Below are 230,686 nucleotides of genomic sequence, written 5' to 3'. Positions count from 1 at the left end.
AGTTCGTGCCGGCCGGCGCCTCCGGCGTGACCCCCGACCCGCTGCGCAAGGGCAGGCGCGGTCGGCTCGGGCGGCTGCGCGACATGCTGCAGGGCACCTTCCAGGGCGAACCGGTGATCGCCGAGACGAGCGGGGCGGCGGGCTCGCCCACCTCGGGCAGCCGGCAGAACCTCGGCCAGCTGGCCGCCCTGCTGATGCTGGTCATCGGCGTGATGGCGCTGCTCAACGTGCTGAACATCCAGTCCTCCAGCCCCTACACCTGGCCGCTGCTGGCGATCGGGGTCGGTGTCGCGCTGGTCTGGCGGCAGGCCGACGACTCGCGCTGGCAGCGCTGGTTCGGCCTGGAGGGCGGCGGCAAGCGGCGGGTGGCCTTCACCCGGGTCGGCGTCGGCGTGCTGCTGGTGACCGTGGGCATCATCGGCTTCCTGGTGCTGCAGGGCGCCGGCTCCACGCTCGCCTCGGTGATCGAGGCGTCGCTCGCGGTGCTCGCCGGCGTCCTGGTGCTGACCGGACCGTACGCGCTGCGGATGTGGCAGGACCTCGCCACCGAGCGCACCGCCCGGATCCGGGCCCAGGAGCGGGCCGAGATCGCCGCGCACATCCACGACTCGGTGCTGCACACCCTCACCCTGATCCAGCGCCGCTCGGAGGACCCCAAGGAGGTCCAGCGCCTGGCCCGGGCCCAGGAGCGCGAGCTGCGGCTGTGGCTCTACCGGCCCGAGGCCGCTGCCGAGGCGGCCCCCGACACGCTGGCCGAGCGGCTGCGCTCGGTGGTGGCCGAGGTGGAGGACCGCCACGGGGTGCCGGTCGAGCTGGTCTGCGTCGGCGACTGCCCGATGGACGAGCGGCTGACCGCACAGATGCAGGCCGCGCGTGAGGCGATGGTGAACGCCGCCAAGTACGGTGGCGGAGGACCGGTGCAGGTCTACGCCGAGGTGGAGGGGAGGACGGTGTCGGTGTTCGTGCGCGACCACGGCCCCGGCTTCGACCCGGACACCGTGCCGGAGGACCGGATGGGCGTCCGCGAGTCGATCATCGGCCGGATGAAGCGCAACGGCGGCACCGCACGGGTGCGTCCCGCGCCGGACGGCGGCACCGAGGTCGAGTTGGAGATGGAGAGAGCTGCTGATGACTGACGCTGTTGCGCCCGACGCCGGGGCGGGGGGCCCCGACCGGCAGGCGCGGGTGGTCCTGGTCGACGACCACCGGATGTTCCGCACCGGTGTGCGCGCCGAGATCGGCCGTACCGAGGCCACCGGCATCGACGTGGTGGGCGAGGCCGACGACGTGGAGTCGGCGGTCAAGGTGGTCGCCGAGACCCGCCCCGACGTGGTGCTGCTCGACGTCCACCTGCCCGGCGGCGGCGGTGTCGAGGTGCTGCGCCGTTCGGCCGCGGTGATGGGTGAGCCGGGTGGCGTGAAGTTCCTGGCGCTGTCGGTCTCCGACGCCGCCGAGGACGTGATCGGCGTGATCCGCGGCGGCGCCCGCGGCTACGTCACCAAGACCATCACCGGTGGCGACCTGGTCAACGCGATCTTCCGGATCGCCGACGGTGACGCGGTCTTCTCGCCGCGGCTGGCCGGCTTCGTGCTGGACGCGTTCGCCGCCACCGACACCCCGCCGGTGGACGAGGACCTGGACCGCCTGACCCAGCGCGAGCGCGAGGTGCTGCGGCTGATCGCCCGCGGATACGCGTACAAGGAGATCGCCAAGCAGCTCTTCATCTCGGTGAAGACGGTGGAGAGCCACGTCTCGGCGGTGCTGCGCAAGCTGCAGTTGAGCAACCGGCACGAGCTGACCCGCTGGGCGACGGCGCGTCGACTGGTCTGAGCCCGCGGGCGGGAGCGCGTGGTGCCCCTAAGGACATACCCAGTATGCAGTTCCTCTAGCATACTGGGTATGCAGTCGTCCGCTCGTGACGATGGCTGTGCCGGGGGAGCTGTGCGCGAGCACGCCCTCGGGTGCGTGAGTTGTCCGGATCCCGCCGCTGCCGTGGGGTCATCGCATGGACCCCGGGCCGAAGAAGCGGGCCGGGGGCATCGTCCGGCCCCGAGAATTCCGGGCCACTAGTTGCCGTATTGTGGAGCACCGTGACCGACACCGCCGCAGCTTCGAGCCTTCCTGCATCCGAAGCGTCCGTCGACGACGAGAATCAGCCGATCACGATCAGGGGGGGCGCCCGGGGGACGGGCGCGCGTCGTGGCGGTCTGCGCGAGTGGCTGTTCCGCGTGACCCCGTACCGGGTCACCGGCCTGATCTTCCTGCTGATCCTGGTGCCGATGTGCGCTGCCCTGCCCTGGTCGGGTGACCAGGGGCAGCACGCGTCGACCATCTGGCGACTGCGGGAGAACTTCTCGCACCCGACCAGCCCGCTGATCGACATCTCGGGGACCAACAGTCCCTACTTCGCGCCGTACCAGGTCTTCGGTGCGTTGGTGTCGATGGCCACCGGCCTGGTGCCGCTGAAGACGATGCACCTGCTCGCGGTCATGAACGTGCTGCTCGTGATCACCGGGATCGGCGCCTTCGTCCGGTCCCTGACCAGCCGCGCGTGGGCTCCCGTCATAGCCCTGTTCACGTACTTCTTCCTCTGGGGCGTCAACGTCGAGGTGTGGAGCGGCTACGAGTCGTGGCTCTCCTTCTGCCTGGGGCTGTCGTACCCGAGCGCCTTCGCGGCGGGCCTGATGTTCTGGCTGTGGGCCGGCACGCTGCGGCTGCTGGGCCGGGTGCCCGACCGCAACCCGCTCTCCGACAAGCTCGCCGTCCGGATCCCGGCGCACGTGGCGGTCGGCCTGGTGCTGTTCGTCGTCCTGCTGTCGCACCCGTTCACCGGCATCGTGATCTGCCTGGGACTGGCCGGCATCATGATCGGCTCGCTGCGCGGCCTGAGCGTGCGCAACTGGCTGCTGTGGGTCCTGTCCGCGGCCGTCACCCTCGTCGCGGTGCTGGCCTGGCCGTACTTCAGCCTGCTGGACCAGCAGCAGTCCGCCGCCCTGGACGCGATGCACCAGGGTCTCTACAGCGCGCCGCTGGCCTGGTTCGGCTTCGCCCTGGTGCTCGGCCTGCCCGCGCTGTTCATGCGGTTCCGGCGCAACCGCCTCGACCCGCTGGTGCTCACCTTCCTGCTGATCGGCGCGGTCGTGGCGTACGGCTGGTTCAGCGGTCACTACAGCTTCGGCCGCGCCTACCCGGGGCTGGTCATGACGATGCAGCTGGCCGTGGCCGTCGAGGCCGCGGAGATCCCGTGGAAGGACTGGTTCAAGCGCGAGCTGTCGCTGATCCTCACGGTGGCACTGGTCCTGGGCATGTGGGTGCAGGCCGGCACGATCTTCTACCTGATCCCGAAGAAGGACTTCCCCAAGGGGGTGGTCGACAACGTCCAGACCTGGAACCCGTGGCCCGGCTACGAGTGGACCGCCAAGTACGGTCTGAAGTACGGCGACGTGGTGATGACGTCGGGCGAGCGGCCGCTGGACCAGCTGCCCGCGTACGGCTACTACACCGTCAGCACCAACTACCCGGACCCGGCCGTGGCCCAGTCGGTGTTCGACCAGCGCAACCACGACGTCTGGGAGTTCTTCTACTCCAAGGAAGCCAGCGACCAGGACCGCAGCGAGCTGCTGGCCAAGTACCACGCGAGCTGGGTGCTGATCATGCCCGGGCAGGGCGTGGTCCTGCCGAGCGGTCCGCACTACCAGCAGGTGGCGACCAGCCCGCAGGGTGAGTACCTGTACAAGGTGGTCAATCCCTGACATCCTCTCAGCGCGAGCCCCGTGGGCCCGCGCGTGGCACGGCCGGTGGGCATACAGAGCCCACCGGCCGTGCTCGTGGGGGGCAGTTTGAGGGACGAAGAAGATCTCGTGTAGCGTTTAATCGGTTATGGGTGGGATTTGCGTGCAGCCTGCGGGCTGTACGCAGGGGGCAGCGCCCGGGAGGGGAGCGGTGCTGGCAGGGCGCCGAGGGCTATGACGGTCCTGCCCGGATGCTGTGGCCGAACTCCCTTGTGACATACCGGATACCACTTGCCGTTACGCCTATCAGGGGATGAATTCCGTGGCTCAGCCGACGCTAGGCGCCGAAGTCGCCGACAGACCGACGACCGTGGTCCGTAGTGCCATACGCGGAGCTCGTCGGTCTGGCCGCTCGGACATCCTGCTCTGGCTGATGCCCGGGCTGGTGACCTTGGCCGTGGGACTGTTGGGCAGTGGGCGGCCCCAGATGTGGGGCGACGAGCTGGCCAGTTGGACGGCGGCCAACCGCACGGTCCCGCAGCTGTTCGGAATGCTGCACCACGTTGACGCAGTGTACGGGGTCTACTACGTCTTCCTGCATTTCTGGATGCAGGTCTTCGGCGACTCGGCGGTGACCCTGCGGGTGCCTTCCGCCATCGCGATGGCCGTAGCCGCCGCGTTCATAGCCCTGACGGGGCGGCGGCTCTTCTCCCGCCGGGCGGGCCTGCTGGCCGGACTGATCTTCGCGGTGGTTCCATCAGTCTCCCGGTACGCCCAGGAGGTCCGGCCCTATGCCATCGTGATGGCTGCTGTGGCAATCGCGACCTGGTGCCTGCTGCGTGCGCTGGAGCGCCCGACACTGCTGCGCTGGGTCTGCTACGGGGTGTCGATCGCGGCGGTCGGCCTCTTCCAACTCGTGGCGCTGAGCTTGTTGTTGCCACATGCATGCATGGTGATCCTGCAGTCCTGGCCGAGTCGTCCCTGGCGGCGGTGGGCGCAGTTCGCGGTCACGGTCCTGGTCGCCGTGCTCCCAGCGGCGCCGCTCGCGCTGCTGGGACAGGCCCAGGTGGGCAAGCAGATCTCCTGGATCGACCGCCCGACGCCGGAATCCCTCCCCGCTCTGTGGGAAGCCATGTACGGGCCGGCGCTGTTCTCGCTGCTGGTGCTGGCCGCGGCCGCGATGACGCTGGGCTGGGCCAAGAACCGTCGCCCGGTGCTGCAGGTGTTCCTCACCGCGGTACTGCCTGTTGCCCTGGTCTACTTCGTCTCGCAGGGGAGCATCTCCTACTTCATAGCGCGGTACCTGCTCTTCACCCTGTCTGCCTGGGTGGTGCTCGCCGGTGCGGGCCTGGCAGCGATCCGCCCTCGGGTGCTCGCCATTGTCGGCGTGATCGTGCTCGCCGTGGCTTCGTACGGCACCCAGGTCAGCATTCGTTCCCTGACCGACCGGGTCAACTTCGACGAGCGCGGCGCAGCCCGGGTCGTTGCGCAGGGGTACCAGCAGGGTGACGGGCTGGTCGTCCCGCACGACAGCACGATCTTCGACAGCGGGGTCAAGTTCTATCTGCCCAAGAACGTGAAGCCGCGGGACATCTTCGAGTCGGTGTCGCCGGCCGCCGGCAACAGCCTGGTGACCGAGAACTGCGCCCAGCCGGTCAGCTGCCTCGGTGCCGAGCCGCGGATCTGGGTGGTGTCCGTGGGGCCGGACCAGCCGATCGATCAGCGCAGCCCGTACGCCAACATCGACCAGGCTCAAGGCGCCGCACTGGCCTCGAAGTACCACGCGGTGCACACCACTCACCTCTACAACACCTGGGTCACGCTGCTCGAGCGCAATTCGTAGGTTCAGCAGCGCCGACGGGACACGAACGCCGATGGCCGCCACACCGTTCAGGTGTGGCGGCCATCGGCGTTCGTGCTGGTGCTGCGGGAGACGCTGCGCCGGCCCTACTTCTCAGGTGCCTCGAGCATCGCCTTGAAGGAGGAGTCCATGCCCTTCTTCAAGGCCCTGGAGAGTGGCTGCTCGACCAGTTTGTGGACCAGCCAGGCGATCACCAACAGGCCGGCTATCACGGTCAGCAGCAGCGGCAGCGGGGACAGCCACTTGTGCAGCGAGTAGAGGGCGATCCACCCGATCTCCTGGTGCAGCAAGTAGAGCGGGTAGGTGAGGGCGCCGGCGGTGGCGAGCCACTTCCAGCTGATCCAGTTCAGCTTGCCCAGCGCGGCCAGCAGGACGGCCAGGTAGCAGGCAGTCATCACGACGACGCAGATCGTCCAGGAGAGCTTCTGGTTGGCCTCGGACTCGTAGTCCTTCATGATCGTCGGCATCTGGTTCTGGGCCAGCAGCCAGCTGAACGCGAGCATCGCCCAGAGCAGGAAGTTCGGCTTGAACCGGTACATCAGGTACATCACCATGCCGCCGATGAAGAACGGTGCGTAGACCGGCTGGGCAGCCTCGGTCAGCAGACCGAAATTCACCATCGGAGCGAAGATCGCGGCAAAGGCCCAGATCATGCAGAACAGCACAACGCGGCGGTAGGTCAGACCGAACGCCACGACGATCGCGAAGAAGACGTAGAACCGCATCTCGACCCAGAGCGTCCAGTAGACCGGGTCGACCGCAGCGGACCCGATCGGCCACTGCATCATGGTGAGGTTGCTCAGGATCACCTGGGGCGTGATGTCGTTGTAGCTTCCCCAGGGCCGTGCTGCGATCAGCACCACTGCGGCGGTGGCGAGGACTCCGAACCAGTAGGCGGGGTAGAGGCGCACTACCCGTGAGGTGAGGAAGTCCTTCGGCCTCTTGCCCCAGCAGGACATGCAGATGACGAACCCGCTGATGAGGAAGAAGAGTTCGACGCCAAGCCAGCTGTAGACGCCGAAGTCGTGGATCCTCGGCAGCACCTTGCGCGGGCTGCCCGTGCCGTAAATGCTCGGCACCAAGTCCTTGCCGGTGTAGTGGAAGAACAGGACGCCCAGTGCCGCTATCAGCCGCATCCCGTCCAGGGCGTAGAGCCGAGGGCGCTTGCCCGGCTTGGCGGACGCGGCAGGCTGCGGGCCGTCGACCCGGGCGGATGCATCGGGTGCGGCCACGGGGTCGGCCTGGGACCCTGAGCGCCGGTTCAGCAGGGGCAGAGGTATGGGCATGGCTGAAACACTTTCGTGAGCGGGCACAGAGCCCGAGCTGAGGCGGTAGGACGGACCGAGCGCGCTCGCGAGGACAGCGCATGGGAACCACTCAGCGCGGCCACGACCATGCCGTGGCCGACCCGTCGGTGGTGGAGCTCTACGGTGTTCAGTTGAGGTGAATCAGGTGCTCACCATGCGAACCGGTGGTGACCGGCCCGGCTGCCGGTCCGCTGCCCACGGTGATGCCGGCGGCGGGTGCTGACGCGGCGCCTCGGTGATGGGAATCGGCGGTCATGGTTCACAAAGATAGGGCATGAGTTGACCGGATTCCCCAGGGGCACCTGCCTCGTCCGCCCGCTGCCCGCCGGACTCGTGTCGGCGGCAGCGGGCGTGACCGCGTCGAGCTCGTGACCGTTCGCCCGTGGACAGCCCGACCACGGGCGGCACCCAAGCGGAATGCAGTTGTGACCGACGGCCAGCCAGGACCCCCCTTGGGAGCCGCACAGCTGCCAGTAGGCTTGGCTGGTTCTGTTACGCACATATATCTGAATCCCGGAGGAGCGCGTGCCCAGCACCGAGGCATCGGTCAGGCGTACCAACCTGGGGGACGGGACCGCCGCTGCGGGCCAGTCCACCGAGGGCAAGGCCGTAACCGCCTTCTCCTGGCGACGGGCGAGCAGCTGGCCCAGTGATCTGCTCAACCCCGCGGGGGCGTGGGTGCTCAGCCGCATGCTGATCCTGGCGCTCGTCTACAGCAAGGCCATGGGCGTCGACGGAGAGGTGAACGGGCTGTACCCGGGCTGGGCCCACACCCTCGCCAGTGGCAGCTACCCGCAGGGCGACGTCACTTGGCAGTACCCGCCCGGTGCCGCGCTGGTCTTCCTCGCGCCCAAGGCACTGAACTTCATCAGCTACGGTGCCGCCTTCGGCGTGGTCATCCTGCTGGCCGACGCCGCGATTACCACGGGGCTCATCCTCGCCGCGAGGAGCGGGGAGCGTCAGGTCACCGGCGCCTGGGTGTGGATTCTGGGTCTGCCGCTGATGCTGCACGTTCCCTACGTGCGCTACGACGTCATCGTCACCGCGTTCGCCGTTCTCTCTCTGCTCAGCGTGCGCCGCTCGCCGCGTCTTGGTGGTGCACTGGCCGCGGTAGGTGCGCTGGTCAAGGGCTGGCCGGTGCTGGCAGTACTGGGTACTCCGCGCGGCAAGAGCACTCGGGACGCCTGGATATCGGTCATCGTTTCCGCGGCCGCCATCGTCGGGGTGCTCGCGCTCGTCTTCCGGAACACCTTCGGCTTCCTCGGCAACCAGGAGGGGCGCGGCATCGAGATGGGCTCGGTCGGCGGCAGCGTGCTGCAGTTGTGGCGCCTGCACGGCTACACCGGGCGGCTGAACTACCAGTTCGGGGCCATGGAATTCGTGGGTCCGTACGTCTCCTCCATTGCCAAGGCTTCACTGGTGCTCACGGTCGTGGGTCTCGCGTGGTTGCTCCTGTGGCGCTTCAAGGCCAACCGCTGGTCGGCGGCGACTCCGGCCGACGCGGCGATGACGGCGCTGCTGCTCTTCATCACCACGAGCCGGGTGATCAGCCCTCAGTACTTCATCTGGATCGTCGGCATGGCGGCGGTGTGCCTCTCGTTCCGTGAGACGACCCAGCGCCCGGTGGTGGCGCTGCTGATGCTGGCCACCGTGCTCACGACGATCGACTATCCGCTCTTCCTCGGTCAGCTGGGCGCGGGCATGCCGTTCGGCATCTACGTTCTGGTGCTGCGCAATGCGGTGCTGGTACTCGCCAGCGTGTTGTCCTGCTACTACCTCTGGAAGGCGACGGCGTCCAAGCGCGAGGCTGGGTGACGCAAGCCGTGGGCCGCGGCGCCGGCTCCAGCGCCGCGGCCCAGGCTGGACCGGTCTGAGATCTTCAGTTCATCCGCCTAATAAAAATTAAAAAGTACGACTATGGCGCGAGTGGTTACCATCTGGAGCTGATCAAGCGCATTGCGTATATAGTCAATTCGCTCGTGGTGGCATTCTGGCGAGCCGGAGGCACTGAGACCTCTGTTCGGCGTGCGCCGGCGACCGATCCGGTGCTCTGGCTTAGGAAAGTCATCGTGCCACTCTCCGTGCTATCGAGCCGGTGGCGGTTCCCGTCCCTGATCTCCGCGCCGCCCGCGGCCGGGGCCTCGCCCGGCACGGGGCCTGGCCACACGCGGCTGTACGTGCTCGACGGGTTGCGCCTGGGGGCGGCGCTCAGCGTGCTGCTCTTCCATTACGTGGGAAAGCCCGTGGGCTGGGAGCAGGCCTGGCGGGGGGCACCTGACAAACTGCTCCCGGGCGTCCATGCGGTGGCACTCTACGGCTGGCTCGGTGTCGAGCTGTTCTTTCTGATCAGCGGTTTCGTCATCTGCATGTCCTGCTGGGGAAAACGGCCCCGGGATTTCCTCGTCTCGAGACTGATCCGGCTCTATCCCGCCTACTGGGTCGCGGTCCTGATCACCTCGGTGGTCGTCGTGGCTGCCGGCTACCCGTTCAGCACGGTGAAGGACATCACCGCGCGCACTGTCCTGATCAACCTGACGATGCTCCAGCAGCCTTATGGGGCAACGGCGATCGATCCCAGTTACTGGACGCTCTGGGTCGAGATGCTGTTCTACCTGCTGTTCGCTGTCGTGGTGGCGATGGGCCTGACCTACCGGCGGGTGGTGGCCTTCTGCGGGATCTGGACCTTCGCCGCGGCCATCGCGCCGAGCGTCGGGCTCCCGTTGCTGGACACCCTCACCCAACCCGCCTACGCGCCGCTCTTCGTGGCGGGCGTGACGATATACCTGATGCACCGGTTCGGTGCGAACCTCCTGCTCTGGGGGCTGCTCGGGTTCTCCTGGCTGGCGGCGCAGTACCGGTTGGAGGGCAGCGTCCAGATGTACCAGCAGTGGCTTCCCGAGCACATCTCGTGGAGTCGCTCGGTGGCTGTCATGACGTGCTGCTTCCTCCTGGTGCTCGGTGCCGCTCTCGGTGCCTTCGACTGGATCCAATGGCGTTGGCTGACGTTGGCCGGTGCGCTTACCTACCCTGTCTACCTCCTGCACCAGGAGGTCGGGCTGACCATGATCGGCTGGTTGCGCCAGCGGCTCGCACCAGCACCCACGCTCGCCATGGTGACGGTCGGTGTCCTGGTACTTGCCTGGCTGGTGCACCGGCTGGTGGAGCGGCCCCTGTCCCGCGTCCTGAAGAGGGGGCTGACCGTCTCCTTCGAGTCCTTCGCCACGGATGACGGCGACTTGCTCGCCCGAGCCGGCAGAGTGCGATCCACCCCGTGAGCAGCCGACTGGCTGCAGCGCTCGGCGACAGGCTCCCGTACGCGCGGGCGAGGGTTGCGGCACGTGGTGGACAGCACGTGTGGGGCCGCGTGGCTGCCGGCTCGAGGTACGCCGCACCGGCTCTCCTCGGCTACGCGGGGGTGCGCGCCGCCGGCGTGCTGCTCATGCTGCTGCTTCCCCACGAGTACGCGGTGCTGCCCCGCCTGAGCACCCTGTGGGACGCGCACTGGTACACGGACATCGTGCTGCACGGCTACAACGACCACGTCGGCAGCGGCATCAACGACGTCCCCTATTCGACGCGCGCGTTCTTCCCGCTCTTCCCGATGCTCATCAAGGCGGTCCACACCGTCCTGCCGGTCTCGGTGGGCGCCGCCGCGCTGACGGTGGCCTGGGGCTCGTCACTGGTCGCTGCGGGGGGCATCTTTGCGGCGGTCGCGCACCGGTACGACCGCCGGGTGGGTGTGCTCACGGCGGTGCTCTGGGGGGTGCTGCCGCACGCCGCCGTACAGAGCATGGCCTACTCCGAGTCGCTGTTCACCGCGACGGCAGCGTGGGCGCTCTACGCGCTGGAGCGCCGCAGCTGGATCTGGGCCGGTGCACTGAGCCTGCTGGCAGGCCTGGTCAGGCCTACCGCCGCGGCCGTCGCGGCAGCGGTGGGCCTGACGGCCGTCGTCGAGCTCGCCCGGCGGGTGCGCGGGCGCCATGGACTGCAGTCGGCCGCCCCGGCCTGGTGGCGGGTGGTCCTGGGTGCGGCGCTGTCGCCGCTGGGGGTCCTCGGCTACATCGGCTACGTCGACTACGTGCGCCGGTCCTGGAGCGGCTACTCCTACATCCAGTCCGCCTGGGGGACGCAGTTCGACGGCGGAGCGGGCACCATCCGCTGGCTCGACGCGATGTTCCTGACTCCGGGTGCGCCGCCACAGCTGCTGAACCAGGTGGTGATCGCCCTGGCCGTGGTGGCCTACGTGGTCCTCTTCCTGCTCGCGCTGGTGCAGCGGCAGCCGCTGCCGTGGCTGGTCTACGGCGCGACGATCCTGGCCGTAGCGATCGGCAGCAGTGCGACCGACGCCGCCCGGGCGCGGTTCCTGGTGCCGGCCTTCGTGCTGCTGGTGCCGTTGGCCGCGGGCCTGTCGCGGGTGCGCTCCCGGGCCTCGCTCGGGGTGCTGCTCGGCTCGGCGGCGGTCTGCTCCGGTTTCTACGGCGTCTACCTGGTCTTCGCGAACTCCTACTCGCCGTGATCCGCGCTCCGGGCGGGATCCGGGCGCGGGCGGACGGGTTGTCGGCGGCGGGCCATAGACTCGGAGAGCCATGAGTAGCCTCTTTGACGACCTCCCGCTGCCCGGCTTCGAGCCCTTCGAGGCGAAGCCCGCCGCCGACGCGATGCCCGTGCACCTGGCCGAGGAGCCTCCGCCGGAGGACTACGACGGCCCCGGCGGGTACGAGGAAGAGATCCCCAGTGACCTCTTCCACACCGACCACGCCGCGCAGTCCGAGCGCGACGCCTACTACCGCAACGGCGCCCACCGCACCGTGGTCGACCCGGCCCAACTGCTGGAGGGGATGAACGACCCGCAGCGCGAGGCGGTGCTGCACGCCGGGGCGCCGCTGCTGATCGTGGCCGGTGCCGGTTCGGGCAAGACCCGGGTGCTGACCCACCGGATCGCCTACCTGCTGGGTGCCCGCGGGGTGCAGCCGGGCGAGATCCTGGCGATCACCTTCACCAACAAGGCGGCCGGCGAGATGCGCGAGCGCGTCGAGCAGTTGGTGGGGCCGCGGGCGCGGGCGATGTGGGTGTCCACCTTCCACAGCGCGTGCGTGCGGATCCTGCGCCGGGAGAGCAAGCGGCTCGGCTTCACCTCCAGCTTCTCGATCTACGACTCGGCCGACTCGCAGCGGCTGATGTCGCTGGTCTGCCGGGACCTGGACCTGGACCCCAAGCAGTTCCCGCCGAAGTCGTTCACCGCCAAGGTCTCCAACCTCAAGAACGAGCTGATCGACGAGGAGACCTACGCCGGGCAGGCCGCCAACCCGATGGAGCGCAAGCTCGCGGAGGCGTACACGCTCTACCAGGCGCGGCTGCGCGAGGCCAACGCGCTGGACTTCGACGACATCATCATGACCACGGTCAACCTGCTGCAGGCCTTCCCGGACGCGGCCGAGCACTACCGGCGCCGGTTCCGGCACATCCTGGTGGACGAGTACCAGGACACCAACCACGCGCAGTACATGCTGGTGCGCGAGCTGACCGGCGGCGCGGCGGGCTCGGCGCCCAGGCGCACGGTGGACGGCGACTTCGTGAACCCCGCCGCCGCGGGGCTCGCCGAGCTGCCGCCGGCCGAGCTGTGCGTGGTGGGTGACGCCGACCAGTCGATCTACGCCTTCCGCGGTGCGACGATCCGCAACATCCTCCAGTTCGAGGAGGACTACCCCGACGCCACCACGATCCTGCTGGAGCAGAACTACCGCTCCACCCAGACGATCCTGAGCGCCGCCAACGCGGTGATCGAGCGCAACGCCAACCGCCGCGAGAAGAAGCTCTGGACGGCCGGGGAGCACGGCGAGAAGGTGGTCGGCTACGTCGCCGACGACGAGCACGGCGAGGCGCAGTTCATCGCCGAGGAGATCGACCGGCTGACGGATGCCGGCGACGCCAAGCCCGGTGACGTGGCGATCTTCTACCGGACGAACGCCCAGTCCCGGGTCTTCGAGGAGGTGTTCATCCGGGTCGGGCTGCCGTACAAGGTGGTCGGCGGGGTGCGCTTCTACGAGCGCCGGGAGGTCCGCGACGTGCTGGCCTACCTGCGGGTGCTCTCCAACCCCGAGGACACCGTGCCGCTGCGCCGAATCCTCAACGTGCCCAAGCGCGGCATCGGCGACCGCGCGGAGGCGATGATCGAGGCGCTGGCCTCGCGCGAGCGGATCTCCTTCGCCCAGGCGCTGCTGCGCGTCGACGAGGCGTACGGGATGGCCGCGCGCTCGGCCAACGCGGTGCGCAAGTTCAACGAGCTGCTGGCCGGGCTGCGCCAGGTGGTCGAGTCGGGGGCCGGGCCGGCCGCTGTGCTGGAGGCGGTCCTGGAGGAGACCGGGTACCTGGCCGAGCTGCAGTCCTCCACCGACCCGCAGGACGAGACCCGGGTGGAGAACCTCCAGGAGCTCGCCTCGGTGGCCCTGGAGTACGAGCAGGACCCGGGCGAGCGCCCCGACGCGGGCGAGGACGGCGCGCCGCCGGTCGGCTCGCTGGCCGACTTCCTGGAGCGGGTCGCGCTGGTCGCCGACTCCGACCAGATCCCGGACGAGGAGGACGGCGCGGGCGTCATCACGATGATGACCCTGCACACCGCCAAGGGCCTGGAGTTCCCGGTGGTCTTCCTGACCGGCATGGAGGACGGCATCTTCCCGCACATGCGGGCGCTGAGCCAGGTCAAGGAGCTGGAGGAGGAGCGCCGGCTCGCCTACGTCGGCCTGACCCGGGCCCGGCAGCGGCTCTACCTGACCCGCAGCGTGCTGCGCAGCGCCTGGGGGCAGCCGGCCTACAACCCGGCCTCGCGGTTCCTGGAGGAGATCCCGACCGAGCTGGTGCAGTGGAAGCGCACCGGCGCGGCCGCGGTGCCGGCTGCCCGCGGGCTGTCGACCAGCGGCTCGCGCGGCTCGGGGGGCGGCTCCTCCTCGGGCGGCGCGGCCTCGCCGAAGGCGGGCTGGGGCAAGTCGGCGCGCAAGGTGACGGAGCGGGAGGTGGTCGCGCTGGCGGTCGGCGACCGGGTCAGCCACGACAGCTTCGGGCTGGGCACCGTGGTGAGCACCGAAGGGGTGGCGGACCGGGCGAAGGCCACCATCGACTTCGGCGCCTCGGGCCGCAAGGTGCTGCTGCTGCGGTACGCGCCGGTCGAGAAGCTCTGACGGGCGCGCCCTCGCACGGTCCGGACGTCACCCGGCGCTAACCTCCCCTCAGGTCGGTTGTCGCCGGGTGACGTTGGAGGCGCAGATGGTGGGGTCGGGCCCGATCCGGGTGGTGGTCGCCAAGCCAGGTCTCGACGGCCACGACCGCGGTGTCAAGGTGATCGCCCGGGCCCTGCGGGACGCCGGGGTGGAGGTGATCTACACCGGCCTGCACCAGACGCCCGAGCAGGTGGTGGACACCGCGATCCAGGAGGACGCCGCCGGGATCGGCCTGTCGATCCTGTCCGGCGCGCACATGACGCTCTGCGCCCGGGTGCTCGACCTGCTCCGGGAGCGGGGCGCGGCAGACATCACGGTGTTCTGCGGCGGCATCATCCCGGCCGCCGACATCCCCGAGCTGAAGGCGCTGGGCGTCGCGGAGATCTTCACCCCGGGCACCCCGACCGGCGAGGTGGTGGCCTGGGTGCAGGCCAATCTCGGTGCCGCTGAGTCTGGTTGACGAACCATCAGATCTCTTCCCCGGTGAGTTCGGCGAGCATCTCCGCGCGGAACCGCAGCGTGCCGGCCAGCCGGGCGAAGGTCTCCGCCCAGGCGGTGTCCGGCGCGGCGTCGGCGGCCAGCGCGGCGACCGCTGGTGCGGTGGCCGGTGCGAGCGAACGTTCCGTCAGGCCCAGCACGCCGCTGTGGTTCCACGGGTAGGAACCGGCCGTGGCCGCCCGTTCCAGGGCCGCCACCACGGCGGTACTGAGCGGCGGGGTCCACGGGGTGGCGCAGGCGCCGAGCAGCTGGAAGGCGTCGCCGGGGCCGTGGGTGCGCAGGAAGGCCGCGGTCCACAGGGCCCGCTCGGGCGGCGGCAGCACGGCGAGCAGCCGGGCGGGCGCACCGGCGACGGCCGGCGAGCCGGCCCGGCGCGGGGGCGGGCCGAGCAGCGCCCGGGCCCAGGAGGCGTCGCCCTGGCGCACCGCGGCCCGGGCCCAGGCCTCGTGCAGCTCGTCGCGCCAGGGGCCGCCGTCGGCGGCCGGTCCGGCGTGGGCGCCGACCTGCGTGCGGGCGTCCGCGACGGGCAGGGCGAGCAGCCGGCCTGGCGGCAGGCCGAAGGAGTGCGTCCAGCAGGAGAGCGGCGTGGCGGCCAGCACCTCGCCCAGCCACCAGGCCTGCTCGCCGCGCCCGGTCGGCGACTTGGGCGGGATCCCGTCGTGCTGCATCGCGGCGTCGCAGGCGGTGGGCGGGGTGACCAGCAGCACGCCGTCGACCAGCCGCACCGCGGCCTGGGCCCGCTCGGCCATCCGCCGGCCGAGCGCGGAGCCGGGCAGGGTGGAGAGCAGTTCGGCGGCCGTGGCGCGGACGTTCCTGCTGCGGTCGGTCAGGGCGGCCTCCAGGAACGGCTCATCGGCCGGCGAGAGGCCCTCCTGCAGGGCGTCCAGGAAGAGCAGCCGGTCCTCGGCCCGTTCGCTCGGCCAGGTGCCGGCGAGCAGCGCGAGCGCGGCGGCCGGATCCCGGCGGCGCACCCTGGTCAGGTGGGTGACCCGCTCGGCGAAGAGGCCCTGCTGCCAGACGAGGTCCGTCCCGGTGGGCCCCTCGGCGCCCGCGGTGCGCAGCACGTAGCGCCACTGCGGGTTCCGCTCGGCCAGCCAGCGGCCGAGCGGACCGGCCAGCGCCACCGCGTCACCGCGCAGTTCGCCGCGGGCCCGGGCGGCCTCCAGCAGCGCCGGGACCTGGGCGGCGGGCGGGCGGTAGCCGCGCTCGCGGGCCAGGGAGAGCCACTGCGGCAGCAGTTCGGCGAGATTGGGCTGGGTGGTGGTGCCGGCGGCCCGGCCGGCCAGCAGCACGGCGAGCCGGCGGCCCGCCGCGGCGGGCAGTTCGGGGCGCTCGTCGTCCCCGGCCGGGGGTTCCGGCGCCGGGGCGGGCAGCGGGAGCAGCCCCGCCCGGCGCCGGACGGCGGTCAGCGCGGCCAGCTCCAGCAGGGCGGTGGCCGGGTCGGTCCGGTCCACGCCCGCGGCGGCGGCCTGCAGGGCGGGCGAGCCGTCCGGCTCGGGCAGCGGGCGGCGGTCGGTGCCCAGCAGGGCGGCGCTCTGCAGCTGGTCCCAGTAGTCGGTGCTCATGCGGCTCCTCCCGTGGTCAGGCCGGTGGTGCGGCCCTGCTCGTCCCAGACCGTCACCGGGGTGAACCCGCGGTGGTCGCACTCGCCGAAGACCGTCACCGGACGGCCGCCGGAGACCGCGGCCAGCCGCCAGAGCGCCTGCTCGGGGGTGGCGTGCAGGGGCAGGGCATGCTGATGGTCCGTCAACTGCCAGCCGTCGGCGGTGGCGATGGGCCGTACGTCGCGCAGCACCACGGGCCAGGACTCCGTCCAGGGGTCCGCGGCGACGGCCTCCCCGTAGTGGGCGAGGGCAGCGGACACCGGCTCGGCCGGCGGCGCGCCGGGCGTGGGGCCGGGGGCGCCGTGCCGGGGGCCGAGGACGGCGCGCAGCGGCCGGGCGCCCGGGTGGAAGGCCAGCTCCGCTTCCAGCAACCAGCCGGTGGGCAAGGTCGGTTCGGGGGCCTGGCCGGGGCGGCCGTAGGAGAGCAGCAGGGCCGATCGGCCGGTCTTGGCGCCGCGCAGCCACAGGCGGCGGGTGGTCAGCGGGCCGTCGGTGCTGTCGCGGCTGCCGAGGACCAGCCAGTGGTCGCGCACGGTGGGGCCGGCCAGCAGCTCGGCGCTGTCGACGGTGAAGCCGACCCGGGCGCGCACGGTGTGGGCCAGCGGCTCGGGCAGCTCGCCGATCCGCTCGCAGGCGGTGGCGAGCAGGTACAGCAGGGCGTGGCCGGCGAGCTGCCCGTCGGCCGGGAGGCGGTCCAACTCCGCTGCGCAGGAGGCGAGTCCGGGAGCCTGGGCGTCCACCATCCGGGCCGCGACCTCCGCCCAGCCGCCCGCGGCGGCGCCCGGGTCGGCCAGTCCGCGCCGCACCCGGTCGGCCAGTCGTAGCCGCAACTCGGCCGCGCCGGCGGCGACTCGGGCCGCCCGCCGGTCGGCGCGCCGCCGCGCGGCGACGGGGTCGGCGGGAGCCGCGGTGGGCTCGGCCCGCCGCCGGCGCCCGGCCAGCCACCGGGCGGCCCAGTCGGCCGGCTCGGCCCCGGCCGGCACCGCCGCCCGGTCACCGCTCCACAGCAGGAGCAGGCCCAGCGCGTGCTTGCACGGGAGGGTCCGGCTGGGGCAACTGCACTGGTACGCAGGCGTGGAGAACTCGACCACCGTCCGGTACGGCGCGCTCCCGCTGCCCTGGCACAGCCCCCAGAGCGCCCCCTGCCCGCACCCGGTCCGCGACCAGGCGGCGGGGGAGGAGAGCCTGCCGCCCGCCGCGCGCGCGGCCGCGTCGGATGCGAGGGACAGGACGTGTTCGGTGCTCCAGCGTTCCTCCATGACGCGAACGCTAGGACGGGGGACTGACAGGGGTTCAGGCGCGCCGATCGTGCCCGCCGGATTGTCAGTGGCGTACGGCAGAGTGGTTCTCGCAGGTCGGACGGGAGGTCGATCCCGGGCCTGCGAGCCGAGCCGACGCTCCCCATCACCCCACCGTCCCGGGCATCGCCGTGCCCTGGGACGGGCGATCCGAAGGAGCCCCGATGACCACCCCTACCGAGAGCACCGCCGAGGTCCTGCGGGCGCACGCCGAGGAGGCATTCGCCGGTGAGCTGGCGGCGCTGGCCGCGCAGGACGAGCGGCCCCGGCCGGCCGGCTGGCGGCTGTCGCCGTGGGCGGTGGCCACCTATCTGCTGGGCGGCGAGCTGCCGGACGGCACCGTGATCACGCCCAAGTACGTCGGTCCGCGGCGGATCGTGGAGGTCGCGGTCAGCACGCTGGCCACCGACCGGGCGCTGCTGCTGCTCGGGGTGCCCGGCACCGCCAAGACCTGGGTCTCCGAGCACCTGGCGGCGGCGGTCAGCGGCGACTCGACGCTGCTGGTGCAGGGCACCGCGGGCACGGGCGAGGAGGCCGTGCGGTACGGCTGGAACTACGCGCAGCTGCTCGCGAACGGTCCCAGCCGGGCGGCGCTGGTGCCCTCGCCGGTGCTGCGGGCGATGGCCGGGGGCAAGATCGCCCGGGTCGAGGAACTCACCCGGATCCCGGCCGACGTGCAGGACAGCCTGATCACCGTGCTCTCCGAAAAGACGTTGCCGATACCGGAGTTGAACGGGGAGACTCAGGCTGTCCGCGGGTTCAACCTGATCGCCACCGCCAACGATCGCGACCGCGGGGTCAACGAACTCTCCAGTGCGCTGCGCCGCCGTTTCAACACGGTGGTCCTTCCGCTGCCGGCGACGCTCGACGAGGAGGTCGGGATCGTCGAGCGGCGGGTCGGGCAGCTCGGCCGCGCGCTGGAGCTGCCCGAGCTGCCGGGCGGTGCGCAGGAGATCCGTCGGGTGGTGACGGTCTTTCGCGAACTGCGCGACGGCGTCACCGTCGACGGCCGGACCAAGGTCAAGAGTCCGACCGGCACCCTCTCCACCGCCGAGGCCATCTCGGTGGTCACCGCAGGCCTCGCGCTCGCCGCTCACTTCGGCGACGGCGTGCTGCGGGCGGGCGAGGTGGCGGCCGGGGTGCTCGGGGCGGTGGTGCGCGACCCGGTCGGCGACCAGGTGGTGTGGGGGGAGTACGTGGAGGGCGTGCTGCGCGAGCGGGACGGCTGGCAGGACTTCTACCGGGCCGCCCGCGAACTGGCCGGATGAATGAACATCCCTGAGAAGAAAAGGAGTTGGACGAACTGACCGAGCCGTACGGCCGGACCGGAGCAGAACGGATCGACCGACCTGAACGACGTGAACGACCGCAAGTCCCGCACGGACACCAGGAACGGAACAAGGGGGAGCGACATGACTGGTGAGCTGACTCTGCTGGGTGTGCGCCACCACGGACCGGGTTCGGCCCGCGCGGTGGGTGCGGCCCTGCGTGCGCTGGAGCCGGATGCGGTGCTGATCGAGGGACCGCCGGAGGCGGACCCGATCATCGCCCTGGCGGCCGACCCGGAGATGGTCCCGCCGGTCGCGCTGCTCGCGCACGCGGTCGAGGACCCGGCCCGCGCGGCCTTCTGGCCCTTCGCCGGCTTCTCGCCCGAGTGGGTCGCGATCCGGCACGCGCTGGCGGCCGGGGTTCCGGTCCGGTTCATCGACCTGCCGGCCGGCAGCTCCTTCGCCCTGCGGGCCACCGGCCGGACGCCCGAGGACGGCGAGGAGCCCGCGGTCGACCCCGTCGCCGTGCTCGCCGCGGCCGCCGGGAACGGGGACCCGGAGGCCTGGTGGGAGGACGTGGTGGAGCACCGCCACCCGGGCGCCGACCCGCTGGCGCCGTTCGCGGCGGTGGCGGCGGCGATGGCCGAGCTGCGCGACCCCGAGGTCGGCACCCCGGGCTCGCCCGGGGTGCGCCCCGAAGGGCAGCCGGCCGGCCGGGCCGCCCGCTTCGGCGGGCGGCCCGGCGCCTGCGCCGCCGGGCGGCGCGACGAGCTGCGCGAGGCGTACATGCGCCAGCAGATCCGGGCCGCCCGGCGGGCCGGTCACCGCCGGATCGCCGTGGTCTGCGGCGCCTGGCACGTACCGGCGCTCGCCGCGCAGCCCGCGGCGAGCGCCGACCGGGCGTTGCTGGCGGGCCTGCCGAAGAAGCTGAAGACCGAGATCACCTGGGTGCCGTGGACGCACCGCCGGCTCGCCCAGCGCACCGGCTACGGCGCCGGCATCGAGTCGCCCGGCTGGTACCAGCACCTGTTCGACAACCCCGGGCCCGCGGCGGGCGGCACCGGCATGGCCCGCTGGCTGACCCGGGCCGCCGAGCTGCTGCGGGCCCAGGACCACCCGGTCTCCCCGGCGCACGTCATCGAGGCGGTCCGGCTCGCCGAGACGCTGGCCGCCGTGCGCGGTCGCCCGGCACCCGGGCTCGCCGAGTCGCTGGACGCGGTGCGCGCGGTGCTGTGCGACGGCTCGGAGGTCGCGCTCGCGCTGGTGCGCGAGCAGCTGGTGGTCGGCGAGGCGCTCGGCCGGGTGCCGGCCGCCGCGCCCACCGTGCCGCTGCAACGCGATCTGACCCGGCTGCAGCGCACCCTGCGGCTCAAGCCGGCCGACGCCGCCCGCGAGCTCACCCTGGACCTGCGCAAGGAGCTGGACGCCGGCCGCTCGCGGCTGCTGCACCGGCTGCGGCTGCTCGGCATCGACTGGGGGACCGGGGCCCGCTCCGCCGCCAACTCCACCGGAACCTTCCGGGAGAGCTGGCGGCTTTGCTACGAACCGGAGTTCGCGGTCCGGGTGGTCGAGGCCGCGCAGTGGGGCAGCACCGTCGAGGAGGCCGCCACCGCCAAGGTGGCGGCCGCGGCGGGCCGGGCGGCGGACCTGCCCGCGCTCACCCGGCTGGCCGAGCAGTGCCTGGTGGCCCAGCTGCCCGCCGCGCTGCCCGCGGTGATGCGCGCGCTGGCCGACCGGGCCGCGCTGGACAGCGACACGGCCCGGCTCACCGAGGCACTGCCCGCGCTGGTCCGGGCGCTGCGCTACGGCGATGTGCGCGGCACCGACGGCGGCGCGCTGGAGGGCGTCGCGCACGGCCTGGCCGACCGGATCTGCGTCGGCCTGCCGCCCGCCTGCGCCGGGCTGGACGCCGAGGGCGCCGCCGCGATGCGTGCCCGGCTGGACGCGGTGCACGGCGCGATCAAGCTGCTGGAGCGGCGCACCGGCGCAGCCGCGTCGGCCCCGGCAGCCGTGTCGGCCCCGGCCCCCGCGGCGGCCGGCCCGGCACACGCGTTGGCCGCGGCGCCCCCGAGTACCGCCTCCGCCGCCCTGGCCGAGCGCTGGACCAGGGCCCTCGACGCGCTCGCCCGGCGCGAACCGCGGGCCCGCGCAGCCGGCGCCGCGGGGCGCGGCGGCGCCGTCCCGGGCCTGCTGCGCGGGCGGGCCGTGCGGCTGCTGCTGGACGACGGCCGGCTCGACGCCGCCGAGGCCGCCCGCCGGCTGCGGCTGGCGCTCTCCACCGCGAGCGCGCCTGCCGACGCGGCCGGCTGGATCGAGGGCTTCCTGTCCGGCGGCGGCGCCCTGCTGCTGCACGACCCGCAGCTGCTCGCGCTGCTGGACGGCTGGCTGGCCGAGGTCCCCGCCGACGCCTTCGTCGACCTGTTGCCGCTGCTGCGCCGCACCTTCGCGGCGGTGGAGGCGGGGGTGCTGCGCACCGTCGCCTCCCGGGTCGCCACCGGCCGCCCGGCCGGCGGCGCCGGCGGCCCGTCCGGCTCGCCGGAGCAGCCGCTGGACCAGGCCCGCGCCGACGCGGCGCTGCCCACCGTGCTGCGCCTGCTCGGCCGCCACCCCTCGCCCGAGCCGCCGCCGGCCGGCGCCCGCCCGTGGATCCCCCGTCAGTCCGACCGCAGGAGCGCCGCGTGACGACCAGTGAGCAGGCCCGGGAGCAGGATCCGGAACCCGATCCGGAGCACGACCCGGAACAGGAACGCCTGCGCCGCTGGCGCCTGGTGCTCGGCGGCGAGCCCTGGGGCGCGGCGCGCGGGGGGCGCCTGACCGGCCGCGACGCTTCGATCGACCGGGTGCTCACCGCCCTCTACCGCGGTGCGCCGGACCAGGCGGACGGCGCCCGGACGCCGGGCCGCTCGGCGGGGCTGGGCGGCAGCGCCCCGCAGGTGGCCCGCTGGCTGGGCGACATCCGCCGCTACTTCCCGACCTCCGTGGTCCAGCTGATGCAGCAGGACGCGATCTCCCGCCTGGGCCTGACCCGGCTGCTGCTCGAACCGGAGATGCTGGCCGCCGTCGAGCCGGACGTGCACCTGGTGGGCACGCTGCTCTCGCTCAGGCACGCGCTGCCCGAGACCACCCGGGAGACCGCCCGCCTCGTGGTCGCCCGGGTGGTCGCCGAACTGGAGCGCCGGCTGGCCGACCGGACCCGGGCCACGCTGGGCGGCGCGCTGGACCGCGGCGCGCGGGTCGACCGCCCGCGCCACCGTGACATCGACTGGGACCGCACCATCCGGGTGAACCTGCGGCACTACCTCCCCGAGCAGCGCACGGTGATCCCCGAGCGCCTGGTCGGCCACGCCCGTGCACAGCGTGCGACGAAGAAGGAGGTGATCCTCTGCGTCGACCAGTCGGGTTCGATGGCCGCCTCCGTGGTGCACAGCGCGGTCTTCGGCGCGGTGCTCGCCTCGATGCGCACCCTGGACACCCGGCTGGTGGTGTTCGACACCTCGGTGGTCGATCTGACCGAACAACTGAGCGATCCGGTGGACGTCCTGTTCGCCACTCAGCTCGGCGGCGGCACCGACATCAACCGCGCGCTGGCCTACTGCGAGTCGAAGATCACTCGTCCGGCTGACACCGTGGTCGTCCTGATCAGTGATCTCCACGAGGGCGGCATCCGCGAGCGGATGCTGCGCCGGGTGGCCGCGATGAAGGCCGCCGGCGTCCAGTTCCTCGCGCTGCTCGCGCTCAGCGACGAGGGCACTCCCGCCCACGACCACGCGCACGCCGCCGCGCTGGCCGCGCTCGGCGTCCCGGCCTTCGCCTGCACCCCGGACGCCTTTCCGGACGTCATGGCCGCGGCCCTGGAACGGCGGCCGTTGCCGGACGCGCACCCGTTGTGACGGTTCTCACCTCGGCACAGTCGCTCCCGGGCGAATGCCGCCGTCCCGGCGGGGATACCCTGCCAGACGGACGTGACGCGCGTGTTGATTGACGTGTGCGCCCGAGACCGCGTGGGCCGCAAGGCCGCAACTCTGCGTACCCGCACGGCCCCGACGACCCGCAGCGAAGATCCTGCCGTGGCACGCTCGTAGAGACACAATCCGCGACCACGAACAAGGACGAACACACGTGGACCTGTTCGAGTACCAGGCGAGGGACCTCTTCGCCAAGCACGGCGTACCCGTGCTTGACGGTGATGTCATCGAGACCCCCGAAGCAGCTCGCGCCATCGCCGAGCGCTTCGGCGGACGCGCCGTCGTCAAGGCTCAGGTGAAGGTCGGTGGCCGTGGCAAGGCCGGTGGCGTCAAGCTCGCCGCCGACCCGGCCGACGCCGTCGCCAAGGCCGAGGCGATCCTCGGTATGGACATCAAGGGCCACACCGTTCACAAGGTGATGCTGGCCCAGACCGCGGACATCAAGGACGAGTACTACGTCTCGTTCCTGCTGGACCGCACCAACCGCACCTTCCTGGCCATGGCCAGCGTCGAGGGCGGCGTGGAGATCGAGGTCGTCGCCGAGGAGAACCCCGACGCGCTCGCCAAGATCCCGGTCGACGCCAACGAGGGCTGCACCCCGGAGAAGGCCGCCGAGATCGTCGCTGCCGCGAAGTTCCCGGCCGAGGTCGCCGACCAGGTGGCCGAGGTCCTGCAGAAGCTGTGGACCGTCTTCATCAAGGAAGACGCCCTGCTGGTCGAGGTCAACCCGCTGATCAAGTCCGGTGACGGCAAGATCATCGCGCTCGACGGCAAGGTCTCGCTGGACGAGAACGCCGAGTTCCGTCAGGCCGACCACGCCGCGCTCGAGGACAAGGCCGCGGCCAACCCGCTGGAGGCGGCGGCCAAGGCCAAGGGCCTCAACTACGTCAAGCTCGAGGGCGAGGTCGGCATCATCGGCAACGGCGCGGGGCTCGTCATGAGCACCCTGGACGTCGTCGCCTACGCCGGTGAGAACCACGGCGGCGTCAAGCCCGCCAACTTCCTCGACATCGGTGGCGGCGCCTCCGCCGAGGTGATGGCGAACGGCCTGGAGATCATCCTGGGCGACCCCGACGTCAAGTCGGTCTTCGTCAACGTCTTCGGCGGCATCACCGCGTGCGACGCGGTCGCCAACGGCATCGTGCAGGCGCTGGCCCTGCTGGAGAGCAAGGGCGAGGCGGTCACCAAGCCGCTGGTCGTGCGTCTCGACGGCAACAACGCCGAGCTGGGTCGCAAGATCCTCACCGACGCCAACCACCCGCTCGTCGAGCAGGTGGACACCATGGACGGCGCCGCTGACCGCGCCGCCGAGCTGGCCAACGCGAAGTAAGGAAGGGGACTCTCACCATGGCTATCTTCCTTACCGAGGACAGCAAGGTCATCGTTCAGGGCATGACCGGCTCCGAGGGCATGAAGCACACCCGCCGCATGCTGGCCTCGGGCACCAAGATCGTCGGCGGCGTGAACCCGCGCAAGGCCGGCACCACGGTTGACGTCGACGGCACCGAGGTGCCCGTCTTCGGCACCGTCGCCGAGGCCATGAAGGCCACCGGCGCCGATGTCAGCGTCATCTTCGTCCCGCCGGCGTTCACCAAGAGCGCCGTCGTCGAGGCGATCGACGCCGAGATCCCGCTCGCGGTCGTCATCACCGAGGGCGTCCCGGTGCACGACAGCGCCTGGTTCTGGGCCTACGCCGGCCAGAAGGGCGGCAAGACCCAGATCATCGGCCCGAACTGCCCCGGCCTGATCTCCCCCGGGAAGTCCAACGCGGGCATCATCCCGGCCGACATCACCAAGGCCGGCAAGATCGGCCTGGTCTCCAAGTCGGGCACGCTGACCTACCAGCTCATGTACGAGCTGCGGGACATCGGCTTCTCCTCGGCCGTCGGCATCGGTGGCGACCCGGTCATCGGCACCACCCACATCGACGCGCTGCGCGCGTTCGAGGCCGACCCGGAGACCGAGATCATCGTGATGATCGGTGAGATCGGTGGCGACGCCGAGGAGCGCGCCGCCGCCTTCATCAAGGAGAACGTGACCAAGCCGGTCGTCGGCTACGTCGCGGGCTTCACCGCCCCCGAGGGCAAGACCATGGGCCACGCCGGCGCCATCGTCTCGGGCTCCTCGGGCACCGCCCAGGCGAAGAAGGAGGCCCTGGAGGCCGCCGGTGTCAAGGTCGGCAAGACGCCGTCCGAGACCGCTCGCCTGGCGCGTGAGCTGATCGGCTGACAGCCGACACCGCCTCACCGCCGCACCCCGGACCGGATCACCGGTCCGGGGTGCGGCCTTTTGCGTGCGGCCCGTCCTCGGCGCACCACAGGCTGCGCAGGCCGGCGACGTGCGCCGGGCCGGCCGGGCCCGCGCTGCCGTTCAGCGTGCCGGTGCAGAGCGGCGCGGGCGTGGGCGGCCGGTCGAACCAGGCCGAGGGGCCGTGGCCGTCCAGGGTGCCCGCGATGGCCGTCGCGGTGACCAGCACCAGCAGGCCGGAGGCGGCGGGCAGCGCCGCCGCGCGCAGCCGGGCCCGGGCGGGCAGCGTCCGGGGCACGTGCTGCCCCGTGGCCGCGGGCGGGCAGTGCCGCACCGCCGTCCGGTAGAGCAGCCCGCCGAGGCGCTCGCCGAAGCCGGGCGCCAGCGGGTCGGCGCCCACCAGGTCGGGCAGCGCGCGGGCCAGTTCCAGGTGGGCGGCGCGCAGCCGGTGGTCGACCGCGGTGGCGCTCGCCTCGACCTCCAGGGCGATCTCGGCGGGCCCCAGGCCCAGCGCGTCGTGCAGCACCAGCACGTGGCGGCGCGCCCGGCTCAGCCGGTGCAGCGCGCCGAGCAGCGCCCGGTCGGCCGCCGCTGCCTGGTCGGCCGTCTCCGGGGCCGCCGTCGCCGGGTCCGCCGCCTCGGCCTGCCGCCACGGCGGTCGCAGTCGGCGGGCGTGCGGCGGGCCGCCCGGGTGCCAGGGGGCGAGCGCGGTGGCGAAGGCGCGGGTGCGCAGCCAGCGCGCCGGGTCGGGGTCGGTGGCGGCCTCGGCCCAGCGGGTCCAGGCGGCCTCGAAGGCCTGCTGGACGGCATGCCTGGCGAGCCGGTGCCGGCCGGCGGTGACCAGGTACGTCTGCTGGAGAAGTTCGTCGTACGACCGTTCGTACAATGCTTGGTACTGGGAGCGATCGGGCGCCGGGCCCGGATCGTCGGGGCGGGCGGCGGCTACGGATTCATCTGGTTCAAGGATCTGACGCACAATCAGATAATCCGGGACACGGCGAGCGGGCGCCGCTTGCACGCGGCAGGACGAGTGACGGCGGCACCATGAGGCTCATGACGCAGCACCTGATGGGTCGTCGGATTCCGCGCGGTGTCGGCTCGCCGGGATCGGGCCCGCTCCTGGCGGGGGCCACCGCTGCGCTCCTCGGACTCGCCGTCACCGGCGTGCCCGTGCTGGTCCTGTGGGTCCTCACCGCCACCGGCCACGACAGCGCCGCCGACGCCGCCCGGCTGGTCGGGGTCCTGTGGCTGCTCGGCCACGGCGGACCGCTGACCCGGGGCGCCGGGGCACCGCTCTCGCTCACCCCGCTGCTGCTCACCCTGCTGAACGCGCAGCTGCTGCGCTGCGCCGCCGCCCGCGCGGCCGTGGCGGCGCAGCCGCGCACCGGCCCGGTCCCGGCGCTGCTCTGCACCGGGTACCTGCTGGTCGCACTGCCGGTGGCCCTCGCCTGTGCGGCGGGCGGTGGCGGCCTGCGCGCCGAGCCGCTGCCCGACCTGCTCGCGGTGGCGCTGCTGGGCTACGCCGCCGCGCAGTGGGGCGTGCACGGCGGGGCCGGGTTCGTCGGGCCTGCACCGGTGGGGCCGGGCCGGCTGGCGGCGGTCCGGCGGCGGCTGCCGGCCGGCAGCCCGGGTGCGGTCCGGGCGGCGGTGACGGCCGGGCTGCTGATCCTGCTCGCGGGCGGCGCGCTGCTCTTCGGCATGGCGGCGCTGCTGCGCACCGACACCACCGACCCCGCGGTGCGCGCGCTGGCCGGCGGCAGCGTGCCCGCCGCGCTGGGCGTGCTGCTGAGCTGCCTGCTGCTGGTGCCGAACGCCGTGCTCTGGGCCGGTGCCTATGCGCTGGGGCCGGGCTTCCTGCTGGGGACCGACACCGTGGTGGCGCCCGGGCGGGTGCAGCACGGCGCGTTGCCCGACTTCCCGCTGCTGGCGCTGGCGCCCACGACGGCCTCGGGCTGGCAGCTGCTGGTGCTGCTGGTTCCGGCGCTGGCGGGGGCGGTGGCGGCCGGGCTGCTGGGCCGGGCGGCAGCCTGGGGCGGTGGGCGGCGTGCCGCCGTCGAGCCGGCCTACCTGGTGGAGGCGGCGGAGGACGACACGGACCGGGCGGAACCGGGGCAGCCGTGGCGTGCGCCGGGCACCGCGCTGGCCGGGCTGGCGACCGCGGCTGCGGCGGGCGCGCTGGTGGCCCTGGCCGGCTGGCTGGCCGGGGGAGCGGCGGGCGGCGGCCGGATGGCGCGGCTGGGGCCCTCGTTCGCCTGCGGGACGGTGGCGGCCGGCTGGTTCGCGGTGCTGGTGCTCCCCGGTGCGCTCGTCGTCCGCTGGTGGCTGCTGCGCCGGGCGGCGCCGGCCGCGGCGGCATGGGACGAGTCGGCGTGGGCCGGGTCGGCGTGGGCCGGGCCGGGACCGGGGCTCGGCGGGCCGGGGCTGCACGGGTCCGAGCGGGGTGGCCCGGCTTCGGGCGCGCTGGTCCTGGCCGGTCCGGCGCTGGACGAGCTGGAGCTGGACGGCCCGGAGCTCGGCGGCCCGGATCCCCGCGGCGACGGCCCGCACGGCCGGCGCCGGCTGGTGCCGCGCTCCCGGGCCGCGCTCGCCGCGCGGTGGACGGCGCTGCGCCTGCGGCCGGGCCGGGGCCGCGGCGAGCGGCCGGAGTGAGAGGCCGCAGCGAGGCGGTGTCAGTGTCAGTTCTGCGGGTCGTCCATCGTGACCAGCCAGTGCGGGGCGAGGTTCGAGCAGCTCTGGGTGCCCACCGAGGTCAGCGCGTCGTTCAAGCAGGTGTAGTAGGGGCGGTAGACCACCTGCAGCGCGAAGCTGCCGAGCACCAGGGCGACGGCCACCCCGCCGGTGATCAGCCCGCCGAGCGCGGCCGGCACCTGCGGGCGGCTGCGCTGCGCGTACGGCCAGCCGAGCGGCGGCGCGGTGCGCGGGTCGGCGGCGGTCGGCTCCGGCGCGCGGTCGGCGCCGGTCGCGGGCGTGCTCGGCTGGCCGCCGCCGCGCAGTGCGCTGATGCCCCAGTAGAGCGCGAGCGCGCCGAACAGCAGGGCGAAGGCCATGAAGCTGTCCAGGCCGCAGAAGAGCGAGGCCATGCCGCTCATCAGCGCGTAGCGCGAGCGGCGGTGGCGCGGGTCGTTGGGGTCGAATCTGGGTTGCTGCGGGGCCTGTGGCCGGTCCGGCCAGCCGGGGCCGCCGCCGCCCTGCCAGTTCGGGCTCCACGGGTGCGGCGGCGGCACCGGCGGGCGGCCGGGGCGGCCTTCAGCGGCGGGCCGTTCGCCGTCCTCGGGGGCGCCCTCGGAGGTCCCGCCCGAGCGACCCTGCGGAAGGCGCGGACGCCACGGCTGGTCCGGAGCGTCCTGAGGCGGCGGCGCGAAGGGGTTGCGCTCGTCGCTGTTCTTGCCGCTGCTCATGTCGGTCGGGGTCCTCATCGTCGTCGGGCGTCGCGACCCATGATCCCGCAGGCTGCTGAGGAGCACGGGGCGGCCTGCCGTTCGATGCGAAACCGCAGTGTCGGGCGGCCTGCGGACGGCGCGCGAGGGGGCCGGGGAGATCCCGCTCTCATCTACGCGCGTCAAGCAGAATCCCAGGTACAGCACCCGTTCAGCCAGCCGTTATCGTGGTGACGGTCAGCAGCCCTCCCAGGTTCCCGGGCCCCGCAACGCAGCGGCGTCCCCGGCACACCCATCGCCAGCCGACCTGCCGCCAGTCCGTAGTGGCCCCACCCTCCGGTGGACGTACCAGCGGGCCGGCACCCCGACGTACGGAGACCCGCGCAGTGGCCGCCGCTCACCCGCTCGCCTTCCCAGCCCCGCTCGACCGTCCCGCCCGTCTGGTGGTCCTGGTGTCCGGTTCCGGCACCAACCTCCAGGCGCTGATCGACGCGGTCGCCGACCCCGCCTACGGCGCGCAGATCGTCGCCGTCGGCGCCGACCGGTCGGGCATCGCCGGGCTGGAGCGCGCCGAGCAGGCGGGCCTGGCGACCTTCGTGCACCGGGTGAAGGACTTCGCCGACCGGGCCGACTGGGACGCGGCGCTGACCGACTCCGTCGCCGGCCACCAGCCCGACCTGGTGGTCACGGCCGGCTTCATGAAGATCCTCGGCGACCGCTTCATCAGCGCCTTCGCCGGCCGGATCGTCAACACCCACCCCGCTCTGCTGCCCGCCTTCCCCGGCGCGCACGGTGTCACCGACGCGCTCGCCTACGGCGTGAAGGTCACCGGCTGCACCGTCCACCTGGTCGACGCCGGAGTGGACACCGGGCCGATCATCGCGCAGGGCGTCGTGCCGATCACCGACGCCGACCATGCCGATGGCGGCGAAGCGCTGCACGAGCGCATCAAGACTGTCGAGCGCCAGCTGCTCGTCGAGGTCGTGGGCCGTCTCGCCCGCGAAGGCCACCGCATCGAAGACCGAAAGGTTTGGATCCCGGCATGAGTTCCGCCCCCCACGCCGCGCCGCCCGTCTCCGAGAACATCCGTCCGATCCGCCGCGCGCTGGTCAGCGTGTACGACAAGACCGGCCTGGAGGAGCTGGCCCAGGGCCTGCACGCCGCCGGGGTCGAGCTGGTCTCCACCGGCTCGACGGCCGCCCGGATCGCCGCCGCCGGCGTGCCGGTCACCGAGGTCTCGGAGCTCACCGGCTTCCCGGAGTGCCTGGACGGGCGCGTGAAGACGCTGCACCCCCGGGTGCACGCCGGTGTGCTCGCCGACCTGCGCCTGGAGTCGCACCGTGCGCAGCTGACCGAGCTGGGCATCGAGCCCTTCGACCTGGTGGTGGTCAACCTCTACCCGTTCGCCGCCACCGTCGCCTCCGGCGCCACCCCGGACGAGTGCGTCGAGCAGATCGACATCGGCGGGCCGAGCATGGTGCGCGCCGCGGCCAAGAACCACCCGTCGGTCGCCGTCGTGGTCGACCCGGCGCGCTACGGCGACGTGCTGGCCGCCGTCCGGTCGGGCGGCTTCGACCTGCTGACCCGCAAGCGGCTGGCCGGCACGGCCTTCGCGCACACCGCCGCGTACGACGTCGCGGTCGCGCAGTGGTTCGAGGCCTCGGGCTACACGGAGTCGACGGAGGCCTTCCCGGCCTTCCTCGGCGCCACCTGGGAGCGCTCGAACGTGCTGCGCTACGGCGAGAACCCGCACCAGAGCGCGGCCCTGTACCTCGACGGCACCGGCGGCCTGGCGGGCGCCGAGCAGCTGCACGGCAAGGAGATGTCGTACAACAACTACGTCGACACCGACGCCGCGCGCCGTGCCGCCTACGACCACGAGGGCCCGGCCGTCGCGATCATCAAGCACGCCAACCCGTGCGGCATCGCGGTGGGCGCCGACGTCGCCGAGGCGCACCGCAAGGCGCACGCGTGCGACCCGCTCTCCGCGTACGGCGGCGTGATCGCGGTCAACCGCCCGGTCACCGTCGAGCTGGCCGAGCAGATCGCGCCGATCTTCACCGAGGTCGTCGTCGCCCCGGGCTACGAGGAGGGCGCCGTCGAGGTGCTCGCCCGCAAGAAGAACCTCCGGGTGCTGAGCGCCCCGCAGGCCCCGTGCGAGCGCCGCGAGGCGCGGCGGATCAGCGGCGGGCTGCTGTTCCAGGACGTCGACCGGATCGACGCTGCGGGCGATGACCCGTCCACCTGGACGCTGGCGGCCGGAACGGCGCTCTCGGAGGCCGAGCTGGCCGACCTCGCCTTCGCCTGGAAGGCCTGCCGCGCGGTGAAGTCCAACGCGATCCTGCTGGCCAAGGACGGTGCCTCGGTCGGCGTCGGCATGGGCCAGGTCAACCGGGTCGACTCGGCCAAGCTGGCCGTCGAACGCGCGGGCGAGCGGGCGAGCGGCTCGTTCGCCGCCTCGGACGCGTTCTTCCCGTTCGCGGACGGCCTGCAGATCCTGCTCGACGCGGGTGTGAAGGCCGTCGTCCAGCCGGGCGGCTCGGTGCGCGACGAGGAGGTCGTCCAGGCGGCCCAGGCGGCCGGCGCCACGATGTACTTCACCGGGACGCGGCACTTCTTCCACTGACCGCGGCACCGCGCGAACGGCCCGGCACTCCGTCAGGAGCGCCGGGCCGTCCGGGTGTTCGCGGGCGCCGGTCAGGCGCGGATCACCAGGCTGTTGGTCACCTTGTCGGCGAAGCACTGGCTCTTGTCGTCCCACAGCGGCCACAGGTAGCCCAGGCCGCACAGGAAGCCGTCCAGGAAGTGGGCGAGCTTGCGCACGAAGGCCATGCCGAAGCCCAGCGGCTGGCCGTCGATCTCGCGGACCAGCCGGATGCCCACGGCCTTCTTGCCGATGGTCTGGCCCTGGCCCTCGCGGACCAGCTGCCAGATGCCCAGGATCAGGCTGAGCACGATGCCGACCACGATGATCGCCAGGCCGCCGCCGCTGAGGCTGGTGGAGGGCGCGGGGCAGTTCGGGAACCCGTTCTCGTCCAGCGGGCAGTTGGTCTGGCTCTTCACCACGGTGCTCACCAGCATGGCGCCGCCGATGAAGTAACAGATGATCACGGGCAGGCCGACGACCAGGAAGTCGATGAAGTACGCGCCGACCCGGGCGCCCCAGCTCGCCAGCACCGGCGGCGCCACGGGGACGTAGCCGTAGGGGGCCGGCTGCTGCGGGAAGCCGTAGCCCTGCGGAGCGCCCTGCTGCGGGTAGCCGTAGGCGGGCGGCTGGCCGTACGGGTTCGGCTGCTGCGGGGGAACGCCGTAGGGGGCCTGCTGCGGCTGGCCGTAGGGGTTGTTGGGATCGGGCGGGTAGGACACGGAAGGCCTCCGGACGGGGACGTGCTCGATGAACGGTGGGGACGGGTGGAACAGCGGGTGAGACTAGTGGAGGGCTATGACGGTGTGACACCCAGACGCTGCAGCTGCCAGATCCAGGCGACGGCCAGCGCGGTGGCGACCACCCCGGTGCGCCGACGCGGTGTCAGGGACCACCACCAGGCGCCGCCGCCGAGCGGCGCGGTGAGCAGCGCGAGCACCGCCAGCACGGTCACCGGATTGGCCGTCAGCGCGGCGAGCCAGTGGCCGTGGCCGGCCTCGATGAAGACGGTGGTGCTCCCGCAGGCGGGGCACGGGATCCCGGTCAGCCGGCGCAGCGGGCAGAGCACGCCCGGGTCGTGGGCGTCGTGCAGCACCGCCACCAGCACGGCCGCGCCGGCCGCGAGGGAGCAGCGCAGCGCGGTGCGGGCCAGTCGGCCGGTCAGCGGGCCGGGGGCGGGCCGGGCGGCCCGGACCGGCGTGATCACCGGGTGGCGGGCCGCGGCGGGTGCTCCGGTGTGCGGGCGCGGCGTTCTCGCCGCCGGTGCTGAGGCGTGGTCACGACGTTCTTCCCCCGATCGCCCGGGGCCCGCGCGCGGCGGATCCAGGGCCTTCTGACTGGTGCTCGAAGCCTATGCTCGACGGCGCCGGGCGGGCTGTCCAGTGCGTTCCCGCGGTCCGGCCCCAACTGTGGCGCAACCGCAATCGGATCCACACGTTCCGTTAAGGGGGCGCCTTCTCGGCCGCACCGGTCCTGCCGGGTGCGGAAGCAGTGCCGCCGATCCGGGAGGATAGGGGTATGACTGCCCAGATTCTCGATGGCAAGGCCACCGCGGCCGCGATCAAGTCCGAACTCGCCGTCCGTGTGGCGGCCCTCAAGGAGCGGGGCATCACCCCCGGTCTCGGCACCGTCCTGGTCGGCGACGACCCGGGCAGCCACAGCTACGTGCGCGGCAAGCACCGCGACTGCGCCCAGGTCGGCATCGCCTCGATCCAGGTCGAGCTCCCCGCGGACGCGACCCAGGCCGAGGTGGAGGCCAAGGTCCGCGAGCTCAACGAGGACCCGGCCTGCACCGGCTACATCGTCCAGCTCCCGCTGCCCAAGGGCCTCGACGCCAACCCGGTGCTCGAGCTGATGGACCCGGACAAGGACGCCGACGGCCTGCACCCCACCTCGCTGGGCCGCCTCGCGCTCGGCATCCAGGGTCCGCTGCCCTGCACCCCGTACGGCATCGTGGAGCTGCTGCGCCGTCACGACGTGGAGATCAACGGCGCGGACGTGGTCGTGGTCGGCCGCGGTGTCACGGTGGGCCGCTCGATCGGCCTGCTGCTCACCCGCAAGAGCGAGAACGCGACCGTGACGCTCTGCCACACCGGCACCCGCGACCTCTCCGCACACCTGCGCCGGGCCGACATCATCGTCGCCGCCGCGGGCGTCCCCTACCTGGTCAAGGCGGAGGACGTGCGCCCGGGCGCGGCCGTGCTGGACGTCGGCGTCAGCCGCACCGAGGCCGGCCTGGTCGGCGACGTGCACCCGGCGGTCGCCGAGGTGGCCGGCTGGCTCTCGCCGAACCCGGGTGGAGTCGGCCCGATGACCCGCGCCATGCTGCTCAACAACATCGTCGAGGCGGCCGAGCGTCAGGCCGCCCTCTAGTCGCCACCCCTGGGGATACCGGAAATGAGCGCGCTACGAACGGGCCGGTCCACGCGTCGGCGGCCGGCCAGGACCACGGGGACGCTGCCGCCGGAGGGCTCCGGGGCGGCACTGGGCCGCGACCACTCGCTGCCGGTGCGGCAGTGGCCGATAGTCCTGGTGCTGTCCGTGGTCGGGATCGGGCTGGCGATCACCTGGCGGGCCGACTTCCGCTACGGCCTGCTGGTCATCGGCGGCGCCATGCTGCTCGGGGCGCTGCTGCGGCTGCTGCTGCCCGAGGTCGGCATGCTGGCGGTGCGCAGCCGCTTCACCGACGTGCTGGTGCTGCTCTTCTTCGCCGCGGTGATCGTGGGGCTCGCCCTGGTCGCCCAGCCGGATCCGTGGCTGCGGCTGCCGCAGGTGGAGGACATCGGCACCTACATCGGCCAGCGGCACTGAGGCGGCCCCGCGCCGTACCGAGGGTCCGCGCCGTACCCGAACCCGCCCCCGCACCCTGCGGGGGCGGGTTCCGCCGTCCTGTGACGCACCAGCCACGCCCGTGCGCACGCCGCCGGGCCGCCCTTGCGATAACCTGACGCCGGTTCTCTCGATGTCGAGAGAAAACATCCTCGGCTCCAGTGCGCCGACGTGCCTGGGGCATGCTGGCGATCGCTGGAGAAGGAAACATGACTCGCACCCCCGTCAACGTCACCGTCACCGGAGCTGCCGGCCAGATCGGCTACGCGCTGCTCTTCCGCATCGCCTCGGGCCACCTGCTCGGCGCCGACGTTCCGGTGAACCTGCGCCTGCTCGAGATCCCGCAGGGCCTCAAGGCCGCCGAGGGCGTCGCGATGGAGCTCGACGACTGCGCCTTCCCGCTGCTGCGCGACATCACCATCACCGACCAGGCCGACGTGGCCTTCGACGGTGCCAACGTGGCCCTGCTGGTCGGCGCCCGCCCGCGCACCGCCGGCATGGAGCGCGGCGACCTGCTGCAGGCCAACGGCGGCATCTTCGGCCCGCAGGGCAAGGCCATCAACGCCCACGCCGCGGACGACATCAAGGTCCTGGTGGTCGGCAACCCGGCGAACACCAACGCCCTGATCGCCCAGCGCAACGCCCCCGACGTGCCGGCCGAGCGGTTCACCGCGATGACCCGCCTGGACCACAACCGCGCCGCCGCCCAGCTCGCCAAGAAGGCCGGCGTGACGGTCGAGGACGTCAAGAAGGTCACCATCTGGGGCAACCACTCCGCCACCCAGTACCCGGACCTGTTCCACGCCGAGATCTCCGGCAAGGCCGCCTTCGACGCGGTCGGCGGCGACCAGAAGTGGGTCGAGGAGTTCTTCATCCCGAAGGTCGCCAAGCGCGGCGCCGAGATCATCGAGGTCCGTGGCGCCTCCTCGGCCGCCTCGGCCGCCAACGCCGCCATCGACCACGTGTACACCTGGGTCAACGGCACCCCGGCGGGCGACTGGACCTCGATGGGCATCGTCTCGGACGGCTCCTACGGCGTGCCGGCCGGCCTGATCTCCTCCTTCCCGGTCACCACCAAGGACGGCAAGTTCGAGATCGTCCAGGGCCTGGAGCTCTCCGCCTTCGACCGCGCCCGGATCGACGCCTCGGTCAACGAGCTCGCCGAGGAGCGCGACGCCGTCACCGAGCTCGGCCTGATCTGAGCAACCCGGTAGGCATCGCCCGGGCCGACCGTTTCTGCTTCAGAAACGGTCGGCCCCGGGCCGCTAGGCCGTCCGCCATGTGGGGGCGGCCTTACACTGACCGACCGTGAACGAAACCCTCCAGGACGCCGCACTCGTCCTGCTCTTCATCGTCCTCGGTGGGCTGTTCAACATCGCCGAGATCTCGCTGATCTCACTGCGCGAGGGCCAGATCCGGGCGCTGGCCGAGCGCGGCACCAAGCGGGCCGACCGGGCCGCGCACCTGGCCGCCGACCCCAACCGGTTCCTGGCGGCCGTGCAGGTCGGGGTGACCTGCATGGGCTTCCTGTCGGCTGCCTTCGGCGCCGACACGCTGGCCGGAAAGCTCTCGCCGGTCTTCGTGCGCCTGGGCCTGTCCAGCGCAGTGGCGGACGCGGTCGCGCTGGTCGGCCTGACCCTGCTGATCTCCTACATCTCGCTGGTGCTGGGCGAGTTGACGCCCAAGCGGATCGGGCTGCAGCGGGCCGAGTCGCTCGCGCTGCTGGCCGCGCCGGTGGTCGACGTGATGTCGGTGGCGCTGCGCCCGGTGATCTGGCTGCTGGGCCGGTCCACCAACCTGATGGTGCGCCTGCTGGGCGGCGACCCGAAGGCCGGGCGCGGCAGCATGAGCTCCGAGGAGCTGCGCGGCCTGGTCGCCGCCAACACCGAACTGGGCAGCGACGAGCGGGCGTTGATCGCCGACGTGTTCGCGGCCGGGGAGCGCCAGCTGCGCGAGGTGATGGTGCCGCGCACCGAGGTCACCTTCCTGGACGCCGACCAGCCGCTCGTCGAGGTGCGGGAGGAGACCAGCACCTCGCCGCACTCGCGCTACCCGGTGGTGGAGGGCTCCTACGACGCCGTGGTCGGCTTCGTGCACGTGCGCGACCTCTACGGCGCGCACGGCGAGCGGGCGCTGCAGGTGCGCGAGATCGCCCGTCCGGTCAAGCTGCTGCCGGCCACCAAGAAGGTGCTGGAGGCGATGAGCGAGATGCGCCGGGAGGGCCACCACCTGGCGATGGTGGTGGACGAGTACGGCGGCACGGCGGGCATCGTCACCCTGGAGGACCTGGTCGAGGAGGTGATCGGCGAGATCCGCGACGAGTACGACGCCCAGGAGACCACCGCGACCCGCCGGCTGGTGGGCGGCGGGGTCGAGGTCAACGGCCTGCTCAACCTGCCGGACTTCGCCGAGGAGACCGGCGTGCTGCTGCCGGAGGGCCCCTACGAGACGGTGGCCGGCTACGTGGTGGCCGAGCTGGGCGAGCTGCCCGAGGTCGGGGACCAGGTGCTGGTGGCCAAGGAGGGCACCGAGCAGGGGGTGCGGCTGACCGTGGCGGCGCTGGACGGCCGGCGGATCGACCGGATCAGGGTCAGCGCCGTGGCGGCCCCGCCGGGCGGCGAGCGCCCGGGGGAGTCACCGGGCGAAGCCGGGTCCTGACCGCTTTGCGGAACTGGAAGAATGGCGGCATGGTCAACGCAGCGGTCAACGATTCGGCGATGGAACGTCCCCGGGTGCTCTCCGGCATCCAGCCCACCTCCGGCTCCTTCCACCTGGGCAACTACCTCGGCGCGGTGCGCCAGTGGGTGGACCTCCAGGAGGCCAATGACGCCTTCTACATGGTGGTCGACCTGCACGCGATCACGGTGCCCCAGGATCCGGCCGCGCTGCGCGAGAACACCCGGATCTCGGTCGCCCAGCTGCTGGGCGCCGGCCTGGACCCGGAGCGCTGCACGCTCTTCGTCCAGTCCCACGTGCCCGAGCACGCGCAGCTCGCCTGGGTGATGAACTGCCTGACCGGCTTCGGCGAGGCCGCCCGGATGACCCAGTTCAAGGACAAGTCCGCCAAGCAGGGCACCGACAGCACGACGGTGGGCCTGTTCACCTACCCGGTGCTGATGGTCGCCGACGTCCTGCTCTACCAGGCCGACGCGGTGCCGGTCGGTGAGGACCAGCGCCAGCACCTGGAGCTGACCCGGGACCTCGCCGAGCGCTTCAACACGCGCTACCAGCCCACGTTCACGATCCCCAAGCCGTACATCCCCAAGGCGACGGCGAAGATCATGGACCTGCAGGACCCGACCGCCAAGATGAGCAAGTCGGCCGCCTCGCCCAAGGGCCTGATCAGCCTGCTGGACGACCCGAAGCTGAGCGCCAAGAAGTTCAAGAGCGCGGTGACCGACACCGACACGGTGGTCTCCTACGACGAGGAGAACAAGGCCGGCGTCTCCAATCTGCTGCGGATCCACTCCGCGCTGAGCGGGCAGAGCATCGAGCAGCTGGTCGCCCACTTCGAGGGCAAGATGTACGGCGCGCTGAAGACCGAGCTGGCCGAGCTGTTCACCGAGTGGGTGGCCCCGTTCCAGCAGCGCACCCAGCTCTTCCTGGACGACCCGGCCGAGCTGGACCGGGTGCTGGCCCGCGGCGCCGAGAAGGCCCGCGAGGTCGCCTCCGTCACGCTGGAGACGGTCTACGACCGCATGGGCTTCGTGCCGGCCGTCAAGCGCTGATGCCCGACTCCGTGCCCGCCGGTGGCGGCGCCCTCCCCGGGGCCGCCACCACCGGCGCGTCGCTGACCATCGGCGTGGCCGTCACGGTGCCGGAGCCGTTCGGCTCGGCGATCCAGGACGCCCGGGCCGCGCTGGGCGATCCGCTGGCCCGCGCGATACCCACGCACGTCACGCTGCTGCCGCCGACCGAGATCCGGGCCGAGCGGCTGCCCGGGGTGCGGGCCCACCTGGCGGCGGTGGCCGCCGCGCACCGCCCGTTCCGGATGCTGCTGCACGGCAGCGGCACCTTCCGCCCCGTCTCCCCGGTGGTCTACGTCCGGGTCGAGGAAGGCGCCCAGGAGTGCCGCGAGCTGGAGGCCGCGATCCGCTCCGGACCACTCGCCCGGGAGCTGGCCTTCCCCTACCATCCGCATGTGACGGTGGCGCACGGGCTGGCCGAGGAGGCGCTGGACGCGGCCCTCGCCGAGGCGCGGGAGTTCCACGCGGTCTTCGCGGTGCCCTCGTTCACGCTGTCCTGGTGCGGGGCGGACGCGGTCTGGCGTCCGTGGTGCGGGTACCGCCTCGGCGCCGGTTAATTCGATTCTCAGGAATCTCTCAGAAAACCAAAACTATAGGTTCTTATTACTTTCTCATTCACCTCACCATCTGCTGAGCGCTATACTCGCCCGGTAATGGCCTCGGGGGGCCTGGAACGGTCAGAAGGCTCAGCGTCTGGAGAGATGATGCGCTGTCCCCGCACGGTTCGGCGAGTGGTGCGCGCCGTGACCCGCAGGGCCCGCCGGGTCGGCGTACGGTCCGGGCTGCTGCCCGGACAGCGCGTGACCGACCAGTTGCCGACGCCGCCCGCCCCGGAGCCCGAACCCGAGCCGGAGCCCGCCCCGCCGACCGCCGAGGAGCTGCGGTGGCAGCGCGAGGAGTGGCTGCTGGAGCAGCAGCCGGCGCTGGTGCGGCACGAGGGCCTGGTGACCGAGGTCCGTGACGACCTGCTCTCCGGGGACGCTTTCCTGCGCAGCTTCACCGAGGTGACCGACCTGCTGGTCGGCGCCGACCTGACGTTCGCCCCGATGCGCGGCAACGAGGCCCGCCACTGGGTGGTGATCGCGCCGGGACAGCGCGCCGAGGTCCTCGCCACCCTGGCCACCGCCTTCGCCGGGCAGCCCGTCTACGCGGATCTGCTGGGCCACGACGTCACGCTCGCGACGGTGCTGGCGGAGAACCTGCCGGCGGCCGTGGCAGCCCTGGAGGGCCATCCGGAGCCGGCCGCCGACGAGACCCCCGCGGACGAGAACCCCGCCGGTGACGAGCCGGAGGGGGCCGAGCAGGTCAGGGTCAAGGGCGTGCGGATCTACCGGCCGGTGGTCACCAGCGGCCGGAGCCTGGTCTACGGCCCCGAGCACGGGTGCGACCTGGACTTCTGGGACTCGGCCGCGCCCTCCAGCGGTGCCATCGCGGCCATCCACGAACCCCCGTTCGGCTGGTGGGTGCCCTCCCTGGAGGCGGACGCGACGGTGCGGATCGGCGGCCGGGACTACCCCGCGCCGAAGGCCTTCGCCCGCCCGCTGATGGACGACGTCACCTTTCCGGTGGACGCGGTGGTGACCTGGGTGGACGACAGCGACCCGGTCTGGCGCGGCCGGCGCGAGGCGACGCTGGCCCGGATGGGCGAGCCGCCGGCCACCGGGAGCGGCGCCGAGCGCTTTCACAACCGGGACGAACTGCGCTACTGCCTGCGCTCGATCGCCATGTACGCCCCCTGGATCCGGCACGTCTTCCTGGTCACCGACGGGCAGCAGCCCGACTGGCTGGAGACCGCCCACCCGGGGATCACCGTGGTCTCGCACCGCGAGCTGTACGCCGACCCCTCGGTGCTCCCGGTATTCAACTCGCATTCGATCGAAACGCAGTTGCACCGAATTCCGGATCTTGCCGAACATTTCCTCTATTTCAATGACGACATGTTTCTCGGCCGTCCGGTCCGGCCCGAACAGTTCTTCCAGGGGAACGGCCTGCCGTTGGTCAACCTGGATTCCCGGGTCATCCCGCCGGGCCGGGTGACGGGAGACGACGACGAGTACGTCGCGGCACAGAAGAACACCCGCGAACTGGTCCGGCGCGCCTACGACCGGGACACCACCAACACCCTGAGCCACGCGCCCTATCCGCTGACCCGCACGCTGCTCGCCGAGAGCGCCGGACTCTTCGCCGCGGAGCTGTCCGCCACCGCCCGCTCGACCTTCCGCTCGGCCACCGACGTCGCACCGGTCACGCTCGCGGTCAACCACGGCTACCTGAGCAGCAAGGTCGCCTGGGGGCGGATCGGTCACCGCTACGTCGACGTCGACCGGCGGGCGGCGCTGGAGCAGCTGCCGGGTCTGCTGCGGGCCCGCGAGATCGACACCTTCTGCCTCAACGACGGCGCCCTGGACCAGGTGCCGCGGGCGGAGCAGGACCGGATCGTCACGGCGTTCCTGCAGGCCTACTTCCCGGTGGCCGGACCGTTCGAGAGCAAGCCACCGGAGCCGGCCGCCGGCGAGCCGCAGCCGGCCGAGGAGGACGTGGCGCAGGCCGATCCGGCCGGGGCCGTCCCGGTGCAGGCGTCCCACTGAGGTCGTATCGGCCATGAAGCCCGAAGGGGCCCTCGCACTCGTGCGAGGGCCCCTTCGGGCGCTTCCGGCCGGGGCCGCACCGGGAGGTCCCGGCGCGGTCCCGGCGCGGTGTCAGCCCAGCATGCCGTCGACCACCCGGGCGGCGGCGTGGCCGTCGTCCAGGTCGCAGTAGTTCGCGCGGAACGTGGCGTAGGCCTCGCGGTGGTCGGCCGTCACCTTGGCCAGGTCGCCGAGCGCCGTGACCAGCTCCTCGGAGGTCGCCAGCAGCGGACCGGGAGCCTCCTTCTCGAAGTCGAAGGTGAACCCGCACAGGTTGTCGCGGTAGTGGTCCAGGTCGTAGGTGAAGAAGAGCACCGGGCGACCGGTGTTGACGAAGTCGAAGACCGACGCCGAGTAGTCGGTGACCAGCGCGTCCGCGACCAGCAGCAGGTCGGTCATGTCCGGGTAGCGCGAGACGTCGTAGACGTAGCCGTTGCCGTTGCCCGGGATCGTGCCGTGGCAGTTCGAGTGCGGGCGGACCAGCAGGACCTGGTCCTCGCCCAGCGCGGCGCGGGCCGCCTCCAGGTCGATCCGCAGGTCGATCTGGTAGCCGCCGTGCGGGCGCTTGCGGTCCTCGCGGAAGGTCGGCGCGTACAGCACCACCTTCTTGTCCTCCGGCAGGCCCAGCTTGCGGCGCACCTCGGCGGCCCGCTTCTCCCGCTCGGGGGCGAACAGGATGTCGTTGTGCGGGTAGCCGGTCTCCAGCATCTCGCCCTGGAACTTGAACGCCCGGCGCAGCACCGTGGTGGCGAAGGAGCTGCCGGAGATCAGCTTGCCCCAGGTGGGCACCTCGCGGTCCAGGTGCTTGAGGTAGTTGCTGTCGATGAACCAGATCTTCTCGAAGTCGTGGCCGATCCGCTTGAGCGGAGTGCCGACCCAGGTCTGCAGGATGACCTGGCCCGGGCGCGGGGTCACGAAGTCGGGCAGGTGGGCACTGGTCACGATGTACTTCGCGGTGGCCAGCGCGTCGAACCACTCCGGGCTCCACTGGCGCAGCCCGCGGGTGCTCTCGGGCAGCTCGGCCTGCTGGTCGTCCACCGTCCACAGGTGCTCCAGCGGCAGGCCGCGGCGGACCAGCTCCTCGTGGATGGCGCGCGGCGAGCCGGCGTACTGGCCGCCGTTGGCCACGTTGTAGACCACCGCGTCGCGCAGCGGCTTGCTCTTGGCGGCCGGGTAGATCTCCTTGCGCAGCTGGCGCTGGCGGTAGCCGCTGCGCTCGTGCGGGCCGAGGTCGGAGTGCGCCTCCAGCGAGAGCGTGTCGTAGTAGCGGCGCTCCAGCACCACCTGCTTGCCGCGCGCGCGGATCTCGGCGGGCAGCGAGGCGTGCGCCTCCAGGGCGACCTGGACCTTGGGCCAGGCCAGCTCGGGGTCGCCGCCCTGCGGGCGGAACAGCAGCTCCCAGGTGCCCTTGTGCAGCGGCACGTGACCGGCGAAGGAGTCGATCGGCACGGCCGGCAGCTTGACCTCGAACCGGCCGTCCCGGATCACCAGCGGGTGCTGGTAGTCCTCCTCGCGCCAGGTGTGCTGGAGCACCAGGTCGTAGCGGTGCTCGCCGGGCAGCGGGAAGCGGCCGGCGAGGGTGAAGCCGCCCTCGTCCACCGCGGTGATGCTGTCCACCACGGGCTGCACCAGCTGGTCGGAGAACTGCAGGTGGCCGGTGTCGGTCGGCTTGGAGACCACGACGCGCGCGCTCCCCAGCGGGGCCTCGGGGTTCAGCGGCAGGTCCAGGTGCTGCACCGCGACCCGGTCGTCGACGATTATCTGCAGCACGGTCTTGTCGGCCAGCAGCAGCTTGGCGTACCAGTGGTCCGAGGTGCGGGTGTCGGCGGTCGGGTCGAGCGCGGCCCAGGCGTCCCGGACCTCGGTCAGCGCCTCGACCGGGATCCGCGCGGTGAACGGCACCGGGCGGCCGGTGGGCGAGCCGAACTCGATCGGGAAGTCGATCTTGTTGCCGGACTCGGAGTGGTGCATCTGCAGCCGCACCCCGGACAGGTTGGCGGTGCTGCGCACCGTGCCGCGCAGCTCGATCACGCCGTCGACGGCCTGCAGCCCGGTGAGCGCGGCACGCAGCGTCTCCACCGTCAGGTGCAGGAAGCTGTCGCGCAGTATCGGCACGATGCGGGTGTTGGCGTCGACCCAGTGGATCGGGTAGCTCTGCGCGGTGTCGGCCCAGCCACCGGTGATCCGGCCCTTGTAGACGCCGGACTTGCCGACGCCGCCGATCAGCACCCGCCAGCTGCCGTCCTGCCACTGGCCGCGCTTCTTCAGCTTCTCCGGGTCGATGAAGCTGGTGAAGCCCGCCCAGTCGCAGCTGTAGATGTCGTGCGGCGAACTCGCGGTGGCCTCCGGCGCGTACTGCGTCCGGGTCTTGAACGTGACGATCCGCTTGCCCTTGGCCTCGCGCAGCACCAGCATCCGGACCAGGTCGTGCTTGTTCTCCACGCCGAGGTGCTCGGGGAACGCGTGGCCGGTCAGCCGCAGCTTGCCGTCCTCCCAGGCCGACTCGTAGACGCGGCTGCGCATCACCAGCGCGTTGTCCAGCCGCAGCACGTCGGCGGGCACGCTCTTGCGCCCGCCGCGCAGGAACGGGTAGTCGGCGTACGGGCGGAGCACGCCGCGCGCCGGGGCGGCGCCGTTGCTCTCGGCCTCGAAGCGCATCTGCTCGACGAACTCGTCGATCCGGCCCTGCAGGGTCAGGTGGTACTTCAGCCGCAGCGGCGCGCGCAGCTTGCGGACCTGCTCGGGCCCGATCGCGCGCAGCAGCCGGCCCACGCACTCCTGGTAGGCGTCCCGGTAGTCCTGCTCGCCGTCGACCACCGACCAGAAGAACATCGGGATCTCCTCGACGAGGTTGTTCTCGTCGTAGGAGCGCAGGTACTCCTTGTACTTCGGCGCGGTCTGCTTGAGCAGCCAGGAGCGCACCAGCTCCATCGAGGTGACGCGGTCGACCAGGCCCTTGGGGTTGGTCCGCATCTGGGTGATCGACATCTCGCCGAGCTCGCGCTCGCGCCAGTGGTAGATCGGCTCGGAGAGCACGTCGACGCTCTTGGCCAGGTAGTGGTGCGGCACGCTGACCGGGGCGTCCTCGTACAGGATGCCCTCGGGGTAGAGCAGCCCGGCCGCGTCCCAGAACGAGCGCCGGTACACCTTGTTCCACGCGGTGCGGTCGGTGACCAGCGCGGGGATCTCGGTGATGTGGGTCTTCAGCCGGGTCTGCCGGAACGGCTTGCTGTGCCCGCCCGACGGGTAGTGGCCCACCGCGCGGAAGCGCAGCACGTTGCCCGTGGCGAAGTCGGAGCCGGTCTCGTCCAGCGTGGAGATCATCAGCTGGTACGCACTCGGCGGCAGCGTGTCGTCGCTGTCCACGAACGCCAAGAACTCGGTGCCCTCGGTCAGGTGCAGCAGCCCGGTGTTGCGGGCGGCGCCGAGACCGGCGTTCTTCTTGCGGACAAGGCGGAACCTGGAGTCCTTGGCGGCGAAAGCCTCGGCGATCGCCGCGCTTGCGTCCTTCGAGCCGTCGTCCACCATGATGCACTCAAGGTCGCTCATGGTCTGGGCGGCGATGGATTCCAGGCACTCCTCCAGGTACCGCTCGACGTTGTAGATCGGAACAACGACGGAGAGACGGGGGGCCATCAGCTGGGCGGGCCTTTCATCAGGGGCGGAACGACGGCCTGGGGCGGGCCCCGCGTTTCAGGGGGCACAGGACAGGCGGTACGCCGCGATCCTACCGTCCGCCCCCACCCGGACCCGGGGCATGGCAGGTGGCGGAGCTGCGCCTTCCAGGGCAAGTCGGACCATGCAGGACTTTTACCCTCGGTGATCGGGTAGGCGTGGCCCATGGGATTCCTCACCAGGCTGCCGGTCATCGGCCCGCTCGCCGCCGCCGTGCTGCGCAGCCGCCCGTACCGCGTCTACGAGCACTTCACCGCGGCCAAGGGCAACCGGCTGGCCGGTGCCGTCACCTTCTTCGGCTTCCTGGCGCTCTTCCCGCTACTCACCGTAGCGCTGGCGATCGCGGTCTCCTTCCTGACCCCGACCCGGGTGGACACCCTCAAGAACAAGATCGCCGACCAGGTCCCGGGCCTGGCGAACTCGCTCGGGCTGGACTCGCTGGTCGCCAACGCCGCCACGGTCGGGGTGCTCAGCGGGGTGCTGCTGCTGATCTCCGGGCTCGGCTGGGTGGAGACCATGCGCGGCTCGATCCGGGACATCTGGCAGCTGCCGGAGGAGGACGGGAACGTCTTCCAGCGCAAGGCCTGGGACTGCGTGGTGCTGGCCGGCCTCGGCGTGGTGTCGCTGGCCTCGCTCGGCGCCTCCGCGGTGACCACCCAGCTGGCCGGGCGGCTGGCCTCCGGGCTCGGACTGTCCGACAAGGGCCCGGCGCACTACCTGCTGGCGCTGGCCGGGTTCGTCATCGCGGTCGGCGCCGACCTGCTGCTCTTCCTGTACCTGCTGGCCCCCTTCCCGCGGATCGGCGGCCAGCACCGCCGCGACCTGCTGACCGCCGCGCTGATCGCGGCGGTCGGCTTCGAGCTGCTCAAGCTGCTGCTCTCGTCCTACCTGGGGTCGGTGGCGGGCAAGAGCCTGTACGGCGCCTTCGGCGTCCCGGTCGCGCTGCTGCTCTGGATCAACTTCGTCTGCCGACTGCTGATGTACTGCGTCTCCTGGACCGCGCTGGCCGATCCGGAGGGCGCGCGGGCCCGGGCCCGCGCCAGCGCGGACGCCGCCTACCGCGCGGCCGGTGAGCTGGGCGGCGGCGCGCCCGCCCGGGGGAGCGAACGTTAGCGGTGGCGCACGGCGGTGGCGCCGCCGCTCTCCTCGGGCGCCGCAGGCGTTCTGCCGGAGGGCGCCGTCCGGGAGGCCGTGGCGCGCAGCGCGCGCCGGCGCCCGCGCAGCAGCCACAGGGCCGCCGCCGCACAGAGGCTGAGGGCGCCGGTCACCGTCCAGGTCTCCGGGCCGAACAGGCCCGAGTGGCGCCCCCGCAGCGCGGCCGGTGTGCCCGGCCCGCCGCCGCCCGCGACGCCGGCCCGGGCCGGGCCCGCCGGGGCGGCGGCGAGCGGGCTCCGTGCCGCCGGGCCCTGGGCGGGGCTCGCATCGGCGGGCGGCTTGGGGGTGACCAGCTTGCCGACCGGCGTCACGTGGTCGGCCGCCTCGAAGCCCCAGTCCAGCAGGGCGGCGGTCTCGTCGTACACCTTCATGTAGGTGTCGGGGTGCATGACCGCCACCAGCAGCGTGCGCCCGCCGTGCTCGGCCGCGCCGACGAAGGTGCTGCCCGCGTTGGTGGTGTAGCCGTTCTTGACGCCGATCAGCCCCGGGTACTTGCCGAGCAGCCGGTCGGTGTTCTGGATGCCGAAGGTGTTGCGCTGCCCGGTGCGGCTGTCCACCGCCCCGGGGAACTGGGCGTCCTTGGTGGCGCAGTAGGCGCGGAAGTCCGGGTTGCGCAGCCCCTCGCGGGCGAAGAGCGTCAGGTCGTAGGCCGAGGTGAGCTGCCCGTCCTCGTCGTAGCCGTCCGGGGAGACCACGTGGGTGTCGGCGGCGCCCAGCTCGACGGCCCGCTGCTGCATCTGGCGGACCGTTTCCTCGACCCCGCCGTTCATGTGGGCCAGCACGTGCACCGCGTCGTTGCCCGAGCTGAGGAAGACCCCGCGCCACAGGTCCTCGACCCGGTAGTCGAGGTCCTCCTTGATGCCGACCAGGCTGCTGCCGGTGCCCAGACCCAGCAGCTCGTCCGGAGTGACGGTGTGCACGACCCGTCGGTCGAACTTGGGCAGCACGGTGTCGGCGAAGAGCATCTTCAGCGTGCTGGCGGGCGGCAGCCGCAGGTGCGGGTTGTAGGCGGCCAGCACGTCACCCGTGTCGGCGTCGGCCACCAGCCAGGACATCCCGGTCAGCCCCGACGGCAGCTTCGGGGCCCCGGTCCGCAGCGAGACCTGGACCCCCGACTGGGCGAGCCGTTCGCCGCCGACCGCCGAGGGCGGCGGTGGTTCCGCGACGGCCAGGGCACCGGCGCCGGGCGCGGCGGCCAGGACCAGCGCGGCGGCCAGCGCGGCCGTCCGGGCGGCGGCCCGGCGCCCCGGCCACCGGCGGGAGCGGTTGCGCAGACTGGTACGACACATCAGGTAAGCATCCAATTGCACTCGGTGTCCGTACCCAGTCCAACGTCCGCCGCGCCCGGGCGGTCGCCCACGTCCCCTGGAAGGGGGACCGCCGCCTGAGCCGATCGGCCGCCTGCCCATACTGGGGAAACGCCAGCTCCACCCGCACCGCGAAGGACCGCCCGCCATGAAGCTCAGCCGCCGCACCTCCTGGTTCCTTGCCGCCTTCGGGGTCTGGTCCGTGATCATCTGGACCACCTTCGTGAAGAACCTCTGGGCGGACTCCGCCCACCAGGCCTTCACCAACGGAGACCACAGCCACCCCACGGCCTTCTTCTGGATCCACCTGACGCTGGCCATCACGTCCTTCGTGCTGGGGGTTCTGGTGGGTCTGGTGGGGATCAGGGGGCTGCGCAGCCCGGCCACGGCGAGCCCTGCCGAAAGCCGTTGACCTGACGGGTCGGCGGCTGCCAGAGTCTCCCTGCTTCGCACGCCGTGCGAACGAATATTCGAGGGGGACTTCTTTTCGTGCTGTCCACGACCCGACTCCTGGCCGCCGGCGGTGTGCTCACCCTGGCCGTCGGCCTGGCCACCGCCCCGAGCGCCTCGGCGGCCACCGGCCTGACGTACAGCAACCCGCGGGCGACGCCGACGCCGTCGAACTACCTCGGCGTCCAGACCGACGCCTGTGACAGCACCACCACGCCGCAGTGGATCAGGAACACCGGCGAGACCCCGACGCTCAGCGTGAACGTCAACGTCCCGGCCGGCGTCACCACCGTGCCGACCATCTCGGTGACCGACGAGACCACCGCGCCGTTCACCAGCGCGTTCCAGGCCGCCGCGCCCGTGGTCAACGGCATCGCGAGTGTCCAGGTGCCGAACCTGAAGGACGGTCACTCGTACTCCTGGCGCGCCTGGTCGGTGACCGGCGGGATGCCCTCGGCCTCGGCGAAGTGCCACTTCCGGGTGGACACCACGCTGCCGACGGTCAGCGTCAGCTCCACCGACTTCCCGGCCTCGGGCTCGGGGCTGACCCCGACGAAGTACGCGGGCCAGACGGGGACGTTCGTCATCAACGGCAGCGACGCGGCTTCGGGGATCGCGTGCTACTACGTCAGCCTGCAGGCCACGCCAGGCTTCGGCGGAGGGTGCTCCGGGCCGAACGCGGTGAAGCCGGGACCCGACGGGAGCGCGACGATCCAGCTGAAGCCGACGGACTGGGGGAGCAACATCCTCCAGGTCGAGGCGGACGATGTCGCGGGCAATGCGACGCGGTACCAGTACTCGTTCTACGCGCCGTCGAATCCGCACCCGCCGCAGGCCTTGGGCGACATCGACAACGACGGTGTTCCGGACATCCTGCTGCCCGACGCGGCCGGCAACCTCCAGGTGATCAGCGGTGGCTCGGGCACCACCACGCCGACCACGGTCATCCCGGCGGGCAATGCCCCCGGCGGGGCGGGCTGGACCAACATCGAGCTCAGCCACCGTGGTTGGTCCAACACCGCGCCGGCCGACACCGTGTTCGCCCGCAACCTCGCCTCTGTCGCCACCCGTGGCGGCGTGTACGTGTACCGGAACCAGGGCACGCCCGGGATCGAGTCCGGGCGGCAGGCGACATCGGCGGGCAAGCCGAGCAGCTGCCAGGACCTCACCGGTGCGACGATCACCTGCCCGGCCGACGTGGCCTGGTCGGGCGCCGACCAGATGGTCGCCCTGGGCCCGGTGGACCCGCAGGCGCCGACCGCGCCCTCGCTGCTCGCCGTCGAGCACGGTGACCTCTGGCTCTTCGCCCACGGGGACCTCCTCTGGGGCGAGGAGAACGCCACCAAGCTCACCACCGCGGCCAACTGGGCCGGCTACGACCTGATCGCCCCCGGCCCGGACGCGCAGGGCAACCTCGCGCTGTGGGCCCGGGACCGGGCGACCGGGGAGCTGCACGCGTACCCGCTGCCCAAGAAGGCGGACGGGACGATCGACTTCTCCGCGCTCGCCGACCCGACCGCGCACGTGGTGGCGAGCGGCTTCACCACTGCTGCGTACCCCACCCTGGGCAGCTCGGGTGACCTGAACGGCGACGGCACCCCGGACCTGTACGGGGTCACCGCGGACCGGCACCTGGTGACGTTCAGCGGCTGGAGCAACCCGAAGGACCTCGGCGCGCTGCAGTAGCCGAGCCGGGAACGCCGAGGGCCCGTCCGGAGAAATCCGGACGGGCCCTCGGCGTGCAGGCGCGGGGGTGGATCAGAAGCGGCGCGTCACCAGGGCGCGCTTGACTTCCTGGATCGCCTTGGTGACCTCGATGCCACGCGGGCAGGCCTCCGAGCAGTTGAAGGTGGTGCGGCAGCGCCACACGCCCTCACGGTCGTTGAGGATCTCCAGGCGCTGCTCGGCACCCTCGTCGCGCGAGTCGAAGATGAAGCGGTGCGCGTTGACGATGGCGGCCGGGCCGAAGTACTGGCCGTCGTTCCAGAAGACCGGGCAGGACGACGTGCACGCGGCGCACAGGATGCACTTGGTGGTGTCGTCGAAGCGCTCGCGGTCCTCGGCGGACTGCAGGCGCTCGCGGGTCGGGTCGTTCCCGTTGGTGATCAGGAACGGCATGACGTCCTTGTACGCCTGGAAGAACGGGTCCATGTCGACCACCAGGTCCTTGAGGACCGCGAGGCCCTTGATGGCCTCGATGGTGATCGGCTTCATGCCGCCCTTGCCGTCCGGCTCGGTGACGTCCTTCAGCAGGGTCTTGCAGGCCAGCCGGTTGCGGCCGTTGATCCGCATGGCGTCCGAGCCGCAGATGCCGTGCGCGCAGGAGCGGCGGTAGGTGAGGGTGCCGTCCTGCTCCCACTTGACCTTGTTGAGGGCGTCCAGGACGCGCTCCTTCGGGTCCATGGTGAGCTGGTAGTCCACCCACACCGGGTCCGGGTGCTCCTCCGGGTTGAACCGGCGGATCCGCAGGGTGAAGGTGATCATCTGCACGCCGCCGGCCTCGGCCGCGTCCAGCGCCGCCGAGTGCGGTGCGTCGATCGTGGGGGCGCTCATCAGTACTTACGCTCCATCGGCTGGTAGCGGGTCGTGACAACCGGCTTGTAGTCAAGGCGGATCGAGGTGGTGCCGTCCTCGGCCACCTCCTGGTACGCCATGGTGTGCTGCATGAACTTCACGTCGTCACGGGTCGGGAAGTCCTCGCGGAAGTGGCCGCCGCGCGACTCCTCGCGAGCGAGCGCGGAGACGACCAGGACCTCGGCCAGGTCGAGCAGGTTGCCCAGCTCGACGGCCTCCAGCAGGTCCGTGTTGTAGCGGTAGCCCTTGTCCTGGATCGCCACGTGCTTGTAACGCTCGCGCAGCGCCGCGATGTCCTCGCGGGCCTGCTTCAGGGTGGCGCCGGTGCGGTAGACCATGGCGTTGACGTCCATGGTCTCCTGCAGCTCCTTGCGGATCTGCGCCACCGACTCGGTGCCGGTCGACTCGCGCAGGCCGTCGACCAGCGCCTGCACCTTCTCGGCCGGGTTCTCGGGCAGCTCGACGAAGTCGTGCTTGCTCGCGTAGTCGGCGGCCGCGACACCGGCCCGCTTGCCGAACACGTTGATGTCCAGCAGCGAGTTGGTGCCCAGGCGGTTGGCGCCGTGCACCGACACGCAGGCGACCTCGCCGGCCGCGTACAGGCCCGGGACGATGTCGGTGTTGTTGCGCAGCACCTCACCCTCGACGTTGGTCGGGATGCCGCCCATGGCGTAGTGCGCGGTGGGCTGGATCGGGATCGGGTCCGTGTAGGGCTCGATGCCGAGGTAGGTGCGGGCGAACTCGGTGATGTCCGGGAGCTTGGCGTCCAGCTGCTCCGGCGGAAGGTGCGTCAGGTCCAGGTAGACGTGGTCGCCCTCGGGACCGCAGCCGCGGCCCTCGCGGATCTCGGTGTAGATCGCGCGCGAGCAGACGTCACGGGACGCGAGGTCCTTCATGACCGGGGCGTAGCGCTCCATGAAGCGCTCGCCGTCCTTGTTGCGCAGGATGCCGCCCTCGCCGCGGGCGCCCTCGGTGAGCAGGATGCCCATCCGCCAGATGCCCGTGGGGTGGAACTGGAAGAACTCCATGTCCTCCAGCGGCAGGCCGCGGCGGTAGACCAGCGCCTGGCCGTCACCGGTGAGGGTGTGGGCGTTGGAGGTCACCTTGAAGAACTTGCCGGTGCCGCCGGAGGCGAAGACCACCGACTTGGCCTGGAAGACGTGGATCTCGCCGGTGGCCAGCTCGTAGGCGACGACGCCGGAGGTCTTGCCCTCGTTGATCAGCAGGTCGAGGACGTAGAACTCGTTGAAGAACTCGACGCCGTGCTTGACGCAGTTCTGGAACAGCGTCTGGAGGATCATGTGACCGGTGCGGTCGGCCGCGTAGCAGGAGCGGCGCACGGCCGCCTCGCCGTGGTTGCGGGTGTGACCGCCGAAGCGGCGCTGGTCGATCCGGCCGGCCTCGGTGCGGGAGAAGGGCAGACCCATCTTCTCCAGGTCGAGGACGGCGTCGATGGCCTCCTTGCACATGATCTCGGCGGCGTCCTGGTCGACCAGGTAGTCACCACCCTTGACCGTGTCGAAGGTGTGCCACTCCCAGTTGTCCTCCTCGACGTTGGCGAGGGCGGCGCACATGCCGCCCTGGGCCGCGCCGGTGTGGGACCGGGTCGGGTAGAGCTTGGTCAGCACCGCGGTGCGGCTGCGCTGGGTCGACTCGATGGCCGCGCGCATGCCGGCGCCACCGGCGCCGACGATGACGGTGTCGTACTGGTGAATCTGCATGGGGGTTAGCTCGCCTCTGGCTCTGCTGGCTCTGCGATGGCCGATTAGATGTTCGGGTCGAAGGTGAAGATGACCAGGGTGCCGAGCAGCACGGTGAACACCGTGGCAGCGCCCATCAGGCCCTTCAGCCAGAGCCGAGTGGAGTCCTTCTCGGCGTAGTCGTTGATCACCGTGCGCATGCCGTTGGCGCCGTGCAGCATGGCGAGCCAGAGCATCAGCAGGTCCCAGCCCTGCCAGAACGGCGAGGCCCAGCGGCCGGCCACGAAGGCGAAGTTGATCTTCGACACGCCGTGGTCCAGGAACAGCATGATCAGCAGGTGACCCAGGATCAGCACGACCAGCACGACGCCCGACAGGCGCATGAAGAGCCAGGCGAGCATCTCGAAGTTGGTCCGGGTGCGCCGCGGGGTCTTCTTGGTGCGGGTGCGCGGCGGCTCGACCACGAAGGCGTCGGCCGGATTGCCGGTGCCGAGACCCTTGCCGGTGTGAGCCTGCGCGGAGGGGACCACGAGGTCGGTGGCGTCAGTCGACATGGCGCATCACTTCCCGAACCAGTTGGACAGCGTGTGCTGGAGAATCGGGTAGAAGGAGCCGGCCATCAGCACGACCCAGAGGCCGACGACGCTCCAGAGCATCTGCTTCTGGTACTTCGGGCCCTTCGACCAGAAGTCCACCGCGATGACCCGCAGGCCGTTCAGGGCGTGGAACAGGATGGCGGCGGTGAGGCCGTACTCCATCAGGTTCACCAGCGGAGTCTTGTACGTCTGGATGACCGAGTCGTACGCCTGTGGCGAGACTCGCACCAGTGCGGTGTCAAGGACGTGGACGAGAAGGAAGAAGAAGATGAGGACGCCAGTGACTCGATGAGCCACCCAGGACCACATGCCTTCGCGGCCGCGGTACAGCGTTCCAGCCGGCACGGGAAACCCTCCGGAAGCGGTTGAAGGGCTCGGCCGGCTTCGGTGTCGGTCAGCCCGGCCGGATACGGTCCACCGGCCGCGGTCATCCTATCGACGCCGCGTCGGCAACCGCCTCCGGGGGGTTTGAGTGTGATCAATCAGGCACGAGCGGCCTAATGGGACCGGGAACTGTGACCATGAGTGATCATTTTGGCCCGAAAAGGTGACTCTTCGTCGAGGTCGCGTCACCTCCGGGGGTCCGTCAGCCGGCGCTGGGGCTCGCGACCAGGTGCTCCAGGCGATGCAGCGCGATCCGGCGCAGCTCCTCGGAGGCCACCAGTCGTTCCTCGTCCGGTTCATTGGTGAGCCGGGTGCGGATCGAACTGAGCACGGTGTCCAGCATCTCCTCCGGCTCGACGCCGTCCAGGCAGACCACGAAGACGTGGCCGAACCGGGACTCGTAGGCGGCGTGCGCGGCCCGCAGCGCGGTGTGCGCCGCCTGGCTGCCCGGCGCCCGCATGCCCAGCAGCGGCTGGGGCATCCAGCTCTCGTCGGCCAGTGCCTCGGCCAGGTCGCTGGGCCGCAGGTCGTAGGAGGCCTCGCTGGCCGCCGCCAGCAGCGAGTCCAGATCGGGGTAGGGGCGGTGGGCGGTCAGCCGCAGCGCCCAGCGGTGGCTGCCGCAGCAGGCCAGCAGTGCCTCCTCCGCGGCGCCCGGATCGGCCTCGTTGAAGCGGTGCAGTCCGACCGCCGGCACGGGCGGGGTGGTTGGCCGTGGTGCGGGGATGTCGGCCGGGATGTCGCTGGCCAGCGGGTCCTCCTCGGGAGGCGGGAAGGGCGACGGGCGGGCCCCGCGGGAAAGCAGCGGACAGCGCGCCGCGTCGAACGGCTCATGGGATCGGACGTAACCAGCATGGATCACGGCGCGGCGCGGGTGGGGTCACCCGGGCGGTGCCGGGGTCCTCCCGGGCAGCGGCACCACGGTAGTTGAGCGCTCATCAGTTGGGGAGGGTGCGCGCGGAATTCACCCTGACGAGCTATCAAGTTGTGACCCCTGGGCTCCCGACTCCCTTCCCGGCGGCCCGCCGGGGCCGGTCAGTCGCGGTGCACCTTGTAGTTCGAGGCCTGGGCGCGCGGGCGCACCACCAGCAGGTCGATGTTGACGTGGGAGGGCCGGGTGACCGCCCAGGCCACCGTGTCGGCGATGTCCTCGGAGGTGAGCGGGTGGGAGACGCCCTGGTAGACGGAGGCCGCCTTGGCCTCGTCGCCGCGGAAGCGGGTCACCGCGAAGCCCTCCGACTTGACCATGCCCGGGGCGATCTCGATCACCCGGATCGGCTCGCCGACCAGCTCCAGGCGCAGCGTGGCGGCGATGGTGTGCGCGGCGTGCTTGGCGGCCACGTAGCCGCCGCCGCCCTCGTAGGCGGCCAGTGCCGCGGTGGAGGAGAGGATCAGCACCGTGCCGTCGCCGCTGGCGCGCAGGCCGGGCAGCAGGGCCTGGGTCATGTGCAGCACGCCGAGCACGTTCACCTGGTACATCGCGAGCCAGTCGGCCGGGTCGCCCTGCTCGACGGACTCGGCGCCGAACGCCCCGCCGGCGTTGTTCACCAGGACGTCGATCTGCCCCAGTGCCGCCGCGAAGGCGTCCACCGCGGCCCGGTCGGTGACGTCCAGGGTGATCGCGCGGGCGGCGCCGCCCTGGCCCTCGATCTCCTTGGCGAGCTCCTCGATCCGCTCGGTGCGACGCGCGGTCAGCACCACCTCGAACCCCTCGGCCGCCAGCCTGCGCGCGGTCGCCGCGCCGATCCCGCTGCTGGCTCCCGTGACCACCGCGACCTTGCGCTGACCGGTACCCATCCGACTCGCTCCTCTGTTCGCGCCCTAGCCTGCCGGGTCATCATCGCACCGCCGCCCGGGCGGGCCCATGACGTGGGGCCCGCAGTCGGTGACTGCGGGCCCCACGGTTGTTGCTCTGCTCTCAGCTCTCAGCTGTCGGCGCGGTCAGCCCTGGGCGTTGTCGTCGCCCTGGTCGTCGGCGTCGGCGGAGCCACCGGCGTTGCCGTGCTTGATGGTGAAGGACTTGAAGAAGCCCTTGGCCGGCGAGCCGAGGCCGGTCGCGGTGTCGTAGCCCTTGGTGGCCGACAGGCCGTAGTCCGCGCCGATCTTGTACAGGCGGACCTTCAGCGCGCCGCCCACCATGCCCAGGTCCACCACGTTGCCGCGTTTGGTGTGCACCGCGCTGTCGTTGACGTCGTGGAAGGCCCGGGTGTTGTAGCGGTCGTACAGGTCGGGGTTGGCGAAGCCGATCGGACGGCCGCCGCGGGCCTGGATGGCGTCGGCCATGATGCCCGCGAACTCCGGCGAGGAGACCGAGGTGCCGCCGTAGCCGCCCTCGCTGTAGGCGCCGCCGGCCGGGGTGAAGCCGACCAGGGTGGCGGCCACTAGGTCACCGCTCATCGCGACGTCCGGGGTGGCGCGCTGCGGGGTGGCCGACTTGGTGCCGTCCGCCGCCACGGTGGAGATGGAGTCCGGCACCACGCCCTTCTGGTACCACGGCTGCGCCTCGCCCTTGACGACGCCGCCGCCACCACCGAAGTAGAAGGGGGCCTGGCCGGGGGCCGGGGTCCAGGACTTGCCGTCGGCCGAGAGGACCGAGCGCTGGTCGCCCATGTTGACCTCGTGGCCGTAGGCGCCCGACTTGTCCTTCAGCTCCAGGGCGGTGCCGCCGACCGCGGTGATCCACGGCGAGGAGGACGGCCACTGGGTCTGGGCCTGGTTGGTGTCGGCCTGGCAGTTGACGCCGGTGGCCGCCGCACCCGGGGAGTTGTCGCCGCAGTCGCCGGCCGAGGCCATGAAGGTGATGCCCTCGGTGGCGCCGAGCTGGAAGACCTGGTTGTCGGCCGCGATCACGGCCGGGTCGAGGTCGCCGCTCTTGCCGTGCATGATCTCGCCGTAGGAGTTCGAGACGATGTCGGCGAGGTGGTTGTCGACGATGTTGCTCAGCGCGGCGTTGAGGTCCGGGTCCTCGCAGGAGTTGGCGCCCACGTAGACCACGTTGGCGTCCGGCGCCATGCCGTGCACCATCTCGACGTCCAGCGCCTCCTCGCCCGACCAGTCGCCGCAGTCGGCCTGGTGCGTCCACTGGTCCGGGGTGAGCACCTCCTTGTACTGGCCGGGGGCGAAGGGCTGGTCGCCGTGCGCGGCGGAGAACTTGTCGGCGTCCGCCTGCATCGTGCCGAGCCCGTAGGCGTCGACGATGGCGACGGTGGCGCCCTTGCCGGTCACCTTGGCGTCGGTGACGCCGTAGGCCTTGCGCAGCTGGCTGGGAACGTAGCTGCAGGGGGCGAAGGGCTCGTTCTTCTCGTAGCCGGCCGGGGCACCGGTCGCGGTCTTGGAGCCGTACTTGCCGTCCGTGCAGGTCGGCGTGGTCGGCAGGGTCTTCGGCGTCTTGGCCGGGTCGGCGTCGGGCTGGTTGGTGCCCGCGGCCTGTGCCTGCGCCTCGGCGTCGGCGGTGGCCTGCGAGACGGCGTTCGAGGACGCCTTCTGCACCGTGTCGGCCAGGCCCTCGACGCCGTCCACGTCGGCGGCGACCGCGGCCGGGACCACCGCGTCGGTGGCCGGCGCCTTGTGGGTGCCGTCGGCGGTGCGGTAGTTGCGGAACTGCGCGCCCAGCGCCCGGGTCAGCTCGTCGGTGGTGCCGCTGACCTGCAGGTAGTGCGCGTTGGTCGCACTGATCGTCAGACCGGCGCTGGTCAGCCACTGGGTGACCGCCTTGACCTGCGCGGCGCTGGTGCCGAAGCGGGCCTTGGCCTCGTCGGTGGAGAGGAACTTGCCGTAGTCGGGCGAGTTCTGGTCCGAGACGGCCTGCGCGTACGCGGCCAGGCCCTGCGGGTCCTGGCTGGCCAGGTAGACCCGGGCGGTCGCCGGGGTGCCTGCGGGCACCGCACCGGCGTCGGCCTGCGGGGTGGCCCAGTCGGGGTGGGAGCCGGCGAGCTCCTTGGCGGCGCTGGGGTCGCCGGCGGTGGTGTCGGCGAGGGCCGGGCTGGCGAACGCGAGCGTCCCCAGGACCAGGGCGGCGGCGGCCGGAGCCGCCACCGCTATCCGCGAGATCCGGCTGCGTGCTGCTGGCACGTGGGTTCCCCACTCTCATGGAAGGGCCCCGTCCCGCGGGGGCGGGAACGGTGACTGCGTGCTCGACCGCGCTTCGTGGGCGCCGACCGGACGCGGGCGTGACGGATCCCCCCGCCGGGCCCGTCTCCTGAGGGAGGGTCGGGGGCGTGGGAGAGGTTTCTGACTGTGCGGTCGTTGTCTATTCGCTCATGTGGCCGAAGCTCAAGACTTCGTCTGAATTCTTTACCAGTACATGACCTGAATGACCGGATCCTGATACGCGCGGGCCATCCGGGGGACAGCCGGATGACGGATCGTTACCCGCGGGGAGTGTCGGTCGTTGACTGGGACACACCGCCCATTTCGCCCCGGGTGGTGTCACCGGGGAAGGCGGCTGAAACGAGATGTCATACCCAACCGCTGGCCGTGTATGCGCCAATCCGGGGAGTTATTCGGCCGAAGTCAAGCCAAACCTCAGCTGCCCCCATATTCTTGTTGGGGTGAACCGTCCTCAGACCGACCCGCAGGCAAGCCAGCAGCCCATCGCGTCCGCCTCCCGCCCGGCCCCGTCGGCCGCGGACCGGGCGTCCGCCGTGACCGAGGCGGCGCTGCGCGCCCGGGTCCGGGCCTACGAGGCCGAGCTCATCGCCTTCCGCCGTGACCTGCACCGTCACCCCGAGCTGGGTCGTCAGGAGCTGCGCACCACCAGGCTGCTGCGCGAGCGGATGGAGGCCGCGGGGCTGACGCCCCGGGTGCTGCCCGGCGGCACCGGTCTGCTCGTCGACCTCGTCCCCGCGGGCACCAGGAGCGGCACGCCGCTGCTCGCGTTCCGGGCCGACATCGACGCGCTGCCCATCGACGACGCCAAGACCGACGTGCCGTACCGCTCCACGGTGCCCGGCTGCTGCCACGCCTGCGGCCACGACGTGCACACCACGGTGGTGCTCGGCACCGCGCTGGTGCTGGCCGACGCGCTGCGCGAGGGGCGGCTGCGGCAGCCGGTGCGGCTGGTCTTCCAGCCCGCCGAGGAGATGATGCCCGGCGGTGCGCTGGAGGTGATCGAGGCCGGCGGCATGGAGGGAGTCGGGCGGATCTTCGCGGTGCACTGCGACCCCAGGGTGACGGTGGGTCGGATCGGCCTGCGGGTCGGTGCGATCACCTCGGCCTGCGACGCCCTGGTGCTCAACCTGGACGGCCCCGGCGGGCACACCGCACGCCCGCACCTGACGACCGACCTGGTCACCGCGGCCGGCCGGTTCGCCGCCGACCTGCCCGCCGCGCTCGCCCGCCGGATGGACCCGCGCTGGGGCGTCAGCCTGGTCTGGGGCCGGATCGAGGCCGGCTCGGCGCCGAACGTGATCCCGCAGCACGCCGAACTCGAAGGCACCGTCCGCTGCTTGGAGTTGGCCGGCTGGCGGGAGGCGCCGGACGCGCTGCACGAGCTGGTCGACTCGATGGCCGACACCTACCGGGCCAAGTGGAGCCTGGACTACAAGCGCGGCGTCCCGCCAGTGGTGAACGAGGCGGAGTCCATCGCCCAGTTGGAGATGGCGATGACGCGTCAGTTCGGTGCCGCCGGTGAAGAGGTGGTGGAGGGCACCGAGCAGTCCCTGGGGGGCGAGGACTTCTCCTGGTACCTGGAGCACGCGCCGGGGGCGCTGGCCCGGCTCGGCGTGCGGGCGCCGCACGAGACCGGGGTGCGCGACCTGCACCAGGGCCGGTTCGACGTGGACGAGCGGGCGATCGCGATCGGCGTCGAACTCTTCGGCTCGCTCGCGCTGGAACACGGCCGGGTCTGAGGCGGACGGCAGGGCTACCGGACAGTAGCAGGGGGTAGTGACAGGGAGTCGAACTGGGGCGCGGATCGTGAGTAGGGCCATGCGAGACTGGGCCTGCTCACCGGGGTGCAACGTTCACCTCATGGGCATCCGTGCCACGGTTTGATAACAACCCGAGGGGCCGGGCAACCCGTAACCCAACCGTGTTCTACGCGCGTTACGGTGACGTCCGACCACGCCAAACGGGTGTGTGAGAAGGAGAAACTCCCTTGCGCCGTTCAGTAAAGCTCGCCGCGGTTGTGCTCTCGGGTTCCCTGGGCATCGCCTCGCTCGCCGCTTGCGGCGCAAAGAGCAACAGCTCCACCACCGCCTCCGCCGGCGGCTCCGGCATCAAGGTCGGTATGGCCTACGACGTCGGCGGCCGTGGCGACCAGGGCTTCAACGACCTCGCCGCCGCGGGCCTGGACAAGGCCAAGGCCGAGTTCGGTCTGCAGACCAACGAGGCCGAGGCCAAGCCCGGTGAGGCCGACTCCGACAAGGAGACCCGCCTCGAGACGCTGGTCCACGCCGGCTACAACCCGATCATCGCGGTCGGCTTCGTGTACCAGGCGACCGTCGAGAAGGTCGCCAAGGAGAACCCGAACGTCAAGTTCGCGATCATCGACTCCGACTCCTCCACCCAGCCGAGCAACGTGACCTCGCTGGAGTTCACCGAGCAGCAGAGCTCGTACCTGGCCGGCATAGCCGCGGCCAGCAAGACCAAGACCAAGCAGGTCGGCTTCATCGGCGGCGTGCAGTCCGAGCTGATCAAGAAGTTCGAGGCCGGCTACCGGGCGGGTGTCGCCTCGGTCGACCCCAGCATCAAGGTCGACGTCACCTACCTGACCACGCCGCCGGACTTCACCGGCTTCACCGACCCGGCCAAGGGCAAGTCGGCCGCGCAGGGCCAGATCGACCAGGGCGCGGACGTCATCTACGCCGCCGCCGGTGGCTCCGGCACCGGTTCGATCCAGGCCGTCTCCGCGGCCAACAAGCCGGGCAAGCAGGTCTGGTCGATCGGTGTCGACACCGACCAGGCCAAGCAGACCGCGCTCGCCCCGTACAAGGACTCGATCCTGACCTCGGCGCTGAAGAACGTCGACACCGCGGTCTACAACTACATCAAGAGCGTCAAGGACGGCGCGCCGCTGACCGGCGTGCAGCGCTTCGACCTCAAGGCGGGCGGTGTCGGCCTGGCCACCACCGGCGGCCACATCGACGACCTGAAGGCCAAGCTGGACGCCGCCACCCAGCAGATCACCTCGGGCTCGATCACCGTTCCGACCGCGCCGTCCGGCAGCTGACCGACGCCGTAGGTCCGTAGTACCCGGTACCGCAGCGGTACCGAAGCAGCACGAGGGAGGGGCCCGGTGGGTCGCGCGCGAGCGCACTCCGCCGGGCCCCTCTTGCACCCCCGCCCAGCCGCCAAGCAGTTCGGCCTCCCTCCCCAGCGCGACGAAGCGCCTGCTCATCACCAGGAGATCGCCATCACCGCTTCCACTCCCTCCCTCAGCAAGGGAGGCAAGCCCACCAAGGGATCGGCGACCGTGGCCGTCGAACTGCGCGGTATCACCAAGCGCTTCCCCGGCGTGGTGGCCAACCACGACATCAACCTCACCGTGCGCTCCGGCACCGTGCACGCCCTGATGGGTGAGAACGGCGCCGGCAAGTCGACGCTGATGAAGATCCTCTACGGCATGCAGCGGCCGGACGAGGGCACCATCGCGATCAACGGGGAGACCTGCGAGTTCGCCACCCCGGGTGACGCCATCGCCCGTGGCATCGGCATGGTGCACCAGCACTTCATGCTGGCCGACAACCTCACCGTGCTGGAGAACGTCGTCCTCGGCGGCGAGAAGCTGTACGGGATCGGCGGCAAGGCCAAGGCGCGGATCAAGGAGATCTCCGACCAGTACGGCCTCAACGTGCGCCCCGACGCGCTGGTCGAGGACCTGGGCGTGGCGGACCGCCAGCGCGTGGAGATCCTCAAGGTGCTCTACCGCGGCGCCCGGATCCTGATCCTGGACGAGCCCACCGCCGTGCTGGTGCCGCAGGAGGTCGACGCGCTCTTCGACAACCTGCGCGAGCTCAAGGCCGAGGGCGTCACCGTCATCTTCATCTCGCACAAGCTGCACGAGGTGCTCTCGGTGGCCGACGCGATCAGCGTGATCCGCCGCGGCACCACGGTCGGCGACGCCGACCCCAAGCAGGTCACCGCCCGCCAGCTCGCCGAGCTGATGGTCGGCAGCGAGCTGCCCTCCCCGGAGAGCCGCGAGTCCACCGTCACCGACGTGGAGATGCTCAAGGTCGAGAACCTGCGGATCGCCAAGGCCGACGCCGAGGGCATCGAGCGCGTCGTGCTGGACGACATCTCGCTCACCATCCACAAGGGCGAGATCCTCGGCATCGCCGGTGTCGAGGGCAACGGCCAGGCCGAGCTGGTCGAGGCCATCATGGGCATGCTGTCGCTGGACGCCGGCACCGTCATGTTGGACGGCGCCGACCTCACCACGCAGCAGACCCGCGTGCGCCGCGAGGCCGGGATCGGCTACGTCCCCGAGGACCGGCACCGCCACGGCCTGCTGCTGGAGGCGCCGCTCTGGGAGAACCGGATCCTCGGCCACGTCACCGAGACGCCGAATTCCAAGGGCTTCCGGCTCGACCCGGCCGCCGCCCGCCAGGACACGCTGCGCATCGTCGAGCAGTACGACGTCCGCACCCCCGGCATCGACGTCACCGCGGCCTCGCTCTCCGGCGGCAACCAGCAGAAGCTGATCGTCGGTCGCGAGATGAGCCACCAGCCGAAGCTGCTGATCGCCGCGCACCCGACCCGCGGTGTGGACGTCGGCGCGCAGGCGCAGATCTGGGACCACATCCGCGGCGCCCAGCGGGAGGGCCTGGCCGTCCTGCTGATCTCCGCGGACCTGGACGAGCTGATCGGGCTCTCCGACTCCATCCGGGTCATCTACCGTGGCCGCCTGGTCGCCGACGCGGACCCGGCCACCGTCACCGCCGAGGACCTGGGCACCGCGATGACCGGCGCCGGCAAGGGCCACCTGGAGTCCGACGCCGCCCCGGCCGCCCCCGCCGCCTCGACGGACGACGCCGCGCCGGCTGCCCCGGCCGACGACACCGACGAGGCCGACGAGGCCGCGCCGGCCGTGGCCGAGGTCCCCGCGCAGGCCGCCCCGGCCGACGACACCGCCACCACCGAGACCGCTGCCGCCGACGCGCAGGCGGGGGAGTGACCCACATGAGCACGACCACTCAACCCGCCCAGCGGGGTTTCCTGCAGCGGATCGACCGCGAGCGGCTGGCACTGGCCATCGCGGCCCCGCTGCTGGCCATCGTCATCGCCGTGCTGCTCTGCTCGGCGCTGCTGGCCGTTGCGGGCTACGACCCGACCCAGGCCTTCAACATCATGGGCAAGTTCGCCGTCGCCTCCGACGGGCAGGTGGCGATCCTGAACAAGGCGACCACCTACTACCTCGCCGGTTGCGCGGTGGCCTTCGGCTTCCGGATGAACCTGTTCAACATCGGTGCGGACGGCCAGTACCAGCTGTCGGCGCTCTTCGTCGCCTACGTCGGCGGCACGGTGAACCTGCCTTCGTTCATCGAGATCCCGCTGCTGCTGATCGTCGCGATGCTGGTCGGCGGTGCCTGGGCGGGCGTCGCGGGTGTCCTCAAGGTCACCCGCGGGGTCAACGAGGTCATCGCGACCATCATGCTGAACGCGATCACCACCGCGATCATCGGCATGCTGCTGGTCCCCGGCATCTTCGTGCCGGGCAACGGCGGCGGCACCAGCAACACGGTGCAGACCAAGCAGATGGTGGCCTCCAGCAACTTCTTCACCATCAACACCCAGGGCGGCTCGCTCTACGGCTTCATCATCGTCGCGGCCCTGGTCGGCGTGGTGTTCCAGCTGGTGCTCACCCGGACCCGGTTCGGCTTCGACCTGCGGGCCACCGGCCGCTCCGAGTCGGCCGCGGCCGCCAGCGGTGTCAACGTCAAGCGCATGGTGCTGACCAGCATGTGCGTCTCGGGTGCGCTGGCCGGTCTGATCGGCATGCCCGACCTGCTGACCAACTCGCACTACTTCGGCCAGAACTTCCAGGCGGGCATCGGCTTCACCGGTATCGCGATCGCGCTGCTGGGCCGCAACAGCCCGCTCGGGATCGGCTTCGCGGCGCTGCTCTGGGCCTTCCTGGACGCGAGCGCGCCCACCCTGTCGGTGTCGAACTTCCCGCCGGAGATCATCAACGTCATGGAAGGCACCATCGTCATCTGCGTGGTGGTCGCCTACGAGCTGGTCCGCCGGTTCGGTCTCAAGCGTCAGCAGCAGCGGGTCGGCGCCCAGCTCGCCGCCGCCGCCGTGTCCGTCAAGAAGGAGGTGGCGGCATGAGCACCGCGACCGCATCCCGTCCCAAGCCCGCCGTCAAGGCGCCGGGCACGAGCGGTGGCAAGAAGCTCTCGCTGCCGGTCATCCTGCTGCTGATAGCCGGCGCGCTGCTGCTGCTGGCCGCCGTCGGCGCCGCCACCGGCAACCACTCGCTGACCTCCTCCGGTCAGGTCACCGGCGCGCTCGGTGCGGCGGTGCCGATCGGCATGGCCGGTCTGGGCGGTCTGTGGGCCGAGCGGGCCGGCGTGGTCAACATCGGCCTCGAAGGCATGCTGGTGGCCGGCACCTTCGCCGGCGCCTGGGTCGGCTACCTGGTCAACCCGTGGGTCGGCCTGCTGGCCGCGATCGCGGCCGGTGCCCTCGGCGGTCTGCTGCACGCGGTGATCACGGTCGGCTTCGGGGTGGACCACATCGTCTCCGGTGTCGGTATCAACCTGCTGATCCCGGGCATCTGCCTGTACGTCAACCGGATCTACTACGAGGACTACCGCGCCGCGGGTGCCGGTGCCAGCATGTCGCCGCCCACCCCCGCGCTGCCGACCATCACGGTCCCCGGGCTCTCGCCCTGGCTGAGCACGATCGAGGGCCACCACTGGTTCTTCGTCTCCGACGTCGCCGGCGTGCTGGGCGGTCTGGTCACCAACCTCTCGGTGGTCACCCTGGTGGCGGCGGCCCTGCTGGTGGGCAGCTACTTCGTGCTCTGGCGGACCACCTTCGGCCTGCGCCTGCGCTCCTGCGGCGAGAACCCGACTGCGGCCGAGTCGCTGGGCGTGAACGTCTACAAGTACAAGTACATCGCGGTGATCGCCTCCGGCGGCTTCGCGGGCCTGGGCGGCGCCTACCTGTCGATGGTCGCGGCGAGCATCTACCGGGACGGCCAGACCGGCGGCCGCGGCTACATCGGTCTCGCCGCGATGATCTTCGGCAACTGGCTGCCGGGCGGCCTGGCCACCGGTGCGGGCCTGTTCGGCTTCACCGACAGCCTCCAGCTGCGCGACCCCGACTCGGTGCACGTGCTGATCCTGGTGATCGCCCTGGTGCTGGCGCTGCTGGCGCTCTGGCAGGGCTACCGGCGCAGGTTCGTCCCCGCGGTGGGCTCGCTGGTGGCGGCTGTCGCCATGGGCGTGTGGTTCGGCACCACCGACGCGGTGCCGCGTCCGCTGATCGTGGCCACGCCGTACGTGATTACCCTGGTGGTGCTGGCGCTGTCCGCTCAGCGTCTGCGTCCGCCGAAGGCCGACGGTCAGATCTACCGCAAGGGGCAGGGCAAGTGACGAGTGCGCAGGCGTCTTCCGCTTCCGGCCCGGCCGACGGTTCGGCCGACGGCCCGGTGATCGACTGGCAGGCGCTGCGCGCGGCGGCCCGGGACGCGATGTCCCGAGCGTACGCCCCGTACAGCAAGTACCCGGTCGGTGCGGCCGCGCTCGTCGACGACGGGCGGGTGGTGACCGGCTGCAACGTGGAGAACGCCTCGTACGGCCTGGGCCTGTGCGCCGAGTGCGGCCTGGTCTCGGCGCTGGTCGCCGGCGGCGGTGGCCGACTGGTCGCGTTCTCCTGCGTGGACGGCGCCGGGCAGGCGCTGATGCCGTGCGGGCGCTGCCGCCAGCTGCTCTGGGAGCACGGCGGTGCCGAGCTCCTGGTGGACCTGCCCTCGGGGATCAAGCCGATGACCGAGGTGCTGCCGGACGCGTTCGGGCCCGAGCGGCTGTAACCCCTTCGCCGGGCGGGAATTGGTAGTAGCCGCGCATGGTGTGACGCGCGTAGAGTGGCAGGTGGGGGCGGCAGAGCAGCAGCCGCCCCCATCTTCTTTTTCTGTCTTCCGCTGCCTTCCTCTCGCAGGTTTCCCCCCCTCCTGGAGCACGCTCATGGACGTCATCTCCGTCATCACCGCCAAGCGCGACCGCCGCGAGCTGACCGATGATCAGATCGACTGGGTGATCGACGCCTACACCCGTGGTGTGGTGGCCGACGAGCAGATGTCCGCGCTGGCGATGGCCATCCTGCTGAACGGGATGAACCTGCGGGAGATCGGCCGCTGGACCGACGCGATGATCCGCTCCGGCGTCCGGATGGACTTCGCCGGCCTCGGCATGCCCACCGCCGACAAGCACTCCACCGGTGGTGTCGGCGACAAGATCACCCTCCCGCTGGCCCCGCTGGTCGCCGCCTGCGGCGCCGCCGTGCCGCAGCTGTCGGGCCGGGGCCTGGGCCACACCGGCGGCACCCTGGACAAGCTGGAGTCCATCCCCGGCTGGCGGGCGCTGCTCTCCAACGACGAGATGATGGACGTGCTGCGCCACTCGGGCGCGGTCATCTGCGCGGCCGGCGACGGCCTGGCCCCCGCCGACAAGAAGCTCTACGCGCTGCGCGACGTGACCGGCACCGTCGAGGCGATCCCGCTGATCGCCTCCTCGATCATGTCCAAGAAGATCGCCGAGGGCACCGGCGCCCTGGTGCTCGACGTCAAGGTCGGCTCCGGCGCCTTCATGAAGAACCTGGCCGACGCCCAGGAGCTGGCCCGCACCATGGTGGGCCTGGGCCGCGGCGCGGGCGTCAACACCGTCGCGCTGCTCACCGACATGTCCACCCCGCTCGGCCTGACCGCGGGCAACGCTCTGGAGGTGCGCGAGTCGGTCGAGGTGCTGGCCGGCGGCGGCCCGGCCGACGTCGTGGAGCTGACCATCGCCCTGGCCCGCGAGATGCTCGCCGCGGCCGGTGTGCAGGGCAAGGACCCGGCCGACGCGCTCAAGGACGGCTCGGCCATGGACCACTGGCGCCGCCTGATCAGCGCCCAGGGCGGCGACGTGGACGCCCCGCTCCCGGTCGCCCGCGAGCAGCACGTGATCCCGGCGCCGGCCAGCGGCGTGCTGACCGCGCTGGACGCCTACGCGGTGGGCGTCTGCGCCTGGCGCCTGGGCGCCGGCCGCGCGCGCAAGGAGGACCCGGTGCAGGCCGGCGCGGGCGTCGAGATGCACGCCAAGCCGGGCGACACGGTCACCGCCGGCCAGCCGCTGCTGACCCTGCACACGGACACCCCCGAGCGCTTCGACTACGCGATCGAGGCCCTGACCGGCGGCATCGACGTCGCCCCGCACGGCACCGAGTACACCCGCACGCCGCTGGTGCTGGACCGCATCGGCTGAGCCGGCGGACGGCGCCCGTGACGGGCGCACAGGTCGACGGGCGGTGCGCGGGGGGCGCACCGCCCGTCGTCGTTCGGCCATGCTGTCCCAGATGTACATCTGCTACATTGAAGACATGAGTGAGCCCGTGGTCGAGTCGATGGCCGAGGTGCGCAGTCATCTCGCGGACGTCATCGACCGCGCCAGTCGCGAGGACACCCCGACGATCATCACCCGGCGCGGCAAGCAGGAAGCCGTGGTGCTCGACATAAGGGAGTACCAGCGGCTGCGCGAGCTCGCCGAGCGGGCGGAGGACGCCTGGCTCGGGCGGTTGGCCGACGAAGCCGAAGTCGAGGGCAGGGAGGGGTCCGTCTCGCTCGAGGAGATGGCTGCTCTGCTCCGCGCCCACCACGCCTGATCCGCATGGGGTACGTCACGAAGTTCACCCCGCACGCCCAGCGGGACATGCTCAGGATCCCGCGCTCCGACGCTGTGCGGATCCTGCATCGCCTCACGGACCTTCAGAAGGCGCTGGACCGCGGAGAGACCGATGCGTTCGACATCAAGGCACTTCAGGGTCACAGCGCCCGGTGGCGGCTCAGGGTCGGTGACTACCGCATCGTCTACACCGTTGAGGCGGGCGAGCTGATCATCTGGGTGCTGGCCGCGGGCAACCGCCGCGAGGTGTACCGCGGCCGGTAGCAGGCTGCCCCCTGGTCCGGACGTCAGCGTTCCACCTGGAGGCTCTGGCACGTCCAGCTCAGGCGGCGGGGGCCCCAGAAGGACGGGGCCGGGTGGTAGGTGCCGTCGGAGACGGAGAGGTTGACGATCAGGTAGGCGGACCAGTCGGTGCCGACGCCCGCGCCGTCCGCGAAGCAGAGGGTGTCGCCGACGTACCAGTCGACCGAGTCGGCGCCGAACCGGGTCGAGACCTGCACGGTGGCGCCGGGGGCGACGCCGTCCGAACTGCCGTGCCAGTACGAATTGGTGCCCGCCAGGTGGTTGCTGAACTCCAGCAGGTCGGGGTGGTCGGGGTGGTACTCGAAGACGTCGACCTCGTTGTCGCCGTCGCGCCAGGTCCAGATGGCGGGCCAGGCGCCGGTGCCGGTGGGCAGCACGACCCGGGCGGTCAGCAGATCGCCGCTCCGGAGCTGGAAGCCGCCCGGACTGCCCTCGGTGGTCAGCAGGTTGCAGTTCCACAGGCGGCTGAAGAAGCCGCGGGTCGCGGTGAAGACTCCGCCCGGGCAGTAGGCGGGGACCAGCCGGTCGAGCTTGTGGTCGCCCTGGTTGGTCGGCCCCATGTTCGGATAGGCGCTGGTGCGACCCGCCACCCACTGCTCGGGCGAGGTGAAATCGGCGTCGAAGACCACGGCCATGACTGCCTCCCTGTGTGCACACGGTGATATGCCCGCGACCGGGGGCGATAACCGCTGCTGGGAGGGGGCGTGCGGTGATCGACGCCGGAAGTCGGCCGGCTCAGGACGAAGACCCCTGCGCCCTGCGGTCGATGAGCACCTGGACGCCGTCGAGGATGCGGGTCAGGCCGAAGTCGAGCGGGTCGAGGGCGGTCGGCTCGAACGCGCCCTGGGTGATGGCCGCGGTCAGGGCGGGGAACCGGTCGGCGTGACGGTCGAGCAGTTCGCCGGTCAGCCGGCCCCACTCCCGGTCGTGCTCCTCGTCGAAGTCGGCCAGCTGCTGGGCGAGGTTGCGCACCAGTCCGACGATGAGCAGGGAGACCTGGTGGCGCTCGGCGGCGGTCAGCCCGGTGGTCTCCAGGGCGCCCAGCGCGGCGTCCAGCCAGCCGAGTTGACCCGGACCCATGGCCTGGCGGCGCATCGCGGTGGCCGCGAGCAGCCAGGGGTGGGCCTGGTACACGGCCAGTGAGCGGCGGGCCCACTCGGCGAGTCCGGCCCGCCAGGCCTGCTCCACGGTGGTGAGGTCGGGGCGTTCGGCGAGGACGACGTCGACCATCAGCTCGACGAGTTCGGCCTTGCCGGGCACGTACCGGTACAGGGCCATGGCGGAGACGCCGAGTTCGGTGCCGACCCTGGTCATCGACACGGCGTCCAGGCCCTCGGCGTCGGCCAGGGCCACGGCGGCCCCGGCGATGCGGCGCGGACTGAGGGTGGGCTTGGGGCCGCGGGTGGGCTGATCCTGCTCGCCCCACAGCAGTGCGACACCGGCGTGCAGGTCGCGCGCCTTCTCCTTGCTGTCCTTGGCGGCGCCCCGGGCTGCGGCGGTCGTCTTCCAGGGCGAGCACGACGTGCTGACCCCGCCCGCGCCGGCCAGGCGGTTCTTCGACGACGTCAGCGCGCCGGTCAAGGAGTTCGCGCTGATCGAGGGCGCGAGCCACTTCGCGTCCTTCCGGCGGCCCGAGCGGTTCCTCGACCTGATGCTCACCAAGGTGCGCCCGGCGGTCACCGGCGAGCTGATCGGCCGGTAGCCGTGCCGGTGCCGGTGCCGGTGCCGGTGCCGGGCCCAGGGCCTGCCCGGTCAGGCCTGCCGTGCCAGGCCGAGCCGCACCGCCCGCTCGACCGGGGAGCAGTCGCCGTCCGGGCGCTCGAGGTCGAGCAGGCCGGTGGGCAGCAGCGGGGGCTGGGCGAGGAAGCGCGGAGTGGTGCCGTGGTGGTCCTGTGCCGCGTGGATCAGGAACGGGTGGCAGAGGTAGACGTCGCCGGCCCGACCGGTGGCCAGGGCGAGCGGCCGGTCGGGGGCGTCGAGCCGGCCCGCCTCCTGCATCGTGGTGCACAGGGAGAACAGGTCGGTGCCGCGTTCGCCGAGCGGCTCCAGGAAGGGCGGCACGTCCAGGTGGGAGCCGACCTTGATCCGGGTGGGCGCGTCGTCGGCGCCGGTGTCGGAGAAGAGGAAGAGCATCAGCAGGGCCCGGCCCCGCGAGCGCAGGTTGAGCCAGTGGCCCTGCTCGCCCTCGGGGGTGAAGCTGCCGTCCAGGTGCCACCCCGTGTCCCCGGCCTCGCCCGGGTGCGGGAAGCGGATCGGGAAGGTGCCCAGTCCCGTGCGCGGCACCCAGCGGCCCGCACCCACGAGCTGGTCGAACGCGCCGTGCAGGCGCGGCGTGGTGGCGGCCCGGGTGAACAACTCGCCGCCGTAGCCGCCGAGTCGAACGACCGGCTCGGTCCAGCCGGCCGGGTCCGCCGGGTCCAGTCCGGTCTCGCGCCACAGGAAAGCCCGGCACTCGTCGGCGAGTTCGCGCGGGAAGGCCTCGGGGAGGTGGACGTAGCCGTCGGTCACGAACCGCTCGACCTGCTCGTCACTCAAGATCGCCGTCACGGAGGCGATTCTCCGGGGCCCACCGGCGGGCGGCAACCGGGTTTCCGCCGCCGCCCCGGGCACTCGCTACGCCGTCAGCAGCCGGGCGCGCAGCTCCGCGACCAGTGCGTCGTCGGCTCCGAGGTGCGTGGTGGCGTACCCGCCCACCGAGCCGTACGTGGCCCGCAGGTCGGCCAGGAACAGGCGCATCACCTCGGCCGGCGCCCGCCCGTAGCCCGGCCAGCGCAGCGTCCGGCCCGGGTGGGCGGCCTGCCAGTCGGCGCGCAGCCGGTCGGTGGCCAGTTCGGTGAGGGCGAAGTCCGCGAGGATCTCCTCGTCCGCCACGCCGAGCAGGGCCAGCACCAGCGCCGCGAGCAGACCGGTGCGGTCCTTGCCCGACGCACAGTGGAAGACCAGCGGAGCGCTGTCCGAGGCGATGATCTCCAGGGCTTGCCGAAGCTCCTCGGCGCCGTCCAGCGCCACCTCCGCGTAGCGGTCGGCGAGGAAGCGCCACGGATCGAGGGCCGGGTCGATCTGCGCCTGGTCGTAGGGCCGGTGCTCCACGCTGAGGTTGACGTAGCCGAGGCCCATCGCCTGCGGCACCCGCCCGCGCTGCTCGATCTCCCAGGGGTAGCGCAGGTCGATCACGGTGCGCACGTCGAGGGCGAGGAAGCGGTCCCAGTCGGCGCCCCGCAGCTTGGCGAGCGAGTCCGACCGGTACAGCCGCCCCCACCGCACCGACCGCCCGTCGGCCGCCCGGTAGCCGCCCAGGTCACGGAAGTTGTGCAGTCGTTCGAACTCGATGTGCCTCATGCGCGCCACCCTAGGGCCTCCCTGGGGGCGGATCGGACGGGGTGTCAGATGCTGTCCTGACCTCCCCGCCCTCCCGGTCGGCGATCGCCTGAGTGGAGTGGTTGCGGATCTGACGGCAGCGGTCCTCGGCCGGCCGGCAGCGTACCGACCGACGCCGCACGTCGTCCGGCGTAGCTCGCGTACGCCGTCACCGCGCCGGCCAGGGCCATCGCCACGAGCCCGACGGTGGCCGCGCCCGACCAGCCGACCGCGTGGTAGGCGTCGGCGCCCACGGTGCCGCCGAGGCTGTTGCCGACGTAGTAGGCCATCAGGTAGAGCGCCGAGGCCTGGGCCCGGCCGTGCTGGGCGGTGCGGCCGACCGCCGAGGAGGCGGTGGCGTGGCCGGCGAAGAAGCCGCCGGTGATCAGCACCAGGCCGAGCAGCGCGCAGGGCAGCGAGTCGACCAGCGAGACCAGCAGGCCGGCGGTGGTCAGGCCGATCGCGACGTACAGCGCGCCGCGGCGGCCGAGCAGCGCGGTCAGGCGGCCCGCGGCGGCGGAGGTGCCGGTGCCCACCAGGTAGACGACGAAGATCGAGGCGGCCACCGACTGCGGCAGGTGGAAGGGGGCGCCGATCAGCCGGAAGCCGGCGCAGTTGTAGACGGCGCCGAAGACCGCCATGAAGAGCAGGCCGAGCGCGTACAGCCGCAGCAGCAGCGGGTTGCGCAGGTGGGCGCCGATGGTGCGGGACAGCGCGCGCGGGTCCACCGGGGTGCGGCGGAAGTGGCGGGCGGCGGGGATCAGCAGCCGGAAGGCGAGGACGGCGAGCAGCGCGAGGACGGCGGCCGAGGCCAGGCCCCAGCGCCAGCCGCCGACCGCGCCGGTCCAGCCCGCGACCAGCCGCCCGCCCATGCCGCCGATGCTGTTGCCGGCCACGTACAGACCCATCGCCGAGGGCAGCGCGCTCGGGTGCACCTCCTCGGCGAGGTAGGCCATCGCGGTCGCGGGCAGGCCGGCCAGCGCCGCACCCTGCAGGGCCCGCAGCACCACCAGCGCGCCGAGCGAGGGGGCGAAGGGCAGGGCGACGGCGATCAGCGAGGCGGCCAGCATCGAGCCGGTCATCACGGCCGTGCGCCCGTAGCGGTCGGACAGGGCGCTGGCCGGCAGCAGTGCCAGGGCCAGGCCGAGGGTGGCCGCCGAGGTGGTCCAACTCGCCTGCCCCGGCGTGATGCGCAGGTCGGTGGCGAGCAGCGGGAGCAGGCCCTGGGTCGCGTAGAGCAGCACGAAGGTGGCGACGCCGGCGGCGAAGAGCGCGAGGTTGGAGCGGCGGAACTCGCGCTGCCCGGGGCGCAGTCGCAGGTCGGCTGCGGCTGCGGCTGCGGCGGCCGAGGCGGTGGTGGCCGAGGCGGTGGCGGCTGGGGTGGGGTCTGCGGCAGGGGGAACGGCACCCGGGGCGGTGGCGGCGGATGCCTCGGTGCGGACGGGAGGCATGGGAACGACGGTAGACCCGCCGCTTTCCATGCGTCCAATGCATGAATCAGCCATAATCGATGCTGTGCCGCATGACGACGTCCCAGCCGCCCAGCTCGCCGAACTCGACCCGCAGGCCCCGGTGGTGCGGCTCGCGCCCCGGCTGGCCCAGTTCGCGGCGGTGGCCCGGCTGGAGCACGTGACCAGGGCAGCCGAGCTGCTCGGCATGCCGCAGCCCACCCTGTCGCGCGCGATCGCCCGGCTGGAGGCCGAGCTCGGGGTGGCGCTGCTGGCCCGGGAGGGACGCACGGTGCGGCTCACCCGGGCCGGACACCTGCTGCTCGGCTCGGTGGAGCGGGCGCTGGGCGAGCTGGAGCGCGGGGCGCGGGCGGTGGCGGCCGAGGCGGATCCGGCGGCGGGGCGGGTGGCGTTCGGCTTTCTCCACACCATGGGGACGGACGCGGTGCCGGGGCTGCTGCGCGGCTTCCGCGAGGACCACCCGCGGGTGCGGTTCCAGCTGGTGCAGGACTACGTCGCGGCGATGCTGGAGCGGCTGCGCGCGGGCGAGCTGGACCTGTGCCTGGTCTCGCCGCTGCCGGACGACCCGCAGCTGACCGCACGTCCGCTGGACGAGCAGGTGCTCCACCTGGTGGTTCCCGCCGACCACCGGCTCGCCGGGCGGCGCCGGATCAGGCTGGCGGAGGTGGCCCAGGAGCCGTTCGTGGCGCTGGAGCACGGCTACGGGCTGCGCCAGATCACCGACGACTTCTGCGCCGAGGCCGGGTTCACGCCGCGGATCGCCTTCGAGGGGGAGGAGGCGGAGACGCTGCGCGGGCTGGTGGCGGCCGGGCTCGGGGTGGCGCTGCTGCCGCCGGGCACCGCGCCCCGGCCGGGGGTGGTGGACCTGACGGTCACCGCGCCGCGCACCAGGCGGGCGATCGGGCTGGCCTGGGTGACGGGGCGGCCGCTGACGGCGCCGGCCGAGGCGTTCCGGCAGTTCGTGCTCTCGCGGCGGGGGCAACTGCTCGCTCAGGGGTGAGCGACGGCAGCACGGAGTGAACGAGCCCTGTGACGTGGCGAGTAGGAATCTACGCGCGTAGGGGCTACACTCCCGCAATGCAGAACCAGATCCCCGTTCCCGCGGGCACCACGGCCCCGCGTACGCCCACCGCCGACCAGATCCGCCGCGCGCCCAAGGTGCTGCTGCACGACCACCTGGACGGCGGCCTGCGCCCCGAGACCATCGTCGAACTGGCCGCCGCCTGCGGTTACGAGGGGCTTCCCACCACCGACCCGGCCGCGCTCGGCGTCTGGTTCCGCGAGGCCGCCGACTCCGGTTCGCTGGTCCGCTACCTGGAGACCTTCGCCCACACCTGCGCGGTCATGCAGACCCGCGAGGCGCTGATCAAGGTCGCCGCCGACTGCGCCGAGGACCTGGCCGCCGACGGCGTGGTCTACGCCGAGGTGCGCTACGCCCCCGAGCAGCACCTGGAGGCGGGCCTGAGCCTGGACGAGGTCGTCGCGGCCGTCAACGAGGGCTTCCGCGAGGGCGAGGCGAAGGCCCGCGCCAACGGCCACCGGATCAAGGTCGGCACCCTGCTCACCGCGATGCGGCACGCCGCCCGCTCGCAGGAGATCGCCGAGCTGGCCAACCGCTACCGCGACGCCGGCGTGGTCGGCTTCGACATCGCGGGCGCCGAGGCGGGCCACCCGCCGACCCGCCACCAGGGCGCCTTCGACTACCTCAAGGGCGAGAACAACCACTTCACCATCCACGCCGGCGAGGCCTTCGGCCTGCCCTCGATCTGGGAGGCCCTGCAGTGCTGCGGCGCCGACCGGCTCGGCCACGGCGTGCGGATCATCGACGACATCACGGTGAACGAGGACGGGACGGTCGCGCTCGGCCGCCTGGCCGCGTACGTGCGTGACAAGCGCGTCCCGCTGGAGATGTGCCCCACCTCCAACCTGCAGACGGCGGCTGCGAGTTCGTACGCCGAGCACCCGATCGGGCTGCTCAGCCGGCTGAAGTTCCGGGTCACCGTGAACACCGACAACCGGCTGATGAGCGGCACCAGCATGAGCCAGGAGTTCGAGCACCTGGTGGAGGCGTTCGGCTACTCGCTGGACGACATGCAGTGGTTCACCGTCAACGCGATGAAGTCGGCCTTCGTGCCGTTCGACGAGCGCCTCGCGATGATCAACGAGGTGATCAAGCCGGGCTACGCCGAGCTCAAGGCCGAGTGGCTGTTCGGTTCGTCGGTCTGATTCGCGACCGAGTCCGAGGAATCTGACGTTCCGTCAACTCTGGTGCACCTCAGGTCAAGTAGGACTGTATGACGGTTCACTCGGGCGAGTGGCGGGCCTTTGGCCCCCGCCCGGGGGACTGTCTACGGTGGGCAGTCACTGCTGACACGGTGCAGCGGCGCATCCACGGGCTCCGGCCCGGGTGTCCGCCTGGGCGTCAGCCCACGCGCCGGCCCGACGAGGACACGAGGACGGACTCATGAAGCAGGCCATCAAGGTTGCCGGTACCGCGGCGCTCGGCGTCGCCATCGCGACGGTCGCGGCCGGCGCCGCCTCCGCGGCCGCCCCGGGCGGCCTTCCCGCGCTGCCGGACACCAGTGGCGTGACCGGGGCCCTCGGCAAGGCCCCCGCGGTCGACGGTCCGGTGAAGCAGACCACCGGCCTGCTCGACCAGAAGTCCGGAACCCAGGCCCCCGCCGCGCAGGCGCCGGCTGCCGCCGCGCCCGAGGCCGCTCCGGTCTCCGCGAGCGGCGCCACCCGCGGCCTGCCGGTCGGCGCGGTGCAGGGTGCGGCCAAGCAGGTCCCGCTCAGCGGAGCGCTGGGCAGTGTGGTGCCGCTGGGCGCGACCGCGCCGGGCCTCGGCGGCTGAGCACGGCGGCTCCGGAGCCGCCCCACGCGTCAGGCCGTCCACCCCGCTGAGGGGTGGACGGCCTGACGCGTCTGCTGCCCGCCGCCCGGGCGTGGCGCTCACGGCTCCTGCGGCAGCAGGAACCAGAGCGCCATGTAGAGCAGGACCTGCGGGCCGGGCAGCAGGCAGGAGGCCAGGAAGATCAGCCGGACCGTCCACGGGGTGAGGCCGAAGCGCTCGGCGACCCCGGCGCAGACGCCGGCGACGAGACGGTTGTGGCGAGGGCGGGCAAGCGTGCGCATGGGGATCTCCGAGCGGTGGCGGTGTGGTGCTCCGGTGGTCCCGGGGCTCGGTATCCATGCTGCGCCGCGATGACCTGCCCGGACGTCCGCCTGACTGTCGATCCCGGACCCCGGTCTCTCACCGGGGAGCGGTGGCCGGCTCTCGGGGTCGGCCTCAGGGTCGTCCCCGAGGCCCGGCGCGAGGGGCACGGCGCCAAGGGCACGGCGGGGGAGCGCTGCTCAGAGGTGGTGCGCGCGGTGCACCGAGGCGGGCAGCGTGCCCGGCCGGGGGGACAGCAGCCGCAGGGCGCGCCCGCCGTCGCTCGGGGCCTCGTTGCGCGGAGTCTGGGCGTGCGGCGGCTGGGTGCGGGGCGTCGCGAAGGCCGGGCGGACCTGCGCCGCCGGGGCGTCGTCACCGCCGGGCCGACCGGTCCCCGGGGGAACCGCCGAGCCCGCCGCGGCCGCCGCACCCGCTTCGCCCGCCGCCGCCTCGTCCGGCCACGGGTGACGGGCCAGCCAGGCCCGCAGCCGGACCCGACCGACGGGGACCACCAGCAGGTGGGCGGCCGCCGCGCCGATGGTGCCCAGCAGTATGTCGTCGACGTTCAGCAGGTGGCTGGTCAGGCCGGTGCGCACCACCTCCATCGCCGTCGCGAGCAGCGCGTTGATACCGAGGGTGTGCAGGAAGGACGGCAACCAGGCCTGCCGCAGCCGTCCCTGGGCCAGCGGCAGCAGGACGCCGAGCGGGGCCAGCACGACCAGTGAACTCAGCACCTGCCGCAGGCCGGCCGCGCCACCGGTGGCCAGCGCGCGGTGCACGGAGGCGAACGGCGTCAGGTTGGAGTCGTAGGACCAGCCCGCTGGCGGCTGGCGCAGTGCCAGCCAGCCGAGCAGCAGGAAGTACAGCACCAGCATGGTCAGGCCTGCCGAGCGCAGCAGCGGCGGCAGCAGCTCGGGCCCGGCCCCGGCCGCCTGGCCGCCGGGTGCGTCGGCGCCCGGCTCTGGGTCTTGGGCGTCGTCGAGCGGCCGGGCCGTCACGGCCGGCCGTCGGTCTTCGATCCGCACACTGTCGCGTGCTCGCCGCACGCCGGTGCCATCTCGCTGCACGCCAGAGTGGACGCGGCGCCGGGCGCGCGCGGTTCCCGGCACACCCCGCCGGCTCGCGCATGGCGCCGGTCACAGGCTCCCGGCGTCCGCCGCTCGGCGGCGCCAGGCCTCAGGGGCACCGCACGGGCCCGGTCGGGCTGGGGGTCGCCGAGGGCAGTGCGCTGAACAGGCTGCCGGTCGCCGGCGAGACCACCGGCGAGGGCTGGACCGAGGGGTGCACGGGGTTCTTCGGGGTGGCGCTGGGCTGGCTGGTCGGCAGGGACGGCGGGTGCACCGGGCTCGGACACGCGGTCCGCACGGCGGGCCGCCCCGCGTCGACCGGGACGGCCGTGGGCCGGATCCCGCAGCCGGAGGCCAGGGCGACCGTGACCGCTCCGACCCCCAGGACGAGCACCCACCGTCCGGCTCCACTGCTGTTGGTGGCCTCGTTCACTGGGGCGTCCTCCGCTCGGTACCGTCTCCCGAGTCTCCCGCATCCCCCGAGCCGCTCGTACCGCCGCCGGGGCGCTGGTCGCCGGTGCCCCCGCCGCGCTGCCCGCGTGCGCCGAGCCCGCTGCTGACCGGGCCGCCGGCCGCGGGACGTTCCGGCGGGACCAGCGGCAGCCGCAGGGTGAAGACCGCGCCGCCCTGCGCCCCGTTGGCGACGGTGATGGTGCCGCCGTGGATCTGGGCGTTGGCCATCGCGATGGACAGGCCGAGCCCGCTGCCCTCCGAGCGGGCCCGCCCCTTGTCTGCCTTGTAGAACCGGTCGAAGACATGCGGCAGCACGTCCTGCGGAATGCCGGGGCCGCTGTCCGAGACCTCCACCACCACCTCGCCGGCGCCGGTCGGTCCCACCCCCTGGCTGACCTTGACCCGCACCGGGGAGCCGCCGTGCTTGAGCGCGTTGCCGATCAGGTTGGCGAAGACCACGTCGAGCCGGCGCGGGTCGACCACCGCCAGCACCCCGCGCGGCGCGTCCACCTCCACCGCGTCGTACCAGGCCCGGCCGTCGATGCAGGACATGATCAGGTCGGCGATGTCCATCTCGTCGGCGACCAGCTTGGCGGTGCCCGCGTCGAACCGGGTCACCTCCATCAGGTTCTCCACCAGGTCGGAGAGCCGGCGGGTCTCGCTGACCACCAGCCGCACGGCCGGCTCGATCATCGGGTCCAGCGACTCGGCCTCGTCCTCCAGGATGTCGGTGACCGCGGTCATCGCGGTCAGCGGGGTGCGCAGCTCGTGCGACATGTCGGCGACGAACCGCCGGCTCTGCGCCTCGCGCGCGCTCAACTCGTCGACCTGGTGCGAGAGCTGCTCGACCGCCTGGTTGAACGTCCGGCTCAGGTCGGCGAGTTCGTCGGCGCCGGTGACCTCCAGCCGGACGTCAAGCTCGCCCTCGCCCAACCGCCGTGCGGCATCCCCCAGTTGACGCACCGGGCGGAGCACCGCGCTGGACGCCGCCTGGGCCAGCAGGGTGGCGGCGACCAGGGCGAGCATGGTCGCCACCGCCAGCGACCAGGCCAGCGTCTTGAGGTCGTCCCGCTCGTTGTCGAGCGACTTGAACATGTAGGCGGTCAGGCCGGTCGGCACCACCTTGGTGCCGCCCACCAGGTAGGGATCACCCTTCAGGTTCACCCGCTGCCAGTAGAGGTGGTTGGTGAACGGGATCGCGGTGGTCGCGCTGCGCGGGGTGGCGACGGTGGTGACCAGCGCGTGCGGCACCTGGGCCAGGGTGAACTGCGGGTCGGAGAAGGCCGCGCAGCCCGGCTGGCTGTCGTCCACCACCACGACGTCGTAGTTCAGGCCGGAGCTGGCCACGTCGTTGGCGAGCTGGGCCAGCTCCGCGCAGGTGGCGCCCTGCGGCAGGGCCGAGACGTTGCGGCCGAGCGAGCTGCGGAAGTCGTCCAGTGCGGTGTTCTGGGCGCGCTTGAGCACCGCGTCGCGGTTGAGCCAGTAGGCGATGCCGGAGGCGGAGACGGCGGCGGTCAGCGCCACCACGGCGAAGACCGCGGCCAGCCGCACCCGCAGCGAACTGAGTCGGAGCCGGCGCAGTGTCCGGGACAGCCGGTGGCCGTTCTGATGGTCAGTCACGTGTCAGGTCAGCCATTCGGTGTCAGGGCAGCTGGCAGCGGTGCGCGGTTCGGTGGACGGTTTCGCGGGCAACGGGGCGACGGGGTAGGTGGGGGAGGGCGGCGTCGGTCAGGCGGGCGGGTCCAGACGATAGCCCACCCCGCGCACCGTGCGGATCAGGGTCGGCGCCGAGGGGACGTCCTCCACCTTGGCCCGCAGCCGCTGCACGCAGGCGTCCACCAGTCGGGAGTCACCGAGGTAGTCGTGTTCCCAGACCAGTCGCAGCAGTTGCTGGCGGGAGAGCGCCTGACCGGGGCGGCGGCTCAGTTCGAGCAGCAGCCGCAGTTCGGTGGGGGTGAGCTGGAGGTCCTCGCCGTCCTTGGTGACGGTCATCGCGGAGCGGTCGATCACCACCGAGCCGAAGGCGGAGGAGTCCGAGTTCTCCCGCTCGCCGCGGCGCAGCACGGCCCGGATCCGGGCGTCCAGCACCCGTGGCTGCACCGGCTTGACCACGTAGTCGTCGGCTCCGGACTCCAGGCCGACGACCACGTCGATGTCGTCCGAGCGCGCGGTGAGCAGGATGATCGGCAGCTGGTCGGTGCGCCGGATCCGGCGGCACACCTCGAAGCCGTCGATTCCGGGCAGCATCACGTCGAGAACGATCAGATCCGGACGCTGTTCCTTGAACAGCCGAAGGCCGTCCTCGCCGGACGCTGCGGCGGCCACGCGGTGGCCCTGGCGGGTGAGAGCGAGTTCGAGGCCGGTCCGGATGGCGTCGTCGTCCTCGATCAGTAGGAGGAAAGGCACGCGTTCATTCTGGCTCACCGGATGTGCCGCCGGGAACCGCCTGGGGCAGAGCATGCGTCGTCGGTGTCGGACGGCGGCTCGGGACGAAGGTCCCGCCCCTTGTGACACCGCTGTGACAGTCGCCGGACACCGTCATGACGGGCGACGGGCAAGCTTTTCCATGTCAACGCGACGAACCGGCACGACCGGGACGGGGCGAGGGCACCGGAAAGAACCCGCTCGTACCGACCATGGGGGCGCCACATGACCGCAACGCTTGAGACCCGGGGCATCCTGGATGCACACAACCCGGCCGTCCGCGGCTTGCGTGCCACGGCACACCGCGTGGTCGAGCACCGTGTGATCGAGCAGGGCCGGACCGAACAGTGCACGGGGGCCCGCCGGGTGAGCGGCGGGATCCGGACGGGCGAGCACCGCGCGTTCGTCCGCCCGGGCAGTGTTCCCGTGGGGGCGGGAACCGGCCGGACCGTGGGTGACTCGGGGGAGTCGACCGACGGCCGGACGACGGGCGCCACCCTCTACCGGCTCGCGCCGGTGGAGCAGAGCGTCCCGCAGGGCGAGCAGGGAGGCGCGCAGGGGGAGCACTCGGCCGCCGAGGTGGACCACCTGACGGAGTTCACCGCGTATGTGCGCGAGCGTCGCGCCTCCCTCTACGCCACTGCCTACCACCTGACCGGTGACCGCTACGAGGCCGAGGACCTGCTGCAGAGCGCGCTCTTCAGCACCTACCGCGCCTGGGGCCGGATCAGCGACAAGGCCGCGGTCGGCGGCTACCTGCGCCGCACCATGACCAACCTGCACATCTCCGCCTGGCGGCGCCGCAAGCTCAACGAGTACCCGACCGAGGAGCTGCCGGAGACGGTCGGCGACACCGACGCCATGGGCGGCACCGAGCTGCGCGCCGTGCTCTGGCAGGCGCTCGCCAAGCTCCCGGAGAACCAGCGCACCATGCTGGTCCTGCGCTACTACGAGGGCCGCACCGACCCGGAGATCGCCGACATCCTGAACATCAGCGTCGGCACCGTCAAGAGCAGCATCTGGCGCGCCCTGCGCCGACTGCGCGACGACGAGCAGCTCAACCGCAACGGTGACACCGCGCACGCCTTCGGCGAGCTGGTGGCGTAACGCTTCACCACAGGAACTCCCGTCGGGGGACGGGTGAGGGCGCGGAGGCAGGCGGCTCGGGGGAGCCCGCCGGCTGGGAAGCCGCGAACTCGCAAAGAAGCTGGGCCCGGTGTCTTGGGAGAGGCCACCGGGCCCAGCTGCGTGCCGTCGGAGTGTCAGCCCGAGTCGCCGCCGCTGTCGCCGCTGTTCCGGTTCAGGCTCCGGCGCCGGTGCCTGTGGGTGATGCGCACCAGCTCGCCCGTGGCAAGCGTCACGGTCGCCACGCCGCGGACCCAGCGGGGCCCGCCGCGCTCCGCCCACACCACGCAGGCGCAGCCGCCGATGGTGAGCACCAGGATGCCGAGCAGTACCAGACCGAGCATGTTCTCCACCTCTGTGTTTCCGTGTGTTCCTACGGGCGGCCCTGCTGGCGGGTTCAGGCGGGGAGGGGCCCCGGCGTACTGCGTCTTCCCGCGCAGCGGACGGCCAATCGGACACGACCGGGTGGCAGGGAGCCGCCGGGCAGGTCCTAACCGTCGGCCGCCAGTGCCGGACCGCTGCACTGCCCGTCGTGCTGTCCGTCCTGCTGCCCGTCGGACCGGCCGGCGCGCCGTTGGTCGCGGTAGCGGCCGGGGGAGAGGCCGTACTCGCGCTTGAAGGCTTTGGCGAAGGCGAACTCGCTGAGGTAGCCGACCTGTTGGGCGATGCGGTGGAGCGGGGCGTCGGATTCGCGCAGCAGGCGGCCCGCGGTGGTCATCCGCCACCAGGTGAGGTAGCCGAGCGGGGGCTGGCCGACCAGAGTGGTGAAGCGGCGGGCGAAGGCGGCGCGGGACAGGCCGGCCCGGGCGCCGAGTTCCTCGACGGTCCACGGGTGGGCCGGGTCGGCGTGGATCTCGCTCAGCGCGGTGGTGACCACCGGGTCGCCGAGCGCGGCGGCCCAGCCGCCGGTGGCCGCACAGGCGGTCTCCTCGAAGAAGGCGCGCAGGATGTAGAGCAGCAGCGTGTCGAGCAGCGCGGGCGTCGCCGCGTCCGAGCCGAGCCGGCGCTCGGTCAGCTCGGCACCGAGCAGGTCGATCAGGGAGCGCAGGGCCGGGTGGTGGCCGACCCGCGCCGGCAGGTGGACCACCTCGGGCAGCGCGGCCAGCAGCGGGTGCGGGCGGGCCTGGTTGAGCTGGTAGGCGCCGCAGAGCATCGTGGTGACCTCGCCGCCGGGCGATCCGGTGAGGAGGGTGGCGTCGCGCTGGGCCGGCAGCAGGCCGCCGTCGGTGATGACCACGTCGATCAGGCCGGTCTCCAGCGAGTCCGCCAAAGCGAACCCGCGGCCGCTCGGCAGCAGCACCACGTCGCCGACGCCGAGCCGGACCGGCGGCGCGTCCCCGGGTGGGAGCAGCCAGCAGGAGCCGCGCAGCACGATGTGGAAGCCGGCGCCCGGGGCGGGCGGGAAGCGCATGCCCCAGGGGGCGAGCTTGTCGGTGAGCCCCGAGTGCGGGCGGCCGGTGCGCATCACGGTGATCGCGTCGCTGAGCACGTCCATGGCGGGAGCGTAGCGCTCACCAGCGCTCCATGGGGCGAGACGATCGGACAGGAGAACGAGACTTTCCGGCATGGGACGTCTCGTCCGGCACACCTACGGTGGAGGTACGTCAGCGAACTGACGCGTGATCATCTGATTGTTGTGATGGGGGATTCCGCCATGGCCAAGGCAGTGGTGTTCGACGAGATCGGTGGACCCGAGGTCCTGAAGATCGTGGAGGTGGAGCTCGGCGAGCCGGGGCCGGACGAGGTGCTGGTACGGGTCGAGGCGCTCGGGCTGAACCGGGCGGAGGCGATGTTCCGCGGCGGTACCTACTTCTACCAGCCCGAGCTGCCGGGCTCCCGGCTCGGTTACGAGGCCACCGGTGTGGTGGAGGCGGTCGGCGCGGCGGTCACCGGATTCGCCGTCGGCGACCTGGTGAGCACCGCGGCGCTGGGGAACTTGAGCACCCACGGCGTCTACGGGGACCGGGTGCTGGTGCCGGAGACCAACCTGATCCACCGCCCGGGCGAGGTCGACGCGGTGACCGGCGCGGCCGTCTGGCTCTCCTACACCACCGCGTACGGCGCGCTGGTGGACAAGGGCGGGATGCGGCCCGGGGACACGGTGCTGATCACCGCGGCCTCCAGCAGCGTGGGGGTGGCCGCGATCCAGATCGCCCGGCACCTGGGGGCGATCCCGGTGGCGGCGACCCGGACGGCGGCGAAGCGCGAGCAGCTGCTGAAGCTCGGTGCCGCGCACGTGATCGTGACGGACGAGGAGGACCTGCTGGGCCGGGTCGGCGAGATCACCGGCGGTCGGGGCGCCGAGCTGGTCTTCGACCCGGTGGCCGGGCCCGGGTTGGCCACGATAGCGCAGGCGGTGGCGCCGGGCGGGCTGCTGATCGTCTACGGCTGGCTGGACTCGCGCCCGACCCCGCTGCCGCTCAACTGGGGGCTGCGGGTGCTCGGTTACAGCAACCTGGACATCACCGGCGATCCGGCCGCGCGGCGGCGGGCGTGGCACTTCGTCGACGCCGGGCTGCGGGCGGGGACGCTGGCGCCGGTGGTGGACCGCGTCTTCGACCTGAGCGAGATCGTCGAGGCGCACCGGCACCTGGAGGCGAACGGGCAGGTGGGGAAGGTTGTGGTGACGGTGTCGCACTGACGGTGTCGCGCTGACAGTGGGGCGATGACGGCGAACGGATGACAGATTTTGAAATCTGTCATCCGTTCGCCGTTCGCCGTTCTCTGTTTTCGCGTCTCGGGGGTTCGTCATCGACTTCCTGCGCGAGTTGGAGGTGAATTCTCACGATCTGCGAATACGGCGTGACAGTGCGCAGTTAGCATCCCGAGGGGGTTTCATTCGGCTCGTACAGACGAGGAGGGGCCGTGCCGGCGCCAAAGGAACTCGATCCGACAAGCTCCCTGGCGGCCTACCTCGGCGCACAGATCCGCCGACGGCGGGAGGCGCTGGGGCTGACGCAGAAGCAGCTCGGGCAGATGGTGTTCGTCTCGCACAACCGGATCGCGCAGATCGAGCTGGCGACCGACCCGCCAGGGCGGGAGATGATCAAGCTGCTGGACGCGGCGCTCCGGGCGAACGGCGAGCTGATCGATCTGTGGGGACACCTGAGTGACCCGAAGTACGACCACTTCGCGAAGACGTTCCTGCATCGGCAGGCTGAGGCCAGCATGATCCAGGAGTACTCCCTGATCATCCCAGGCCTATTGCAGACCAAGGCCTACATGCGGGCGATCTTCGCTGACGCTGATGGTGTGCTGGGTGACGGCACGACGGAGGAGAAGTTCAACGATCGGCTCGCGCGCCAGCGGATCCTGCATGCCGAGAACCCGCCGTGGTACCGAATGACGCTTCACGAGTCGGCCCTCTATCTTCCTGTCGGCGGGCATCAGGTGATGCGCGGACAGCTGGCCCACTTGCTGGAGGTGGGCCAGCGGCGGAATGTTGACGTGCAGGTGGTCCCGCTTCATGCGCTTCCGCTGACTGCTCTGGGTGGATCGCTGTGCCTGCTCACGATGCCCGACGGCTCGCGGTCGGCCTACACCGAGGGGCTTGATACTGGACAGTTCTCCGAGCAACCGGCGGACGTCACCCGATTGACGGTCATCTACGATCGGGTGCAGGCAGCCGCGCTCGGCCCGGAGATGTCGGCTGCCTTCATCCGGAACGTGATGGAGGAACGGTACACGTGGGAACCGCCACCCCTGACCTGAGCAACGCGACCTGGCGCAAGGCTAGTTACAGCGGTGGTGGCGGAAGCAACTGCGTGGAGGTCGCGGCTGGCTTCACCGGTGTCACCCCCGTGCGGGACTCCAAGGACCCGGCCGGGCCGGCGCTCGTGTTCCCCGCCGACTCGTTCGCCGCGTTCGTCGGGGAGCTCAAGGCCGGCCGCCTGCAGTAGCGTCACTGGACGTCGACGCCTGCCCGAGTCGGTGCTCCGGCTGCCGTCGACCACGCGGCCCGAGCGGGGCCGCGTGGTCGCAGGATCCGGGAGGCTGCGTCCTGGACCTGGTGAGTGGGGCGGTGGCGATCGGGCCGATGGGTTGTCCAATCGGGGATCGCGTGCCACCTGTTCGAGCGAACGGGCTTTCCGTCGGTTGACGTGGGCATCCCGCGTCGGCCCGAGCGCTCGGGGAATCGGGATGGCTCGCGGCTGTACCGGCAAATGAATCTCCTCTCGCTTCTGGCATATTCAGTTCTGCTCACCGAGATGCCCTGCGGACTGTGTGGCGCGGGGTGCGGCGGGCGGTATGAGCGGTGGTGAGTTGACGCACGAGCTGGTGCAGGGAGACGGCTGCGGTGATGGGTGGCAGGCCTGCGACGACGATGTCGAGGACGCCGAAGAATGTCCGGCACGCATCGGAGATGCAGAGCCCGGTCGCGACGCTGGAGGAGATGACCACCACGGCCCACGAGTGGGCCGGCCGCCGCCCTTCGAGGGCGGCGCGCAGCACCGAGAGGCAGCCCACGAGCCACGGGCCGTAGACGATGACCGGCCACAGGTGCGACAGCCCGTGCGGCACCCGGGACTGCGCCAGGTCCCGCAGCGGGTCGTAGGAGAGCATCCCGCCCAGCACGCACACGGCTGCGACCAGCACGGCGGTCAGCACCCCGAACGCCTCCCCGATGGCCAGTGGCCATGACACGACCGGGCGTTGGGCCCTGCGCCGGCGGTGGGAGGCGGTCGGGGCGCCCAATTCGGCGGAGTCCGCACCCGTGGCGTGCAGACCGGCGTCGTCGAGAGGGGCGCGCGGACGGGGCAGCGGGATCTCCTCGGGCGCCCAGGTCCCCTGCCCTCCAGTGGTCGGGTAGCCGAGCCGTGGGCCGCGGGGTGCGGTGTCCCCGTCGTAGCGGCCTCCGGCTTCGTAGAGCGCCGTCACGGCGAGGTCGTCCAGCACGCCGTAGGGAGCGCCCGCATATCGGAGGGAGAACTCGCCTGCTGGGTCATACATGGTCAACTCCGCGGTTTATTAATGCTGTTGTCCGACCTGCCGGCGTCGTCGCCGGGCGCGTCGCGGGGATCATCCTTCGACCGCTGCCGGCTCGACGACGATGCGAGCGGCGAAGCTCTCCTCGAGCTGGCGGATCGTTCGCAGGAACTCGGCCAGCAGGCGGGAGCAGTGCCGCAGGACGACGCGTTCGCCGTTGCACGACAGGTAGCCGGCCCGCACGTCGCCCGCCGCGTTCCGGCGATCGGGGACGAAGAGCCACTTTCCGACGTTGCAGACAGGGTCACGATCCGGCGGAGGCACGGTATTCGCGTAGCACATTGAACTCATGACTCTGTTAACGACCGAGTGCCGGTGTCGCGCCTACGGAATTCGGGCGTCTTTTCATATCCAATTCCTGAGGTGCTCCCCGAAATTACCCCGACGATGCGCCGGACAGCATCCGGCATTATATGCTCAGGATGCTCGTCGAAATTCCCCAGCGCCGACCGGGGCGGCCATCATACATTCATTACCGCTGGCCGGTGCTCGGTGAACTTCCCCAAGTGGTCCAGGGGGGTGGCGTGTTCACAACCAGCGGTGCTCTCCCAAATTCCCCACCCCGTACGGTTGGAAAACAAATCCCAGCTACTCAGCTTCTGCTGCATCGTGTAACGTTTTCGCCTCGTCAGGGCGTCCGCCATCAACTTGCACTCGGCACGATTCTCGGGTCCGGCTTGAAGGGGGTCTGGAATGCTCACCAGGAAGGAATACGCGGAAGCGCGGGAACTGCGCCGCGTCGGGTGGTCGATCTCCGCGATCGCCCGGCACCTGGGGCGTGACCGCAAAACGCTGAGGGCGTACCTGGGCGGCAGACGGGTCGCAGGGGTCCGCAGCCCCGCTCACGACGTGACCCAGCGCTTCCTGCCCTACTGCCGCCAGCGCCTGGCCGATGAGCCGCACCTTGCGGCGACGGCGCTGCTGGCGGAGCTCGTCGAGCTGGGCTATTCGGGTGGCTATTCCACCCTCACCCGCGCCATCCGCAAGCACCGGGTGCGCCCGCCCTGCCGGTGGTGCGGCCCGGGTATGTCCCCCGCCGGGACACCCGCACCGGAGCGGTCGGACGACGAGATCCGGTTCGCCTGGCTGGAGCTGGCCGATCCCCCCACGGAGTGGGGGTGCGGCGGCCGTCTCCACCTGCTGACGGGCTCGCTGGCGAGCTCGGGCCGCTGGCGCGCGGTGCTGGCCGAGAGCCGGGACCTCGCCCAACTCGTCGCGGCCGTCGACCAGGTGATGCGGGGGCTGGGCGGCACCGCGCCCCGCTGGCGGCTCGACCGGTCGACGGCCGCCTGCTGCGCGGTGAACGGGCGGGTGACGCCCGCCTTCGCAGAGGTGGCGAGGTACTACGGCGCGGTGGTCGACCTCGCCCCCGCCACAGAGGCCGCCACAGAGGCCGCCATGGCGGCCGACGCGGACCGCGATGCGGTGCTCCGGTCCTGGTGGAGCTCCGCCGCGCACGGCGCGGGCCTGCAGGCCGCCCAGGAGGAGCTCGACCGGCTCGCGGCGCGGACGGACCGTCGCCACCGGGGCGCGAACGGTACGCGTGCGACGTCCGGTGCCCCCGCCGCTCCGGCGCGAACGCTGATGGATCTGCCGACCCTGCCGTTTCCCGCCAGCGTGTGCGTCAGCCGCATCGTCAGCCCCCAGGGGCTGGTGTCCTTCCGCGGCAGTTTCTACGCGGTCCATGTCGACCTGGCCGGCGCCCTGGTGGAGGTCCGCCAGCGCTTGGACAAGCCGCACCTGTCGATCGCGACGCTGAACGGAGCGGTCATCGCCCGCCACACCCTGGCCCCGCCGGGAGCAGGTCTGACGGTGGTCGACCGCGACCACGCGATCGCCCGGGACGCCCTGGAACGTCCCGCACGCCTGCCGCGGGCCGAGGTACCGGCCTGCCAGGGCGGCAGGGACCGCCGTCCGCTCTCCCCGGCGGCGCTGGCCGAGGCCGAGGCGCTGCGCGCCGGTCCGGCGGACTGAGGAGGCGGCGGCCTCAGACGCCCGCCGTGACCCGCTCGCCCTGCTGCACCACGGCGCGGACCCGGGCCGCGGCCTCGTCGCCCGCGCAGGCGTGGGCGCCCAGCTCGATCTGGCGGGCGATGATGCCGGCTTCGGCGCGCATCAGGCGCCAGCCGCGGCGGAGCAGGTAGGGGACGGACTTGCGGCCCTCGCGCACGTCGCGGCGGAACCGGCGCCAGGCGGTGGTCAGCGGGCGGTTGCGCAGGCACAGGGCGGCGCCGAGCAGGTCCTCCGCGTCACAGGCGCCGACCAGCTCGGCGGCGAAGATGCCCTCGGCGATGAAGGCGGGGGCGCCGGCCAGGTCCAGCGTGTGCGAGCCGGCGCGGCCGTTGGCGGGGATCGAGTAGACCGGGACCTCTGCCCGGCCGGTCTCCACCAACTGCCGGATCGCGGCCAGCGCCTGGTCCCGGTGCCAGGAGAGGGGCGAGTCCCAGTCGGTGCCGGAGCCGTCGGCCAGCAGCGGCAGGCTCGGGTCGTCGCCGTCCTTGTAGAAGTCGTCGAGCTGGAGCACCGGCAGGGCCAGGCGCTCGGCCAGTGAGGACTTCCCCGAACCCGAGGGCCCGCAGAGCAGCACCACACGGGCGCGGGTGGTCGGGGCGGGGTTCAGCTGCGTGTCACTCACGAGACACCAGTCTGACGTATCGGGTGCCGTGCTCGGAACCCGTCGGGCGGGGGGAAAAGGGCGACGGGCCCGCGCCAGGGGGGGGAGAGGCGCGGACCCGTCAGTGGCGCGTCCGGGCCCCGGGGGGGGGAGGGGCACTGGGGACGGCCAGTTCAGGAGGGTGGTACCGGACTACTGACCCATGGGGTGCCAGACCGTCTTGGTCTCCAGGAAGGAGAGCAGTCGCTCGACACCGGGGGCGGTGGTCCAGTCCTGCGCCGACGGATCGACCGCCGGGCGCAGCACCCGCTTCAATGTATCCGCAGCGGCGGCCTCCAGAACAGCCGCCGCGCCAGCACCGTCGGCAGCGATCGCGCCGGTGAGGTCGAGTGCGTTGACGTCCTGGTGCGAGGCGAGCGTCGGGGCGAGGTCCGCGGTGCGGCCCGAGATGATGTTCACCACGCCGCCGGGCACGTCCGAGGTGGCCAGCACCTCGCCCAGCGACAGGGCCGGGAGCGGGGCGTCCTCGGCCGCGGCGACCACCACGGTGTTGCCGGTGGCGATCGCCGGGGCGATCACCGAGACCAGGCCGAGGAACGAGTGCCCGTAGCCGGTCTGCGGGGCGACGATGCCGACCACGCCGGTCGGCTCCGGCACCGAGAGGTTGAAGTACGGCCCGGCCACCGGGTTGGCGGCACCCGCGATCTGCGCCACCTTGTCGGTCCAGCCCGCGTACCAGACCCAGCGGTCGATGGCCTGCTCCACCAGCGCGGCGGACTTCTTGGCGCCCAGACCCTCGGCCGCGGCCACCTCGGCGGCGAACTGCTCGCGCCGCCCCTGCAGCATCTCGGCCACCCGGTAGAGCACCTGGCCGCGGTTGTAGGCGGTGGTGCCGGACCAGCCCTTGACCGCCGCGCGGGCGGCGAGCACGGCGTCGCGGGTGTCCTTGCGGGTCCCGAGCGGGGCGTTGGCCAGCCACTGGCCCTTGCCCGCCGCGCCGGCGGCTGATGTTGCAGTGGTCACCTCGTACACCCGTCCGCTCTCGGAGCGCGGGAACTTCCCGCCGACGAACAGCTTGTAGGTCTTGAAGACGTCAAGACGCGTGGCGATATCAGACATCGAGGTAGGCCTCCAGACCGTGCCGGCCACCCTCGCGGCCGTAGCCCGACTCCTTGTAGCCGCCGAACGGCGAGGTCGGGTCGAACTTGTTGAAGGTGTTGGCCCAGACCACGCCGGCCTTGAGCTTGTCGGCCATCCAGAGGATGCGCGAGCCCTTCTCCGTCCAGACGCCGGCGGAGAGGCCGAAGGGGGTGTTGTTGGCCTTGGCGACCGCCTCGTCCGGGGTGCGGAAGGTCAGCACCGAGAGCACCGGGCCGAAGATCTCCTCCTGGGCGATCCGGTGCGCCTGGCTCACGCCGGTGAAGATGGTCGGGCGGAACCAGTAGCCGGCGGAGGGCAGGTCGCAGGCCGGGGCCCAGCGCTCGGCGCCCTCGGCCTCGCCGGCCGCGGTCAGCTCGGTGATCCGGGCCAGCTGGGCGGCCGAGTTGATGGCGCCGATGTCGGTGTTCTTGTCCAGCGGGTCGCCCACCCGCAGGGTGGCCATCCGGCGCTTGAGCGCCTCCAGCAGCTCGTCCTGGATCGACTCCTGGACCAGCAGCCGGGAGCCGGCGCAGCAGACGTGGCCCTGGTTGAAGAAGATGCCGTTGACGATGCCCTCGACCGCCTGGTCGATCGGCGCGTCGTCGAAGACGATGTTGGCGGCCTTGCCGCCCAGCTCCAGCGACAGCTTCTTGCGGCTGCCGGCCAGCTGCCGGGCGATCGACCGGCCGACGTTGGTCGAGCCGGTGAAGGCGACCTTGTTGACGTCCGGGTGCGCGGTGAGCGCGGCACCGGTGCGGCCGTCACCGGTGATGATGTTGACGACACCCTCGGGCAGGCCCGCCTGGCGGCAGATCTCGGCGAACCGCAGCGCGGTCAGCGGGGTGGTCTCGGCCGGCTTGAGGACGACCGTGTTGCCGGTGGCGAGCGCCGGGGCGATCTTCCAGGCCAGCATCATCAGCGGGAAGTTCCACGGGATGACCTGCGCCGCCACGCCCACCGGGCGCGGATTGGGGCCGAAGCCCGCGTAGTCGAGCTTGTCGGCCCAGCCGGCGTAGTAGAAGAACCATGCGGCGACCATCGGCAGGTCGAAGTCGCGGGTCTCCTTGATCGGCTTGCCGTTGTCGATCGACTCCAGCACGGCCAGCTCGCGCGAGCGCTCCTGGATGATCCGGGCGATCCGGTAGAGGTACTTGGCGCGCTCGCTGCCGGGCAGCGCCGACCAGTCGCCGAAGGCCTTGCGGGCGGCCTTGACCGCGCGCTCGACGTCCTCCTCGGTGCCCTGGGCGAACTCGGCCAGCACCTGCTCGGTGGCCGGGTTGACCGTCTTGAGCGCCTCGCTGCCGCTCGAGTCGACGAACTCGCCGCCGATGAAGTGGCCGTAGGAGGTGGCGATCCCGCCCGCCGCGGCCGGCGACTCGGGGGCCGGGGCGTAGTCGAACAGCGGCCCGCTCTTGGGCAGTTCGGCCTCGGTCTTCTTGTTCTTGGCCATCGTGATCAGTCCACCGTCACGTAGTCGGGACCGGAGTACCGGCCGGTGCGCAGCTTCTGACGCTGCATCAGCAGATCGTTGAGCAGGCTGGAGGCGCCGAAGCGGAACCAGTGCGGGCTCAGCCACTCGTCGCCGAGCGTCTCGTTGACCATCACCAGGTACTTCATCGCGTCCTTGGTGGTCTTGATGCCGCCGGCCGGCTTCACGCCGATCTGCACACCGGTGGCCGCCTTGAAGTCGCGCACGGCCTCCAGCATCAGCAGGGTGACCGGGGGAGTGGCGTTGACGGCGACCTTGCCGGTGGAGGTCTTGATGAAGTCGGCACCGGCCAGCATGGCCAGCCAGGAGGCGCGGCGCACGTTGTCGTAGGTCTGCAGTTCGCCGGTCTCGAAGATCACCTTGAGGTGGGCCGCCGTGCCGTCGGGGCGCAGGCAGGCCTGCTTGACGGCGGTGATCTCGTTGTAGACGTCCAGGTAGCGCCCGGAGAGGAAGGCGCCGCGGTCGATCACCATGTCGATCTCGTCGGCGCCGGCCGCCACCGCGTCGGCGGTGTCGGCGAGCTTGACCGGAAGCGCGGCGCGCCCGGCGGGGAAGGCGGTGGCCACCGAGGCCACCTGGATCCCGGTGCCGGCCAGCGCGGCCTTCGCGGTGGCGACCATGTCCGGATAGACGCAGATCGCGGCGACCTGCGGGGCGGACTGGTCGCTCGGGTCGGGGTGCTTCCCCTTGGTGCACAGGGCGCGCACCTTGCCGACCGTGTCCGCGCCTTCCAGCGTGGTCAGGTCGATCATCGAGATGGCGAGGTCGATCGCGAAGGCCTTGGCCGTCGTCTTGATCGAACGCGTTCCGAGGGAGGCGGCGCGGGCTTCGAGGCCGACGGCGTCGACGCCGGGCAGGCCGTGCAGGAAGCGGCGGAGCGAGGCCTCCGAGGCGGCGACGTCGCTCAGGCCGCCGCCCGCGGCGCCGGGGGCGTTGGCTGCAACAGTGGACATAGTCACCAGATGAGCATATCTACGCGCGTAGCCAATGACTAGGAGGGGTCCCGCTTCGATGCCGGACCGAGATCTGGGGCGGGGAGCGGCGAAACCTTCACAGAACCTGCGCCCGCCCCGGTAGAGCGCCGGGTTACGCGGGTAGCGTCCCTGACGGGGGAGGCGAGAGCTAGGGGGTGACGCGGTGTTCGAGTCGGCGCGCTGGCCACTGGTGTGGACCGGATTCCTGTTGATGGCGATGAGCGTGCGTCTGGCGGTGACGGTGCGCTCCCACCGGCACCGGCGGCTGCGGCGGGCGGCTCGGCCCAGCCGTCTGGAGTGGCTGCCCGGCCTGGCCGGGCTGGGGCTGGTGGTGGCCGCGGGCCCGCGGATCCTCTGCGCGGGCCCGGCGGTGCTGGCGGCGGCCGACGACCTGGCCGTGCTCGCCTGCACCGGAGTGCTCGGGCTGCTGCTGTACGGCGGGGTGGTGCTGGCCCGGCGGCTGCGCGGCTGATCGCGCGGCACGCCGGGCCGGCACCGAATGCTAGTTCTGCCAGGTGTCGTTCAGAGTGCCGCCCGAGGAGCCGGAGTTGGCGCTGTGGTTGGCACCGCCCTCCCAGGTGATGTTCCCGGAGCCGTCCTTGACGAGGTACTTGTACTGGAAGGCGGTGTTCGCGGGCAGGCTCAGCGTGCCGCCCCAGGCCGGGTAAGCGGCCGAGGAGAGCGGGACCGCCGCGTTCGGGTCCCAGCTGCCGAGCGCCGGGATCGAGCCGACCAGATAGACGTTCTGGCCCCAGCTGGTGGTCTTGTTCTCGGTGAAGTTCTCGGCGACCGTCCCGTTCGAGCCGGTGGCGTAGATCGCCACCGAGTCGCCGGGGTTGACCGTCACGGTGGCCTGCCCGGTGGCGTTGACGCTCACCGTCGGGCCGCTGCAGCCGCCACCCGCGGCGGGGTCGCCGTGGATGACGTCGCAGTAGCTGCCGGGTGCGAGGCCGGTGCTGAAGGTCTGGGTGACCGCGCTGCTGCCGTTGTTGATCGCGACCCAGGCGGTGTTCCCGCGGCTGAACGCGATGGCGCTGGTGCCGTTGTCCCACCAGTTGGCGACCGGCTTGCCCTGGGCGGCGTTGTGCCAGCGGACCATGTTGGCGATGCCCTGGTTGCGGTCGGTGCAGATCCACGCGCCGGACGAGCAGTCGGTGGCGGTCACGAAGCCGTTCGCGTCGGCCGGCGGGGACTGGTCGCTGGTGCTGAAGTCGAAGCCGGAGTACACCTGCGGAGTGCCGTAGCCCCAGGCGAGTTCGAAGACGGTGGCCAGCGTGTACTTGCTGCCGTCCTTGTAGCTGAGGGTCTGGCCGCTGCGCTCGGTGTCGTGGTTGGCCACCATCACCGAGGACAGGTTGCTCGGCTCGATGCCCCAACTCTGCCCGAAGGTCTTGAGGTTGGCTATGTTGCCGTTGAACTGGCTCTTCAGGTCGTAGGCGTAGGTGAACTCGATGACGCTGCCGTTGCCCTCGAAGGCCGAGGGGGCCAACTGGCCGCTGCTGCCCGGGATCACCTCCTGGTAGACGTAGGGCCGCGAGCCGGTCCAGGTGGTGTTGTTCACCCGGCTCAGGATGTTGGCCATGTCGGCCTGCGCGATGTGCTTGGCGGCGTCCATCCGGAAGCCGTCCACGCCGTAGCCGACCAGCTTGTTGAGGTAGCCGGCCAGCTTGGCGCGGACGTCGTCCTGCTCGGTGGCGAGGTCGGAGAGCGAGGAGAGGTCGCAGTCCTGCACCTGGGTGACGTTGTTCCAGTCGGTGATGCTCATGTCCGCGTTGGGGCAGGGCGGCGAGAAGTGGAAGTCCGCGCTGGTGTACGGCACGTTGTTGTACGTGAAGGTGGCCGGGTTGAAGCTCGCGCCGCCGTAGGAGTCGGTGCTGCTCTGGTTGGCACCGGCGGTGTGGTTGAGCACGGCGTCGGCGTAGACCTTGACGCCCGCGTTGTGGCAGGCGGTCACCATCTGGGCGAACTGCGCCTCGGTGCCCATCCGGCTGTTCAGGTCGTAGGCCACCGGCTGGTAGACGTCCCACCAGGCGTGGGTGCTGCCGGCCAGGCGGATCGAGTCCTCGGGCGGGGCCACCTGGACCGCGCCGTAGCCCTTGGGGCCGAGCACGGTGGTGCACTCGTTGGCCACCGAGGGCCAGTTCCACTCGAAGAGGTTGGCGATCGCGTCGCCGCCGTCGGGGGCGGGTGAGGCGGCGGGCGCGGCGGCCGGGGCGGTCGGCGCGGCGTGCGCGGCGCTCTGCAGGCCGAGCGGCAGCAGGGCGCCGGCCAGCAGGGCGGTGGCGGTCAGCGCGGCTGGTCTACTGGTCCGGTGTCGTCGGAGCAGCGTCATGGGAGGACTCCCGTGGGGGTGGGGCCGTCCTGCCGAGGACCGGGGCGCAGGTTCGCGTGCTGCGCGCCGGGGGTGGGGCTCGGCGGGGGCGGGATACCGATGGTCGGTGGGTACGCCGGCTCGACCCGCGAGGCTCCGGTGCACCGCGGCTAGACCTTCCCGCTCGGAAAGCGGCGGCGTCAAGAGCCCGGCAAGGAATTTCCGAAAGTTGCGGCAAGCCTTTGCTGCAAGGTGGCCACGGGGTCCGCCGCAGGTCGCGGCCGAATAGTGACGTTTGCGACCACTGGTGCGCAGGGGTCCATGCGGCAGAATCGTCCCCATGACCGAATCCGCCGGTACGCCCGACCCGGGCTCTGCCGCCCCCGCCGACGGGCCGAAGTACGCCGATCAAGTCTTCCGCTCGACTCCCGGCATCATCTCCGGCGTGCTGCTGCTCGCAGTGGCCGCCTGGCTCATCGTGGACGCCATGGTGAGCGGCAGCGGGAAGACCCCCTGGGTCGCGCTGGCCTGCGCCCCGCTTTTCGGGGCGCCGGTGATCGCCTACACCATCCGCCCCGTGGTGACCGCCGGGCTCGACCGGCTGGTGGTCCGCAACCCGCTGCGCACCCTCGTGGTGCCCTGGGCCTCGGTGCAGGGCCTGCGGGCCGCCTACTCGGCCGAGCTGACGGCCGAGGACAAGACGTACCAGCTGTGGGCGGTGCCGGTGTCGCTGCGCCAGCGCAAGAAGGCCAGCCGGCGGATCGAGGGCGGCGACCTGCGGCCCCGGACGTTCCAGATCGGCGGCGCCGGACAGTTCGGCTTCCGCGGGGCCAACGCCGTCCCCGGCGCACCCGACCAGAACCGGGCCTGGTCCGACCAGGTGGTCGACCTGCTGCGCGAGCTCGCGCAGACCAACGCCGTGCGGCCGACCGCCAAGGGCGAGGTCGAGGTGACCTGGTGCTGGTGGGTCATCGCGCCGACACTGGTGGGCCTGGTCGCGCTGGTGGCGCTGATCCTGGCCTGAGCCGGGCGCCCGAGAACGCCGCAGGGGCCTGCGACCGAAACCGGTCGCAGGCCCCTGCGGTACGTGCGCGGACGTGTGCCGGACGTCGCGGCTCAGATGCCGGCGGCCACGGCCATGGCCTGCTTCAGCGCGCCGAGCAGCTCGGCCGCCCGCTCGCGGGCGGCGGCCAGCTCGTCGGCCGAGCCGACCGGCAGCACGACCTCCAGGTAGCACTTCAGCTTCGGCTCGGTCCCGGAGGGGCGCACCACGATCCGCGCGCCGCGCACCGACTCGCCGGCCAGGTAGTACCGCAGGCCGTCGGTCGGCGGCAGCTCGGCCGAGCCGGCCGACAGGTCGTCGGCCCGGGTGACGGCCAGGCCCGCCAGCTCGGCCGGCGGCTGCTCGCGCAGCCGGCGCATCGCGGCGGCGATCAGCGACAGGTCCTCGACCCGGGCCGAGAGCTGGTCGGTGGCGTGCAGGCCGTGGGTCAGCGCCAGCTCGTCCAGCAGGTCGGACAGGGTGCGGCCGGTGGTCTTGAGCGAGGCGGCCAGCTCGGCGATCAGCAGGGCGGCGGTGACGCCGTCCTTGTCCCGCACGCCCTCGGGGTCGACGCAGTAGCCCAGCGCCTCCTCGTAGCCGTAGCGCAGGCCCTCGGCGCGGGCGATCCACTTGAAGCCGGTCAGCGTCTCCTGGTAGTCCAGCCCGGCCGCCGCGGCGATCTCGCCGAGCAGGGTGGCGGAGACGATCGTGGTGGCGAAGGTACCCCGGACGCCCTTGGCGACCAGCGCGGCACCCAGCAGCGCGCCGACCTCGTCGCCGCGCAGCATCCGCCAGCCGGCGGCGTCGGTGGCGTCCGGGACCGCCACCGCGCAGCGGTCGGCGTCCGGGTCGTTGGCGATCACCAGGTCGGGAGCGGTGGCGGCGGCGGCCTTGAAGGCCAGGTCCATCGCGCCGGGCTCCTCCGGGTTGGGGAAGGCCACGGTCGGGAAGTCCGGGTCCGGGTCGCCCTGCTCGGCCACCACGGTCGGGGCGGGGAAGCCGGCCCGCTCGAAGGCGGCCAGCAGGGTGTCCCGGCCGACACCGTGCATCGGGGTGTAGACGACGGACAGGTCGCGCGGGCCCTGCGGGTCCACCACGGTGACGGCACGCGCCAGGTAGGCGTCCAGCACGTCCTCGCCGAGCACCTGCCAGCCGGCGTCCGCGTCGGTGGCGAGCGGGACGTCGGCGAGCGAGGCCACCGCGTCGATCTCGGCGGCGATCGAGGCGTCGGCGGGCGGCACGATCTGCGAGCCGTCGCCCAGGTAGACCTTGTAGCCGTTGTCGCGCGGCGGGTTGTGGCTGGCCGTGACCATCACACCGGCCGCGGCGCCCAGGTGGCGGATCGCGAAGGCGAGCACCGGGGTGGGCAGCGGGCGCGGCAGCACCGCGGCGCGCAGGCCCGCGCCGACCATCACCGCGGCGGTGTCCCGGGCGAAGTCGTAGGACTTGTGGCGGGCGTCGTAGCCGATCACCACGAGGTCGCCCGCGTTCGTAGCGCGCAGGTAGCCGGCCAGCCCGGCGGCGGCGCGCATCACCACGGCGCGGTTCATCCGCATCGGGCCGGCGCCCAGCTCGCCCCGCAGCCCGGCGGTGCCGAACTGGAGCCGGTCGGCGAACCGCTCGGCCAGCTCGGCCAGGGCGGGCTCCTCGCCCTGGTCCGCGGCGGCCAGCAGCGCGGCCAGCTCCTCGCGGGTCTCGGCGTCGGGGTCCTCGGCCAGCCACTGGCGGGCACGGGCGAGGAGGTCGGTGGTGCTTTCCTGGGCCATGGGTCGCCTGCTCCGGTATCGGGTAGGGGTCGCTGTGACGTGCAAGAGGGTCACGAGGGGCCGCTGTGGGGGCCCTCAGGACAAGGATCGGCCCGGGTGCTCAGAAGCGGGAAGGGAGCGCCCGGGCCGGGGTACTGCGGGTGGGGCCGGGTCCGTGGCGGGACCGGCTCATCGTCGAGCCGGTCCGGGTGGCCGCGGACCCGGTGGGTCCGATCCGCGCGGGATCAGATCCGCTCGAGGACCTTCGCCAGCAGGCTGCCCATGCGCTCGGCGGAGGCCTTGCCGGCCTCCAGCACCTCGGCGTGGTTCAGCGGCTCGCCGGTCATGCCCGCGGCCAGGTTGGTGACCAGCGAGATGCCGAGCACCTCGGCGCCGGCCTCGCGGGCGGCGATCGCCTCCAGCGTGGTCGACATGCCGACCAGCTCGCCGCCGATCACCCGGGCCATGTTGACCTCGGCCGGGGTCTCGTAGTGCGGGCCGCGGAACTGGACGTAGACGGCCTCGTCCAGGCTCGGGTCCACCTCGCGGCACAGCTCGCGCAGGCGCTTGGAGTAGAGGTCGGTGAGGTCGACGAAGTTGGCGCCGACGATCGGGGAGTCCGCGGTCAGGTTGATGTGGTCGCTGATCAGCACGGGCTGGCCGGGGACCCAGCCCTGGCGCAGGCCGCCACAGCCGTTGGTCAGCACGATGGTCCGGCAGCCGGCCGCGGCGGCGGTGCGCACGCCGTGCACCACGGTGGCCACGCCGTGACCCTCGTAGTAGTGGTTGCGGCCGAGGAAGATCAGGGCGCGCTTGTCGCCGATCTTCACCGAGCGGATCGTGCCGGCGTGACCGGCGACGGCGGGGGCGGGGAAGCCCGGGAGGTCGGTGACCGGGAACTCGGCCACCGGCTCGCCCAGGGCGTCGGCCGCCGGCACCCAGCCGGAGCCCATCACCAGGGCGACGTCGTGGCGCTCGGCACCGGTGAGCTCGCGCAGGCGGGCAGCGGCGGCCTGGGCGGCGGCGTAGGGGTCGGCGGACACGGCGGTCTGAGGAGAAGCATTCACATGCCCGAGGATAGACAAGAAATGCCTACGCGCGTAGAACCAGCCGCCATGCCTTGCCGGATCGTTACCGGGATCACCGGAAAACACCAGTTGGGGCGGGTTCGGCGGGCCGGGTTTCGGAGGAACCGCCAGTGGTCGAACGACCCTCTCGCCGGGCCGGTGGGAAAAGCGCCGGTCAGCAGGGGCGGTGGCGCAGCGACAGCACGTAGTCGTCCGGCGCCCCGGCGCTCTCCGCGGCGTCCGCGATCAGCCCCAGGTACCGGGCGGCCGGCAGCCCGCCCTCGTAGTCGTTGAGCACGTACGTCCAGACCGGCACCTCGCCGTCCAGGGTGTGGGCGCGCAGCCGGATCTTGCGGTAGATGCCCAGCTGGAGGCCCTCCCAGCGGTCCAGGCCGTCCTCGTCCATCGGGGCCACGTCGTAGAGCGAGACGAAGACCTGGTCCTTCTCGTCCTCCACCACCGTGGCCAGCGAGCCCTCCCAGCCCAGCTGCTCGCCGCCGAAGGTCAGCCGCCACCCGTCCAGCCAGCCGGTTCCGCGCAGCGGGGAGTGCGGGGCGCGCCGGCTCATCTGCCGGGCGTCGAGGTTCGTGGCGTACGCGGCGTAGAGCGACATGGGCGTCAGCCTACGGGAGTTGACGGGTGGATCAAGGCCCGGTCGGCGGCCCGCGGAACCGCCGTACCCGCACCGCCCGCTGTGCCGCTCGTCACACCGTCTGCGTGATGCGCACAAATCAACGGCCCCCTGCTCGCGCCGGACGCGGCGTGCGGGACAATGGTGCACGTGACTCGGATCGTGATCATCGGTGGCGGACCCGGCGGATACGAGGCGGCCCTGGTGGCGGCCCAGCTCGGGGCGGAGGTGACCGTCGTCGATCGCGACGGTCTGGGCGGATCGGCGGTCCTCACCGACTGCGTCCCGTCCAAGACCCTGATCGCGACGGCCGAGGTGATGACCGGCTTCGACGCCTCCTACCAGGAGCTCGGCATCAACCTCGCCTGCGACGACCGCGACGGCGACGGCGAGCGGCGCGCGATCAGCGTCGACCTCGGCAAGGTCAACCGACGGGTCAAGCGCCTGGCGATCGCCCAGTCGCACGACATCACCCAGGCCGTCACCCGGGCCGGCGTCACCGTGCTGCGCGGCAAGGGCCGGCTCGGCTCCGGCGGCCAGGCGGCCGACGGCTCCCGCGAGGTCGTGGTGGAGGCCGCCGACGGCAGCACCCAGACCGTGCGGGCCGACGCCGTGCTGATCTCCACCGGCGTGCACCCGCGCCAGGCGCCCGACGCCAAGCCGGACGGCGAGCGGATCCTCAACTGGACCCAGGTCTACGACCTGGAGGAGCTGCCCCGCGAGCTGATCGTGGTCGGCTCCGGCGTGACCGGCGCCGAGTTCGCCGGTGCCTACCAGGCGCTCGGCTCCCGGGTCACCCTGGTCTCCAGCCGCGACCGGGTGCTGCCCGGCGAGGACCCGGACGCCGCCGAGGTGCTGGAGGACGTCTTCCGCCGCCGCGGCATGAACGTGATGAGCCGCCAGCGCGCCGAGGGCGCCAAGCGGGTCGGCGACCGGGTCGAGGTCACCCTCTCCAGCGGCGAGGTGATCAGCGGCACGCACTGCCTGATGGCGATCGGCTCGATCCCCAACACCGCGGACATGGGCCTGGAGGAGGCCGGGGTCAAGCTCAACGAGTGGGGCCAGGTCGTGGTGGACCGCGTCTCGCGCACCACCGCCCCCGGCGTCTACGCGGCCGGCGACTGCACCGGCGTCTTCATGCTGGCCTCGGTCGCGGCCATGCAGGGCCGGATCGCGATGTACCACGCGCTGGGCGACGCGGTGCAGCCGCTGAACCTCAAGACGGTCGCCTCCAACGTCTTCACCGACCCGGAGATCGCCACCGTCGGCTACACCGCCGCGGACGTCAAGTGCGGGAAGATGGACGCCGTCGAGGTCAAGCTGCCGCTGCGGGGCAACCCGCGGGCCAAGATGCAGGGCATCAGGGACGGCTTCGTGAAGCTCTTCTGCCGCCCCGGCACCGGCATCGTGGTGGGCGGTGTGGTGGTGGCCCCGCGCGCCAGCGAACTGATTCACTCGATCTCGTTGGCCGTGGACAACAACTTGACGGTCGAGCAGGTGGCGGGTGCTTTCACCGTCTACCCCTCGCTGTCCGGATCCACCGCCGAGGCCGCCCGCCAGCTGCACATTCGCAAGCGGGCAGAGAGCGAATCCTGACCCCGTCACCCGTACGCGCGAGCTCTTCGCCCTGCCGGCGGAGAGTACGCGGGGGTGCGGCGGCGCGAATTGTACGGTCGTGCGCCGCCCGAAGGTGAGCAGTTCCTGTTACTAGTGGCAAACGCCTGAAAGCAGACGGTCAGGAGAGTTACCGTCGGTTCTGTGTTTGCAGCAGAACGTCGCCAGTTGATCCTCGAAATGGTGCGGGCCAACGGAGCCGTGTCGCTCCGCGAGTTGGCCCGCGTCGTCCAGACCTCCGAAGTGACCGTCCGTCGAGACGTCCGGGCGCTGGAGGCCGAAGGGCTGCTCGACCGCCGACACGGCGGCGCGGTGCTCCCCGGAGGCTTCAGCCGAGAACCGGGCTACCCCCAGAAGACCCACCTCGCCGCCGCCGAGAAGAGCGCGATCGCGGACCTCGCGGCCACGCTCGTCGAGGAGGGGGACGCGGTGGTGATCGGCGCCGGGACCACCACCCAGGAGCTGGCCCGCCGACTCGCCCGGGTTCCGGGCCTGACGGTGGTCACCAACTCCTTGCTGGTCGCCCAGGCGCTCGCGCACGCCAACCGGGTGGAGGTGGTAATGACCGGGGGGACACTGCGGGGCTCCAACTACGCGCTGGTCGGCAGCGGTGCCGAGCAGTCGCTGCACGGGTTGCGGGTCTCCAAGGCCTTCATCTCCGGCAGCGGCCTGACCGCCGAGCGCGGCCTGTCCACCACCAACATGCTCTCCGCGAGCGTGGACCGGGCCTTGGTGCAGTCGGCCGCGGAGGTGATCGTGCTGGCCGACCACACCAAGCTCGGCACCGACACGATGTTCCAGACGGTGCCGACCGACGCGATCACCCGCCTGGTGACCGACGAGCACGCCGCCGGCCACGACCCCACCGCCCGGGAGCTGGACGCGCTCGCCGACTGCGGGGTGCAGATCGCCATCGCCCCGCTGGGCCTGGCCGCCGAGCCACCGGGCCACCCGGGCCCCGAGCGCCATCCGCAGCAGCAGCCCCCGGGCGCCGCGCGGCGGGCGGCGGGGGCCCCGAGCGCCGCCGCCCCGCTGCCCGGTCAGCGTCGCCCCGGCACCCACGGCGGTCCGCCGCCCGGCCATCTGCCACCGCGCCTCGCGGGAGCCAGATAGCCGTGTGGCCCGCCGGTTGACGGACAACCAGCGGGCCACCGTGGGAGCGGGGACTCAGCCCCTGATCCCGGTCAGTCCTTGATCTCGCAGAGCGCCGCGCCACTGCTCACGCTCGCGCCCACCTCGGCCTTGAGGCCCACGATGGTGCCCGCCTTGTGCGCGTTGAGCGGCTGCTCCATCTTCATCGCCTCCAGCACGACGATCAGCTCGCCCTCGGCGACCTGCTGACCCTCGGTGACGGCGACCTTGACGATGGTGCCCTGCATCGGCGAGGCGAGGGTGTCACCGCTGACCGCGGCACCCGCCTTCTTGACGCCCACCCGGCGCTTGGCCTTGCCCGCGGCAGCCGCACCGGCGGCCGGCGCGGAGCCGACCCCGAGCGAGGCGGGCAGCGAGACCTCGATCCGCTTGCCGCCGACCTCGACCACCACGGTCTCCCGGCCGTCCGGCTCCTCGCCGTCGGCCGCGCCGCCCGCGAACGGCGGGATGGTGTTGTTGAACTCGGTCTCGATCCAGCGGGTGTAGATCGTGAACGGGCCCTCGGACCCGTGCGTCTCCGGCGCGAACGCCGGGTCCGCCACCACAGCCTGGTGGAACGGGATGGCGGTGGCCATGCCCTCGACCTTGAACTCGGCCAGCGCGCGCCGGGCCCGCTCCAGGGCCTGCTTGCGGTCCCGGCCGGTGACGATCAGCTTGGCCAGCAGCGAGTCCCAGGCCGGGCCGATCACCGAGCCGGACTCGACACCCGCGTCGAGGCGCACCCCCGGGCCGGACGGCGGCGCGAAGAGCGTCACCGTGCCGGGCGCGGGCAGGAAGTTGCGGCCCGGGTCCTCGCCGTTGATCCGGAACTCGAAGGAGTGCGCGCGGATCTCGGGGTCGTCGTAGCCGAGCTCCTCGCCGTCCGCGATCCGGAACATCTCGCGGACCAGGTCGATGCCGGTGACCTCCTCGGTCACCGGGTGCTCGACCTGCAGGCGGGTGTTGACCTCCAGGAAGGAGATCAGCCCGTCCTGCGAGACCAGGAACTCGCAGGTCCCGGCACCGACGTAGCCGGCCTCGCGCAGGATCGCCTTGGACGCCCGGTACAGCTCGGCGTTCTGCTCCTCGGTGAGGAACGGCGCGGGCGCCTCCTCGACCAGCTTCTGGTGGCGGCGCTGCAGCGAGCAGTCACGGGTGGAGACGACCACCACGTTGCCGTGCTGGTCGGCCAGGCACTGGGTCTCGACGTGCCGCGGGTTGTCCAGGTAGCGCTCCACGAAGCACTCGCCGCGCCCGAAGGCGGCGACCGCCTCGCGCACCGCGGACTCGAACAGCTCCGGGATCTCCTCCAGCGTGCGGGCGACCTTCAGGCCGCGCCCGCCACCGCCGAAGGCCGCCTTGATGGCGACCGGCAGGCCGTGCTCGGTCGCGAAGGCGACCACCTCGTCGGGCCCGGCGACCGGGTCCGGGGTGCCGGCGACCAGCGGCGCACCGGCCCGCTGGGCCACGTGCCGGGCGGTGACCTTGTCACCGAGGTCGCGGATGGCCTGCGGCGGCGGGCCGATCCAGATCAGTCCTGCGTCGAGCACGGCCTGGGCGAAGTCGGCGTTCTCCGACAGGAAGCCGTAGCCGGGGTGGACGGCGTCCGCACCCGAGTCGGCAGCTGCCTTGAGGACCTTGGCGATGTCCAGGTAACTGGTCGCGGGGGTGTCGCCGCCGAGAGCGTAGGCCTCGTCGGCCGCGCGGACGTGCAGCGCGTCCCGGTCGGGCTCGGCGTAGACGGCGACGCTGGCGATACCGGCGTCCGAGCAGGCCCTGGCGACGCGGACGGCGATTTCCCCGCGGTTGGCGATGAGCACCTTGCGCACTGTGGCTCCCTTCTTGAACCTCGATGGAGTTTAGGGATGATGAGGCGGTACCGGCGAGTAGCCCCTGGTGGTGAGCTTGCCCACACGGAGCGTGACGCACATCGTGATCATGTGCGCACGCAGCGGGAGAGCCGCAGGTGGCAACGGTACGCCGAGTGGCTGTGAACGGGCTCGACCGGTCCCGGATCGGGGGCCGGCGGCCGTGGCCTTCGCCACAGTGCCGGCCTCACGCGGTACTTCCGGGGCTCGGTACGGGTGTGGGGGCGGGCGCACGCGGTGCGGGTGCGGTCGGCGGCGCGGTCGCGGCGGCGGTGACGTCGGCGACCAGTTCGACCACGTCCGGGCCGTACTTGACCGGGTTGACGACCCGCAGCATCAGGGCGAACGAGCCGTGCGCACCGTGACGGCCCATCAGCAGGCGCTGGTTGGCCACCAGATAGCGCACCGCCGCGTGATTGGCTATCGCCACCTGGCCGGCGATCAGGAAGACCGGCCGTCCGCCGCCGCCCGTGTCGAGCCTGGCCAGCAGGACGTAACTGTGGCCCGGGGTCTCCTCGGTGCTGCGCTCCAGCACGAACTCCTGCTCGCCCACCAGGATCGCGCCCAGGATGCCCGGCTCGTAGCTGAACCGCACCCCCGGCAGCCGCCAGTTCAGGTGGGCGACCGTGCGCTCGTTGCTGCTCGGCCCGCCGAGGCAGAACTCGGCCTTGTGGCCCAGCCCCTGGCGGACCTCGTCGTGCGCCACCACCTCGGGCCGCGCGCTGCAGGCGTTGACCAGCACGGCCAGCTCCATCAGCGCGCTCACGTCGTCCCGGTGCACGCTGGTCGCCTTCGGGCTGCCGGAGTGGCGGTTGACCACCAGCAGGCACTCGGTGCCGGCGGGCATCCCGAAGAACGCGCGGCTGCGCTCCAGCCGGCGCCGGCGGCGCAGCGACTGGGCGAGCCAGCCCGCGCCCGCGCCGATGGCGCTGGTGAGCAGGCCGAGCACGATGTTGAGCAGCATGTCCCGCATCGCGCCCCCTCCCCGTCGGCCGTTCCCCGCCCAAGCGCGGCGCCAGCCTAGCGGGACGAGGAGCCCGTGGCCCAGAGATCGGTGATCCGCACCTGAAGATCGGCGAGCAGGGTGCGCAGCAGCGGCAGCGACAGCCCGATCACATTGCCCGGGTCACCCTCGATGCCCGCCACGAACGGCGCCGAGCGGCCGTCCAGGGTGAACGCCCCGGCCACGTGCAGCGGCTCGCCGCTGGCCACGTAGGCCTCGATCTCGGCGTCGTCGGGCTCGGCGAAGTGCACGGTGGTGGACGCGGTGGCGGAGACCCGGCGCCCGTTCGCGGTGTCGATCACGCAGTGCCCGGTCTGCAGCACCCCGCTGCGCCCGCGCATCGCGTGCCAGCGGGCGAGCGCCTCGGTGGCGTCGGCGGGCTTGCCGAGCGCCTGCCCGTCCAGTTCGAGCACCGAGTCGCAGCCGATCACCAGCTCGCCGCCGGTCAGCTCGCCGGCCACCGCCGCCGCCTTGGCCTCGGCGAGCACCAGGGCGAGCTCGGCGGGCGTGGGGGCGTGCAGCGCGTCCTCGTCCACGCCGCTGACGATCACGCGCGGGTCCAGCCCGGCTTGGCGCAGCAGCCCGAGCCGGGCGGGGGAGGCGGAGGCGAGCACGAGGATGCGGCGATCGGTCATGCGGGCCAGCCTAGGGCCTGCCCTCGCGGGCAGGCCCCAGGCAGTGTCCGGCTTCGGCGGCTCAGCCGCCGGCCCAGCCCGAGGTGCGCCAGGCGTGGCTGCCGGGGCGCGGGGTGGTGCGGATGCGGCGGGCGGGGTCGGTCCACGGGGAGGCCGGGCCGCTCGCGCGGCGGGTCGCCTCGGCGGCGGCCTGCGCGGCGGCCCGGGCTTGGACCACCGCCAGGACGGTGGCCAGCTCCTCGGGGGTCGGCTGCCCGTGCAGCACCTGGATGGGGGGCATCATCGGGTCCTTTCCGAGCACAATCGTCGTAGGCCGCAGGGGCCCTACAGAGGGATGTTGCCGTGCTTCTTGGGCGGCAGCACCTCGCGCTTGCCGCGCAGGGCCCGCAGTCCGCGCACGATGTGCTTGCGGGTGTCGGAGGGGGCGATCACCGCGTCCACGTAGCCGCGCTCGGCGGCCAGGTACGGGTTGAGCAGCGTCTCCTCGTACTCGGCGACGAGTTCCGCGCGGCGGGCATCGACGTCCGCGCCCGCCGCGGCGGCCTCGGACAGCTCGCGCCGGTAGACGATGTTGGCCGCGCCCTGTGCGCCCATCACGGCGATCTGGGCGGTGGGCCAGGCGAGGTTGAGGTCGGCGCCCAGGTGCTTGGAGCCCATCACGTCGTAGGCGCCGCCGAAGGCCTTGCGGGTGATCACGGTGATCAGCGGGACGGTGGCCTCGGCGTAGGCGTAGATCAGCTTGGCGCCGCGCCGGATGATGCCGTCCCACTCCTGGCCGGTGCCGGGCAGGAAGCCGGGCACGTCGACGAAGGTGAGCACCGGGATGTTGAAGCTGTCGCAGGTCCGCACGAAGCGCGCGGCCTTCTCGCTGGCGGCGATGTCCAGGCAGCCGGCCAGGTCCAGCGGCTGGTTGCCGACCACGCCCACCGGCTGGCCCTCGACCCGGCCGAAGCCGGTGATGATGTTGCGCGCGTACAGCGGCTGGGTCTCCAGGAACTCGCCGTCGTCCAGCACGTGTTCGATCACGGTGTGCATGTCGTACGGCTGGTTCGCCGAGTCCGGCACGATCACGTCGAGTTCGAGGTCCTGCTCGGAGACGGTGAGATCCGCCTCCTCGGGGAACCCGGGCGGGTCGGAGAGGTTGTTGGAGGGCAGGTACGACAGCAGGCTCTTGACGTACTCGATCGCCTCCTTCTCGTCCGCGGCCAGGTAGTGCGCGTTGCCGGACTTGGTGTTGTGCGAGCGGGCGCCGCCCAGCTCCTCCATGCCGACGTCCTCGCCGGTGACGGTCTTGATCACGTCCGGTCCGGTGATGAACATGTGCGAGGTCTGGTCGGCCATGACCACGAAGTCGGTGATCGCGGGGGAGTAGACCGCGCCGCCCGCGCACGGGCCCAGGATCAGCGAGATCTGCGGGATCACACCGGAGGCGTGCACGTTGCGGCGGAAGATCTCGCCGTACAGGCCGAGCGAGACCACGCCCTCCTGGATCCGCGCGCCGCCGGAGTCGTTGATGCCGATCACCGGGCAGCCGGTCTTCAGCGCGAAGTCCATCACCTTGACGATCTTCTCGCCGAACACCTCGCCGAGCGAGCCGCCGAAGACGGTGAAGTCCTGGGCGAAGACGGCGACCTGACGGCCGTCCACGGTGCCGTAGCCGGTCACCACGCCGTCGCCGTACGGCCGGCTCTTCTGCTGGCCGAAATTGGTCGAGCGGTGCCGGGCGAACTCGTCGAACTCCACGAAGGAGTCCTCGTCGAGCAGTTCGAGGACGCGCTCACGAGCCGTCAGCTTGCCCTTGGCGTGCTGCTTCTCGACCGCGGCGGCGGAGCCGGAGTGCACCGCCTCGTCGATCCTGCGGCGCAGGTCGGCGAGCTTGCCGGCGGTGCTGTGGGGGTCCAGCGAGGGGTCGGTGGGCACGTCGGTCATCCCGTGGAGTTCCTCACGTGAAAGGCGCGTTGGAGGTTGGCGGGGCAGTGCGGGCGACAGGGTGCCGTACTACCGTCGGGTAGCGTAGCCAGCCTCCCGCTCCTCGCGTTATGGCCAGCGACACAGTGTGTTAATCAGCGTTTCTGGTGGACGATGGGTCGGCCTACGGCTCGGCGCGGGCTCGCCCCTACGCTAGGCCCATGACCGAGCCAGATCGTCCCCGTCGCAGCGGACTGCGTGGTTTCGGCCACGCCGGACCCTCCCCCTGGACCGACCTAGAGCGCCCGCCGCTGGACGCCGCCGTCCTGCGGCACGACCTGCTGGTGCCCGGCGGCCTGTGGACGGCGCTCGACGTGGTCGAGGAGACCGGCTCCACCAACAACGACCTCACCGCCCGCGCCAAGGACGGCGCCGCCGAGGGCGCGGTGCTGATCGCCGAGCGGCAGAGCGCCGGGCGCGGCCGGCTGGACCGGCAGTGGAGCGCGCCGGCCCGCTCCGGGCTCTTCCTGTCCATGCTGCTGCGCCCCACCGTGCCCCGGGAGCGGCTGGGCTGGCTGCCGATCCTGGTCGGCGTCTCGGCGGCGGCCACGGTCGGCCGGGTGGCCGGGGTCCAGGTCGGCCTGAAATGGCCCAACGACCTGCAGGCCGAGGTGGCGGGCGAGGAGCGCAAGATCGGCGGCATCCTCACCGAGCTGACCGGCGAGGCGGTGGTCGCGGGCCTGGGCCTGAACGTCACGCTGCGCCAGGAGGAGCTGCCGGTGCCCACCGCCGCCTCGCTCGCGCTGGCCGGCGCCGAGGTCACCGACCGCGCCACGCTGCTGCGCACGCTGCTGCGCGAGTTCGCCGAGCTGTACGGCGAGTGGCAGGCGGCCTCCGGCGACCCGCAGGCCAGCGGACTGCTGCCGGCCTACACCGCGCGCTGCACCACGCTGGGCCGCCAGGTGCTGGTGCAGCTGCCCGGCGAGCGCGAACTGCGCGGCGAGGCGGTGGCGCTGGACGCCGACGGACGTCTGGTGGTGCGCACCCCGGACGGGGCTCGCCAGGCGGTCGGCGCGGGGGACGTGGTGCACGTGCGCCCGGAGCCGCGCACCTCCTGACACCCCGCCGACCACCGGTGCGCCACCCGTGCGCCGCCCGTCAGGGGCCGGTTGGTCGGCTGCGGATGCCCCGGATCCAGCGATTCCGTGCGACCATTCCACCTGGCATCAGTGTGAGGCGCGCCACGTCCGAGGGATCGCGGGGCGCCGCGGGCTGGGTAGGACATTCGACGGCAAGTGCGGCGACCGCACGGGGACGGACCGGTGGCAGACGACGACGGCGGGCTCGCGCCGAAGGACAGCGCGCGCGACGGCGGTGGGCCCGAGGAGCCCGACCACACCGTCGCGCTCGATCTGGAGGAGCTGATCCTGGGGGCGCCGCGCCGCTACACGCCCTATCAGGCGGCCCGCACCGCCGAGGTGCCGATGGAGCTGGCCACCCGGTTCTGGCGGGCCATGGGGTTCCCCGACATCGGCCAGCAGCGGGCGCTCAACGACGGTGACGTGATCGCGCTGCGCCGGCTGGCGGGCCTGGTGGAGTCCGGCCTGATCAACGAGGCGATGGCGATCCAGGTGGCCCGCTCCACCGGCCAGACCACCGCCCGGCTGGCGGGCTGGCAGATGGACACCTTCCTGGAGAACCTCACCCAGGCCGCCGAGCCCGGACTGACCCGGGCCGAGGTGGCGTACCCGCTGGTCGAGCTGCTGCTGCCGGAGCTGGAGCAGTTCCTGATCTACGTCTGGCGGCGGCAACTGGCCGCCGTCACCGGCCGGGTGGTGCAGGCCGCCGAGGACACCGAGATGACCAGCGGCCGGCTCGCGGTGGGCTTCGCCGACCTGGTCGGCTTCACCCGGCTCTCCCGGCGCCTGGAGGAGGAGGAGCTGGGCTCGCTGGTGGAGACCTTCGAGTCCACCTGCGCCGACCTGATCGCCGGCCAGGGCGGGCGGCTGATCAAGACCCTGGGCGACGAGATCCTCTTCGTCTCCGAGGATCCGGTGACCGCGGCCGAGATCGCGCTGAGCCTGGTGGAGACGCTCACCGGCGAGGAGAACATGCCCGCGCTGCGGGTCGGGATGGCCTTCGGCACGGTCACCTCCCGGATGGGCGACGTCTTCGGCACCACGGTCAACCTGGCGAGCCGGCTGACCTCGATCGCGCAGCGCGACGCGGTGCTGCTCGACGGCGAGTTCGCCACCGCGCTGGAGCAGGCGGGGGCGGCGCTGCGCGGCGCCGCGGACGGCACGGGCAGCGCGCAGGCGCAGCTGGCGGACGCGCTCGCCGCGCACTCCGGGGCGCCGCTGGGCTCGCTGGGGCGGGCGTCGGGGCAGGGGGGCGGTCCGCGGTTCCAGCTGCAGGCGATGTGGCGGCGGCCGGTGCGCGGGCTCGGGCTGGTCGAGCCCTGGCTGCTCACCCGGCGGACCAGGCCGGTCCGCTAGGCCGCCGGTCGGCCCGCGCCTATACCCGTTTTCGGGTCGCTGCGTGCGCCTGATGCGGAGATTTCCGCCTTTTCTGGCAAACCGGGCATAACCTCGGCAAACGCCCCTAGTCTGGTCCCGAACGCGGAGTTCCGGACCGAAGCGGCAGGGGTGAACGTGGGCGGTGCGCAGGTGATGGCGGAGCTCGGAGACACCGGCGGGCTCGGTGCCGGGCCCGAGCCGGCGGCAGCCCCCGGCCTCCCGGACCCCGCCCTCCAGACCCCCGGCCTGGACCGGCGGCTGCAGGCCGTGGTCGAGCTGGCCCAGGACATGGCCGGTGCGCAGAGCGCGCTGGAGGCGGTGCGGGCCGCCGCCGAACGGGCCACCAGCGCGCTCGGTGCCACCATGGCCGCCGTCTCGGTCTGGGACCGCGAGTCGGGCCGGCTGCGGGTGCTGGTCAACCACGGTGAACTGGCCGCCGGCGAGGAGGAGATCCCGGAGGACGAGTCCTACCCGGTGGCCGACTACCCGGAGATCGTCAGCTTCCTGGAGGAGCGCGGCGGCGCCGGGCGGCTGCCCAGGGCCTGGGTGCAGACGGCGGAGGAGCAGACCCCCACCGGGCCCGCCGGCTACGGCGCCCACGCCCACCCGGAGGCCGGGGCGTTCTGCCAGCAGCGCGCCGCCGGACTGCGCCGGCGCGGGCGGTCCTGCTGCCTGGTCGCCCCGATCGTGCTGCACGGCCAGGTCTGGGGCGAGCTCTACCTGGCCCGCGGCCTGGGCCTGCCGGTCTTCACCGAGGCGGACGCGCAGTACGCCACGCTGCTGGCCGCGCAGATCTCCGCCGGCCTGGCGCAGACCGAGCGGCTGGCCGACCTGCGCCGGCTGGCCTTCACCGACCCGCTGACCGGGCTGGCCAACCGGCGCGCGGTGGACGCCCGGCTGGAGAGCGCGCTGGCCAACCACAACCGCGACAACACCGTGGTCACCCTGATGGTCTGCGACGTCAACGGCCTCAAGCGGATCAACGACCGGCTCGGCCACGAGGTCGGTGACCGGCTGCTGGAACGTTTCGCCGGACAGCTCTCGCTGGCCGGTGCCAAGCTGCCCGGCTCGCTCGCCGCCCGGCTCGGCGGGGACGAGTTCTGCCTGCTGGTGGAGGGCCAGAAGGCGGACGAGGTGGTCGCGGTGGCCGAGGAGCTCTGCACCAGGGCGCTGCAGCTGGCCGACGGCGAGGGAGTGGCCTGCGGGATCGCCTCCACCGGCGACTCGATCGGCCCGGTCTCCACCTCGGACCGGCTCTTCCGGCTCGCGGACGCCGCTCAGTACCGGGCCAAGGCGGCGCGGGCCGCGCGCCCGGTGGTGGCCGGGCGCAGCCACGGACCCGGCCTGGCCCCCGACCCCACCGTGCTGCTGGCCGACGCCGCCGACCCGCACCGCCGCAGCTCCGACGCCCGCGGCCGGGTGGGCGGCGGACGCGGCCCGCACGGCGACCGCCGCCGCTTCCGCGGCGCCGCGCACAGTGCCGACCCCGGGCAGCTGATCAGCGTGGTGCTGGCCGCCCTCGACCAGGAGGGCGGGCCGCGCGCGCACCACCCGGCCGACACCCTGGGGCGGCTGGCCACCGTCGCCGAGGCGGCGGCCCGGCTGCTGAACGCGGTGGCCTGGTGGATCTCCTACGTGCCGCCCGGCTCCCGGCTGATGCACACCACCCGGCACGCCGTCTACCGGCTGACCAGCGGCCCGGGCGAGCGCGCGGTCGGCACGCTGACCCCCGGCGCGGCCCGCCGGGCGGCGGACCTGCGGGCCCGGGTGGAGGCCCCGGACGCGGTCTTCGACCTGACGCACTACCCGCTCACCGCCCGCGCGGTGCGCGGCGGCAGCTTCGCGCTGCGCACCGGCGCGGCGGGCAACGACCCGGCCGAGGAGGCGGTGCTGGTGGTGGGCGGCTACCGGGGCATGGTGGCGGCCGGGGGCGCCAACCCGGCCGGCGGCTGGCTGGTCGAGCTCTTCGCCGACGACGCCACGCTGCCGCTGGGTCAGATCGCCCCGGCGCTGCGCGCGCTGGTCGCGGTGGCGCTGGCGGGTCCGGCCTCGCCGCCGCCGGGCTGACCGGTCCTTCGTTCCGACCCTCTCCTGATCCTGTGCCCGGCGCTGTGCCCTGCGCCGGGTCAGTCGGTGAGCACCCGGTCCGCGCGGGTGTAGACGTTCGCGCCCTCGCCGCGCAGGAAGCCGACCAGGGTGAGCCCCAGCTCCTCGGCCAGGTCGGCCGCCAGCGAGGACGGCGCCGAGACGGCCGCGAGCAGCGGCAGCCCGGCCAGCGCCGCCTTCTGGGTGAGCTCGAACGAGGCCCGGCCGCTGACCAGCAGCAGGTGCCCGGTGAGCGGCAGCCGGTCCTCGCGCAGTGCCCAGCCGATCACCTTGTCGACCGCGTTGTGCCGCCCCACGTCCTCGCGCGCGCAGAGCAGTTCGCCGGCCGCCGTGAAGAGTCCGGCCGCGTGCAGGCCGCCGGTGGAGTCGAAGGCGCGCTGGGCGGCGCGCAGCGCGTCGGGCAGCCGGTAGAGCAGTTCGGGGCGCACGGTCAGCGGGTCGTCGCCGGGCTTGAAGCGCACCTGGGTGCGCACCGCCTCCACCGTGTCGCGCCCGCACAGGCCGCAGGCGCTGGTGGTCAGCAGGTTGCGCTGCGCGGAGAGCGGGGGCGCGTCCGGCTCGCGCACGGTCGCGTCCACGACGTTGTACGTGTTGGCGCCGGCCTCGTCCGTCCCCGCGCAGTAGCGCAGCGCGGTGAGCTGCTCGCGGCGGTGCAGCAGCCCCTCGCCGACCAGGAAGCCGGCCACCAGGTCGAAGTCGTGCCCCGGGGTGCGCATGGTGACGGTCAGCGGCTGGCCACCGACCCGTATCTCCAGCGGCTCCTCCGCCGCCAGCGCGTCGGGGCGGGGGGTGCGCTCGGTCCCGCGCAGTCGCACCACGCGCCGTCGTGCCGTCGCCCGCGTCATCTGGCCCCGCCTCTCCTGACCATCCCTGCCGGAGCGGCCCCTGTCGGCATACCCCCGGGGCCCACCCTCCGGTGTTCACCCTCCAGCATGAGGCATGCGGGCTTTCGGCCGCGCAACGGTTGTCATATCTTCATTCAGCTGATCTGATAGTGCATATGGATATGCACAGTGCTCCGGCCGCCGACGCGCCGCTTGTTCAGGTCGGCAAGGCCGACGTCACCGCCGAGGACGTGCTGGCTGTGGCACGCGGCAATGCCCGGGTCGAGATCGGACCCGACGCGCTGGCCGAGATGGCCGCCTCCCGTGCCCGGATCGACGCGCTGGCCGCCGAGCCGCGCCCGGTCTACGGCGTCTCCACCGGCTTCGGCGCCCTCGCGGTGCGCCACATCAGCCCCGAACTCCGCGCCCAGCTGCAGCGTTCGCTGGTCCGCTCGCACGCGGCCGGCATGGGCCCGGTCGTCGAGCGCGAGGTCACCCGCGCGCTGATGTTCCTGCGGATGAAGACCCTGGCCTCCGGCCGCACCGGCGTGCGCCCGCTGGTCGCCGAGACGATGGCCGCGATCCTCAACGCCGGCATCACCCCCGTGGTGCGCGAGTTCGGCTCGCTCGGCTGTTCCGGCGACCTCGCCCCGCTCTCGCACTGCGCGCTGGTGCTGATGGGCGAGGGCCTGGCGTACGGCCCGGACGGCGCCGAGCACGATGCCGGCGAGCTGCTCGCCGCCGCCGGGATCACCCCGGTCGAGCTGCTGGAGAAGGAGGGCCTGGCCCTCATCAACGGCACCGACGGCATGCTCGGCATGCTGGTGATGGCGATCGCCGACCTGTCCCGGCTCTTCACCACCGCCGACATCACCGCCGCGATGAGCCTGGAGGCGCTGCTCGGCACCGAGAAGGTGCTGGCCCCCGAGCTGCACGGCCCGATCCGTCCGCACCCGGGCCAGGCGCTGAGCGCCGCCAACATGCTGGCCGTGCTCCAGGGCTCGGGCCTCACCGGTCACCACCACGAGGACGCGCCGCGGGTCCAGGACGCCTACTCGATCCGCTGCGCCCCGCAGGTGGCCGGCGCCGGCCGCGACACCCTGGCGCACGCCCGTACGGTCGCCGAGCGCGAGCTGGCCGCCTCGGTCGACAACCCGGTGGTGCTGCCGGACGGCCGGGTGGAGTCCAACGGCAACTTCCACGGCGCCCCGGTCGCCTATGTGCTGGACTTCCTGGCCATCGCCGCTGCCGACCTGGGCTCGATCTCCGAGCGCCGCACCGACCGGCTGCTCGACAAGAGCCGCTCGCACGGCCTGCCGGCCTTCCTGGCCGACGACCCGGGCGTGGACTCCGGTCTGATGATCGCCCAGTACACCCAGGCGGCCCTGGTCAGCGAGAACAAGCGGCTCGCCGTCCCCGCCTCGGTGGACTCGATCCCCTCCTCGGCCATGCAGGAGGACCACGTCTCGATGGGCTGGTCGGCCGCCCGCAAGCTGCGTCAGGCCGTGGACAACCTCGGCCGGATCCTGGCCGTCGAGCTGACCGCCTCGGCCCGCGCGCTGGAGATCCGCATCGCCGACGGCGACGTGCAGTCGGCGCCGGCCACCGCCGCCGCGCTCGCCGCCGCCCGCGAGGCCGGTGTCGGCGGCGCGGGCCGGGACCGGTTCCTGGCGCCCGACCTGGCCGCGGCCGAGGCGCTGGTCGCCTCCGGCGCGCTGGTCGAGGCCGTCGAGCAGGTCACCGGTCCGCTGGCCTGAGGCACCGCCGGGCAGTGAGTGGGCCTCAGGCCCACTCGCTGCGGGTGCTGCTCAGGCGGCGCTGCTCCTCGCGGGCCTGCTCGTGGCGGCCGGCGAGGGCCGCGGCGAAGTTGACGCCCACGATGCCCGCCCAGGTGGCGAGCATGCCCGGCAGGCCCGCGGCGGAGCCGATCCCGGTCAGCGGGATCGCGAAGACCAGCGACATGACCGACAGTCTGGTGCTGTTGCCGGCGGCCCAGCCGCGCCGGGCGCCCGGGCGGTCGAAGCGCTGCTCGGCGCGGGAGGCCGGGCCCAGGTCCGCCAGCCGCTCGGCCACCCGCTGCTCGACCCGGGCGTCCAGCCGCGCGTCGACCCGGGAGAGGAAGGAGTCGATGAGCGCCGACTCGTACTCGGGGCCCAGTTCCTTGCGGGTCTGCAGAGCGGCGTCCAGATCGGCCCGGAACTCCGAGGGGCGACTGTCGTGGCGAGGATCCATGAGGACCAGCCTGCGCGCCGCGGCCACGCGAGGTCCAGCCGGCGGGAGGGCTCTCAGGGGGAAATCAGGGTGACCCTGAGAGCGGGCATCCCGGACAACGAGACACCATTGCCCTGGCGTCGTACCTGCTGCACAGTACGTCGACCGCCGCACCTGCCGTAAGTACGCCGAAAGGGACGCACCATGAGGACCAACGCCGAGTCGTCCCCCGCGCCGTCCGCCCGGCTGCTGGAGCTCTTCGACGGCCACCGGCTCACCCCCACGCAGCGCCGGATCGCGCACGCGCTGGTGCGGCACGCCGCGGAGGCGCCGTTCCTGTCCAGCGTCGAGGTGGCCGAGCTGGCCGGGGTCAGCCAGCCCTCGGTCACCCGGTTCGCGGTCGCGCTCGGCTACGACGGCTACCCGGCGCTGCGCAAGCGGCTGCGCGACCTCGGCGTGGGCGAGCCGGCCGCGCCCGAGACCCCGGCCGAGGTGGTGCGCAACGAGCACCAGCAGGCGGTGCTCGCCGAGATCGCCCACCTGCGCCACCTCGCGGAGCTGCTGGCCGACCCGGAGCCGATCGTGCGCGCCGCCCGGCTGCTGGCCGCCTCCCGCCCGCTGCCGGTGCTCGGCCTGCGGGCCGCCTCCGCCCAGGCGCGCGGCTTCGCCTACTTCGCCGCCAAGGTGCACCCGGACATCCGCCTGCTGGACGAGGGCGGCAGCATGCTCGCCGACCGGATCGAGCAGGCCGCGGCGGCCGGCGCCTCGGCGTTCCTCTGCTTCGCACTGCCGCGCTACCCGCGCGAGCTGATGGACGCGCTCACCGTGGCGCGGGGCTGCGGGCTGACCGTGCTGACCGTCGCCGACAGCGCCTTCGCGCCGGTGGCGGAGCTCTCCGACCTGCTGCTGCCCGCCGAGGTCGGCACCGGCCTGGTCTTCGACACCGCGTGCGCGCCGATGGTGCTGGGGCGGGTGCTGCTGCAGAGCATGTGCGACGAACTGCCCGGTGCCGAAGCCCGATTGGAGTCGATCGAGCAGTCGGCGGCAGCCCGCGGACTGTTCCTGGAGTAGCACCGGAGCAGGAGTAGCGCGCCCTGGACCGGGCATCCCCATAGAGGGTCCGCCGGTAGGGGGCCGGCGTCGCGACGCCCGGACTCTCGCCTGGACGGTTCTCCTCAGTCGCCGATGCTCCGCATGGACTCCTTCGTCGGCACCGCCCAGACTCGGCCCACTGCGGACATCAGCCGCTGACGCGGCGGGCGCTCCTTCACCCGGCCCCCTACCGGCGGACCACCTGTCAGGACGAACGGGGGTGTCCGCCATGCGCGTGATCCACGAGATGAGACCGGTCGGCAGACTCGCTTCGGGGGCCGAGGAGTGGGCCTGCCCCAGCTGTGGCCGCCGGGTGGCGCTCGGCCCGCCCGGACCGGGCCTGCGGGTGCTGGAGCCGGGCGACGAGTCCGCCGTCCACATCGGCCTGACCGACCCCGCCCCGCCCGGCGGTTCCACCGCCGAGCGCTACGGTCTGGGCCCGGTCCAGGAGATCCCCCGCCCGCCGTCCCTGCCCATGCTCCCGGTCGACGCCCCGGCCGAATCCCCCGAGACGGCCGCACGCGACCGTGCCTGGCTCGCCGAGATCGGCATCGACTGGGACGGCGACGCGGCGGCGTGAGGGGGCGTCAGTTGCCGTAGCGGGGGAAGGCAGTGGTGCTCAGCTCGCCGGTAAGCGGCGCGGGCAGCGGGACGGGCTCGCCGTAAGTGCCGTGCAGCACGCCCTGGTAGGCGCCGTCACGGGGGTGACTGTAGAGCGTCCACGTGCCGTTGCGCGGGTCGACGGCGAGCAGGAGGGCGACGGCGGCGATGGCGTACCAGCGGGTCTTGTCCGCGATGCCGCGGGCCCGTTCCGAGCCCGAAATGACCTCGACCGCGAGAGTCACGTCGCGCGGATCCGCCAGCCAGGAGTCGTCACGGTCCCAGTCCGTCGGCAGCACGATCAGATCCGGTGTCGCATAGTCCTCGTGGTCATCGGGCATCGCGATCGAGGAGACCTCGTACATGTCGGTGCCAGAGGGCAGCAGCGGGTCGAGCTGGCGGCGCAGAAGCCGGATCACGCCCGCGTGCTTGCCCTGTGGAGGGGGAGACATGACCAGGACCCCTCCGATGATCTGTACCCGGAGGCCGGTGCTCTTCTCGATCTGCTCGGCCGCCTCGCGAAGCCGGCCGGGCCGCACGGTGATCGCTGCCGTCACGGTGTCCTCCACTGCTGAGTGGATGGGCCGAGTGGCTGGTGTTCGCCAGGTCCAGAGTAGCGCCCGGCGGCTGGGAAGTTCGGGGCTGATCAGATGTGTGCGGGGTCTGGCCGCAGCTTGAATGATTGGATATATTCAGTGTGCTAGATCCTGAATGAATCCATCCGCAAGGAGGCCGGCAGCATGGCGGAGCAGCAGACGAGTGGCCCGCGCGAGGTGCGTGCGGCGCGTGGGACGAAGCTCAGCACCCAGGGGTGGCAGCAGGAGGCCGCCCTGCGGATGCTGATGAACAACCTCGACCCCGAGGTGGCCGAGCACCCCTCCAAGCTGGTCGTCTACGGCGGCACCGGCAAGGCCGCGCGTGACTGGCGCTCGTACGACGCGATGGTCCGCACGCTGCAGACGCTCAAGCAGGACGAGACCATGCTGGTCCAGTCCGGCCGTCCGGTCGGCGTGATGCAGACCCACGAGTGGGCGCCGCGGGTGCTGATCGCCAACTCCAACCTGGTCGGCGACTGGGCCAACTGGGAGGAGTTCCGCCGGCTGGAGAGCCTGGGGCTCACCATGTACGGGCAGATGACCGCCGGTTCGTGGATCTACATCGGTACCCAGGGCATCCTGCAGGGCACCTACGAGACCTTCGCCGCCGTCGCCGCCAAGAAGTTCGACGACACCCTGGCGGGCACCATCACGCTGACCGCGGGTCTGGGCGGCATGGGTGGCGCCCAGCCGCTGGCCGTCACCATGAACGGCGGCGTGGCGATCTGCATCGACTGCGACCCGTCCCGGATCGCGCGCCGGATCGAGCACCGCTACCTGGACGTCGAGGCCAAGAACCTCAGCCACGCGCTGGAGCTGGCCACCGCCGCCCGCGACAAGAAGCAGCCGCTCTCGATCGGCCTGCTGGGCAACGCCGCCGAGCTGTTCCCGCAGCTGCTCGCGATGGACGCGCCGATCGACATCGTCACCGACCAGACCAGCGCGCACGACCCGCTGAGCTACCTGCCGATCGGCGTCGCCTTCGACGACATGGCCGACTACGCGGCGCGCGAGCCCGCCGAGTTCACCACCCGCTCGCGCGAGTCGATGGCCAAGCACGTGGAGGCCATGGTCGGCTTCCAGGACAAGGGCGCCGAGGTCTTCGACTACGGCAACTCGATCCGCGGCGAGGCCCAGCTGGCCGGCTACAAGCGGGCGTTCGAGTTCCCCGGCTTCGTGCCGGCCTACATCCGCCCGCTCTTCTGCGAGGGCAAGGGCCCCTTCCGCTGGGCCGCCCTCTCCGGCGACCCGCAGGACATCGCCAAGACCGACAAGGCCGTGCTCGACCTGTTCCCGGAGAACGAGTCGCTGCACCGCTGGATCAAGATGGCCCAGGAGAAGGTGCACTTCCAGGGCCTGCCGGCGCGGATCTGCTGGCTCGGCTACGGCGAGCGCGACAAGGCCGGCGAGCGCTTCAACGACATGGTCGCCAGCGGCGAGCTGTCCGCCCCGATCGTGATCGGCCGCGACCACCTGGACTGCGGCTCGGTGGCCTCGCCCTACCGCGAGACCGAGGCGATGCTGGACGGCTCCGACGCGATCGCCGACTGGCCGCTGCTCAACGCCATGGTCAACGTGGCCTCCGGCGCCTCGTGGGTCTCCATCCACCACGGCGGCGGCGTCGGCATCGGCCGCTCGATCCACGCCGGTCAGGTCACGGTCGCCGACGGCACCAAGCTGGCCGGCGAGAAGATCCGCCGGGTGCTCACCAACGACCCGGGCATGGGCGTGATCCGGCACGTGGACGCCGGCTACGACCGTGCGGACGAGGTCGCCGCCGAGCGCGGTGTCCGCATCCCGATGGGTGAGCTGTGACCCTCGGGTTCCAGGAGATGTGGGCGGAGCTGCTCCCGGTGGGCCGCTCCGCCTCCTCCGGCGGCTACCGCCGGCACGCCTGGAACGCCGCCGACGCCGAGTGCCGGGCCTGGTTCGAGGAGCAGGCCCGCTCCCGCGGCCTGGCCTACGAGCTGGACCGCAACGGCAACCAGTGGGCCTGGCTGGGCGATCCGCAGGGCGAGGGGGCGATCGTCACCGGCTCGCACCTGGACTCGGTGCCGGACGGCGGTGCCTTCGACGGCCCGCTCGGCGTCGTCTCCTCCTTCGCCGCGCTGGACGGACTGCGCGACCGCGGGGCCGAGTTCAGCAAGCCGCTGGCGATCGTCAACTTCGGTGACGAGGAGGGCGCGCGGTTCGGCGTGGCCTGCGTGGGGTCCCGGCTCAGTGCCGGGCTGCTGACCCCGGAGCAGGCCCGGGAGCTGCGCGACGCGAACGGCGTGCGGCTGCCCGACGCGATGGAGCGGGCCGGGCAGGACCCGGACGCGATCGGTGCCGACGCCGAGCGGCTGGCCCGGATCGGCGCCTTCGTGGAGCTGCACGTCGAGCAGGGCCGGTACCTGGCCGAGGACCAGCCGGTCGGGGTGGCCGGGGCGATCTGGCCGCACGGCCGCTGGCGCTTCGACTTCCACGGCGAGGCCAACCACGCGGGCACCACCCGCCTGGACGACCGGCACGACCCGATGCTCACCTACGCCACCACGGTGCTGGCCGCCCGTAAGAAGGCCCGGCAGGCCGGTGCGCTGGCCACCTTCGGCAAGATCGCCGTGGAGCCGAACGGCACCAATGCGATCGCCTCCCTGGTCCGCGGCTGGCTGGACTCCCGGGCGGCGGACGAGGCCACCCTGGACGAGCTGGTGGCGGCGATCGCGCAGGCCGCCGCCGAGCGCGGCGAGCGCGACGGCGTGAAGGTCGAGCTGGTGCGCGAGTCGTACACCCCGGTGGTGGACTTCGACGTCCCGCTGCGCGACCGGCTGGTCGGCGCGCTCGGCGGGGTCCCGGTGCTGCCCACCGGCGCGGGACACGACGCGGGGATCCTGGCATCGGCGGTGCCGACCGCCATGCTGTTCGTACGGAACCCGAGCGGCGTCTCGCACTCCCCGGCCGAGCACGCCGAGGTGGCCGACTGCCTCACGGGAGTGGCGGCACTCACGGACGTCCTGGAGGACCTGGCATGTCAGTGACGCAGACCCCGGCGGCACCGCCGGCGGTGGCACAGCGGTACTGGGCCGAGCAGGCCTGGCTGCCGCACGTGAACGGCCCGGTGGTGGAGCGGTCCGTGCTGATCGAGGTGGCCGCCGACGGGCGGATCACCAAGGTCACCCCGGACAGCGGCCCCTGCCCGCCGCAGGCCGTCCGGCTGGCCGGGCTGACGGTGCCGGGCCAGGCCAACGCCCACTCGCACGCCTTCCACCGCGCGCTGCGCGGCCGGGTGCAGGTCGGCTCCGGCACCTTCTGGACCTGGCGCGACACCATGTACCGGTTCGCCGCCGCGCTCGACCCGGACAGCTACCTGGAGCTCGCCACCGCCGTCTACGCCGAGATGGCGCTGGCCGGGATCACGGCCGTCGGCGAGTTCCACTACCTGCACCACGCACCGGGCGGCGCCCGCTACGCCGACCCGAACGCGATGGGGGAGGCGCTGATCGAGGCCGCCGCACGGGCCGGCATCCGGATCACCCTGCTCGACACCTGCTACCTCTCCTCCGGCTTCGGTGCCGAGCTGACCAAGCCCCAGCTGCGCTTCGGCGACGGCGACGCGCTGGCCTGGGCCGAGCGCGCGGATGCGCTCAAGCCCCGCGAGCACGCCCGGATCGGCGCCGCGATCCACTCGGTGCGCGCGGTGCCGGCCGAGCAGCTGAGCACGGTCGCGCACTGGTCGTCGATGCGCAAGGCGCCGCTGCACGTGCACCTCTCCGAGCAGACCGCGGAGAACGACGCCTGCCTGACCGCGCACGGCGTCACCCCCACCCGGCTGCTCGCCGACCACGGCGTGCTCGGGCCGCGGACCAGCGCGGTGCACGCCACCCACCTGACCGAGGAGGACATCAAGCTGCTCACCGACTCCTCCACGGTGATCTGCATGTGCCCGACCACCGAGCGGGACCTGGCCGACGGCATCGGCCCGGCCCGTCAACTGGCCAGCGGCGGCTGCCCGGTGACCCTGGGCAGCGACAGCCACGCGGTGATCGACCCGTTCGAGGAGGCGCGCGCACTGGAGCTCAACGAGCGGCTGCGCACCCGCACCCGCGGCCACTGGACGGCGGGCGCGCTGCTGCGGGCCGGCACCGAGGACGGGCACGCCTCGCTCGGCTGGCCGGAGGCGGGCCGGATCGAGGTGGGGGCGCTGGCCGACTTCACCGTGCTGGCGCTGGACTCGGTGCGCACCGCGGGCCCCGATCCGCACCTGGGCGCCGAGACCGCCGTCTTCGCCGCCTCGGCGGCCGACGTGCGGCACGTGGTGGTCGGCGGCCGGCGGGTCGTCGCCGACGGCGTGCACCAGAGCATCGCCGACGTCCCCGGCGCGCTGCACCGCGCGATCACCGCGCTGCTTCCCTGAGAGCGCCCGCCCGTGGCGGACCCTCTTGAACTCCGGAAAGGCTCATGACCAGCACCCTGATCAGCAACATCGGCACCCTGGTCACCAACGACCCGTCACACCCCGGCCTGCTCGGCCTGATCGAGCAGGCCGCCGTGGTGATCGACGGCTCGGTGATCACCTGGACCGGACCCAGCGCCGACGCCCCCGCGGCCGACCAGCACGTGGACGCGGCCGGGCGGGCCCTGCTGCCCGGCTTCGTCGACTCGCACGCCCACCTGGTCTTCGCGGGCGACCGGACCGCCGAGTTCAACGCCCGGATGTCCGGCCAGGCCTACACCGCGGGCGGCATCCGCACCACGGTGGCCGCCACCCGGGCCGCCTCGGACGCCGAACTCGACGCCAACCTGGCCCGCTTCGTGCGCGAGGCGCTGCGCCAGGGCACGACCACCATCGAGTGCAAGTCCGGCTACGGCCTGACCGTCGAGGACGAGGCCCGGGCGCTGCGGATCGCCGCCGACCACACCCCGGAGACCACCTACCTGGGGGCCCACGTGGTCGCCCCGGAGTACGCCGACGACCCCGCGGGCTACGTCGACCTGGTCACCGGCCCGATGCTGGACGCCTGCGCCCCGCACGCCCGCTGGGTGGACGTCTTCTGCGAGAACGGTGCCTTCGACGGCGACCAGGCGCGGGCGATCCTGACCGCGGGCGTCGAGCGGGGCCTGACCCCGCGGGTGCACGCCAACCAGCTCTCCTACGGGCCCGGCGTGCAGCTGGCGGTCGAGCTGGGCGCCGCCTCGGCCGACCACTGCACCCACCTGACGGACGCGGACGTGGCGGCACTGGCCGGCTCCGGCACGGTCGCCACCCTGCTGCCCGGCGCGGAGTTCTCCACCCGCGCCCCCTATCCCGACGCGCGCCGACTGCTGGACGCGGGCGCCACCGTGGCGCTGTCCACCGACTGCAACCCGGGCTCCAGCTTCACCAGCTCGATGGCCTTCTGCATCGCGGTGGCCGTGCGCGAGATGGGCATGACCCCGGACGAGGCGGTGCACGCCGCCACCGCCGGCGGCGCGCGCGCCCTGCGCCGCACCGACGTCGGCCGGATCGCCCCGGGCGTCCGCGCGGACCTGCTCCTGTTGGACGCCCCCTCCCCGGTCCACCTCGCCTACCGCCCGGGCGTCCCGCTCACCGCCGCGGTCTGGCGCGCCGGCGTCCGGGAGCTGTGACGCGCGCCTGACGCCGCAAGGGCCGGTACCCGTGAGACGGGTACCGGCCCTTGCGGTCGGTGCGGGTGGATCAGGTCAGTGGACGTCGCCCATGAGCCTGATCACGTTCTTGCGGTACATCACCAGCGCGATACCGGCGATGATCGCCGCCACGCCCTGGGAGGCGAAGTACCAGGTGCTGCCGGTGGCGTTGCCCAGGCCCAGCTGGATCACGGCCGCCACGCAGTCACCGGCGGTGACGGCGAGGAACCAGATGCCCATCATCTGGCTGGCGTACTTGGCCGGTGCCAGCTTGGTGGTGACGGACAGGCCGACCGGGGACAGGGCCAGCTCGCCGACGGTCTGGACCAGGTAGACCAGCGCCAGCCAGAGCGGGGTGACCTTGTGGCCGCCGGCCGCCGCGGCCATCGCCAGCATCATCACCAGGAACGAGGCGCCGATCAGCAGCAGGCCGATGGCGAACTTCATCGTGGTGCTCGGGTTCTTGGCCCGGCGGGCCAGCCAGACCCAGAGCCAGGCGAAGACCGGGGCCAGCGCCATGATGTAGAGCGGGTTCAGCGACTGGAACCAGCTGGAGGGGAAGCTCGCCCCGAAGATCGACAGCTTGGTGTTCTGGTCGGCGAAGACGCTCAGCGTGGAGCCGGACTGGTCGTAGATCATCCAGAACACGGCGGCGACCACGAAGAACCAGATGTAGCCGCGGATCTTGGAGTGGTCGGTGGGGCTGAGGTCCTTGTCCCGCTTGATCCGGGCGAAGACGACCACCGGGATCGCGATGCCCGCGATCGACAGCGGCCAGACCGCCCAGTTGATGCTGAAGTTGCCAGTCAGCACCACGACGCCGTAGAAGACCACGGCCGCGGCCAGCCACAGGCCGGCCTTGCGCAGCAGCGCACCGCGCTCGGTGTCGGACATCGGCGAGGCCACCACGCTGCTCTGCGCGCTGAGGTGGCGCGAGCCCAGCAGGTACTGGCCCAGGCCCAGCGCCATGCCGATGCCGGCCAGCGCGAAGCCGAGGTGCCAGTCGACGCTCTGGCCGACGGTGCCGATCACCAGCGGAGCCGCGAAGGCGCCGAGGTTGATGCCCATGTAGAAGATGGTGAAGCCACCATCGCGACGCGGGTCGTTCGGGCCCTCGTACAGGTGGCCGACCATCGTGGAGATGTTGGCCTTCAGCAGGCCGGAGCCCACCGCGATGAAGACCAGGCCCAGGAAGAAGGAGCCCTCGAAGGGCACGGCCAGCAGGAAGTGGCCGATCATGATGATCCCGCCGCCGAGCGCGACGGTCTTGCGGGCGCCGAGGAAGCGGTCCGCGATCCAGCCGCCGGGCAGGGCGAGCAGGTAGACCATGGCGTTGTAAACGCTGTAGATCGCGGTGGCCAGGGCCACCTTCATGCCGAGTCCGCCATGGGCCGTGGAGGCCGTCATGTAGAGGACCAGCAGGGCCCGCATCCCGTAGAAGCTGAAACGCTCCCAGGTCTCGGTCATGAAGAGGGTGGCGAGTCCGCGGGGGTGCCCGAAGAAGGTCTTGCCGCCGGAAGGAGAGACCGGCTTGAGGCCGGCGTCCAGGGTGGTGGGTGACGCCATGAGTCGTTGTTCCTTGCCTGACTGTCTGGGACACCGCCGCGCCGTGGGGGTGAGGCGCAGCGGGTCCGAGTGCCGCGGCGCCCCTGCTCGCTGCTCGAACAGGGGCGGACCGCAGTGCACGACATGGGGACCGGACCACTGTACGTCGCGAAATTCCACGACATGGGTGGACAAAAGCATTCAATTCAATAACGGGCCTTCGAAGGCCCGTTCGCCCTGGATGTGAGAATCGATGGTAAGGCAGGATTCGTTCCTTCGAAGCCATGGTCGAAGTGGAGATTCTGCGGCGGCTCCGGGCGTGGGAGCGTAGGTACGGCAGCCACCCGGGCCCGGCGCGCCGACTACCTACTGTGAAGTAGTTCACAACCCCGCGAGCGGTCGCGCGCCACCACCGCGCCCGACGGGACTGATCGCGGGGCCCCGGGCGGACTACGATTCGCAGCATGACCTGTGTGCTGCTCGCCGAGGACGACCCGGCTATCTCGGAACCGCTGGCCCGTGCCCTGCGCCGTGAGGGCTACGAGGTGCTCGTCCGCGAGGACGGCCCGTCGGCGCTCGAGGCGGGGCTGGAGGAGGAGGTCGACCTGGTCGTCCTCGACCTGGGCCTGCCGCAGATGGACGGCCTGGAGGTCTGCCGCCGGCTGCGCGCCGACGGCAAGAGCTGCCCGGTGCTGGTGCTCACCGCCCGCGCCGACGAGGTGGACACCGTGGTCGGCCTGGACGCCGGCGCCGACGACTACGTCACCAAGCCGTTCCGGCTGGCCGAGCTGCTCGCCCGGGTCCGGGCGCTGCTGCGGCGCGGCAACGTGGACTCGCTGTCCACCGGCGCGCACGGCGTGCGGATCGACATCGAGTCGCACCGCGCCTGGGTCGGCGAGGAGGAACTGACCCTCTCCGCGAAGGAGTTCGAGCTGCTGCGGGTGCTGGTGCGGGACGCCGGGCGGGTGGTGACCCGTGAGGACATCATGCGCCAGGTCTGGGACACCACGTGGTGGACCTCGACCAAGACGCTCGACATGCACATCTCCTGGCTGCGCAAGAAGCTCGGCGACGACGCGACCAACCCGCGCTACATCGCCACCGTGCGCGGCGTGGGCTTCCGCTTCGAGAAGAACTAGGTCCGGGGCACCACCGCGTGAAACGCAGGATGATCAACTCGCTGCTGGGTGTGGTCCTGGTGGTGGTCGTGGTGTTCTGCGTACCGCTCGCACTGGTGGAGAAGCAGAGCATCATCGACACCGCCAACGAGCGGGCCGATGCCGCCGCCGTGCGGCTGCTCGGCCTGGTGGAGACCAGGCTGGCGGCCCACGAGCCGGTGACCGGGGAGCGGATCGGCAGCCAGGTCGTCGACGGCTACTACGCCGAGATCCAGGTCCCGGACCAGCCGCTGATCACCATCGGGAGCAGGCCCGCGGGCGACGACCCGGTGCGGGCCACCGAATCCGGCGCCAGCGGCGAGACGGTGACCGTGGAGCAGTCCCGCTCGGAGGTCGACCGGGAGATCGGCCACATGCTGCTGCTGCTCGGCCTGGTCGCGCTGCTGGCCGTGCAGGCCGCGGTCGCGCTCGCGGTCTGGCAGGCCCGCCGGCTGGCCCGGCCGCTCACCGACCTGGTGGAGACCGCCGAGCGGCTCGGCTCCGGCGATCCGCGCCCGCGCGACCGGCGCTACGGGGTGGCCGAGCTGGACCGGGTGGCCGAGGTGCTGGACGCCAGCGCCGAGCGGATCGGCCGGATGCTCACCGCCGAACGCCGGCTGGCCGCCGACGCCTCGCACCAGCTGCGCACCCCGCTCACCGCGCTCTCCATGCGGCTGGAGGAGATCACCGCGCTGGCCCACCAGCCCGAGACGGTGCGGGAGGAGGCCAGCATCGCGCTCCAGCAGGTCGAGCGGCTCACCGACGTGGTCCAGCGGCTGCTCACCAACCAGCGCGACACGCACGGGCCGTCCGCCGGCGGGTTCGAACTGGACGAGGTGATCCGCCAGCAGCGCGAGGAGTGGGCGGCCACCATGCGCGGTGCCGGGCGGCGGCTGGTGACCGAGGGGCTGGCCGGGGTGGTCGCGCTCGGCACCCCGGGCACCGTCTCCCAGGTGCTGGCCACGCTGATCGAGAACTCGCTGATGCACGGCGCCGGCACGGTCACGCTGCGGGTGCGGCCGTCCAGCAGCTCGGTGGTGGTCGAGGTCCAGGACGAGGGCCCCGGGGTGCCGGCCGAGCTGGGCAACCGGGTCTTCGAACGGACGGTCAGCGGGCGCAACTCCACCGGCATCGGCCTGGCGGTGGCCCGCGACCTCGCGGAGGCGGACGGCGGGCGGCTGGAGCTGCTGTCGCTGCGGCCGCCGGTGTTCGCCCTGTTCCTCAACCGCCCGACGGTCGGCTGAAACCGCCCGACGGTCGGCTGACCATCGGGCGGGGGGTTCGCCGGGGGGTGCTCGCCCGGGCTTCGTGCGGGGGCTTCGCGCTACTTGATGTAGGCCGCGTCCTCGGCGGCCAGGATCCGCTCGGCCTGCGCCACCACCGGCTGGTCCGCGAGCTGCTCGTGCTCGGCCAGCTCCGGCATCGCCTTGAAGACCCAGGTGCGGTAGGAGAAGAAGCGGAACAGCGTGGCCACGGCGGTGCCGGCCACCTTGGAGGCGTTGTAGGCCACCGTGCCGGTCATGGCCAGGGTGTAGGTGGTGAACCAGACCGCGCCGTTCTCGATCAGCAGGCCGATCCCGCTGAAGAGCAGGAAGAGCGTGATCTCGCGGCGGCGCGAGGCCGCGTCGCTGTCCCGGTAGACCCAGTAGCGGTAGCCGAGGTAGTTGGCGAGGATCGCCACCACGGTGCCGATCACCGAGCAGCGCACCGGCGCCCAGTGGGTGGCGTGGATCACGGCGTTGGAGACGCCGAAGTTGACCACGATGCCGACCAGGCCGACGACCGCGAACTTCAGCACCTCACCGGAGGCGCCCCGCAGTCGCTGGATCAGGGAGGGGCGCGGAGCGCTGTGCTTCGTCATCCGTCAGGTCTCCTGTGTGCCTGTTCTGAGTGGCTGTCCCCGGGGCCGTTGCCAACGGGCAGACGGCCGCGGGCACATGATCACAACAGTGCCCCGTCTGGGTCAGGCCATCCAGGCTACCGGCTCCCGACGGCGGCACTCGCGCGCGAGCTCGTCCCGGGGCTTCCCGCCGACCGGGGACGCCCCGCCCGCAGTGGCCGCGCACCCGGTTTGAGCGGCCCGGATATCCTGGCAGCGTGACTCTCCCGGGCAGTGCAAAATTTCCAACGGTAGGCATGGTCGGCGGCGGGCAGTTGGCCCGCATGGCACACCAGTCGGGCATCCCCTTGGGGATCCGGTTCAAGCTCCTCGCCGACACCCCGCAGGACTCCGCCTCCCAGGTGGTGGCCGACACCGTGTTCGGCGACTACCGGGACCTGGAGACGCTGCGCCGCTTCGCCGCCGACTGCGACGTGGTCACCTTCGACCACGAGCACGTCCCCACCGAACACCTGCGGGCCCTGCAGGCCGACGGCATCGCCGTGCGGCCGGGCCCCGAGGCACTGGTCAACGCCCAGGACAAGGGCGTGATGCGGGCCAAGCTGGACTCCATCGGGGTGCCCTGCCCGCGCCACCGCCTGGTCGCGGACCCGGCCGACGTCACCGCCTTCGCGGGCGAGGGCGAGGGGTACCCGGTGGTCCTCAAGACGGTGCGCGGCGGCTACGACGGCAAGGGCGTCTGGGTGGTCGCCGACGAGGAGCAGGCGCGCGCGCCGTTCCTGGCCGGCGTCCCGGTGCTCGCCGAGGAGAAGGTCGACTTCGTCCGCGAGCTGGCCGCGAATGTGGTGCGCTCGCCCAGCGGGCAGGCGGTCGCCTACCCGGTGGTGGAGAGCCTGCAGGAGAACGGGGTCTGCGCCGAGGTCACCGCGCCCGCCCCGGACCTGGACCCCGCGCTCGCGAACGAGGCCCAGGAGCTGGCCCTGCGGATCGCCGGCGAGCTGGACATCACCGGCCACCTGGCGGTCGAGCTGTTCCAGACCCGCGACGGCCGGATCCTGGTCAACGAGCTCGCCATGCGCCCGCACAACTCCGGCCACTGGTCGATCGACGGCGCGGTCACCTCGCAGTTCGAGAACCACCTGCGCGCGGTGCTCGACCTGCCGCTCGGCGACCCGCGCCCGCGGGCCCGGTGGACCGTGATGGTCAACGTGCTCGGCGGCGACTACCCCGACATGTACCACGCTTTCCTGCACTGCATGGCCCGTGACCCGGGCCTGCGGATCCACATGTACGGCAAGGACGTGAAGCCCGGCCGCAAGGTCGGTCACGTCACCGTCTTCGGGGACGACCTCGACGACGTGCGCGAGCGGGCGCGTCACGCGGCCGCGTACCTGAGAGGGACCATCACCGAATGAGCAGCTCCTCCCCTGTCGTCGGCATCGCCATGGGCTCCGACTCCGACTGGTCGGTGATGGAGGCCGCCGCCCAGGCGCTCGACGAGTTCGAGGTGCCCTACGAGGTCAACGTGCTGTCCGCGCACCGGATGCCGCGCGAGATGATCGGCTACGGCGAGCAGGCCCACCGGCGCGGCCTGAAGGCGATCATCGCCGGGGCCGGCGGCGCCGCCCACCTGCCGGGCATGCTCGCCTCGGTGACCCCGCTGCCGGTGATCGGCGTCCCGGTGCCGCTGCGCTACCTGGACGGCATGGACAGCCTGCTCTCCATCGTCCAGATGCCGGCCGGCGTGCCGGTGGCCACCGTCTCGGTGGCCGGTGCGCGCAACGCGGGCCTGCTGGCGGTGCGCATGGTCGCCGCCTTCGACCCGGAACTCACCGAGAAGATGGTCGACTTCCAGGCCGAGCTGAACGCCCAGGCCACCGAGAAGGGCAAGAAGCTGCGCGCCAAGGTGGCCGGTTCGACCTCCTTCGGCTTCAGCCGGTAGAGGATGGGGGTCATGACGACCCCTGAACTGCTCGACCGCGCCCGTACGCTGCTCGCCACCGCCCCCGTGGTGGACGGCCACAACGACCTGCCGTGGGCGATGCGCAAGCAGGCCGGCTACGACCTGGACGCCATCGACCTGGCCGCCGACCAGCGCAGCCGCCTGCACACCGACCTCGACCGGCTGCGCGCCGGCGGGGTCGGTGGGCAGTTCTGGTCGGTCTACGTCTCCGCCGACCACACGGGCGACGACGCGGTCAGCGCCACGCTGGAGCAGATCGACTTCGTGCGGGCGCTGGTCGACCGGTTCCCCGACCGGCTGCGGCTGGCCCTGACGGCCGCCGACATGGAGGCCGCCCGGGCCGAGGGCAAGGTCGCCTCGCTGATGGGCGCCGAGGGCGGGCACAGCATCAACTGCTCGCTGGCCACCCTGCGTGCCCTGCACCAGCTGGGCGTGCGGTACATGACGCTCACGCACAACAGCAACGTGCCCTGGGCGGACTCGGCCACCGACGAGCCGGCGGCCGGCGGTCTGACCCGGTTCGGCGAGGAGGTCGTGCGGGAGATGAACCGGGTCGGCATGCTGGTCGACCTCTCGCACACCTCGCCCGACACCATGCGCGCCGCGCTGCGGGTCAGCCGGGCGCCGGTGATCTTCTCGCACTCCTCCTCGCGCGCGGTGCACGACCACCCGCGCAACATCCCCGACGACGTGCTCGCCCAGCTGCCCGCCAACGGGGGGGTGGCGATGGTCACCTTCGTCCCGCAGTTCATCTCGCCCGAGGCCCGCGCCTGGACCGACCGGGCCTCCGAGGAGCTGGCCAAGCACGGCTTCCACCACCTCGCGCACACGCCCGAGGCGATGAAGGTGCTGCGCGAGCTGGAGGCCCGCGATCCGCGCCCGATCACCACCGCGGCCACCGTCGCCGACCACCTGGACCACATGCGCGAGGTGGCCGGCATCGACCACCTCGGCGTGGGCGGCGACTTCGACGGGGTCGCCTTCACCCCGGCGGGCCTGGACGACGTGGCGGGCTACCCCAACCTGATCGCCGAACTGCTCGGCCGCCACTGGTCCGAGGCCGACCTGTCCAAGCTCACCTGGGGCAACGCGGTGCGGGTGCTGGGCGCCGCCGAGTCGGTCGCCGCCGAGCTGCGCGCCACCCGCGGGCCGTCGATCGCCACTATCGCCCAGCTGGACGGCTGAGAGCGGTCAGAGCAACGGGATCTCGATCGCCGGGCAGCGGTCCATGACCATCCGCAGCCCGGCCTTCGTGGTCCGCTCGTAGGCCGCCTCGTCGATCACGTCGAGCTGGAACCAGACCGCCCCGGCGCCCTTGGCCACCGCCTGGTCGGCCACCTCGCCGGCCAGCGAGCTGTTCACGAAGACGTCGACCACGTCGACGTCGAACGGGATGTCGGCCAGGGTGGCGTACCCCTGCTCGCCGAGCACCGTCTCGGCCTTGGGGTGCACCGGCACGATCCGCTTGCCGTAGCGCTGCAGGACCTGGGCCACGCCGTAGGCGGCGCGGCGGGTGTTGGTGGACAGGCCCACCACCGCCCAGGTGTCCCCGGTGGCGGTGAGGATCTCGCGGACGGTCGCCTTGTCGCGGAAGTCGGTCATGAGAGGTCCAACACCGCGACGGGATCCGCGATTCCTAGTGCCGCGTCAGGCAACTTTTGCGCGACGGGGCGAAGGTTGCCTGACGCGGCACTAGCTCGGCCGGCCCATCGCCCGGTAGGTCCAGCCCGCCGCGCGCCAGCGCGGGGCGTCCAGCACGTTGCGCCCGTCCAGCAGCCGGCGTTCGGCGACGACCTCGCCCAGCGCCACCGGGTCCAGCTCGCGGAACTCCTGCCACTCCGTCAGGTGCAGCACCACGTGAGCCCCGACGGCCGCCTCGCTCGCCGAGACGGCGTAGGAGAGCGAGGGGAACATCTTGCGGGCGTTGTCCATCGCCTTGGGGTCGTAGACGGTCACCTGGGCGCCCTGGAGCTGGATCTGGGCGGCCACGTTGAGCGCGGGGGAGTCGCGGATGTCGTCCGAGTTCGGCTTGAAGGCGGCGCCGAGCACGGCCACCCGGCGGTCCAGGAAGCCACCGCCGCACTGCTCGCGGGCCAGCTCCACCATCCGCGAGCGGCGGCGCATGTTGATCGAGTCGACCTCGCGCAGGAAGGTCAGCGCCTGGTCGGCGCCGAGCTCGCCGGCCCGGGCCATGAAGGCCCGGATGTCCTTGGGCAGGCAGCCGCCGCCGAAGCCGAGTCCGGCGTTGAGGAACCGGCCGCCGATCCGCTCGTCGTAGGAGAGCGCCTTGGCGAGCAGCGTGACGTCGGCGCCCGCGCTCTCGCAGACCTCGGCCATCGCGTTGATGAAGGAGATCTTGGTGGCCAGGAAGGAGTTGGCCGCGGCCTTGACCAGCTCGGCGGTGGGGTAGTCGGTGATCACCATCGGCACGCCGTCGGCCAGCGGGGTCGCGTACACCTCGCGCAGCAGTTCCTCGGCGCGGCCGCCCTCGCGCACGCCGACCACGATCCGGTCGGGGTGCAGGGTGTCGCCGACCGCGAAGCCCTCGCGCAGGAACTCGGGGTTCCAGGCCAGCTCGATGCCCTCGCCGGCCGGGGCCAGCGCCTGCAGCCGCTCGGCCAGCCGGCCCGCGCTGCCGACCGGCACGGTGGACTTGCCGACCACCAGCGCGGGGCGCCCCAGGTGCGGGGCGAGCGCGTCCACCGCGAGCTCGACGTAGGACATGTCGGCGGCGAACTCGCCCTTCTTCTGCGGAGTGTTGACGCAGATGAAGTGGACGTCGGCGAACTCGCCGACCTCCTGGGGCGAGGAGGTGAAGCGCAGCCGGCCGGTCGAGCCGGGGTGCCCGGCGACGTGCTTGACCAGCAGCTCGGAGAGTCCGGGCTCGTACATCGGCACCTGGCCGGCCGCCAGCGAGGCGAGCTTGTCCGGGTCGATGTCCATCCCGAGGACCTCGAAGCCCAGCTCGGCGAGGCAGGCCGCGTGCGTGGCACCGAGATAGCCGGTACCGATCACCGAGATGCGCAGGGCCACGGGGCTTCCCCTTCACGGGCCGCCGGATCAGAACCGGCGAAGGACAGGAGTGAGGTGCAGCCACCGATGGTATCGGGCGCTCGGCATGTCATCGACGTCACGTCTGGTCATCACGCCGGCCAGGCCTAGAATGGGGATCTACTGAACAGTAACTAACGTCGTTTCGCAAAGGGGCAGCAGACCATGGCTGGCAATGCCGATTTCGACCTCTTCCGCATCTCGGAGGAGCACGAGATGCTCCGCGAGACGGTTCGAGCGCTCGCCGAGGCCAAGATCGCCCCGTTCGCGGCCGACGTGGACGAGCACGGCCGGTTCCCGCAGGAGGCGCGCGACGCCCTGGAGGCGAACGACCTGCACGCGGTGCACGTCCCCGAGGAGTACGGCGGCGCCGGTGCCGACGCGCTGGCCACCGTGATCGTGATCGAGGAGGTCGCCCGGGTCTGCGCTTCCTCCTCGCTGATCCCGGCCGTCAACAAGCTCGGCTCGCTGCCGGTGCAGCTGTCCGGCTCCGAGGAGCTGAAGCAGAAGTACCTGGGAGCGCTCTCCCGGGGCGAGGGCATGTTCTCCTACTGCCTCTCCGAGCCGGACGCCGGTTCGGACGCGGCGGGCATGAAGACCCGCGCGGTGCGCGACGGTGACTTCTGGGTGCTCAACGGCGTCAAGCGGTGGATCACCAACGCGGGCGTCTCGGAGTTCTACACCGTCATGGCGGTCACCGACCCCGAGAAGCGCTCCAAGGGCATCTCGGCCTTCGTGGTGGAGAAGGGTGACGAGGGCGTCTCCTTCGGTGCCCCCGAGAAGAAGCTGGGCATCAAGGGCTCGCCGACCCGCGAGGTCTACCTGGACAACGTCCGGATCCCGGCCGACCGCATGATCGGCGCCGAGGGCACCGGCTTCGCCACCGCGATGAAGACCCTGGACCACACCCGGATCACCATCGCCGCCCAGGCGCTGGGCATCGCCCAGGGCGCGCTCGACTACGCCGCCGGCTACGTCAAGGAGCGCAAGCAGTTCGGCAAGCCGATCGGCGACTTCCAGGGCATCCAGTTCATGCTCGCCGACATGGCGATGAAGCTGGAGGCCGCCCGCCAGCTCACCTACGCCGCCGCGGCGAAGTCGCAGCGCGTCGATGCCGACCTGACCTTCTTCGGTGCGGCGGCCAAGTGCTTCGCCTCGGACGTCGCGATGGAGGTCACCACCGACGCCGTCCAGCTGCTCGGCGGCTACGGCTACACCCGTGACTACCCGGTGGAGCGGATGATGCGCGACGCCAAGATCACCCAGATCTACGAGGGCACCAACCAGGTCCAGCGGATCGTGATGGCCCGCAACCTGCCGAGCGCCTGACCACGGCCCGACCACCGGGCACCCGACAGCCCCCCGCGCCCCGTCCGGCGCGGGGGGCTGTTGCGTGCCGGACGACCGCTTGTTACGCAGCCGCGACACCGGGACGCGAACTGAACGGCGGGTGAGGGCGTGATGAGAGACGTACTGATCAACACCACCCGTTGGGGGAGTCATGAGGTTGCGCAAGGCGATGGCGGTCGCGGTCACCACGATCGCGCTGGGGCTGGGTGCGGTCGCGTGCAACGACGAGGTACCGGCGACCTCCGCGGCCAGTGCGCCCGCCGCCTCGCACACGCCGGTACCCGCCGGCGCGTCGAGCACCGGTGCGGGGGCGAGGACGAGCGCCAAGCCCGGCATCCCGGCCGGCACCGCCAAGCCGACCGCCGACGCCTCCTCCCGCTGCCACACCGGGGACCTGACGGTGGACGTCCAGCTCCAGCCGTCCTCGATCCTGCCCGACTCGGCGATGGTGTTGGTGACCAACAAGAGCTCGCGCACCTGCACCGTCTACGGCTACCTCGGCTACGGCGGCCTGCGGGCCGACAACAGCCCGATGGTGGTCAAGACCAACCGGGTCGCCTACCCGGGCGCGCCGATGGCCACCACCCTGAAGCCCGGTGACAGCGCCTTCGCCGGCCTGAAGTGGTCCTCCTGCGACAAGGCCGACCCGAACTGCAACGTGCTGGCCGGGCTCACCGTCACCCCGCCGGACGAGACCACCCAGGTCACCGCCAACGTGCTGAGCGTGGACGGCAAGCCGGTGGACCAGTTGCTGGTCTCCGCCGCCGGGTTCACCGTCGGCTCGCTGCAGCCGACCCACGAGGGCGTCGACTTCACCTCCTGACGCCCGCGGCGCGGCGCCGCACCCCGCGAGCCCTCCCGCCCCTGACCGGGGCGGGAGGGCTTCGTCATGCCTCCTGCGAGCGGCCCGGCTACCACTAAAGAGGCATCAGGGAATGGCCTGCCACTGGCTCCGGTTGAGCCCGGCGAATGTCGCCGACGACCTCGGTGGTGAATATCTGGAACGACCCTCCGAAATGTGACGTCCTATTCTCCCGAAGTTGCGACAGTGCCCCTGGTGGCCAGTCGTACCAAGGGTTGCTGGGCATCATATTCCCGGATCAGATACCACCTTCGGGCCATCGGAAGGGGTACCGAGGAGGAATTCTCCGAGCGCGCCTCGCCGGATAATCTCGATGACGTGAAGAAGGGCCCCGGAATTCGGGGTTCCACCGGATTTCCCCAGCCGAAAGCCTCCCGAAAGGCAGCCAGTCCCATGGCGCTCACCCAGAACCAGACGCGCGGAGCGCGGGCCGCGGAGGTCACGCCGCCCGCCGCCGGCATCTCCAAGGGCATGGTGACGCTCTTCGCCGCCACCGCCGGCCTCTCGGCCGCCAACACCTACTACGCGCAGCCGCTCCTCACCTCGATCGCCCAGACCTTCCACGTCGGCAGCGGCGCGGCCTCCTGGGTGGTCACCGCCGGGCCGATCGGCTACGCGCTCGGGCTGGCCTTCCTCGTCCCGCTGGGCGACATGGTCAACCGGCGCAAGCTCGTCGTCGCGATGCTCGGCGTGGTGGCGGTTTTCCAGCTGCTGGCCGCGGCCGCCCCCTCGCTCGGGGTGCTGATCGTGGCCGAGATCGTGGCGGCCGTCGTCTCCACCGTCTCCCCGCTGATGGTCTCCTTCGCGGCCAACCTGGCGGCACCCGAACAACGCGGCCGGGTCACCGGAAGCGTGATGAGCGGGGTGCTGCTCGGCGTCCTGCTGGCCCGCACCGCCGGCGGCGTAATCGCCGAGTTCGGCGGCTGGCGGCTGGTCTACGTGGTGGACGCCGTGGTGGTGGCCGTCCTGGCGATCGCCCTGCTCAAGCTGCTGCCCAGCAGCCAGGCCGCGGGCGAGAAGCTCGGCTACGGCAAGCTGCTCGGTTCGGCCGTCTCGCTGCTGCGCGAGGAGAAGGTGCTGCGGCTGCGCACCGCCTACGGCTTCTTCTCCCAGGCCGGCTTCCAGGTGCTGTGGACCTCGCTGGCCTTCCTGCTGGCCAAGTCGCCCTACCACTACAACGAGGGCGTGATCGGCCTGTTCGGCTTCGCCGGGCTGGTCGGCGCGATCGCCGCGCGGCTGGTGGGCCGGCTGGCCGACCGGGGCAAGGAGAGCGTGGCCACCGGTCTGCTGCTCAGCTCGGTGCTGATCAGCTGGGGCCTGATGGTGCTGCACGGCGGCAGCTGGCTGATCGCGATCCTGGCCGGCATCGTCGTCCTCGACTTCGGCGTCCAGGGCATGCAGGTGATGAACCTCAGCATCATCTACCGGCTGCGCCCCGAGGCCCGCTCCCGCCTGACCACCGCGTACATGACCCTCTACCTGGTCGGCGGTATCGCCGGCTCGGCGGGCTCCGGCTGGGCGTACGCCTCGTACGGCTGGACCGGGGTGAGCGTGATCGGCGCGGTCTTCGCCGGGCTCGCGCTGCTCATGTGGGTGGCGGCCGAGGCGGCCAGCAAGCAGCGCCGGATCGCCTACAACCCGCCGCAGCAGCTGACCAGCTGACTCCCGGCCCCCGAACGGCCCTTGAGCACACACACCGACCAGCAGGCAGGAGAGCCGCGATGACCCCCTCCCACCCCGATCACACCGACATCGTCATCGGTGCCGGATCGACCGGCGCGGTCATCGCGGCCCGGCTGTCCGAGCACGCCGACCGCAGGGTCCTGCTGATCGAGGCGGGGCCGGACTACCCGGACCCGGCCGAGCTGCCCGCCCCGCTGCGCAACGGCCTCTACCCCGCGATCGGCACCCACGACTGGGGCTACACCGCCGAGGCGGTGCCGGGCCGCACGATCGGGTTCCCGCGCGGCAAGGTGGTCGGCGGCACCTCGGCGATCAACGTCTCGCTGGCCATGCGGCCCGAGCCGCTGGACTTCGAGGCCTGGACCAAGGTCGGCAACGAGGGCTGGACCTGGGAGGACGTCCTCCCGTACTACGTGAAGCTGGAGGACGACCAGGACTTCGGCGACCAGCCGGTCCCCGAGGGCCGGCCCCGGCTGCACGGCGCGGGCGGCCCGATCCCCATCTGGCGCTGGCAGGACGCCCAGCTGACGCCCCAGCAGAAGGCGCTCCAGGAGGCGGCCAAGCGGCTCGGCTTCCCCGAGGTGGCCGACCACAACGCCCCCGGCGCGCTCGGCGTGGGCCCGCTGCCGCAGAACCTGGTGGACGGGCAGCGGATCTCCACCGCGATCGGCTACCTGGCCGCGGCCCGCAGCCGCCCCAACCTGACCATCCGGGCGAACACCACGGTGGACCGGATCCTCTTCGAGGGCACCCGGGCGGTGGGGGTGCGGGTGGTCACCGACGGGGTGGCCGAGGAGCTGTACGCCGACCGGATCACGCTGTCGGCCGGCACCGTGGCCACCCCCGCGATCCTGCTGCGCTCGGGCATCGGGGCACCGGAGCGGCTCGCCGTGCTGGGGGTCGCGCCGGTGGCCGAACTGCCGGGCGTCGGTGAGAACTTCCTCGACCACTGCACCAACCTGCTGTCGCTGCAGCTGCGTCCGGGCGTCTACGACGAGGCGACGCCGGTGACCCAGATGCTGCTGCAGTTCACCGCCCCGGGCTCCGCGGAGTTCGCGGACATGCAGCTCTACGTCTTCAGCCACGTCGACCTGAACGGCTACGGCTCCTGGGTCAAGGAGCCGCTCGGCACCGACCGGGCGATGATGTTCTCGGTCGGCCTGGAGCTGCCGCGCTCGGTGGGCCACGTGACCATCGACTCGACCGACCCCGAGGCCAAGCCGATCGTGGTCGCCAACTACCTGCAGGACCCGGAGGATCTGCGCAAGATGCGCGAAGGCCTGCGGCTGTGCTGGGAGTTGGCGCGCCAGCCGGAGTTCCGGCTGCTGACCACGGGGAACATCTGGCCCGGCGCCGAGGTGCTGCGAAGTGACGAAGTGCTGGACGAGTTCCTGCAGAAGACGGTCATCACGCACTTCCACCCGGTCGGCACGGCGAAGATGGGACCGGCCGACGATCCGACCGCGGTGGTGGACGACCGGTGCCGGGTGCACGGCACCACCAACCTGCGGGTCGCCGACGCCTCGGTGATGCCCGTGATGGTCCGCTCGAACACCAACCTGACCTGCATCATGATCGGCGAGCGGGTCGCCGACTGGCTTCTGGACGAAACGAACTGACGTTACGTCAGATCTCAGAAGTGCGGCACGCACCACAGAGCTCCAACCCACCTTTTCGCAAGAGAGGCATTCCGATGAGCCTGAACGGCAAGCGCGTGGTCCTGATCGGCGGCACCTCCGGGATCGGCTTCGCCGCCGCCACGTTGGCCGCGGCCGAGGGCGCGTCCGTGGTGGTCGCGTCCAGCAAGCAGGACCGGGTGGACGCCGCGGTCAAGCGGCTCGGGGGCGACGCCGAGGGCCACCGGCTCGACGTCACCGACGAGGCCCGGATCCGCGACTTCTTCGCCACCGTCGGCGAGTTCGACCACCTGGTCTACACCGCCGGCGACGCCCTGCTGATGAAGGGCCTGGCCGAGATCACCGCGGCCGAGGCCAAGGCCTTCTTCGACATCCGCTACTGGGGTGCCTTCCTCAGCGCCAAGTTCGGCGCCCCGGGCATCCGGGCGGGCGGCTCGATCGTGCTCAGCTCCGGCAGCGTCGCCACCCGCCCGGCGCCGGGCACCGCGGTCGCGGCCGGCAGCACGGCGGCCGCCGAGTCGCTGGCCCGCGCGCTCGCGGTCGAGCTCGGTCCTGCGGTGCGGGTCAACGCGGTGCGTCCGGGCCCGGCCAGGACCGAGATGTGGGGCGCCAGCGTGCCGGACCCGCAGGCCATCTACGACACCTTCGGTCCGCACCTGCTGACCAAGCGCGTCGCCGAGCCCGAGGAGATCGCGCAGGCGTACATCTTCCTGCTGAACAACGCCTTCACCACCGGCACCGTGCTGACCGTCGACGGCGGCCACGTGCTGGTCTGAGGGCCGCCCACGGCGGCACCGAACGCGGCACGGCCCGGGAGTGCGACTCCCGGGCCGTGCTCGCTGCGGGCGGTGGATCAGAAGGCCGGCACCGCGGTGTCGTTCTTGATCGCGTCGAAGACCTGCTTGGACTTGGCCGGGTCCCACTTGACCGCCGACTCGCCGGTGCTGGTGTGGTAGTCCGCGTTGCCGATCGGGATCGTGATGCTCTTGCCGTCGCCGCTGCTGACCGTGCGCATCGCCTCGAAGAGGGTGGCCAGGTCGGTCAGGCCGGTGTTGTTGTCGACGATCAGGGTGTCCAGGCCCGAGCCGATCAGCGGGTAGAGCTCGAAGGGGTTGAGCAGCGTGGCCGGCGAGGCCGCCTGGTGGGCCAGCGCGGAGAGGAACTTCTGCTGGTTGCGCATCCGGCCCAGGTCCTGGTCGGCCATCTGGTGGCGCTGGCGCACGAAGGCCAGCGACTGCGTCCCGTTCAGGGTCTGGCAGCCGGCCTTCAGGTTCAGCCCGGAGTCGGTGTCCTGGATGTCCTTGTCGATGCACATGTGCACGCCGCCCACCGCGTCCACGATGCCGACGAACCCGGCGAAGCCCACCTCGGCGTAGTGGTCGATGTGGATGCCGGTGTTCAACTCCACGGTGCGCACCAGCAGTTCGCCGCCGCCGTTGTTGAAGGCCGAGTTGATCTTGGAGGTGGTGGCGGCGATGGTCCGGCCGCTGCCCGAGGTGTCCTGGTGGGCCGGGATCGGCACCCAGGAGTCACGCGGGATGCTCATCAGCGTGTTCCCGTGGTCGCCGATGTGCAGGATCATCATCGAGTCGCTGCGCTTGCCGTCGTCCGAGCCGGTGTGCATGTCCTGCTTCTGCGCGGCGGTCAGACCGTCCCGGCTGTCCGAGCCGACGATCAGCCAGTTGGAGCCCTTGCCCGCCGCCGGGCGCCCCGGGTAGTCGGCGAGCACGTTCTGGTGCTGCAGCTTCGAGTCGGCCCAGAAGTAGGTGCCCACACCGGTGACCAGCACCGCCAGCACCACCCCGAGCACGGCGTACTTGATCTTGCGGCGGCGCGGCCAGCGCTTGCGGGCCTGCGGCACCGGGCCGCCCGGGCCGCCGGCGCCACCGGGACCGGCCGGTCCGGCGGGCTGCCGCAGCGGCTGCCCCGGCACCTGGGGCGGGCGCTGCCCGGACTGCTGGGCCTGGGCGGGCCGGGGCGCCGGCGGGCGCCGTCCGGCGGGTGCGCCCGGGGCGCGCGGCGAGAGACCGGGCGGCAGCGGCGGCTCGGCGCCGCCACCGGCCGCACCGTCTTGGCCGCCGTACCCACTGCCACCGCCGCTCGGGCGGCCCTGCTGCCACGTGTTCATGCTGTCGAGAATGCCCGATCGATTCGCCCCGAAGCCGACTCGTGCCCTCCTGCGGGTCGCTTGTAGCAGAGTTGATGCAGGCGCGGGACGCTCCCGGCGCACGGGGGCCCGGGAAGCACGCCCGGCGGTCGAGACGAACCTTGACCGCCCGGAAGAGCGCGTGTTTGCATGAGAACCATGGACCAGAGCCCGAGTCTCACGCGTCGGCGGCACGTCGACCTGCAGCGTGTCTCCGGCTCGCTCTGTCGTCCCCGTGCCCGCGGCTGACCACCCGCCGCCCCCGCCACCCTTCACCAGGCCCCCCTCGGCCGGATCTCGCGTGCCGCCCCCCGGGGTGCTCCCGTCGCAGCTGTGCCACCCGCCCGCCCGGTCGCACCGTCACGCCGCCGCACCCTCGCGGCCCGGCCGCGTCCCGGCTGCCCACCTCCCGCGTGCCCGCCCCGCCGCTCGCCCGCGGCAACCCTGAGGTTGTGAATCCATGGCCACCGTCCTCGCCGTCTCCGGCTCCCCGTCCCCGACCTCCCGCACCACCCGCCTGCTGCGCCACGTCGGCGCCCACCTCGCCGCCGAGGGGCACCGGGTGCTGCCGCTCGACGTCCGCGAGCTGCCCGCCGAGCCGCTGCTGGCCGGCGACACCCGGCATCCGGAGATAGCCCGCGCCCTGGAGCTGGTCGAGGGGGCGGACGGCCTGGTGATCGGCACGCCCGTCTACAAGGCCGCCTACTCCGGCCTGCTGAAGGCCCTGCTGGACGTGCTGCCGCAGTACGCGCTGGCCGGCAAGACCGTGCTCCCGCTGGCCACCGGCGGCTCCACGGCCCACGTGCTGGCCGTGGACTACGCGCTGCGCCCGGTGCTCTCCTCGATGGGCGCGAGCCACATCACCCAGGGCTGGTTCGTGCTGGACCGGCACATCTCGGTGCGCGAGGACGGCGTCACGGTGGTCGAGCGCGAGACCGACGTGCTGCTGCGCCCGGTGGTCGACGCGTTCGCCGCCGCGCTGCGCCCGCGGGCCGAGCCGGCGCTGCTCGCGCGCCCCTGAGAGAGCCTCCCCGGACCCCTAGGGGACCCGCTCCGGGACCCGTACAACTCTGGTCGTCCAGCGTCCTCCCGCCGGATGACGAGGGCTCTGACCTCATGCCCTAGGTTGATTTCATCGGCTCGGCCCCTGCTGTCAAGGGGGCCGGGCTCGGGGGAACAACGACCTAGGAGCCAGACGTGACGACTGCATCTGCAGCCGTGCAGACTTCCGAGAACCCGGGCGGCCGGCCCACGAGCGCCGCCAGCGCGCGGCAGGTGACCAAGGCCTACGGCGCGGGCGAGACCCGGGTCACCGCCCTGGACGCGGTGGACGTGGACATCGAGCGCGGCCGGTTCACGGCGATCATGGGGCCCTCCGGCTCCGGCAAGTCCACGCTGATGCACTGCCTGGCCGGTCTCGACACGGTCAGCCAGGGGCGGATCTGGATCGGTGACACCGAGGTCACCGGGCTGAAGGACAAGCAGCTCACCCGCCTGCGGCGGGACAAGATCGGCTTCATCTTCCAGGCCTTCAACCTGCTTCCGACGCTCAACGCGCTGGAGAACATCACCCTCCCGATGGACATAGCCGGGCGCAAGCCCGACCAGGCCTGGCTCGACCAGGTCGTCAGCACCGTCGGTCTGGGCGAGCGCCTCAAGCACCGGCCGACCCAGCTCTCCGGCGGCCAGCAGCAGCGCGTCGCGGTGGCCCGGGCCCTGGCCGCCCGGCCGGAGATCATCTTCGGTGACGAGCCCACCGGAAACCTCGACTCCCGCTCCGGCTCCGAGGTCCTGACCTTCCTGCGACGCTCGGTGGACGAGCTGGCGCAGACCATCGTGATGGTCACCCACGACCCGGTGGCCGCGAGCTACGCGGACCGGGTGCTCTTCCTGGCCGACGGCCGCATCGTCGACGAGATGCACGCCCCGACCGCCGACTCCGTCCTCGAGCGCATGCGCCGTTTCGACGGCAAGCGCACCAGCTGAGCCGGGGCCGACACCGATGCTGCTCAAAACCTCACTGCGGAGCTTCGTGGCCCACAAGGGCCGGATGGTGCTCTCGCTGATCGCCGTCGTCCTCTCGGTCGCCTTCGTCTCCGGCACCCTGGTCTTCTCCAACACCGCCACCAGCACCTTCGACAAACTCTTCGACGCCACCGCCTCCGACCTCTCGATCAGCCAGGCGCCGCCCAAGGGCGGTGACGAGGCCCAGCAGAACGGCGGCAGGACGCTGACCGTCCCCGCCACCGCCGTGGCGCGACTGGCCGGTCAGCCCGGCGTCAAGACCGCCGACGGCCAGGTCTCGGTGCAGACCGGCACCCTGGTCAACCCGAAGACCAACAAGGCGATCGGCCCCACCAGCGGCGCCCCGACCATCGTCGGCGCCTGGGTGCCCGGTCCGCATCCGGCGATGACCATCACCTCCGGCGGCGCGCCGGCCGGGTCCGGTCAGCTGATGATCGACGCGGACACCGCCAAGCACGCGGGCCTGCACCCGGGCGACCCGATCCGGGTGATCGGCGACCTGGGCACCTTCGACTACACGATCTCCGGCATCGCCACCTTCAACGGCACCAACCCCGGTGCCGCGCTGGCCTTCCTGGACGTTCCCACCGCCCAGCACGACCTGCTGGGCGACGCCGCCAGCTTCACCTCCATCGACGTCTACGGCGACGGCAGCCGGAGTGACGACCAGCTGAAGTCGGAGGCGGTCGCCGCGCTCGGCAACGGCTACCAGTTCAAGACCGCCGCCGAGCAGAAGGCCGACAACCAGAAGGGCGTCGGGTCCTTCCTCGACTTCATGAAGTACGTGATGCTCGGCTTCGCCGGGGTCTCGCTGCTGGTCGGTGCCTTCCTGATCATCAACACCTTCTCGATGCTGGTCGCCCAGCGCACCCGCGAGATCGGTCTGCTGCGCGCACTCGGCGGCAGCCGCCGCCAGGTCAACCGCTCGGTGCTGATCGAGGCGCTGCTGCTCGGCGTGCTCGGCTCCACCCTGGGCATGCTGGCGGGCCTGGGCCTCGCGCTGCTGCTGATCCAGCTGATGAAGGCGGTGGGGATGAACCTGTCCTCCTCGCTGGTGATCGGCGCCAACGTGCCGGTCGCCTCGTACCTGGTCGGCATCGTGATCACCGTGCTGGCCGCCTGGATCCCGGCCCGCCGGGCCGGCAAGGTCTCGCCGATGGCCGCGCTGCGCGACCACGGGACGCCGAGCGAGGGCGCCGCCAACAAGATCCGGACGGCCCTCGGCCTGCTGATCACCGCCGCCGGCGGCGCGCTGCTGGCCGCCGGGGCCGGTGCCAAGGCACTCGGCACCGGCGGCAGCGAGCTGGGCCTGGGCCTGGTGCTGACCCTGCTCGGCTTCGTGGTGCTCGGCCCGCTGCTGGCCGGCGTGGTGATCCGGGTGCTCGGTGTCGCGCTGCCGGCCCTGTTCGGCCCGGCCGGGCGGCTGGCCCAGCGCAACGCGCTGCGCAACCCGCGCCGCACCGGTGCCACCGCCGCCGCGCTGATGATCGGCCTGGCGCTGGTCACCGGTGCCTCGGTGGTCACCAACTCGATGGTCAGCTCCACCAGCTCGCAGATCGACAAGTCGGTGGGCGCGGACTACATCGTCACGGTCAACCACGGCGGCCTGACCACCGCCATGGTCGACGCGGCCAAGGGCACCCCGGGGCTGTCGCACGTCACCGAGCAGCGCGAGCTCCCGGCCACCCTGACCACTCCGGCCGGCAAGCAACTGGACGAGTTGGTCTCGGCCGTCTCGCCCACCTTCACCCAGGACTTCTCGCTGCCGGTCGCCTCCGGCAGCACCGAGGGCCTGGCCAGTGGCGGGATCTCGGTCGACGCGAACTTCGCCAAGGACAACGACCTGAAGGCCGGCGACAAGCTGGCGGTCGACTACGGCAAGGGCCGCACCCAGACCCTGCCGATCGCGGTGGTCACCACCACCGGCAACACCATCTTCGACCGCCACTTCTTCGCCACCATCGACACCGTCGCCCAGGCGGTCCCGCTGGACCAGCAGCCCAGCGACGTGGCCGTCTTCGGCAAGGCCGCCCCCGGGGCGGACGTCGAGAAGACCCTGACCGCCCTGCAGGACTCGCTGACCGCCTACCCGCAGGTCTCGGTGCAGGACCAGGCCGGCTACAAGAAGATCGTCCAGAAGAGCGTGGACACCCTGCTGTACCTGGTCTACGGCCTGCTCGGGCTGGCGATCACCGTCGCGGTGCTCGGCGTGGTCAACACGCTGGCGCTCTCGGTGGTCGAGCGGACCAGGGAGATCGGCCTGCTGCGGGCGATCGGCCTGTCCCGCCGTCAGCTGCGCCGGATGATCCGCCTGGAATCGGTGGTGATCGCGGTCTTCGGCGCGGTCCTGGGCACCGGCCTCGGCCTGGCCTGGGGCGTCACCGCCCAGCGGGTGCTGCGCAACTCCGGACTGAACGAGCTGTCGGTCCCGGTGGGCACCATCGTGGTGGTCCTGCTGCTCTCCGCCGTGGTCGGCCTGCTGGCCGCGCTGCTGCCGGCCTTCCGGGCCGGGCGGATGAACGTGCTGGCGGCCATCGCCACCGACTGACCCGCCGTCAGTCCACCGGGCCGGGCGCTCCCACGGGGGAGGAGCACCCGGCCCGGTCGCGCATTCCGGCCGTTCATCCAGGTCCGGTACCGTTGCCTGCGATGAACACCATGGCTGCTGAGGAGCTGCCGGCGGTCTCCGTGATCATGCCGGTGCTCAACGAGGAACGACACCTTCGCACCGCCGTGCGGCGCATCCTGGAGCAGGAGTACGCCGGGGCCATGGAGGTGGTGATCGCGCTCGGCCCGTCCAGTGACCGGACCGACCAGATCGCCGCCGAGCTGGCCGCCGAGGACTCCCGGGTGCGGACCGTGCCGAACCCCACCGGGCGCACCCCCGCCGGGCTGAACGCCGCGATCAGAGCCTCCTCCCATCCGATAGTGGTACGGGTGGACGGCCACGGGCTGCTCACGCCCGGCTACATCGCCACCGCGGTGCGCCTGCTCGGCGAGATGGAGGCGGCCAACGTCGGCGGCATCATGCACGCCGAGGGCGAGAGCGAGTGGGAGAAGGCCGTCGCCGCCGCGATGACCGCCAAGATCGGCGTGGGCAACGCCGCCTTCCACACCGGTGGCCTGGCCGGCCCCGCCGAGACCGTCTACCTGGGTGTCTTCCGGCGCGAGGTGCTGGAGAAGCTCGGCGGCTACAACGAGGAGTTCATCCGCGCCCAGGACTGGGAGCTGAACTACCGCATCCGCCAGGACGGCGGCCTGATCTGGTTCACCCCGCAGCTGAAGGTCACCTACCGCCCGCGCCCCAGCGTGCGCGCGCTGGCCAAGCAGTACAAGGACTACGGCCGCTGGCGCCGGGTGGTCACCCGCTACCACCGCGGCTCGGTCAACCTGCGCTACCTGGCCCCGCCGAGCGCGCTGATCGCGGTGCTGCTCGGGCTGGTGCTGGGAGCTGCCGTGCACCCCGCCTTCTTCGTCCTGCCGGCCGGCTACGCGCTCGGGATCATCGGCGGCTCGGTGGTGGAGGGCCGCGGCCTGTCCGTCCGGGCGCGGCTGCAGCTCCCGCTGGCGCTGGCCACCATGCACTTCAGCTGGGGCTTCGGCTTCCTCACCTCACCGCGCAAGCTGGCCGCCAAGGTGATCGCCAGCGCGGCGCCCGGTACCCGGCCCGTACCGGAACGTACCGGCTGAGCGAGGGAGCCGCTACCGTCAGTCGTATGACGGAGGCGGTGCGTATCGAAGCCAGTGCGGACGTCGATCCGCGGGCACGGATCGGGGCGGGGAGCGCCGTGTGGCACCTCGCCCAGATCCGCGAGGACGCGGTGGTCGGCACCGAGTGCGTGATCGGGCGCGGCGCCTATCTCGGCCCCGGGGTGCTGCTGGGCGACCGGGTGAAGGTGCAGAACCACGCGCTGCTCTACGAGCCGGCCGTGATCGAGGACGGGGTGTTCATCGGCCCCGCGGCCGTGCTGACCAACGACCTCTACCCGCGCTCGGTCGGTGTCGACGGCCGCCTCAAGGGCGCCGAGGACTGGCTGGCCCGGGGCGTCACGCTGCGGCAGGGCTGCTCGATCGGGGCCCGCGCGGTGCTGGTGGCCGGGGTGACGGTCGGCCGCTGGGCGCTGGTGGCGGCCGGCGCGGTGGTGCACCGGGACGTTCCGGACTTCGCGCTGGTGGCGGGCGTCCCGGCGCGCAAGACCGCCTGGGTCGGCCGGGCCGGCCAGCCGCTGCGCCGCCAGGGCGTGGGCCGCTGGCGCTGTCCGTGCACCGGCGAGACCTACGCCGAGGCGAACGGGCGGCTGGCGCTGATGGTCTGACTCGGTGGGCGGCCGGCCCGGCGGCGGGGCTCAGCCCAGGCGCAGGGTCACTCGTTCGGCCTCGATCCGGGCCGCCCACTGATCCTCCGTCAGCCCCGCGGAGTTGCGGCAGAGCACCACCGAGGCGCCGGCCGCGAGCGGGGCCAGCAGGCCCGCCTCCAGGCCGGCCCAGCTGTCGTAGGGCAGCGTGCTGAGCACCCGCGAGCCGCGCTCCAGGCCCAGCCGTGCGGCGCCCTCCCGGGCCAGGTCCACGGTCTGCTCGCCCGTCAGCTTGAGCGCCAGGCCGTCCACGGCGGTCTCCAGCGCGGGGGCCTGCGGATCCACCGGCGAGTACGGCGCGAACCGGTCGCCCTGCCCCGGTACCTCGGCCGCGTAGTCGAGGAACCCGTCGGGCCGCTGCGGGAACCGGCCGCCGAGCGGACGCAGCGCCAGTGCCACCCGTTCGCCGGAACAGGCCTGCGCGGCTTCCAGCCCGTCCGGTCCGCTGATCACCAGTTCGGCCGTGGCCGGGTCGCCGCCCGGCAGTGCGGTGACGCCCACCGACCAGCAGGCCAGCAGCCAGACCGCGCTCTGCCAGTGCGCCGGGAGGAGCAGTGCCGCGCGGTCCTCCGGACCCGCGTTCAGCTCGTCCTGGAGCAGATTGGCCGTCTTGGCGACCCAGTTGTCGAAGGTCTTGACCGAGAGTTCCACCCGCTCACCCGACAGATCGTCGTAGAAGGTGACCAGGGGACGGGCGGAGTCCTCACCGAGGGCGGCTCGCAGCAGCTCGGCGGGGGTACGGGCGTCGGCAGCGAATGGCGCAGTCATGGTGCGTCCCAGCCTACGGCCTGAGCTTGTTCGGATGGGAGGGGGTCCGGGGAGGCTCGCCGGTCGCGTGTCCCGGTGCGTGTGCCGGTGCGTGCGCCCGGCCGGATCGGGTGCCCGCCGGACAGTGGATCAGTCGATGGTGCGTCAGATGCCGCGCCGGGAGCGGGTCGCAGGGGTGTCGGCGGCGCGCCCGGGAGCGGCCGGACGGGTGGCGAGTCGTCGGATATGAACGCATTATCCCTTTTATGCGCATTTCACTGATCCCCCTTCTCGGCCTCGGCTGCACCGCCGCCCTGCTCATGCCCGCGTCGGCCGCGGGTGCGGCGCCGGCCCGGACCCACCAGCCCACCGCCCAGCGGACCAGCGCCCCCCGGACCACCACCCTCGCCCTCACCCCGCTGCCCGCCGCCGCGGCGGACGCCGACCGCGCGGGCGAGCCGGGTGCCGCGGACGGCGGGGACGATCAGGGCGGCGCGGACCGTACCCGGGGTGCGCTGACGCGCGGCCTGGACGCCCCGAGCACCGCGGGCTTCGCCCTGCTCGGGGTCAGCTGGGACGACCCCACCGCCACCCTGCACGGGACCGTCGAGGTCCGCACCCACCGGGCGGGCGCCGGCCGCAGTGCCGGCTGGAGCGCCTGGCGCCCGCTCGCGGCCGACACCGAGGACAGCACCGGCCAGGGTCTGGAGGCCGCCCGCGGACCGCACGCCCGCGGCGCCACCGCGCCGCTGTGGGTCGGCCCCAGCGACGGCGTGCAGGTGCGGGTCCACGGGACCGGCGAACTGCCGCAGGGGCTGCGGGCCGACCTGGTCGACCCGGGGCGCGCGGCCGCCGTGCCCGTGCCCGTGCTGCCGCCCCAGGGCGAGGCGGCCTCCGACCGGCTGCACGCCGCCGCCCACCAGGCGCCCAGACCCGGCATCGTCACCCGGTCCGGCTGGGGCGCGGACGAGAGCCTGCGGGCGTCGGGCTACGTCTACACCGGCCCCGTGAAGGTGGTCTTCGTCCACCACACCGACACCGGCAACGGCTACAGCTGTGCCGACTCGCCCTCGGTGATCCGCTCGATCTACCAGTACCACGTGGTGAGCAACGGCTGGCGCGACATCGGCTACAACTTCCTGGTCGACCGCTGCGGCACGATCTACGAGGGCCGGGCCGGGGGAGTGGCCCGCTCGGTGCTCGGCGCGCACACCCTGGGCTTCAACACCGACTCCTCCGGCGTCGCCGCGCTCGGCACCTACACCACCGACTCGCCGCCGCAGGCCCAGGTCGACGGCATCATCAAGATCGCCGCCTGGAAGCTCGGCCTGGCCGGCCGGGACGCGGCCGGCACCGCGACCCTCACCTCCGCCAGCGACGGCAGCCGCTACCCGGCGGGCACCAGCCACACCTTCAACGCGATCTCCGGCCACCGGGACGCCTTCGCCACCGACTGCCCCGGTGACACCCTCTACGCCCGGCTCGGCGACATCCGCACCCGCGCCGCCCACCTCCAGGGGCGGTAGCGCGCGCCAGGCGGCAGCGGCCCTGCGGTCCCCGGCCACCGGCGGGGGCGGCCGGGCCGCTGCCGCGTCCGGCTGCTGACATCCGGTCAGCGCCGGGCGAAGCCGCTGGTGGGGGCGCCGCCGCTCGGGCCCTGTCACCCCTGCGCGGCAGACTGGCAGGGTGAGCGACCTCCCGCTCGAACGGGTCTGGCTCCCCGGCCACCCGCTCGACCTGCACCGCACCCTCGCCCCGCTGAGCCGGGGCCCGGGCGATCCGGCCTGCCGCCTCGGTGGTGACGGCGCCCTCTGGCGTGCCTCGCGCACCCCGGCCGGGCCGGGCACGATCCGGGTGGTCGAGCGGTACGGCGAGGTGCGGGCGCGGGCCTGGGGGCCGGGCGCGGCCTGGCTGCTGGAGCGGCTGCCGGTGCTGCTCGGCGCCGAGGACGACCCGGCGGGCCTGGCGCCGCTGCCGCCCGGGCCGGTGCGCGAGGCCCAGCGCGCCCACCCCGGGCTGCGGCTGTGCCGCACCGGCCTGGTGCTGGAGTCGCTGATCCCGGCGGTCCTGGAACAGAAGGTGACCTCCGACGAGGCCTACCGCGCCTGGCGCCTGCTGCTGCGCGACTTCGGCACCCCGGCCCCGGGCGCGGAGGCGGACGGCGTGGCCGCGGGGATGCGGGTGGCCCCCTCGGCCCGGGAGTGGGCGCTGATCCCGTCCTGGGCGTGGCACCGCGCGGGTGTCGACCCGAAGCGCTCGGCCACCGTCCAGCGCGCCGTCCGCCTGGCGCCACGGCTGGAGCAGGCCGCCGGCATGCCGCACGCCGAGGCCCGCGCGCGCCTGACCGCCGTCCCCGGCATCGGCGAGTGGACGGCCGCCGAGACCCTGCAGCGCAGCAACGGCGACGCCGACGCCGTCTCGGTCGGCGACTTCCACCTGCCCAACATCGTCGGCTGGGCGCTGGCCGGGCGCCCCCGCTCCGACGACGCCGACCTGCTGGCCCTGCTCGCCCCGTACGCGCCGCACCGCCACCGCGTCTGCCGCCTGATCGCGCTCAGCGGCCTGCGCCCGCCGCGCTACGGGCCGCGGCTGGCGCCGAACGACCACCGGCGGCGGTGAGCCCGGTCAGCCGCCGCTCACGAGACCGAGTACAGCCCCGTCTCGCGGTCGCGGTAGACGGAGCCCGCCTTGCGGAGCTGTTCGAGGTCGCGGCGCACGGTCCGCGGGTCGGGGTACACCTTGTAGGTCTCGCGGGCGCGGGTCCAGTCCCAGCCGCCACCGCCCAGGCGCATCGCCTCCAGAAGCTGGGCGCGGCGCTCGATGGCGGAGGTGGGGGCGTCGTCGGGGATGTTCTCGTTCATCCGCTCATTCTCTCGCGCCCGTGCGGTGCCCGGCGCCACAGTGCCCGGCGCACCCGCGCGGGAGTAGCCTCGGCGGGGTGACCGAGCCGACCCATCTCCGCGAGATCCGGGCCTCCTACGACACCGTCGCCGCCGACTACGCCGACCTCGTGCGCGACGCCTTCCGGAACGACCGCACGGGCCGCGCGGTGCTGGGCGCCTTCGCCGACCTCGTGCGTGCCGGGGGCGGTGGCCCGGTGGCCGATGTCGGCTGCGGTCCCGGCCATGTGACGGCGCATCTGCACGACCTCGGGGTGGACGCGTTCGGCATCGAACTGTCGCCGGAGATGGTCGCGGTGGCCCGTCGGGACCACCCGGGGCTGCGGTTCGAGGTCGGCTCGATGACGGCCCTCGACCTGCCGGACGGCGGGCTCGGCGGCGTCCTGGCCTGGTACTCCATCATCCACACCCCGCCGGAGGTGCTGCCGGCGGTCCTCGCCGGGTTCCACCGGGTGCTGGCGCCCGGCGGCCACCTGCTGCTCGGCTTCCACGTCGGCGACGAGCGGCGGCGCAAGGAGGAGGGCTACGGCCACCGGATCGCGCTGGACCTCTACCTGCTGTCGCCCGACCGGATCACCGACCTGGCCGCGCAGGCGGGTCTGGTGCCGCAGACCCGGCTGATCACCGACTCGCCGCGCCCGGGCGGGGCACCGCAGGCGCGCCTGCTGTTCCGCAAGGCCCGGACCGGCGAGTAGGCGCCGAGGGGCGAGCAGGCCCTCACACCCGCGACGAACGAACCCACGTGGCCGTGCCGGACCCAGGGTGGCCGGCAGGTGCCGCCCCCGCACCGGTGACCGGAACGAACAGCGAGGTCAGCGAGAGGGCGGCGGCGACGGCCCAGAAACGAAGCTTCATCAGGATCTCCTCATGGCAGCGCCGCCGAAACCTGAACTCGGTGGCGCTGCCATCGTCCTGACCAGTCGGGCCGGGAGGCCAGCCGAGGTGACGCCGAATCACCTGTTGGAACCAATAAGTCGTTCAATGCGCCCGGCGCCGACCGACTTTCAGCTCAACAGCCGGTTCAACTCACCGCACGGTGATGAACGGATCCGGCGCCCGCTCCTCGCGGTCCGGCGGCACGGTCGCCGGCCGTCCGACCGCGACGGCGCCCATCGGGTCCCAGCCGGCGGGCAGGTCCAGCACCTCGCGCACGGTGTCCCGGCAGAACATCGTGGACGACACCCACGCCGTCCCGTAGCCCTCGCCCGCCAGCGTGACCAGCAGGTTCTGCACCGCCGCGCCGATCGCCACGGTGAACATCTCGCGCTCGGCCCCGGCCCGCCGGGCATCGGGGTAGTGGTGCGAGCCGTCCATCGCCAGGCAGGGCACCACCAGGTACGGCGCCTTGCGCAGCACGTCGCCGCGCGCGGTGCGCCGCGCGATCCGCTCCTCGTCCCAGCCGTCCAGCTCGCGCAGGTCGCGCCGCCAGGCGCCGAGCATCGCGTCCAGCAGCGCGGTGCGGGCCTGCTCCGTCTCCAGCAGCACGAAGCGCCACGGCATCGTGTGGTGCGGGGCGGGCGCGGTCACGGCGGCGGCCACCGCGCGGCGGACCGCCTCCGGGTGCACCGGCTCGTCGCTGAACTCCCGCACGGTGCGGCGCATCGTCACCGCCGCGCGGACCGCCTCCGAGGTGCCGTAGCGGAACATGTCGTCCTCCAGCGACCGGATCAGCGGGCTGACGCCCGCGCCGTCCGCCTCGGTGACCGCTTCGGGCAGGCCGCGCACCACCGCGACCGGGGTGCCGGTGGCCTTGCCCTTCACCAGGTCGGCCGCCGCGGCGAGTTCGTCGGCGGTGGCGGTGACGGTCAGGGCCAGCTCGTTGCCGTGGCTGTCGGTACGGCCGCGGTGGTCCTCCAGGACGCTCACGCCGGCAGCGCCGATCGTCACATCGGTCAGCCCGCTGCGCCAGGGGCGGCCGAAGGTGTCGGTGATCAGCACGCCGACCTGGCGGCCGGTCAGCTCGTGGATCCGGGCGCGGATCCGGCGGGCCGAGTCGTCCGGGTCCAGCGGCAGCAGCAGGATGGTGCCGGGCGCGGTGTTGGAGGCGTCCACCCCGGCCGCGGCCATCACCAGGCCCTGCCGGTTCTGCACGATCCGGGTACGGCCGCGCCGGGCGACCACCCGCACCGCCTCGGCGTCGATCGCCGCCTCGCGGTCGTCGGCCTGCATCAGCCGGCCCTCGGCCTTGCTGACGATCTTCGAGGTGACCACCACGACGTCGCCGGAGCGCAGTTCCAGCCCCTTGACGATCAGCTCGCCGAGGTCGGCGCCCCGCTCGACCTCGGGCATCCCGAGGACCGGCAGGATTTCGAGGGCACGGCTCATGACCGCACCTGTTCGGCCAGCTCCAGCGCGGCGCGGGCCATCGCGGCGGTGGCCGCCGGGTCGGACATCAGCAGCGGGACCGCCCGGCAGGGGATGCCGGCCGCCTCGACCTCGCCCACCGCGTCGGCGTCGGCCTCGTCCACCAGCCAGCCGTCGATCAGGTCGGCGCCGTAGTGCAGTGCCACGGCCGAGGCGGAGGCCGTCACTCCGACGGCCGCCAGCACCTTGTCCGCCATGCCGCGCACCGGCGCGCCGCCGATGATCGGCGACAGCCCGACCACCGGGGCGGCGGCCCTGGCCACCGCCTCCCGGATGCCCGGGACGGCCAGGATGGTGCCGATGCTCACCACCGGGTTGGACGGCGGGAAGAGGATCACGTCGGCCGCGGCGATCGCCTCCAGCACGCCCGGGGCGGGCTTGGCCGTGTCGGCACCGACCGGGATGATCGCCTCGGCGTCCACGGCCGCGTGCAGTTTGACCCAGTACTCCTGGAAGTGGATCGCGCGGGTGCCCTCCGCGTCGGTGATCCTGACGTGGGTCTCCACCCGGTCGTCGCTCATCGGCAGCAGCCGCACCCCGGGCTGCCAGCGGTCGCAGAGCGCCTCGGTGACGGCGCTCAACGGGTAGCCGGCGCCGAGCATCTGGGTGCGCACGATGTGGGTGGCGAAGTCCTTGTCGCCGAGCCCGAACCAGGACGGCCCGACGCCGTAGGCGGTCAGCTCGTCCTTGACCGCGAAGCTCTCCTCGGCCCGGCCCCAGCCCTGTTCCTCATGGATGCCGCCGCCGAGCGTGTACATCACGGTGTCCAGGTCGGGGCAGACCTTGAGCCCGAAGAGGTGAATGTCGTCCCCGGTGTTGCCGATGACGGTGATCTCGTCGCCGGGGGCCACGACGTCCTTGAGCCCGCGAAGGAAGCGGGCACCCCCGATCCCGCCTGCCAGTGCCACGATACGCATGCGCCCATCCTGCCAGGCGGCCGCCGCGGCCCTGTCGTTGTGGCCACCGCCCTACGGCAGTTCCGCCTCCAGCTCGCGCTCGACCGCCGCGGGGCCGTACTGGTTCATCTCGGTCAGGCCGGGCGAGTAGAGGTGGATGCTCAGGGCCGGCTCCAGTGCGGCGTTGACCACCTCGTGCCGGTAGCCGCTGGAGAAGACGCGGTGTCCGCCGGGCCGCAGCGTGCGGGTGCGCTCGTCGCCGTGGGCGCCGGAGCGGGGGGCGCCGTGCTGGGGCACGGTCAGCGAGCGCTCCACCAGCTCGCCCTGAACGACCGTCATGACGCCGGTGGCGGAGCCGTGGTCGTGGAAGCCGCTGCTCTGGCCCGGCAGCCAGCTGAGCAGCCAGACCTCGTAGCCCGGGCCGGTCTCCAGCCGGGCGTACCAGCGGCTCAGCGCGTCGTAGCGGACCAGCGGCGCCCAGCGGTCGTGGTCGGCGGCGATCTCGCGGACCAGCCGGACGTAGTCGGCCACCGTGGTCGGGTGGGCGGGCAGGTCGGTGCGGGCCAGGTGCGGGAAGGCCAGCGGGTCGCCGGCGATGCTCACGTCGCTCAGCCCGTCCGCCCAGCTGGCGGCGGGCAGCGCTGCGGGCAGGCGGCGGGCGGCCGCGGCCTGGCGGCTGGGCTTGTTGCGGTCGCGGTTGCGCTTACGGGGGCGGATTCGGCCACGCATCATGCGGTCCTCGGCGGCTGGTCGGCGGAGCTGGGGCGGGGGAGCCGGGTCCGCGGAACAGGGGTCGGATGCGCGGGCGGCCTCGGTGGTCCTGGTGCGGCGCGCCGAGGCTGGGAACCGTCCGGGTCAGGGATGGAGGACCCGGAAGAGGGAAAAAGCCGACGCGCCTAGAGACAACAGGAGCAGCGACGGCAACACAGAGCGCTCGCGGCACGCTGGAGCAGCACGTGGCGGCTCTGCGGGGCGTAGGACTCTGACATGCGTTACAGCAGACAGGGTAGTCGGGGTTCGTGTCAAGCCAGCCCGTAGGGCCATCAGAGGGACATCGCGGACGAACCACCGAATCAGGTGATAAGTCCGACTCGATGTTTCGATGTCCAGATTGCCGGGAAGGGAGGCCGTTGACCTGGTTGATCCCAGGTCAGACCCGGTGCGCCGGCGGCTCCGACCCGTGGCTTCTAGCCATCGAGGGCGGCGTCGGCAACCGGATCGGCTCGGTGCTCGTCTCCGCCAACGGACGGAGGCGAGGGGTCCGGATGACGCGCCTCGGCCGCGAGCTGCGGAAAGTCCGTTCTGTCCGAATATGTACACTATTTGTAGCCGCTTGGTTCCGGGGAGTGAATTCGCGACCCAATACCAGAGCTCGGCTTGACTGAGCCAGAGTGACGCACATGTAATTTCAGTCGTGTCGTTCGGCCGAACCCAGTGCAGGAGTCGGTGCCTGCGGCACACACGCACGGGGACGCCAAGAGGGGCAGAGGAGGCGCGCCAATGAGCGAGCTCTTTGAGCTGTTGATCGGTGAGGACATCGAAGAGGAAGAGGAACTCGGTTGGCAGGAGCGCGCGCTGTGCGCCCAGACCGACCCCGAGTCCTTCTTTCCCGAGAAGGGTGGGTCCACTCGCGAGGCCAAGAAGGTGTGCCTGGCCTGCGAGGTGCGGTCCGAATGCCTGGAGTATGCCCTCGCCAACGACGAGCGATTCGGAATCTGGGGTGGCCTGTCCGAACGCGAACGTCGGCGGCTCAAGAAGAGCGCGATCTGAAGCGGCATCCGACCGGACTTTCCTCTTCTTTGCAGAATCTGTGCAGTATCCACCGCGGTTGTGCAAGCGCCTCGCCGATACGGCGGGGCGCTTTTGCATTTCCGTGCGCCCCTTGAGGCCCTCGTCCACCCTGGCCCGTCGGGCGCCGGGCCCGGGCCGTCCCCAGCCCCCGGACCGGTGGGCATCGCGCTCAGCCGAAGCCGTTAGTGTGGTGCGCCACCTGCCGTCCACCGGAACCGGGGCCCGCGCACTCGATGACTGCCTACAGCCAGCAGCACGGCTACCCAGACCAGCCGTCATCCCCCCAGCTGAACCGCGGCTGGCCGGGCGGCGCCCGGCCGCCCGCGTACCCGCGCCACCTGGTGACCGCCGTCATCGTGACCCACGACGGCGCCCGTTGGCTGCCCCAGGCGCTGGCCGGCCTGCTCGGCCAGGACCGCCAGGTGCAGCGCATCCTCGCGGTGGACACCGGCAGCACCGACACCTCGCCGCAGCTGTTGCGCGAGACCCTCGGCGACTGGCTGCCCGAGTCGGGCCCCACCGTGCTCGGCCGCCGGGCCGGCTTCGGCACCGCGGTGGCCGAGGCCGTCTTCAACAGCCCGCCGCTGCGTCCGGAGGACCTGCCCTACAGCCTCGACCCGTCCGGCTACGACCCGGTCACCGGCGGCTGGGACGACTTCGGCGACCCGCTCGCCTCGGCGGACGACTTCAACGCCGGCAGCTCCCGCGAGACCCAGCCGGTCGAGTGGCTCTGGCTGCTGCACGACGACTGCGAACCGCAGACCGACGCGCTGCGCCGGCTGCTCCAGGTCGCCGACAGCACCCCCTCCGCCGCCGTGATCGGCCCCAAGCTGCGCAGCTGGTACGACCGGCGCCAGCTGCTCGAGGTCGGCGTCACCATCGCCCGCTCCGGGCGCCGCTGGACCGGCCTGGACCGGCGCGAGCAGGACCAGGGCCAGCACGACCAGGTCCGGCCCGTCCTCGCCGTCTCCACCGCCGGCATGCTGGTGCGCCGCGACGTCTTCGAACAACTCGGCGGCTTCGACAAGGCGCTGCCGCTGATGCGCGACGACACCGACTTCTGCTGGCGGGTCAACGCCGCCGGCCACCGGGTGGTGGTCGCCCCCGACGCGGTGCTGCGCCACGCCGAGGCCGCCAGCCGCGAGCGCCGCGCGATCGACTGCGGCGCCGCCCACCCGCACCGGGTCGACAAGGCCGGCGCCGTCTACACCCTGCTCGCCAACTCCCGCGGCCTGGTGCTGCCCTACGTCCTGCTGCGGCTGGTGCTCGGCACCGTGCTGCGGGTGCTGGCCAACCTGGTCGGCAAGGACCCGCGCCAGGCGCTGGACGAGGTGGCCGGCCTCGGCCACGAACTGGTCCGGCTGCCGCGCGTGCTGGCCGCGCGCAAACGCCGTGCCCGCACCCGCTCCTTCGACGCACTGGACGACCGCGGTCTGTTCCCGCCGCCCGGCGCCACCGCCCGGCTGGCGGTGGAGACCGCGATCGGTTCGCTGGGCATCGGCGGCACGGACGACAACGCGATCGGCCGGCACGGCTCGGTCGAGGCCACCGGCGGCGACGACGACCAGGACGTGCTGGAGGTCGAGCAGTTCGCGCTGATCAAGCGCCTGGCCCGGCGCCCGGCGCCGGTGCTCTTCGCCGCCCTGCTGCTCGTCACGCTGGTCGCGGGCCGCAACCTGCTCGGTTCGGGCTCGCTGCTCGGCGGCGCGCTGCTGCCCGCCGATGACGGCGCGTCAGGCCTGTGGAACATGTACGCCGCGGCCTGGCACCCGATCGGCACCGGCAGCACCGCCACCGCCCCGCCCTACCTCGCGGTCCTCTCGGTGTTCTCCTGGCTGCTGTTCGACCACGCCGCGCTGGCCGTCACCCTGGTGCTGGTGCTCGCGGTCCCGCTCGCCGCGGTCAGCGCCTACCTGGTCTCCCGGCCGCTGCTCGGCTCCAAGGTGGTCCGCTGCTGGGCGAGTGCCGCCTACGCGCTGCTGCCCGCCGCCACCGGGGCGATCGCCCAGGGCCGGCTCGGCACCGCGGTGCTCGCCGTGCTGCTGCCCCCGCTCGCCCGGGCCGCCGCCGTCTCGGCCGGCCTCGGCATCCGCGCCGAGACCGCGGCCCGCGGCGCCCGCCCGGGCTGGCGGTCCACCTGGATGACCGTCCTGCTGCTCACCGTGTGCACCGCCTTCGTGCCGCTGACCTGGGCGATCGCGGTGCCGCTCGCGCTGGCCGCGCTGCTGGCCGCCGTGCTGCGCGGCGGCGCCTACGGCAGCGGTGGATCGGCGCTGCGCCTGCTCGGCCCCCGGGTCGTGGCGATCCTGGGCGTGCCCGTGCTGGTGCTCGCGCCCTGGTTCCCCCAGGTGCTCGCGCACCCGACCCGGCTGCTGCTGGAGGCCGGTCTGCCCGGCTTCAACGGCCACCGGGCCTCGGCGGCGGGCCTGCTGCTCGTCAACCCGGGCGGCTCGGGCGTGCCGCCGATCTGGCTCTCGGCGGGCGTGCTGCTCGCCGCGCTGGCCGCCCTGCTGCGCGCCGACCGCCGCCGCGCGGTGCTGGCGGCCTGGGGCGCGGCGGCCGTCGGACTGCTCTTCGCGGTCGCGGTGGCCGGCACCAGCGTCACCCCGGCCTCCGGCGGCCTGCCGGTGGCCGCCTGGTCGGGCCCGGCCACCCTGCTCAGCGGCGTCGCGCTACTGGCCGCCGCCGCGATCGGTGCCGACGGCGCGAACGCCCGGGTCGCCGGGATCGCCTTCGGCTGGCGTCAGCCGGTGGCCGCCCTGGTGGTGGCCGCCGCCGTGCTGGCCCCGCTGGGCACCGCCTGCTGGTGGGCCGTCAGCGGTGCCGACGGCCCGCTGCACCGCTCCAGCGCGGGCCAGGTGCCCGCCTTCATCGCGGAGGAGGCCGGCACCACCGACCGCTCCCGCACCCTGGTGCTCAGCGGCGACCCGCAGGCCGGCTCGGTCCGCTTCAGCCTGGTCCGCGGCGCCGGCCTGACCCTCGGCCAGGCCGAGGGCACCGTGGACACCAGCGGTGACACCAGGACCGGGCTGACCAAGCTGGTCGGCAGCCTGCTGGCCGGCTCCGGCGCCGATCAGGCCAGCGCGCTGGCCGGCTACGGCGTGGCCTACGTGCTGGTCGAGGGTCCGATGATCGCCAAGGTCCAGAACGTGCTGGACACCACGCCCGGTCTGATCGGCGGCAACCAGGACAACAACAGCGCGCTCTGGCAGGTCAGCGGCGTCCCGGCGACCCGCGCGGTGATCACCGCCCAGAACGCCGCGCCGGTGCCGGTCCCGTCCGGCACCGAGACGATCACGGCCACCATCCCGGCCGGCCCGGCCGGACGGGTGCTGCGACTGGCCGAGCAGGCCGACCCGGGCTGGCAGGCCAGCCTGAACGGCAGCAAGCTCACCCCGGTCACCGTGGACGGCTGGGCGCAGGGCTTCCAGCTGCCGGCCGGCGGCGGCAAGCTCACCGTCGACCGCGACACCCCGCTGCTGCACACCGGCTGGATCGGCGTGCAGCTGCTGCTGGGCCTGACCCTGCTGGTGCTCGCGCTGCCCGGACGGCGCAACACCAAGGACGACGACCTGCCCGACGAGGCGCTGGCCGCCGCCGCCCTGGCCGCCGCCGCCCAGGCCCAGGCGCCGGTACCCGGCAGCCGCAGGGCCCGCCGGCTGGCCGAGCGCGGCGAGGGCGAGGCCGGCGAGGAGCAGGGCGAGGCGGATCCCGGTGTGTACGGCGGTCCGGCCGGCATCCCGGCCCAGCCCACCGGCGAGCCCTACCCGGGCGCCGACCCGGGCGGGCCGGCCGACCCGTACGGCCAGGAGCCGTACCGGACGGGCGGCTACGGCGAGGAGGACTTCCGCCAGGCCGACCCCTACGGCTACGACCCGTACGCGGCCCAGCAGACCTACCAGCCGAACTACGCCGCCCAGCCGCAGGGCTACCCGGGCGAGCAGCCGTACGCCGAGGGGCCGTACCCCGGCCAGGGCGCCGTCCCGGCCCAGCCGGGGGAGCAGCCCTACGCCGACCCCGGCTACCAGGGCGACCCGTACAACCAGCAGCCCTACCCGCCGCAGTACGGCTACGGCGGCTACGACCAGAGTGGCTACCAGGGCGGCGGCGAGCAGCAGCCGTGGCTGCCGGGCCAGGGCCAGGGGCAGGGGCAGCCGTACGACCCGGACGCCCCCTCCTACGGTGGCCACCCGCAGCACCACGACGGAGCTGACCCGCGATACGGAGCTGACCCGCGATGAAGTTGCCCGCCTTCTCCCGAGGCCGCTCGGCCGACGAGCCGTCCGGCCCGGCGGAGTCCGCCGAGCCCGCCGGCTTCCCGCCGCCCACCGGCCACACGCCGCCCGCCGGCACGCCCATCGCCACCCCCGCCGGCCCCGGCGGCAGCCGCGCCGGGGTGTCGCTGCTGGCCTGCGCGGCCGTGCTCGGGCTGGTCTTCGGCGTCGCCGAGCTGCGTCCTCCCGCCTCGCCCGCCGGGCCGCCGGCCGGGGCTCCGGTGGGCGCGCAGGTCGAGCGCACCGCGGTGATCTGCCCGCAGCCGATCCAGGGCGTGACCGGCAGCACCCAGATCACCGCCTTCACCCCGGGCAGCGGCGGCCCGGCCCAGGGCGGCAGCGCCACCGTGCGCGACGTGACCCCGCCGGCGCCCGCCGCCGCCGGCCCGTCCGGCGCGCCCTCCGGTTCGCCCGCCGCCTCGCCGTCGCCCAGCCAGGCCCAGAACACCGGCCAGGCGAACGCCCTGGTCACGCTGGCCAAGCCCGGTGTTCCGGTCAGCGCCCAGGCGGACAACGGCGACAGCGCGGTGGGCACCACCGCGATCGCCACCGGCAGCTACGCCCCCGGCTTCACGGTCACCCAGACCACCACCGTCACCGACCCGCACGGCCAGGGCCTGTCGGCGGTCAACTGCACGCCCTCGGGCACCCACTTCTGGTTCGCCGGCGCCAGCACCGCGGGCGACCGCAAGGACTACGTCAGCCTGACCAACCCCGACGCCACCGCCGCCGTGGTCGACCTGCGGCTGTACGGCGGCAACGGCCCGATCGACAGCGACGCGGCCACCGGCATCACGGTGCCGCCGGGCAGCTCGGTGGCGGTGCTGCTGACCAGCGTGGTCACCGACCAGGTCAGCGACCTCGCGGTGGAGGTGAGCGTGCGCAGCGGCCGGGTCGGCGCGTTCCTGCACGCCGCCGACGGCTCGGCCGGTGCCGACTGGATCCCCGCCTCGGTGGACCCGGCCGCCTCGGTGACGATCCCCGGGCTGCCCGGCGACCTGTCGGCGGCCCGGCTGATCGTGGCCGCCCCCGGCGGCAGCGACGACGCCGACCTGAAGGTCCAGCTCTCCGGCCCGAACGGCTGGTTCACCCCGGCCGGGCACGAGACGATCCACGTCAAGGCGGGCATGGTGAACGCGGTCGACCTCGGCCAGATCACCCGCCAGCAGGCCTCCGCGCTGCGGCTGACCCCCAGCGACCCGCAGCACCCGACCCCGGTGGTGGCCACCATGCGGGTGGACCGCTCGGCCAACGGCAAGAGCGACTCGGCCTGGCTGACCGGCACCGACCCGGTGGGCCGGCGGGCCAGCGTGGCGGACACCCGCGGCGGTGGCACGTCCACTCTGCTGCTCACTGCCACGGGTGACGCCGCCACCGTCAAGGTGACGGCCTCGGCGGGCACCGGCGGCGGCACCCCGAACACCCAGACCGTCCAGGTCCCGGCAGGTTCGACGATCTCCCTCGCCTCACCCGAACCCGCAGGCGGCAGCGGATCGTTCGGCCTGACCATGGAGTCCGTCTCGGGCGGCCCGGTGGTGGCCGCGCGGGTGCTGGCGGTGTCGAGCAACAACGTGCCGATGTTCACCATCCAGGCGCTGCACGACGACCACAGCTACGTGCAGATCCCGCAGGCCAACCCGGACCCGGGAGTGCTGGTGCACTGAGCGGGTCCGGCCTGAGAGACTGCCTGAGCCGCTGTCAGTCCTCGTCGTAGCGCGGATCGATGGCGTCCGGCGAGAGCCCGAGCAGCTCGGCGACCTGCTCGATCAGGATCTCGTGGACCAGCGCCGCCCGGTCGTCGCGCGTCTTGGCGCGGATCTCTACCGGGCGGCGGTAGATCACGATCCGGCTCTTGCGGCCCTGCCGGGCGGCGACCACCATGCCGAGCGGCACCCCGCCGCCGGCCGGCGCGTCGGGCTCGCCCGGCAGCGCCTCGGGCACCTCGTCGACCTCGAACTCGACGTCGATCAGCTGGGGCCAGCGCCGCTCCAGCCGCTCGACCGACTCGCGGACGTAGTCCTCGAAGAGCTCGGAGCGGCTCAGCGAGAGCGGGACCTGCGGCGGTGCCAGCGGCCCGCGCAGGCCGCGCCCGTGCCGGTCGCGGCGCCGCGGACCAGGCGCCGGCGCGGTGGGCGGCGGCGGTCCGGGCGGCGACCCCGCGGGTGGCGGCGACGCGGGCGGTGGCGGTGCGGAGCTGTCCATATCAGTGACGAGCGTAGTCCTTGGAGGCCAGGAAATGGACCATGCGGACACCGATCCGAGCCGGCCCGCGAGCCCGCCGGGACGCGACACGAACCATCGCGACGCACCGGGTCTTAGCCAGCCGGGCGTGGTTGCGGTACCGTCCACCCTCGTGAGCCCTGTACGTCGTTGTTCGCGGACCGCGTGCGGCCGACCGGCCGTGGCGACCCTGACGTACGTGTACGCCGACTCCACGGCGGTACTCGGCCCGCTCGCCACCTACGCCGAACCGCACTGCTACGACCTGTGCGCCGAGCACGCCGAGCGGCTGACCGCTCCGCGCGGCTGGGAGGTGGTCCGCCTGGCCACCGAGGGCGGCCCGATGCGCCGCAGCAGCGACGACCTGGAGGCGCTGGCCAACGCCGTGCGCGAGGCGGCCCGCCCGCAGGACCGCGGTCCGCGCCCGGTGCGGCCCGCCGAGGTCGATCCCGCCGAGGTCGGCCGCCGGGCGCACCTGCGGGTGCTCCGCTCGCCCGAGAACTGATCCCCGCCGCGCCCGGGTCGTATCAGGAGCGGGGCCAGGACCGGGACGGGATCACGAAGCGTTCCGAAGCCGACACCCGCACCCGGTACGCTGCTCCCCTGCCCGGGACGGGGCCCTGTGGTCACCCGTACCCGTGGCGCGACGTATCGTGACCGTGGGCCGACCGGAGCCCGATCCCGTACACAGACCAGGGTGGAGCCGCAGTGCGCGACCTCAAGCAGCTCGTGAAGGCGTACGACGTCCGAGGCGTCGTCCCGGACCAGTGGGACGAGAACCTGTCCCGTGCCTTCGGCGCCGCATTCGTGCAGGTCACCGGCGCGACCGCGATCGTGGTCGGCCATGACATGCGCCCCTCCTCGCCGAGCCTGAGCCGGGCCTTCGCCGAGGGCGCCGCCGCCCGCGGTGCCGATGTCACCGAGATCGGCCTGTGCTCGACCGACCAGCTGTACTACGCGAGCGGCAAGCTGGACCTGCCCGGCGCGATGTTCACCGCGAGCCACAACCCGGCGCAGTACAACGGCATCAAGCTCTGCCGCAAGGGTGCCGCCCCGGTGGGCGAGAACACCGGCCTGGCGGACATCCGGGAGCTGGTGCAGTCCTGGCTGCACGAGGATGCCGACGGGGTCGAGAGCGTGACGGTGCCGGCCGTGGACGTGAAGCCGGGCGTGCTGACCCAGCAGGACACCCTGCGCGGCTACGCCGACCACCTGCTCGGCCTGGTCGACCTCACCGCGATCCGCCCGCTCAAGGTCGCGGTGGACGCGGGCAACGGCATGGGCGGCCACACCGTCCCGACCGTCCTCGAGGGCCTGCCGCTCGACGTCGTCCCGATGTACTTCGAGCTGGACGGCACCTTCCCCAACCACGAGGCCAACCCGCTCGACCCGAAGAACCTGGTCGACCTGCAGGCCAAGGTCAAGGAGGTCGGCGCCGACATCGGTCTGGCCTTCGACGGCGACGCCGACCGCTGCTTCGTGATCGACGAGCGCGGCGAGCCGGTCTCCCCGTCCGCGATCACCGCCCTGGTCGCGGTGCGCGAGCTGGCCCGGGCCCGGGCCAACGGCGAGCCGAACGCCACGATCATCCACAACCTGATCACCTCCTGGACCGTGCCCGAGGTCGTCGCCGAGCACGGCGGCAAGGCCGTGCGCACCCGGGTCGGCCACTCCTTCATCAAGCAGGAGATGGCCGAGACCGACGCGATCTTCGGTGGCGAGCACTCCGCGCACTACTACTTCCGCGACTTCTGGCGTGCCGACACCGGCATGCTGGCCGCGCTGCACGTGCTCGCCGCGCTCGGTGGCCAGCAGGGCACGCTCTCCGCGCTGACCGCCGAGTACGACCGCTACGCGGCCTCCGGCGAGATCAACAGCGAGGTCGCCGACCAGGCCGCCAAGGCCGCCGAGGTCCGCGCCGCCTACGGTTCGCTGGAGGGCGTCAAGGTCGACGAGCTGGACGGCCTGACCATCGCCGGCGCCGACTGGTGGTTCAACCTGCGCGCCTCCAACACCGAGCCGCTGCTGCGCCTGAACGTCGAGGCCAAGGACCCGGCCAAGATGGCCGAGCTGCGCGACGCGGTGCTGGCGATCGTCCGCGCCTGATCCGTTGTTCGTCGCGCCACCCGAACGACCCGACGGAGCCCGTACACCATGACGCTCGAACCGTTCCTGCTGGAGATCCTGGTCTGCCCGAGCTGCCATGCCGCGCTGCGCGAGAGCGGCGAGGCCGACCAGCCCGAGCTGATCTGCACCGGCGCCGACTGCGGCCTGGCCTACCCGGTCCGCGACGGCATCCCGGTGCTCCTCGTGGACGAGGCCCGCCGCCCCGCCTGAGGTCCCGTCACCGCAGAGAGCGGACCAGGAGGTCCAGCCGCATGCTCGACGACAGTCTGCTCGACGACCCGGCCGCCCTCCAGCGCGCCGACCGGGAGCACGCCCTGCTCATGCTGGCCGCCGCCGGCGCCCGGGTCCGCACCGCGCTGCGGCTGGCCGAGGCCGCGGGCCTGGGCTCACTGCAGCCGGACGGACACCCGCGCGGCATCCTGGTCGCCGGACACGGCAGCGCGCTGACGGCCGGTCAGGCGCTGGCCGCGCTGGCCGGCAACGGGACCCTGGTCCAGCCGCTGGCCCCGGTGGACGCCCGGCCCGCCGCCCTCTTCAGCGAAGGCCTCAGCTGGCAGCTGCCCGGCTGGGCCGGACCGCTCGACCTGCTGGTGCTCTGCTCCTCCGACGGCACCGAGGCCGGCCTGATCAGCCTCGCCGAGCAGGCGTACGGCCGCGGCTGCGCTATCGCGGTGATCGCCCCCGAGGGCCGCCCGCTGGCCGAGGCCGCGCTCCAGGTGCGCGGGATGCCGCTGCCGTACGTGCCGGCCACCCCGCTGGAGGAGGTGCCCGAGGCGCGCGAGCCCGACCTCCCGGCGGAGGAGCTGGGCGCCCTGTGGGCCTTCCTCACCCCGCTGCTCGCGCTGGCCGACCGGATCGGCGTGATCGACGCCCCCACCGCGCAACTGGAGGCCACCGCCGACCTGTTGGACGAGCTGGCGGTGCGCCACCGGCCGGACGCCGCCGCCTACCGCAACCCCGCCAAGGAGCTGGCCGCCCAGCTCTCCGGCACCGTCCCGCTGCTGTGGAGCGAGGGCCCGCTGGCCGCGGTGGCCGCCGAGCGGTTCACCGCGGTGCTCGCCGACCGGGCCGGGCGCCCGGCCGTCGCCGGGCAGCTGCCGCAGGTGCTCAGCACCCACCGGGGCATGATCACCGGCCGGTTCGGCACCGGCGCGGACCCGGCGGACTTCTTCCGCGACCGGATCGACGAGCCGGACCCGCTGACCCTGCAGGTCCTGCTGCTGCGGCACACCCCGCGCGAGGAGCTGCCGGGCGCCGAGCCCGTCGAGCCGGAGGCCGTGCCGGAGCCCGGCCCGGCCACCCCGACCGTGCGCCGCGCCCGCCGCCTCCTCGCCGACCACGAGGTCCGGTTGACCGAGCTGGCCGGCCTGCGCCCCGAGCCGGTGCACGCGCTGGCCGAGCTGATCGCGCTGACCGACTTCGCCGCCGTCTACCTCGCACTGGCCGAACAGCACTGAGGCCTGGTCGGCTAGGGTCTGAGGGCCTCGAACACGTTGTGCAGCACACCGATAAGGAGCAGGGCCGCTACATGGACCGCCTCGCCAACACCGTCCGCCCGTATGCCTGGGGTTCGACCACCGCGATCCCGGCCCTGCTCGGTGAGCAGCCCACCGGTGAGCCGCAGGCCGAGCTGTGGCTGGGCGCCCACCCCGGCGAGCCCTCCCGGGTGGACCGTGGTGCCGGCCCCCAGGCGCTCAACGAGGTGATCGCCGCGGACCCGGCCGGCGAGCTGGGCGCCGAGGCCGTCGCGAAGTTCGGCCCGACGCTGCCGTTCCTGCTCAAGGTGCTGGCCGCCGAGATCCCGCTCTCGCTCCAGGTGCACCCCTCGCTGGCCCAGGCCCGGGCCGGGTTCGCCGCCGAGGAGGCCGCCGGGGTGCCGGTCGAGGCCGGCCACCGCAACTACAAGGACGCCAACCACAAGCCCGAGCTGATCTGCGCGCTCGAGCCGTTCGACGGCCTGTGCGGCTTCCGCGACCCGCTGGCCACCGCCGAGCTGATGGAGGGGCTCGGCGTTCCGGGCCTGGCCCCGCTGATCGACCTGCTGCGCACCAAGCCCGAGGCCCAGGCGCTGCGCGAGACCCTGGCCATCGTGCTCACCACCGACCCCTCGGTCGTCGCGGTCACCGTCAAGGAGGTGGCCGACGCGCTGGACCGCTCGCTGGCCGCCGAGCCCGCCTCGCCCTGGGCGCCCGCCTGGGCCGGCTACGCGTACGCCGCCAAGCACTTCCCCGGCGACGCCGGTGTGCTGGCCGCGCTGCTGCTCAACTTCGTCCAGCTGCAGCCCGGTGACGCGCTCTACCTCGGCGCGGGCGTCCCGCACGCCTACCTCAAGGGCACCGGCGTGGAGATCATGGCCAACTCCGACAACGTGCTGCGCTGCGGGCTGACCCCCAAGCACATCGACGTCCCCGAGCTGCTCGACGTGGTCGTCTTCGAGGCCGGCGACCCGGGCGTGCAGCATCCGGCGGCGAGCGAGGACGGCGAGGAGCTGTTCCCGGTCCCGATCGACGAGTTCCGCCTCTCCCGCTTCGCCCTGACCGCGGGCACCGAGCGCCAGGTGGCCGGGCGCAGCGCCCAGATCCTGCTCTGCACCGAGGGCGCGATCACCCTGGCCGACGCCGCCGGCCGGCGACTGGAACTGGCCAAGGGCCAGTCCGCCTACCTGCCGGCCACCGGCACCGCCACCACCCTGACCGGCGAGGGCGTGCTGTTCCGCGCCACCGTCACCCTCTGAGGCCCCACCGGTGAGCACCGAGGGCGGCACCAGGGCACTGATCGCGGCGCTCAGCGCCAATCTGGCCATCGCGGTCAGCAAGTTCGCCGCCTTCGCGTTCACCGGGTCCTCCTCGATGCTCGCCGAGGGAGTGCACTCGGTCGCCGACTCCGGCAACCAGGTACTGCTGCTGATCGGCGGCAAGCGCGCGCGCCGGGAGGCCGACGAGGAGCACCCCTTCGGCTACGGGCGCGAGCGCTACGTCTACGGCTTCCTGGTCGCCATCGTGCTCTTCAGCCTCGGCGGGCTCTTCGCGCTCTACGAAGGCGCGGAGAAGATCCGCCACCCGCACGAACTGCACGGCTGGGGCTGGGCGGTGGGCGTGCTGCTGTTCGCCGTCGCGATGGAGGGCTGGTCCTTCCGCACCGCGGTGCGCGAGGCCTCGGCGGCCAAGGGCGCGCTGGGCTGGGTCGGTTACATCCGCCGGGCCAAGGCCCCCGAGCTGCCGGTGGTCCTGCTGGAGGACGCCGGCGCGCTGATCGGTCTGGTGCTGGCGCTGCTCGGCGTCGGGCTCACCGTGCTGACCGGCGACGGGATCTGGGACGGCGTGGGCACCCTGGCGATCGGGCTGCTGCTCGGCACCATCGCCGTGGTGCTGGCGCTGGAGACCAAGTCGCTGCTGATCGGCGAGTCGGCCGACAGGCATTCCGTCGAGCGGATCCGGGACGCGCTGCTGGAGGGCGACACGATCACCGGTGTGATCCACCTGCGCACCCTGCACGTGGGACCGGAGGAGCTGCTGGTGGCCGCGAAGATCGGGGTGCGCCGCGAGGAGAGCGCCGAGCAGATCGCCAGGACCATCGACGAGGCCGAGGTCCGGGTGCGCGCGGCCGTGCCGATCGCCCGCGCGATCTACCTGGAGCCCGACATCTACTCGGCCGAGAAGGCCGCGGCCGGCCCGGACCCCGAGGCCACCCCCGGCGGGCCGGGACACTAGGTCCTGTCCCACCCGGGGTGACCGGACGCAGCGCGGCCGAATCCCGCCGGTGCGCCCCGCGGTCGTGCGCCCGCGGTGTAGATTCGTCACCAGTGCCAAACGTCGCTGCAGATGGCGGTCGATCCGGTCTGACCCCGGGTCGAGGGAGAGAGGTCCTCCGACGGATTGTGCCGCGCAGCAGGGCGCCGCCCAGGTGGCCGCTCTGCCGTCAAGCACACCCGTACGCATAGGCCCACGCAGCGAGGAGTACCCACGCATGTCGTCGAACACCACCGGTGACTTCAAGGTCGCCGACCTCTCCCTGGCCCCGTTCGGCCGCAAGGAGATCCAGCTGGCCGAGCACGAGATGCCCGGCCTGATGTCGATCCGCAAGGAGTTCGCCGCCAGCCAGCCGCTGGCCGGCGCCCGGATCACCGGCTCGCTGCACATGACCGTGCAGACCGCCGTGCTGATCGAGACGCTCACCGCGCTGGGCGCCGAGGTCCGCTGGTGCTCCTGCAACATCTTCTCCACCCAGGACCACGCGGCCGCCGCGATCGCGGTCGGCCCGGAGGGCACCGCGGAGAACCCCCAGGGCGTCCCGGTCTTCGCCTGGAAGGGCGAGACCCTGGAGGAGTACTGGTGGTGCACCGAGCAGGCGCTGACCTGGCCGAACGGCCAGACCCCCAACATGATCCTGGACGACGGCGGTGACGCCACGCTGCTGATCCACAAGGGCGTGGAGTTCGAGAAGGCCGGCGCCGCGCCGGACCCGTCGACCGCCGACAACGACGAGTTCCGGATCATCCTGGAGCTGCTCAACCGCACCCTGGCCGAGTCCCCGCGCAAGTGGACCGAGGTCGCCGCCACCATCAAGGGCGTCACCGAGGAGACCACCACCGGCGTGCACCGCCTGTACGAGATGCACCGGGACGGCCAGCTGCTCTTCCCGGCGATCAACGTCAACGACTCGGTCACCAAGTCGAAGTTCGACAACAAGTACGGCTGCCGCCACTCGCTGATCGACGGCATCAACCGCGCCACCGACGTGCTGATCGGCGGCAAGGTCGCGGTCGTCTGCGGCTACGGCGACGTCGGCAAGGGCTGCGCCGAGTCGCTGCGCGGCCAGGGCGCCCGGGTCATCGTCACCGAGATCGACCCGATCTGCGCGCTGCAGGCGGCGATGGACGGCTACCAGGTCACCACGCTGGACGAGGTCATCTCGATCGGCGACATCTTCATCACCACCACGGGCAACAAGGACATCATCCTCGCCTCGGACATGGTGAAGATGAAGCACCAGGCGATCGTCGGCAACATCGGCCACTTCGACAACGAGCTCGACATGGCGGGCCTCGCCAAGCTCCCCGGCATCGTGAAGACCGAGGTCAAGCCGCAGGTCCACGAGTGGCGCTTCGAGGACGGCCACACCATCATCATCCTGTCCGAGGGCCGCCTGCTGAACCTCGGCAACGCGACCGGCCACCCGTCCTTCGTGATGTCCAACTCCTTCGCGAACCAGACCATCGCGCAGATCGAGCTGTTCACCAAGACGGACGAGTACCCGATCGGCGTCTACGTGCTGCCCAAGCACCTGGACGAGAAGGTCGCCCGCCTGCACCTGGACGCGTTGGGCGTCAAGCTCACCGTTCTGAGCAAGGAGCAGGCCGACTACATCGGCGTCCCGGTCGAGGGCCCGTACAAGTCGGAGCAGTACCGCTACTGACGATGACGTCCGACTGAGCCCGGTGCCGCACGCGACGCGGCACCGGGCTCAGTCGTGTGCGGGCGGGTCGGCCCACCGGCACGTGGGTCTCGGCCGCGCCGGCGTTCGACTCCGGCATAGGCTGCTGGCCATGCCCAACGGCCGTTACTCGCTGCACGACCCCCACGACCACGTCCTGCTGGGCGAGGAGCGCTTCAGCTGCGCACCCGGCCCGGCGGGCTGGCGCTACGTCTCCAAGACCTACGCACCGGACGGCGGCACGCTGGGCACCGTCGACCTCACCCTCGACTCGCGAAGCCGCCCGCTGCGCATGGAGCTGCGCGCCGGCGGCTGGCAGGTGCGCGGGGGAGCGGTGGACGGAGTGGCCTGGGTGCGCACCGATCCGGACGACCCGACCGGCGCCTCGGCCACCGAGGGGCACGACCGCGCGCACGGCTTCGCCGGTGACTCGCCCGCCTTCCTGATCGCCACCGCCCGTCTGCTGCGGCTGGCGCCGGGAGCGAGCGCGCGGGTGCGGCTGGTCGCCTTCCACGGCACGGCGCTGGCCCCGCGGACCTTCGACCAGGGCTGGACCCTGCAGGAGACGGAGCAGCACCCGACCGATTCCGGGCCGCTGCTGGTCGAGCGCTACCAGGTGGCCGACCTGGAGACGGGTGAGCAGCGGGAGATCCACCTGGCGGGCGACGTGTTGCTGGCGGCGCCGGGGATCGAGCTGGAGGAGTTGGAGGGTCCGCCGAACGCCTGGCCGAGCTGGGACTGAGCCGCCCCACCCGGTCAGCCGGGCAGCGCGAAACCGCCCGCGTTCGGTGCGGGCGGCGCCGGCGTCGCGGGCGGAGCGGGTGGTGCGGCCGGTGCGGGGGTCGGCTGGGCGGGAGCGGCCGGCGACACCGGCGGCGGCGTGCTGTGCAGCGGCTGGGTGCCGTATCCCGGGGTCACGCCGTAGCCGGGTGCCGCGCTCGTGCCGGTCGCGCGCTGCCAGTCGCGCCGCTGCCGCTCGGTGAGCACCGCTGCCAGGTACATCGCCGGGTGCAGCCCGGCCGGTACCGGCCAGCCGACCCGCAGGGCCACGTCACCGGCGAGCCGCTGCGCCATCGTGAGGGCTACCTGTCCATCCAACTGATCGCTGCGACTCAGGAGTTGACGAACGGCGAGCCAGAGCCCCTCGGGTACGGCCGACAGGTCCAGGCGCACCAGCTCCGACCCCAGCGCATGCATCACCTGCGGTGGCGGCGCGGTCGGCAGACCGTCCGTGCGGCCCGCGGGCACCCGTTCGCGCACCACCAGGGTGCCCGCGAACACATCACCGAGCCGCCGCCCTTCGGCCGAGACCAGCGAGCTGATCACGGCGGGCACCCCGGTGAGCATGATGATCTCGAAGATGCCGACCAGCGCGCGCACCAGCGCGTGCCGGAAGCTCGCGGGCCCGCCGTCGACGCGCACCACGCGCAGCCCCAGGGCCGCCTTGCCCAGCGACCGGCCGTGCGAGAGCGTCTCCACCAGGACCGGCAGGGCCACCAGGAAGAAGACCAGCAGGCAGATCACCAGGGCCGCCGCGGCTGCGCCGTCCAGGTCGGAGAGCGAGGTCATCAGCAGCAGCGCGGTCAGGAAGAACCCGGTGAACTCCACCAGCAAGTCCAGCAGGACGGCCAGTGCGCGGCTCGGCAGCTTCGCCGTCCGCAGCCCGAGGACGACGGCTTCACCCGTCACCAGGTCACTCATCGCACCAGCCCGTTCCGTCCGGGATCCGGAAGACGGGCCCGCCGCCCGCCCCCGATCTTCAGGGGCCCAACATACGGGGCCGCCAGAAGCCCGGGAAGGGCCGCCTCGCCCGCCGGGACCTCTGGCAAGCTGAGCCCAGCCGTTGCCCCGCGCCGCATCGCCACCTTGGAGTGACCCGGATGGATCTGGACGTCTTCGTCGCCGCCCACCAAGCACAGTGGGCGCGCCTGGAGACCCTCAGCAAGCGGCGCCGGCTCAGTGGCGAGGAGGCGGACGAACTGGTCGCCCTCTACCAGCGGGTGACGGGTCAACTGGCCCGGGTGCAGGCCAGCGCGCCGGATCCGGTCCTGGTCGGTCGCCTGACCACGCTGGTCGCCAGGTCCCGCAACGCGGTCACCGGCCGGCGGGCCAGCAGCTGGCGCGAGGTGGGCCACTACTTCGCGGCCGGCTTCCCCGCCGCGCTCTACCGCTCCCGCCGCTGGTGGCTGTCGATCGCACTGCTCTCACTGCTGGGCACCGCGCTGATCTCCTGGTGGATAGCCACCCACCCCGAGGTCCGGGACAGCATGGCCACGCCCAGCCAACTGCGTGAGATGACCCGGCCCGGCGGCGCCTACCAGGCCTACTACACGGACCGTCCGGCCAGCTCCTTCGCCGCCCAGGTCTGGACGAACAACGCCTGGATCGCCGCCCAGTGCCTGGTCTTCGGCGTCTTCCTCGGCCTGCCGGTCCTCTATGTCCTGGCGCAGAACGTCCTCAACCTCGCGGTCGGCATCGGCCTGATGGCCTCGGCCGGTCGCCTCGACCTCTTCCTCGGCCTGCTGCTGCCGCACGGCCTGCTCGAGCTGACCGCCGTCTTCGTCGCCGGCGGGATGGGCCTGCGCTTGGGCTGGACGGTGATCGACCCCGGCCCGCGCAAGCGCACCGTCGCCCTGGCCGAGCAGGGCCGGGCCACCATCGGCATGGCGATGGGCCTGACCGCGGTGCTCTTCGTCAGCGGCCTGCTCGAAGCCTTCGTCACCCCGTCTGGCCTCCCCACCTGGGCGCGGATCGGCATCGGCGTCACGGCCGAGGTGCTCTTCCTGCTCTACGCCCTCGTCCTGGGCCGTCGAGCCGCGGCTGCCGGCGAGACCGGCGACGTTGCCGCCGCCGACCGTGGGGACCTCCAGCCGGTGGCGGCCTGACCCCTTCTGACCTGGTAGTCTTCTCTTCACGCCGCCGGAACTGTTGACACAGCAACGAACGGCTAGTAGATTCGAACGGTTGGCTCGGACTGGACAACAGGACCGAACGAGCTGTAGTGTCTACGACACGGCAAGTCGAGGCAGGGCGTCCACGGATGCGGCCCGGCAAGTCAAACCCCGAGGTAAACCAGGAAAAAGTCTTTGCTAGGCTTTGCTGGTCAGCCAAAGGAAATCCCCTCAGCGGGATTTCGGAGAAGAAATCGGCCGGCAAACGGCGCGAATCGGATCTGATAAGCTAAGAACACGAAAGAACGAAGCGCCCGGAGGGGCCACGGAAGTGGCTGCAAAGGAAGCGTCCGTTCCTTGAGAACTCAACAGCGTGCCAAAAGTCAACGCCAGATATGTTGACATCCCCGGCCTTGGTCTTCGGACTGGGGTTGGAGATTCCTTTTGAAGTAAAACACTAGCGAGGACGCAGTGCGCGAGGCCACCCTATTCCGGTGGTTGTCGTGCCGCTCAACGCGGGTGTCGACCCGATTACGGGTAAACATTCACGGAGAGTTTGATCCTGGCTCAGGACGAACGCTGGCGGCGTGCTTAACACATGCAAGTCGAACGGTGAAGCCCTTCGGGGTGGATCAGTGGCGAACGGGTGAGTAACACGTGGGCAATCTGCCCTGCACTCTGGGACAAGCCCTGGAAACGGGGTCTAATACCGGATACGACCTTCCTCTGCATGGGGGTTGGTGGAAAGCTCCGGCGGTGCAGGATGAGCCCGCGGCCTATCAGCTTGTTGGTGGGGTAATGGCCTACCAAGGCGACGACGGGTAGCCGGCCTGAGAGGGCGACCGGCCACACTGGGACTGAGACACGGCCCAGACTCCTACGGGAGGCAGCAGTGGGGAATATTGCACAATGGGCGAAAGCCTGATGCAGCGACGCCGCGTGAGGGATGACGGCCTTCGGGTTGTAAACCTCTTTCAGCAGGGAAGAAGCGCAAGTGACGGTACCTGCAGAAGAAGCACCGGCTAACTACGTGCCAGCAGCCGCGGTAATACGTAGGGTGCGAGCGTTGTCCGGAATTATTGGGCGTAAAGAGCTCGTAGGCGGCCTGTCGCGTCGGATGTGAAAGCCCGGGGCTTAACCCCGGGTCTGCATTCGATACGGGCAGGCTAGAGTGTGGTAGGGGAGATCGGAATTCCTGGTGTAGCGGTGAAATGCGCAGATATCAGGAGGAACACCGGTGGCGAAGGCGGATCTCTGGGCCATTACTGACGCTGAGGAGCGAAAGCGTGGGGAGCGAACAGGATTAGATACCCTGGTAGTCCACGCCGTAAACGTTGGGAACTAGGTGTTGGCGACATTCCACGTCGTCGGTGCCGCAGCTAACGCATTAAGTTCCCCGCCTGGGGAGTACGGCCGCAAGGCTAAAACTCAAAGGAATTGACGGGGGCCCGCACAAGCAGCGGAGCATGTGGCTTAATTCGACGCAACGCGAAGAACCTTACCAAGGCTTGACATATACCGGAAACGGCTAGAGATAGTCGCCCCCTTGTGGTCGGTATACAGGTGGTGCATGGTTGTCGTCAGCTCGTGTCGTGAGATGTTGGGTTAAGTCCCGCAACGAGCGCAACCCTTGTTCTGTGTTGCCAGCATGCCTTTCGGGGTGATGGGGACTCACAGGAGACTGCCGGGGTCAACTCGGAGGAAGGTGGGGACGACGTCAAATCATCATGCCCCTTATGTCTTGGGCTGCACACGTGCTACAATGGTCGGTACAAAGGGCTGCGATACCGTGAGGTGGAGCGAATCCCAAAAAGCCGGCCTCAGTTCGGATTGGGGTCTGCAACTCGACCCCATGAAGTTGGAGTTGCTAGTAATCGCAGATCAGCATGCTGCGGTGAATACGTTCCCGGGCCTTGTACACACCGCCCGTCACGTCACGAAAGTCGGTAACACCCGAAGCCGGTGGCCTAACCCTTGGGAGGGAGCCGTCGAAGGTGGGACCAGCGATTGGGACGAAGTCGTAACAAGGTAGCCGTACCGGAAGGTGCGGCTGGATCACCTCCTTTCTAAGGAGCACATGGCAGCTTCGGGCGAATGTCCTGGAGTGCTTGCTCATGGGTGGAACGTTGACTATTCGGCACACAGGGTTGGTTGTTTCCTAGTACTGCTTCGGCGTGGAACGGTTACGGGTGATCTGGTGTGTCGGGCACGTTGTTGGGTCCTGAGGGAACGAGTAATCGTTGTCTCAGTGCCGGTCCCACGGACCGACCTGGTGTTTGCCGGGTTGTGTAGGTGGGTGTCTGGTCGTTGTTTGAGAACTGCACAGTGGACGCGAGCATCTGTGGCCAAGTTTTTAAGGGCGCACGGTGGATGCCTTGGCACTAGGAACCGATGAAGGACGTGGGAGGCCGCGATAGGCCCCGGGGAGCTGTCAACCGAGCTTTGATCCGGGGGTGTCCGAATGGGGAAACCCGGCAGTCGTCATGGGCTGTCACCCATACCTGAACACATAGGGTATGTGGAGGGAACGCGGGGAAGTGAAACATCTCAGTACCCGCAGGAAGAGAAAACAACCGTGATTCCGGGAGTAGTGGCGAGCGAAACCGGATGAGGCTAAACCGTTGTGGTGTGAGACCCGGCAGGGGTTGCCACTTCGGGGTCGTGGGAAAGTTCTTCGGTCGTCTGCCGGCGATCGGGTGAGTCAGAAACCGTATGGGTAGTCGAAGGACATGCGAAAGGTCCGGCGTAGAGGGTAAGACCCCCGTAGACGAAACTTGTACGGCTCACTTGAGCTTCTCCCAAGTAGCACGGAGCCCGAGAAATTCCGTGTGAATCTGGCGGGACCACCCGCTAAGCCTAAATATTCCCTAGTGACCGATAGCGGATAGTACCGTGAGGGAATGGTGAAAAGTACCGCGGGAGCGGAGTGAAATAGTACCTGAAACCGTGTGCCTACAAGCCGTGGGAGCGTCGTTGGTCAGCTTGCTGATCAGCCGTGACTGCGTGCCTTTTGAAGAATGAGCCTGCGAGTTTGCGGTGTGTAGCGAGGTTAACCCGTGTGGGGTAGCCGTAGCGAAAGCGAGTCCGAATAGGGCGGTTGAGTTGCATGCCCAAGACCCGAAGCGGAGTGATCTAGCCATGGGCAGGTTGAAGCGCGGGTAAGACCGCGTGGAGGACCGAACCCACCAGGGTTGAAAACCTGGGGGATGACCTGTGGTTAGGGGTGAAAGGCCAATCAAACTCCGTGATAGCTGGTTCTCCCCGAAATGCATTTAGGTGCAGCGTCACGTGTTTCTTGCCGGAGGTAGAGCACTGGATAGGCGATGGGCCTTACCGGGTTACTGACCTTAGCCAAACTCCGAATGCCGGTAAGTGAGAGCGTGGCAGTGAGACTGTGGGGGATAAGCTCCATGGTCGAGAGGGAAACAGCCCAGAACACCGACTAAGGTCCCTAAGCGTGTGCTAAGTGGGAAAGGATGTGGAGTCGCAGAGACAACCAGGAGGTTGGCTTAGAAGCAGCCACCCTTGAAAGAGTGCGTAATAGCTCACTGGTCAAGTGATTCCGCGCCGACAATGTAGCGGGGCTCAAGCACACCACCGAAGTCGTGTCATTCACAGAATACGCCCAACGGCGCTGTGGATGGGTAGGGGAGCGTCGTGTGCCGGGTGAAGCGGCGGAGGAATCCAGTCGTGGACGGTATACGAGTGAGAATGCAGGCATGAGTAGCGATACAAGAGTGGGAAACTCTTGCGCCGATTGACCAAGGGTTCCTGGGTCAAGCTGATCTGCCCAGGGTAAGTCGGGACCTAAGGCGAGGCCGACAGGCGTAGTCGATGGACAACGGGTTGATATTCCCGTACCCGCTTTGAAGCGCCAACGCTGAACCTCTGAATGCTAAAGCCGTGAAGCCGGCCCGGAGTCTTCGGACAATGGGACGTGGTGGAGCCGCTGATCCAACAGGGTATTAGGTGAGCGATGGGGTGACGCAGGAAGGTAGTCCAGCCCGGGCGGTGGTTGTCCCGGGGTAAGGGTGTAGGGCGTTGTGTAGGCAAATCCGCACAACATGAGCCTGAGACCTGATGCCGAGCCGATTGTGGTGAAGTGGATGATCCTATGCTGTCGAGAAAAGCCTCTAGCGAGTTTCATGGCGGCCCGTACCCCAAACCGACTCAGGTGGTCAGGTAGAGAATACCGAGGCGTTCGGGTGAACTATGGTTAAGGAACTCGGCAAAATGCCCCCGTAACTTCGGGAGAAGGGGGGCCGGAACTGGTGGAGGCACTTGCTGCCCGAGCTGGGGCCGGCCGCAGAGACCAGCGAGAAGCGACTGTTTACTAAAAACACAGGTCCGTGCGAAGCCGTAAGGCGATGTATACGGACTGACGCCTGCCCGGTGCTGGAACGTTAAGGGGACCGGTTAGCTCTGATTCGTCGGGGCGAAGCTGAGAACTTAAGCGCCAGTAAACGGCGGTGGTAACTATAACCATCCTAAGGTAGCGAAATTCCTTGTCGGGTAAGTTCCGACCTGCACGAATGGCGTAACGACTTCTCGACTGTCTCAACCATAGGCCCGGTGAAATTGCATTACGAGTAAAGATGCTCGTTTCGCGCAGCAGGACGGAAAGACCCCGGGACCTTTACTATAGCTTGATATTGGTGTTCGGTTCGGCTTGTGTAGGATAGGTGGGAGACTTTGAAGCGGCAACGCCAGTTGTTGTGGAGTCGACGTTGAAATACCACTCTGGTCGTGCTGGATGTCTAACCTGGGTCCGTGATCCGGATCAGGGACAGTGTCTGGTGGGTAGTTTAACTGGGGCGGTTGCCTCCTAAAGAGTAACGGAGGCGCCCAAAGGTTCCCTCAGCCTGGTTGGCAATCAGGTGTTGAGTGTAAGTGCACAAGGGAGCTTGACTGTGAGACCGACGGGTCGAGCAGGTGCGAAAGCAGGGACTAGTGATCCGGCGGTGGCTTGTGGAAGCGCCGTCGCTCAACGGATAAAAGGTACCCCGGGGATAACAGGCTGATCTTCCCCAAGAGTCCATATCGACGGGATGGTTTGGCACCTCGATGTCGGCTCGTCGCATCCTGGGGCTGGAGTAGGTCCCAAGGGTTGGGCTGTTCGCCCATTAAAGCGGTACGCGAGCTGGGTTTAGAACGTCGTGAGACAGTTCGGTCCCTATCCGCTGTGCGCGTAGGAGTGTTGAGAAGGGCTGTCCCTAGTACGAGAGGACCGGGACGGACGAACCTCTGGTGTGCCAGTTGTCCTGCCAAGGGCATGGCTGGTTGGCTACGTTCGGGAGGGATAACCGCTGAAAGCATCTAAGCGGGAAGCCTGCTTCGAGATGAGCACTCCCACCTCCTTGAGAGGGTAAGGCTCCCAGTAGACGACTGGGTTGATAGGCCGGATGTGGAAGCCCTGTAAGGGGTGGAGCTGACCGGTACTAATAGGCCGAGGGCTTGTCCTCAGTTGCTCGCGTCCACTGTGTTGTTCTGAAACAACGACCCCCATCCGAATGCGGATGGTTGCCGGTCGACAGTTTCATAGTGTTTCGGTGGTCATAGCGTGAGGGAAACGCCCGGTTACATTCCGAACCCGGAAGCTAAGCCTCACAGCGCCGATGGTACTGCAGGGGGGACCCTGTGGGAGAGTAGGACGCCGCCGAACAATTATTCCAAGAAAGCCCCCTTCCTTCGGGAAGGGGGCTTTCTTGCGTTCTGGACGGGTGCTGCTGGCCCTTACGATCGGCCTATGGCACGCCCCGGCCGCAAGGCCCACCCCGAACCCGCGCCGCGTCCCGAACCCTTTGGCCTGTCCACCGACCCTTTCGCGATGGAGACCTCGCACGAGGTGGCCGCGATGTACCTGGCGCCGCCCGAGCGGGTGCTGGTGCTGCGCGTCGATGCCGACACGATGCTTCGTCCCAAGCTCCGTGAGGAGCTGCGGCAGCGTCAGGCCGAACCGTTGCCGGCCACCGTGCAGACCTTGCTGGACAGCCTCGACAGCACGACGGAGACGGTGCTCGGCACGCTGCACCGCCGGCGGCGCGGAGTCGAGTTCCGCCGCTTCCTGTCGCAGCTGGAGCGGGAGTTGCCGGAGAGCGGTGAACTCCACCTGATCTGCGACAACTACTTCACCCACAAGTCGCCGACGGTGGTCAACTGGCTGCGTGCCCACCCGCGGGTGACGATGCACTTCGCACCGAGCGAGGCGGCCTGGCTCGCCCACGTCGAGCGGTGGTTCGCCTACCAGGCGGCTCGGGAGGCGTTCCACGGCGACACGTCGTCGGCGACGGCGCTGTCCCAGGGGATCGCCGCCTGGATGCCGGCGGCCGAGCGGAACGAGAGCGACGAGCCCGCCGCCGAGGCCGAGCTGGACGTGTCGGAGGCCGAGGAGAGCGGTTCCGGTACCGCGCACGTGTGGATCAAGCCGCAGTACGGCTGACCGGAGGATGGCCGCGGAGCGTGGCTACAGGCGCCCGGCGGCCTTGAGCGCGAGGTAGGTGTCGGCGAGGGCCGGGGGCAGCGTGGCCGGCGGCGCGTCCAGGACGGTGACGCCGTGCCGGGTGAGGCGGTCGGCGGTGGCGCGGCGGTCGGCCCGGGTCTGCTCGGCCGCAGCCGCGCCGTAGACGGCGGAGAGGGTGCCCCGGCCCGCCGCCAGCTCGTCCAGGTGCGGGTCGGCCACCGCGGCCACCACCACCTCGTGGCGCTTGGTGAGTTGGGGCAGCAGCGGCAGCAGCCCGTCCTCGGCGGGGCCCGCGTCCAGGCCGGTCAGCAGGACGATCAGCGAGCGCCGGTTGGCGATGCGCAGCACGGCTGCCGTCAGCGCCCGCAGGTCGGTTTCGACCAGCGCGGGCTCCAGCAGGGCCATCGCGTGGGTGACCGCGGGCAGCACCTCGGTGGCCGAGCGGCCGAGCACCGAGGCGCGCGGGCGCAGGTCGTGGGCGAGCAGGTCGACCCGGTCGCCGGCCTTGGTGGCGAGTGCGGTGAGCAGCAGTGCGGCGTCCAGGGCGGCGTCCAGCCGGGGCGCGTCGCCGACCCGGCCGGCCGAGGTGCGTCCGGTGTCGAGCACGATCAGGATGTGGCGGTCGCGTTCGGGCCGCCAGGTGCGGACGGCGACGGTGTTGCGCCGCGCGCTGGCCCGCCAGTCGATCGAGCGCACGTCGTCGCCGGGCAGGTACTCGCGCAGGCTGTCGAACTCGGTGCCCTGGCCGCGCCTCAACAGCGAGGTGCGCCCGTCGAGTTCACGCAGCCGCGCGAGCCGCGAGGGCAGGTGCTTGCGGCTGGCGAAGGGCGGCAGCGCACGCAGCGTCCAGGGGACCTGGTGCGAGCCCTGTCGCCCCGCCAGGCCGAGCGGGCCGAGCGAGCGGATGGTCACCCGGTGCGCGTGGTGGTCACCGCGCCGGGTGGGCTGCAGCGCGGTGCCGACCCGGCGCCGCTCGCCCGGCGGTACCAGCAGGGTGTGCCGCGAGGCGGTCAGCTCGGTGCCGGGCCGGAAGGCGGAGGGGGCCCAGGCGTCGCGCAGCCGGCCCCGCAGCGGGCGTCGGGAGGGATTGGCCACGGTCAGCGAGACGGTGGCGGGTTCGCCGAGCCGCACCGATCCGTCGCCCTCGCGCGCCAGCCGCAGGGTGCGGACGGGAGCCGCGAGCAGCAGGTCGGCCAGGACGCCCAGCAGCAGGACCGCGCCGACCGTCCCGACGCCCGTCCAGGAGGGCAGCAGGAGTCCCACGACCAGGCTGCCCAGGGCGGCGAGCAGGGCGGTACGGCCGGTGAGGGCCACGGTCGGACTCCTAGGGGCAGCGGGGGATCAGCGGGCGGCGGGGATCAGCGCGGCGCGGGTGTCTGGGCGAGCACGGCCTGGATCACCGAGTCGGCGGTGACCCCCTCCATCTCGGCCTCGGCGCGCAGCTGGACGCGGTGCCGGAGGGTGGGCAGGGCCAGCGCCTTCACGTCGTCGGGGGTGACGTAGTCGCGTCCGGCCAGCCAGGCCCAGGCCCGGGAGGTGGCCAGCAGCGCGGTGGCGCCGCGCGGGGAGACGCCGAGCGAGAGCGAGGGCGAGGTCCGGGTGGCCCGGCACAGGTCGACGATGTAGGCGAGGACCTCGGGGGAGACGGTGAGCCCCGCGATCTCGGCGCGGGCGGCGGCCAGGTCGGCGGGGCCGGCCACCGGGCGCACGCCCGCGGCGTGCAGGTCGCGCGGGTCGAAGCCGGCGGCGTGCCGGCTCAGCACCTGGAACTCCTGGTCGCGGTCGGGCAGCGGCAGGATCAGCTTGAGCAGGAAGCGGTCCAGCTGGGCCTCGGGCAGCGGATAGGTGCCCTCGTACTCCAGCGGGTTCTGGGTCGCGGCGACCAGGAAGGGCACCGGCAGCGGGCGCGGCTCGCCGTCCACCGTGACCTGGTGCTCCTCCATCGCCTCCAGCAGCGAGGCCTGGGTCTTGGGCGGGGTGCGGTTGATCTCGTCGGCGAGCAGCAGGTTGGTGAAGACCGGACCCGGCTGGAAGGAGAACTCGGCGGTGCGCGCGTCGTAGACCAGCGAGCCGGTGACGTCGCCGGGCATCAGGTCGGGGGTGAACTGGATCCGCTTGGTCTCCAGGCGCAGCGCGGTGGACAGCGTGCGGATCAGCAGCGTCTTGGCGACGCCCGGGACGCCTTCGAGCAGCACGTGGCCGCCGCAGAGCAGCGCGACCACCAGGCCCGTGACGGCGGGGTCCTGGCCGACCACGGCCTTGCCGATCTCGGCGCGCAGGGCGCCGAGCGCCTTGCGGGGGTCGGTCGCGGCGTCGGCCCGCTCGGGGGCGGTCTGGTCGGTCACGGGTGTCGTACCTGCCTTTCCAGGGCATCGAGGTCGTCCGCGAGCCGCAGCAGCGCGGCGTCGTCGGTGGGCGGCGGGCCGTAGAGCAGGCCGTGCGGTCCGCCCGGCTCGCGCCGGTCGCCCAGCCGGTCGGCGAGTGCGGTGAGCAGTGCGGTCGGCTCGGGTTCACCGGCCGTCAGCGGCACGCCGAGCACCGGGGCCAGCCGGTTCCGCGCGGCCCGGCGCAGTGCCTCGGCGGCCCGGCCGCGGGCCTTGGCACGGTGGTAGAGCCGGGCCCGGCCCTCGGTGGTCTCGGCGGCCCTGACCACCACCGGCAGCTCCTCGCTGACCACGGGACCGAGGCGGCGGGCCCGCCAGAGCGCGGCCAGCACGGTGGCGAGGGCCAGTTGCAGGCCGGCCCAGCGCCAGCCGTACGGGATCAGGTCCGTGAAGCTCTTCTGCTGCTCGGCGGGCGGCAGCGCCTGGTAGTCGGGCAGGAACCAGGTGAAATGCGGCCGGGCGCCGAGCAGGCCGAGTGCCAGCGCGGCGTTGCCCTGCCGGGCCAGGTGCTGGTTGGTGAGGAAGAGGCCGGAGCCGAGGACGATCACCTCGGTGCCGTTGGCCAGGGTGGTGCGGGCCAGCGCGGGGTAGCCGTTGCGCAGGTAGCAGCCGGTGGCGGGGCCGTCGGTCCGGTAGAGCCGGCCGCCGAGTTCGGCGCTGCCGGCCTGTGCGGCCTCGGGCAGCGCGCACTGCTGGGCGGCGTTCGCGGAGCTGACGGAGAGCGGCAGTCCGCCGTTCTCGGCGACCTCGACACCGGGGGCGAGCAGGTCCAGCGCCGAGCTGTCGGGGGAGATCAGCACCAGGCGGTGGTGGCCGGCGGCGGCCAGGGCGCTCAGCTGATCGTCGGTCAGCAGGTCGGGCAGCGGCAGCAGCACGGTGTCGTCCCGGGCGGGGACGGCGAGTTGGCCGGGATCCGCGGTGGTGTCGACGGTGATGCCCTGGGCGCGCAGGAGTTGGGCGGTGGCCTTGGCCCCGTCGGGGTCGGCCGAGCGCGGGTCGAGCGAGGGGTAGTCGGTGCTGTCGCCCAGACCGCCCAGCAGCAGTCCGGCCAGCAGCACGATGGCGGCAACGGCCAGGAACCAGCGTCCGCGGCGCCAGAGTTGACGCACTGTCGGGGTGAGCGTGGTGGCGGGCGCGGGGGTCACCGGTTCGGGGGACACCGTCGGGAGGGGCGTGGAGCTCGTGGTCACGGGGCGCCCACCGGGGCCGGGGTGCTGGGCCGGGTGCGGCGCAGCACCTGGTCGAGGTCGGCGAGCTGCTGGTAGCCGTGCTGGTCGGCGGGGCGCTCGCCGAAGGCGATGTCGTCGAAGAGGCGCGCGGCCTCGCGCAGCGCCGGGGCGTGCGCGGGCAGGTGGCGGCCGGCCTCCTCGGCGGCTTCGTCGGCGGTGCGGCCGGGGCGCGGATCGAGCAGCGTGCGCTCCTCCAAGGAGCGGACCAGCGCGCGCATCTGCTCGCGGACGGCGCTCGCGAAGTCGCCCTCGGCGGCGTGCCGCCGGGCGGCCTCGCGGTGCTGGTCGGCCGTGCGCGGTCCCTCGGCGCCGAACAGGGCGCCGGTGGTGGTGGCGGACCGGCCCGGGCGGCCCAGGCGCCACCAGAGGGCGGCACCGATCAGGACGGCGATCACCAGGAAGAGGACCAGCCCGGTGCCGCCGTTGCTGGCGGCGCTGCCGAGCTGTCCGAGCAGCTTGTCCAGCTGGTCCCAGAGCCAGCTGCTGAGCCGTTGCAGCAGCGTCGGGTCGTGCCGGTGGTATTCGGGCTTCAGCAGTTCCTCGCGCGCGGCCTCGCGGGCCGCGTCGCGCGGCACGGTCACCGGGGCGTCGGCGGCGACCCGTACCCAGTCCCCCCAGGTCGGCATCGGGTCAGGCCGCCCCGCCGTCCCGGCCGGCCCAGCCGGAGCCGCCGTACTCGGGCAGGCCGGCCGCCCGGGCGAGCTCCAGGTCGAGCGCCTCGCGCCGGATCCGCTGGTCGACGTAGAGCAGGACGTTGATCGCGGCCTGGACCGGGATGGTCAGCATCGAGCCGATCACCCCGCCGACCGCGATGATCACCAGGGCGCTGACCGGCTGCGGGTGGTCCGTGGTGCCGCCCAGCGCACTGGTCAGCGAGCCGCCGGCCACGGCGGCGACCGCCCGGAACGGGATCGCGATCACCGAGGCGAGCATGGCGGTCAGGAACGAACCGAGCAGGCTGATCCCGAAGATCCGCCACCAGGCCCCCCGCACCAGCTTGCGGGAGCGGGCGAGCGCGGCCTTGACGCCCTGCTTCTCCAGCATCAGGGCGGGGGTGGCCAGGCTCAGCCGGAAGTACGTCCAGAACGCGACCAGGCCCGCGCCGAGCAGGATCAGGAAGCCGATCGCCATGGGGGCCGGTCCGTCGTCGCCGAGCGCGGCCAGCACGATGATCGGGACGGCGCCGGCGACCAGGATGCCCACCACGATCAGCATCACCAGCATGGTCAGGCCCGTCAGCCGCCACAGCTGGGGGCGGGCGGCACGCCAGGCGGCGCCGGCCGAGACCGGCTCACCGAGGATGGCCCGGCTGACCACCATGGTCAGCAGCGCGCTCATCAGCAGTGAGGCCACCGCGTCCACCAGCAGGCCGACGCCGGCCACGACCAGGCCCGCGGTGTCCTGGGAGTCGTGCTGGCTCCACCAGTCGACGAAGGTCAGCGTGGTCTGGGTCAGCAGGGCGACCACCAGGGAGAGCCCGAGCACGGTCTGCCAGTGCTTGCGCACGGTGGCGATCGAGCCGTCGAGGATCTCGCCGACGCCCAGCGGGCGCAGCGGGATCACGCCGGGCTTGGGGCTGGGCGGCGGGACGGCCCAGCCCTGCTGCCCGCCCCAACCGGGCTGGGTGCCCCAGCCGGGCTGGCCGCCCCACCCCGGCTGCGGGCCCCAGCCCTGCGCGGGCTGCGGGGCGGTGGGGCCGGCCGGCGGGCGGCCGTAGGCGCCGGGGAACGGCGGTGCGGCCTGCGGGGCGGCGTCCGAGGGCGGGGGCGCAGTGGCCGACGCGGCATCCGGTCCGCCGGGCGCGGCGGCCGGTGGCCGGACACCCTCGGCGCTGGTCCCGGAGGAGTCGGTCCCGGACGAGCCGGGGGAGGCCCAGCCCGAAGTGTCGGTCATCACTGCTCCTCGGCCTGGAGCGGGTGCCCCAGGATGGTGGTGTGGCGCAAATCGTGCGGCCCATCGTGCCATGGTGGCGGCAGGCACCCCAGGGGTGCCCGGTTGCTGATCGACAACGGGGTCGGCAGCGATGAGGAACACGGGAGTTTGGGTGGATATGGGCGCTATCGCCGGCGGGACGAGCGGGCCATGGGCACGGGTGTGCGGCAGGTCACAATCCGGTAATGAGAGGATGGGCGCATGAAAGGTCGCGTCCTCGTCGTAGATGACGACACCGCACTCGCCGAGATGCTCGGCATTGTGCTGCGTGGTGAGGGTTTTGAGCCGTATTTCGTCGCGGACGGGGACAAGGCGCTGGCCGCGTTCCGCGAGACCAAGCCGGATCTGGTGCTGCTCGACCTGATGCTGCCCGGACGCGACGGGATCGACGTCTGCCGGCAGATCAGGTCGGAGTCCGGGGTGCCGATCGTCATGCTCACCGCGAAGACCGACACGGTCGACATCGTGGTGGGCCTGGAGTCGGGCGCCGACGACTACGTGGTCAAGCCGTTCAAGCCCAAGGAGCTGGTGGCCCGGGTCCGGGCCCGGCTGCGCAGGGCGGAGGAGCCCACTCCCGAGCAGCTGACCATCGGCGACCTGGTGATCGACGTGGCCGGCCACTCGGTCAAGCGGGACGGTCGGGGCATCCCGCTCACCCCGCTGGAGTTCGACCTGCTGGTCGCGCTCGCCCGCAAGCCCTGGCAGGTGTTCACCCGCGAGGTGCTGCTGGAGCAGGTCTGGGGCTACCGGCACGCGGCCGACACCCGGCTGGTGAACGTGCACGTCCAGCGCCTGCGTTCGAAGATCGAGAAGGACCCGGAGCGCCCGGAGATCGTGGTCACCGTGCGCGGGGTCGGATACAAGGCCGGACCCAGCTGACGTGACGTATCAGGCTCACCCCTCCCCGTCGGGCCCTGGGGCCGACGGGGAGGCGCTTCTCGGGGGATCGACCAGCGGGCGCAAGCCGCTCTCGCCGCTCGGGCTGCTGAGCCGGCGTGCGGGCAGTCCGCTGCGGCAGGCCTCGGCGCTCTACCGTCGCTCGATCCAGTTGCGGGTGGTCGCGGCCACCATGCTGCTGTCGGTCGCGCTGGTGGTGGTGCTCGGGATCGTGGTGATGGCCCAGGTCCGCACCGGACTGCTGGACACCAAGAAGCACGCCTCCGAGAACCAGGCCAGCGGTGGCTTCACCACCGCGCAGATGCAGAGCGACGCGCTGGCCGCGCAGCGGGCCAAGACCGGCAGCCCCACCGATCCCAGCCCGAGCGAGACCGGCACCTGGCTGGCCGACCAGGTGGCCAGCCTGGCCAGCGGTGGCCAGGGCGTCTACTCGGTGATCGGCCTGGTGCCCTCCACCGACCAGACGGCCGACGCCGGGCTGCTCAGCGCCCGGGCCTCGGGCGACGTCAACCGCAACAGCATCACGCAGGCCCTGCAGGAGCAGGTGGCCCAGGACCCGAACCGGGCGCACGAGCAGACCACCACCATCCACCGCGACATCGCGGGACAGCCGGGGCAGTACCGCTCCGAGCCGGGCCTGGTGATCGGCAAGCAGCTGCACGGGCCCGCGGGCGAGAAGTACCAGCTCTACTTCGCCTTCTCCTTCGCCCAGGAGGACAACGCGCTGAGCCTGGTCACCGGCACGGTGGCCACCGCCGGCGTCTTCATCGTGATCCTGGTCAGCTGCACCGCCTGGCTGGTGGTGCGCCAGGTGGTCACCCCGGTGCGGATGGCCGCCGGGATCGCCGAACGCCTGGCGGACGGCCACCTGGAAGAGCGGATGAAGGTCACCGGCACCGACGACATCGCGCGGCTCGGCGGCTCCTTCAACCGGATGGCCGACGCGCTGCAGACCCAGATCCGGCAGCTGGAAGAGCTCTCCCGGGTGCAGCGCCGGTTCGTCTCGGACGTCTCGCACGAGCTGCGCACGCCGCTGACGACCGTGCGGATGGCCGCCGACCTGATCTACGACAGCCGCGAGGACCTGGACCCGATGGCGGCCCGCTCGGCCGAGCTGCTGCAGGGCCAGCTGGACCGCTTCGAGTCGTTGCTGGCCGACCTGCTGGAGATCAGCCGGTTCGACGCCGGGGCCGCGGTGCTGGACGCCGAGCCGGTGGACCTGCGCGACGTCGTGCAGCGGGTGGTCGAGGCGGCCGACCCGCTGGCCCGGCTCAAGGGCAGCAAGGTGCTGCTGGCGGGCGCCGAGGAGCCGGTGGTGGCCGAGGTCGACCCGCGCCGGATCGAGCGGATCCTGCGCAACCTGGTGGTCAACGCGCTGGAGCACGGCGAGGGCCGGGACGTGGTGGTGCGGCTGGGCTCGGCCGACGGGGCGGTCGCGGTCGGCGTGCGGGACTACGGCATCGGGCTCAAGCCCGGCGAGGCGTCCCGGGTCTTCCACCGGTTCTGGCGGGCCGACCCGTCCCGGGTGCGGACCACCGGCGGTACCGGCCTCGGCCTGTCGATCGCGGTCGAGGACGCGCACCTGCACGGCGGCTGGCTGCAGGCCTGGGGCGAACCGGGCGGCGGCTCGCACTTCCGGCTCACCCTGCCGCGCACCCGCGGCGGCGAGATCGGCCGGGCGCCGTTCCGGCTGGAGCCCGAGGACTCCCGGTACAACCGCGGCCTGCGGGCCCAGGGCACCCCGTACCGGCGGGCGCTGCCGAGCGGGGCGACCGCGCTGACCGCGGGTGGTGTGCCGACGGTGATCCCGGAGACCCCGGGCGGTGCCGGGGGCGGGCTCGGGCCCGGGCTCGGCGGGGTGCTGAGCATCGGCGGGGCGGGGCTCGGGCCCCGGCGGCTGCCCGCCGTCCCGGTGGTGGCCGACCCGTCCGACGTCCGCGCAGCGAGCGGCGGGTACGGTGCCACCGGTGCCCAGGTCGTGGTGGATCCGGGGCGGGCGAAGACGCCGGACGGCGACGTCGGGCAAGGCCGGCACGAGCCGGCGAGCGGTGCGGCGCAGGACGCCGAGGACACGAGCGCTAAGGGGGCGCGGGGTGGGGAGCAGCAGGACAGGCCCTAGCCGGCGGCGCCGGGGGGCGGCCGTGCCGTGGGTCGCGCTGACGGTGCTGCTCGCGGCGGGCTGCGCGACCATGCCGGACAGCGGCGAGCCGCAGGCGGTGAGCCCGCCGCCGAGTTCCGACCAGGGCGTGCAGGTCCGGGTGATCCCGGTGCCGCCGCGCGACGGCCAGTCGCCGCGCGAGGTGCTGCAGAACTTCCTGGACGCCTCGATCTCGGACGAGCACGACTACCAGACCGCCCGGCAGTACCTGACGCCCGAGGCGGTCAAGACCTGGCAGCCGGACAGCGGCGCGGTGGTGCTCTACGACACCACCCCGCACCAGTCCTCCGGGGACGGCGACCTCGACCACGCCACGGTCACCCTGCGCTCGCAGGAGGTGGCCACGCTGGACGCCAAGCACACCTACCAGCCCAAGAGCGACCAGTTCGCCGCCGACTTCACGCTGATCAACGTGGCCAAGGACGCCGACAAGGACGGCAAGGACGCGCCGGCCAAGGCGCAGTGGCGGATCACCGACCTGCCGAGCACGCTGATCCTCAACCAGACCAACTTCCACAACGCCTACCAGCAGGTGGACCGGTACTTCTTCTCGTTGCCCGACCCCTCGGGCAACGGCGGTGACCCGCCGGTCCTGGTGCCGGACCCGATCTTCATCCGGCGCCGGATCGACCCGGCCTCCGCCGCGGCCGCCGCGCTCGCCCAGGGGCCCTCCGACTGGCTGCGCCCGGCCGTCCGGTCGGCCTTCGACGGCAGCGAGCCGGCCGCCACCGTCGACACCAGCGACCCGACCAAGCCCCAGCTGCAGGTCAACGGCGTCGACTTCGTGACCAGCGCGCGCCAGTGCCAGCAGATGGTGGCGCAGCTCTACTTCACGCTGGCCAGCCTGAACGGCCCGGGTTCGCTCGAACGGGTGACGCTGAAGAGCAAGCACGGGAGCTGCGACCTCCCCTCGACGGCGGCCAAGGCCCTGCCGTGGGCGCCCGGGGCGCTGGCCGACAGCACGGGGGTGGGCGGTCAGCCGTACGCCCGCAAGGCGGACACCGGCCAGCTGGAGCGCCTGGACACCGCCGGCACCCCGGTGCCCGGCGTGCTCGGGGCGGCCACCAGGCCCGCCCCGCTGGCACCGGTCGGCGGCCGGGTGCAGGGGCCGTTCGCGGTGCGGCGCGACGGCAAGGCCGCCGCCGTGATCAGCGAGGACGGCAAGGCGCTCTACGTGGCCAACCTGGACGACTCGGCCAAGCAGCTCGGCACCCCGCTGCTCACCAGCCACGCCGCACAGGGGCTGGCCTCGCCCAGCTGGGACGGGCTCGGCGGTCTGTGGGTGGTGGACCGCGATCCGGCCGCCCCGCAGGTCTGGCTGGTGCGCGGGCAGAACCGCACCGCCGTCCAGGTGGGCGTGCCGGCCGGCAGCACGGTGGACACCATCAAGCTCTCCTCCGACAGCACGCGGGCCGCACTGCTGCTGCGCGACTCCGCCAGCGGTGCCCGCACCCTGGCGATCGGACTGGTGCAGCGCGGCGGCAGTTCGCCGTCGGCCGTCTCGATCGTGGGGGTGCGGCCGATCGCGCCGGAGCTGTCGGACGTGACCTCGGTGTCCTGGACCGATCCGGACCAGCTGCTGGTGCTCGGCAAGCAGGTCGAGAGCGTGCCGCAGCTGCACTACGTGCCCACTGACGGCTCGCCCGGGGCGGACAACCCGCTGCAGTCGGTGGACGGGATGACGACGGTGGGAGCCGCCGAGGACCGCGACGACGCGGTGCTGGCCGACTCCAAGGACCCGGACCACACCATCTACTCGCTCAGCGTCGTGGGCCAGCCGCAGTGGAAGGTCTACGGCAAGGACGGGGTCATGCCGACCTACCCCGGGTAGCCCGGGGCATGGCGGCGCCGCCGGCTACCGGCGGGCGGTGGCGGCCACCGTCGCTGCGGCCAGCGGTGGGGCGCCGGCCGCGCGCAGGGCCCGGGCGGCCTCGGCGAGGCTGGCACCTGTGGTCACCAGGTCGTCCACCAGGACCAGGCGACGGCCGCGCAGCGCGGTGTGGAAGCGGGGCGGGACGGCCAGCGCGCGGTGCAGGTTGGCCCGGCGCTGCCCCGCGCCGAGGCCGGCCTGGTCGGCGACCGGCCGGTGCTGGCGCAGCACCGGGGCCACGCGGCAGGGCAGCCCGGTGCGGCCGAGCCGGCCGGCGGCGCTGCGGGCCAGCCGCCGGGTGGCGTCCTGGCCGCGGGCCCGCACGGCGTGCCGGGCGGAGGGGACCGGGACCAGCAGCACCGGGTGCCGGTGCGGCCCGGGCGCCGCCTCGGTGAGCGCGCCGCGCACCGCCTCGGCGAGCACCGCGCCCAGCGGCCCGGCCAGCCGCAGCGCGCCGCGCTCCTTGTGGGCGATCAGCAGGCGGCGCAGCGGATCGCGGTAGACCGCGCAGGAGTGCAGCGGGAGCAGGCCGGGCGGCGTCGGGTGGGCTGCGGCAGGTGCGGCGCGCAGCCCGGCGAGCAGCGCGCGGCAGACGGGGCAGAGCTGGCTGCCCGGTTCGCCGCAGCCGGCGCAGCTGGCGGGGAGCAGGAGATCGAGCAGGGCGCCGGACATGACACCTCCCGGATAGATGGTCACGCTGCGTAGTGGCGCCATGATGGGCCGTCTGGGCGGAGTTGTCCAGATATTTACCCTCACTTCACTCGATGGGGGGTAGACAGGGGTGAACAGCTGTCCGGCCGCAGCCCGCGCGCCTAGGGTCCCGCTGAGGAGGCGAAAAGACCGACCCGGGTGTCTGATGAGGCTCCTAGGGGGTTTCAAGCTCCCCTGGTGGGGAGTAAGTGGGTGAGGGCCCGGCCCGTCAGGTCCGTGGACCAGACGGTAGGCCGACGGCAGAGTGGCTGGTCAGGCTGGGTCTCAGCCCGGTCCGGTAGTCCGGATCGGCGTCAGCACGAGGGATCGGAGTTCTGCGTGGACATCGTCGTCAAGGGCCGCAAGACCGAGGTGCCCCAGAGGTTCCGCGAGCACGTGGCCGAAAAGCTGGAGAAGGTCCAGAGGTTCGACGGCAAGGTGATCAGCCTTGACGTCGAGGTGTCCAAGGAACACAACCCGCGCCAGGCCGACCGGTCCGACCGGGTGGAGATCACCGTCCGCACTCGTGGCCCGGTGATCCGGGCCGAGGCCGCTGCCGCGGATCCCTACGCGGCGCTGGACCTGGCCTCGGCGAAGCTCGACGCGCAGTTGCGCAAGTCCGCCGACCGGCGCCGGGTGCACCACGGCGCCCGCACCACGCCGCTGAGCGTGGCCGAGGCCACCGCGCGGATCGCGGCGCTGCCCGGCACGGCGACCGTGGAGGACCTGGAAGAGGCACCGGTGCGCAAGACCGTGGCGCCCTCGCTGGAGGTGGAGGGCGAAGGACCGCTGGTGGTCCGCGAGAAGACCCACAGCGCCTCGCCGATGACGCTGGCTCAGGCGCTGCACGCGATGGAGCTGGTCGCCCATGACTTCTACCTCTTCGTGGAGAAGGACAGCGGGCTGCCGAGCGTGGTCTACCGCCGCCGTGGCTACGACTACGGCGTCATCCACCTGAAGGCCGACGGCCTGGAGCCGGACGGCGACATCGGCGGTGCCGGCGGCGCGATCAACACGGCGGCCGATCGCTGACCGCATTCACCCCGTAGCGACGGACAGTTCCGGCGGCCGGCTGAGGACCGGCCGCCGGTTCGTCGTTCGTGCCCGTGGTCGCCCGCGCCCGTCGCCCCGCGCCGCACCCGTCCGGGGGACCCCGCCGATCGACGGTTGAGTTCGGCCGTCGAGGGCGTGGAATGATGAGGCCCACAGCTTTCGGCAACGGGGAGGGGCGGATGGCGGACCGGTTCGAGGGTGGCGGCGGCGAGAGCGTGGAGCCCGCGTACGCGCCACGGGGCGGCGAGCCGATCCGCGTCCTGGTGGTGGATGATCACGCTCTCTTCCGGCGCGGGCTGGAGATCGTGCTCGCCGAGGAGAGCGACATCCGGGTGGTCGGCGAGGCGGGGGACGGCGCCGAGGCGGTGCTCAAGGCGGCCGACCTGCTGCCCGACATCATCCTGATGGACGTGCGGATGCCGCGCCGCAGCGGCATCGAGGCGTGCACCTCGATCAAGGAGGTGGCCCCCAGCACCAAGATCATCATGTTGACGATAAGCGACGAGGAAGCCGACCTCTACGAGGCGATCAAGGCGGGGGCGACCGGCTACCTGCTCAAGGAGATCTCCACCGACGAGGTGGCCACCGCGATCCGCGCGGTCGCCGACGGGCAGTCGCAGATCAGCCCGTCGATGGCGGCCAAGCTGCTGACCGAGTTCAAGTCGATGATCCAGCGCCGCTCCGACGACCGGGAGTTGGTGCCCGCGCCGCGGCTGACCGACCGCGAGCTCGAGGTGCTCAAGCTGGTGGCGACCGGGATGAACAACCGGGAGATCGCCAAGGAGCTGTTCATCAGCGAGAACACGGTGAAGAACCACGTCCGCAACATCCTGGAGAAGCTGCAGCTGCACTCCCGGATGGAGGCCGTGGTCTACGCGATGCGGGAGAAGATCCTCGAAATAGGGTGAGCTGAGCGGGAGGTGGCCACCTAGGTGGTGGCCGCGCGGCGGGTCAGCCGAGCAGCCGGTCGAGTTCGGCCCGCAGCGACCCGGCGCCCGCGCCCTCGGTCGTCAGCGTCTCGACGCGCACCCCGGTGCAGCCCACCCAGTCGGCCGCCTCGCGCAGCGCCTGGGCCAGCGCGGGCAGTTGGCGGGGCGAGTCGAGGGAGACCTGGCGGGCGACCAGGGTGGTGCCCTCGCGGGCCGGATCGACCCGGCCCACCAGCCGGCCGCCGGCCAGCAGCGGCATCGCGAAGTACCCGTGCACCCGCTTGTGCTTGGGGGTGTAGGCCTCCAGCCGGTGCGACATGCCGAAGATCCGCTCGGTCCTGGCCCGGTCCCAGACCAGCGAGTCGAACGGGGAGAGCAGGGTGGTGCGGTGCCGCCCGCGTGGTTCGCCGGCCAGCGCCGCGGGGTCGGCCCAGGCGGGGGCGGTGGCCGGACCGCCGCCCGGGCCCCAGCCCGCCACCGCGACCGGGACCAGCCCGGACTCGGCCAGCACGGCGTCCAGTTGGGCGGACTTCAGGCGGTGGTAGTCGATCAGGTCGGCCCGGGTCGCCACCCCGAGGGCCTGGCCCGCCTGCCGGACCAGTTGCGTCAGGCACTCCCGGTCGCCCGGCTCGCGCTGGTACAGCTCGGCGGGCACCGCCTGCTCGGCGAGCGCGTAGACCCGCTTCCAGCTCCGGCGTTCGGTGCAGACCACGTCGCCGAAGGCGAGCGCGCGCTCCACCGCGATCTTGGCGTCGGACCAGTCCCACCACTCGGCCGTCCGCTTGGCCCCGCCCAACTCGGTGCTGGTCAGCGGCCCCTCGGCGCGCAGCCGGTCCAGCACGCCCCGGTAGGCCTGCGGGCTCACCTGGTGTCCCCAGAGGTGGCCGCGCTCGCGGTAGTCGCGGCGGCGGAAGGCGAACAGCGGCCACTCCTCGATCGGCAGCACGCAGGCCGCGTGCGACCAGTACTCGAAGCTGGTCCGGGCGCCCCACAGGGCGTGCTCGACGGCGGGGCGGCCGACCGCACCGAGCCGGGCGTAGGGCACCAGTTCGTGCGAGCGGGCCAGCACCGAGATGGTGTCCAGCTGGACGGCGCCGAGGTGGCGCAGCACGCCGCGCACCCCGGCCCGGCGGTCCGGCGCGCCGAGCAGGCCCTGGGCGCGCAGGGCGATCCGGCGGGCCTGGTCGGCGCTGAGGGTCAGGACGGGCGGCGGCGCTGCGGTCATGCGGGCAGCGTAGGCGCCGCCACCGACACCGGGACGCGCAGCCGGGTTCCCGGCGGGCGGGTCAGCCCTGGTCCCACTCGGAGGCCAGCAGCGAGCCCATCCAGCAGTCGCGCCAGACACCGCGCTGGGCGGCGTAAGAGCGCAGGGTGCCTTCCAGGGTGAAGCCGGCCTTGCGGGCCACGGCGAGCGAGGGCTCGTTGCCGACGTAGGCGACCCACTCCAGGCGGCGCAGCCCGCGCTCGGTGAACGCCCGGTCGGCCACCGCGCGCAGCGCCTCCACCGTGCAGCCGTGCCCGCGTGCTCCGGCGGCGACCCAGAAGCCGACCTCCGCCGCGCCCTGGCCGCGCGCGGCCAGGGACTGGGTGCCGACCAGGGCGCCGGTCCCCTTCTCCAGCACGCGCCGGATCGGACTGCGGCCACTGCGCCAGCCCTCGGCGGCGAGCCGCTCGACGAAGAAGACGGCGTCGGCACGGGAGTAAGGGGAGGGGACGACGGTCCAGCGCTGGATCTCGGCGTCCTGGCAGGCCGCGGTGATCGCGTCGAGGTCGGCCGCGGTCGGGGCGCGCAGGACCAGCCGCTCGGTCTCCAGGACTGCGGGCACCGGGGTCGGCGTCACCTCGGTCGCAGTTCTCATGAACGGAGTATGGCCGGGGGGCCGACGGGCTGAAAGTGACTTTCCCGCGCCCGATTTGTACCCCTATCGATACCTATCGCGGGATCCGCTCCCAAGGGTGACACCGGAATGGCGTGCTGACGCACCTCCCGGCGCGTTGGCCTCCTCGCATACGATGGCCCGTACGGTGGGGTGGATCCCGCCGTACAAGTCGTTGCTCAGTCCAGTGCCAATCCAGGCGAGGAGCCCGCTCAAGTGTCCGTCTTCGACAAGATCCTGCGCGCCGGCGAGGGCAAGATCCTTCGCAAGCTGCAGCGGATTGCTGCCCAGGTCAACTCCATCGAAGAGGACTTCGTCAACCTCACGGACGACGAGCTGCGTGCACTGACCGACGAGTACAAGACGCGGCTCGCCGACGGCGAGAGCCTGGACGACATCCTCCCCGAGGCCTTCGCCACCGTCCGCGAGGCCGCCAAGCGCGTGCTGGGCCAGCGCCACTACGACGTGCAGATCATGGGCGGCGCCGCCCTGCACCTGGGCTACGTCGCCGAGATGCGCACCGGTGAGGGCAAGACCCTGGTCGGCACGCTGCCGGCCTACCTCAACGCGCTCACCGGCAAGGGCGTGCACCTGATCACCGTCAACGACTACCTCGCCGAGCGCGACTCGGAGTGGATGGGCCGGGTGCACCGCTTCCTCGGCCTCGAAGTCGGCGTGATCCTGGGCAACATGCCGCCCGCCGAGCGCAAGCGCCAGTACGCGATGGACATCACGTACGGCACCAACAACGAGTTCGGCTTCGACTACCTGCGCGACAACATGGCGTGGTCGCAGGAGGAACTTGTCCAGCGCGGCCACAACTTCGCGATCGTCGACGAGGTCGACTCGATCCTGATCGACGAGGCCCGTACCCCGCTGATCATCTCCGGCCCGGCCGACCAGGCGACCAAGTGGTACGCCGACTTCGCCAAGCTGGTGCTGCGCCTCAAGCGCGACCGCGACTACGAGGTCGACGAGAAGAAGCGCACGGTCGGCGTGCTGGAGGAGGGTGTCACCCGGGTCGAGGACTACCTGGGCATCGACAACCTCTACGAGTCGGTGAACACCCCGCTCGTCGGGTTCCTGAACAACGCCATCAAGGCCAAGGAGCTCTACAAGAACGACAAGGACTACGTCGTGATGAACGGCGAGGTCATGATCGTTGACGAGCACACCGGGCGTATCCTCGCCGGCCGCCGCTACAACGAGGGCATGCACCAGGCGATCGAGGCCAAGGAGGGGGTGGAGGTCCAGAACGAGAACCAGACGCTGGCCACCATCACCCTGCAGAACTTCTTCCGCCTGTACGACAAGCTCTCCGGCATGACCGGTACCGCCACCACCGAGGCGGCCGAGTTCCACCAGATCTACAAGCTCGGTGTGGTCCCGATCCCGACCAACAAGAACCCGCTGCGGATCGACCAGCCCGACCTGATCTACAAGTCCGAGCCGGCCAAGTTCGCCGCCGTGGTCGAGGACATCGCCGAGAAGCACGAGAAGGGCCAGCCGGTCCTGGTCGGCACCGTCTCGGTGGAGAAGTCCGAGTACCTCTCCCAGGAGCTGCGCAAGCGCGGCATCCCGCACGAGGTGCTGAACGCCAAGCACCACGAGCGCGAGGCGCAGATCGTCGCGCAGGCCGGGCGCAAGGGCGCGGTCACGGTGGCCACCAACATGGCCGGCCGTGGCACCGACATCATGCTCGGCGGCAACCCCGACCACCTGGCCACCGCGGAGCTGGCCCAGCGCGGCCTGAACCCGGTGGACACCCCGGAGGAGTACGAGGAGGCGTTCCCGGCCGCGCTGGAGAAGGCCAAGGCGGCGGTCAAGTCGGAGCAGACCGAGGTGCAGGAGATCGGCGGCCTGTACGTGCTGGGCACCGAGCGGCACGAGTCGCGCCGGATCGACAACCAGCTGCGCGGCCGCTCCGGCCGTCAGGGCGACCCGGGCGAGTCCCGCTTCTACCTCTCGCTGGGCGACGACCTGATGCGCCTGTTCAAGGCCGGCATGGTCGAGCGCGTGCTGTCGATGGCCAATGTGCCGGAGGACGTGCCGATCGAGTCCAAGATGGTCACCCGCGCGATCGCCTCCGCGCAGACCCAGGTCGAGCAGCAGAACTTCGAGATCCGCAAGAACGTCCTGAAGTACGACGAGGTGCTCAACCGCCAGCGCGAGGTCATCTACGGCGAGCGCCGCCGGGTGCTGGAGGGCGAGGACCTGCAGGAGCAGATCGGCCACTTCATGGACGACACCGTGGAGGCGTACGTCAGCGCCGCCACCGGTGAGGGCTTCGAGGACGACTGGGACCTCGACAAGCTCTGGACGGCGCTCAAGCAGCTCTACCCGGTCACCCTGGAGCTGGAGGCCCTGGAGGAGGAGGCCGGCGGCAGCTCCGGCCTGACCACCGACTTCCTCACCAAGGTGGTCCAGGAGGACATCCAGGCCCAGTACGGCGCCCGCGAGGACCAGCTCGGCGAGCAGGTCATGCGGGAGCTGGAGCGCCGGGTGGTGCTCTCGGTGCTGGACCGCCGCTGGCGCGAGCACCTCTACGAGATGGACTACCTCCAGGAGGGCATCGGCCTGCGGGCGATGGCCCAGCGCGACCCGCTGATCGAGTACCAGCGCGAGGGCTTCGACATGTTCGGCGCCATGATGGAGGGCATCAAGGAGGAGTCCGTCGGCTACCTGTTCAACCTGGAGGTCCAGGTCGAGCAGCAGGTCGAGGAGGTTCCGCTGGCGGACGCCGAGGAGACCGAGGTCTCGCTCGAGAAGACCGCCCGTCCCGAGATCAAGGCCAAGGGCCTGGAGGCCCCGAAGCCGCAGCGCCTGCACTACACCGCCCCGATGGTGGACGGCGACGACACCGTCATCGAGGGCGACTTCGAGGACGACGTGCAGGACGAGGCGGAGGGCGACGGGCTGACCCGCGCCGAGCGCCGCAAGGCCGCGAAGTCGGCCAAGGGCCGCCGCCGCAAGTGACGCGGGCCGGTGGTGACCGGCTGAATCGCCGACAGGCCGGTACCGGCTGATCAGGGCGCCGTTCCGGGGAGACCCGGGCGGCGCCCTGCCGCGTCACCGGGCCTCCACGGCGGCGCACTGCCACTGCGCGGTGCGCCAGTGCCGCTCCAGCCGGAAGGCCACCACGCGGTGCCGGGCACCGGCCTCGACCCGGACGCAGACCTCCAGCGCACCGGGCCCCGGGGCGCTGGAGTGCACCCGGCCGAGCCTGGGCCGGACCTGGGCCGCGGCCCGGCGCAGCGGACCGTCCTGCGCCAGCCGGGCCAGCTGGCGGTAGCCGTCGTGGGTGGTGTGGCGGGCCAGCTGGCCCACCGGACGGGCCCCGGCGAGCACCTCGACCAGGCGCAGCGCGAAGCGGGCGGCCAGGCCGCCGTCCACCTCGCCGAGGCCGCCCCCGCAGGCGGCGCGCGGGTGGCGCGGGCCGCGCTGCGCCGATGCGTGGTGCCCGGCCGAGTGCTGCGCGGCCGAGTGCTGCCCGGTCGTGCGATGGGCGGTTGCAAGGTGCCCGGCCGCCGGTCGCCCGGCTGTGCCGGGTCGACGCGCCAGCCGGTGGATCGCCGGTGCGGTGGCTGCGGGGTGGAGCGCGGTCTCGGCCATGGGTGGGTACCCCCGGGTCGGGTGCGGACGGTCTGACCCTGTTATCGGCGCCCGCCGCCGGGCCCGCAGCACACCCGGCGGGCTCGCGCACCGTCCCCCGGACGGCGGCTTGACGAGCCTGCGGCCCCTGTCGCTCCTGGTACCCGGTGGCGGCCGGGCGCGGGAGTGCGCCGCCGTGCGGTCCGCTCGAAGGGGGACACCGCGATGATCGCCCGGGCCGTATTCTGTGGACGTCCCCGGGGAGCACCCGCTCGGGCCCCGGAACACCCGAATGTCCCACGACTGCGGAGCGTGCCCCCGATGCGTGTCTACGTCCCCACCACCCTGGCCGCCCTGGCCCAGGCGCACCCGGACGGCGCGCTGGAGCAGTCCGCTGCCTACGCGGTCACCCCCGCGCTGCGCGAGTGGTACGTCAGCGACGACCTGGAGGAGCTGGAGTACGCCGCGCTGGTCCGCGCCGCCCAGTCCTCGCTGCGGCTGCTGGCCGCCGACCCCGCCGCGCCGCGCCGCCGCGTGGTGGTCGCGCTGGACGTGGCGGACGGCGCCGTCCAGCCGTTCCCCGGTGACGAGTACCAGGACCAGGCCTCGCTCGGCCGGGTCGTGCTGGCCGGCCCGGTCAGGCTGGCCAAGGCCGCCGCCGTGCACGCCGACGCCGGCGACCAGGAGGTGCAGGCGGACGTCGCGGCGGCCGCCGGTGCGATCGCCGCCGCCGACGCGGGCGACGAGGACGCGCAGTTCAGCGTGGACGGCGCCGAGGACCACGAGCTGCTCTGGTTCGCCACCCAGGAGATCCCCGGGCTGCTGGCCTGAGCCGTCGCGCAACCTCCCGTCCCACCGCAGGACGGACAGCTGTCAGTGACAGCCGCTACCGTGCCGGGGTGCGAACTCATATCGTCTGGGACTGGAACGGCACACTGCTGCACGACATGGCGGCGGTGGTCGGCGCGAGCAACGCCGCCTTCGCGTTGGTCGGTGGCGCGCCGCTGACGCTCGAGCAGTACCGGGAGATGTACGAGATCCCCATCCCGCGGTTCTACCAGCGGGTGCTGGGCTTCCAGCCCAGCGGGGCCGAGTGGGAGCGGCTGGACGCCGCCTTCCAGCAGCGCTACGCCGAGCTGAGTTCCGGCTGCCTGCTGACCGAGGGCGCCCCCGAACTGCTCGCCGCCTGGGCGGCCGAGGGCGGGACCCAGTCGCTGCTGTCGATGTACGAGCACCGCCGCCTGCTGCCCGCGGTGGAGGCCTTCGGCATCCAGCGGCACTTCCTGCGGGTGGACGGGCGCACCGGTCCCTCGCACGGGCAGAAGGCCGCCTCGCTGGTGCGCCACCTGGCCGCGCTCGGCCCGCAGGTGGAGCCGGCCCGCACGGTGGTGATCGGCGACGCGGCCGACGACGCGCTCGCGGCCCGGCAGGCCGGCGCGCACGCCGTGCTCTACACCGGCGGCTCGCACATCCGGGCGAACCTGGAGCCGGTCGGGGTCCCGGTGGTGGACAGCCTGGCCGAGGCGGTCGCGCTGGCCCGGCAGATCACCGGCTGACCCGCGCCGCCGGGCGGCCACCGGTGTGTCGCCGCCCGGCCCGGGGCCGTGCCGTGGTCAATCTTGGTTGACCACAGTCCCACGGAGCGGAGCCCGCCATGCCGATCGACGCCGTGACCAAGGTGCCCGTCCCGGTGAACGAGCCGGTGCACGGCTACGCTCCGGGCAGCCCGGAGCGCGCGCGGCTGCTGAAGCGGCTGGACGCGCTGGCGGCCGAGCCGATCGCGCTGCCGATGACGATCGGCGGCGAGCAGCGCCTCGGCTCCGGCGAGCGGATCGACGTGGTCCAGCCGCACCACCACGCGGCCCGGCTCGGCGTGCTCGGCAACGCCACCGCCCAGGACGCCGAGCTCGCGGTGGCGGCGGCGCTCGAAGCCGGTCCCGACTGGCGCCGGCTCTCCTTCGACGACCGGGCGGCGGTCTTCCTGCGCGCCGCCGAGCTGCTGGCCGGGCCCTGGCGCGAGACGCTGGCGGCGGCCACCATGCTCGGCCAGTCCAAGACCGTCCAGCAGGCCGAGATCGACGCGCCCTGCGAGCTGGTCGACTTCTGGCGCTTCAACGTGCACTTCGCCCGGCAGATCCTGGCCGAGCAGCCCGAGTCCTCGCCGGGCGTGTGGAACCGCACCGACCACCGCCCGCTGGAGGGCTTCGTCTACGCCGTCACCCCGTTCAACTTCACCGCGATCGCCGGCAACCTGCCCACCGCCCCGGCGCTGCTGGGCAACACCGTGGTCTGGAAGCCCGCGCCCACCCAGACCTTCGCGGCGCACCACCTGATGCGCCTGCTGGAGGCGGCCGGACTGCCGCCCGGAGTGATCAACCTGGTCACCGGGGACGGCCAGGCGCTCTCCCGGGTGGCGCTGGCCAGCCCCGACCTCGCGGGCCTGCACTTCACCGGTTCGAGCGCCACCTTCCGCACGCTCTGGCAGACCATCGGGGCCAACCTGGCGGGCTATCGCGGCTATCCGCGGATCGTCGGGGAGACCGGCGGTAAGGACTTCCTGATCGCCCACCCCTCGGCCGACCCCGCCACGCTCACCACCGCGCTGATCCGGGGCGCCTTCGAGTACCAGGGCCAGAAGTGCTCCGCGCTCTCCCGCGCCTACCTGCCGCGCAGCCTCTGGGCGCGGATCAAGGACGAGCTGCTGGCCCGGGTCGACGCCCTGACGGTGGGTGACGTCGGCGACCTGACCAACTTCATGGGCGCCCTGATCGACGCCAGGGCCTTCGCCAAGAACCGCGACGCGATCGAGCGCGCCAAGGGGGACCCGGACGTCGAGCTGGTGGCCGGAGGCCAGTACGACGATGCGATCGGCTACTTCGTGCGCCCCACCGTGCTGGTCGGCGGCACGGGCCGCAACGAGATCTTCAGCACCGAGTACTTCGGCCCGATCCTGGCGGTGCAGCTCTACGAGGACGCCCGCTGGAGCCAGGCGCTGGCCGCGGTGGACGGCGACGCCCCCTACGGCCTGACCGGCGCGGTGTTCGCCACCGACCGGCAGGCCATCGCCGAGGCGACGGAGGCGCTGCGGTTCGCGGCGGGCAACTTCTACGTCAACGACAAGCCCACCGGCGCGGTGGTCGGCCAGCAGCCGTTCGGCGGCGGCCGGGCCTCGGGCACCAACGACAAGGCCGGCGCCGCGCAGAACCTGCTGCGTTGGACCTCGGCCCGGACGATCAAGGAGACCTTCGTCCCCCCGACCCAGGTCGGCTACCCGCACCTGGGCTGACCAGCGCACCCCCGCCAACTGGACAACCTGTCCAGGAAGAGTGGATCTCCCTTCGACTTTGCGCCTCCCTGTCCCCTGACACCCTGGTTTTCGCCCGTTAGGCTGGCTGGGTCGTCGGGGCACTTCCACAGGCCGAAAGACCTGTTGTACCCAGGCGGGAGGTTCTTTAAGCGTGCCTTGAGCGCCTCCGGCCAGGATGGTGCGGGAGGATTGCGGACAGGCCCGGCGGTGCACATCCTGACCACCACCGAGTCACGCAACGGCGCGCGACAGGAGCCAAACAGCCATGCAGACCAAGCTGGACGCGGCGAAGGCCGAACTGCTCGTCAAGGCGGCCGCCGCCGCCGAGCACAGCCAGGTGGGGGGAGCGGCGCCCGGAGAGGGTCTGGGCAACGGCGCTCTGACCGCGTACCTGCACCACTACTACCTCCACACCGCCCCCGAGGACCTGGTCGACCGCGACCCGGTCGACGTCTACGGGGCGGCCGCCTCGCACTACCGGCTGGGGCTCAAGCGGCCCCAGGGCACCGCGGAGGTCCGGGTCTCCACCCCGACCGTCGACGAGAACGGCTGGTCCAGCGGCCACACGGTGGTCGAGGTGATCACCGACGACATGCCGTTCCTGGTCGACTCGGTCACCAACGAGCTGTCCCGCCAGAACCGGGCGATCCACCTGGTCATCCACCCGCAGCTGATCGTGCGCCGTGACATCACCGGCAAGCTGCTGGAGATCCTCGACATCGACGCCTGCTCGCGCAGCCAGGCCGCCGGCGCCGAGTGGCCCGCGGACGCCACCGTCGAGTCCTGGATGCACATCGAGATCGACCGCGAGAGCGACCGCGAGGACCTGCGCCAGATCGAGGCCGACCTGCGCCGCGTGCTGGGCGACGTGCGCGAGGTGGTCGAGGACTGGGCGAAGATGCGCACCTCCGCGCTGCGCCTGGCCGACGAGCTCGCCGAGCAGCCCCCGGCCCACCTGCCCGAGCAGGAGGTCGGCGAGGCCTGGGAGCTGATGCGCTGGCTGGCCGACGAGAAGTTCACCTTCCTCGGCTACCGCGAGTACGACCTGGTCGAGCACGAGGGCGAGGAGGTGCTGCGGGCGATCCCCGGCACCGGTCTCGGCATCCTGCGCTCCGACCCGCTGAGCATCGACACCGACCACCACCCGGTCAGCGAGTCCTTCGGCCGCCTGTCCGCCCCGGTGCGGGCCAAGGCGCACGAGAAGAAGCTGCTGGTCCTGACCAAGGCCAACTCGCGCTCGACCGTGCACCGCCCGGCCTACCTGGACTACGTCGGCGTGAAGAAGTTCGACGCCGCCGGCAACGTGGTGGGCGAGCGCCGCTTCCTGGGCCTGTTCTCCTCGGCCGCCTACACCGAGTCGGTCACCCGGATCCCGGTGGTGCGCCGCAAGGTGCAGGAGGTGGTCGACGCCTCCGGTTTCTCCGCCGAGAGCCACGACGGCCGCGACCTGCTCCAGATCCTGGAGACCTTCCCGCGCGACGAGATCTTCCAGACCCCCGCCGAGGAGCTCCAGCAGATCGCCACCAGCGTCCTGTACCTCCAGGAGCGCCGCAAGCTGCGGCTCTACCTGCGCCAGGACGAGTACGGGCGCTACTTCTCCGCGCTGGTCTACCTGCCGCGCGACCGCTACACCACCCGCATCCGGCTGCGCCTGATGGACATCCTGATGCAGGAGCTGAACGGCGCGGCGATCGACTACACGGTCTGGTCCACCGAGTCGGTGCTGACCCGGCTGCACTTCGTGGTCCGGGTGGCCCCGGGCAGCGAGCTGCCGGAGCTGACCGAGGCCGAGGTCGAGCGGATCGAGGCCAAGCTGGCCGAGGCCGCCCGGTTCTGGATGGACGGCTTCAACGACCAGCTGCTGCTGGAGCTGGGCGAGGAGCGCGCCGCCGAGCTGTCGCACAAGTACGCCAACGCCTTCCCCGACGGCTACCGCGCGGACTTCACCGCCCGCACCGCGGTGGCCGACCTCAAGCAGATCGAGTCGCTGGGCGAGGAGGGCGACTTCCGGCTCAACCTCTACCAGCCGGTCGGCGCGAGCGACGACGAGCGCCGTTTCAAGGTCTACCGGGTCGGCGGTCCGATCTCGCTGACCGAGGTGCTGCCGGTGCTCCAGCGCCTGGGCGTCGAGGTGCTCGACGAGCACCCGTACGCGCTGCGCCGCTCGGACCACACCACGGCCTGGATCTACGACTTCGGCCTGCGGCTGCGGGAGAGCACCGAGCTGACCGACGAGGCCCGCGAGCGCTTCCAGGAGGCCTTCGCCGCCACCTGGACCGGCCGCGCGGAGAACGACGGCTTCAACGGCCTGATCCTCACCGCGGGCCTGAACTGGCGCCAGGCGGTCGTGCTGCGCGCGTACGCCAAGTACCTGCGCCAGGCCGGCAGCACCTTCTCGCAGGACTACGTCGAGGACGCGCTGCGCAACAACGCGCACACCACCCGCCTGCTGGTCAACCTCTTCGAGGCCCGGCTCAGCCCCAGCCACCAGCTGGGCGCCGACGAGCTGACCGAGGGCATCCTGGAGGAGCTGTCGGGTGCGCTGGACGAGGTCGTCTCGCTGGACGAGGACCGCATCCTGCGCTCCTTCCTGCACCTGATCAAGGCCACCCTGCGGACCAACTTCTTCCAGCGCGCCGCGGACGGCCAGTGGCACCCGTACGTGTCGATGAAGCTCGACCCGCACGCGATCCCCGACCTGCCGGCCCCCCGCCCGGCGTTCGAGATCTGGGTCTACTCGCCCCAGGTCGAGGGCGTGCACCTGCGCTTCGGCAAGGTCGCCCGCGGTGGTCTGCGCTGGTCCGACCGGCGTGAGGACTTCCGCACCGAGATCCTCGGCCTGGTCAAGGCCCAGATGGTCAAGAACACCGTGATCGTGCCGGTCGGCGCCAAGGGCGGCTTCGTCGCCAAGCAGCTGCCGGACCCGGCGGTGGACCGGGACGCCTGGCTGGCCGAGGGCATCTCGTCCTACAAGACCTTCATCTCGGCGCTGCTGGACATCACCGACAACCTGAAGGGCGGCCAGGTCGTCCACCCCGTCGACGTGGTCCGCCACGACGAGGACGACACCTACCTGGTGGTCGCCGCCGACAAGGGCACCGCGACCTTCTCCGACATCGCCAACGGCGTGGCCGAGCAGTACGGCTTCTGGCTGGGCGACGCCTTCGCCTCCGGCGGCTCGGCCGGCTACGACCACAAGGGCATGGGCATCACCGCCCGCGGCGCCTGGGAGTCGGTCAAGCGCAACTTCCGCGAGCTGGGCGTCGACACCCAGGCCGAGGACTTCACCGTGGTCGGCATCGGCGACATGTCCGGTGACGTCTTCGGCAACGGCATGCTGCTCAGCGAGCACATCCGTCTGGTGGCCGCCTTCGACCACCGGCACATCTTCCTGGACCCGAACCCGGAGGCCGCCTCCTCCTACGCCGAGCGGCGCCGGCTCTTCGACCTGCCGCGCAGCTCCTGGGACGACTACGACAAGTCGCTGATCTCGGCCGGCGGCGGGGTCTTCCCGCGCAGCGCCAAGTCGATCCAGCTCAGCCCCCAGGCCCGCGCCGCGCTCGGCATCGAGGTCGCCAAGCTCACCCCGGCCGAGCTGATGAAGGCCATCCTGCAGTCCCCGGTGGACCTGTTCTGGAACGGCGGCATCGGCACCTACGTCAAGTCCGAGCGGGAGACCAACGCGGACGTCGGCGACAAGGCCAACGACGCGATCCGGGTCAACGGCAGCCAGATCCGGGCCCGGGTGATCGGCGAGGGCGGCAACCTCGGCTGCACCCAGCTCGGTCGCATCGAGTACGCCCAGAGCGGCGGCCCGGCGGGCCCCGACGGCACCGGGCGCGGCGGCTGGATCAACACCGACGCCATCGACAACTCGGCCGGCGTGGACACCTCGGACCACGAGGTGAACATCAAGATCCTGCTCAACCAGGTGGTCGCCGAGGGCGACATGACGGTCAAGCAGCGCAACGTCCTGCTGGCCGAGATGACCGAGGACGTCGGCCGGCTCGTGCTGCGCAACAACTACGCGCAGAACGTGGTGCTGGCCAACGCGGTGGCCCAGGCGCACAGCATGGTCAACGTGCACTCGCGGATGATCAACCGGCTGGAGGCCGACGGCCTGCTCGACCGCGGGCTGGAGTTCCTGCCCAGCGAGAAGCAGCTGAAGGAGCGTCAGGCCAACGGCTTCGGGCTCACCCAGCCCGAGCTGTCGGTGCTGCTGGCCTACACCAAGATCACGCTGGCCGAGGAGCTGCTCGCCACCGGGCTGCCCGACGACCCGTACTTCCGCGACACCCTCCACCTGTACTTCCCGAACGCGCTGCACCAGCGCTTCGCCGACGCGGTGGACAACCACGCGCTGCGCCGGGAGATCGTCACCACCCTGATCGTCAACGACACGATCAACCGCGGTGGCTGCACCTTCGCCTTCCGGCTGCGCGAGGAAACCGGGGCGACCTACGAGGAGATCGCCCGCACCCACACCGCCGCTCGCGCGGTCTTCGGCCTGGAGAAGATCTGGGACGAGGTCGAGGGCCTGGACAACAGGATCCCGGCCGAGATCGCGACCCGGATGCGCCTGCACTCGCGCCGCCTGGTCGAGCGGGCCACCCGGTGGATGCTCAACAACCGTCGCCAGCCGCTGGACATCGCCTCGACGATCGACTTCTTCCAGCAGCGGGTGGACCAGGTGTGGACCAGCCTGCCCAAGCCGCTGCGCGGCGAGAACCTGTCCTGGTTCGAGAAGATCCACAGCGAGCTGACCGGGGCGGGCGTTCCCGACGCGCTGGCCACCCGGGTCGCCGGGCTCTCCTCGGTCTTCCCGACCCTGGACATCACCGAGGTCGCGGACCGTTCGGGCAAGGACGTGGCCGAGGTCGCCGACCTCTACTACGACCTCGGCGACCGGCTGGGCATCACGCACCTGCTGGACCGGATCATCGAGCTGCCGCGCACCGACCGGTGGTCCTCGATGGCGCGCACCTCGATCCGCGAGGACCTCTTCGCGGTGCACGCCCAGCTCACCGACGACGTGCTGGCCTGCGGCGGGGAGAACGCGACCAGCGAGGAGCGCTACAGCGCCTGGACCGAGCGCAACAGCACGCTGCTGAGCCGGGCGCAGACCACGCTGGACGACATAAGGGGATCGGACACCTACGCGCTGTCCAGCCTCTCGGTGGCCATGCGGGTGATCCGCACGCTGCTGCGCACCGGTTCGATGCGCTGACGTCGCCAGGACAGGACAGCACGGCGGGGCCGCACCTTCGGGTGCGGCCCCGCCGCTCTGCTCTGCGCTGTGCCGCCTGCGCCCGGTTGCCGGGCGGGCGGTTGCCGGGCGGGCGGTCAGCCCTGGGCCGCCCGCTGCAGCGCGCTGGCAAGCAGCGCCAGGTCGGTGGGGCCGTTGCCCAGCTCGCGCACCGGTCGGCGGGTCGGCGGAGCACCCAGCTGGGCCGGGTCGACGGCGACCACGGTGGGGCGCAGCGTGGCGGTGCGCGGGATCCGGCCGCTGACCCGGGCGGTCTGGAAGGCCAGCACGGCGCCGTCCGGGCGGCGCAGGTAGCCGCGCCCGGGGGTCTGCTCGGGCAGCGCGGCGGCGTCGTCGACGTGGACCAGCAGCTCGGAGTCGCCGGGGTGGTCGGTGCGCAGTGCGATCCGCCAGTGCGCGGCCTCGGCCAGCTCGCTGCCCGCGCTCAGCTCCGGGCGGCTGGTGGCCGCCACCAGGTGCACGCCCAGCCGGGCGCCGCGCTGGGCGACGGCGGCCAGCGCGCGGGCCAGCGGGCGGCCGGCCGGCGAGGTGGGGGAGAGCAGCGCGTCGTAGTCGTCGACGACCACGATCAGGCGCACGGGCGGCGCGTCGGCCACCACGGTGGCACTGCCGGTAGGTTGTGCCGTCCCGGCAACCGGGGCCGGGGCAGCCCCGGCGACCGCGGCCACCGGGGTGCGGGCGGGCGCGGGCTCGGCGCTGCGCGGCTGACCGATCACGGCCGGCCGGGAGGCCAGCGCCTGCTCGGCGAACCAGACCGGGAACGAGCGCCCGGCGAACAGCGCCTCGCGCCGGGCCAGCTCCTCGTGCAGCGCCTCGGCGGTCAGCAGCGCCCGGCGCGGGTCGCCGGCGGCGTCCAGCTGGCCGGTGACGTGCGGCAGCTCGGCGCAGGCGGCCAGGCCCGCGTCCCGTCCGCCGATCAGCTGGACGTGCAGCCGGTCCGGGCGCTCGCCCACCGCCAGCGAGGCGACCAGGGTGCGCAGCAGCTCGCTCTTGCCGGCGCCGCGGGCGCCGCCCACCAGCAGGTGGCCGGGGCCGGTCAGCTCGGAGCCGGCCAGGTCGACCGTGCACAGATCGTCCCTGGTGGTGCCGAGCAGCGCGGCGGCGGTACCGGCGGTGCTGGGCAGGTCGTCCCAGCGGGACGAGAGCTTGGCGGGGGTGACGGTGTCCAGACGCAGCAGGTCGAGCAGGCGCAGCGCCTCCGGCAGCGGGCCGCGGGAGACGGGTGCGGCCTCGCGCAACGGGGCCAGCGCCCTGGCCAGCCGCTCGGCCCAGGCGGGCGAGACGGCGTCCAGCGCGACCTCCTCGGTGCGCTGCTCGCCGCCGGCGACGGTCAGCCGGGTGGCCACCTCGCCGGTGACCGTGGCGGTGGCGCCCAGGCCGGGGGGCAGCTGCTCGGCGTGCTCGGCCAGGCAGAGCGCGAAGACGCCGGCGGCCGGGCCGTGGCGCAGCAGCCGCTCCAGCGCCTGGCGGGAGCGGGGCGAGCCCGGGTCGCCGTCCACCAGCAGCACGGTGGCGGGCTGCGCCTCCTCGGGCTCGCGCTCGGCGAGTTCGGTCAGGCGCTGCTCGGCCTGCGCGGGGTCCAGGCCGAAGAGCAGGCGGCAGTCCTGGCCGTGGCCGGGGCGCAGGTGCGGCAGCCAGAGCGACCAGGCCCAGTCGGCGGTGCGCCGTTCGGCCTGCTGCCGCTCGTCGGCGCTGACCACCACCAGGCTCAGCCCGCTCGGCGGGTGCAGGGTGGCGAGCTGGGCGAGCAGGGCCCGGGCCAGCCCGAGCAGCCGCACGCGCGGGCCGGCAACGCCCAGGCTGCCCGCCCGGCGCAGGTCGACGGTGACCGGGACGGCGGGCAGCACCGTGCCGGGGGTGGTGCCGGGGCCGCCCGCGAGGTCGGCGGTGCCCAGGCGCAGGGTGAGCGCGTCGGGGTGGGCGGGCACCCGCTCCCAGAGCCGCGGGCCCGGGCCGAGCGCGCTGAGCAGCAGGGTGGCGGGATCGGGCCAGCGCTCGCGCAGCGCGGTGGCCTGGCGCTCGCGGGCCTGGGCGTGCTGCTGGGCGGCGTCCCGCGCGCCGGCCGGTGCGCCCGGGGCGGGTGCGGCGGCGCGGCCGAGCCGGCGGGCCAGCAGCGAGCGGGTGCGGCCCGCTCCGCCGGGCGCGGGCAGCTCGGGCTGCTCGGCGACCGGGGGGCTGGGCCGGGCCGGGGGCGGCGGGCTGACCTGGAGGTGGCCCAGGCCGTCCGGCATGGTGGCGCGGGCCTGCTCGGCGCCGGGGGCGGCCGCCAGGGTCACGGTGGACTCGCCCAGGCGCAGCAGCGCCCCCTCGGTCAGCGCACGCGGCTCCTCGCCCAGCATGCGGCCGTCCAGCACGGTGCCGTTGGTCGAGCCGAGGTCGTGCACCGTCACGGTGCCGTCGGCGGCCAGCTGGAGGGAGAGGTGCAGCCGGGAGACGTCGGGGTCGTCGAGCGGCACGTCGGCCTCGCTGGAGCGGCCCACCCGCACCTGGCGGCCGTGCAGCCGATGCACGCCGCCGGCGTCCGGGCCGCCGACCACGCGCAGCTCGGCGGCGGGCCCGGCGGGCGGCTCGTCGGCGTCCGGATCGGGCTCGCCGAGCGCGAGCACCGCGCCGTCGAGCAGCGGGGGGTGGCCGAGCGGGGTGCGTTCGTCGATCCGCTGGGACCCGGCGTACAGGTGCACATGGGTGGCGCTGCGTGCGCCGCGCACGCCCACGGCACCGGCCAGCGCCACCGCGAGCGAGCCGAGGGTCGTACCGACCGGGGCGGTGACCAGGACGTCGGTGGCGGGTGCGGGCACGCCCGCGCCCACGCGGGGTCGGAGGACCGTCAGCCGGATCTGCATCTCGCCCCGGGTTCCCCTCTGCTCGTGATGAGTGTTGGACCACAGGAGTGCTGGTCCTCATCCTGCCACCCGGGACTGACAGTCCGCGCACCGTACCGGATTTGACGATCTTGTGATCATCGCCATGGTGGAGCCGACGGGGACTCAGGTCAAGGCGGCCCGGAGCACCGGATCCGGCCACCACCGTCCACACGCGGGGGCCGGTCATCAGGCTGGGGTTTGGCGGACACCGTTAGAGTTGCCGCACACACGGACTATCGCCCGCAGGCGACGGTAGGCCTCGGTAGGGCAAGGAGTGCACCAGGTGCGGCCGGTAGGCAGCAAGTATCTGCTCGAGGAGACCATCGGGCGTGGTGCCATGGGCACCGTCTGGCGCGGGCGGGTACGCGAGGACGCCGGGCTGGCGGACCTGCAGCCGGGCCAGCAGGTCGCGGTCAAGGTGCTCAAGGAGGAGCTGGCCGCCGACCAGGACATCGTGCTGCGCTTCCTGCGCGAGCGCTCGGTGCTGCTGCGGCTGAGCCACCCCAACATCGTCCGGCTGCGCGACCTGGTGGTCGAGGGCGAGTTGCTGGCCCTGGTCATGGACCTGGTGGACGGCCCCGACCTCTACCGCTACCTGCGTGCCAACGGCCCGCTCAGCCCGATCGCCGCGTCGCTGCTGATGGCCCAGATCGCCGACGCGCTGGCGGTCAGCCACGCGGACGGCGTGGTGCACCGCGACCTCAAGCCGGCCAACGTGCTGCTGGCCAGCAGCTACGTGGACGGCCAGGGCGAGCAGCTGCACCCGATGCTCACCGACTTCGGCATCGCCCGGCTGGCCGACTCCCCGGGAATCACCCGCACCAGCGAGTTCGTCGGCACCCCCGCCTATGTCGCCCCCGAGTCGGCGAGCGGCCGCCCGCAGACCTCCGCGGTGGACATCTACGGCGCCGGGATCATGCTCTACGAGCTGGTCACCGGGCGCGCGCCGTTCCAGGGCGACGGTGCGCTCCAGGTGCTCCAGGCCCACCTGACCCAGGAGCCGCCGCGCCCGCCGGGCATGCCCGAGCCGCTGTGGACCGTGGTCGAGCGCTGCCTGCGCAAGGACCCGGCCCAGCGCCCGAGCGCCACCTCGCTGGCGCACGCGCTGCGGGTGGTGGCCGCCGGGGTCGGCGTGCACGCCGCACCGGCCGCGGTGGACGCCGCGCTCGCCGTGGGCGCGCTGCTGGTGCCCGAGGCGCAGCCGGCCGAGGTGCCGGGGACCGGCCCCGGCAGCACACTGCCGGGCGCAGGCCAGGCCGGCGCCCCGGGCCAGCCGGACCCGGCCACCCAGCTGCTGACCGCGCAGTACGACCCGGGCGCGGCCACCCAGGTGATGCCGCACGGCGCCCCCACGGCTCCGGGCGGCGCGCACCTGTCGGGCGCCGACCCGACCCGGATGATGCCGCCCACGCCGGCCGGCCCGCCGGCGGCCGCGCCGGGCCCGGCCCAGCCGGAGGCCCCGCACCCCTGGCAGACCCAGCTGCGCGCGGCCCGCGACCGCAACCAGCAGACCCAGGTCTTCGCCGCCGAGGAGTTCGAGCCGCAGCAGGCGCCGCAGGCCTACCAGGGCGGCGGCTACGGCTACCCGCAGCAGGGCCAGCCGCGGCCGGGCGGCTACCCGCCGCCGGGCGGCCGCGGCGAGCCGTACCAGGGCGAGCCCTACCGGGAGGAGCCCTACCGGGGCGAGCAGGGCCGGGGCTACGGTCGTGCCGAGCGCCCGCCGGTGGCCCCGCCGCCGTACCAGGCCCGGCGCCCGCAGCAGCCGCCCGGCGGCCAGCGGGACCCGTACGCCGGGCAGGGCTACGCCGAGCCGGACCCGCGCTACAGCGGTGAACAGGCCTACCGCGAGCCGGCCCAGCGCCAGGCCCCGCCCGCGATGCCGCCGCGGCGCCCCGAGCCGCCGCTGCCCCGGGAGCGCGAGCCGGAGCCGGAGCGCGAGGCCAGGCCCCGCCGCGAGCCGCGCCCGCGCAGCCGCAACCGGATGTACATCCCGGGCCTGGGCTGCCTCAAGGGCTGCCTGATGGTGCTGCTGATCCTGGCGGTGGCCGCGATCGCGCTGTGGAACTTCACGCCGCTGCCGCGCTACTGGACCGACGTGCACAGCGCGGTCACCTCCACCACCAGCTGGATCAGCAGCACCTGGCACTCCGTCACCGGGAACTGACGGACCGCCACGGAGCGGTCGGCATTGACTCTTTGTCGACAAATGACGGCATCGAGGTCCCGCGGAGGGGTCCGGGGCGCGTAGGTTGGTCGGTGACGCACCGACCTCACGAGCGTTCCCGGACCCCCGCGACGTCCCGGGAACGCTCCCGCCGCCCACGGAGCAGCATTGGCACGCAAGATCGGCAGCCGGTACACCGTGCACCAGGTGATCGGCCGGGGGTCCGCCGGCACCGTGTGGCTGGGCGAGGGACCAGACGGACCGGTGGCCGTCAAGCTGCTGCGCGAGGACCTGGCCACCGACCAGGTGCTCGTCGGCCGCTTCGTCCAGGAGCGGGCCGCGCTCACCAGCCTGGACCACCCCCGGGTGGTCGGGGTGCGCGACATGGTGGTGGACGGCGACGACCTGGCTCTGGTGATGGAGCTGGTGCACGGCACCGACCTGCGCTCGCGGCTGGAGCGCGAGGGCGTGCTGGCCCCGCAGGCCGCCGTCTCGGTGATCGCGGACGTGGCGGACGGCCTGGCCGCGGCCCACGCGGCCGGCATCGTGCACCGGGACGTCAAGCCGGAGAACGTGATGCTCGACCTCGCGGCCCCGGCCGGCCCCGGCGGCGCGCCGCGGGCCAAGCTCACCGACTTCGGCATCGCCCGCCTCGTCGACGCCCCGCGCCGGACCAGGGCGACCCGGATCATCGGCACCCCCGACTACCTGGCCCCCGAGATCATCGAGGGACTGGAGCCGCGGGCGGCCGTCGACATCTACGCGCTGGCCACCGTGCTGTACGAGCTGCTGGCAGGCTTCACCCCGTTCGGCGGCGGGCACACCGGGGCGGTGCTGCGCCGCCACGTCACCGAGAGCGTGCCGCCGGTCCCCGGGCTGCCGGACGGCCTGTGGCGGATCATCGCGGAGTGCCTGGCCAAGGCCCCCGCCTCCCGGCTGCGCGCCGCCGAGCTGGCCGAGCGGCTGCGCGAGCAGCTGCCCGCGCTGGCCGGTCTGCCGCCGCTGGCGCTGCCCGCCCAGGACCGCCCGCCGGCCGAGGAGGCGCTGACCCCCGCCGAGGCCGTCTACGCCGAGGCGGACACCGGCTCCGGGACGCACCGCCGCCGGCGCGGCCCGGCCGTGCCGCTGGTCCCCGCCCCGGCGCCCGACTCCACCCGGGACACCCACACCAGCCTGCGCCGCCCCTCCGCCCACGAGCTGGCCGGCTACGCGGCCGAGTCGCGGGCCCAGCGCTCCGCACCGGCCGCCGGCCACCGCGGCGCCGGGCGCCGGGCGCTGGTCCGTCGCCGCCGGCAGCTCGCGGTGCTGCTGGCCGTGGTGCTGCTGGTGGCCGGCGCGATCGCCGCCTTCGGCGCCTTCGGGGGCGGCGGACACCACCACTCGGGCGGTTCCTTCACGCACGGCGCGGCGGCGGTGGCGGGCTCCGTGGCGAGCACGGGGCCACCGGCCGGTCCCGGTGCACCGCGCTAGCCATTAGGCTGGTGGCGTGGCAGCCGTCGATCCTTCCGAAGAGCTCAAGAACCTCGAAACGACCATGGGGTCGATCGAGGCCGTCCTCGACCTGGACAAGATCCGGGCCGACATCGAACGTCTGGAGGAGGAGGCAGCAGCCCCCGCCCTCTGGGACGACGTCGCGAACGCGCAGAAGGTCACCAGCCGACTCTCCTTCCTGCAGGGCGAGCTGCGCCGGGTGGAGAACCTGCGCAGCCGGATCGCGGACGTGGAGATCCTGTTCGAGCTGGCCGAGGACGAGGGCGACGCCGACACCCGCACCGAGGCCGAGACCGAGCTGGCCTCGGTCAAGAAGGCGGTCGAGGAGCTGGAGGTGCGCACACTGCTCTCCGGTGAGTACGACGCCCGTGAGGCCCTGGTCAACATCCGGGCCGAGGCGGGTGGCGTGGACGCCGCCGACTTCGCCGAGCAGCTGATGCGGATGTACCTGCGCTGGGCCGAGCGGCACGGCTACTCGACCGAGGTCTACGACACCTCCTACGCCGAAGAGGCCGGCATCAAGTCCGCCACCTTCAGCGTGAAGACCCCCTACGCCTACGGCACGCTCTCGGTCGAGCAGGGCACCCACCGCCTGGTGCGCATCTCGCCCTTCGACAACCAGGGCCGCCGCCAGACCTCCTTCGCCGGCGTCGAGGTGCTCCCGGTCGTCGAGCAGAGCGACCACGTCGACATCGACGAGGGCGAGCTGCGGATCGACGTGTACCGCGCCTCCGGCCCCGGCGGCCAGGGCGTCAACACCACCGACTCGGCGGTGCGGATCACCCACCTGCCGACCGGCATCGTGGTCTCCTGCCAGAACGAGCGCTCGCAGATCCAGAACAAGGCCTCGGCGATGAACGTCCTGCAGGCCAAGCTCCTGGAGCGGCGCCGCCAGGAGGAGAAGGCCCGGATGGACTCCCTCAAGGACAGCGGCAGCTCCTGGGGCAACCAGATGCGCTCCTACGTGCTGCACCCGTACCAGATGGTCAAGGACCTGCGCACCGAGTACGAGGTCGGCAACCCGCAGGCGGTGCTGGACGGCGACATCGACGGCTTCATCGAGGCCGGCATCCGCTGGCGCAAGCAGAGCGAGGCCGCTCAGTAAAGAGTGGGCAAAGCAGAAGCGGAAGGGCCCGGACGCCAGCGTCCGGGCCCTTCCGCTTCTCTTTCTTCGGCTTGATTACGCCAGCGCCTGCCGGCAGATCAGCGCCACTGCCAGCAGTGCGGCCAGCAGGGCGAGCAGGGTGGCGGGGGAGAGCGCGGCGAAGGGGCTCTGCTGCTCCTGCAGCCGGGCGCGCTGGGCACGGCAGACCGGGCAGCGGCCCTCGCTCACGCGGCCGGCGCAGTTGGCGCACACCAGATGGTCGCACGTCATGCGATCTCCTCCTTGCTGCTACTGCCAACGCACCGGGGGGCCCGATGGTTCCCGTGCCTGACCCGGGTGGGGGAGCGGCGCGGGCCGCGGCATCGCGGTTTGCCTCTACTCTGCCAGGTTCCGGGGCATCCGGCGCCCGGGCCGGGGAACCCCGGGCGGGCACTTCTCCCTCAATCATCACATTGGCGACAAGCGGACCGCGAAACCCTGGAGCCGCTGTGAAATGGCTCGCAATTTTCCCGTCATTCCTCCCCAAGAACGGACAATTCACCCGCTGTGTTCGGCGGAGCGCCCTGCGCGGCGTAAGCCGGGTCGCGTATGGTCCCGAGCCAAGGAGCGGCCCCGGCCGCCTCCACCGCCCGCCCCGGCCGACTCGCGGGGTGGGACCGACCCAGGAATGGTGCGACCGGTGGGCCTCATCGGCCCGAAGTAACGATCGGGTTACGGTAGTTGTCCGCGTCGTCAGCTGTTCCGCCTAGGATGGCCTCCGTGATGCAGCCGTGATCAGATTCGACAACGTTTCCAAGACCTATCCCAAGCAGAACCGCCCCGCCTTGTCGGAGGTCTCGCTGGAGATCGAGAAGGGCGAGTTCGTCTTCCTGGTCGGCTCCTCCGGCTCCGGCAAGTCCACCTTCCTGCGGCTGTGCCTGCGCGAGGAGCGCCCCAGCACGGGCGAGGTGCACGTGCTCGGCAAGGACCTGGGCAAGCTGTCCAACTGGAAGGTGCCGCACATGCGGCGCCAACTGGGCACCGTCTTCCAGGACTTCCGCCTGCTGCCGAACAAGACCGTGGCGCAGAACGTGGCCTTCGCGCTGGAGGTCATCGGGAAGCCGAAGAGCGCCATCAACAAGGTGGTGCCCGAGGTGCTCGACCTGGTCGGCCTCGGCGGCAAGGAGGACCGGATGCCCGGCGAGCTCTCCGGTGGTGAGCAGCAGCGCGTGGCGATCGCCCGAGCCTTCGTCAACCGCCCGATGCTGCTGATCGCTGACGAGCCGACCGGAAACCTGGACCCGCAGAACTCGGTCGGCATCATGAAGCTGCTGGACCGGATCAACCGCACCGGGACCACGGTGCTCATGGCCACCCACGACCAGGCCATCGTCGACCAGATGCGCAAGCGCGTGATCGAACTGGACAAGGGGCTGCTGGTCCGCGACCAGGCCCGCGGCGTCTACGGATACCAGCACTAGCCGGCTCCCGCCCGCCGTCGGTCCGCCAGCATTCACCTTGGAGTAGAAGAAGCTCATGCGCGCCCAGTTCATCCTGTCGGAGATCGGTGTGGGTCTCCGCCGCAACCTGACCATGACCATCGCGGTCGTGGTCAGCGTCGCGCTCTCGCTCGCGCTCGCCGGGGCCAGTCTGCTGGTCCGGGACCAGGTCAACTCGATGAAGGGGTACTGGTACGACAAGGTCGAGGTCAGCATCTACTTCTGCACCAAGGCGGACGCGAAGAACGCCCCGCAGTGTGCGAACGGTGCGGCCACCGACCAGCAGATCGCCGACGTCAAGGCGGGCCTGGACAAGCTCAAGCCGCTGGTCGAGAGCTCGACCTTCGAGACCCAGGCGGAGGCGTACAAGCACTGGAAGGACATGAACCCGGACAACAGCCTGGTCTCCGTCCTCGGTGCCGACGCCATCCCGTCCTCCTGGCGGGTCAAGCTGAGCGACCCGACCCGCTACGACGTGATCCAGAGCGCTTTCGCCGGCCATCCGGGCGTGCGCTCGGTGGAGGACGAGCGGCAGATCCTGGACAACCTCTTCGGGCTGCTCAACGGCCTGCAGACGGCGGCCTTCGTGATCATGGTGCTGATGCTCTCGGTGGCACTGCTGCTGATCGTCAACACGGTCCGGGTCTCGGCGTTCAGCCGAAGGCGCGAGACCGGGATCATGCGCCTGGTCGGTGCCTCCAACTTCTACGTGCAGATGCCGTTCATCGCGGAGGCGGCGTTCGCCGCGCTGCTCGGCGCGGTGCTGGCCTCCGGCCTGCTGCTGCTGGGCAACTACGGCGTGCAGAGCTGGCTGGCCAAGAAGGTGCAGTTCATCCACTTCATCGGCCTGTCCTCGGTGCTGCAGGTGATCCCGCTGCTGATCGTGGCCGGTATGGCGATGGCGGCGGTCGCGGCCTTCCTGACCCTGCGCAAGTACCTGAAGGTCTAGCGAAGGGCGCCTACACTCCGGTCCATGAGCGCGACTTGGCGGCGGGCACGCCACGGCGCCACCCTCAGCCTGCTGTTCGGCGCGGTGCTCTTCGGCGGCGCCGCGGTGGGCGCCTGGGGTGGCACCGGGCCCGCCGCCGCGCCGCGCCGCTGGAGTGCCGCGGACGCCGCGCCGGCCGGCGGGCCGGGTGCGGCGGCGCTCTCCCCGCAGCAGGCCGAGCGCCTGGTGGCCCGCGGCGACGACCGCTGGGCCGCCTACTACAGCCCGCAGGAGTACGCCGAGTTCGCCCAGGGCCTGGACGGCGAGTACCTGGGCACCGGCCTCTTCGTGGACCGGGACGACGACGGTGCCACGCTGATCACCGAGTTGACCGCGGGCTCACCGGCCCAGGCCGCCGGGCTGCGGGTCGGCGAGCGGCTGCTCGCGGTGGACGGCACGCCGGTGGACCGGCTGCCGGTGACCGAGGTGGTGGCCCGGCTGCGCGGCCGGCCCGGCACCCCAGCAGCCGCCGGACGCCCGGCCGGCCCCGGCTCCGCCGTGCGGCTCACGGTCCAGCGCCCCGGTGCGGCGCCGCGCGAGGTGACGGTGCGCCGCACCGTGCTCGCGGCCCAGGACGTCGCGGTCGACCACCCCGCGCCCGGCGTGCTGTGGATCACCGCCCGGGCCTTCACCACCGGCGTCGGCGAGCAGATCGCGGCGGCCCTGCGGCACGCCCCCGCCCGCGGCGCGGTGCTCGACCTGCGCGGCAACTCCGGTGGCCTGGTGGCCGAGGCCGTCACCGCCGCCTCGGCCCTGCTGGACGGCGGCCCGGTCGCCTCCTACCTGGTCGGCGGGGAGCGGCGGGAGCTGACCGCCGCACCCGGCGGGGACACCGCCACCCCGTTGGTGGTGCTGGTCGACGGCGGCACGATGAGCGCCGCCGAACTGCTGGCCGGCGCGCTGCAGGACCGCTGCCGGGCGGTGCTGGTGGGCAGCCGGACCTTCGGCAAGGGCACCGTGCAGCAGCCCAGCCGGCTGCCCGACGGCTCGGTCCTGGAGCTCACCGTGGGCCGCTGGTTCACCCCGGCCGGGCACTCCCCGGAGGGCACCGGCCTGCTCCCCGACGTCCGGGCCGGTGACCCGGTGACCGCTGACACCCTCGCCCTGCGGGTGCTCGACGGCCTGGGCACCGCCGCCGCCCGCCCGTAACGGTGCCCACCGGTAAACCGGCTGCCGAGCGGTTGCCCGGGATGCGAGAATGGCCGGTGCTATGGCAAAGGAAAAGGGACAGAAGCTGATCGCGCAGAACAAGAAGGCGCGACACGAGTACACGATCCTCGACACCTACGAGTGCGGGATGGTGCTCACCGGCACCGAGGTCAAGTCGCTGCGCGAGGGCCGGGCCAACCTGGTGGACGGCTACGCCTACACCCAGGCCGGCGAGGTGTGGATCGACAACGTCTTCATTCCCGAGTACACCCAGGGGACGTGGACCAACCACTCCGCGCGGCGCAAGCGCAAGCTGCTGCTGCACAAGATGGAGATCCGCAAGCTGGAGGCGAAGACCAAGGAGACCGGCCACACCCTGGTGCCGCTCTCGCTGTACTTCAAGGACGGCCGGGTCAAGCTGGAGCTGGCGCTCGCGGTCGGCAAGAAGCTCTACGACAAGCGGCAGACGCTGCGCGAGAAGCAGGACACCCGGGAGACGGCCCGCGCGGTCGCCGCCGTGCGCCGCCGCCAGGGCTGATTGTGCCCCTTCTGTAGCAGCTTGGTCCCAACGGGGTGAGCTGCCCTGATCAGCGACCTTTTGTCCAGGGAAGCATCAGTACGATCGCGGCATGAACGTCTCCCTGTTGGACGGCTGGTTCCCGTGGACCGTCCAGCTCGCGGCAGCCGCCGCGCTGCTCCTCGCCGTCGGCTGGCGGGACCGCCGCTGGCGGTTGCGCCGGGCGCCGCTGGCGATCGGCGTCGCGGCCGTGCTGACCGCGCTGCTCGGCCTGCTGACCGTCACCGTCGGCGGGGTCACCGACCCGTTGCCGCTCGCGCTCTGGTGGTGGCTGGGCGCGGCCGTGCTCGCGCTGACCGTGCTGGTGGCCGGCTGGCGCTCGGCGCGCTGGTGGCGCCGTGCGGTGGCGCCGCTGGCCGGGCTGCTCGCGGTGCTGGCCGGCGCCAACGCGCTGAACGCCTCCACCGGTTACTTCCCCACCCTGGACGACGCGATCGGGGAGCTCAGCGGTGCCCCGCTGCCCCAGCAGGTGACGCTCGATCAGCTCGGCTCGCTCACCGGCAGGACCACCACCGGCCGGATCGTGCAGGTGGACATACCCGACACCGCCAGCGGCTTCGCCCATCGCCAGGAGCTGGTCTACCTGCCGCCGGCCTGGTTCCGCAGCAAGACCCGCCCCAAGCTGCCGGTCCTGGAGATGATCGGCGGCGAGTACGCGGCCCCCGACAACTGGGTGCGGGCCGGCGACGCGGTGCAGACCGCGGACGCGTACGCGGCGCAGCACGGTGGTTTCGCCCCGGTCCTGGTCTTCGCGGACGCGACCGGCGGATTCAAGGTCGACACGGAATGCGTGGACGGGCCCAGCGGGATGGCCGAGGACCACCTGGTGAAGGACATTCCGCCCTATGTGGAGAAGACCTTCGACACGTCGGCCGACCCGCGCAAGTGGGGCGTGGTCGGCTGGTCGATGGGCGGTACCTGTGCGATCGACCTGACGGTCGAACACCCCGGGGTCTTCACGCGTTTCGAGGACATCTCCGGTGACATCGGCCCCAACACCGGCGACAAGCAGCAGACCATCGACAAGCTCTACGGCGGCGACGCGGCGGCCTGGGCGGCGCACGATCCGATGACCGTACTGGCTCATCACGCCAAGTTCCGCGACACCGCCGGCTGGTTCGAGAGCGGGGACCAGGAGAGCCGGCAGACCGCCCAGGGCAAGGAGCTGGCGGCGGCCGCGCGCAAGGACGGGATCAGGTGCGAGCAGACCGTGCAGCCGGGCCGGCACGTGTGGCAGTTCGCCTCCAACGCGTTCGCCCAGGCGCTGCCCTGGCTCTCCCAGCAGCTGGGCACCCCGGGCCCGCACGCCGGCAAGCCCGCCACGGTCCCCGATGCACCGGCGCCGGGCCCCGCCCCGAAGGGTTCGCCCGACCCGAAGGTGTAATCGGCTGGACCGCGCCAAACCGGGCGCGTACCATGGGCGGAGCACCACCGGGCGATGCTGATCACCCGGAGTTGTTTCTCAGGAAGCTGTACCTTCTTAAAAAAACATGGGGATGATCGGTTTCGACAGGGGACGTCGAAACAGGAGAAGCGAGCCGAGGAACGCGGCAATGATCTCGTTAACCATCTGTCGCAAAAAAATAATCGCCAATACTAAGCGCGAGACCTTCGCGCTCGCTGCCTGAGCAGCGAGTAGCCAAGGAGTCAGACCGGGGAGTTCCCGACTCGGATCCTGGCTTAATCTAGGGAACTGAACCGTCCGCCCCGGTTACGGGGGCGGGTGGGAAATCAAACAGTAGCTGGGCCCGTTGGCGGCTTGTCCGCGTGACTGCCAGGGCCGAGAAAAGCACAGCGGACTGCGCTCGGAGAAGTCCTGAATCCACTCCACTGGACCCGGGTTCGATTCCCGGCATCTCCACCATCCCATGTGCATGCGGGCCGCCTTCCTCGACGGAAGGCGGCCTTCGTGTTTCTCCGGCCGGGGTCCGGGAGTAGGATCGTCCGTCCGCCGACTTTGGACGGCGGTCTTCTCCCACCAGCAGACGAGACGTACGACAGGGGATTCCTTGGGCGCGCACGGCAGGCAGCACGCGGCCGCAACCACCGAGGCCGGCACGGCACCATCGGGCACCAGCACCACGAACACCGTGATGACCACCGCCGCGAACAGCTCGGCCGAGGGGCTGCGCGAGCGCGAGATCGCCGGTGAGCAGCGGCACCTCGACACGGTGTACCAGCGCCTGGAAGAGAAGCTCGCCGAGGCCGAGTACGTCCTGGAGGACGCCGCCCGGCGGGTCCAGGTCGGCACCCCCGGCGCGCTCGCCGAGCGGGACGCCCAGGTCTACCGGGCCGGCACCCACCTCAACCGGCTGAACAACGAGTTCGAGGACTTCCTGTTCGGCCGGATCGACCTCCAGCAGGCGGACGCCCCCGAAGAGCACGGCATCCCCTCCTTCACCCCGCTCGATCCGGCCGACGAGAACGTCGCGCAGACCCTGCACATCGGCCGGCTCGGCGTGCTCGACGCGGAGTACGGCCCCCTGGTGATCGACTGGCGGGCGCCGGCCGCCGCGCCGTTCTACCGGGCCACCCCGCTGGAGCCGGGCCGGGTGCTGCGCCGCCGGGTGATCCGCTCCAAGGGCCGCAAGGTGATCGGCGTCGAGGACGACCTGCTGCGCCCCGACCTGACCCCCACGCTGGACGGCCAGGAGCTGGCCGTGATCGGCGACGGCGCGCTGATGGCCTCGCTGGGCCGGGCCCGCAGTCACACCATGCGCGACATCGTCTCCTCGATCCAGAAGGAGCAGGACGAGGTGATCAGGGCCCCCGCCGCGGGTGCCACCCTGGTCACCGGCGGCCCCGGCACCGGCAAGACCGCCGTGGCGCTGCACCGTGCCGCCTTCCTGCTCTACCAGGACCGGCGCCGCTACGCGGGCGGGATCCTGGTGGTCAGCCCGACCCCGCTGCTGGTCTCCTACACCGAGGGCGTGCTGCCCTCGCTCGGCGAGGAGGGCCAGGTGGCCATCCGCGCGGTCGGCAGCCTGGTGGACGGCATCGAGGCCGAGCGCTACGACACGCCCGAGGTGGCCCGGGTCAAGGGCTCGGCCCGGATGGTCCAGCTGCTGCGCCGCGCGGCGCGGGCCGCGCTGGAAGTGTCCATGAGCGGCTCCGCCGTCGGCGGTGCGCCCACCGAGCTGCGGGTGGCGGCGCGCGGCGAGGTGGTGCGCCTGGACGCCGCCCGGCTGCGCACGGTGCGCGGCAACGTGATCGGCAGCGGCGGCACCCCGCTCAACCTGCTGCGCCCCCGGGCCCGCCGGCTGCTGCTGGACGCGCTCTGGTCGGAGGCCACCCGGCACCTGCCGGCGCCCGCCGACCACTTCTCCCGCGAGCAGCGCCAGGAGCAGAAGGAGAGCTTCGACGAGTACGTCTCGGACGAGGCGCCGTTCCTGGACTTCCTGGACGCCTGGTGGCCCGCGCTGACCCCGCGTCAGGTGCTCGCCACGCTGCGGCAGAGCAAGCACACCAACCGGATCGCCCGGCGCGTCGTGACGCCCGAGGAGGCCCGCCTGCTGGCCGCCTCCTGGCGCCACCTGGACGAGCGCGGCCGGGGCGCGCTGTCGGCGCACGACGTGGCGCTGATCGACGAGCTGCAGCTGCTGCTCGGCGAGCCCGCCCGGCCCAAGGTGCGCGAGGTGGACGCGGTCGACCTGCTCACCGGCCTGGACGAGGTGACCACCTACGCCGACCGCAGCGCCCGCCAGCGGACCGCGGTTCCGGTGGAGCGCACCGAGTACGCCCACGTGATCGTGGACGAGGCGCAGGACCTCACCCCGATGCAGTGGCGGATGATCGGCCGCCGGTCCCGGATGGCGACCTGGACGATCGTCGGCGACCCGGCGCAGAGTTCCTGGCCGTTCCCCGAGGAGGCCAGGAGCGCGCTGGACGAGGTGCTGTCCGGCAAGCCGCGCCGACGCCACACGCTGACCGTGAACTACCGCAACCCGGCCGAGATCGCCGAGGTGGCGGCCAAGGTGCTGGAGCTGGCCGCGCCGGGCACCCCCTCGCCGACCGCGGTGCGCTCCACCGGGATCGAGCCGCGGTTCGCGGCCGTGACCGCGGTCGAGCCCGCCGCCTTCGCGGCTGCGGCCCGGGCCGAGCTGGTCCGGCTGCTGGGCGAGGTGGACGGCACGGTCGCCGTGGTGGTCCCGATGGACCGCCGGGCCGAGGCCGCGCAGTGGATCGCGGACCTGGGCGAGCGGGTGGTGGCACTGGGCAGCCTGGAGGCCAAGGGCCTGGAGTACGACGCGACGGTGGTCGCCGATCCGACCGGCATCGCCGGCGAGTCGGAGGCCGGTCTGCGGGTGCTCTACGTGGCGCTGACCCGGGCCACCCAGCGGCTGACCGTGCTGTCCGGCCCGGACGACCTGCCGGACGCGGCCGGGGTCCCGGCGCTGCTGCGCTGAACCTGACGCTCCGTCAACGACTGTGGCCCCCACCGGAGGTGGGGGCCACAGTCCTACGTTGGTGACACCGACCCGCCATGCTCGCCTCGCGGCAAGTGGTCGCTCGAAGCGACTAAGGTTGGGCCCGGGGGCTTGGATCGAGCCGGTGTCCCGTCCAATGTAACCCATCGGTCCCGACAGGCAATCCCATACGGCGGATTTTCGGTGCTTGTCCAGGTTCACCGCATCCTCTGTTGTCGGTTCCGTGCAATCAACGGACGATATTTCTGGGAAGCCCCTGGTAGGTGCGACGATCGGGGCCTAGGATGCGCGAGGCGCAGCATCAACAAACTGTTGAAGTAACGGCGCGTTGAGGACGGCCTGGCCAGCTCTCACCTCAGTGGACGGAAGAAGGACGTCGATGGCGACGGTGCCCAGTGTCTCCAACTCGATCACGGTGCGGCTGGAGGTTCCGGCCAGCGGTAACGCGGTCAGCAACATCACCACCGCCGTGGAGTCCTCCGGTGGCTCGGTGACCGGCCTGGACGTCACGGCCTCCGGTCTGGAAGCACTGCGGATCGACGTGACCGTGGCGGCCGCGTCGGTTGCGCACGGCGAGGAGATCGTCGAGAAGCTGCGGGCGATCGAGGGCGTCACGATCGGCAAGGTCTCGGACCGCACCTTCCTGATGCACCTCGGCGGCAAGATCGAGATGTCCTCGAAGCTGCCGATCCGCAACCGTGACGACCTGAGCATGATCTACACCCCCGGTGTGGCCCGGGTCTGCATGGCGATCGCCGAGAACCCCGAGGACGCCCGCCGCCTGACCATCAAGCGCAACAGCGTGGCCGTGGTCACCGACGGCTCCGCGGTGCTGGGCCTGGGCAACATCGGCCCGCAGGCCGCGCTGCCGGTGATGGAGGGCAAGGCGGCCCTGTTCAAGCGCTTCGCCGGGATCGACGCCTGGCCGATCTGCCTGGACACCCAGGACGCCGACGAGATCGTGGCCATCGTCAAGGCGATCGCCCCCGGCTTCGCCGGCATCAACCTGGAGGACATCTCCGCGCCGCGCTGCTTCGAGATCGAGGCGCGGCTGCGCGAGGCGCTGGACATCCCGGTCTTCCATGACGACCAGCACGGCACCGCGATCGTGGTGCTCGCCGCGCTGACCAACGCGCTGCGGGTGGTCGGCAAGGAGATCGGCGAGATCCGGGTGGTCATGTCGGGCGCCGGTGCGGCCGGCACCGCGATCCTCAAGCTGCTGCTGGCCGCCGGCGTCGAGCACGCCACGGTGGCCGACGTGCGCGGCGTGGTGCACAGCGGCCGTGAGGACCTCAACGACTCGCTGCGCTGGATCGCCGAGCACACCAACCGCTCGGGCCGCACCGGCAGCCTCAAGGAGGCCGTGGCGGACGCCGACGTCTTCATCGGCGTGTCGGCCCCGAACGTCCTGGACGGCGACGACATCGCCTCGATGGCCGACAAGGCGATCGTCTTCGCGCTGGCCAACCCGGACCCGGAGGTCGACCCGGCGGTGGCCCGGCAGACCGCCGCGGTGGTCGCCACGGGCCGCAGCGACTTCCCGAACCAGATCAACAACGTGCTGGTCTTCCCGGGTGTCTTCCGCGGCCTGCTGGACGCGCAGAGCCGCACGGTGAACACCGAGATGATGATCGCCGCCGCGCGGGCGCTGGCCACCACGGTCACCGACGACCAGCTGAACCCGAACTACATCATCCCCAGCGTCTTCCACCCGGACGTGGCCAAGACGGTGGCCGCGGCCGTGCGGGAGGCCGCGCTGGCCGCCGGTGGCGAGGGCGACCAGGCCCCCTCCCGGCCGACGCCGGGCATCGTCGGCACCCTGGACACGGCCGCCTTCCCGGTCGTCCGGCTCTGACCTGGGAGGGTCCACGGGGCGGTATTCGGTCGCTCGTCTGACCGAATACCGCCCCCGCCCGTGTCGGGCAGCCCCGATTCCTTGCGACACAAGGGGAAGGGTGTGTTTGGGCTTGTCCCCGTCAGGGCGTACGGTAGCCCTGCACGGGGCAGGCGTGTCCGACAAGTACGGAACGTCCCCCAACCACTCGGCGAGTCGTTCCCGGCCGCCGCCCGCGTCGGTCCGCCGGCGCCGACGAAGCGTCATAGCTGCGTGGGGAGGGCGCCGTTCGGGGTGGATGGCCGAGGCCCGATTGGCTTTCTCGGGGCCGGTAAGGGCAGGATTCGTTCCCAGGCAGGCACGTGGCAGGACTGACACGACGCGCGGCCCGGAGCACGAGCCGCGCACCTACCACCAGCCGCCTGAACGAGCACAGTGTGCGGACCAGCGGCCCAGCCGGGTGCCTCCGGAGGGACGACCGATGGGCCCCCGCACACCGCAACGAACAGACCACAGGAGTACACATGAACCGCAGTGAGCTGGTGGCCGCTCTGGCCGACCGCGCCGAGGTGACCCGCAAGGACGCCGACGCCGTTCTGGCGGCATTCGCCGAGGTCGTGGGCGAGGTTGTGGCCAAGGGTGACGAGAAGGTCACCATCCCCGGTTTCCTGACCTTCGAGCGCACCCACCGCGCCGCTCGCACCGCCCGCAACCCGCAGACCGGTGAGCCGATCCAGATCGCGGCCGGCTACAGCGCCAAGGTGAGCGCCGGTTCCAAGCTGAAGGAAGCCGCCAAGGGCGCCTGATCTCCGCTGGAGCGGGGGCGGTCCGGGTTTCCGGACCGCCCCCGCTCCGTCGTTGTGGCAGTGCCGCGCCGTAAGGTCGGAGACCATGCGCGTACTGGTACTGGAGGACGACCCCAGGCTCGGCCCGGAGATAGCCGACGGGCTGCGCCGGGCCGGATTCGCCGTCGACCTGGCCGCCGACCTGGCCGAGGCCGACCTCAAGCTCGCGGTCACCGACTACCACTGCCTGGTGGCCGACCGGGCGCTGCCCGACGGCGACGCCCTGCGGCTGGTCGCGGACCGCCGCGCGGCCGGCTGGCAGCGCCCGGTGCTGCTGCTCACCGCGATGGACTCGGTGGCCGACCGGGTGGCCGGCTTCGAGCACGGAGCCGACGACTACCTGGTCAAGCCGTTCGCGGCCGCCGAGCTGGCGGCCCGGGTCCGCAACCTGTGCCGCCGCCCCGAGCCGGCCCGGCTGCCGCAGCTGCGCCTGGGGGACCTGGAGCTGGACCTGCCGCGCCGCCGGGTCACCCGGGCCGGGGTGCTGCTCACCCTCACGGCGAAGGAGTTCGCCGTCCTGGAGCTGCTGATGCTGCAGGCGGGGACGGTGGTCACCCGCACCCGGCTGATCGAGAGCTGCTGGGACGAGCTGAACGAACCGATGTCCAACGTGGTCGACGTGCTGATCCGCCAGCTGCGCCGCCGGCTCGGCCCGCCGGACCCGATCGAGACCGTGCGCGGCGTCGGCTACCGGCTCGTGGACCCGGCCGGGCACGGCGGTCGCGGATGACCTCGCCGGCCGCCCGAGGCCTGCGCCGGCTGCGCTGGACCCTGACCCTGCTCTTCGCCGGCACCACGGCTGCCTGCCTGCTGGTGCTGGCCACCCTGGCCGCGCACACCGACGCCCAGTCCCGGGCCAAGGAACTGGACAACGACGCGGCCCGGCGGGCCGGCGGGCTGGCCCGGGCGCTCTGGTTCGACAACGACACGCTGGCCGTCGACCCGCTCGGCGAGGACGAGCTGGCCCGCGGCGCCGACGTGCTCGGCGCGGTCCAGGTCCCGGCGGGCGGCACCGGGCTGCCGAGCGTGGTGCGCTGGGTCCGCCCCGACACCGCCCACCTGCCGGGCGGCGAGCTGCTGGGCAGGCTCTGGACCCAGGTGCAGACCGGCCAGGACGCCACGCTGGCCACCGGGCCCGGGGGCAGCGGGCGGATGATGCGCTGGGCCGCCGCGCCGGTCTGGAACGGGGACACCATCGCCGCCCTGGTGGTGGTCGGCGCCGACCCGGCACAGAGCCGGGCCGACCACGAGCGGCTGGTCCGCTGGCTGCTGCTGGGCTGCTCGGCGCTGGTGCTGGCCGCCGCCGCGATCGGCCACCTGCTCTCCGGCCGGGCGATGCGCCCCGCGCTGCGCGGCCTGGAGCGCCAGGAGCAGTTCCTCACCGAGGCCGCGCACGAGCTGCGCACGCCGCTGGCCACGCTGCGCCTGGCCGTCGAGCGCGGGGCCTCGGCGCCGGAGCGGGCGCCCGCGGCGCTCGCGGAGGCGGCGGCGCTCAGCGACCGGCTGGCCCGGCTGGTCACCGGCCTGCTGGCCCGCGCCCGGATCGACTCCGGCACCCAGCAGGTGGAGCTGATGCCGCTGCGGCTGGACCAACTGGTCGAGCAGACCGTGGCCGAACTGGTGGAGGGCCTCGGGACCGCGCCGGCCCAGGGCTGGGGGAGGGTGACCGTGCTGGTCGGCGAGCAACCGCTGATCGTGCGCGGCGACCCGGAGCTGCTGGGCCAGGCGGTGCGCAACCTGGTGGAGAACGCGCTGCGCTACGGCGCCGGGACCCCGGTGACGGTGGCCGCCGCGCCCGGCCTGGTCACCGTCACGGACGCCGGGCCGGGGGTGCCCGAGCAGCGCCGCGAGGCGGTCTTCCGGCGGGGCGTCACCAGCGGTGCGGGCACCGGGACGGGGCTGGCCATCGTCCGCTGGGTGGCCGAACTGCACGGCGGCAGCGCGCGGCTGGAGCAAGCGCCGGGCGGCGGCCTGCGCGCCGAACTCAGGCTGCCGCAGGAGTGACCGGAGCACCGGCCGACGAGCTGTTACACAGCTGGTGAGAATTCCTCATCGTCTTCTCATAATGCGCCTGGGAGGCTTGCTTCATGAGCAAGCGCACCTCGACGAGCGGCCGACGACTGTGGCAGATGGGCGGCATGGGCCTGGCGGCCACCGCGGTGGCGGGCGTGCTGTACGTGCTGCCGGCCACCGCCGCGGCGGAGCCGCCGGCCGCACCCGGCCGGCCGACCGCCGTGGCGGGATCGGGCAGGGCGCACGTCGACCCCGCCCCGGTGCTCCGCTCGGGGCGTGATGTGCTCGGCGCCCTGCTGGAGCGCCGGGTCCGCCACCACCGCCAGCACGAGGGCGGCCAGGGGCGGCACTGAGCTACCGGTGCACCGCGTGCCGGTGGACGGGAGGACACACCTGGCGGGGTGCCTCCTGAGCAACGGGGCCGCCCTGGCGGGGGCGGCCCCGGTTCGTTCTCCGCGCCGGTCCAGCCGGCCCGGGCGCGGTCAGACCGCCGCGAGCAGCTCCTGCTCGCTCGGCAGCTCGACGTGCGCGCCGAGTCCGCGCAGCTTCTCCATGAAGTTCTCGTAGCCGCGGTTGATCAGCGAGATGCCGTGCACGGTCGAGGTGCCCTCGGCGGCCAGCGCCGCGATCAGGTAGGAGAAGCCGCCGCGCAGGTCCGGGATCACCAGCTCGCCGCCGAGCAGCTTGGACGGCCCGGAGACGACCGCCGAGTGCAGGAAGTTGCGCTGCCCGAACCGGCAGGGGGTGCCGCCCAGGCACTCGCGGTAGAGCTGGATGTGCGCGCCCATCTGGTTGAGCGCCGAGGTGAAGCCGAGCCGCGACTCGTACACCGTCTCGTGCACGATCGACAGGCCCGCGGCCTGGGTCAGCGCGACCACCAGCGGCTGCTGCCAGTCGGTCTGGAAGCCCGGGTGCACGTCGGTCTCCAGGGCGATGGCGTTCAGCTCGCCGCCCGGGTGCCAGAACCGGATGCCCTCGTCGTCCACCGCGAAGGCGCCACCGACCTTGCGGAAGGTGTTGAGGAAGGTCATCATCTCCAGCTGGCGGGCGCCGCGGACGTAGATGTCACCCTTGGTGGCCAGCGCGGCGCAGGCCCAGGAGGCGGCCTCCAGCCGGTCCGGCAGCGCGCGGTGGTGGTAGCCGCCCAGCTCGTCCACGCCGGTGATCAGGATGGTGCGGTCGGTGCCCATCGAGATGATCGCGCCCATCTTCTGCAGCACGCAGATCAGGTCGACGATCTCCGGCTCGATGGCGGCGTTGCGCAGCTCGGTGTCGCCCTCGGCGAGCACCGCGGTGAGCAGCACCTGCTCGGTGGCGCCGACCGAGGGGTAGGGCAGCTCGATCTTGGTGCCGCGCAGCCGCTGCGGGGCCACCAGGTAGGTGCCCTGCGGGTGCTTCTCGATGGTGGCGCCGAACTGGCGCAGCACCTCGAAGTGGAAGTCGACCGGGCGCCCGCCGATGTCGCAGCCGCCCAGGCCCGGGATGAACGCGTGGCCGAGGCGGTGCAGCAGCGGCCCGCAGAAGAGGATCGGGATCCGCGAGGAGCCGGCGTGCGCGTCGATGTCGGCGACGTTGGCGCTCTCCACGTGGGAGGGGTCCAGGATCAGCTCGCCCTCCTCGTCTCCGCTGCGCACGGTCACCCCGTGCAGCTGGAGCAGGCCGCGGACCACCTTGACGTCGCGGATGTCCGGAACGTTGCGCAGTCTGCTGGGGCCCTGGCCGAGCAGGGCGGCCACCATCGCCTTGGGCACCAGGTTCTTGGCGCCGCGGACGCGGATCTCGCCTTCCAGCGGGTTTCCGCCGTGCACCAGCAGGACGTCGTCGGTCATCGTTCTCGCAATCCGGGGGTTGCAACTGCGGCAAACGGGGGTACGCCGCGGTTGGGAGAGGTAGGACCGGCGGACGTACGGCTCGGGCCGCACGGGCGCCACCTTCGATAGATGGTAGTAGCCGGTTGAACGGTTCCCTGTTCTTCTGATGGTGATCATGCTCTCTTAGGGTGGAAGCCGGTCATCATGTCCGCCGATCGGGTGAGGCGCGGCGCGGTGGAGGTTTCACCGTCCCCTGCGGGATCATGTGAGGCATGACCGCGGTCTCCTCGCACACCGGCCGGCTCCTCGTGGCGGCCCCCGTGCTCACCGATCCGAACTTCGCGCGGTCGGTGGTGCTGATGCTGGACCACGACGGGCAGGGCGCGCTGGGCGTCGTCCTCAACCGGCCCACGCCGGTGGCGGTGAACGACGTCCTGAACGGCTGGGCCCAGTTGGCCGGCGATCCCCAGGTGGTCTTCCAGGGCGGCCCGGTGGGCCTTGACTCGGCGCTGGCGGTGGCCGTGATCCCGGGCGAGCCGGGCCCCGAGGACCCACTGGGCTGGCGCCGGGTGCACGGCGCGATCGGGCTGGTCGACCTGGAGGCGCCGCCGCAGGTGCTCGCCGGTGAGCTGGGCGGCCTGCGGGTCTTCGCCGGCTACTCGGGCTGGACGCCGGGCCAGCTGGAGGCGGAGATCGCCGAGGGCGCCTGGTACCTGGTGGACGCGGAGCCCGGTGACATCTCCTGCCCGCGTCCGGAGCTGCTGTGGCGCGCGGTGCTGCGCCGCCAGCGCGGGGCGCTGGCGATGCTCGCCACCTACCCGGAGGACCCGACGCTCAACTGACGGGGGACCGGCCGCGGTGGCGCGGCGCCGCGGTAGCGGGGGTCCGTTTCGTGCGCCGCCCCCATAGACTTGGCGCCCATGAGCACTCTTGAGCCCGAGCGCGGCCTCGGCACCGGCACCCTGGTCGAGCCCGTCCCGCAGGTGTCCAACGGCGACGGTGACCACGAGCGCTTCGCGCACTACGTCCAGAAGGACAAGATCATGGAGAGCGCGCTCTCCGGCTCCCCGGTGGTCGCGCTCTGCGGCAAGGTCTGGGTGCCCGGGCGCGACCCGAAGAAGTACCCGGTCTGCCCGATGTGCAAGGAGATCTTCGAGGGCATCGAGCCGGGCGGCGGCGGGGACGACAAGAAGAAGTAGCGGGGGGCGCCGGGTCCCGGCGCCGGGCGCGGTATTTTCCCCGTCAGTGGTCTATGCCACTTGGGGCGGGCGGGGCAGGATGTGCGCCATGGACCTGATCCCCGCACCGATCGCTGTCCGCACGACCGCCACCGACCCCGGCCTGCCGCTGGGTCCGGACACCACGCTGGCCGGTGGCCCCGGTACCGAGGACGCCGAGCGCTGGCTGCGCTCGGTGCTCGGTGCGGCCACCGGCCTGGCGCTGCCCCGGGCCGCGGACCCGGTCGTCGCGCTCGGCCTGGACCCGGCGCTGGCGCCCGAGGAGTACCGGCTCGCCGTCGACCCGGCCGGCGGCCGGGTACGGATCACCGCGGGCGGCCCCGCCGGTGCGCACTGGGGCGCCCAGACGCTGCGCCAGCTGCTCGGCCCCGACGCCTACCGCCGGGCCCCGCTGCGCCGCACCGGCTGGACGCTGCCGGCCTGTGAGCTGCGCGACGCGCCGCGGTTCGGCTGGCGCGGGGTGCTGATCGACGTCGCCCGCCACTTCCTGCCGCTGGGCGACCTGCTGCGGTACGTGGACCTGCTGGCCGCGCACAAGCTCAACGTGCTGCACCTGCACCTGACCGACGACCAGGGCTGGCGCTTCGAGGTCAAGCGCTACCCGCGGCTGACCGGGGCGGGCGGCTGGCGGGAGCGCTCGATGGTGGGCTACCGGGCCGCGGGCGTGCGCGACGACCGGCCGCACGGGGGCTACTACACCCAGGACGACCTGCGCGAGCTGGTCGCCTACGCCGCCGAGCGCGGCATCACCGTGGTCCCCGAGATCGACCTGCCGGGCCACACCCAGGCCGCCATCGCGGCCTACCCCGAGCTGGGCAACACCGACGTGGTGGACACCGCGGCCCTCGGCGTCTGGTCGGACTGGGGGGTCAGCAGCAACGTGCTCAACGTCTCGGACGCCACCCTGGCCTTCTTCGAGGGGGTGCTGGAGGAGCTGCTGGAGGTCTTCCCGTCCGAGTACGTGCACCTGGGGGGCGACGAGTGCCCCAAGGACCAGTGGCGGGCCAGCGCGGCGGCGCAGGCGCGGATCAAGGAGCTGGACCTGGCGGACGAGGCCGAGCTGCAGAGCTGGCTGATACGGCACTTCGACACCTGGCTGACCGCGCGCGGCCGCCGGCTGATCGGCTGGGACGAGATCCTGGAGGGCGGGCTGGCGCCCGGCGCCGCGGTCGCCTCCTGGCGCGGCTACGCGGGCGGGGTGGCCGCCGCGCGGGCCGGGCACCCGGTGGTGATGTGCCCCGAGCAGTACGTCTACCTCGACCACCGGCAGGCCGACGGGCCCGAGGAGCCGATCCCGGTCGGCTTCGTGCGCACGCTGGCCGACGTCTACCGCTTCGAGCCGGTCCCGCCGTCACTGGATGAGGTGAGCGCGCGTCAGGTGATCGGGACTCAGGCCAACCTGTGGAGCGAGTTCGCCGACAGCGCCCGGGACCTCGACTACCGGGCCTTCCCGCGGCTGGCCGCGTTCGCCGAGGTGGCCTGGTCGGCACTGCCGCGCGAGGCCGCCGAGCGGGACCTGGCCGACTTCGAGCGCCGGATGCGCACCCACTACGCGCGTCTGGACGCGCTGGGCGTGGCCTACCGGCCGGCGACCGGGCCGCACCCGTGGCAGCGGCGCCCCGGGGTGCTCGGCCGGCCGCTGCCGGGACCGGCGCCGCAGGTCTGACGATGTGTCAGTCGAGTCAGGTGATCATCGGGGAACCAAGGCCGGGCTCCGGACGTCAAGAAATGGTGAACATCCGGTCTCATTGATGGGGGATCTGCCCGAAAGCGACCGGATCGTCCGGGACCCCCAGGGTGATCACGGTGCGCGATGTGCCACAGTGGCCCGACCCGGTGGGCGGCTTCAGTTTGGGTGGCCCGGACCCGTACTCTACGGGCGGTACCGCAAAGAGACTGGAGCACGGTGGGATCCTGGTGAACCGGACGATCATGCTGCCGACCTCCCTCGACGAGGCCGTCGAGACGCTGGCCACCAGCCCCACCGCCGTGCCGGTCGCCGGCGGGACCGACCTGATGGAAGCCGTCAACGCCGGCCGGCTGCGCCCGGCCGCGCTGCTGGGCCTGGGCCGGATCACCGAACTGCGCGGCTGGCGCTACGAGGACGGCGGCACCGCGGTGCTCGGCGCCGGCCTGACGCTGGCCCGGATGGACCGTCCCGACTTCGCCGCGCTGATCCCCGCGCTGGCCGACGCCGCCCGCACCGCCGGCCCCCCGCAGACCCGCAACGTCGGCACGCTGGGCGGCAACATCGCCTCCGCCGCCCCCACCGGCGACACCCTGCCGGTGCTGGCCGCACTGGAGGCGGTGGCCACCCTGGCCAGCGCCGGCGGCACCCGCGAGGCGCCGGTCGGTCACCTGCTCACCGGCGTCGACCCGATGCGCCCGGGCGAACTGCTCAGCTGGGTCCGGGTTCCGCTGCTGCACGCCCCCCAGGTCTTCCTCAAGGCCACCGGGCGCAGCGGCCCCTCCCGGGCGATCGCCTCGGTGGCCCTGGTGCTCGATCCCGCGCGGCGGGCGGTGCGTTGCGCGGTGGGCGCGGTCGCGCCGGTGCCGCTGCGGCCGCTGGACGCGGAGGCCTGGGTGGCCGGCTGCATCGACTGGGACGCCCGCGGCGAGGAGGGCGCGCAGCCGATCGACCCGGCCGCGGCCGCCGCCTTCGGCGAGTACGTCGCCACCGCCTGCGTCCCCGACGGCTACGGGGCCGACGGCTCCCTGGCGCTCGGGGTGGAGGGGCCGACGGCGACGGCTCTGCGGCTACGGCGTACCGTGGCGGTGCTGGCCCGCCGGGCACTGGGAAGGGCACTGAAGTGACGGCCGAGGTGACCGCCGACATGGC

The 230,686-nt window shown here is 72.3% G+C and carries 189 protein-coding genes, 3 rRNA genes, 1 other RNA gene and 1 pseudogene (2 of these 194 only partly in view); 124 read left to right on the top strand and 70 right to left on the bottom strand.

The genetic code is table 11. The features are described from left to right. The 4 genes from OG500_RS15830 to OG500_RS15815 form a co-directional block, all read left to right on the top strand. Positions 1–1,136: the 3' portion of a PspC domain-containing protein gene (locus OG500_RS15830; protein WP_442789335.1), read on the top strand. Its footprint begins 202 nt before the window's first position; 1,136 of the gene's 1,338 nt are visible here — the last part of the coding sequence; the start codon falls outside the window, past its left edge; its stop codon occupies positions 1,134–1,136. After that, on the top strand, positions 1,129–1,830 hold the full coding sequence (locus OG500_RS15825; RefSeq protein WP_327067328.1) for a response regulator transcription factor: 702 nt from the start codon (positions 1,129–1,131) through the stop codon (positions 1,828–1,830). Before OG500_RS15830 ends, OG500_RS15825 begins: the two co-directional genes overlap by 8 nt. Positions 1,831–2,228: 398 nt before the next feature. Continuing rightward, positions 2,229–3,752, top strand: coding sequence for a hypothetical protein (locus tag OG500_RS15820; RefSeq protein ID WP_327067327.1), 1,524 nt, complete (start codon positions 2,229–2,231; stop codon positions 3,750–3,752). 301 nt (positions 3,753–4,053) lie between these two features. Beyond that, a complete protein-coding gene (locus OG500_RS15815; RefSeq protein ID WP_329580836.1) occupies positions 4,054–5,574 on the top strand; it encodes a glycosyltransferase family 39 protein in 1,521 nt (506 codons plus the stop codon). Between the two features lie 104 nt (positions 5,575–5,678). Here OG500_RS15815 and OG500_RS15810 read toward each other — a convergent pair whose 3' ends face one another. Further along, a complete protein-coding gene (locus OG500_RS15810; RefSeq protein ID WP_329580833.1) occupies positions 5,679–6,878 on the bottom strand; it encodes an acyltransferase family protein in 1,200 nt (399 codons plus the stop codon). A gap of 546 nt (positions 6,879–7,424) precedes the next feature. On the opposite strand from OG500_RS15810, the gene OG500_RS15805 reads away from it, so the two are divergent. The 5 genes from OG500_RS15805 to OG500_RS15785 all read left to right on the top strand — a co-directional run bounded on the left by OG500_RS15805 (position 7,425) and on the right by OG500_RS15785 (position 14,573). Continuing rightward, complete coding sequence (locus OG500_RS15805) at positions 7,425–8,714, top strand: glycosyltransferase family 87 protein (protein WP_329580830.1); 1,290 nt, start codon at positions 7,425–7,427, stop codon at positions 8,712–8,714. Between the two features lie 254 nt (positions 8,715–8,968). Further along, positions 8,969–10,174, top strand: coding sequence for an acyltransferase family protein (locus tag OG500_RS15800; protein WP_329580827.1), 1,206 nt, complete (start codon positions 8,969–8,971; stop codon positions 10,172–10,174). Positions 10,175–10,263: 89 nt separating this feature from the next. Next, a complete protein-coding gene (locus OG500_RS15795; RefSeq protein ID WP_329580824.1) occupies positions 10,264–11,415 on the top strand; it encodes a hypothetical protein in 1,152 nt (383 codons plus the stop codon). 70 nt (positions 11,416–11,485) lie between these two features. Next, positions 11,486–14,074 carry a DNA helicase PcrA gene (pcrA, locus tag OG500_RS15790; protein ID WP_329580821.1) on the top strand — a complete coding sequence of 863 codons (2,589 nt, stop codon included), beginning with the start codon at positions 11,486–11,488 and terminating at the stop codon, positions 14,072–14,074. 85 nt (positions 14,075–14,159) lie between these two features. Then, positions 14,160–14,573 (top strand): cobalamin B12-binding domain-containing protein, encoded by a 414-nt coding sequence (locus OG500_RS15785; RefSeq protein ID WP_327067321.1) that lies wholly within the window; start codon positions 14,160–14,162, stop codon positions 14,571–14,573. Between the two features lie 7 nt (positions 14,574–14,580). Here OG500_RS15785 and OG500_RS15780 read toward each other — a convergent pair whose 3' ends face one another. Further along, entirely contained in the window at positions 14,581–16,176 is a 1,596-nt protein-coding gene (locus OG500_RS15780) for a DUF5691 domain-containing protein (protein ID WP_329580818.1), read from the bottom strand. Then, positions 16,173–17,474 carry an SWIM zinc finger family protein gene (locus OG500_RS15775; RefSeq protein WP_329580816.1) on the bottom strand — a complete coding sequence of 434 codons (1,302 nt, stop codon included), beginning with the start codon at positions 17,472–17,474 and terminating at the stop codon, positions 16,173–16,175. The genes OG500_RS15780 and OG500_RS15775 overlap by 4 nt, the downstream gene beginning before the upstream one ends. 203 nt (positions 17,475–17,677) lie before the next feature. On the opposite strand from OG500_RS15775, the gene OG500_RS15770 reads away from it, so the two are divergent. From OG500_RS15770 to sucD, 5 genes are all read left to right on the top strand, one after another. Beyond that, positions 17,678–18,781 carry an ATP-binding protein gene (locus OG500_RS15770; RefSeq protein WP_327067318.1) on the top strand — a complete coding sequence of 368 codons (1,104 nt, stop codon included), beginning with the start codon at positions 17,678–17,680 and terminating at the stop codon, positions 18,779–18,781. 144 nt (positions 18,782–18,925) lie between these two features. Next, the gene (locus OG500_RS15765; RefSeq protein ID WP_329580812.1) at positions 18,926–21,463 is read left to right on the top strand and encodes a DUF5682 family protein; all 2,538 of its coding nucleotides are present in this window, start codon (positions 18,926–18,928) and stop codon (positions 21,461–21,463) included. Next, positions 21,460–22,671: a VWA domain-containing protein gene (locus tag OG500_RS15760; protein WP_329580809.1), complete on the top strand. Its 1,212-nt coding sequence runs from the start codon at positions 21,460–21,462 to the stop codon at positions 22,669–22,671. The genes OG500_RS15765 and OG500_RS15760 overlap by 4 nt, the downstream gene beginning before the upstream one ends. A gap of 229 nt (positions 22,672–22,900) precedes the next feature. Then, the gene (gene sucC / locus OG500_RS15755; RefSeq protein WP_327067316.1) at positions 22,901–24,076 is read left to right on the top strand and encodes an ADP-forming succinate--CoA ligase subunit beta; all 1,176 of its coding nucleotides are present in this window, start codon (positions 22,901–22,903) and stop codon (positions 24,074–24,076) included. A gap of 17 nt (positions 24,077–24,093) precedes the next feature. Beyond that, on the top strand, positions 24,094–24,975 hold the full coding sequence (gene sucD / locus OG500_RS15750) for a succinate--CoA ligase subunit alpha (protein WP_327067315.1): 882 nt from the start codon (positions 24,094–24,096) through the stop codon (positions 24,973–24,975). 37 nt (positions 24,976–25,012) lie between these two features. On the opposite strand, the gene OG500_RS15745 is transcribed toward sucD, so the two are convergent. Continuing rightward, positions 25,013–25,879, bottom strand: coding sequence for an RNA polymerase sigma factor (locus OG500_RS15745; RefSeq protein WP_329580807.1), 867 nt, complete (start codon positions 25,877–25,879; stop codon positions 25,013–25,015). Between the two features lie 167 nt (positions 25,880–26,046). Here OG500_RS15745 and OG500_RS15740 point away from each other — a divergent pair, with 167 nt between their 5' ends. After that, positions 26,047–27,642 (top strand): cell division protein PerM, encoded by a 1,596-nt coding sequence (locus OG500_RS15740; protein WP_329580805.1) that lies wholly within the window; start codon positions 26,047–26,049, stop codon positions 27,640–27,642. A gap of 26 nt (positions 27,643–27,668) precedes the next feature. Here the strand turns inward: OG500_RS15740 and OG500_RS15735 are convergent, their stop codons facing one another. Next, positions 27,669–28,391: a hypothetical protein gene (locus OG500_RS15735; protein ID WP_327067312.1), complete on the bottom strand. Its 723-nt coding sequence runs from the start codon at positions 28,389–28,391 to the stop codon at positions 27,669–27,671. A gap of 365 nt (positions 28,392–28,756) precedes the next feature. Between OG500_RS15735 and purN the strand changes: the two genes are divergently transcribed. Further along, the gene (gene purN / locus OG500_RS15730; protein WP_327067311.1) at positions 28,757–29,416 is read left to right on the top strand and encodes a phosphoribosylglycinamide formyltransferase; all 660 of its coding nucleotides are present in this window, start codon (positions 28,757–28,759) and stop codon (positions 29,414–29,416) included. After that, positions 29,413–30,996, top strand: coding sequence for a bifunctional phosphoribosylaminoimidazolecarboxamide formyltransferase/IMP cyclohydrolase (purH, locus tag OG500_RS15725; RefSeq protein WP_329580802.1), 1,584 nt, complete (start codon positions 29,413–29,415; stop codon positions 30,994–30,996). The genes purN and purH overlap by 4 nt, the downstream gene beginning before the upstream one ends. Before the next feature lie 71 nt (positions 30,997–31,067). On the opposite strand, the gene OG500_RS15720 is transcribed toward purH, so the two are convergent. Then, positions 31,068–31,736, bottom strand: a complete 669-nt coding sequence (locus OG500_RS15720) for an RDD family protein (RefSeq protein ID WP_329580800.1) — start codon at positions 31,734–31,736, stop codon at positions 31,068–31,070. A 74-nt stretch (positions 31,737–31,810) separates the two neighbouring features. After that, positions 31,811–32,221 carry a DUF2752 domain-containing protein gene (locus tag OG500_RS15715; protein WP_327067308.1) on the bottom strand — a complete coding sequence of 137 codons (411 nt, stop codon included), beginning with the start codon at positions 32,219–32,221 and terminating at the stop codon, positions 31,811–31,813. A gap of 311 nt (positions 32,222–32,532) precedes the next feature. On the opposite strand from OG500_RS15715, the gene OG500_RS15710 reads away from it, so the two are divergent. The 7 genes from OG500_RS15710 to OG500_RS15680 all read left to right on the top strand — a co-directional run bounded on the left by OG500_RS15710 (position 32,533) and on the right by OG500_RS15680 (position 40,177). After that, the gene (locus OG500_RS15710; protein WP_327067307.1) at positions 32,533–33,387 is read left to right on the top strand and encodes a bifunctional methylenetetrahydrofolate dehydrogenase/methenyltetrahydrofolate cyclohydrolase; all 855 of its coding nucleotides are present in this window, start codon (positions 32,533–32,535) and stop codon (positions 33,385–33,387) included. Positions 33,388–33,411: 24 nt separating this feature from the next. After that, positions 33,412–33,825, top strand: coding sequence for a DUF3017 domain-containing protein (locus tag OG500_RS15705; protein WP_327067306.1), 414 nt, complete (start codon positions 33,412–33,414; stop codon positions 33,823–33,825). A 227-nt stretch (positions 33,826–34,052) separates the two neighbouring features. After that, positions 34,053–35,045 (top strand): malate dehydrogenase, encoded by a 993-nt coding sequence (locus OG500_RS15700; RefSeq protein WP_327067305.1) that lies wholly within the window; start codon positions 34,053–34,055, stop codon positions 35,043–35,045. Positions 35,046–35,151: 106 nt separating this feature from the next. Continuing rightward, positions 35,152–36,501 (top strand): hemolysin family protein, encoded by a 1,350-nt coding sequence (locus tag OG500_RS15695; RefSeq protein WP_329580794.1) that lies wholly within the window; start codon positions 35,152–35,154, stop codon positions 36,499–36,501. A gap of 29 nt (positions 36,502–36,530) precedes the next feature. Next, on the top strand, positions 36,531–37,571 hold the full coding sequence (gene trpS, locus OG500_RS15690; protein WP_329580792.1) for a tryptophan--tRNA ligase: 1,041 nt from the start codon (positions 36,531–36,533) through the stop codon (positions 37,569–37,571). Continuing rightward, positions 37,571–38,146 (top strand): 2'-5' RNA ligase family protein, encoded by a 576-nt coding sequence (locus OG500_RS15685; protein ID WP_327067302.1) that lies wholly within the window; start codon positions 37,571–37,573, stop codon positions 38,144–38,146. The genes trpS and OG500_RS15685 overlap by 1 nt, the downstream gene beginning before the upstream one ends. A 186-nt stretch (positions 38,147–38,332) precedes the next feature. Next, positions 38,333–40,177, top strand: a complete 1,845-nt coding sequence (locus OG500_RS15680) for a stealth family protein (protein WP_329580787.1) — start codon at positions 38,333–38,335, stop codon at positions 40,175–40,177. Between the two features lie 111 nt (positions 40,178–40,288). On the opposite strand, the gene OG500_RS15675 is transcribed toward OG500_RS15680, so the two are convergent. After that, positions 40,289–43,852, bottom strand: coding sequence for a bifunctional glycosyltransferase/CDP-glycerol:glycerophosphate glycerophosphotransferase (locus tag OG500_RS15675; RefSeq protein WP_329580784.1), 3,564 nt, complete (start codon positions 43,850–43,852; stop codon positions 40,289–40,291). 204 nt (positions 43,853–44,056) lie between these two features. Here OG500_RS15675 and OG500_RS15670 point away from each other — a divergent pair, with 204 nt between their 5' ends. Then, entirely contained in the window at positions 44,057–45,004 is a 948-nt protein-coding gene (locus OG500_RS15670) for a YihY/virulence factor BrkB family protein (RefSeq protein ID WP_327067299.1), read from the top strand. On the opposite strand, the gene OG500_RS15665 is transcribed toward OG500_RS15670, so the two are convergent. Next, positions 45,001–46,335, bottom strand: coding sequence for a D-alanyl-D-alanine carboxypeptidase family protein (locus tag OG500_RS15665; RefSeq protein WP_329580781.1), 1,335 nt, complete (start codon positions 46,333–46,335; stop codon positions 45,001–45,003). The two genes, OG500_RS15670 and OG500_RS15665, sit on opposite strands and share 4 nt — an antisense overlap. A gap of 166 nt (positions 46,336–46,501) precedes the next feature. Between OG500_RS15665 and OG500_RS15660 the strand changes: the two genes are divergently transcribed. Both OG500_RS15660 and OG500_RS15655 read left to right on the top strand, forming a co-directional pair. Continuing rightward, complete coding sequence (locus tag OG500_RS15660) at positions 46,502–46,765, top strand: SCO4848 family membrane protein (protein WP_327067297.1); 264 nt, start codon at positions 46,502–46,504, stop codon at positions 46,763–46,765. A gap of 77 nt (positions 46,766–46,842) precedes the next feature. Next, positions 46,843–48,489: a hypothetical protein gene (locus OG500_RS15655; RefSeq protein ID WP_327067296.1), complete on the top strand. Its 1,647-nt coding sequence runs from the start codon at positions 46,843–46,845 to the stop codon at positions 48,487–48,489. Positions 48,490–48,561: 72 nt separating this feature from the next. Here OG500_RS15655 and OG500_RS15650 read toward each other — a convergent pair whose 3' ends face one another. The 7 genes from OG500_RS15650 to OG500_RS15620 all read right to left on the bottom strand — a co-directional run bounded on the left by OG500_RS15650 (position 48,562) and on the right by OG500_RS15620 (position 56,125). Next, positions 48,562–49,356, bottom strand: a complete 795-nt coding sequence (locus tag OG500_RS15650) for a succinate dehydrogenase iron-sulfur subunit (RefSeq protein ID WP_327067295.1) — start codon at positions 49,354–49,356, stop codon at positions 48,562–48,564. Then, complete coding sequence (sdhA, locus tag OG500_RS15645) at positions 49,356–51,098, bottom strand: succinate dehydrogenase flavoprotein subunit (RefSeq protein ID WP_327067294.1); 1,743 nt, start codon at positions 51,096–51,098, stop codon at positions 49,356–49,358. The genes OG500_RS15650 and sdhA overlap by 1 nt, the downstream gene beginning before the upstream one ends. A gap of 44 nt (positions 51,099–51,142) precedes the next feature. Continuing rightward, positions 51,143–51,631, bottom strand: coding sequence for a succinate dehydrogenase hydrophobic membrane anchor subunit (locus tag OG500_RS15640; protein WP_327067293.1), 489 nt, complete (start codon positions 51,629–51,631; stop codon positions 51,143–51,145). Positions 51,632–51,637: 6 nt separating this feature from the next. Further along, on the bottom strand, positions 51,638–52,018 hold the full coding sequence (sdhC, locus tag OG500_RS15635; protein ID WP_327067292.1) for a succinate dehydrogenase, cytochrome b556 subunit: 381 nt from the start codon (positions 52,016–52,018) through the stop codon (positions 51,638–51,640). Positions 52,019–52,259: 241 nt separating this feature from the next. Further along, positions 52,260–52,751 (bottom strand): 2-oxo-4-hydroxy-4-carboxy-5-ureidoimidazoline decarboxylase, encoded by a 492-nt coding sequence (locus tag OG500_RS15630; protein WP_327067291.1) that lies wholly within the window; start codon positions 52,749–52,751, stop codon positions 52,260–52,262. A gap of 338 nt (positions 52,752–53,089) precedes the next feature. Further along, on the bottom strand, positions 53,090–53,851 hold the full coding sequence (locus OG500_RS15625) for an SDR family oxidoreductase (RefSeq protein ID WP_327067290.1): 762 nt from the start codon (positions 53,849–53,851) through the stop codon (positions 53,090–53,092). Between the two features lie 144 nt (positions 53,852–53,995). Next, complete coding sequence (locus OG500_RS15620; protein ID WP_329580774.1) at positions 53,996–56,125, bottom strand: S53 family peptidase; 2,130 nt, start codon at positions 56,123–56,125, stop codon at positions 53,996–53,998. Between the two features lie 572 nt (positions 56,126–56,697). Between OG500_RS15620 and OG500_RS15615 the strand changes: the two genes are divergently transcribed. The 9 genes from OG500_RS15615 (at position 56,698) to OG500_RS15575 (ending at position 66,147) form a co-directional block, all read left to right on the top strand. Beyond that, positions 56,698–57,903 (top strand): amidohydrolase, encoded by a 1,206-nt coding sequence (locus OG500_RS15615; protein WP_327071576.1) that lies wholly within the window; start codon positions 56,698–56,700, stop codon positions 57,901–57,903. A gap of 248 nt (positions 57,904–58,151) precedes the next feature. After that, on the top strand, positions 58,152–59,225 hold the full coding sequence (locus OG500_RS15610) for a BMP family lipoprotein (RefSeq protein ID WP_327067288.1): 1,074 nt from the start codon (positions 58,152–58,154) through the stop codon (positions 59,223–59,225). A gap of 285 nt (positions 59,226–59,510) precedes the next feature. Further along, positions 59,511–61,169: an ABC transporter ATP-binding protein gene (locus OG500_RS15605; protein WP_442907137.1), complete on the top strand. Its 1,659-nt coding sequence runs from the start codon at positions 59,511–59,513 to the stop codon at positions 61,167–61,169. A 5-nt stretch (positions 61,170–61,174) separates the two neighbouring features. Beyond that, positions 61,175–62,326, top strand: a complete 1,152-nt coding sequence (locus OG500_RS15600) for an ABC transporter permease (RefSeq protein ID WP_327067286.1) — start codon at positions 61,175–61,177, stop codon at positions 62,324–62,326. Continuing rightward, positions 62,323–63,597 carry an ABC transporter permease gene (locus tag OG500_RS15595; protein WP_327067285.1) on the top strand — a complete coding sequence of 425 codons (1,275 nt, stop codon included), beginning with the start codon at positions 62,323–62,325 and terminating at the stop codon, positions 63,595–63,597. Before OG500_RS15600 ends, OG500_RS15595 begins: the two co-directional genes overlap by 4 nt. A 56-nt stretch (positions 63,598–63,653) precedes the next feature. Next, on the top strand, positions 63,654–64,034 hold the full coding sequence (locus tag OG500_RS15590) for a cytidine deaminase (protein ID WP_327071575.1): 381 nt from the start codon (positions 63,654–63,656) through the stop codon (positions 64,032–64,034). Between the two features lie 154 nt (positions 64,035–64,188). Beyond that, a complete protein-coding gene (locus tag OG500_RS15585) occupies positions 64,189–65,466 on the top strand; it encodes a thymidine phosphorylase (RefSeq protein WP_327067284.1) in 1,278 nt (425 codons plus the stop codon). Between the two features lie 115 nt (positions 65,467–65,581). After that, the gene (locus tag OG500_RS15580; protein WP_327067283.1) at positions 65,582–65,863 is read left to right on the top strand and encodes a type II toxin-antitoxin system Phd/YefM family antitoxin; all 282 of its coding nucleotides are present in this window, start codon (positions 65,582–65,584) and stop codon (positions 65,861–65,863) included. Positions 65,864–65,868: 5 nt separating this feature from the next. After that, positions 65,869–66,147, top strand: coding sequence for a type II toxin-antitoxin system RelE family toxin (locus OG500_RS15575; RefSeq protein ID WP_327067282.1), 279 nt, complete (start codon positions 65,869–65,871; stop codon positions 66,145–66,147). Between the two features lie 23 nt (positions 66,148–66,170). Here the strand turns inward: OG500_RS15575 and OG500_RS15570 are convergent, their stop codons facing one another. Together OG500_RS15570 and OG500_RS15565 are read right to left on the bottom strand one after the other, a co-directional pair. Next, positions 66,171–66,821 (bottom strand): beta-glucanase, encoded by a 651-nt coding sequence (locus tag OG500_RS15570; protein ID WP_327067281.1) that lies wholly within the window; start codon positions 66,819–66,821, stop codon positions 66,171–66,173. 100 nt (positions 66,822–66,921) lie between these two features. Continuing rightward, positions 66,922–67,539 (bottom strand): TetR/AcrR family transcriptional regulator, encoded by a 618-nt coding sequence (locus OG500_RS15565; protein ID WP_329580763.1) that lies wholly within the window; start codon positions 67,537–67,539, stop codon positions 66,922–66,924. A gap of 121 nt (positions 67,540–67,660) precedes the next feature. Here OG500_RS15565 and OG500_RS15560 point away from each other — a divergent pair, with 121 nt between their 5' ends. Then, positions 67,661–67,888, top strand: coding sequence for a hypothetical protein (locus OG500_RS15560; protein ID WP_329580760.1), 228 nt, complete (start codon positions 67,661–67,663; stop codon positions 67,886–67,888). Positions 67,889–67,938: 50 nt separating this feature from the next. On the opposite strand, the gene OG500_RS15555 is transcribed toward OG500_RS15560, so the two are convergent. From OG500_RS15555 to OG500_RS15545, 3 genes are all read right to left on the bottom strand, one after another. Further along, positions 67,939–68,733, bottom strand: coding sequence for a phytanoyl-CoA dioxygenase family protein (locus OG500_RS15555; protein ID WP_327067279.1), 795 nt, complete (start codon positions 68,731–68,733; stop codon positions 67,939–67,941). A 66-nt stretch (positions 68,734–68,799) separates the two neighbouring features. Further along, positions 68,800–69,525: a tyrosine-protein phosphatase gene (locus OG500_RS15550; protein ID WP_329580756.1), complete on the bottom strand. Its 726-nt coding sequence runs from the start codon at positions 69,523–69,525 to the stop codon at positions 68,800–68,802. A 44-nt stretch (positions 69,526–69,569) separates the two neighbouring features. Continuing rightward, a complete protein-coding gene (locus OG500_RS15545; RefSeq protein WP_329580753.1) occupies positions 69,570–70,994 on the bottom strand; it encodes an MFS transporter in 1,425 nt (474 codons plus the stop codon). 37 nt (positions 70,995–71,031) lie between these two features. Between OG500_RS15545 and OG500_RS15540 the strand changes: the two genes are divergently transcribed. The 3 genes from OG500_RS15540 (at position 71,032) to OG500_RS15530 (ending at position 73,866) form a co-directional block, all read left to right on the top strand. Continuing rightward, complete coding sequence (locus OG500_RS15540; protein WP_329580750.1) at positions 71,032–72,012, top strand: LysR family transcriptional regulator; 981 nt, start codon at positions 71,032–71,034, stop codon at positions 72,010–72,012. A 77-nt stretch (positions 72,013–72,089) separates the two neighbouring features. Continuing rightward, entirely contained in the window at positions 72,090–73,238 is a 1,149-nt protein-coding gene (locus tag OG500_RS15535) for an adenosine deaminase (RefSeq protein WP_327067275.1), read from the top strand. A 238-nt stretch (positions 73,239–73,476) separates the two neighbouring features. Next, positions 73,477–73,866 (top strand): ATP-binding protein, encoded by a 390-nt coding sequence (locus OG500_RS15530; RefSeq protein WP_329580747.1) that lies wholly within the window; start codon positions 73,477–73,479, stop codon positions 73,864–73,866. A 98-nt stretch (positions 73,867–73,964) separates the two neighbouring features. On the opposite strand, the gene OG500_RS15525 is transcribed toward OG500_RS15530, so the two are convergent. The 5 genes from OG500_RS15525 to OG500_RS15505 all read right to left on the bottom strand — a co-directional run bounded on the left by OG500_RS15525 (position 73,965) and on the right by OG500_RS15505 (position 78,092). Further along, entirely contained in the window at positions 73,965–74,147 is a 183-nt protein-coding gene (locus OG500_RS15525; RefSeq protein WP_327067273.1) for a PspC domain-containing protein, read from the bottom strand. 219 nt (positions 74,148–74,366) lie between these two features. Further along, positions 74,367–75,164: a VanZ family protein gene (locus OG500_RS15520; protein WP_329580744.1), complete on the bottom strand. Its 798-nt coding sequence runs from the start codon at positions 75,162–75,164 to the stop codon at positions 74,367–74,369. A gap of 178 nt (positions 75,165–75,342) precedes the next feature. Further along, positions 75,343–75,666, bottom strand: a complete 324-nt coding sequence (locus OG500_RS15515; RefSeq protein WP_327067271.1) for a hypothetical protein — start codon at positions 75,664–75,666, stop codon at positions 75,343–75,345. Continuing rightward, positions 75,663–77,306 carry a sensor histidine kinase gene (locus OG500_RS15510; protein WP_327067270.1) on the bottom strand — a complete coding sequence of 548 codons (1,644 nt, stop codon included), beginning with the start codon at positions 77,304–77,306 and terminating at the stop codon, positions 75,663–75,665. The genes OG500_RS15515 and OG500_RS15510 overlap by 4 nt, the downstream gene beginning before the upstream one ends. Positions 77,307–77,414: 108 nt before the next feature. Continuing rightward, positions 77,415–78,092 carry a response regulator transcription factor gene (locus tag OG500_RS15505; protein WP_327067269.1) on the bottom strand — a complete coding sequence of 226 codons (678 nt, stop codon included), beginning with the start codon at positions 78,090–78,092 and terminating at the stop codon, positions 77,415–77,417. Between the two features lie 243 nt (positions 78,093–78,335). Between OG500_RS15505 and OG500_RS15500 the strand changes: the two genes are divergently transcribed. Continuing rightward, positions 78,336–79,217: a SigE family RNA polymerase sigma factor gene (locus tag OG500_RS15500; RefSeq protein ID WP_442907040.1), complete on the top strand. Its 882-nt coding sequence runs from the start codon at positions 78,336–78,338 to the stop codon at positions 79,215–79,217. Positions 79,218–79,372: 155 nt separating this feature from the next. Here the strand turns inward: OG500_RS15500 and OG500_RS15495 are convergent, their stop codons facing one another. Next, positions 79,373–79,579 carry a hypothetical protein gene (locus OG500_RS15495; protein ID WP_329580736.1) on the bottom strand — a complete coding sequence of 69 codons (207 nt, stop codon included), beginning with the start codon at positions 79,577–79,579 and terminating at the stop codon, positions 79,373–79,375. Between the two features lie 146 nt (positions 79,580–79,725). After that, on the bottom strand, positions 79,726–80,730 hold the full coding sequence (locus tag OG500_RS15490) for an AraC family transcriptional regulator (RefSeq protein WP_329580734.1): 1,005 nt from the start codon (positions 80,728–80,730) through the stop codon (positions 79,726–79,728). Positions 80,731–80,889: 159 nt separating this feature from the next. Between OG500_RS15490 and OG500_RS15485 the strand changes: the two genes are divergently transcribed. The 3 genes from OG500_RS15485 to OG500_RS15475 all read left to right on the top strand — a co-directional run bounded on the left by OG500_RS15485 (position 80,890) and on the right by OG500_RS15475 (position 83,134). After that, positions 80,890–81,876 carry a zinc-dependent alcohol dehydrogenase family protein gene (locus OG500_RS15485; protein WP_327067265.1) on the top strand — a complete coding sequence of 329 codons (987 nt, stop codon included), beginning with the start codon at positions 80,890–80,892 and terminating at the stop codon, positions 81,874–81,876. A 224-nt stretch (positions 81,877–82,100) separates the two neighbouring features. Continuing rightward, positions 82,101–82,946 (top strand): helix-turn-helix domain-containing protein, encoded by an 846-nt coding sequence (locus OG500_RS15480; RefSeq protein WP_327067264.1) that lies wholly within the window; start codon positions 82,101–82,103, stop codon positions 82,944–82,946. After that, complete coding sequence (locus tag OG500_RS15475) at positions 82,922–83,134, top strand: DUF397 domain-containing protein (RefSeq protein WP_329580728.1); 213 nt, start codon at positions 82,922–82,924, stop codon at positions 83,132–83,134. The genes OG500_RS15480 and OG500_RS15475 overlap by 25 nt, the downstream gene beginning before the upstream one ends. Before the next feature lie 301 nt (positions 83,135–83,435). Here OG500_RS15475 and OG500_RS15470 read toward each other — a convergent pair whose 3' ends face one another. Both OG500_RS15470 and OG500_RS15465 read right to left on the bottom strand, forming a co-directional pair. Then, positions 83,436–84,185: a DUF2637 domain-containing protein gene (locus OG500_RS15470; protein WP_327067261.1), complete on the bottom strand. Its 750-nt coding sequence runs from the start codon at positions 84,183–84,185 to the stop codon at positions 83,436–83,438. A 69-nt stretch (positions 84,186–84,254) separates the two neighbouring features. Next, on the bottom strand, positions 84,255–84,503 hold the full coding sequence (locus OG500_RS15465) for a hypothetical protein (RefSeq protein WP_329580725.1): 249 nt from the start codon (positions 84,501–84,503) through the stop codon (positions 84,255–84,257). 567 nt (positions 84,504–85,070) lie between these two features. On the opposite strand from OG500_RS15465, the gene OG500_RS15460 reads away from it, so the two are divergent. After that, positions 85,071–86,195: a Mu transposase domain-containing protein gene (locus tag OG500_RS15460; protein WP_329580722.1), complete on the top strand. Its 1,125-nt coding sequence runs from the start codon at positions 85,071–85,073 to the stop codon at positions 86,193–86,195. A 13-nt stretch (positions 86,196–86,208) separates the two neighbouring features. Here OG500_RS15460 and OG500_RS15455 read toward each other — a convergent pair whose 3' ends face one another. The 4 genes from OG500_RS15455 to deoC form a co-directional block, all read right to left on the bottom strand. Next, positions 86,209–86,856, bottom strand: a complete 648-nt coding sequence (locus OG500_RS15455; RefSeq protein ID WP_327067258.1) for a uridine kinase family protein — start codon at positions 86,854–86,856, stop codon at positions 86,209–86,211. Between the two features lie 171 nt (positions 86,857–87,027). After that, on the bottom strand, positions 87,028–87,954 hold the full coding sequence (locus OG500_RS15450) for an aldehyde dehydrogenase family protein (RefSeq protein ID WP_329580719.1): 927 nt from the start codon (positions 87,952–87,954) through the stop codon (positions 87,028–87,030). After that, positions 87,947–89,425 (bottom strand): aldehyde dehydrogenase family protein, encoded by a 1,479-nt coding sequence (locus tag OG500_RS15445; protein WP_327067256.1) that lies wholly within the window; start codon positions 89,423–89,425, stop codon positions 87,947–87,949. The genes OG500_RS15450 and OG500_RS15445 overlap by 8 nt, the downstream gene beginning before the upstream one ends. Before the next feature lie 5 nt (positions 89,426–89,430). Next, a complete protein-coding gene (gene deoC / locus OG500_RS15440) occupies positions 89,431–90,417 on the bottom strand; it encodes a deoxyribose-phosphate aldolase (RefSeq protein WP_329580714.1) in 987 nt (328 codons plus the stop codon). Between the two features lie 238 nt (positions 90,418–90,655). Here deoC and OG500_RS15435 point away from each other — a divergent pair, with 238 nt between their 5' ends. Then, entirely contained in the window at positions 90,656–90,910 is a 255-nt protein-coding gene (locus tag OG500_RS15435) for a hypothetical protein (protein WP_327067254.1), read from the top strand. A gap of 30 nt (positions 90,911–90,940) precedes the next feature. Here OG500_RS15435 and OG500_RS15430 read toward each other — a convergent pair whose 3' ends face one another. Further along, the gene (locus OG500_RS15430; protein ID WP_329580709.1) at positions 90,941–92,770 is read right to left on the bottom strand and encodes a carbohydrate-binding module family 20 domain-containing protein; all 1,830 of its coding nucleotides are present in this window, start codon (positions 92,768–92,770) and stop codon (positions 90,941–90,943) included. A 319-nt stretch (positions 92,771–93,089) separates the two neighbouring features. On the opposite strand from OG500_RS15430, the gene OG500_RS15425 reads away from it, so the two are divergent. Continuing rightward, entirely contained in the window at positions 93,090–93,773 is a 684-nt protein-coding gene (locus tag OG500_RS15425; protein ID WP_327067252.1) for a PH domain-containing protein, read from the top strand. Positions 93,774–93,865: 92 nt separating this feature from the next. Here the strand turns inward: OG500_RS15425 and OG500_RS15420 are convergent, their stop codons facing one another. The 3 genes from OG500_RS15420 to OG500_RS15410 form a co-directional block, all read right to left on the bottom strand. Beyond that, positions 93,866–95,557, bottom strand: coding sequence for a phospho-sugar mutase (locus OG500_RS15420; protein ID WP_327067251.1), 1,692 nt, complete (start codon positions 95,555–95,557; stop codon positions 93,866–93,868). A 224-nt stretch (positions 95,558–95,781) separates the two neighbouring features. Then, positions 95,782–96,603 carry a purine-nucleoside phosphorylase gene (locus OG500_RS15415; RefSeq protein ID WP_327067250.1) on the bottom strand — a complete coding sequence of 274 codons (822 nt, stop codon included), beginning with the start codon at positions 96,601–96,603 and terminating at the stop codon, positions 95,782–95,784. A gap of 175 nt (positions 96,604–96,778) precedes the next feature. Beyond that, the gene (locus tag OG500_RS15410; protein WP_327067249.1) at positions 96,779–97,216 is read right to left on the bottom strand and encodes a gamma-glutamylcyclotransferase; all 438 of its coding nucleotides are present in this window, start codon (positions 97,214–97,216) and stop codon (positions 96,779–96,781) included. 159 nt (positions 97,217–97,375) lie between these two features. Between OG500_RS15410 and OG500_RS15405 the strand changes: the two genes are divergently transcribed. Both OG500_RS15405 and OG500_RS15400 read left to right on the top strand, forming a co-directional pair. Beyond that, on the top strand, positions 97,376–98,830 hold the full coding sequence (locus OG500_RS15405; protein WP_327067248.1) for an NAD(P)H-quinone dehydrogenase: 1,455 nt from the start codon (positions 97,376–97,378) through the stop codon (positions 98,828–98,830). A 198-nt stretch (positions 98,831–99,028) separates the two neighbouring features. After that, complete coding sequence (locus OG500_RS15400; RefSeq protein ID WP_442789333.1) at positions 99,029–99,961, top strand: DeoR/GlpR family DNA-binding transcription regulator; 933 nt, start codon at positions 99,029–99,031, stop codon at positions 99,959–99,961. Positions 99,962–100,032: 71 nt separating this feature from the next. Here OG500_RS15400 and OG500_RS15395 read toward each other — a convergent pair whose 3' ends face one another. The 5 genes from OG500_RS15395 to OG500_RS15375 form a co-directional block, all read right to left on the bottom strand. Further along, entirely contained in the window at positions 100,033–101,808 is a 1,776-nt protein-coding gene (locus OG500_RS15395; RefSeq protein WP_329580703.1) for an acetyl/propionyl/methylcrotonyl-CoA carboxylase subunit alpha, read from the bottom strand. Between the two features lie 226 nt (positions 101,809–102,034). Beyond that, a complete protein-coding gene (locus OG500_RS15390; protein ID WP_329580699.1) occupies positions 102,035–102,820 on the bottom strand; it encodes a hypothetical protein in 786 nt (261 codons plus the stop codon). 47 nt (positions 102,821–102,867) lie between these two features. Next, positions 102,868–103,485, bottom strand: coding sequence for a nucleoside triphosphate pyrophosphatase (locus tag OG500_RS15385; protein WP_327067244.1), 618 nt, complete (start codon positions 103,483–103,485; stop codon positions 102,868–102,870). A gap of 61 nt (positions 103,486–103,546) precedes the next feature. Continuing rightward, positions 103,547–103,768 (bottom strand): acyl-CoA carboxylase subunit epsilon, encoded by a 222-nt coding sequence (locus OG500_RS15380; protein ID WP_327067243.1) that lies wholly within the window; start codon positions 103,766–103,768, stop codon positions 103,547–103,549. 41 nt (positions 103,769–103,809) lie between these two features. Then, positions 103,810–105,414 carry an acyl-CoA carboxylase subunit beta gene (locus tag OG500_RS15375; protein WP_327067242.1) on the bottom strand — a complete coding sequence of 535 codons (1,605 nt, stop codon included), beginning with the start codon at positions 105,412–105,414 and terminating at the stop codon, positions 103,810–103,812. Between the two features lie 200 nt (positions 105,415–105,614). On the opposite strand from OG500_RS15375, the gene OG500_RS15370 reads away from it, so the two are divergent. The 3 genes and pseudogenes from OG500_RS15370 to OG500_RS15360 all read left to right on the top strand — a co-directional run. Further along, a complete protein-coding gene (locus tag OG500_RS15370; RefSeq protein ID WP_327067241.1) occupies positions 105,615–106,511 on the top strand; it encodes a biotin--[acetyl-CoA-carboxylase] ligase in 897 nt (298 codons plus the stop codon). Positions 106,512–106,715: 204 nt separating this feature from the next. Further along, on the top strand, positions 106,716–107,888 hold the full coding sequence (locus OG500_RS15365) for an adenylate/guanylate cyclase domain-containing protein (protein WP_327067240.1): 1,173 nt from the start codon (positions 106,716–106,718) through the stop codon (positions 107,886–107,888). A gap of 309 nt (positions 107,889–108,197) precedes the next feature. Further along, positions 108,198–109,376 (top strand): annotated as a pseudogene (locus OG500_RS15360) (diguanylate cyclase domain-containing protein); the annotation flags it as partial. 659 nt (positions 109,377–110,035) lie between these two features. On the opposite strand, the gene fdhD reads toward OG500_RS15360, so the two are convergent. Next, positions 110,036–110,860 (bottom strand): formate dehydrogenase accessory sulfurtransferase FdhD, encoded by an 825-nt coding sequence (fdhD, locus tag OG500_RS15355; RefSeq protein ID WP_329580694.1) that lies wholly within the window; start codon positions 110,858–110,860, stop codon positions 110,036–110,038. Positions 110,861–111,021: 161 nt separating this feature from the next. On the opposite strand from fdhD, the gene hutH reads away from it, so the two are divergent. Further along, complete coding sequence (gene hutH / locus OG500_RS15350; RefSeq protein WP_327071573.1) at positions 111,022–112,596, top strand: histidine ammonia-lyase; 1,575 nt, start codon at positions 111,022–111,024, stop codon at positions 112,594–112,596. A gap of 25 nt (positions 112,597–112,621) precedes the next feature. On the opposite strand, the gene OG500_RS15345 is transcribed toward hutH, so the two are convergent. Further along, positions 112,622–113,071, bottom strand: coding sequence for a hypothetical protein (locus tag OG500_RS15345; RefSeq protein ID WP_327067238.1), 450 nt, complete (start codon positions 113,069–113,071; stop codon positions 112,622–112,624). A gap of 183 nt (positions 113,072–113,254) precedes the next feature. Here OG500_RS15345 and OG500_RS15340 point away from each other — a divergent pair, with 183 nt between their 5' ends. Further along, positions 113,255–114,121 (top strand): MurR/RpiR family transcriptional regulator, encoded by an 867-nt coding sequence (locus tag OG500_RS15340; protein WP_327067237.1) that lies wholly within the window; start codon positions 113,255–113,257, stop codon positions 114,119–114,121. A 241-nt stretch (positions 114,122–114,362) separates the two neighbouring features. Continuing rightward, positions 114,363–114,722 carry a hypothetical protein gene (locus OG500_RS15335; protein WP_327067236.1) on the top strand — a complete coding sequence of 120 codons (360 nt, stop codon included), beginning with the start codon at positions 114,363–114,365 and terminating at the stop codon, positions 114,720–114,722. Between the two features lie 7 nt (positions 114,723–114,729). Here the strand turns inward: OG500_RS15335 and OG500_RS15330 are convergent, their stop codons facing one another. After that, positions 114,730–115,299, bottom strand: coding sequence for a Uma2 family endonuclease (locus tag OG500_RS15330; RefSeq protein ID WP_329580690.1), 570 nt, complete (start codon positions 115,297–115,299; stop codon positions 114,730–114,732). 183 nt (positions 115,300–115,482) lie between these two features. Here OG500_RS15330 and hutU point away from each other — a divergent pair, with 183 nt between their 5' ends. From hutU to hutI, 4 genes are read left to right on the top strand one after another with little or no spacing between them, the layout of a single operon-like run. Next, positions 115,483–117,153, top strand: a complete 1,671-nt coding sequence (gene hutU, locus OG500_RS15325; RefSeq protein ID WP_327067234.1) for a urocanate hydratase — start codon at positions 115,483–115,485, stop codon at positions 117,151–117,153. Positions 117,154–117,170: 17 nt separating this feature from the next. Then, entirely contained in the window at positions 117,171–118,355 is a 1,185-nt protein-coding gene (locus tag OG500_RS15320; RefSeq protein ID WP_329587590.1) for an allantoate amidohydrolase, read from the top strand. Beyond that, the gene (locus OG500_RS15315; protein ID WP_329580686.1) at positions 118,346–119,731 is read left to right on the top strand and encodes a formimidoylglutamate deiminase; all 1,386 of its coding nucleotides are present in this window, start codon (positions 118,346–118,348) and stop codon (positions 119,729–119,731) included. Before OG500_RS15320 ends, OG500_RS15315 begins: the two co-directional genes overlap by 10 nt. A gap of 44 nt (positions 119,732–119,775) precedes the next feature. After that, entirely contained in the window at positions 119,776–120,942 is a 1,167-nt protein-coding gene (gene hutI / locus OG500_RS15310; RefSeq protein ID WP_327067231.1) for an imidazolonepropionase, read from the top strand. Between the two features lie 75 nt (positions 120,943–121,017). On the opposite strand, the gene OG500_RS15305 is transcribed toward hutI, so the two are convergent. Beyond that, positions 121,018–122,529, bottom strand: coding sequence for a peptide MFS transporter (locus OG500_RS15305; protein ID WP_327067230.1), 1,512 nt, complete (start codon positions 122,527–122,529; stop codon positions 121,018–121,020). A gap of 443 nt (positions 122,530–122,972) precedes the next feature. Here OG500_RS15305 and OG500_RS15300 point away from each other — a divergent pair, with 443 nt between their 5' ends. Together OG500_RS15300 and OG500_RS15295 are read left to right on the top strand one after the other, a co-directional pair. Continuing rightward, entirely contained in the window at positions 122,973–123,647 is a 675-nt protein-coding gene (locus OG500_RS15300) for a response regulator transcription factor (protein WP_035848478.1), read from the top strand. Between the two features lie 17 nt (positions 123,648–123,664). Next, positions 123,665–124,909 carry an ATP-binding protein gene (locus tag OG500_RS15295; protein ID WP_327067229.1) on the top strand — a complete coding sequence of 415 codons (1,245 nt, stop codon included), beginning with the start codon at positions 123,665–123,667 and terminating at the stop codon, positions 124,907–124,909. 80 nt (positions 124,910–124,989) lie between these two features. On the opposite strand, the gene OG500_RS15290 is transcribed toward OG500_RS15295, so the two are convergent. Then, on the bottom strand, positions 124,990–125,526 hold the full coding sequence (locus OG500_RS15290) for a GtrA family protein (protein WP_327067228.1): 537 nt from the start codon (positions 125,524–125,526) through the stop codon (positions 124,990–124,992). Between the two features lie 236 nt (positions 125,527–125,762). On the opposite strand from OG500_RS15290, the gene OG500_RS15285 reads away from it, so the two are divergent. The 3 genes from OG500_RS15285 to OG500_RS15275 are packed head-to-tail and all read left to right on the top strand — an operon-like array spanning position 125,763 to position 128,653. After that, entirely contained in the window at positions 125,763–126,920 is a 1,158-nt protein-coding gene (locus tag OG500_RS15285) for a 5-(carboxyamino)imidazole ribonucleotide synthase (protein WP_327067227.1), read from the top strand. Then, on the top strand, positions 126,917–127,447 hold the full coding sequence (purE, locus tag OG500_RS15280) for a 5-(carboxyamino)imidazole ribonucleotide mutase (RefSeq protein ID WP_327067226.1): 531 nt from the start codon (positions 126,917–126,919) through the stop codon (positions 127,445–127,447). Before OG500_RS15285 ends, purE begins: the two co-directional genes overlap by 4 nt. Before the next feature lie 12 nt (positions 127,448–127,459). Next, positions 127,460–128,653 carry a dipeptidase gene (locus OG500_RS15275; RefSeq protein WP_327067225.1) on the top strand — a complete coding sequence of 398 codons (1,194 nt, stop codon included), beginning with the start codon at positions 127,460–127,462 and terminating at the stop codon, positions 128,651–128,653. Positions 128,654–128,659: 6 nt separating this feature from the next. On the opposite strand, the gene OG500_RS15270 is transcribed toward OG500_RS15275, so the two are convergent. Next, positions 128,660–129,070: a CoA-binding protein gene (locus OG500_RS15270; protein WP_327067224.1), complete on the bottom strand. Its 411-nt coding sequence runs from the start codon at positions 129,068–129,070 to the stop codon at positions 128,660–128,662. A gap of 90 nt (positions 129,071–129,160) precedes the next feature. Then, entirely contained in the window at positions 129,161–130,501 is a 1,341-nt protein-coding gene (locus OG500_RS15265) for a UDP-glucose dehydrogenase family protein (protein ID WP_329580675.1), read from the bottom strand. A 183-nt stretch (positions 130,502–130,684) separates the two neighbouring features. Between OG500_RS15265 and OG500_RS15260 the strand changes: the two genes are divergently transcribed. The 5 genes from OG500_RS15260 (at position 130,685) to OG500_RS15240 (ending at position 136,827) form a co-directional block, all read left to right on the top strand. Continuing rightward, entirely contained in the window at positions 130,685–131,848 is a 1,164-nt protein-coding gene (locus OG500_RS15260; protein ID WP_329580674.1) for an acyl-CoA dehydrogenase family protein, read from the top strand. A gap of 172 nt (positions 131,849–132,020) precedes the next feature. Next, the gene (locus OG500_RS15255) at positions 132,021–132,692 is read left to right on the top strand and encodes a DUF4232 domain-containing protein (RefSeq protein ID WP_329580671.1); all 672 of its coding nucleotides are present in this window, start codon (positions 132,021–132,023) and stop codon (positions 132,690–132,692) included. A 432-nt stretch (positions 132,693–133,124) separates the two neighbouring features. Then, complete coding sequence (locus OG500_RS15250; protein WP_327067220.1) at positions 133,125–134,393, top strand: MFS transporter; 1,269 nt, start codon at positions 133,125–133,127, stop codon at positions 134,391–134,393. Positions 134,394–134,452: 59 nt separating this feature from the next. Then, complete coding sequence (locus OG500_RS15245; RefSeq protein WP_329580667.1) at positions 134,453–136,033, top strand: GMC family oxidoreductase; 1,581 nt, start codon at positions 134,453–134,455, stop codon at positions 136,031–136,033. A 74-nt stretch (positions 136,034–136,107) separates the two neighbouring features. Continuing rightward, entirely contained in the window at positions 136,108–136,827 is a 720-nt protein-coding gene (locus tag OG500_RS15240; protein WP_327067218.1) for an SDR family oxidoreductase, read from the top strand. A gap of 77 nt (positions 136,828–136,904) precedes the next feature. Here OG500_RS15240 and OG500_RS15235 read toward each other — a convergent pair whose 3' ends face one another. Continuing rightward, a complete protein-coding gene (locus tag OG500_RS15235) occupies positions 136,905–138,179 on the bottom strand; it encodes an LCP family protein (protein WP_329580664.1) in 1,275 nt (424 codons plus the stop codon). Between the two features lie 168 nt (positions 138,180–138,347). On the opposite strand from OG500_RS15235, the gene OG500_RS38190 reads away from it, so the two are divergent. The 6 genes from OG500_RS38190 to OG500_RS15210 all read left to right on the top strand — a co-directional run bounded on the left by OG500_RS38190 (position 138,348) and on the right by OG500_RS15210 (position 144,538). Then, positions 138,348–138,446 (top strand): putative leader peptide, encoded by a 99-nt coding sequence (locus OG500_RS38190; protein WP_442789171.1) that lies wholly within the window; start codon positions 138,348–138,350, stop codon positions 138,444–138,446. A 211-nt stretch (positions 138,447–138,657) separates the two neighbouring features. Then, positions 138,658–139,218 (top strand): NADPH-dependent FMN reductase, encoded by a 561-nt coding sequence (gene ssuE / locus OG500_RS15230; protein WP_327067216.1) that lies wholly within the window; start codon positions 138,658–138,660, stop codon positions 139,216–139,218. Positions 139,219–139,394: 176 nt separating this feature from the next. Then, entirely contained in the window at positions 139,395–140,183 is a 789-nt protein-coding gene (locus OG500_RS15225; RefSeq protein ID WP_327067215.1) for an ABC transporter ATP-binding protein, read from the top strand. A gap of 16 nt (positions 140,184–140,199) precedes the next feature. Next, entirely contained in the window at positions 140,200–142,770 is a 2,571-nt protein-coding gene (locus OG500_RS15220; RefSeq protein ID WP_329580659.1) for an ABC transporter permease, read from the top strand. Between the two features lie 110 nt (positions 142,771–142,880). Then, on the top strand, positions 142,881–143,912 hold the full coding sequence (locus tag OG500_RS15215; RefSeq protein ID WP_327071571.1) for a glycosyltransferase family 2 protein: 1,032 nt from the start codon (positions 142,881–142,883) through the stop codon (positions 143,910–143,912). Between the two features lie 26 nt (positions 143,913–143,938). Next, positions 143,939–144,538, top strand: coding sequence for an acyltransferase (locus OG500_RS15210; protein WP_329580657.1), 600 nt, complete (start codon positions 143,939–143,941; stop codon positions 144,536–144,538). A gap of 30 nt (positions 144,539–144,568) precedes the next feature. Here OG500_RS15210 and OG500_RS15205 read toward each other — a convergent pair whose 3' ends face one another. After that, on the bottom strand, positions 144,569–145,345 hold the full coding sequence (locus OG500_RS15205) for a TIGR03089 family protein (protein ID WP_327067212.1): 777 nt from the start codon (positions 145,343–145,345) through the stop codon (positions 144,569–144,571). 245 nt (positions 145,346–145,590) lie between these two features. Between OG500_RS15205 and OG500_RS15200 the strand changes: the two genes are divergently transcribed. Together OG500_RS15200 and OG500_RS15195 are read left to right on the top strand one after the other, a co-directional pair. After that, complete coding sequence (locus OG500_RS15200; RefSeq protein ID WP_327067211.1) at positions 145,591–146,850, top strand: peptidoglycan recognition protein family protein; 1,260 nt, start codon at positions 145,591–145,593, stop codon at positions 146,848–146,850. A 160-nt stretch (positions 146,851–147,010) separates the two neighbouring features. Next, positions 147,011–147,943 carry a DNA-3-methyladenine glycosylase family protein gene (locus OG500_RS15195; protein ID WP_327067210.1) on the top strand — a complete coding sequence of 311 codons (933 nt, stop codon included), beginning with the start codon at positions 147,011–147,013 and terminating at the stop codon, positions 147,941–147,943. A 17-nt stretch (positions 147,944–147,960) separates the two neighbouring features. Here the strand turns inward: OG500_RS15195 and OG500_RS15190 are convergent, their stop codons facing one another. Further along, positions 147,961–148,185 (bottom strand): hypothetical protein, encoded by a 225-nt coding sequence (locus tag OG500_RS15190; RefSeq protein WP_327067209.1) that lies wholly within the window; start codon positions 148,183–148,185, stop codon positions 147,961–147,963. 77 nt (positions 148,186–148,262) lie between these two features. Between OG500_RS15190 and OG500_RS15185 the strand changes: the two genes are divergently transcribed. Further along, positions 148,263–148,919: a class I SAM-dependent DNA methyltransferase gene (locus OG500_RS15185; protein ID WP_327067208.1), complete on the top strand. Its 657-nt coding sequence runs from the start codon at positions 148,263–148,265 to the stop codon at positions 148,917–148,919. Positions 148,920–149,250: 331 nt separating this feature from the next. Here OG500_RS15185 and OG500_RS15180 read toward each other — a convergent pair whose 3' ends face one another. The 3 genes from OG500_RS15180 to OG500_RS15170 are packed head-to-tail and all read right to left on the bottom strand — an operon-like array spanning position 149,251 to position 152,213. Further along, entirely contained in the window at positions 149,251–150,549 is a 1,299-nt protein-coding gene (locus OG500_RS15180) for a coenzyme F420-0:L-glutamate ligase (protein ID WP_327067207.1), read from the bottom strand. Continuing rightward, positions 150,546–151,505 (bottom strand): 2-phospho-L-lactate transferase, encoded by a 960-nt coding sequence (cofD, locus tag OG500_RS15175; protein WP_327067206.1) that lies wholly within the window; start codon positions 151,503–151,505, stop codon positions 150,546–150,548. Before cofD ends, OG500_RS15180 begins: the two co-directional genes overlap by 4 nt. A 51-nt stretch (positions 151,506–151,556) precedes the next feature. Continuing rightward, entirely contained in the window at positions 151,557–152,213 is a 657-nt protein-coding gene (locus tag OG500_RS15170; protein ID WP_327067205.1) for a cysteine dioxygenase, read from the bottom strand. A 771-nt stretch (positions 152,214–152,984) separates the two neighbouring features. On the opposite strand from OG500_RS15170, the gene OG500_RS15165 reads away from it, so the two are divergent. The 3 genes from OG500_RS15165 (at position 152,985) to OG500_RS15155 (ending at position 159,213) form a co-directional block, all read left to right on the top strand. Beyond that, positions 152,985–153,254, top strand: coding sequence for a WhiB family transcriptional regulator (locus OG500_RS15165; protein WP_327067204.1), 270 nt, complete (start codon positions 152,985–152,987; stop codon positions 153,252–153,254). Positions 153,255–153,508: 254 nt separating this feature from the next. Continuing rightward, a complete protein-coding gene (locus OG500_RS15160; protein WP_327067203.1) occupies positions 153,509–157,516 on the top strand; it encodes a glycosyltransferase in 4,008 nt (1,335 codons plus the stop codon). Beyond that, positions 157,513–159,213: a DUF5719 family protein gene (locus tag OG500_RS15155; RefSeq protein ID WP_327067202.1), complete on the top strand. Its 1,701-nt coding sequence runs from the start codon at positions 157,513–157,515 to the stop codon at positions 159,211–159,213. Before OG500_RS15160 ends, OG500_RS15155 begins: the two co-directional genes overlap by 4 nt. A 34-nt stretch (positions 159,214–159,247) precedes the next feature. On the opposite strand, the gene OG500_RS15150 is transcribed toward OG500_RS15155, so the two are convergent. Continuing rightward, on the bottom strand, positions 159,248–159,751 hold the full coding sequence (locus OG500_RS15150) for a metallopeptidase family protein (RefSeq protein WP_327067201.1): 504 nt from the start codon (positions 159,749–159,751) through the stop codon (positions 159,248–159,250). Between the two features lie 151 nt (positions 159,752–159,902). Here OG500_RS15150 and OG500_RS15145 point away from each other — a divergent pair, with 151 nt between their 5' ends. The 8 genes from OG500_RS15145 (at position 159,903) to OG500_RS15110 (ending at position 168,071) form a co-directional block, all read left to right on the top strand. Further along, positions 159,903–160,274 (top strand): DUF3499 domain-containing protein, encoded by a 372-nt coding sequence (locus tag OG500_RS15145; RefSeq protein WP_327067200.1) that lies wholly within the window; start codon positions 159,903–159,905, stop codon positions 160,272–160,274. Positions 160,275–160,477: 203 nt separating this feature from the next. Then, positions 160,478–161,875 (top strand): phosphomannomutase/phosphoglucomutase, encoded by a 1,398-nt coding sequence (locus tag OG500_RS15140; protein ID WP_327067199.1) that lies wholly within the window; start codon positions 160,478–160,480, stop codon positions 161,873–161,875. Positions 161,876–161,923: 48 nt separating this feature from the next. Beyond that, entirely contained in the window at positions 161,924–162,106 is a 183-nt protein-coding gene (locus tag OG500_RS15135; RefSeq protein WP_327067198.1) for a Trm112 family protein, read from the top strand. Positions 162,107–162,147: 41 nt separating this feature from the next. Next, a complete protein-coding gene (locus OG500_RS15130) occupies positions 162,148–163,353 on the top strand; it encodes an SIS domain-containing protein (protein ID WP_327067197.1) in 1,206 nt (401 codons plus the stop codon). A 71-nt stretch (positions 163,354–163,424) separates the two neighbouring features. Then, entirely contained in the window at positions 163,425–164,630 is a 1,206-nt protein-coding gene (manA, locus tag OG500_RS15125) for a mannose-6-phosphate isomerase, class I (protein ID WP_327071570.1), read from the top strand. A 10-nt stretch (positions 164,631–164,640) separates the two neighbouring features. Then, positions 164,641–165,606, top strand: a complete 966-nt coding sequence (locus OG500_RS15120) for a cation diffusion facilitator family transporter (protein ID WP_327067196.1) — start codon at positions 164,641–164,643, stop codon at positions 165,604–165,606. A gap of 256 nt (positions 165,607–165,862) precedes the next feature. After that, complete coding sequence (gene ahcY, locus OG500_RS15115; RefSeq protein WP_329580641.1) at positions 165,863–167,311, top strand: adenosylhomocysteinase; 1,449 nt, start codon at positions 165,863–165,865, stop codon at positions 167,309–167,311. A 130-nt stretch (positions 167,312–167,441) separates the two neighbouring features. Then, entirely contained in the window at positions 167,442–168,071 is a 630-nt protein-coding gene (locus tag OG500_RS15110) for a hypothetical protein (RefSeq protein WP_327067194.1), read from the top strand. Between the two features lie 14 nt (positions 168,072–168,085). On the opposite strand, the gene OG500_RS15105 is transcribed toward OG500_RS15110, so the two are convergent. Then, entirely contained in the window at positions 168,086–169,018 is a 933-nt protein-coding gene (locus OG500_RS15105) for an RDD family protein (protein WP_329580638.1), read from the bottom strand. A 191-nt stretch (positions 169,019–169,209) separates the two neighbouring features. Here OG500_RS15105 and OG500_RS15100 point away from each other — a divergent pair, with 191 nt between their 5' ends. The 5 genes from OG500_RS15100 (at position 169,210) to OG500_RS15080 (ending at position 176,659) form a co-directional block, all read left to right on the top strand. Further along, positions 169,210–170,214 carry a stage II sporulation protein M gene (locus OG500_RS15100; RefSeq protein ID WP_327067192.1) on the top strand — a complete coding sequence of 335 codons (1,005 nt, stop codon included), beginning with the start codon at positions 169,210–169,212 and terminating at the stop codon, positions 170,212–170,214. 550 nt (positions 170,215–170,764) lie between these two features. Continuing rightward, positions 170,765–172,286: ribosomal RNA gene (locus OG500_RS15095) — 16S ribosomal RNA — on the top strand. A gap of 277 nt (positions 172,287–172,563) precedes the next feature. Next, positions 172,564–175,682: ribosomal RNA gene (locus tag OG500_RS15090) — 23S ribosomal RNA — on the top strand. Between the two features lie 83 nt (positions 175,683–175,765). Next, positions 175,766–175,882: ribosomal RNA gene (gene rrf, locus OG500_RS15085) — 5S ribosomal RNA — on the top strand. Together the 16S, 23S and 5S rRNA genes form the textbook arrangement of a ribosomal RNA operon. A gap of 84 nt (positions 175,883–175,966) precedes the next feature. Then, complete coding sequence (locus tag OG500_RS15080) at positions 175,967–176,659, top strand: transposase (protein WP_329580635.1); 693 nt, start codon at positions 175,967–175,969, stop codon at positions 176,657–176,659. A gap of 24 nt (positions 176,660–176,683) precedes the next feature. Here the strand turns inward: OG500_RS15080 and OG500_RS15075 are convergent, their stop codons facing one another. From OG500_RS15075 to OG500_RS15055, 5 genes are read right to left on the bottom strand one after another with little or no spacing between them, the layout of a single operon-like run. Next, the gene (locus OG500_RS15075; protein ID WP_327067190.1) at positions 176,684–177,994 is read right to left on the bottom strand and encodes a DUF58 domain-containing protein; all 1,311 of its coding nucleotides are present in this window, start codon (positions 177,992–177,994) and stop codon (positions 176,684–176,686) included. A 44-nt stretch (positions 177,995–178,038) separates the two neighbouring features. Next, positions 178,039–179,025: an AAA family ATPase gene (locus OG500_RS15070; protein WP_329580633.1), complete on the bottom strand. Its 987-nt coding sequence runs from the start codon at positions 179,023–179,025 to the stop codon at positions 178,039–178,041. Continuing rightward, complete coding sequence (locus tag OG500_RS15065) at positions 179,022–180,224, bottom strand: DUF4350 domain-containing protein (RefSeq protein ID WP_329580630.1); 1,203 nt, start codon at positions 180,222–180,224, stop codon at positions 179,022–179,024. The genes OG500_RS15070 and OG500_RS15065 overlap by 4 nt, the downstream gene beginning before the upstream one ends. A gap of 26 nt (positions 180,225–180,250) precedes the next feature. Then, on the bottom strand, positions 180,251–180,919 hold the full coding sequence (locus tag OG500_RS15060) for a DUF4129 domain-containing protein (RefSeq protein ID WP_329580627.1): 669 nt from the start codon (positions 180,917–180,919) through the stop codon (positions 180,251–180,253). A 4-nt stretch (positions 180,920–180,923) separates the two neighbouring features. Continuing rightward, the gene (locus OG500_RS15055) at positions 180,924–182,186 is read right to left on the bottom strand and encodes a hypothetical protein (RefSeq protein ID WP_327067186.1); all 1,263 of its coding nucleotides are present in this window, start codon (positions 182,184–182,186) and stop codon (positions 180,924–180,926) included. A 240-nt stretch (positions 182,187–182,426) separates the two neighbouring features. Here OG500_RS15055 and mtrA point away from each other — a divergent pair, with 240 nt between their 5' ends. The 3 genes from mtrA to OG500_RS15040 are packed head-to-tail and all read left to right on the top strand — an operon-like array spanning position 182,427 to position 187,111. Beyond that, positions 182,427–183,104 (top strand): MtrAB system response regulator MtrA, encoded by a 678-nt coding sequence (gene mtrA, locus OG500_RS15050; RefSeq protein ID WP_035848644.1) that lies wholly within the window; start codon positions 182,427–182,429, stop codon positions 183,102–183,104. A gap of 1 nt (position 183,105) precedes the next feature. Next, positions 183,106–185,241 carry an MtrAB system histidine kinase MtrB gene (gene mtrB, locus OG500_RS15045; RefSeq protein ID WP_442789170.1) on the top strand — a complete coding sequence of 712 codons (2,136 nt, stop codon included), beginning with the start codon at positions 183,106–183,108 and terminating at the stop codon, positions 185,239–185,241. A 22-nt stretch (positions 185,242–185,263) separates the two neighbouring features. Next, positions 185,264–187,111 carry an LpqB family beta-propeller domain-containing protein gene (locus OG500_RS15040; protein ID WP_327067185.1) on the top strand — a complete coding sequence of 616 codons (1,848 nt, stop codon included), beginning with the start codon at positions 185,264–185,266 and terminating at the stop codon, positions 187,109–187,111. A gap of 24 nt (positions 187,112–187,135) precedes the next feature. Here the strand turns inward: OG500_RS15040 and OG500_RS15035 are convergent, their stop codons facing one another. Then, positions 187,136–187,846 carry a ComF family protein gene (locus OG500_RS15035; protein ID WP_329580623.1) on the bottom strand — a complete coding sequence of 237 codons (711 nt, stop codon included), beginning with the start codon at positions 187,844–187,846 and terminating at the stop codon, positions 187,136–187,138. A 333-nt stretch (positions 187,847–188,179) separates the two neighbouring features. Between OG500_RS15035 and hpf the strand changes: the two genes are divergently transcribed. Further along, positions 188,180–188,872, top strand: a complete 693-nt coding sequence (hpf, locus tag OG500_RS15030) for a ribosome hibernation-promoting factor, HPF/YfiA family (RefSeq protein ID WP_327067183.1) — start codon at positions 188,180–188,182, stop codon at positions 188,870–188,872. 200 nt (positions 188,873–189,072) lie between these two features. Further along, positions 189,073–189,801, top strand: coding sequence for a response regulator transcription factor (locus tag OG500_RS15025; protein WP_327067182.1), 729 nt, complete (start codon positions 189,073–189,075; stop codon positions 189,799–189,801). Positions 189,802–189,844: 43 nt separating this feature from the next. Here OG500_RS15025 and OG500_RS15020 read toward each other — a convergent pair whose 3' ends face one another. Together OG500_RS15020 and OG500_RS15015 are read right to left on the bottom strand one after the other, a co-directional pair. Then, on the bottom strand, positions 189,845–191,047 hold the full coding sequence (locus tag OG500_RS15020; RefSeq protein WP_329580619.1) for a winged helix-turn-helix domain-containing protein: 1,203 nt from the start codon (positions 191,045–191,047) through the stop codon (positions 189,845–189,847). A gap of 61 nt (positions 191,048–191,108) precedes the next feature. Beyond that, positions 191,109–191,681 carry a GNAT family N-acetyltransferase gene (locus OG500_RS15015; protein ID WP_329580615.1) on the bottom strand — a complete coding sequence of 191 codons (573 nt, stop codon included), beginning with the start codon at positions 191,679–191,681 and terminating at the stop codon, positions 191,109–191,111. 234 nt (positions 191,682–191,915) lie between these two features. On the opposite strand from OG500_RS15015, the gene secA reads away from it, so the two are divergent. Beyond that, entirely contained in the window at positions 191,916–194,675 is a 2,760-nt protein-coding gene (gene secA, locus OG500_RS15010) for a preprotein translocase subunit SecA (protein ID WP_327067179.1), read from the top strand. Positions 194,676–194,768: 93 nt separating this feature from the next. Here secA and OG500_RS15005 read toward each other — a convergent pair whose 3' ends face one another. Further along, positions 194,769–195,311, bottom strand: a complete 543-nt coding sequence (locus OG500_RS15005) for an Rv3235 family protein (RefSeq protein WP_327067178.1) — start codon at positions 195,309–195,311, stop codon at positions 194,769–194,771. 300 nt (positions 195,312–195,611) lie between these two features. On the opposite strand from OG500_RS15005, the gene OG500_RS15000 reads away from it, so the two are divergent. The 4 genes from OG500_RS15000 (at position 195,612) to OG500_RS14985 (ending at position 203,824) form a co-directional block, all read left to right on the top strand. Next, entirely contained in the window at positions 195,612–196,121 is a 510-nt protein-coding gene (locus OG500_RS15000) for a DUF6912 family protein (RefSeq protein WP_327067177.1), read from the top strand. A 68-nt stretch (positions 196,122–196,189) separates the two neighbouring features. Next, positions 196,190–196,846 (top strand): HAD family hydrolase, encoded by a 657-nt coding sequence (locus OG500_RS14995; protein ID WP_329580611.1) that lies wholly within the window; start codon positions 196,190–196,192, stop codon positions 196,844–196,846. 104 nt (positions 196,847–196,950) lie between these two features. Further along, entirely contained in the window at positions 196,951–198,576 is a 1,626-nt protein-coding gene (gene pruA / locus OG500_RS14990; RefSeq protein WP_327071568.1) for an L-glutamate gamma-semialdehyde dehydrogenase, read from the top strand. A 286-nt stretch (positions 198,577–198,862) separates the two neighbouring features. After that, positions 198,863–203,824: an NAD-glutamate dehydrogenase gene (locus OG500_RS14985; RefSeq protein ID WP_327067175.1), complete on the top strand. Its 4,962-nt coding sequence runs from the start codon at positions 198,863–198,865 to the stop codon at positions 203,822–203,824. 116 nt (positions 203,825–203,940) lie between these two features. On the opposite strand, the gene OG500_RS14980 is transcribed toward OG500_RS14985, so the two are convergent. Next, positions 203,941–206,706: an FtsK/SpoIIIE domain-containing protein gene (locus OG500_RS14980; RefSeq protein ID WP_329580607.1), complete on the bottom strand. Its 2,766-nt coding sequence runs from the start codon at positions 206,704–206,706 to the stop codon at positions 203,941–203,943. 304 nt (positions 206,707–207,010) lie between these two features. On the opposite strand from OG500_RS14980, the gene OG500_RS14975 reads away from it, so the two are divergent. The 3 genes from OG500_RS14975 to prfB all read left to right on the top strand — a co-directional run bounded on the left by OG500_RS14975 (position 207,011) and on the right by prfB (position 211,487). Next, positions 207,011–208,891 (top strand): serine/threonine-protein kinase, encoded by a 1,881-nt coding sequence (locus tag OG500_RS14975; RefSeq protein WP_329580604.1) that lies wholly within the window; start codon positions 207,011–207,013, stop codon positions 208,889–208,891. Positions 208,892–209,059: 168 nt separating this feature from the next. Continuing rightward, positions 209,060–210,361: a serine/threonine-protein kinase gene (locus OG500_RS14970; protein ID WP_327067172.1), complete on the top strand. Its 1,302-nt coding sequence runs from the start codon at positions 209,060–209,062 to the stop codon at positions 210,359–210,361. 16 nt (positions 210,362–210,377) lie between these two features. After that, complete coding sequence (gene prfB, locus OG500_RS14965) at positions 210,378–211,487, top strand: peptide chain release factor 2 (protein WP_327067171.1); 1,110 nt, start codon at positions 210,378–210,380, stop codon at positions 211,485–211,487. Between the two features lie 75 nt (positions 211,488–211,562). Here the strand turns inward: prfB and OG500_RS14960 are convergent, their stop codons facing one another. After that, complete coding sequence (locus tag OG500_RS14960) at positions 211,563–211,757, bottom strand: hypothetical protein (protein ID WP_327067170.1); 195 nt, start codon at positions 211,755–211,757, stop codon at positions 211,563–211,565. 500 nt (positions 211,758–212,257) lie between these two features. Between OG500_RS14960 and ftsE the strand changes: the two genes are divergently transcribed. The 12 genes from ftsE (at position 212,258) to OG500_RS14900 (ending at position 225,151) form a co-directional block, all read left to right on the top strand. Beyond that, positions 212,258–212,947, top strand: coding sequence for a cell division ATP-binding protein FtsE (gene ftsE / locus OG500_RS14955; RefSeq protein WP_145905956.1), 690 nt, complete (start codon positions 212,258–212,260; stop codon positions 212,945–212,947). 55 nt (positions 212,948–213,002) lie between these two features. Continuing rightward, positions 213,003–213,914, top strand: a complete 912-nt coding sequence (gene ftsX / locus OG500_RS14950; RefSeq protein ID WP_327067169.1) for a permease-like cell division protein FtsX — start codon at positions 213,003–213,005, stop codon at positions 213,912–213,914. A gap of 24 nt (positions 213,915–213,938) precedes the next feature. Further along, entirely contained in the window at positions 213,939–215,102 is a 1,164-nt protein-coding gene (locus OG500_RS14945; protein ID WP_327067168.1) for a S41 family peptidase, read from the top strand. A 61-nt stretch (positions 215,103–215,163) separates the two neighbouring features. Further along, complete coding sequence (gene smpB / locus OG500_RS14940) at positions 215,164–215,640, top strand: SsrA-binding protein SmpB (RefSeq protein ID WP_327067167.1); 477 nt, start codon at positions 215,164–215,166, stop codon at positions 215,638–215,640. Positions 215,641–215,731: 91 nt separating this feature from the next. Next, positions 215,732–217,063 carry an alpha/beta hydrolase gene (locus OG500_RS14935; RefSeq protein WP_329580596.1) on the top strand — a complete coding sequence of 444 codons (1,332 nt, stop codon included), beginning with the start codon at positions 215,732–215,734 and terminating at the stop codon, positions 217,061–217,063. Positions 217,064–217,171: 108 nt separating this feature from the next. Next, positions 217,172–217,543, top strand: a transfer-messenger RNA (tmRNA) gene (gene ssrA, locus OG500_RS14930). Positions 217,544–217,772: 229 nt separating this feature from the next. Continuing rightward, positions 217,773–220,085 carry a HelD family protein gene (locus OG500_RS14925; RefSeq protein ID WP_329580593.1) on the top strand — a complete coding sequence of 771 codons (2,313 nt, stop codon included), beginning with the start codon at positions 217,773–217,775 and terminating at the stop codon, positions 220,083–220,085. A 400-nt stretch (positions 220,086–220,485) separates the two neighbouring features. Beyond that, positions 220,486–221,961 carry an NAD-dependent malic enzyme gene (locus OG500_RS14920; RefSeq protein WP_327067163.1) on the top strand — a complete coding sequence of 492 codons (1,476 nt, stop codon included), beginning with the start codon at positions 220,486–220,488 and terminating at the stop codon, positions 221,959–221,961. 503 nt (positions 221,962–222,464) lie between these two features. Further along, the gene (locus OG500_RS14915; RefSeq protein ID WP_035848732.1) at positions 222,465–222,746 is read left to right on the top strand and encodes an HU family DNA-binding protein; all 282 of its coding nucleotides are present in this window, start codon (positions 222,465–222,467) and stop codon (positions 222,744–222,746) included. Between the two features lie 85 nt (positions 222,747–222,831). Continuing rightward, on the top strand, positions 222,832–223,515 hold the full coding sequence (locus OG500_RS14910) for a response regulator transcription factor (protein WP_327067162.1): 684 nt from the start codon (positions 222,832–222,834) through the stop codon (positions 223,513–223,515). Further along, a complete protein-coding gene (locus OG500_RS14905) occupies positions 223,512–224,789 on the top strand; it encodes a sensor histidine kinase (protein WP_329580586.1) in 1,278 nt (425 codons plus the stop codon). The genes OG500_RS14910 and OG500_RS14905 overlap by 4 nt, the downstream gene beginning before the upstream one ends. Before the next feature lie 83 nt (positions 224,790–224,872). After that, positions 224,873–225,151 (top strand): hypothetical protein, encoded by a 279-nt coding sequence (locus OG500_RS14900; RefSeq protein ID WP_327067160.1) that lies wholly within the window; start codon positions 224,873–224,875, stop codon positions 225,149–225,151. 129 nt (positions 225,152–225,280) lie between these two features. Here OG500_RS14900 and murA read toward each other — a convergent pair whose 3' ends face one another. Then, a complete protein-coding gene (murA, locus tag OG500_RS14895; protein ID WP_184937677.1) occupies positions 225,281–226,627 on the bottom strand; it encodes a UDP-N-acetylglucosamine 1-carboxyvinyltransferase in 1,347 nt (448 codons plus the stop codon). 254 nt (positions 226,628–226,881) lie between these two features. Between murA and OG500_RS14890 the strand changes: the two genes are divergently transcribed. The 5 genes from OG500_RS14890 to OG500_RS38185 form a co-directional block, all read left to right on the top strand. Then, a complete protein-coding gene (locus tag OG500_RS14890; RefSeq protein WP_327067159.1) occupies positions 226,882–227,451 on the top strand; it encodes a YqgE/AlgH family protein in 570 nt (189 codons plus the stop codon). Positions 227,452–227,529: 78 nt separating this feature from the next. After that, the gene (locus OG500_RS14885) at positions 227,530–227,808 is read left to right on the top strand and encodes a DUF3039 domain-containing protein (protein ID WP_327067158.1); all 279 of its coding nucleotides are present in this window, start codon (positions 227,530–227,532) and stop codon (positions 227,806–227,808) included. A gap of 88 nt (positions 227,809–227,896) precedes the next feature. Beyond that, complete coding sequence (locus tag OG500_RS14880; protein ID WP_329580581.1) at positions 227,897–229,513, top strand: beta-N-acetylhexosaminidase; 1,617 nt, start codon at positions 227,897–227,899, stop codon at positions 229,511–229,513. Positions 229,514–229,779: 266 nt separating this feature from the next. Beyond that, positions 229,780–230,661, top strand: coding sequence for an FAD binding domain-containing protein (locus OG500_RS14875; protein ID WP_329587585.1), 882 nt, complete (start codon positions 229,780–229,782; stop codon positions 230,659–230,661). 20 nt (positions 230,662–230,681) lie between these two features. Next, positions 230,682–230,686 carry the 5' portion of a (2Fe-2S)-binding protein gene (locus tag OG500_RS38185; protein WP_442907039.1) on the top strand. It continues 1,279 nt past the right edge of the window, so 5 of the gene's 1,284 nt are visible here — the first part of the coding sequence; its start codon is at positions 230,682–230,684; the stop codon falls past the right edge of the window.

The organism is Kitasatospora sp. NBC_01250 (assembly GCF_036226465.1).
In the GTDB taxonomy this organism is placed as follows: Bacteria; Actinomycetota; Actinomycetes; order Streptomycetales; family Streptomycetaceae; genus Kitasatospora.
Note: the sequence above shows the minus strand (reverse complement) of the source record. Positions and strands in the feature narration are given on the sequence as shown.

What these genes read in the sequence shown, in the direction of transcription:
- OG500_RS15825 (WP_327067328.1), top strand. Translation starts at nt 1,129, where the DNA reads ATGACTGACGCTGTTGCGCCCGACGCCGGGGCGGGGGGCCCCGACCGG.
- OG500_RS15810 (WP_329580833.1), bottom strand. Translation starts at nt 6,878, where the DNA reads ATGCCCATACCTCTGCCCCTGCTGAACCGGCGCTCAGGGTCCCAGGCC.
- pcrA (WP_329580821.1), top strand. Translation starts at nt 11,486, where the DNA reads ATGAGTAGCCTCTTTGACGACCTCCCGCTGCCCGGCTTCGAGCCCTTC.
- OG500_RS15785 (WP_327067321.1), top strand. Translation starts at nt 14,160, where the DNA reads ATGGTGGGGTCGGGCCCGATCCGGGTGGTGGTCGCCAAGCCAGGTCTC.
- OG500_RS15780 (WP_329580818.1), bottom strand. Translation starts at nt 16,176, where the DNA reads ATGAGCACCGACTACTGGGACCAGCTGCAGAGCGCCGCCCTGCTGGGC.
- OG500_RS15775 (WP_329580816.1), bottom strand. Translation starts at nt 17,474, where the DNA reads ATGGAGGAACGCTGGAGCACCGAACACGTCCTGTCCCTCGCATCCGAC.
- OG500_RS15770 (WP_327067318.1), top strand. Translation starts at nt 17,678, where the DNA reads ATGACCACCCCTACCGAGAGCACCGCCGAGGTCCTGCGGGCGCACGCC.
- OG500_RS15765 (WP_329580812.1), top strand. Translation starts at nt 18,926, where the DNA reads ATGACTGGTGAGCTGACTCTGCTGGGTGTGCGCCACCACGGACCGGGT.
- sucD (WP_327067315.1), top strand. Translation starts at nt 24,094, where the DNA reads ATGGCTATCTTCCTTACCGAGGACAGCAAGGTCATCGTTCAGGGCATG.
- OG500_RS15740 (WP_329580805.1), top strand. Translation starts at nt 26,047, where the DNA reads ATGACGCAGCACCTGATGGGTCGTCGGATTCCGCGCGGTGTCGGCTCG.
- OG500_RS15735 (WP_327067312.1), bottom strand. Translation starts at nt 28,391, where the DNA reads ATGAGCAGCGGCAAGAACAGCGACGAGCGCAACCCCTTCGCGCCGCCG.
- purH (WP_329580802.1), top strand. Translation starts at nt 29,413, where the DNA reads ATGAGTTCCGCCCCCCACGCCGCGCCGCCCGTCTCCGAGAACATCCGT.
- OG500_RS15710 (WP_327067307.1), top strand. Translation starts at nt 32,533, where the DNA reads ATGACTGCCCAGATTCTCGATGGCAAGGCCACCGCGGCCGCGATCAAG.
- OG500_RS15705 (WP_327067306.1), top strand. Translation starts at nt 33,412, where the DNA reads ATGAGCGCGCTACGAACGGGCCGGTCCACGCGTCGGCGGCCGGCCAGG.
- OG500_RS15700 (WP_327067305.1), top strand. Translation starts at nt 34,053, where the DNA reads ATGACTCGCACCCCCGTCAACGTCACCGTCACCGGAGCTGCCGGCCAG.
- trpS (WP_329580792.1), top strand. Translation starts at nt 36,531, where the DNA reads ATGGTCAACGCAGCGGTCAACGATTCGGCGATGGAACGTCCCCGGGTG.
- OG500_RS15685 (WP_327067302.1), top strand. Translation starts at nt 37,571, where the DNA reads ATGCCCGACTCCGTGCCCGCCGGTGGCGGCGCCCTCCCCGGGGCCGCC.
- OG500_RS15675 (WP_329580784.1), bottom strand. Translation starts at nt 43,852, where the DNA reads ATGGCCCCCCGTCTCTCCGTCGTTGTTCCGATCTACAACGTCGAGCGG.
- OG500_RS15670 (WP_327067299.1), top strand. Translation starts at nt 44,057, where the DNA reads ATGGGATTCCTCACCAGGCTGCCGGTCATCGGCCCGCTCGCCGCCGCC.
- OG500_RS15665 (WP_329580781.1), bottom strand. Translation starts at nt 46,335, where the DNA reads ATGTGTCGTACCAGTCTGCGCAACCGCTCCCGCCGGTGGCCGGGGCGC.
- OG500_RS15660 (WP_327067297.1), top strand. Translation starts at nt 46,502, where the DNA reads ATGAAGCTCAGCCGCCGCACCTCCTGGTTCCTTGCCGCCTTCGGGGTC.
- OG500_RS15650 (WP_327067295.1), bottom strand. Translation starts at nt 49,356, where the DNA reads ATGAGCGCCCCCACGATCGACGCACCGCACTCGGCGGCGCTGGACGCG.
- sdhA (WP_327067294.1), bottom strand. Translation starts at nt 51,098, where the DNA reads ATGCAGATTCACCAGTACGACACCGTCATCGTCGGCGCCGGTGGCGCC.
- OG500_RS15640 (WP_327067293.1), bottom strand. Translation starts at nt 51,631, where the DNA reads ATGTCGACTGACGCCACCGACCTCGTGGTCCCCTCCGCGCAGGCTCAC.
- OG500_RS15625 (WP_327067290.1), bottom strand. Translation starts at nt 53,851, where the DNA reads ATGGGTACCGGTCAGCGCAAGGTCGCGGTGGTCACGGGAGCCAGCAGC.
- OG500_RS15600 (WP_327067286.1), top strand. Translation starts at nt 61,175, where the DNA reads ATGAGCACGACCACTCAACCCGCCCAGCGGGGTTTCCTGCAGCGGATC.
- OG500_RS15595 (WP_327067285.1), top strand. Translation starts at nt 62,323, where the DNA reads ATGAGCACCGCGACCGCATCCCGTCCCAAGCCCGCCGTCAAGGCGCCG.
- OG500_RS15585 (WP_327067284.1), top strand. Translation starts at nt 64,189, where the DNA reads ATGGACGTCATCTCCGTCATCACCGCCAAGCGCGACCGCCGCGAGCTG.
- OG500_RS15580 (WP_327067283.1), top strand. Translation starts at nt 65,582, where the DNA reads ATGAGTGAGCCCGTGGTCGAGTCGATGGCCGAGGTGCGCAGTCATCTC.
- OG500_RS15575 (WP_327067282.1), top strand. Translation starts at nt 65,869, where the DNA reads ATGGGGTACGTCACGAAGTTCACCCCGCACGCCCAGCGGGACATGCTC.
- OG500_RS15570 (WP_327067281.1), bottom strand. Translation starts at nt 66,821, where the DNA reads ATGGCCGTGGTCTTCGACGCCGATTTCACCTCGCCCGAGCAGTGGGTG.
- OG500_RS15550 (WP_329580756.1), bottom strand. Translation starts at nt 69,525, where the DNA reads ATGAGGCACATCGAGTTCGAACGACTGCACAACTTCCGTGACCTGGGC.
- OG500_RS15545 (WP_329580753.1), bottom strand. Translation starts at nt 70,994, where the DNA reads ATGCCTCCCGTCCGCACCGAGGCATCCGCCGCCACCGCCCCGGGTGCC.
- OG500_RS15540 (WP_329580750.1), top strand. Translation starts at nt 71,032, where the DNA reads ATGCATGAATCAGCCATAATCGATGCTGTGCCGCATGACGACGTCCCA.
- OG500_RS15535 (WP_327067275.1), top strand. Translation starts at nt 72,090, where the DNA reads ATGCAGAACCAGATCCCCGTTCCCGCGGGCACCACGGCCCCGCGTACG.
- OG500_RS15530 (WP_329580747.1), top strand. Translation starts at nt 73,477, where the DNA reads ATGAAGCAGGCCATCAAGGTTGCCGGTACCGCGGCGCTCGGCGTCGCC.
- OG500_RS15525 (WP_327067273.1), bottom strand. Translation starts at nt 74,147, where the DNA reads ATGCGCACGCTTGCCCGCCCTCGCCACAACCGTCTCGTCGCCGGCGTC.
- OG500_RS15500 (WP_442907040.1), top strand. Translation starts at nt 78,336, where the DNA reads ATGACCGCAACGCTTGAGACCCGGGGCATCCTGGATGCACACAACCCG.
- OG500_RS15495 (WP_329580736.1), bottom strand. Translation starts at nt 79,579, where the DNA reads ATGCTCGGTCTGGTACTGCTCGGCATCCTGGTGCTCACCATCGGCGGC.
- OG500_RS15490 (WP_329580734.1), bottom strand. Translation starts at nt 80,730, where the DNA reads ATGGACGTGCTCAGCGACGCGATCACCGTGATGCGCACCGGCCGCCCG.
- OG500_RS15485 (WP_327067265.1), top strand. Translation starts at nt 80,890, where the DNA reads ATGGCCAAGGCAGTGGTGTTCGACGAGATCGGTGGACCCGAGGTCCTG.
- OG500_RS15470 (WP_327067261.1), bottom strand. Translation starts at nt 84,185, where the DNA reads ATGTATGACCCAGCAGGCGAGTTCTCCCTCCGATATGCGGGCGCTCCC.
- OG500_RS15465 (WP_329580725.1), bottom strand. Translation starts at nt 84,503, where the DNA reads ATGTGCTACGCGAATACCGTGCCTCCGCCGGATCGTGACCCTGTCTGC.
- OG500_RS15450 (WP_329580719.1), bottom strand. Translation starts at nt 87,954, where the DNA reads ATGTCTGATATCGCCACGCGTCTTGACGTCTTCAAGACCTACAAGCTG.
- OG500_RS15445 (WP_327067256.1), bottom strand. Translation starts at nt 89,425, where the DNA reads ATGGCCAAGAACAAGAAGACCGAGGCCGAACTGCCCAAGAGCGGGCCG.
- deoC (WP_329580714.1), bottom strand. Translation starts at nt 90,417, where the DNA reads ATGTCCACTGTTGCAGCCAACGCCCCCGGCGCCGCGGGCGGCGGCCTG.
- OG500_RS15435 (WP_327067254.1), top strand. Translation starts at nt 90,656, where the DNA reads ATGAGCGTGCGTCTGGCGGTGACGGTGCGCTCCCACCGGCACCGGCGG.
- OG500_RS15430 (WP_329580709.1), bottom strand. Translation starts at nt 92,770, where the DNA reads ATGACGCTGCTCCGACGACACCGGACCAGTAGACCAGCCGCGCTGACC.
- OG500_RS15425 (WP_327067252.1), top strand. Translation starts at nt 93,090, where the DNA reads ATGACCGAATCCGCCGGTACGCCCGACCCGGGCTCTGCCGCCCCCGCC.
- OG500_RS15420 (WP_327067251.1), bottom strand. Translation starts at nt 95,557, where the DNA reads ATGGCCCAGGAAAGCACCACCGACCTCCTCGCCCGTGCCCGCCAGTGG.
- OG500_RS15410 (WP_327067249.1), bottom strand. Translation starts at nt 97,216, where the DNA reads ATGTCGCTCTACGCCGCGTACGCCACGAACCTCGACGCCCGGCAGATG.
- OG500_RS15405 (WP_327067248.1), top strand. Translation starts at nt 97,376, where the DNA reads ATGGTGCACGTGACTCGGATCGTGATCATCGGTGGCGGACCCGGCGGA.
- OG500_RS15400 (WP_442789333.1), top strand. Translation starts at nt 99,029, where the DNA reads ATGGTGCGGGCCAACGGAGCCGTGTCGCTCCGCGAGTTGGCCCGCGTC.
- OG500_RS15390 (WP_329580699.1), bottom strand. Translation starts at nt 102,820, where the DNA reads ATGCGGGACATGCTGCTCAACATCGTGCTCGGCCTGCTCACCAGCGCC.
- OG500_RS15385 (WP_327067244.1), bottom strand. Translation starts at nt 103,485, where the DNA reads ATGACCGATCGCCGCATCCTCGTGCTCGCCTCCGCCTCCCCCGCCCGG.
- OG500_RS15380 (WP_327067243.1), bottom strand. Translation starts at nt 103,768, where the DNA reads ATGATGCCCCCCATCCAGGTGCTGCACGGGCAGCCGACCCCCGAGGAG.
- OG500_RS15375 (WP_327067242.1), bottom strand. Translation starts at nt 105,414, where the DNA reads ATGACCGACGTGCCCACCGACCCCTCGCTGGACCCCCACAGCACCGCC.
- OG500_RS15370 (WP_327067241.1), top strand. Translation starts at nt 105,615, where the DNA reads ATGACCGAGCCAGATCGTCCCCGTCGCAGCGGACTGCGTGGTTTCGGC.
- fdhD (WP_329580694.1), bottom strand. Translation starts at nt 110,860, where the DNA reads ATGACGCGGGCGACGGCACGACGGCGCGTGGTGCGACTGCGCGGGACC.
- hutH (WP_327071573.1), top strand. Translation starts at nt 111,022, where the DNA reads ATGCACAGTGCTCCGGCCGCCGACGCGCCGCTTGTTCAGGTCGGCAAG.
- OG500_RS15345 (WP_327067238.1), bottom strand. Translation starts at nt 113,071, where the DNA reads ATGGATCCTCGCCACGACAGTCGCCCCTCGGAGTTCCGGGCCGATCTG.
- OG500_RS15340 (WP_327067237.1), top strand. Translation starts at nt 113,255, where the DNA reads ATGAGGACCAACGCCGAGTCGTCCCCCGCGCCGTCCGCCCGGCTGCTG.
- hutU (WP_327067234.1), top strand. Translation starts at nt 115,483, where the DNA reads ATGGCGGAGCAGCAGACGAGTGGCCCGCGCGAGGTGCGTGCGGCGCGT.
- OG500_RS15320 (WP_329587590.1), top strand. Translation starts at nt 117,171, where the DNA reads ATGTGGGCGGAGCTGCTCCCGGTGGGCCGCTCCGCCTCCTCCGGCGGC.
- OG500_RS15315 (WP_329580686.1), top strand. Translation starts at nt 118,346, where the DNA reads ATGTCAGTGACGCAGACCCCGGCGGCACCGCCGGCGGTGGCACAGCGG.
- hutI (WP_327067231.1), top strand. Translation starts at nt 119,776, where the DNA reads ATGACCAGCACCCTGATCAGCAACATCGGCACCCTGGTCACCAACGAC.
- OG500_RS15305 (WP_327067230.1), bottom strand. Translation starts at nt 122,529, where the DNA reads ATGGCGTCACCCACCACCCTGGACGCCGGCCTCAAGCCGGTCTCTCCT.
- OG500_RS15300 (WP_035848478.1), top strand. Translation starts at nt 122,973, where the DNA reads ATGACCTGTGTGCTGCTCGCCGAGGACGACCCGGCTATCTCGGAACCG.
- OG500_RS15290 (WP_327067228.1), bottom strand. Translation starts at nt 125,526, where the DNA reads ATGACGAAGCACAGCGCTCCGCGCCCCTCCCTGATCCAGCGACTGCGG.
- purE (WP_327067226.1), top strand. Translation starts at nt 126,917, where the DNA reads ATGAGCAGCTCCTCCCCTGTCGTCGGCATCGCCATGGGCTCCGACTCC.
- OG500_RS15275 (WP_327067225.1), top strand. Translation starts at nt 127,460, where the DNA reads ATGACGACCCCTGAACTGCTCGACCGCGCCCGTACGCTGCTCGCCACC.
- OG500_RS15270 (WP_327067224.1), bottom strand. Translation starts at nt 129,070, where the DNA reads ATGACCGACTTCCGCGACAAGGCGACCGTCCGCGAGATCCTCACCGCC.
- OG500_RS15260 (WP_329580674.1), top strand. Translation starts at nt 130,685, where the DNA reads ATGGCTGGCAATGCCGATTTCGACCTCTTCCGCATCTCGGAGGAGCAC.
- OG500_RS15255 (WP_329580671.1), top strand. Translation starts at nt 132,021, where the DNA reads ATGAGGTTGCGCAAGGCGATGGCGGTCGCGGTCACCACGATCGCGCTG.
- OG500_RS15250 (WP_327067220.1), top strand. Translation starts at nt 133,125, where the DNA reads ATGGCGCTCACCCAGAACCAGACGCGCGGAGCGCGGGCCGCGGAGGTC.
- OG500_RS15245 (WP_329580667.1), top strand. Translation starts at nt 134,453, where the DNA reads ATGACCCCCTCCCACCCCGATCACACCGACATCGTCATCGGTGCCGGA.
- OG500_RS15240 (WP_327067218.1), top strand. Translation starts at nt 136,108, where the DNA reads ATGAGCCTGAACGGCAAGCGCGTGGTCCTGATCGGCGGCACCTCCGGG.
- OG500_RS15235 (WP_329580664.1), bottom strand. Translation starts at nt 138,179, where the DNA reads ATGAACACGTGGCAGCAGGGCCGCCCGAGCGGCGGTGGCAGTGGGTAC.
- OG500_RS38190 (WP_442789171.1), top strand. Translation starts at nt 138,348, where the DNA reads ATGAGAACCATGGACCAGAGCCCGAGTCTCACGCGTCGGCGGCACGTC.
- ssuE (WP_327067216.1), top strand. Translation starts at nt 138,658, where the DNA reads ATGGCCACCGTCCTCGCCGTCTCCGGCTCCCCGTCCCCGACCTCCCGC.
- OG500_RS15220 (WP_329580659.1), top strand. Translation starts at nt 140,200, where the DNA reads ATGCTGCTCAAAACCTCACTGCGGAGCTTCGTGGCCCACAAGGGCCGG.
- OG500_RS15215 (WP_327071571.1), top strand. Translation starts at nt 142,881, where the DNA reads ATGGCTGCTGAGGAGCTGCCGGCGGTCTCCGTGATCATGCCGGTGCTC.
- OG500_RS15210 (WP_329580657.1), top strand. Translation starts at nt 143,939, where the DNA reads ATGACGGAGGCGGTGCGTATCGAAGCCAGTGCGGACGTCGATCCGCGG.
- OG500_RS15205 (WP_327067212.1), bottom strand. Translation starts at nt 145,345, where the DNA reads ATGACTGCGCCATTCGCTGCCGACGCCCGTACCCCCGCCGAGCTGCTG.
- OG500_RS15200 (WP_327067211.1), top strand. Translation starts at nt 145,591, where the DNA reads ATGCGCATTTCACTGATCCCCCTTCTCGGCCTCGGCTGCACCGCCGCC.
- OG500_RS15190 (WP_327067209.1), bottom strand. Translation starts at nt 148,185, where the DNA reads ATGAACGAGAACATCCCCGACGACGCCCCCACCTCCGCCATCGAGCGC.
- OG500_RS15180 (WP_327067207.1), bottom strand. Translation starts at nt 150,549, where the DNA reads ATGAGCCGTGCCCTCGAAATCCTGCCGGTCCTCGGGATGCCCGAGGTC.
- cofD (WP_327067206.1), bottom strand. Translation starts at nt 151,505, where the DNA reads ATGCGTATCGTGGCACTGGCAGGCGGGATCGGGGGTGCCCGCTTCCTT.
- OG500_RS15170 (WP_327067205.1), bottom strand. Translation starts at nt 152,213, where the DNA reads ATGCGTGGCCGAATCCGCCCCCGTAAGCGCAACCGCGACCGCAACAAG.
- OG500_RS15165 (WP_327067204.1), top strand. Translation starts at nt 152,985, where the DNA reads ATGAGCGAGCTCTTTGAGCTGTTGATCGGTGAGGACATCGAAGAGGAA.
- OG500_RS15160 (WP_327067203.1), top strand. Translation starts at nt 153,509, where the DNA reads ATGACTGCCTACAGCCAGCAGCACGGCTACCCAGACCAGCCGTCATCC.
- OG500_RS15155 (WP_327067202.1), top strand. Translation starts at nt 157,513, where the DNA reads ATGAAGTTGCCCGCCTTCTCCCGAGGCCGCTCGGCCGACGAGCCGTCC.
- OG500_RS15150 (WP_327067201.1), bottom strand. Translation starts at nt 159,751, where the DNA reads ATGGACAGCTCCGCACCGCCACCGCCCGCGTCGCCGCCACCCGCGGGG.
- OG500_RS15135 (WP_327067198.1), top strand. Translation starts at nt 161,924, where the DNA reads ATGACGCTCGAACCGTTCCTGCTGGAGATCCTGGTCTGCCCGAGCTGC.
- OG500_RS15130 (WP_327067197.1), top strand. Translation starts at nt 162,148, where the DNA reads ATGCTCGACGACAGTCTGCTCGACGACCCGGCCGCCCTCCAGCGCGCC.
- manA (WP_327071570.1), top strand. Translation starts at nt 163,425, where the DNA reads ATGGACCGCCTCGCCAACACCGTCCGCCCGTATGCCTGGGGTTCGACC.
- ahcY (WP_329580641.1), top strand. Translation starts at nt 165,863, where the DNA reads ATGTCGTCGAACACCACCGGTGACTTCAAGGTCGCCGACCTCTCCCTG.
- OG500_RS15110 (WP_327067194.1), top strand. Translation starts at nt 167,442, where the DNA reads ATGCCCAACGGCCGTTACTCGCTGCACGACCCCCACGACCACGTCCTG.
- OG500_RS15100 (WP_327067192.1), top strand. Translation starts at nt 169,210, where the DNA reads ATGGATCTGGACGTCTTCGTCGCCGCCCACCAAGCACAGTGGGCGCGC.
- OG500_RS15080 (WP_329580635.1), top strand. Translation starts at nt 175,967, where the DNA reads ATGGCACGCCCCGGCCGCAAGGCCCACCCCGAACCCGCGCCGCGTCCC.
- OG500_RS15060 (WP_329580627.1), bottom strand. Translation starts at nt 180,919, where the DNA reads ATGCCGACCTGGGGGGACTGGGTACGGGTCGCCGCCGACGCCCCGGTG.
- OG500_RS15055 (WP_327067186.1), bottom strand. Translation starts at nt 182,186, where the DNA reads ATGACCGACACTTCGGGCTGGGCCTCCCCCGGCTCGTCCGGGACCGAC.
- mtrA (WP_035848644.1), top strand. Translation starts at nt 182,427, where the DNA reads ATGAAAGGTCGCGTCCTCGTCGTAGATGACGACACCGCACTCGCCGAG.
- OG500_RS15025 (WP_327067182.1), top strand. Translation starts at nt 189,073, where the DNA reads ATGGCGGACCGGTTCGAGGGTGGCGGCGGCGAGAGCGTGGAGCCCGCG.
- OG500_RS15020 (WP_329580619.1), bottom strand. Translation starts at nt 191,047, where the DNA reads ATGACCGCAGCGCCGCCGCCCGTCCTGACCCTCAGCGCCGACCAGGCC.
- OG500_RS15015 (WP_329580615.1), bottom strand. Translation starts at nt 191,681, where the DNA reads ATGAGAACTGCGACCGAGGTGACGCCGACCCCGGTGCCCGCAGTCCTG.
- OG500_RS15005 (WP_327067178.1), bottom strand. Translation starts at nt 195,311, where the DNA reads ATGGCCGAGACCGCGCTCCACCCCGCAGCCACCGCACCGGCGATCCAC.
- OG500_RS15000 (WP_327067177.1), top strand. Translation starts at nt 195,612, where the DNA reads ATGCGTGTCTACGTCCCCACCACCCTGGCCGCCCTGGCCCAGGCGCAC.
- OG500_RS14985 (WP_327067175.1), top strand. Translation starts at nt 198,863, where the DNA reads ATGCAGACCAAGCTGGACGCGGCGAAGGCCGAACTGCTCGTCAAGGCG.
- OG500_RS14980 (WP_329580607.1), bottom strand. Translation starts at nt 206,706, where the DNA reads ATGCAGATCCGGCTGACGGTCCTCCGACCCCGCGTGGGCGCGGGCGTG.
- OG500_RS14960 (WP_327067170.1), bottom strand. Translation starts at nt 211,757, where the DNA reads ATGACGTGCGACCATCTGGTGTGCGCCAACTGCGCCGGCCGCGTGAGC.
- ftsX (WP_327067169.1), top strand. Translation starts at nt 213,003, where the DNA reads ATGCGCGCCCAGTTCATCCTGTCGGAGATCGGTGTGGGTCTCCGCCGC.
- OG500_RS14945 (WP_327067168.1), top strand. Translation starts at nt 213,939, where the DNA reads ATGAGCGCGACTTGGCGGCGGGCACGCCACGGCGCCACCCTCAGCCTG.
- smpB (WP_327067167.1), top strand. Translation starts at nt 215,164, where the DNA reads ATGGCAAAGGAAAAGGGACAGAAGCTGATCGCGCAGAACAAGAAGGCG.
- OG500_RS14935 (WP_329580596.1), top strand. Translation starts at nt 215,732, where the DNA reads ATGAACGTCTCCCTGTTGGACGGCTGGTTCCCGTGGACCGTCCAGCTC.
- OG500_RS14925 (WP_329580593.1), top strand. Translation starts at nt 217,773, where the DNA reads ATGACCACCGCCGCGAACAGCTCGGCCGAGGGGCTGCGCGAGCGCGAG.
- OG500_RS14920 (WP_327067163.1), top strand. Translation starts at nt 220,486, where the DNA reads ATGGCGACGGTGCCCAGTGTCTCCAACTCGATCACGGTGCGGCTGGAG.
- OG500_RS14915 (WP_035848732.1), top strand. Translation starts at nt 222,465, where the DNA reads ATGAACCGCAGTGAGCTGGTGGCCGCTCTGGCCGACCGCGCCGAGGTG.
- OG500_RS14910 (WP_327067162.1), top strand. Translation starts at nt 222,832, where the DNA reads ATGCGCGTACTGGTACTGGAGGACGACCCCAGGCTCGGCCCGGAGATA.
- OG500_RS14905 (WP_329580586.1), top strand. Translation starts at nt 223,512, where the DNA reads ATGACCTCGCCGGCCGCCCGAGGCCTGCGCCGGCTGCGCTGGACCCTG.
- OG500_RS14900 (WP_327067160.1), top strand. Translation starts at nt 224,873, where the DNA reads ATGAGCAAGCGCACCTCGACGAGCGGCCGACGACTGTGGCAGATGGGC.
- murA (WP_184937677.1), bottom strand. Translation starts at nt 226,627, where the DNA reads ATGACCGACGACGTCCTGCTGGTGCACGGCGGAAACCCGCTGGAAGGC.
- OG500_RS14890 (WP_327067159.1), top strand. Translation starts at nt 226,882, where the DNA reads ATGACCGCGGTCTCCTCGCACACCGGCCGGCTCCTCGTGGCGGCCCCC.
- OG500_RS14885 (WP_327067158.1), top strand. Translation starts at nt 227,530, where the DNA reads ATGAGCACTCTTGAGCCCGAGCGCGGCCTCGGCACCGGCACCCTGGTC.
- OG500_RS14880 (WP_329580581.1), top strand. Translation starts at nt 227,897, where the DNA reads ATGGACCTGATCCCCGCACCGATCGCTGTCCGCACGACCGCCACCGAC.
- OG500_RS14875 (WP_329587585.1), top strand. Translation starts at nt 229,780, where the DNA reads ATGCTGCCGACCTCCCTCGACGAGGCCGTCGAGACGCTGGCCACCAGC.